Source organism: Kitasatospora dryopteridis (assembly GCF_050749075.1).
GTDB lineage: Bacteria > Actinomycetota > Actinomycetes > Streptomycetales > Streptomycetaceae > Kitasatospora.
The window spans coordinates 6,275,107-6,500,652 of record NZ_CP192749.1 but is presented as its reverse complement, the minus strand read 5'-3'; the positions used below and the strand labels follow the sequence as shown (position 1 = coordinate 6,500,652).

Below are 225,546 nucleotides of genomic sequence, written 5' to 3'. Positions count from 1 at the left end.
CCTCCGCACGGGAGTGGGCGGCGACCCGGGTGGGCGCGGATGGCATCGTGTCCCCGGTACTGACCCGGCCGGCCGCGCGTATCGGAGCACCCACCCCATGAGCCAGACCGTCACCCGCGCCCTGCGCCTGCTCGCCGAACTCGGCGAGGGCGAACGCTCCCTCGACCAGCTGGCGGAGGCCCTCGGCGTGCACAAGACGACGGTGCTGCGGCTGCTGCAGAGCCTGGAGGAGGGGCGCTTCGTCCACCGCGACGCCAACTACCGCTACCACCTGGGGGCCGGGCTGTTCGCGCTGTCCAGCCTGGCGCTGGAGCAGCGCGGCATCCGCCGTACCGCCGCGCCGCACCTGGCGGAGCTGAACGCGGCGACCGGGCAGACCGTGCACCTGGCCGCGTACGAGGGCGGCGAGGTGGTCTACATCGACAAGTACGACTCCCGGCAGCCCGTCCGGATGTACTCCCGGATCGGGCTGCGGGCCTCGCTGCACTGCACCGCCGTGGCGAAGGTGCTGCTCGCCGACCTGCCGCCGGCCGGGCGGCGCAAGGTGGCGGCCGGGATCGAGTACACCCCGCACACCGCCAACACCATCACCGGGCCCAAGGAGCTGCTGGCCGAGCTGGAGCAGGTCGCCGCCCAGGGCTGGGCCCAGGACCACGCCGAGCACGAGTCGTTCATCAACTGCGTGGCCGCGCCCGTCCGGGACGCCTCCGGCCGGGTCGTCGCCGCGGTGTCGATCTCGGTGCCGGACGTGGTGCTGCCGTACGAGCAGGTGCTGGAGCTGCTGCCGCAGCTGCTGGCCACCGCCCGGGCGGTCTCCGCGGACGCCGGCGCCACCGCCCGACCCGCACCCGCACACCCCGAGAGGAAGCACCCCGCATGACCGAGAAGACCGAGATCCGCACGGACGGCGCGCCCGCCCCCGCCTGGATGTTCTCCCAGGGGGTGCGCAAGGGCCCGATCCTGCAGGTCTCCGGCCAGGGCCCGCAGGACCCGGCGACCGGCGCCTACCTGTACCCGGGCGACGTGCGGGCCCAGACCCGGCGGACGCTGGAGAACGTCAGGGCGATCGTCGAGGCCGGCGGCGGCACGGTCGAGGACGTGGTGATGTTCCGCGTCTACCTGACGAAGCGCGCCGACTTCGCCGCGATGAACGAGGCCTACGCCGCCTTCATCGCGGAGAACATCCCCGAGGGCGGGGTCAAGCCGTGCCGGACGACCGTCATGGTCGAGCTGCCGCAGGAACCGATGCTGGTGGAGATCGACGCCCAGGCCGTCATCGGCTGACCGGCGTTCGTCAGCGGCCGGACCGCGTACGTCAGCGGCCGGACCGTACCCGGGCCGGCGGCCCCAGCGGCTCGGCCCGGCCGACGATCGTGCCGGCCCGGTCGATGCAGATGACGTCCACCGCGACCGGCGCCGGGCTCAGCACGCCGAGCGCGGTGGCCCGGGCCGCCTCGGCCACCAGGTCGCCGAGCGGCACCCCGGCCGCCGAGCACAACTGCACCGCCTCCAGGCCGGTGTTGGCGGCGGCCACCGCCTCCGCGAGCTCCGGGGAGGCGCCGCCGCGGCGGGCCAGCTCCGCCAGGTAGCCCTTGTCGACCTGCGAGCGGGCCGAGTGCAGGTCGAGGTGGCCGGCCGCCAGCTTGGACAGCTTGGCGAAACCGCCGGCGACGGTCAGCCGCGGCACCGGGTGGCGCTTGAGGTACTTGAGCACCGCCCCCGCGAAGTCGCCCATGTCCAGCAGGGCGTCCTCCGGCAGGCCGTGCACCGCCACCGCGACCTTCTCCGAGGTCGAGCCGGTGCACCCGGCGACATGGGTGCGGCCGGCGGCACGGGCCACGTCCACACCGCGCCGGATCGAGTCGATCCAGGCCGAGCAGGAGTACGGCACCACGATGCCGGTGGTGCCGAGGATGGACAGGCCGCCCAGGATGCCGAGGCGCGGGTTCCAGGTGGAACGGGCGATCTCCTCGCCGTGGTCGACGGAGATCTCCACCACCACGTCCCCGCTGCCGCCGTGCCGCGCCGCGACCTCCGCCACGGTGTCCCGGATCATCTGCCGGGGCACCGGGTTGATCGCCGGCTCGCCGACCGGCAGCGGCAGCCCGGCCTTGGTGACCGTGCCGACGCCCGGGCCCGCCCGGAACACCACCCCCGTCCCCGGGTCGCCCGCGGTGACGGTGGCGCGGATCAGCGCGCCGTGGGTGACGTCCGGGTCGTCGCCGGCGTCCTTCACCACCCCGGCCATCGCCCGGCCGCCGCCCAGCTCCTCCACCGCCAGGGCGAACGAGGGCCGCTGCCCCTTCGGCAGGGTGATCTCCACCGGGTCGGGGAACTCGCCGGTGAGCAGCGCGGTGTACGCGGCGGTGGTGGCCGCCGTGGCGCACGCGCCCGTCGTCCAGCCGTGCCGCAGCCCGCTACTCTTCAGCTGCGCCGCCCGGCCGCCCGACTCAGCCACGTCCGCCTCCTGGAGTTCCGATGCACGTCCTGATCCTCGGCGGCACCACCGAGGGCCGCCGACTGGCCGCAGCGCTCGCCGACGACCCCGCGCTGCAGGTGACCAGCTCGCTGGCCGGCCGGGTCGCCGAGCCGCGGCTGCCCGCGGGCGAGGTGCGGATCGGCGGGTTCGGCGGCGCGTCCGGGCTGGCCGAGTGGCTGCGGGAGGAGCGCGCGGACGCGGTCATCGACGCCACCCACCCCTTCGCCGAACGGATCAGCCGGAACGCGGCCGCTGCGGCCGCCGAGGTCCATGTTCCCCTGCTCGCCCTGCGGCGTCCCAGCTGGGTGCCGGTCGACGGCGACCGCTGGCACCGGGTGGACTCCCTGGCCGAGGCCGCCGACGCACTGCCGGGCCTCGGCCGCCGGGTCTTCCTCACCACCGGCCGGCAGGGCCTGGCCGCCTTCGCGCACCTCAAGGACACCTTCTTCCTGGCCCGCTCCGTGGACGCACCCGAGCGTCCGCTGCCGCCGCGGCTGGAGGTGCTGCTCGACCGCGGGCCGTTCACCCCGGACGGCGAGCGCGCGGTCTTCCGCGAGCACCGGATCGACGTCCTGGTCACCAAGGACAGCGGCGGCGCCGCCACCGCCCCCAAGCTGGCCGTCGCCCGCGAACTAGGCCTGCCGGTCGTGATCGTCCGCCGCCCCGAGCCCCCCGCCGGCATCCCCGTCGCCGAAGACGTCCCGGCGGCCGTCGCCTGGCTGGGCGCTCTTTAAGGGCACCACCGAGGGGGCGCTGGGGGCACCTCCCGGCCGAAGGCTGGGGGCGGAACTGCGCAATCCGGGATCGGGCGTCACGCCAGCTCGGGCCGACCACGACTTGTCCAGTGGCCCGCATCCGGATTGCGCAGTTCCCCGCGCCCCTGGTTGTGCATCCCGCGCTTCTAGTAGGGCTTCCGCAGGAAGCGGCGGAGTTTCTGGAGCGGCCAGGTGTTGATCACCTCGTCGGGGGTGAGGCGGCCGCGTTGGGCGGTGGCGACGCCGAAGCGGAGGTTGTCCAGGTGCGGGGTGGCGTGGGCGTCGGTGTCGATCGCGAAGCGGACGCCGTGGCGGCGGGCGGCGAGGATCAGTTCGTCGCCGAGGTCGAGGCGTTCCGGTGAGGCGTTGACCTCCAGGGCGGTGCCGGTGCGGGCGCAGGCCGCGAAGACGGCGTCGAAGTCGGCGTCGATCGGTGCGCGGCGGCCGAGCAGCCGGGTGGTGGGGTGGCCGATGACGTGGACGTGCGGGTTCTCGCAGGCGCGGATCAGGCGGCGGGTCTGGGCGTCGCGGTCGAGCGTGAAGGCGGAGTGGATCGAGGCCACGCACAGGTCGAAGCCGGCCAGGAACTCGGGCGGCCAGTCGACGCCGCCGTCCGGGTCGATGTTGAGCTCGGTGCCGTGCAGGATGCGCATCCGGCCGTACGAGCCCTGCAGGGCCCGGACGCGTTCGCGCTGGGCGAGCATCTTCTCGTCGGTCATCCGCTGCATGGCGAGGTTCGGGGCGTGGTCGGTGACCGCGACGTAGGACCGGCGGCGGCGGTGGGCGGCGGTGAGCATCTCCTCCAGCGGGGCGAGTCCGTCGCTGAGGTCGGTGTGGGTGTGCAGGTCGCCGCGGACGTCCTGCTCGGTGACGGGGTCGGGGAGTTCCCCGTCCAGCGCGTCCTCGATCTCGCCGCGGTCCTCGCGCAGGGTGGGCGGGATCCACGGGAGGCCGAGGGCCTCGTAGACCTCCTCCTCGGTGCGGGAGACCGGTTTGCGGCCGCCGTCGGCCTCGAACAGGCCGTACTCGGAGAGCTTGAGGCCGGCCCGGACGGCCCGGGCGCGGAGCTTGATGTTGTGCGCCTTGGAGCCGGTGAAGTAGACGAGCGCGGCGCCCCAGGCCTCCGCGGGGACGACCCGCAGGTCGACCTGCATCCCCCGCTCGGTGCGGACCGAGGTCTTGGTGCTGCCGCTGCCCAGCACCTCGGCGGTGAGCGGGTGGGCGGTGAGGGCTGCCATCAGCGGGGCCGAGTCGGCTGCGGCGGCGAGCACGTCGACGTCGCCGACGGTCTCGCACATCCGGCGCAGCGACCCGGCGTACGTGCAGCGCTCGCAGCCGGGGGCGGCGCCCACCGCGGCGGTGATCTCCTCGGCGAGGGCGAGGGCGGTGGAGACCAGGACGCGGCCGCCGCCCTGCCGGAGCACCTCGATGCCGTGGACGATGTTCTCGGCGGTGCGGGCGCCGAGGCCGGGGAGGGTGTCGAGGCGTCCGGCGCGGGCGGCGTCGAGCAGTTCGTCGACGGTGGAGACGCCGAGTTCGCGGTGGACGAGGGCGGCCTTCTTGGGGCCGACGGTCGGGATCGCCATGATCTCGCGGACGCCGGGCGGCACCCGGGCGCGGAGCTCGTCGACGGCGGCGACCCGGCCGGTGGACAGGTACTCGGCGATCTTCTCGGCGGTGGATCTCCCGACGGCGGGGATGGCCTGCAGGCCCTTGGCGTCGAGCCGGGCGAGGTCCTCGGGGTGGCCGCCGACGGACCGGGCGGCCTTCTCGTAGGACCGTGCCCGGTAGGCGTCGCCGCCGGTGAGCAGGAGCAGGTCGGAGTACTCCTGCAGCAGCGCGCCGACCTCGTCGTTGAGCCGCGCCACAGCCTCAGTCTAGGTCGGCCTTGACAACCCCACCCCTGCGGAATGAATATTCATTCCGTGACCTCGCGCAAGCCCGACCTCGCCCGGCAGCTGATCGACGCCGCCATCGCCCTCTTCGCCGAACGGACCTACGAGGGCACCCAGATGCCCGCCGTCGCACAGCGGGCCGGGGTGGGTGTGGGCAGCATCTACCGGTACTTCCCGAGCAAGGAGGCGCTCGGCAACGCCGCCTTCCAGCACGCCAAGCAGGCCCTGCTCGACGAGCTCGCCGCGGCGATGGCCGAGGGCGGCCCGGCCTCCTCGATCCGCGAGGAGTTCGGCCGCTTCTGGCGCGGCTTCACCCGCTACGCCGCCGCCCGCCCGGACGCCTTCGTCTTCCTGGAGCACCAGCAGCACGACACCTTCCTCGCCCCGGAGAGCCTGGCGCTCGCCGCCGAGATCGACCGGATCGCCGCCGACTTCATCGAGCGCGGCCAGCAGGCCGGCGCGATCCGCGAGGGCGACGCCGCCCAGCTGGTCGCCCTGGCCGTCGGCGCCTTCACCGGGCTGGTCAAGCTGCACCGGCCCGAGGGCCTGGGCGCGCTGACCCCGGCCGAGCTGGACGCCGCCGAGGAGGCGGTCTGGGACCTGCTGCACCGCCCCGACGCCCGTACCTGACAGCCCTTCACGCCACCGAAAGGCAGGCCCCGATGTCCGCCCCGAAGACCGTCCTGATCACCGGCTGCTCCTCCGGCATGGGCCGGGAGGCCGCCCTCGCCCTGCACCGGCTCGGCCACCGTGTGGTCGCCACCGCGCGCCGCCCCGAGACCCTCGCCGACCTGGCCGCCCTCGGCATGGAGACGCTCGCCCTGGACGTCACCGACGAGCAGTCGATGACCGAGGCGGTGGCCCGCACCGAGGAGCTGCACGGCCACGTCGACATCCTGATCAACAACGCCGCCTACGGCCTGCACCAGCCGGTCGAGCTGGCCGCACCCGAGGACGTCCGCGCGCAGTTCGACACCAACGTCTTCGGCCTGGTGCGGATGGCGCAGCTGGTGCTGCCCGGAATGCGCCGGGCCGGCGGCGGACGGATCGTCAACATCTCCTCGATGGGCGGCCGCTTCTCCCCGCCCGGCGGCGCCTTCTACCACGCGACCAAGCACGCCGTGGAGGCGATCAGCGACTCGCTGCGGCTGGAGGTGGCGCCGTTCGGCGTCCAGGTCGTGGTCGTCCAGCCCGGCCCGACGATCACCGGGTTCGGCGGCACCGCGGTCGCCACCATGCCCGGCGACTCCGGCCCGTACGGTGCGTTCAGCGCCGCACTCGCCGACATGTACGCCAACAAGGCCTTCACCCGGCGCAGCGGCGCCGTGACGGCGGAGGCGGCGACCAGGGTGATCGTCCGGGCGGCGACCGTACGGCGGCCGCGGGCCCGCTACGCGATCGGCGCGATGGCCCGCGGCACGATGATCGCCAAGCGGCTGCTGCCGGACGCGGCCTTCGACGCGGTGATGCGGGCCTCCTTCCCGCTGCCGAAGGCCGCCTGACGGCACGGCTGCTGCGACGGCTGCGGGAAATCCGCTCGCGGTCGGACCGCCCGCCGCGCTAGCCTCGGCGGTATGAAGCACCAGCGCGCTGCCGCGACCACGACGCCGGAGAGAGTCCCGGCGCGCTGACACCTGCTGTCCGAAGCCCCGGGGCGAGTGCCCCGGGGCTTCGTGCTGTTCCCGGTCACCCGTCCCGGCACACCCGAGGGAGACCGACCATGAACGAGAGCACCGACGCGAAGGACCACCGCCGGCTCGGCCGCGAGCTGGACCTGTTCGACACCGACCGGCTGATCGGCGCCGGACTGCCGTACTGGCTGCCGGACGGCGCAGCGGTGCGGCACGCCCTGGAGGAGTACGTCCGCGTGATGGAGCGGCGGGCCGGCTACCGGCACGTCCACTCGCCGGTGCTCGGCAAACGCGAGCTGTACGAGATCTCCGGGCACTGGGCGCACTACAGCGAGGACATGTTCCCGCCGATGCGGCTCGGCGGCGAGGAGGTCGTCCTGCGGCCGAGCCTCTGTCCGCACCACGCGGTGATCTACCGTTCCCGGCCGCGCAGCCACCGCGACCTGCCGCTGCGGATGGCCGAACTCGGCGGGATGTTCCGCTCCGAACTCTCGGGCGTGCTCGGCGGCCTCACCCGGGTCCGGGCGATCCAGCTGAACGACGCCCACATCTTCTGCCGGCCCGACCAGGTCGCCGAGGAGGTCCGGTCGGCACTGGCACTGATCCACCGGGCATACCGGGCGCTCGGCATCGAACCGGCCCGGCACCGGCTCTCGCTGCCCGCCGGGGGCGGCAAGTACGTGGCCGACCCGGAGATGTGGCAGCGCGCCGGCCGCTGCTCGCCGAGGCGCTGGACGAGGCCGGCGTGCCGTACGAGGAGGAGGTGGGCGAAGCCGCGTTCTACGGGCCCAAGATCGACATCCAGGTGGTGGACCGGGCGGGGCGGGAGTCCACCCTGTCCACCGTGCAGGTCGACTTCCACCAGCCGGCCCGGTTCGACCTCGGCTACATCGGTCCGGACGGCGCCAGGCACCGGCCGGTGATGGTGCACCGTGCGGTGATCGGCAGTGTGGAACGCGCGGTGGCGCACCTGATCGAGGTGCACCAGGGGGCGTTCCCGGCATGGCTGGCACCCGTCCAACTGCTGGTGCAGCCGATCGCCGAGGAGCAGCGGGCGCAGGCGGAGGCGCTGGTCCGGGAGGCCGTGGAACAGGGGCTGCGGGCCGAACTCGCCGACCCGCAGTCCGGCACCCTCGGTGCGCGGGTCCGGGCCGGGCGGCTGGTGCCGTTCCAGGCGGTGATCGGCGCGGCGGAGGCCGTCGGCGGACTGGTGTCACTGCGGCTGCGGGACGGCCGACGGATGGGGCCGCTCCCCGTGGGGGAAGCCCTCCGGCTGATCGGGGACGACGCCCGGGTGGGCCACCATTAGTGCTGTGACCGCATAGGTTCGCCGGGTTCAGCCGAGCAAGCACCTGCGTACGCTGCGGCAGGTCAGGGGGTGCTGAAGTGATCGAGAGCGCCGAGGAGTTCGTCAGGCTCCGTGCCAGTGGCGAGGCCGCGGACTTCCAACGGATCAAGCAGGAGGAGGCCTCCCTGGAGGTCTGGCTCGCCATCGTGCGGGACCGCCCGGACATGCGGTTCTGGGTGGCCTTCAACCGGACGCTTCCGGTCGAGGTCCTCGAAGTCCTCGCCGGCGACGGTGATTGGCGGGTCAGGGACAAGGTGGCGAGCAAGCGGGACACTCCTGCCGGTGTTCTGGAGGTCCTCTCCGGTGACCAGCACGAGGCGGTGCTCTCCACGGTTGCCGGGAACCCGGGAACTCCGACACGGGCCTTGGAGGCGTTGTCGCGCCACTCCTGGGACCAGATCCGGGAGAAGGCCCTGAAGCAGTTGCGGGACCGTCGGGAAGCGTGAGACGGACAGGGCCTCGCCGGACAAACCTGGCGAGGCCCTGCGGCCGGGAGGTGCCCCCGGCGTCCCTGGGCGGCCCTGTGCGCCTCTTCGGTCAGTCCTCCGGGTAGCGGCGGGGGGTCCAGACGACTTCGGTGTCGTTGCCGCGGCGGACCAGGCGGGTCTGGGAGGAGCCGATGAGCAGCAGGGTGCGCATGTCGACCTGGGCGGGGTCGAGGTCGGCCAGGCGGACGGTGCGGACGCGTTCGGTGGGGCCGCCGACGTCGCGCGCCATCACCACCGGGGTATCGGCGGCGCGGTACTCCAGCATCAGGTCGCGGGCCCGGCCGACCTGGGTGGTGCGGGAGTTGGAGCCGGGGTTGTACAGCGCCAGGACCAGGTCGGCCTCGGCGGCGGCGCGCAGCCGGCGGGCGATGACCTCCCAGGGCTTGAGCCGGTCGGAGAGCGAGACCACGGCGTAGTCGTGGCCGAGCGGGGCGCCGGCCCGGGAGGCGGCAGCGTGCGCGGCGGTCATGCCGGGCAGCACCCGGACGGGCACCTCGCGGTACGGGTCCTCGCCGGCCGCCTCCAGGACGGCGGTGGCCATCGCGAAGACGCCCGGGTCGCCGGAGGAGACGACCGCGACCCGGCGGCCGCGGCGGGCCAGGTCGAGGGCGAACTCGGCGCGCACGGACTCGACCTTGTTGTCGGAGCCGTGCCGGACCTGGCCGGGGCGGACGGGCACCCGGTCCAGGTAGGTGGTGTAACCGACCAGGTCGGTGGCGGCGGCGAGGGCGCCGCGGGCCTCCGGGGTGAGCCAGAGCGGGCCGGCCGGGCCGGTGCCGACGACCACGACCTCGCCGGGCCCGGTCGGCTCGGGGAGCTCGAGCGGCGCGACCTTGCTGGGCAGCACGGCCACCGAGAAGTACGGGACGGTGTCGGCCTCGATCGCGGCGAGCGGCTCGGTGCGCTCGCCGTCCATGAAGGCGCGCTCGACGTACTGCGCGTCGTCGAGCCGGCCGGCCCGTTCCAGGGCGCGGCGGACGGCGGGGAAGGTCCGGCCGAGCTTCATGATCACGGCGGAGTCGGCGGCGGCGATCCTGGCGCTCAGCTCCTCCTCCGGCAGGGTGCCGGGGATGATCGTCAGGGTCTCCTCGGCCTCCACCAGGGCGGTGCCGAGCCGGGCCGCGGCGGCACTGACCGAGGTCACCCCGGGCACCACCTCGGTCGGGTAGCGGTGCGCGAGGCGCTTGTGCATGTGCTGGTACGAGCCGTAGAACAGCGGGTCGCCCTCGGCGAGCACGACGACGTTCCGGCCGGCGTCCAGGTGCGCGGCGAGCCGGGCGGACGCCTCCTCGTAGAAGTCGTCCAGGGCGCCGCGGTAGCCGCCCGGGTGGTCGGTGGTCTCCACGGTGATGGGGTAGACCAGCTTCTCCTCGATCTGGCCGCCGGTCAGGTACCGGTCGGCGATCGAGCGGGCGATGGAACGGCCGTGCCGGGCGCTGTGGTAGGCCACCACGTCGGCCTTGCCGATGAGTTCGGCGGCACGGACGGTGACCAGCGAGGGGTCGCCGGGGCCGAGGCCGACGCCGTACAGCCGGCCGGTCTGCTGCTCGGTCACTCTTCCTCACTCGCAATCGCGTTGATCGCGGCGGCGGCGATCGCGCTGCCGCCGCGCCGGCCGCGCACCACCAGGTGCTCCAGGCCGGACGGGTGCTCGGCCAGGGCCTGCTTGGACTCGGCGGCGCCGATGAAGCCGACCGGCACACCGATCACCGCGGCCGGACGGGGTGCGCCCGCCTCGATCATCTCCAGCAGCCGGAACAGCGAGGTCGGCGCATTGCCGACGGCCACCACGGCACCCTCGAGGCGGGGCAGCCACAGCTCCATGGCGGCGGCGCTGCGGGTGTTGCCCGTCTTCCTGGCGAGCTCCGGCACCGACGGGTCGGTGAGGGTGCAGATCACCTCGTTGTCGGCGGGCAGCCGCTTGCGGGTGACGCCGCTGGCCACCATGTTGACGTCGCAGAGGATCGGCGCACCGGCGTGCAGCGCCCTGCGGGCCGAGGCGACCACGCCGGGCGAGTACAGCAGGTCCTCGACCAGGTCGGTCATGCCGCAGGCGTGGATCATCCGCACCGCGACCTGGGAGACGTCGGCGGGCAGTGCGGCCAGGTCGGCCTCGGCCCGGATGGTGGCAAAGGACTGCCGGTAGATGGCCGCGCCGTCCTTCTCGTACTCGATCACGTGGTCCTCCGGGCCTCGGCCACTGCCTCGGCCATCTCTTCCGTCGTCACATCCACTGCCGTCACATCCGTGGGCGGGGCCGGTGTCCCGACCGGCGCCACCCGGTAGCCCTGCCCGGTGGCGAGCACGTCCACCCATCGGCCTGCAGGGTGGCCGCAGCGCCGTTCGCAGCCCGACCAGTGCACCCGCAGTCCCGCGGCGGGGGCGGCAGTCAGCGCCCGGGCCGCGTCGGCCCGGACGTCGGCCAGCGACTTGGCGCAGCCGGGCAGCCCGGTGCAGGCGCTCGCGCCGTCCCAGGCGGTGCCGGCGGCGGTCCGGAAGCCGGCGGCCTCCAGGTCGGGGAGCCGCGCGGCGGACGCACCGGGCAGCACGACCCCGCGCCACGGGGTGAGCCGCAGCTCTCCCTCGGCGGCGTCGGCCAGCACCCGCCACTGCGCGAGCGAAGCGCGGCCGAAGCGCAGGCCGACCGCCAGACCGCCGGGGAGCGGGCCGAGCTGCGGAGGCGCCGCGGCGAAGGCCGGCAGCTCCGCCGGGCCTGCCGGCAGCAGGTCGGGCACCTCCCGCAGGTGCCAGGCGCTGCGGCCGGCGGCGCGCAGCGCGTCCAGGAACTCGTGGGCGGCGGCCAGCGCCGCGGCCACGGCCCGGTCGGCCGGGACGGGCCGTGCGGTCGCCGCCCGGCCGAGGCGCAGCAGGGCGGTGCCGTCCGGCCCTGCGACCAATGTCACATCGGCGTCCAGTGCGGCCACGTCCCCGCGCCCGTCGTCCAGGGCGAAGAGGAACTTGCCGGAGAGGGCGGTCGCCCAGGGGCTTGCGCAGAGCGCGGCGTCCAGCTCGCGCGCCCAGGCCCGGACGTCGGCGTGACCGTCGGAGGGGCCGGGCGAGGCGACGATGTTGCGGACGCGTTCGTGGGTGTCGGAGGGCAGCAGCCCGACGGCCCGCAGCCGCTCGGCGAGCTCGGCGCCGCAGCCCGAAGCCAGGCCCCGCAGTTGGACGTTGCCGCGCGAGGTGATCTCCGGCTCGCCGTCGCCGAGCGCCGCCGCGGCCTCGGCCAGTGCGAGCGCCTGACGTTCCGTCAGCAGGCCGCCGGGGAGTCGGATGCGGGCGAGGCCGCCGTCGTCGGCGGTGTGCAGGCGAAGGGCCCCCGGACAGGCGTCCGACCGGCCCCGGTCGGGCACGGCGGAGCCCGCCCCGGTGGCGTCGGGTGTCGGTGGCATGGCGGCGAGCATACAGATTGTCCGACCGCCCGCCCCGTCGTCTGGATCACAGTCCGCATGCTGTCCCGCGGCCGCGCGCCACCCCGTACGATGCTGCCGGGCGGTCCGCGAGGCCCGCCCGACGCCAGCGACGGCAAGCGGAGGAAACCGGTGCAAATCCGGTGCGGTCCCGCCACTGTAACCACGGCTCAGCGCCGTGGAGCCAGGAACTCCCGCCGTCCTCCACCAGCCCGGGGCGCGGACCCCGAGGAAGGCCCGACCTGTGCGCTGCCGCATGCCCGGCTCCGCCGTCCCGACCGGACGCGCCGAGCCGCCGCCCGCCGTCCCGCCGACCCCGACGGCGGCCCGCCGCACCCCTCGCACCGCACCCCGCTCCGCCCCGCACACCGGGCTGCCGTCCACCGCCCCGGTGCACCGCAGCACGCCCCGGAACACCGACCAGGCCGGGAGGCCCTCCGCATGATCCTGCTGCTGTCGACCTCCGACACCGACCTGCTGAGCGCCCGCGCCTCGCAGGGCCCCGTCCGCTACCGGCTCGGCAACCCGGCCCGGCTCACCGCCGAGGACCTGCCCGCGCTCGTCGAGGGCACCGACCTGGTCGTCGTCCGCCTGCTCGGCGGCCGCCGCGCCTGGGAGGACGGCCTGGAGGCGCTGCTCGCCGGCCCCCGCCCGGTCGTCGTGCTGACGGGCGAGCAGGCGCCGGACGCCCAGCTGGTGGAGCTGTCCACCGTCCCGGCCGGCATCGCCGCCGAGGCCCACGCCTACCTCGCGCACGGCGGCCCGGCCAACCTCGCCGAACTCGGCGCCTTCCTCTCCGACACCGTGCTGCTCACCGGCCACGGCTTCGCCCCGCCCGCCTCGGCCCCGGCCTGGGGCCCGCTGGAGCGTCAGGCCCGCACCTCGGACGGCCCGCTGGTCGCCGTGCTCTACTACCGCGCCCACCACATGAGCGGGAACACCGCCTTCGTCGAGACGCTGTGCAGCGCGATCGAGGACGAGGGCGGCCGCGCGCTGCCGCTGTACTGCTCCTCGCTGCGCGGCGCCGAGCCCGAGCTGCTCGCCGAACTCGGCAGGGCCGACGCCATTGTCACCACCGTGCTCGCCGCGGGCGGCACCCGCCCGGCCGACGCCCAGGCCGGCGGTGACGAGGAGGCCTGGGACGCGGGCGCGCTCGCCGCCCTCGACCGGCCGATCCTGCAGGCGCTCTGCCTGACCTGGTCGCGCTCGCAGTGGGAGGCGAGCGACGACGGCCTCTCCCCGCTGGACACCGCCACCCAGGTCGCCGTCCCCGAGTTCGACGGCCGCCTGATCACCGTGCCGTTCTCCTTCAAGGAGCTGGACGAGGACGGCCTCACCGTCTACCGCGCCGACGCCGAGCGCGCCGCCCGGGTCGCCGGCATCGCCGTCCGGCACGCCCGGCTGCGCCACACCCCGGCCGCCGAACGCCGCCTCGCCCTGGTGCTGTCCGCCTACCCGACCAAGCACGCCCGGGTCGGCAACGCGGTCGGCCTGGACACCCCGGCCAGCGCCGTGCGCCTGCTGCACCGCCTCCGTGAGGAGGGCATGGACCTGGGCACCGACCTGCCGGGCCTGGACACGGCCACGGCTTCCCACGAAGGCGATGAGCTCATCCATGCGCTGATCGCTGCCGGTGGCTACGACCAGGACTGGCTGACGGAGGACCAGCTCGCCCGCAATCCCGTCCGCATCCCGGCCGCCGACTACCGCCGCTGGTACGCGACGCTGCCGCAGGGCCTGCGCGATCAGGTCGAGGAGCACTGGGGCCCGGCCCCCGGCGAGCTGTACGTCGACCGTTCGCAGAACCCGGACGGCGACATCGTGCTCGCCGCGATCCGCTCCGGGAACCTCCTCGTCCTCATCCAGCCGCCGCGCGGCTTCGGCGAGAACCCGGTCGCGATCTACCACGACCCGGACCTGCCGCCCAGCCACCACTACCTGGCCGCGTACCGCTGGATCGCCGCCGCGCAGGAGGACGGCGGCTTCGGCGCCCACGCCGTGATCCACCTCGGCAAGCACGGCAACCTGGAGTGGCTGCCCGGCAAGACCGCCGCGCTCTCCGCCGAGTGCGGCCCGGACGCCGTCCTCGGCGACCTGCCGCTGATCTACCCCTTCCTGGTCAACGACCCGGGCGAGGGCACCCAGGCCAAGCGCCGCGCCCACGCCACCCTGGTCGACCACCTCGTCCCGCCGATGGCCCGCGCCGACTCGTACGGCGACATCGCGCGCCTGGAGCAGCTGCTCGACGAGTACTCCACCATCGCCGCGATGGACCCGGCGAAGCTGCCCGCGATCCGCGCCCAGATCTGGACGCTCATCCAGGCCGCCCGGCTCGACCACGACCTCGGCCTCGACGAGCGGCCCGAGGACGACGGCTTCGACGACTTCCTGCTGCACGTCGACGGCTGGCTCTGCGAGGTCAAGGACGCGCAGATCCGCGACGGCCTGCACGTCCTCGGCCAGGCGCCGGCCGGCACCGACCGGGTCAACATCGTGCTCGCCATCCTGCGCGCCCGGCAGATCTGGGGCGGCGTCAGCGCGCTGCCCGGCCTGCGCGAGGCGCTCGGCCTGGACGAGGCCGCACTCACCCTCGGCGCCACCGACGCCGCCGAGGCGCAGGCCCGCGCCCTGGTCGAGGCGATGGAGGCCGAGGACTGGGCGCCCGAGGCGGTCGAGAAGGTCGCCGCCGGGCACCCTGACGCCGTCCGCGAGGTGCTCGCCTTCGCCGCCACCCAGGTGGTGCCGCGGCTGACCGCGACCACCGACGAGCTGGACTCCGTGCTGCACGCGCTGAACGGCGGCTTCGTCCCCGCCGGGCCGTCCGGCTCGCCGCTGCGCGGCCTGGTCAACGTGCTGCCGACCGGCCGCAACTTCTACTCCGTCGACCCCAAGGCCATCCCCAGCCGGCTCGCCTGGGAGACCGGCCAGGCCCTCGCCGCCTCGCTGGTCGAGCGGTACCGGGCCGACAACGACGGCGCCTGCCCGCCCTCCGTCGGCCTCTCGCTGTGGGGCACCAGCGCGATGCGGACCGCCGGCGACGACATCGCCGAGGCCTTCGCCCTGCTCGGCATCCGCCCGGTCTGGGACGACGCCTCGCGCCGGGTCACCGGTCTGGAGGCGATCCCGCTGGAGGAGCTCGGCCGCCCCCGGATCGACGTCACGCTGCGGATCTCCGGCTTCTTCCGGGACGCCTTCCCGCACGTGGTCGCGCTGCTCGACGACGCGGTGCGGCTCGCCGCGCAGCAGGAGGAGGCGGACGCCGACAACTACGTCCGCGCCCACGTGCAGGCCGACCTCGCCGAGCACGGCGACGAGCGGCGGGCCACCGTCCGGGTCTTCGGCTCCCGCCCCGGCACCTACGGCGCCGGCCTGCTCCAGCTCATCGACAGCCGGGACTGGCGCACCGACGCCGACCTCGCCGAGGTCTACACGGTGTGGGGCGGCTACGCCTACGGCCGCGACCTCAACGGGCGCCCGGCCCGGGAGGAGATGGAGAGCGCCTACCGGCGGATCACCGTCGCCGCCAAGAACACCGACACCCGCGAGCACGACATCGCCGACTCGGACGACTACTTCCAGTACCACGGCGGCATGGTCGCCACCGTCCGCGCCCTCACCGGCAAGAACCCGGCCGCCTACATCGGCGACTCCACCCGGCCGGAGACCGTCCGCACCCGGACGCTGACCGAGGAGGCGGCCCGGGTCTTCCGCGCCCGGGTGGTCAACCCGCGGTGGATGGAGGCCATGCGGCGGCACGGCTACAAGGGCGCCTTCGAGATGGCCGCCACCGTCGACTACCTCTTCGGCTACGACGCCACCACCGGCGTGGTCGCCGACTGGATGTACGAGAAGCTCACCGAGGAGTACGTGCTCGACCCGGTCAACCGGGAGTTCCTCTCCGAGGCCAACCCGTGGGCGCTGCACGGCATCAGCGAGCGCCTGCTGGAGGCCGCCGACCGCGGCATGTGGGCGGAGCCCGACGAGCGCCTGCTCGACGAGCTCCGCGCCGCCTACCTCGAGACCGAGGGCGACCTCGAAGCCGAAAGCTGAGGCAGCCCCGCAGGGGCGACCGGACACGCAGGGCAGACCCCGGTGGTCGACCCTGCGCGTTCGGTCACCCCTGCGCGTTCGGGGTTTGGCGGGGCTGCTGGTGCATACGATCTCCGCATGACGTTGCGCTCGGCGTTGTCGCGGCCCGCCCGGTGGTACTCCCTTGCGGCCGGCGGGTTGCCGGTGCTGGCGTTCCCCGGGGCAGGTCAGGCGTGGCTGGCGTGGGTGGCGCTGGTGCCGGGGATGCTGCTGATGCAGCGCGCGCCGGGCGGCCGCGAGGCGGCGGTGCGGGGCTGGTGGTTCGGGGCCGGGTTCATCCTGGTCGGGATGTACTGGCTGGTGCCGTCGATCGGGCCTGCGCTGCTGCCGCTGGCGGTGGTGTTCGGCGTGCTGCAGGCGGCGTTCGGCTTCGCGGTGTGGCGGCTGCTGCACGGCAGGGTCGGCCCGGGCCGGGCACTGGCGGCGCTGGTGGTGGTGCCTGCGGTGTGGGTGTGCTGCGAGTTCGCCCGGTCGTGGCACGCGCTGGGCGGGCCGTGGGCGCTGCTGGGGGCGAGCCAGTGGGAGCATCCGGCGGTGCTGGCGCTGGCCTCGGTCGGCGGGGTGTGGCTGGTCAGCGCGGTGGTGGTGGCGTGCAACACGGCGGTGGTGCTGCTGTGCTCGGCGCGGTTGCGGGTGCTGCCGGTGGTTGCGGTGGCACTCTGTCTGGCGGTCGGCCCGGTGCTGTTCGGGCTGCTGCCGCCGCCCGCACCGGGCGGTACGGCGACGGTGGCGCTGGTGCAGCCGGGCCAGACGCCGGACGAGGTGTCGCGGCTGGCGGCGAGCCTGCGGATCACCCGTGGTCTGGCGGGGCAGCCGGTGGACCTGGTGGTGTGGGGCGAGAGCAGTACGACCGCCGACCTGGACCGGGACACGGCGGTGCTGGGCGAGCTGCGGGCACTGTCGGCGGGCACGGGTGCCGACCTGCTGGTGGGCGAGGATGCGCGCAAGGCCGACGGCCGGATCTCCAAGGACGCGGTGCTGGTCACCCCGGAGGGTGTCCAGGCCCGCTACCGGAAGATCCGGCTGGTGCCGTTCGGCGAGTACATCCCGTTCCGTTCGACGCTGGGCTGGATCGCCGGGGTGAGCAGGGCCGCGGGCGAGAACCGGGCGCCGGGCGCCGGGTTCCGGCTGCTGCCGGCGACCGACCGGGGCGGCGCCCCGCTGCCGGTCGGGGTGCTGATCTGCTTCGAGTCGGCGTTCCCGGACATGTCGCGGCAGGCCGCCCGGGACGGCGCACCGCTGATCGTGTACCAGTCGGCGACGTCGACGTTCCAGGACACCTGGGCGCCGGCGCAGCACGCCTCGCTGGGGGCGCTCCGGGCGGCGGAGACCGGCCGCCCGGTGGTGCAGGCGGCGCTGACGGGCGAGTCCGTGGCGTACGACCGGCAGGGCCGCCGGCTGGCCGGGACGGGCACGGACGGCACGGGGGCGCTGGTCGTCCGGCTGCCGCTGGCCGAGCCGTCGGCGCTGACCTGGTACGACCGGCTGGGTGACTGGGTGCCGCTGGGGTCGGTGGCGGTGGCCGTTGCGGCCGGGGCCGTGGCGGTGGCCCGGCGGGGCCGCGGCGGTGGTGCGGCCTCCGCCGACGGGCCGTCGGCGGAGGCTGGGGCAGGGGCGGAGGCGGAGCGCCCGACGGCGCGGGGCCGCGGCTGAGCTCGCTCAGGCGGTGGCGCCGCCGGCGACGTGGATGCCGAAGATCGCGCCCTGCGGGTCGTGCAGGACGGCGAGCCGGGGACCGTCCGGCACGTCGGTCGGCGGGAGGACGACGGTGGCGCCGAGGACGGAGGCCCGTTCGGTGGTGGTGTCGACGTCGGCGACCGCGAAGTAGGGCATCCAGTAGGGTCCGGCGTCGGCCGGGAACTGGTCGGCCATGTCGGCCATGCCGCCGAACTCCCGGCCTGGCAGGCCCCACTGGGTGTACATCTCGCCGACGGTGACGCTCCAGCCGAAGACCCGCGGGTAGAACTCCTTGGCGCCGTGGGTGTCCCGGGTGGCGAGTTCGACCCAGCCGAGCGAGCCGGGCTCGTCGATCAGGGTGGTGCCGGCGAAGGAGCGGGCCTGCCAGATGCCGAAGGCGGCGCCGGCCGGGTCGGCGGCGACCGCGAACCGGCCGAGGTCCAGGGCGTCGGAGGGCTCCGTCGTGATCCGCCCGCCGGCACGGCGGACGGCCGCTGCGGCGGCGTCGGCGTCGGCGACCGCGAAGGAGACCGTCCAGGTGGTGGGCTGTCCGGAACGCTGGACGGGGCTGAGCCCGGCGACCGGGTCGGTGCCCAGCATCATGAGGGTGTACCCGCCGGCCTCGGGCCGGGTGTCGACCTCACTGCGCCAGCCGAAGGCCTCGCGGTAGAAGGCCTTGGAGCCCTCCGGGTCGACGGTGGAGAGTTCCACCCAGCAGGGTGCACCGAACGCGGCCTTGTCGATCCTCATCACTCCACCACCAGGACGAGTTTGCCGCGGGCGTGACCGGACTCCACCTCGGCGAGCGCCTCGGCGGCGCGGTCGAGGGGGTAGGTCGCGGTGACCCGCGGGTCGAGGGCACCGGACTCGACCAGGGCGGCCAGTGCAGTGAGGACGTCGCCGACGGGGCTGCGCCGGACGGGGCTGCCGCCGAGGGCGGCCGCCGTGTCGGGGTCGGCGGTGGACACCAGCCTGCTGCGGTCGGCGAGGACGGCGGCAGCCTCCCGCAGGTCCTCCCCGCCGATCAGGTCGAGCAGGGCGTCGACGCCGTCGGGGACGGCGGTGCGGATGCGGTCGGCGACGCCCTCGCCGTACCGCACCTGGGTGGCGCCGAACGACTCGACCCAGTCGCGGTTGCGGTCGGAGGCGGTGCCGACCACCTTGACGCCGCGGGCCCGGGCGATCTGTGCGGCAGCGCTGCCGACGCCCCCCGCGATGCCGAGGACGAGCAGGGTGCGCCCGGGTTCCGGGGCGAGCTGGTCGACGGCGTCGTACGCGGTGGCGGCGGCCACCGGCAGGGCGGCCGCGTCCGCGAAGCCCACCCCGGGGGGCTTGCGGGCCGCGGCACCGGCGTCCAGCAGGGTGTGCTCGGCGTACCCGCCGGCCACCGCGATGCCGAACACCTCGTCGCCGGGGGCGAATCCCTCGACACCGGCGCCCGTCTCCAGGACGACGCCGGCCGCCTCGACGCCGAGCACGCGGGGCAGCGGCTGGTCGGTCCCGAACCAGCCGTTGCGGATCTTCCAGTCGGCCGGGTTGATGCCCGCGGCCCGTACGGCGATCAGTATCCGGCCCGGCCCGGCGACGGGCACGGGCCGCTCCAGGAACTCCTGGTTCTCCGGGCCTCCGTAGGCCCGGAATCCGAACGCCTTCGACATGGTGCTCCCTCGGCTCGGCGACATCCCTCCGCCCAGCTTGCTGGGCGGTCGGCCGGGACGGCCGGGAATGGTGGGCCGAACGGGCCGTGTTGTAGGGGAGGCGAACCTGGTTGTTCAAATTGGAACGACAAGGTACGGTCGGAGCCGACCACCCGGTTCGAATTTGAACCACTCACTGCCGGAGGCCGGCCATGCCGCAGACCGACACCGCCCGGACGCAGCTCCCCGGGCCCGCCACCGTCCGCTCCCGCGTCCGCATCCCGCTGGCGTTCCCGGACGGCTACCGGGTCGAGGCCGAGGTGTTCACCTTCCACGGCCTGGAGGACGGCGCCGAGCACCTCGCCCTCGCCCTCGGCGAGCCCGGCGGCACCCCGCTGGTGCGGCTGCACTCCGAGTGCCTGACCGGCGACGTCTTCGGCTCGGCCCGCTGCGACTGCGGCCCGCAGCTGCGCGAGTCGGTGGAGCGGATCGCCGAGGCCGGCGGCTACCTGCTCTACCTCCGCCAGGAGGGCCGCGGCATAGGCCTGTACAACAAGCTGGACGCCTACGCCCTGCAGGACTCCGGCCTCGACACCTACCAGGCCAACACCGCGCTGGGCCTGCCCGAGGACGGCCGGGACTACACCGCCGCCGCCCAGATGCTCGCCACCCTCGGTGCGACCGGCATCCGGCTGCTGAGCAACAACCCGGACAAGGCCGGCCAGCTCTCCCGGCTCGGCATCGAGGTGGCCGAGCGGGTGCCGACCGGCGTCCACCTCTCCGAGAGCAACGTCCGCTACCTGCGCACCAAGGCCGACGGCACCGACCGCACGCTCGGGCACGGCATCGAGTTCCTGTCGCTGGGCGCCTGACCGGATCACCCGATCGGCGCAGGGGGCGCGCGGCGGGCGGGGCGGCGTGGAAGCGTCGGGCGGTGGGCCGCGCCATCCGTCGCTGCACCCCCGCCGCGCGGCCCCGCCGGGTCCCTCACCCGGCGCGGACCGACTCGGGAGAGCGCCCGTGGACACCGACTCCCTCACCGCCGACACACTGCGCGACCTGCGCAGCGCCCGGCCGTACCCCGCCGTCTCGCTGACCATGCCGACGCATCGCCGCGAGCCGGACAACGCCCAGGACGCCGTGCGGCTGAGAAACCTCCTCGCCGAGGCCGAGCGGCGGATCGACGCCGACCCGGAGGCCTCCCGGCAGGACCGCATCGACCTGCACAAGCAGCTGGAGCGGGCGGTCGCCGAGGTCGACCTGCGGCACTCCCTGGACGGCCTGGTGGTGTACGCGACCACCGCCGAGCACCAGGTCTGGAACCTGCCCCGCGAGGTGCCCGAGCGGGTCGTGCTGAGCGACACGTTCCTGACCCGCAACCTGGTCGCCGCCAAGGCCCAGGAACGCCCCTACTGGGTGCTGGCGGTGGCCGCCGACCGGGCCACGCTGTGGAGCGGCGCCGGGCAGGTGCTGCACGAGCACGAGGCGGACGGCTTCCCGATGGAGCCGGAGGGCGTGGACTGGGACGTCCAGCGCGAGGAGCGGACCGGCGGCCAGCCCAGCACCTTCAGCGACGAGGAGACCCGGCGCTTCCTGCGCTCGGTGGACGCCGCGCTCGGCACCGTCGTCGGCGCCGACCGGCGGCCGCTCTTCCTGGTGGGCCTGGCGCAGGCCGTGTCGATGCTGCAGGAGGTCGGCACCGCGGCCGGCACCGCGGTCGCGACCGTCCTCAAGGGCGGCCTCACCGACGGCCCCGACCGCGTGCTGCTCCAGGAACTCGCCCCGGCCATGGCCCAGTTCGCCGCCCACGAGTCCGACCGGGTGGGCACCGCGCTGGACGCGGCGCGCAGCCGCAAGGCCTTCGCGGCCGGCCTGGACGAGGTCTGGGAGGCGGTCAGCGAGGGGCGGGTCGAGATGGTCGCGGTCGAGGAGCACTTCCAGCGGACGGTGAAGGTCACCGACGGCCACCTCTCCCCCGTGGAGGACGCATCGGCCGGCGGCTGGGAGGAGGGCGTCCGCGAGGACATCGTGGACGAGCTCGTGGAGGCCGCCCTGGACAAGGGCGCCGAGGTGGTGTTCCTGCCCGACGAGCAGCTCAGCGGGCACGACCGGATCGCCGCCGTGCTCCGCTACTGACGCTCCCGCGCCCCGTCCGGCCCCCGGTCCGCGCGAGCGGTGCCGGGGGCCGGACCACTCCCCGGCCGGAGCATTCCTGCGCGCGGCGCGCCCGGCGACACCGGAGGCTGGACGAGTTGTGACCCCCACGAGTTGTGACCCCTACGAGTTGTGACCCCCGGCAGAGCACCCCAGGAGCAGCCATGTCCCCGCACTCCCGTCTGCGCTCCCTCACCGGGCCGACCGCCAGGGCCGGCGCGATCCTCGCCGCGGCTGCCGTGCTGACCGCAACGGCCGCGGCCTGCAGCTCGGAGAAGACGAAGGGCGGGATCAGCCCGGCCGTGGTCTCGGCCGCCTCCGAGGCTTCCCGGCACGCCGCCTCCGCGGCCGCCGAGGCCTCCGAGCTGGCGGGCGAGGAGGCCTCCGTCGCCGCCTCGAACGCCGCCGCACTGATCTCGCAGGCCGCCTCGGCGCGGGCCGCCTCAGCCTCGGCCGCCGCGGCCTCGTTGGAGTCGCGGGCGGCGGCCTTCGAGTCCTCGGTGTCGGCGCAGATCTCGGCCGCCCGGCAGAGCGCGAGCGCCGCCCTGAGCGGTGTCCCGGGCACCGGCAACGCGATCGGCGACGTCACGCTGACCGGCATTCCGACCACGGCCACCGACGGCTACCCGGCCGCCACCGTGACCATCACCAACTCGACCTCGCAGAAGGCGAACTACGCCGTCCAGGTGGACTTCCTCGATTCCTCCGGCGCCACCGTGGAGACCGTCGTGGTCGGCACCACCGGGGTCGCCCCCGGCGAGCGGCGCACGGTGCTGGCGCACGGTGACCAGAAGGTCGACGCGGCCAACGCCAAGGTCGCCCGGGCGCAGCGGTTCTGAGCAGGCCGTCTCCGGGCCGGGGTGCCGGGCGGGCGGCCCCGCCGCATCCTGGGGTGGGGGGATCTTCCACGTCGGAGGTGGCCACTCATGCAGGAACGAGGCACTGGGGACCTGGAGGCCGTCGTCATCGGCGCCGGTCCGTACGGACTGGCGGCGGCGGCGCACCTGCGGGGCGCGGGCGTTCCCTTCCGGGTGTTCGGCGATCCCATGGCGGGCTGGCGCGACCGGATGCCCGCGGGGATGTTCCTCAAGTCGACACCGCGCGCCTCCTGCATCGCCGACCCCTCGGGCCGGTACGGGTTCAACGACTTCCGCACCCGCTCGGGCCGCGGCCCGGTCGGCGACACGTACCCGATCCCGCTGGACGAGTTCATCGAGTACGGCGAATGGTTCCAGCGGCAGCGGGTGCCCGAGCTGGAGCGCACACAGGTCACCGAAGTGGAGGGCGCGCCCGGCGGCTTCCGGGTGTCGCTCGAGGACGGCGAGACGGTGACGGCCCGCTCGGTGGTGGTGGCGGCCGGACTGCGGCCCTTTGCACACATCCCGCCCGAACTTTCCGCGGTGGTCGAGGCCGGCCTCTGCTCGCACACCAGCGAGCACGCCGACCTGGCGAAGTTCGCCGGACAGCGGGTGGCGGTGGTGGGGGCCGGCCAGTCGGGCCTGGAGAGCGCGGCCCTGCTGCACGAGGCCGGGGCCTTCCCCACCGTGGTGGTGCGCGGCCCCCGGCTGGTGTTCGGCGATCCGCCGGATGCCGACCTGCCGGCCACCCGCCCGCTCGCGGCCCGGGTGACCCGGCCCTCCAGCGGGCTGGGCCCGGGATGGGGGCTGCGCGCCTACTCCGACATCCCCTGGGCCTTCCGGTTCCTGCCGGACGAGGCGCGGGCCGTCCGGGTCCGCAAGGTGCTCGGCCCGGCCGGCGCATGGTGGCTGCAGGACCGGGTGGACGGGCGGTTCCCGGTGCTCACCGGGCACCCGCTGGCGGCGGCCGAGGCCCTCGACGGCACCGTCCGGCTGAGCCTCGAAGGCCCGACCGAACTGCTGGAGGCGGACCACGTCCTGGCCGCCACCGGCTACCGGGTGGACGTGGCGCGGCTCGAGTTCCTGAACGAGGGACTGCGCCGGGCCGTACGTCGGACGGCGGCCGGGGCGCCACGGCTGACTCCGGGCTTCGAATCTTCCGTCCCCGGCCTGTACTTCGCCGGGCTGGCGGCGGCGGACACCTTCGGGCCGGTGATGCGGTTCGTCTGCGGTACCCGCTTCGCGGCCCGTCGGATCGGCCACCACATCGCCGCCCGCAGCAGTACTGCGTAGAAGGCGGGTCGACCACCAGGGGCGAGTGGGCCCCTGGTGGTTCACCAGCGCCCCTTGTGGTCGCCCACCGCCTCCGAGGTGCTCGATCAGGAGTGGAGGGCGGTGCGCAGGAGGCGGTAGGGGGCGGTCACGCTGAAGCGCAGCATTGCCATGGCGGCGGGGGCCGGGTCGTCGGAGGCGAACCAGGCGTGTTCGGTGTTGGGCTCCGGCCACAGGCCCCAGGGGCGGCAGCCGTCCTGCCAGGCACCGGACAGCGCGGAGAGGGTGTCGAGCCGGCCCATCCGGAAGCGTCTCGGGCGCTGGGGTGCGGCCGGGACCCGGCGGCCGGTGAGCGACAGATGGAGGGCCCGGACGACGTCCACTCCGTCCACCGTCTCGAACAGGCGGAACTGGGCGCCGTTGCGCGGGTTGAAGTCCACCAGCTTGTAGCGGTCGTCGCGCCGGTCGTAGCGCCAGTCCAGGTCGGCGGTACCGCAGTAGCCGATGGCCTCGCAGAAGTCGGCGGTCAGTGCGGCGAGTCCGGGGTTGGACCGGGTGTGGCCCCGGGTGGTGACGCCGGTCTCCGGCGGCCACGAGCGGTCCTTGACGCCGGTGAAGACGACCAGCGGCTTGCCACCCGGGCCGCAGCACAGGTGGGCGATCCAGTCCTCGGCGCAGGACTGCGGGACGTACTCCTGGAGCAGCAGCGAGAGCGGGCCGTCGGACGGGCAGGCGGCCAGCAGTGCCGCTTCGTCGGGCACGATCGTGGTGTGGCTGACGGCCGGCCTGACCAGCCGGGTGAAGGGGGCGAGGTTCTTCAGGACCACCGGATAGCCCCATTCGCGTGCCGTCTCGAGGAGTTCGGCACGGTCGGCCGGGGTGCAGGCGCGGGGGGTGGCCACGCCGTGCGCCCGGCAGAGCTCGCGGAGCCCGCCCTTGTCCGCGAGCCGCCGGGGCAGTCCGGCCGGTACCGGCGGCAGCAGGAAGTACCGGGCGAGTTCCTCCTGGTGCTCGGCGAGCAGCACGGCCGCCTCGTCGTCGGTGGGCACCGCGACGCTGCGGCGGCCGATCGCCCGGCCGGCGGCGAGCAGTTGGGCGACCAGGACCTCGGCGGGCTCGCAGCCGGTGCCGGGCCGGACGAAGGCCCGGCGCACGTAGCGGGAGAGCGCGGTCGGGGTGAGCGGGTCCTCCACCATGGCGTACACCGGCACCCCGGCCCGGCCGAGCGAACGGGCGGCGCCGGTGGCGCCGTAGGCGTCCGGGTACCTGCCGACCTTGACCAGCAGCGCGGGTACCTCGCGGTCCAGTTCGGGCCTGTGGGCGTGCATCGGTGTCCACCTCCTCGGGTGGGTCAGCGCTGCCAGACGGCGACCCAGCCGACGTCCAGCCGGGCGGAGTCGACGCCGGGCGGCGGCGCGACCTGGAAGCCGACCGCCAGGTTGATCACCAGTTCCATGGCGACGTGCGGAATCGCGGACGGCTCGGTGACCCGGAAGCGCTGGACGCCGTCGACGTACCAGGTGACGGAGTCGGGTTGCCAGTCGACGGCGTACACGTGGTAGCCGTCGGCGAAGTCGCGGGGACCGTAGCCGTTGCCGATGTGGGTGTCGCTGCCGTCGGGGGCGCGCCAGTGCAGATTGGCGGAGACGTGGGTCGCCGTGTTGATGAACTCCGCGATGTCGATCTCGGGCGGGGTGCCGCGGGTCTCGGCGGGGATCAGCCAGAAGGCGGGGAACATGCCCTCGGCCTCGGCGGGCACCCGGATGGCGGCGGCGTAGTAGCCGTAGGTGAAGGTGTGCCGCGGGGTGCCGTCCCAGTGGTCCCGGCCGGTGGTGACCATGCCGGATGTCCAGGGGTAGGTCTTGCCGTCGGTGCCGTGGGTCTCCCGGCGCTGGGCGGTGAGGGTGAGGTTGCCGTCGGCGACGGACACCTGGCCGGGCAGATACCACTCCAGCTCGTGGTTGCCGGCGTTGGTGCAGCCGCCGACGTTCCAGTCGTAGCAGGTGGCCCAGTCCTTGGTGTTGAGGCTGGAACCGTTGAAGTCGTCGTGGAAGGCCAGGTGCCAGGGGCCCGGCAGGTTCGGCGGCCCGGTCGCCTGCACGGTGCCCTCGCTCTCCGCCCGGGCGTTCGGCGCCGGGGAGGTCAGGGCGGTCGGATCGGCACAGGCGGCCGCGCCGGCCAGCAGGCAGGCCGCAGCCAGCGCGCCGGCCCGCAGCGACGGGCCGCGGTGCCGGCCGGGCGGCGGGGGCGGTGCCGGCCGGGCGGACCGGGTTGCCGGATCGGGGGGCGGCCACCGCCGCCGCGGATAGGGCAGCACCAGCAGGGTGGTGAGGACGGCGAGCACCACCAGCACCCGGCGGGCGGTGAACGTGTGGGTGAGCAGCATCGGGGCGGCGGCCACGGCCGCGAGGGCCGCGCTGCAGGCGAGGGCGGGCACCACGGCGCTCGCGGGGGCGTGCCGGGCGCCGGCGGGCCAGCGGCAGCGCAGCACCAGGGCCGTGCCCGGCACGGCCAGCAGGGCGACGGCTGCGGTGGCGGTCCGCACCGGGCCGGCGTTCAGGGTGGTCGCAGCGACCCCGGCCCAGGCGAGCAGGGCGAGCACGAGGCGCAGGTAGGGACCGGCCATCACGGCTGCCTCTCTTCGGGCTGGGGCTGGTTCTCGATGCCTCCGGCCGGTGCAACCCCGGTGGGACCGTCGGTGGACGGCGCCACGTACTGGTAGACCACCGCGTCGGGGCTGGTGTAAACGGCGCGGAACTCCGGTGAGCCGGCCGCGAGATCGGCCAGCCGGCGGACGGTGTCCTCGGGCAGCACCCCGGTCAGCCGGCAGTCGGCGGTCTGGGCCCGGGTGAGGACGAGGTAGGACGGGCCGGCCACCACCGGGTAGGTCAGCTCTTGGCGGAGCACCGGCAGCGGGTCGGCCAGCATGCGGCGCTGCTCCTCCTCCGGGAGCTGGCTGAGCACGATCCGGGTGCGGTCCTCGTCGTAGTGCATTTCGCCGCCGGGGAGGGAGGTACCGGTGGCGAAGACGGTGCGGGTGCCCGCCGGGGCGTCCGTGGTGACCAGGCGCAGCGCCTCGACCTCCTGCGGGGTGAAGTACTTCAGTGCTTCTTTGCTGTAGTAGTTGCCGAACATGCCGAGGGCCAGCACGGTGGCTGCGACGGCGGCGAGGGCGCGGTGCAGCACGGGACGGCGGCCGTCGCGCAGGAGGACCGTGCCGGCCAGGAAGGCGGTGGCCGGGAGCACGAAGAGGTAGGCGCGCAGGATCATCTCGCCGCCGTAGCCGTTGCCGAGCAGCAGGGGCAGCGGACCGAACAGGACGGCGACCAGGCCGGTGCGCCGCACCCACCGGTGGCAGATCAGCGCGATCAGGGCGAGCAGGCCGATCGTCCCGGACATGCCGAGGGACAGCCAGCCGACCGTCACCTGGGCCGGCGCCATGGTGCCGAGTCTCAGCTGATCGGGCGGACGGACGTTGTTCTCGGCCGCGCTCAGGTCGGCGATCAGGCCGCCGAAATTCTCCGACAGGTAGGGGTGGGCGACGGTGACGTCCCAGGCGAAGGTCATCGCGACGGCGGCCGCCAGCACCGGCCACACCGTCCGGCGGTTGCGGCGCCGCAGGCAGAGCATCGCGAGGACGCTGATCGCCATCACCGGGGTCAGCGGGTGCGAGACGACGATGCCCGCGAGTACCACCACGGCCATGGCGTACCAGCCGAGCCAGGGTGTCCGGGCGGTGAGCGCGGTGGCCGCCGGCTGCCCTTCGGCCGCGGCCTCCGCCGCCCGGCGCGCCTCCGCCAGCCGTCCCAGCACCAGCGCGAGCAGCAGCACGAACAGCAGGAAGGCGAAGGCCTGCGGAGCGAAGTAGTCCTGGCCGACCCAGGAGATCGAGTAGAAGAGCCAGACACCGCCCCAGACCAGGCGCCGGCTGTCGGTGATCGAGCGGTAGAGCAGCAGCAGCGGGCCGAGCAGCAGCAGGTTGGTCAGCAGCGGCCACCAGGCGGCGTAGCCGAGCGCGGAGTGCAGACCGGTGGCGCGCAGGAAGAGCACGTTGAGCTGGAAGAAGCCGGGCCACTCGTTGTAGATCTCCAGCCCGCCGGCGTTCGGCACGGTGCCGTCGTGCCGGAGCATCGCGTCGACGACCGCGACGTGCTTCCACGCCCAGGCGTAGCGCAGTGTGGGATAGAGCACGCTCGGGGTGGCGTGGATCACGGTGATCAGCGCGACCACGTACGCCGCGGACCAGGCCTGCGGGATGCGCGGCCGGTAGAGCACGGCGAGGAAGCCGGCGAGCAGGAGGGCGAAGCTTGCCCAGTAGAACGGCGGCAGGACCTGGAGCAGGCCGAGGTCGCCCATCCGGTCGAGCCGGGCGCCGCGCAGGGCGAGCACCCACAGCACGATCGCCGCGGGCAGCGCTCCGACGGTGAGCCAGGCCGCGGGGCCGCGGCCGCCGACCGCCCGGGCCAGCAGCGCCGAGGGCGGGCGGCGCTGTGCGGGCGGGTCGGCCGGGCCGGCGGCTCCGGCAATCTGCTGGTCAACCATCGAGGGCCCTCTCCGGACAGTGGGCGTGGCGGCACGGGCGGTGGTCAGTCCTTGGGCGGACCTCCGACCGGGGTGCCGATGAAGCGGGTGAACCGGCGGTAGGCGCGCCAGCCACGGGTGTAGAGGCTCTCCCGGATCGGGCCGATGCGGCTGCCGCGGCCGGCCGTCCAGTCGTCGAAGACGCTCTCGGGGGTGTCGTTGCGGACCATCAGCCGGCAGATCCGCATCGGGTCGTCGGTCGCGGAACTGAACTTGTTCTCCACGGCGGTCGCCGAGGTCCAGCCGGCCGCGCGGACCTGGCGGCGCACCGCAGGGCTGGAGTACCCGTGCGGGTAGGCGAAGGCGGTCACCGGGTGCCCGACCGCGTCCTCCAGGCGTTTCTTGCTGCCGGCGATCTCGTCGGTGCGCCGCTGGCCGTAGACAGTGTCGAGCTGGGCATGGGTCTGGGAGTGGCCGCCGATCTCCACGCCGATCGCGTCCAGGGTGCCCACCTGGCGCCAGTTGAGCATCTGTGTCTCGGGCAGCAGGCTGCCGCTGGGGCGTCCGCCGGGTGGGTGGACGGCACCGACGGTCACGTAGAGGGTGGCCGGCAGGCCGCGTTCGGTGAGGATCGGGGCGACCGTCCAGTAGAAGTCGGCGAAGCCGTCGTCGAAGGTGAGCACCGCGGCGTTCGGGGGCGGCGGCGGGCCGCCGTGCAGGGCTGCGACCAGCCTGCGCAGCGGGACGACGGTCAGGCCGGCGTCGGCGATCCGGTCGAGCTGCTCGCGGAACGTCTTCGGGGAGACCGTGTAGGGCGCGATCCAGTCCGGCGGGTCGTCCGAGACCGAGTGGTACAGGAATACGGGGACGGCTCTCATCGCGGGCTCCTCGCCGGCCGGAGGGCGGGCACGGACGGCCGGGGCAGCAGCAGGCCGGCGCGTCCCACGGTGTAGCCCAGCAGGGTGATTCCCGCCCCGGCGCAGAGCGCGCCCGCGGAGCGGAGGTCGGCCCGGCGCAGGCTGCGCAGCACCGCCGCGGGCAGCGTGTGCCGCAGGTAGCGGCGTTCCGAGGCCAGCGCGGGGCGCGGCCCGGTGTGCTGCGCGACCACGGCCTTGGAGCGGCCTTCGGCGTAGCAGCGGGCGCGGAAGTACGCCCAGGTGGCCCGGGCGGGCGGGACGTGGTGGTGGACGACGGCGGCCGGTTCGTAGCGCAGCACCGCCTCCGGGTGGCTGGCGGTCAGCCGCAGGCAGAACTCGGTCTCCTCGCAGCCCACCGGCCGGGTGCCGATGCGGCCGAGGTCGAGCCGGAAGCCGCCGGCCGATACCGCCTCGGCCCGCCGGAAGGACATGTTGGCGCCGGTGAAGTTGCGGATCGCGGCGGGCCGTTCGGGAAGGCCGCGGTAGGAGCAGCCGACCACCCAGTCGAACTCGCCGGGGAACCACCCGGGCCGGCCGGTCTCCCAGCGCGGCCGGACGAGCCCGCCGACGCCGAGCACCTCCGGGTCGCGGTAACCGGCCAGCAGGCGGGTGCTCCAGTCGGGTGCGGCCGCCGCGTCGTCGTCGAGGAAGGCGACGATGTCTCCGCGGGCGGCGCGGACGCCGGTGTTGCGGGCGCCGGACAGGCCGCGGCGCTGCTCGTTGCGGACGACCCGGACGCCCTGCCACTGCCGTTCGGCGCGGCGGGCGAGCTCGGGGCAGTGGTCGACGACCAGCAGCAGTTCCTCCGGGGGCCGGTGCTGGCCGCGAACGGAGTCCACGGCGGCGCACAGGTCGTCCCAACGGTCCAGGGTGTAGGCGCAGATGACGACCGACAGGCTGGTCCGTGCGTCCGGTGCGGTGGTCATGCCCGACTCCCTTCGGGGGCCCTCATCCAGCGTGGCAGAGTGAGCAGCAGCGGCACGGCGACGGCGCAGCAGGCGAGCAGCCAGGCCAGACCGACGCCGGCGAGTCCGTACCTCGGCAGCAGGACGAGGGTGAGGCCGACGGTCAGGACGCACTGGGCGGCCTGTACGCCGATGAGCAGGCGGAGGTTGCGCAGGACCCGGGCGACGTCGATGGCGACGATGATCAGGACGGTGGGCAGCGAGGCGACGGCCATCAGCCGCAGGACGGGGGTGCCGTACCGGGCGTAGTCCGGGCCGAAGAGGGAGAGGATCCACGGCGCCGCGACCACCACGACGGCGGTGGCGGCGAGCACCAGCAGCCCGGCGTGGCGGAGCATCCGCCGGGCGAGCTCGGGGAGCCGCTCCGGGGTGTGGGCGCCCTCGACGACGAGGGAGAAACCCATGCTGAGCACGGCGATGTTGAAGGTGTCGGCGATGATCCAGGCCAGCGAGTAGTACGCGTTCTGGGCGGCGCCGAGGTGGGCGAGCACCGCGAGTGGCAGCACCGTGTAGGTGGTGATGCCGGCGAGCTTGCCCAGGTAGTCGGCGGTGGCGTAGCGCTTCACCCGGCCCGGCATCGGGGCGCCCTCGCGGTCGGCGTGCTGGTGGGCCGGGATGGCGTGGCGGAACAGCACGGAGTTGGCGATCAGGATGGCCAGCACGAGGGCGACGGCCCACGAGGTGAGGATGCCGGTGCCGATCGCGAGGGCGGCGCAGGCGGCGAGGGCGCAGGCCTTGGCGGCGGCGAAGATCACGTTCTCGCCGAGGACCCAGCCGGTGCGGCGCAGGCCGGTGAGGGCGCCGTCCTGGAGGTCGAAGATGGAGTAGCCCGCGGCGGCGATGACGAAGGCCGTGCCGAGCAGTGGCGAGCGCAGGAAGTCCAGGCTGGGGGCGATGACCGGGATGAGCAGCAGGAAGCCGCAGGCCGCCAGTGCGCTGAACACGCCGGCGATCGCGTAGCACTTCAGCACCAGCCGCCCTGTGTGCCGGCCGGCCCGTGGGACGAACCGGACGAGGACGTCGCCGAGGTTGAACCGGCCGAGGGCGGACATCAGGGCGGCGACCGACAGCGCCGCGTAGCTGGTGCCGACGGTCTCGGCGCTGTACCAGCGGGTGGCGAAGATCCAGAACAACGCGCCGAGCCCGGCCGCGAGCACCGCGCTGGCGGCCAGGATGTGCCCGTTGCGCAGCAGCGGCTCTCCTGCGGTCCGCCGGAGCATGGCCGTGGCGCGGGCCCGCAGCAGCGCGCGGTAGGTGCACTCGCAGGGCAGCGGCAGCGGGCACGAGCACGCGCGGGCCGGTGCGGTGCGGCGGCGGGTCAGTTCCGGTATCACGGTCGGGCACCGCCATGTGTCCGTCGGCGCCCGCGGCTGACGAGGTAGCTGAACGGCCCGACGAGCAGGCCGCGGCACTGCAGCCGGACGAGCTCGCGCGGGGCCGGCGCGCTGTCGGGGCGGCGCCGGCCCGGGGCCAGCGGAAGCATCGCCGGCAGGCCGCGGACGAGGTCGGCCAGCATGGCCGGGCGGTTGACGACGACGGCGGCCAGGAAAGCGCCGTACCCGACGCCGTAGCCGTACACCTGGGAACGGAGGGCCGGCGGGGTGCGGCGGTGGCGGTGCCAGACCAGCGCGTCGGGCGCGTAGGCGACCAGGCGGCCGGTGGTGAGGACGCCGAGGAAGGCCAGCAGGTCCTCTCCGCCGCGGGTGGGGGTGCCGGCGCCGGCGGCCTCGTCGAAGCCGCCGATGGCTCGCAGGGCCTCGGTGCGGAAGGCCATGTTGGCGCCGGTGCCGAAGCGGCTCACGGTATAGGGGACGGGCGGGTCGCCGCCCTGGTCGGTGAGCGACCAGATCCGCGGGGCGAAGCCGCGGGAGAAGCCGCAGTGGCGTTCGAAGGCCACTTGGGAGGGCGTGTCCAGTTCGGCGGGCAGTACCAGACCGGTGACGCAGCCGATCCGGGCGTCGGCCCGGAAGGTCTCCAGCAGGGCACGCAGCCAGCCGGGGTCGGGCAGGGTGTCGTCGTCGGTGAAGGCGCACACCTCGCCGGTGGCGGCAGCCAGGCCGGTGTTGCGGGCCCGCGAGACCCCGGGCGCGGGCTCGCACAGGTAGCGGATGCGGTCGGCGTACCGGTCGCGGACCAGGTCGCGGGTGGCGAGGTCGCTGGGGGCGTTGTCGACCAGCAGCAGTTCGGCGTCGGCGGGTGCCGCCTGCAGCAGGGCGTCCAGGCACGGCGGGAGCAGTTCGGTCCGGTCGCGGGTGCAGACGATCACGGTGAGCGAGGGCAGGGCGGCGGCCGCGGAAGGCGGGGTGACCGGCGTGGCACCGAGTGCGGTGCCGGCGGCGAGCAGGGCGGCCCGCAGCCCCGAGGTGTCCCCGGGGGCGGCGGTCACGGTGACCATGCCGAGCGGGTGGCTGTGCCGCCGGACGAGGGCCAGCACGGGGCCGCCCGCGGGCGGCGGAGCGGCCGCGCCTCCGGGGACCTTCAGCTCCGAGGGGTGGGCGAGGTCGAGGTCGACGATCGTGGCCGGCGGGTCGGGCAGCACGGTGGCGGCGGCGGTCATCATGGTGATCACTCTCCGATCCGTGCACCGCGCTGGTGCCAGAGGCTGCGGAGGTAGCCGAAGGGGCCGTACAGCAGGCCCTGCAGTTCCCGCCACCCGAGGCCGGGCACGGGTTCGGGGCCGTCGTGGTGCTCCACGGCACACCGCCGGCGGTGGACGGCCTGCCAGCGCCACAGCCCGTGCGGCAGGCGCCGCAGGAGGTCGGCGAGCATGTCCGGCCGGTGCGCGAGCGCGGCGGTCAGGTAGGCGCCGAAGCCGACCCCGAAGTTGAAGATCTGCCGCTCGAGCGCCTCGTCGGTGCGCGGGTGGCGGTGCCAGACGATCGCGTCCGGCTGGTAGGCGATGTCGTGGCCGCTGTTGAAGACGGAGAAGAACGCGTACAACTCCTCCCCGCCGCGGGCGGGCGTGCCGGCGCCGGTGGCGGGGTCGAAGCCGCCGACGGACCGCAGCAGCCCGGTGCGGAAGGCCATGCTGGCACCGGAGCCGAAGCGGCCCACGGAGTATCGCAGCAGCGGGTCGCCGTCCTTCTCCCGCAGCGACCAGCTGCGGGCCGCGAAGCCGCGGGAGTAGCCGCCGTAGCGTTCCAGTGCGGCCTGTGCGGCGGTGTCGAGCTCGGCGGGCAGCACCAGACCGGTGACGCATCCGGTGCGGTCGTCGGCCTGGAAGGCCTCGGCGAGGGCGGACACCCAGCCGCGGTCGATGATCAGGTCGTCGTCGGCGAAGGCGCAGATGTCGCCGCGGGCGGCCGCCAGGCCGGCGTTGCGCGCACGGGCCACGCCCGGCAGCGGCTCGCACACGTACCGGACGCTGTCGGCGTACCGGGCCTGGACGAGATCGCGGGTGGCGGAGTCGACCGGTGCGTTGTCGACCACGACCACCTCGACGTACGGGTAGTCGGTGCGCAGCAGCGAGTCGAGGCAGTGGCGCAGCAGGCGGGGCCGGTTGCGGGTGCAGACCACCACGGTGACGGTCGGCGAGTCCGCGGGCACCCGCGGCGGCCCGGTCCGGCGGGGACGCGCCGCGGGTGTCGCGGTGGACAGGGAGGGAACGCGCAGTTCCCGGTGAGCGGCTTCGACCAGCGCCCGGCGCAGCGTGGCGGGATCGCCTGCCGTGCCGGTGGCCTCGACCAACCCGAGCGGGTGTCCGTGCAGCCGCACCAACGCCAACACGCGGCCGACCGGGTCGACGGGGCCGAGACCGCCGGGCGCGTGCAGCCGCCCCGGCTCGTCCAGGTCCAGCTCGACCACCTGGACGGGGGTGTAGAGCGATTCGCGGGCGGCAGGGCGCGGGCAGGCTGCCGGGGTGCGCCGGTCGTAGCCATTCATCATCGCTCCCCCACAGCAACGGGCGCCGCGGACCTTGCACCGGGACGCTCGGCGATCAGCGTCCGCAGCACCCGTCGACCGTCGGAGACGGCGTGGAGGTGCGAGCGACCGCTGCGGCGGGGAAGTTCGAGGCTCGGGACCTCTGCGATGCGCAGACCCGAGCGGAGGGCGTGCGCGATCATCTCGGCCTCGATCTCGAAGCCGGACGAGCGCAACTGGAGTTCGTCGAGGAAGCTGCGGTTGAACGCGCAGTAGCCGTAGCAGAGGTCGGTCAGCACCGTGTGGTACAGCCGGTTGACCACGGCGAGCAGGGCGCGGTTCCCGAGCGCGCGGATGCGGGTGAGGTCGAGCGATCCGCCGCCGGCGATGCAGCGCGAGCCCTTGACGAAGTCGTACCCGTTGTCGAGGAAGTGCAGGTAGTGCGGGATCTCGCCGGGCCACATGGAACCGTCGGCGTCCATCATGACGATGTACTCGCCGGTGGCGGCGGCGAAGCCGGTGCGCAGGGCGTTCCCCTTGCCCGGGCCGGCCTGCTGGACGTTGCGCACGGTCGGCAGGCAGTGCCGGGCCACAGCGAGGGTGGCGTCGCTGGAGGAGCCGTCGACCAGGATGACCTCGTCCACGCAACGGGGGATCTGCTCGAACACCCAGGGGATGTTGCGGGCCTCGTTGTGGGCCGGCACGACCAGGCTGACGGTGTGCCGGGGGACGAAGTCCTCGGCCCGGCGCATGGGCTGCGCTGTGCCGTCCGGCCGGTCGGTGGCGCGGCGCATGGGCCGACCGTTGTGGATCGGGTGCGGCTGGTGCGGGTCGGAAGACGCAGTGGTGCTCATCGCGAGCGGGCCTCTCGGGAGGCGGCGCAGGGCACAGGGGTGCCCGCAGGGGTGACGTGGTGGAGACGGATCAACGACGCTCGGGCTGCGCCCCCCGCGGCCTCGGTGAGCCCCCCGGGCCCGGCCCCTCGAATGCGTCGGTCGTCTCGGGCGCACGTGGCGCCGACGGTGACGGCCGGTACCTGGCATCCCGCCGTAGCGGTACCGGTTGGAGCCATCATCCTCACGGCGGTCACACCGAGTCAAGGGCTTTTGTCCGTTTTCTCCGATTTTTGGAGTACGGCCGGACGGCCCGTCACTCGGCGAGGTCGATCGCCTCCGGCAGGTTGGCCTCGGCGATCCGGCGGGCGATCTCGCCGGGGCGCACCGGCCGGCCGAAGTGCCAGCCCTGCGCCCAGTCGCAGCCCATCAGCCGCAGCCGCTCGGCGTCGGCGCGGTTCTCCACGCCCTCGGCGGTCACGGTGAGCCCCAGGGTGTGCGCGAGCGAGACCAGACCGCTGACGATCCGCCATCCGAGGTGGGTGTCCTTGGCCGGGTCGTGCAGGTCGCCGACGAAGGAGCCGGCGATCTTCAGCCCGGAGACCGGCAGGTCGCGCAGGTAGGCGAGGTTCGACCAGCCGGTGCCGAAGTCGTCCACGGCGAGCGACACGCCGAGGTCGACCAGGCCGTGCAGCGACTTCAGCGCCTCGTCCTCGGGGCCGACGACGGTGGACTCGGTGATCTCCAGCTGCAGCTTCCCGGGCTGCAGCCCGCTCGTGCGCAGGATACGGTCGAGATCGGCGACCAGCCCGGCGTTGCGGGCCTGACGGACCGCCAGGTTGACGTTGAGCTGGGGGGCGCGGTCGCCGAACCGCCGCACCCAGTCGGCGGCCTGGCCGCAGGCCTGCTCCAGCACCCACCGGCCGAGCGGCATGATCAGCCCGGTCTCCTCGGCGGTGCCGACGAACTCCTCCGGTCCGAGCACCCCGAGCTGCGGGTGGCGCCAGCGCACCAGCGCCTCCACCGCGGCCAGCGAGCCGTCGGCGAGGTTGACCAGCGGCTGGTAGTCGATGAAGAACTCTCCGCGGTCCAGTGCGGACGGCATGCGCACGGAGACGGCGTACCGGCTGACCGCGCGGGCGTTCTCCTTCGGGTCGAAGAGCGTCCAGCGCCCGCGGCCGGCCTCCTTGGCCCGATACAGCGTCAGGTCGGCGGCCCGGACGGCGGCGCCCGGGGTGGTGGTGGCGACCCTGCGCTCCAGCACGCCGATGCTGGCGCCGACCGCGAGCTTGTGATCACCGACGATGACCGGCTTGGCGAGTGCCGCGAGCACCGTCTTGGCGGCCGCCACGGCCTCCTGCTCGCCCCGGCAGTTCTCCAGCAGCACCACGAACTCGTCGCCGCCGAGCCGGGCCACCAGGTGCCCCAGCGGGGTGAGCGCGGCGTCCAGCCGGCTGGCCACGGCGGTGAGCAGCTGGTCGCCCATGTCGTGGCCGAGGCTGTCGTTCACCACCTTGAACCCGTCGAGGTCCACGTAGCAGAGGCCGAACCTGGCGCCCGGCTCCGGGTCCTCGAAGAGCCGCTCCAGCCGCTCGAAGAACGCCGCCCGGTTGGGCAGCCCGGTGAGCGGGTCGTGGGTGGCCTGGTGGCGCAGCCGCTCCTGCAGACGGTAGCGGTCGGTGATGTCCTCCAGCATCGCGACCTGGTACTTCGGCACCCCGTCCGCGTCGCGGATCAGCGAGACGGTCAGGTGCGTCCAGACCACCTCGCCGTCGTGCCGGTAGTACGGCTTGTCGACCTGGAAGTACTCCCGCTTGCCGCTGATCAGGTCGCCGTACGCCTCCCAGACGCCCGGGGTGTCCTCGGGGTGGACGAGGTCGCCGACCCTACGGCCGGCCATGTCCTCCGCGCCGACGCCGAAGATGTCGCCGATGGCCTTGTTGACCGCCAGGATGTTGCCCTCGACGTCGCCGATGCCGATGCCGATCGCCGCGCTCTCGAACAGTGCGCGGAAGCGGGCCTCCGACTCGCGCAGCGCCCGCTCGACGCCGTGCCGGGCGGTGTCGGCGGCCAGCCGGATCGCTTCCTGCTCGCGCAGGGTGCGCTCGCGCAGCGCGGCCGCCCAGCCCGCGGCGAAGGCGCCGGAGAGCGCCGGGCCGCAGCCGTCGGCGGCCGGCAGCCGGTGCAGGATCTCGACCGCCCTGGCCAGCACCTCGGGGTCGGTGAAGTGCGCGTCGACCAGCAGCGCGCCGGCCTGCCGGGCCGGGCCGGGGTCGAAGGGCCGGGAGCCGACGGCCCGGTCGAAGAGGCCGGCGGTGCGTTCGACGAGGCTGTCCAGCACCCGCGGGTGGATGGCGCCGCCGTGGCCGCCGCCGAGGAGCCGGGCCCACTCGTCGCGCAGGCCCTCGATGCTGCCGGCTCCCGCCGGCAGCCCGTCGTTCACGGCAGTCGTCCGACGCCGGCCAGACCCGTCATCCGTTCGGGATGCGGGCCGACCGTCCCCGGCGCGTCGGGGTGCCACTCCGGCAGGTAGACCACGCCGGGCTCGACCGGCTCGAAGCCGTCGAAGAAGGCCGCGATGGAGTCCCGGCTGCGCATGGTCAGCGGGGTGGGGGTGCGCTTGTAGAGGTCCTGGTGGGCGCCGGCCTGGTCGGGGCGGCCCTCCAGGCTGGCGTGCGAGAGCACCAGGGCGCTGCCGGGCGGCAGCGCGTCGCGCAGGGCGGCGACCAGCTTGTGCGGGTCGTCGGAGTCGGGCACGAAGTGCAGGACGGCGACGAGCAGCAGGGCGACCGGCTCGCCCGCCGACAGCAGGTCGGCCACCTCGGGCCGGTCCAGCAGGTCGTCGGTGTTCCGCAGGTCGGCCTGGACGACGCTGCACCCCGCGTCGTCCTCCAGCAGCAGGCGGCTGTGCGCCACCGCGACCGGGTCGTTGTCGACGTACACCACGCGGGCGTCGGGCGCGACGGCCCGGGCGGCCTCGTGGACGGGGCCGAACGTGGGAATGCCGGAACCGATGTCGAGGAACCGGGTGATGCCGGACTCGGCGAGGTACTGCACCGCACGGCGCAGGAAGGCCCGGTTGGCGCGCATGATCTGCGGGAGCTCCGGCCAGAGTTCGACCGCCTTGCGCGCCATCTGCCGGTCCGCCTCGAAGTTGTGCGAGCCGCCCAGGTAGTAGTCGTACATGCGGGCCGCGTTGGGCCTCTCGAGATCCGTTCCGGCGGGCACCCAGTTCGGTTGCCGCATGACGGCACCCCCTCCGGCTCAGACATGAGACAACAACTCGACATGATTTTCCTATGATCTGATCTTCACTGCAAGCGGAACGGGAGTTCCCGGCTCCAGCGGTGGGCGCCCCGGATTCCTTACGCCGCGCGGTTCCTGACACGTTCGGCGGACAATGGTCGTGATGGCCGGACGCATCGAGGACTACGCCCTCATCGGTGACCTCCAGACCGCCGCCCTGGTGGGCCGGGACGGTTCGGTGGACTGGCTCTGCCTGCCGCGCTTCGACTCCCCCAGCTGCTTCGCCGGCCTGCTCGGCGACCGACAGCACGGCGCCTGGCGGCTCGCCCCTGCCGCCGTCGGCGGGTCCGTCGCCGGCGAGTGCACCCGCCGGCAGTACCTCGGCGACAGCCTCGTCCTGGAGTCGATCTGGGCCACCCCGGACGGCACCGTACGGGTCGTCGACTTCATGCCGCACCGCGAACGCGTCCCCCAGCTCGTCCGGATCGTCGAGGGCGTCAGCGGCACCGTCCCGATGCGCGGCGAACTGCGGCTGCGCTTCAACTACGGCCGCGTCCACCCCTGGGTGCGCCGCACCGAGCACCACCGGGTCGCCGTCGCCGGCCCCGACTCCGTCTGGCTCCGGGTGCCGCCCGGCGTGCACACCTACGGCCAGGACGGCTGCACCACCTCCGAGTTCACCGTCCAGGCGGGCGACCGGGTGCCCTTCGTGCTCACCTGGCAGCCCTCCCACCTGCACTCCACCCCGCGCTCCGACCCGGTGCAGTCACTCGCCGCCACCCTCGACGGCTGGGAACACTGGGCGGCCGGCTGCCGCTACCGCGGCGAATGGCACCGCGCCGTCCTTCGCTCGCTGATCACCCTCAAGGCGCTCGCCTACGAGCCGACCGGCGGCATCGTCGCCGCCCCCACCGCCTCGCTGCCCGAGGACATCGGCGGCACCCGCAACTGGGACTACCGCTACTGCTGGCTGCGCGACTCCAGCATGACCCTCTCCGCGCTGCTGCGCGGCGGCTTCCGCGAGGAGGCGGCCGCCTGGCGCAAGTGGCTGCTGCGCGCCATCGCCGGCGACCCCGGCGACCTGCAGGCCGTCTACGGCGTCGCCGGCGAGCGCGGGCTGCCCGAGATCGAGGCCGACTGGCTGCCCGGGTACGACGGCTCGGTGCCGGTCCGGTTCGGCAACGTCGCCGTCCGCCAGCTCCAACTGGACGTCTACGGCGAGGTGGTGGACACCATGCACCTCGCCCTGCGGGCCGGCATCCCGATGGAGCGGCAGGTCTGGAGCCTGCTGCGGACGCTGATGGCCTTCCTGGAGAAGCACTGGGCCGAACCCGACGAGGGCCTGTGGGAGGTGCGCGGCACCCGGCGGCACTTCGTGCACTCCAAGGTGATGGCCTGGGTCGCCGCGGACCGCGCCCTGAAGATGGCCGAACTCACCGGCCTGCCCGCCCCGGTGGACCGCTGGCGGGAGATGCGCGACGCCGTGCACGCCGACGTGTGCGAGAACGGCGTCGACCGCCGCCGCGGCCTGTTCGTCCAGGACTACGGGGGCAGCGAGTTGGACGCCGCCTCGCTCTTCGTGGTGAAGAGCGGCTTCCTGCCGCCGGACGACCCGCGGGTGATCCGCACCGTGGAGGCCGTCCGCACCGAGCTGGACCACGGCGGGCTGATCCGCCGCTATTCCAACGCCTCCGGCACCGACGGCCTGCCCGGCTCCGAAGGGGCCTTCCTCGCCTGCTCGTTCTGGCTGGCGGACGCACTGGGCGCGATCGGACGCAGCGACGAGGCCCGCGAGCTCTTCGTCCGGCTGGTCTCGCTCGGCAACGACGTCGGACTGCTCGCAGAGGAGTGGGACCCGCTGGAGGGACGCCAACTCGGCAACATGCCACAGGCGTTCAGCCATGTGGCACTGGTCAACTCGGCCTTCGAGCTGTCCGCCTCGGCGGCTTGAGCAGGCGGCAAGTCAGGTGCCCCCTCGTGGGTTGCCCCATACGCGAAGGGCGGCCGATCCCACCGCCGTGGGATCGGCCGCCCGGCTCCGCGATCAGCTCGCGGTGCGGATCAGAGCGCGGTGCAGGTCAGCGTCGGGACGGCGTTGCTGCCGCCCGTGTTGCTCGCACCGAAGCCGAAGCCGGTGGAGCCGCCGGCCCCGAGGGCGCCGTTGTAGCCCGCGTTGGTGACGGTCACCGCCTGGCCGGTCTGGGTGTAGCTGCCGTTCCAGAGGTTGGAGATCTTCTGCTGGCCGCCGAAGGTCCAGGTGACCTTCCAGCCGTTGATCGCCGTGGTGCCGCTGTTGGTGACGGTGACGTCGGCGTTGAAGCCGGCGCCCCAGTCGCTGCTCACCTTGTAGGTGGCGGTGCAGCCGGAGCCGGTGCCGCCGGCCGAGGTGGTGACCGAGAGCGCCGTCGAGGCCGCCGAGACGTTGCCGGCCGCGTCCTTCGCCTTGACCGTGTAGCTGTACGCCGTGGAGGCGGTCAGCCCGGTGTCGGTGAACGAGGTGGTCGCGGTCGAGCCGACCAGGGTGGTGCCGCGGTACACGTCGTACCCGGTGACGCCCACGTTGTCGGTCGAGGCCGTCCAGGACAGCGAAACGCTGCCGGAGGTCTTCGCCGGCGAGGTCAGACCGGACGGAACGGTCGGCGCCTGGGTGTCGGTGGTGCCGCCGGCCGAGGTGGTGACCGAGAGCGCCGTCGAGGCCGCCGAGACGTTGCCGGCCGCGTCCTTCGCCTTGACCGTGTAGCTGTACGCCGTGGAGGCGGTCAGCCCGGTGTCGGTGAACGAGGTGGTCGCGGTCGAGCCGACCAGGGTGGTGCCGCGGTACACGTCGTACCCGGTGACACCGACGTTGTCGGTCGAGGCCGTCCAGGACAGCGAAACGCTGCCGGAGGTCTTCGTCGGCGAGGTCAGACCGGACGGGACGGTCGGGGCCTGGGTGTCGGTGGTGGTGCCGCCGACGGGCGGGTAGGCGTTCGCGAGCAGCTGCTGGAACTGCGCGGAGAACCAGGCGCCGGCAAGCGGCGAGTTCGGCAGGGCGCCGGACATGCTGTTGCCGTTGCGACCGTTACCCGTGTAGGTCGGGTCGCACATCCGGTCGAAGCCCTTGCCCTCGTCGTTCTGGATCACCTGGCTGGCGCCGTCCGACTCGCCCGGGGGCTTGGCCCACACGTAGGCGTCGATGCCCGTCGCGGGCGCGGTGGTCGGGCGCTCGCCGAGGCCGGCACCGCTCTGGTTGCACCAGTTGCCGGCGTGGATGCGGCGGTCGACCCGGCCGCCGTCGACATAGGCGTCCACGGAGGTCAGCGGGCCCGGGCCGGCCGGACGGGCGGTGCCGCCCCAGCCGTTGCGGGAGGTGTCGATCAGCATGCCGATGTTGCTGTTGAAGCCCTCGCCGACCAGCTTGGTGCGCAGTGCCTGGGCGAAGGTCAGCTCGTCGACGTAGTAGTTCCAGTCGACCCACTTCGACTGGCGCACGGTGGTGCCGTTCACCGAGTCGGTGACCTTGAAGTTCGGCTCGGTCAGCGCACTGTAGTTGGCGGTGTTGACGATGAAGCCGGCCACGTCGTTGACGGTGGCGCCGCCGGTGGTGGCGGCCTTCTTGAACTCGGTCGCGGCGGGGCCCATGTTGGAGTCCCAGCCGAGCCAGCCGTGGTGCGCGGCGTCGATGTAGTTGTAGACGTTCGGGATCGCGGCGAGCGTGTGCAGGGCGTACCCGACGCCGGCCTCGTAGTTGCCGTTCGCCTTCATGGTGGCGCACGCGTCGGTCGAACCGGCGGTGCCGCCCGCGTTGGTGACCAGGTTCGGCAGCGAGTCCGGCTCGATGACGTTGACGATGCGCAGACCCGCGTACTTGGAGTCCGACATGATCGCGGCGATCGGGTCGATGTACTCGGTCTTGTAGCGGCCGATCTCGGTGGCGCCGAGCTCACCGTTGGAGGCCAGGGCGGAGCAGTCGCGGCCGGGCAGGTCGTAGATGACGATCTGCACCAGGTTGGCGCCCTGGGCGAGGGCGGTGTCCAGGTGGGCCCGCAGGCCCTTGGCCGCGGAGGAGCCGCTGATCGCGGCGATGCGGTCCATCCAGACGAAGGTCGGCTGGTTGGAGACCGCGGAACCGCCCGGCTCGGCGGCGGCCTTGGCGGACCAGTCGGGGTTCACGTAGACCTTCGCGCCGACATAGGGGTTGTCGAGCTTGGCCTCGGCCGCGGCGGCCGGCTGGACGGCCGTGGCGAGCGGCAGGACCGCGGCGACGCCGAGCGCCGCAGCGGCGGCCGACGTGCGCAGGCGCCTCATGATGGGGGATGGCACTTACGGAGTCCTTTCGGGTGGGGGAGGGACCCTGACGTGCATGGGAGGGAGTCGCTTGTGGGAGCGCTCCCACTTACTGGGGATCGACGATACGTCGATGGAACACTTGGAGCTTGGTCGACGAGTCGTCGGAGCAGCGGGCTTTCTCAACCCGCGCTTCAGGGCCCGGCCCTGAGCTCATGGGATATCAAGCCACGAAGGCCATGCCCCGTCAAGGCATCGGACGGAGTTGACGATGCGAATCCCGAATCACCGTGGGAGCGCTCCCTCTTGAGGACGACGCAGCGGGCGCCCGCGGCATTCCGGCGGACACCCCCCGCCGCCCGCCCGCCTCTCGTAGCGTGGAGGGGCGGGGCCCGCCGGGGCCCGGACGGAGGGAGCGGGCATGCCGGAGGCCTTCGACCGCAGCGGGACGGGCAGCATCAAATGGGCCCGCGCCGGGCAGGGCAGGATCGCCCTGGGCCTGGCGGACATGGACCTGCCCGGGCCCGCCGCGATCGGCGCCGCGCTGGCCGCCCGCGCCCGGCACCCCGCGTACGGCTACACGGCGGCCGACCCGGGCGCGCCGCAGCTGGTCGCCGACTGGTACCGCCGCCGGCACGGCACCGCGATCGACCCGGACTGGGTGCTCTGCCTGCCCTGCGGCCCGCGCACCGCGATGCGGCTGCTGCTCGACGCCGCCGCACCGCAGACCCGCGGCCGGACGGCGGCCGCCACCGCACCGGAGTGGGGCGGCTTCGCCGGGCTGTGCGCCTCGGCCGGGCTGCCGTTCGAGGCCGTCCCGCTCGGGCGCGCCGACGACTCCTACGGGCTGCCGCTGGACGGCTTCGCCGCGCTGCGCCCCGGCGTGCTGCTGGTGAGCAGCCCGCACAACCCGACCGGGCGGCTGCGGACGGCCGAGGAGATCCGCGGGCTGGCCGCACTCGCCGCCGCCGAGGGCGGCCTGCTGGTCTCCGACGAGGTGCACGGCGACCTCGTCCACCCCGACCACGGCCTGCGCCACCCCGTCGCGGTCGCCGTCGCCGACCCGGACGCCGCCCGGCACACCGTGACCGTCGGCTCGGTCGGCAAGACCTTCAACACCTCGGGCATCCCCAGCTGTTGGCTGCTCGTCCCGGACGCCGGGCTGCGGGCGCGGCTGTCCGAACAGGCCGCCGCCTTCGGGGTGTGGGCCGGCGGGCTGCTGGAGCAGACCGTCCAGCGGGCCGCGCTCACCGACGGCGGCCCGTGGCTGGACGGCCTGCTGCAGCACCTCGTCGAAGCCCGCGATCTCGCCCTCGACGCGCTCGGCCCGGCCGTGCTCGTCCGCCCCCAGGCCTCCTGTCTGACGTGGCTCGACGGGGCCGCACTGGGCCTGCCGCCCGAACGGGCGAGGGAAGCCGCGATGACGGAACGTGACGTGGAGCTGGCGGACGGCGCCGACTTCGGCGCGCCCCGACCCGGCCTGCTGCGGTTGAACTACGCCCTCCCGCTGCCCGCGCTGAAAGTTGCACTGAGTCGACTGGCAGGCCACTGACCTGCTCTGATCTGCGCGAAGCGGCGGCGATGTTTCACGCGTAGCAGACTGAGCAGGAACAACCGGGCCGCAACCGCATACCGAGGGATGGTGAGTCCGGTGATACCCGTTCGCCCGCAGCGCACCACCGACAACCAGAGTCGGGCACTGAGCGTGACGCCCCTGACCGAGGCGTCCGCCGAGACCCATCTGGCCGGCATCTGTTTCAAAATCGGGCCGCCCGCCCTCGTCGGGGCGGAGGCGGAGTGGTTCGTCCACGACAGCCGATGTCCCGACGAACCGGTCGCCCCCGAGCGCACCTCGGCCGCCCTCGCGGCCCTCCCGCAGGGCCCCGACGGCCCGCGATTCCCCGCAGGCTCCCGCTTCACCCGCGAACCCGGCGGCCAGGTCGAGCTCAGCTCCCGGCCCGCCGAATCCCCCGCCGCCTGCGCCGCCGACCTGCTGCGCGACCAGGCCGCGCTGCGGACCGCACTGGCCGCCGAGGGCCTGCGCCTCACCGGCAGCGGCACCGACCCGCTGCCGAGGACCCGCCGGATGCAGGCCGAACACCCCCGCTACCGGGCGATGCAGACCTTCTTCGACCGGGCCGGGCCATGGGGCAAGATCATGATGACCGGCACCGCCTCCATCCAGATCTGCGTGGACGCCGGCACCGAGTCCGCCGTGGCCGGGCGCTGGCGGCTGGTCCACCGGCTCGGCCCCGTACTGGTCGCCGCCTTCGCCAACTCCCCTCTGCTGGACGGCCGTCCGACCGGCTTCCGGTCCAGCCGGCAGGTGGTGTGGTCCCGGATGGACCCCACCCGCACCCTCGCCCCGCCGCCCGACGGCGACCCCCGCGAGGCCTGGGCCCGGTACGTGCTGGACGCCGAGGTGCTGTGCGTCCGCCGCCCCGAGGGGAGGCCCTGGACGGCCCCGCCCGGCCTGACCTTCCGGCACTGGCTGCGCGGCGCCGGCGAACGGCCCGCCACCCTCGCCGACCTCGAGTACCACCGCACCACGCTATTCCCGCCCGTCCGGCCGCGCGGCCACCTGGAACTGCGGATGATCGACGCCCAGCCCGGCGACGGCTGGCTCGTCCCGCTCGCCCTGGTCACCGCGCTGCTGGACGACCCGGCCGCGGCGGACGCCGCACTGGCCGCCCTGGAACCGCTGGACCACGACGGCGCCCTCCCGCCGCCGCGCTGCAACCTCTGGCGGCGCGCGGCCACCCTCGCCACCGCCGACCCGGAACTGCGCCGGGCGGCGCTCGCCTGCTTCGCCGCCGCCGACCGGGCGCTCGCCCGCCGGCCGGAGGCCGCCGAGCTGCGACGCGCCCTGAACGAGTACGCCGACCGCTACCCCGCCCGGGGCCGCTGCCCGGCCGACGACCAGCTGGAGGCCGTCCGGGCCGGCCGCCGCCCCGCCGTGGAGGAGGACGCACCGTGCTGAACGCCGACCGCACCGACCCCGCGGTCCTTCGCGAGGCGATCGCCGCCGAGCTGCAGACCGCCCGCGACCGCACCGCCGCACTCACCGACTGCGTCGACGACCGCGACCTCACCGCGCAGCACTCGCCGCTGATGTCGCCGCTGGTCTGGGACCTCGCGCACGTCGGCAACCAGGAGGAGCTGTGGCTGCTGCGCAACGTCGGCGGCCACGACCCGATGCGCCCCGAGATCGACCCGCTCTACGACGCCTTCGAGCACCCCCGTGCCGAGCGGCCCAGCCTGCCGCTGCTGCCGCCGGACGAGGCCCGCCGCTACGCGCACGAGGTCCGCGGCCGGGTGTTCGACCTGCTGGAGGCCAGCCCGCTGGAGGGCGCGCCGCTGCTGGACGCGGGCTTCGCCTTCGGGATGATCGCCCAGCACGAGCAGCAGCACGACGAGACCATGCTGATCACGCACCAGCTGCGGCAGGGCGCGGCGGTGCTCGCCGCCCCTCCCCCGCCGGCCGCCGCCGACCGGCTGCCCGCCGAAGTCGTCGTCCCCGCCGGCCCGTTCATCATGGGCACGGACACCGAGCCGTGGGCGCTGGACAACGAGCGGCCCGCCCACCAGGTCGACCTGCCGGCCTTCCGGCTGGACACCGCGCCGGTCACCAACGCCGCCTACCAGGAGTTCATCGCCGACGGCGGCTACCTGGACCCGCGCTGGTGGACGGCCGAGGGCTGGGCGCACCGGATGCAGGCCGGGCTGAGCGCGCCGCTGTTCTGGAGCCGGGACGGCGGGCAGTGGCTGCGCCGCCGCTTCGGCACCGTCGAGCCGGTGCCGCCGGACGAGCCGGTGCTGCACGTCAGCTGGTACGAGGCCGACGCCTACGCCCGGTGGGCCGGGCGGCGGCTGCCGACCGAGGCCGAGTGGGAGAAGGCCGCCCGGTACGACCCGGCCACCGAACGCTCCCGCCGCTACCCGTGGGGCGACCAGGAGCCCTCCGCCGAGCACGCCAACCTCGGCCAGCGGCACCTGCAGCCCGCCCCCGTGGGCAGCTATCCGGCCGGGGCGGCGCCCTGCGGCGCCCGGCAGCTGATCGGCGACGTGTGGGAGTGGACGGCGAGCGACTTCCTGCCGTACCCGGGCTTCACCGCGTGGCCGTACAAGGAGTACTCGGAGGTGTTCTTCGGCCCGGAGTACAAGGTGCTGCGCGGCGGCTCGTTCGCGGTGGCGCCGGTGGCCTGCCGCGGCACCTTCCGCAACTGGGACTACCCGGTGCGGCGGCAGATCTTCTCCGGCTTCCGCACCGCCCGTGACGCGGAGGACGCCTGATGTGCCGGCACCTCGCCTACCTGGGTGGCGAACTCCCGCTGGGCGCCCTGCTGTTCGACCCGCCGTACGGGCTGGTCCGGCAGTCCTGGGCGCCCCGGCGGCAGCGGTACGGCACGGTGAACGCCGACGGCTTCGGCATCGGCTGGTACGCCGGCGGCGACGAGCGGCCCGCCCGCTACCGGCGGGCCGGCCCGATCTGGGCGGACGAGAACCTCGCCGACCTGGCCCGGGTGGTGCGCACCCGGGCGCTGCTGGCCGCCGTCCGCTCGGCCACCGCGGGGTGCGCGCCGGGCGAGGCGGCTGCCGCGCCGTTCGCCTCCGGGCGGCTGCTGTTCAGCCACAACGGCGCACTGCCCGGCTGGCCTGAGCGGTACGGGCCGCTCGCCGCGACCCTGCCGCCGGCGGACCTGATGGCGCTGGAGGCGCGCAGCGACTCGGCCCTGCTGTTCGCACTGCTGCTGGCCCGGCTGCGGACGGGCGCCGAGCTCGGCGAGGCCGTCGCGGACACCGTCCGGGAGGCCGCCAAGTACGGCGACGGCCGGCTCAACCTGCTCGTCACCGACGGGACTTCGATCGCCGCGACGGCCTGGGGCGACACCCTCTTCCACCGCTCGGGGCCGGGCACGGTGGTCGCCTCCGAGCCGTACGACGACGAACCCGGCTGGATCGAGGTCCCCGACCGCACGCTGCTGCTGGCCGGGCCGACGGGCGTGACCCTGCACCCGGTCGACCGGCCCTGGTCCGACATCGGCCCCGCATCCGAGAACGACGAGCCTGCATCCGAGAACGACCGACCCGCACGAGGTACCAGCCGCCCGACGCAGAAGAGCGACGGCCCGACGCGAGAGGACGACTCGCCGTGAGCACCTTCGACCTGACCCGCCTGCTGCCCGCCGACCACTTCAGCCACGCGCTACGGCACGACGTGCAGCGGGGCCTGACCGCGAGTCCCAAGTGGCTGCCGCCGAAGTGGTTCTACGACGCGCGGGGCAGCGAGCTGTTCGAGGAGATCACCCGGTTGCCCGAGTACTACCCGACCCGGGCCGAGCGGGAGATCCTCACCGAACGGGCCCCCGAGATCGCCGCGCTGACCCGGGCCCGCACCCTGGTGGAGCTGGGCTCCGGTTCGTCCGAGAAGACCCGGCTGCTGCTGGACGCGCTGAGCGGGCTCGGCAGCCTGGAGGCGTACGTGCCGGTGGACGTCAGCGAGAGCGCGCTGGAGGCGGCGGGCGCGGCGCTGGCCGTCGACTACCCGGGCACCGACGTGCACGCGGTGCTCTCCGACTTCACCCAGGGGCTGGGCCTGCCGCCCGGCGGCGGGCCCCGGCTGGTGGCCTTCCTCGGGGGCACGCTCGGCAACTTCGTGCCCGCCGAGCGGGCCGGCTTCCTGCGCACGCTGCGGGCCGCACTGGAGCCGGGCGACGCGCTGCTGCTGGGCACCGACCTGGTGAAGGACCCGGCGGTGCTGGTCGCCGCGTACGACGACTCCGCCGGGGTGACCGCCGAGTTCAACAAGAACGTGCTGAACGTCCTCGACCGGGAGCTGGACGCCGACTTCGACCCGGACGCCTTCGAGCACGTGGCGCTCTGGGACACCGAGCAGGAGTGGATCGAGATGCGGCTGCGCTCGGTGCGCGACCAGACGGTGAAGATCCCGGCGCTCGACCTGCCGGTGCACTTCGACGCCGGTGAGGAGCTCCGCACCGAGGTCTCCGCGAAGTTCCGCCGCGAGCGGGTGGCGGACGAGCTGGCGGCGGCCGGGATGCGGCTGACGCACTGGTGGACGGACGCCGCGGGACGGTTCGGGCTGTCGCTCTCGGAGCCCGTCTGAATCCTCATACAATTCATATCTTGAACGTTCAGCCGAGTCGGTTTGCCTCAATGTCCGGATAGTGCGTACATGTGATGAACAGACTGGGGGTACGATCCTGACGCCTCTCTCAATGTCGAGTACACAGGAGTCAGAGATCGTGAGCGTCACCCAACAGCCCGTAGCGGCTCGCGGCCAGGCCCCCGACCGGCTGGGGTTCGTCGTCTTCATCACGGCCGCGGCCGCGCTCGGCGGTTTCCTGTTCGGCTACGACAGCTCGGTGATCAACGGCGCCGTCTCCGGCATCCAGGGCAGGTTCGGGATCGGGGACGGCGTCACCGGGCTCATCGTGTCCTCCGCCCTGCTCGGCTCCGCCCTGGGTGCGGCCCTGGCCGGCCGGTTCGCCGACCGGTACGGCCGCATCCGGGTGATGAAGGCCGCGGCCGTGCTCTTCGCGATCAGCGCCGTCGGCTCCATGCTGCCGTTCTCCGCCTGGGACCTCGCCGCCTGGCGCGTCCTCGGCGGCGCCGCCATCGGCATCGCCTCGGTGATCGCCCCGACCTACATCGCCGAGGTCGCGCCGACCAAGTACCGCGGCCGGCTCGCCTCCTTCCAGCAGGCCGCCATCGTGCTCGGCATCGCCGTGTCGCAGCTGGTGAACTGGGTGCTCGCCGAGGCCGCCGACGGCGACACCCGCGGCAACCTGCTCGGCCTGGAGGCCTGGCAGTGGATGCTCGGCATCTGCGTGCTGCCCGCCGTGCTCTACTTCGTGATGTCCGCTGCGATCCCCGAGTCCCCGCGCTACCTGATCTCCGCCGGCCGGCTGGACGAGGCGCGCACCGTGCTGCGCGAGGTCGAGGGCGAAGGGACGGACACCGACGCCCGGATCGCCGAGATCCGCGGGCTGATCGCCGCCGACCACCGGCCGCGCTTCCGCGACCTGCTCGGCGGCCGCCTCGGCCTGCTGCCGATCGTCTGGGTCGGCATCGGGCTCTCGGTGTTCCAGCAGCTCGTCGGCATCAACGTGATCTTCTACTACTCGTCGATCCTCTGGCAGTCGGTCGGCATCGACCAGAGCAACTCGCTGCTGATCAGCTTCGTCGGCTCGGTGATCAACATCGCCGGTACCGCGATCGCCGTCCTCCTCGTCGACCGGATCGGCCGCAAGCCGCTCGCGCTGATCGGCTCGGCCGGCATGGCGCTCTCGCTCGGCGCGGCGGCCTGGGCGTTCTCCTCGGCCACCGGCACCGGCGACGACGTCACCCTGCCCGACCTGCAGGGCACGGTGGCACTCGTCGCGGCCAACCTCTTCGTGCTGTTCTTCGCGCTCTCCTGGGGCGTGGTGGTCTGGGTGATGCTCGGCGAGATGTTCCCCAACCGCATCCGCGCCGCCGCACTGTCGGTCGCCGCCTCCGCCCAGTGGGTCGCGAACTGGGCGATCACCGTCAGCTTCCCGGCGATGTCCCGGTGGAACCTCTCCGCCACCTACGCGATCTACGCCGCCTTCGCGCTCGGCTCGATCCTCTTCGTGGCCCGCTTCATGAAGGAGACCAAGGGCGTCCGCCTGGAGGACATGGGCTGACCCGCCGCCGGGGGGCGGTGAGCCACAGGGCGCGGGAACCGCGCGAATCGGGAGGTACGGCGCCGCACCTTCCGCCTCGCGCGGTTCCCGCGCCCCTGCGAAATTCGGTGGTGGGGTGGGTGAGGGGTCGTCACAATGCGCGGGTGGATCAGAGTGTGCAGCGCAGCGTGACGGCAGTGGTGACCTTCGGCGGGGAGCGGTTGGGGGAGGTCGGGCCGTTTCCGGTGGACCATCCGCGGTGGCAGGAGGTCGGGCCGGTCACGCGGGGGCTGGAGCAGCGGCTGGGGGTGCCGGTGCTGGTGCTGCGGCTGGTGTCCGTCGAGGGCGGGGAGGCCGGGCAGGGCGGGCACGTGGTGTACCACGCGGAGGCGCTGCGCCGGCCGGAGGCCGTGCTGGAGGAGGGGAGCGTCCGGCTGGACGAGGACCCGCTGCGGGCCGCCTGGGCCACCGCGGACGGCCTGCGGGCGGCGTTGGCCTGGGCCGAGGAGGCGCTCCGCGGCTGCGGCCGCCCGGCGACCGGCCCGGCCGAGCAGGTGAAGACCTGGAACCTGTCGGGCCTGGTCCGCATCCCCACCGCGGACGGGCCGGCCTGGCTGAAGACCACGCCGCCGTTCGGCACCGACGAGCACCGGCCGATCGCACTGGTCGCCTCGGTGGACCCGGCCCTGGTGCCGGGGGTGATCGCCGCGGCGCCCGGCCGCCTGCTGCTGGAACACGTGCCGGGCGTGGACTGCTGGGGACTGCCCGAGGACGCCATGCTGGACGCGGTCGGGCGCACGGTCGCCGTACAGGCCGGGCTGGCCGCGGCACTGGCCGCCGACCCTGCGTCGCACGGGCTGCGCGACCGCGCGCCGCGGCGGGTGCTGGCGCAGGCCCGGGAGCTGCTCCCCCGGCTGGACGACCTGTCGGCGGAGGAGCACGGGCGGGCCCGGGCGCTGCTGGACGGCCTGCCCGCGGCGATCGACGAGCTGGACGCCTGTGGGCTGCCGCTCACCCTGGTGCACGGCGACTTCCACCCGGGCAACTACCGCTCGGACGGCAGCGCCACCGTGCTGGTCGACTTCTCGGACGCCTTCTTCGGGCATCCGGCCTTCGACGGGCTGCGGCCGCAGGACTTCCTGGGCGAGCAGCGCTGGGCGGACGTCCGGGCGGTGTGGGCCGCCGCCTGGTCGGCGGCGGTCCCCGGTTCGGACCCGCTGCGGGCCCTGGAGCTCGCGGCGCCGCTGATGCGCCTGGGGTACGCGGTGCGGTACCAGGAGTTCCTGGACGGCATCGAGCGCAGCGAGCGGATCTACCACGAGGGCGATCCGGCCTCCGAGGTGCGGGCCGCGCTGGCGGCGGCCGCGGGCCTCAGTGCCCTGGGCCGTTGAGCAGCCGGCAGACGAAGTCCTCCTGGACGGCCCGCAGTTGTTCGAGCAGCACGGGCCGGGTGCTCTGGCTGATCTGCTCGGTGACGGAGAAGGTGAGCGCGCGGCTGCCGTCCGGGGTGGCCACCATGAGCTGGGTGTAGCCGGCGGTGTTGCCGGTGTGGCCGTACACGGTGCCGCAGCGGGTGGTGTAGCGGAACAGGGCGAGCCCGGCCGCGTTGGTGCCCGGCCCGGCGGGCTCGGACGAGCCGGGGACGAAGGCCGTCTGCTGCCGCCGGGTCGAGGGCTTCAGGAAGCCGTCGCCGCCGTAGGCGCGGATGAAGGCGGACAGGTCGGCGGGGGTGGAGACGATGCCGCCCGAGGCCCAGGCGCCGGAGGCGCCGAACAGGGTGGAGACGTCCTCCGGCGGGTCGGGCGGGACGACGTCGTAGCCGTGCAGGTAGGGCTCGGGCAGTTCGTAGCCGCGCGGCAGGCTGGTCTCGCGCAGGCCGATCGGCCGGTACACCAGGCGGGCGAGGAGTTCCTCGTACGGGCGGCCGGTGGCGGCCTCGGCCATCAGGGCGGCGGCGATGTTGTCCGAGTTGGAGTACTGGTACTGCGTGCCGGGGGTGAAGGCGAGGGGCTGGCCGAAGACGTAGTCCAGCAGGTGGTGAGGGTCGAAGACGTGGTGCGGGTCGGCGGTGATGACGGCCCGGAAGCCCGCCGAGTCGCTGTAGTCCGGCAGGCCGCTGGTGTGCTGGAGCAGCTGGCGCAGCGTCACCGCGTGCCAGGCGGCGGGCAGGTCGGGCAGCCGTTCGCCGATGGTGTCGTCCAGGCCGAGGACGCCGCGGTCGACCAGGCGCAGGGTGACGGCGCCGCTGAACGCCTTGGCTGCGCTGGCGATCCGCATGTGGTCGGTGATGCGGGGCGGGCGGCCGGTGCCGACCTCGGCGGTGCCGGCCCGGTGGACCTCGGTCCGGTCGCCGTACCGGAGCACCACGATGGCGCCGGGCGGGCCGCCGGGGGCGTTGACCAGGGCGCGCAGTTCGCGGTCGAGCGACGGGCGGCCGCCGGGCGGGCCGCCGGCCAGGGCCGTGCCGGGCAGCAGGCCGGTCAGGGCGAGGGCGGCGGCGAGGGCCGCGGCCGGTCGCAGCGGGCGGCGGCGGGCGGCGCGGGCCGGGCGGGTGCGGGGCTGCACGGTGGGCCTCCGGTGGGTGGGCCGACGGGACAGCATTCAGGGATGGCCGCAGGCCGGCTCCGGCAAACGCCCCCGGCCCGGGTGTGACCCATTGGGGTGCGGCTCAGCCGGCTGCCGCGGGGTGGCGCAGGGCGAGGCCGTCGAGCAGGGCCTCCAGGCCGGTCTCGAAGGCGCCCTCGTCGATGGAGCGGCGGTGTTCGGCGAGCAGGTGGGCCTCGCCGAGGTGCGGATAGTCGGCGGCGTAGACGGCGGCGTCCTCGGGGAAGCCGCCGGCGAAGGAGCCGAGCGCGGAGCCGGTGATGAAGTAGCGCATCAGGGCGCCGATCCGGGTGGCCTGGCCGCGGGGCCAGCCGGCGTCGACGAGGCAGCCGAAGACGGCGTCGGCGAGGCGCAGCGCGTTGGGGCGGCGGCCGGGGCCCTGGGCGAGGACGGGGACGACGTTGGGGTGGGCGGCGAGGGCGGCGCGGTAGGAGCGGGCCCAGTCGCGGAGGGCGGCGCGCCAGTCGTCCGGCGCGTCGAACATCGAGAGGTCGACCTCGCCCATCACGCTGTCGACCACGGCGTCGAGGAGGTCGTCCTTGGTGGCGAAGTGGTTGTAGAGGGAGGGCCCGCTGACGGAGAGCTCGGTGGCGAGGCGCCGGGTGGAGAGCGCGTCCAGGCCGTCGGCGTCGACCAGGGCGAGTGCGGCGGCGACGATCCGCTCGCGGCTGAGCAGCGGGGTGCGCGGGCGGGCCATGCGGTCGCGGCCTCCGATCGGGTGGGGTGTCACACATTCTTGCAGGCGGCCCCTTCCGCGGGCGGGGCGGCGGGGGCTACAGTCCCATTAAAACTTGCACTGCTAGTTTATGGAGCATCCGCCGCCATGAATCTTGAGCTGTCCGAGGAGCAGGCCGCCGTCCGCGACCTCGCCGCGGCCTTCACCGACCGCGAGATCGTCCCGCACGCAGCCGCCTGGGACCGCGCCGAGTCCGTCGACCCCGGCATCGTCGGCAAGCTCGGCAAGCTCGGATTCCTCGGCCTGACGATCCCCGAGGAGTACGGCGGCAGCGGCGGCGACCACCTGGCGTACTGCCTGGTGCTGGAAGAGCTCGGCCGCGGCGACTCCGCCGTGCGCGGCATCGTCTCCGTCTCGCTCGGCCTGGTCGCCAAGTCGGTCGCCGGGTACGGCACCGAGGAGCAGAAGCGGGAGTGGCTGCCCCGGCTCACCTCCGGCGAGGCGCTCGGCTGCTTCGCGCTCACCGAACCCGGCACCGGCTCCGACGCGGCCAACCTGACCACCCGGGCCGTCCGCGACGGCGGAGACTGGCTGATCAGCGGCAGCAAGATGTTCATCACCAACGGCACCTGGGCCGAGGTCGCCCTGGTCTTCGCCCGCACCGGCGAGCCGGGCCACCGCGGCATCACCGCCTTCCTGGTGGAGACCGGCCTGCCCGGCTTCGAGCGGCGCACCGTGCACGGCAAGCTCGGGCTGCGCGGCCAGGCCACCGCCGAACTCGTCCTCGACAATGTCCGGGTGCCCGACAGCGCCCGGCTCGGCGCCGAGGGCGCCGGTTTCAAGATCGCGATGTCCGCCCTGGCCAAGGGTCGGATGTCGGTCGCCGCCGGCTGCGTCGGCATCGCCCGGGCCTGCCTGGAGGCCGCGGTGAAGTACGCCGGCGAGCGCGAGCAGTTCGGCAAGCCGATCGCCTCCCACCAGCTGGTGCAGGAGCTGCTCGCCGACATCGCCGTCGACGTCGAGGCCTCCCGGCTGCTCACCTGGAAGGTCGCCGACCTGATCGAGCGCGGCCTGCCCTTCGCCACCGAGTCCTCCACCGCCAAGCTGTACGCCAGCGAGGCGGCCGTGCGCGCCGCCAACAACGCCCTGCAGGTCTTCGGCGGATACGGGTTCATCGACGAGTACCCGGTCGGCAAGTACCTGCGCGACGCGCGCGTCATGACCCTCTACGAGGGCACCAGCCAGATCCACAAGCTGCTGATCGGGCGATCCCTGACCGGCATCAACGCGTTCTGACACAGCAACGCGTTCTGGAACCCACGAGAACAGGAGCCCGACGAAGTGCGTCCCGTCTACTTCGCCGCTGCCCGCCGCACCCCGATCGGGCGGCTGCGCGGCGCGCTGTCCACCGTCCGGCCCGACGACCTGTCGGCCGCCGTCCTCTCCGGTCTGCTGGCCGACGTGCCGCAGCTCGACCCCGCCCTCATCGACGACGTCTACTGGGGCGCCGCCAACCAGGCCGGCGAGGACAACCGCAACGCCGCCCGGATGGCCGTGCTGCTCGCCGGGCTGCCCGACAGCATCCCCGGCGCCACCGTCAACCGGCTGTGCGCCTCCGGCATGGAGGCCGTCACCACCGCCGCCCGGACGATCGGTTCCGGCGAGGCCGAGGTCGTCGTCGCCGGCGGCTGCGAGTCGATGACCCGCGCCCCCTTCGTGCTGCCCCGCCCGGACGAGGCGATGCCGCACCGGATGGAGACCTTCGACACCCGGCTCGGCTGGCGGCTCACCAACCCGCGGATGAAGGAGCTGCACGGCGTCCTCTCCATGGGCGAGACCGCCGAGGAGGTCGCCGCACGCTTCGGTGTCACCCGCGAGCAGCAGGACGCCTTCGCGCTGCGCAGCCACCAGCGGGCCGCCGCCGCCCGCAAGGACGGCCACTTCGACGCCGAGCTGCTGCCCGTCGTCCGGCCCGACGGGGTCACCGTCACCGCCGACGAGTCGATCCGCGAGGACACCACCCTCGAGAAGCTGGCCCGCCTCAAGCCGGTCTTCCGGGCCGGCGGCACCGTCACCGCCGGCAACGCCTCGCCGATGAACGACGGCGCCGCCGCCCTGCTGCTGGTCTCCGAGGAGGCGCTGGGCCGGCTCGGCCTGGAGCCGCTCGGCCGCTACGTGGCGGGCGCCTCGGCCGGCGTCCACCCGGACGTCATGGGCATCGGCCCCGTCCCCGCGACCCGCAAGGTGCTCGCCCGGGCCGGCTGGCAGGTCGGCGACGTCGAGGAGGCCGAGTTCAACGAGGCCTTCGCCGCCCAGGCCCTCGCCTGCGTCAACGAGCTCGGCTTCGACCAGGACCTGGTCAACCCGAGCGGCGGAGCCATCGCGCTCGGCCACCCGCTGGGCGGCTCCGGCGCCCGCATCCTCACCACCCTGCTGCACCGGATGCGCCGGACCGGCGCCCGGCGCGGCCTGGCCACCATGTGCGTCGGTGTCGGACAGGGCACCGCCGTACTCGTCGAGAAGAACTGAGGGCAGATCAGATGACCCGATTCGCAGACAAGGTCGCCGTGGTGACCGGCGCCGCCCAGGGCATCGGCGCGGCCACCGCCGCCCGGCTCGCCGAGGAGGGCGCGGCCGTGGCCGTCGTCGACCTCACCGCCGAGCGGGCGCAGGCCACCGCCGACGCCATCACCGCCAAGGGCGGCACCGCCCGCGCGTACGGCTGCGACGTGGCCGACTACGACGCGGTCGAGGCGGTGTTCGCGCAGATCGTCGAGGACCTGGGCGCGCTGCACATCCTGATCAACAACGCCGGCATCACCCGCGACAACCTGTTCTTCAAGATGGCGAAGAACGACTGGGACGCCGTCCTCACCGTCAACCTCACCAGCGCCTACAACTGCAGCCACGTGGCGCAGAAGTACATGGTGAAGCAGAAGTACGGCAAGATCGTCTCGCTGAGCTCGCGCTCCGCGCTCGGCAACCGCGGGCAGGCCAACTACGCCGCCGCCAAGGCCGGCATCCAGGGCCTCACCGCCACCCTGGCGATCGAGCTCGGCCCGTTCAACATCAACGTCAACGCGGTCGCCCCCGGCTACATCGCCACCGCGATGACCGCCGCCACCGCCGAGCGGGTCGGCTCCAGCGCCGAGGACCACCAGGCGCTGGCCGCCGAGCGCACCCCGCTGCGCCGGGTCGGGCAGCCGGAGGAGGTCGCCTCGGTGGTGGCCTTCCTGGCCAGCGAGGACGCCTCGTACGTGAGCGGGCAGACGCTGTACATCAACGGCGGCGCCCGCTGACGGAAACTGCGCGGGGCGGATGGATCGGGCCTGAGCTTTCCGTCCCGCGCAGTTCCCCGCGCCCCTGAGTGGTTGGCCCCTGCCCCGGCCGGGCTTACCGGTCTTTACCCGATCCGGTGGTCCACCGCGGCGTTGCCACGGCCCCGGGCACCGCGCGCCGGCCGGCCACGTCGGGCCCGCCTCCCAGGGCCGCATCAGCGCGGCCGGGCGCACCGCCCCGATGTCCACCGCCGAGTGCGTCGCGCAGATCGGCATCCACTGCTACTCGCCGCTGCAGTACCGCACCGCGTACAACCTGGACCCGCTGTACCGGCAGGGCGTCACCGGCAAGGGCCGGACGATCGTCGTCGACTCCTTCGGCTCGCCGGCGATCCAGCACGACCTGGCGGATGTACGGCCTGGCCGCGCTCCCCGAGCGGTGGAGCGGCATCACCGACGTGACCGCGGGCGACAACTCCTGGGACGAGGTGACGGGCTACCAGGCGGGCCCCGGCTACGACCTGGCCTCGGGCCTCGGCACGATCGACGGCGCCCGCTTCGTGCACGCGCTCGCCGGACGCTGACCCGTCCCGCGCACCAGGGCCGTCCCGCCACTGTCGGCGGGGCGGCCCGTTGCGCGTCTCAGTCCTCGGCGGGGGCGGCCGCCAGCTTGGCGAGGTAACGCTCGGCCGCCCGCAGCTTGCGGCCGTCCGGGCCCGGCAGGTGGGCCCGCAGCTCGATGATCTCCGGGGCGATCCGGATCGCCTCCGCGCGGTCCGCCACCGCCCGCCAGCAGGCCTCGGCGTTGGTCGCCGCCCGCTGGGTCTCCGGGTCGTCGGCGCCCGCCGTACCGAGCAGCGCCAGCGCCACCTCCCGGTAGATGTCGGCGGCCAGCACCGTACGGCCCGCCAGCCGGGAGACGTGCGCCCGGACCTGACGCACCTGCAGCACCTCGGGAGCGGCCGCGCCGTGCGCCGCCACCGCCTCGCTCTCCAGGGCGAGGGCGAGTTCGGCCGCGGTGTCGTGCTCGCCCGCGTCGGCCGCCCGCACGATCCGGCCCACCGCGTCGCGGTACTCGGCGAGCGGATCGTCCGCCGGGGCCGCGGCGGGCAGCGACTTGCCCAGTTCCACCCGGGGGCCGCCGGCCGGTTCGGCCGGCGGGGAGTCCTCGGCCGGGCGCGGCTTGAGCAGCCGCACCCGCAGCGCCCCGGGCGGGGCGGTGGTCGGCTCGGGCACCGGCCTCTTGGCGGCCTCCATCATGGCCGCCTCCTCCTCCGGGGACAGCACGGGCGGCTTCGGGGGCGGCGGCGGATCGCCGGGCAGCCGCTTCAGCAGCGACACCGGGCGGGCCGGACGCGGCGGGGTCGGCGGCACACCGGGCTTGAGCAGCGAGACCGGGCCGCGCGGCGCCGCCTTCTGCGCCTTGGCCAGCTGCACCCGCGGCGCGGCGGGCACGTACGCCCCCGGGCGGGGCCGGGGCGGCTTGGCCACCGGCCGCTTCGGCTGCACGGCGGCCGGGCGCGGCGCCTCGCTCAGCCGGGCCTCGGTGGACCGGTCGCCGATCTGCCGCGAGGTGTTGCGGAACACCGGGCGGTCCGGGGCGTGCGAGAGCAGCAGCGCGGCGTCCGGGCGGAGCACCGAGTGCACCTGGCGGCGCAGTTCCTCGGGCGCGAGCACCGGTCCGGCGCCGGGCACACCGACGTGCAGCACCTCGATCAGCGCGCGGGTGAACATGCCGACCTGGTCCGGGTCGGGGTTGACGACGGCCCACAGCGGCACGCCGTCGGTGAGCGGCGAGATCGCGCTCTGCACCAGCGGCCAGGCGGTCTGGTCCGCACTCAGGTCGCCGATGACCAGGGTGTCCCACTCCGCGGGGCGGTGGCGCAGCTCGTCGGCGACGGCCTGCCAGGGCAGGGTGTCGTGCGACCGCGCGTCACGGAGCGTCAGGAAGAGCTGCTCGGCGCGGCGGTCGGTGACCAGGTGCCCGCCGATGTGGACGAGCAGCGGACCGGGGTGCCGGGAGGCCGCCCGCAGGTGTGCGAGCACGGTCTGCGGGTCGCCGGCACCGGGCAGGTGCACCGCGTCCACCGAGTCCGAGGCCAGCAGGATGTGCGGGGAGACGCCCGCGAGCATCGCCGAGAGCACCGGGGCCTGGGCGCTGCCGCGGCCCCAGGGTCTGCGGCCGGTGCTGGCGTAGCCGCCCTCGACCACCAGGATGCGGCCGCGCAGGCCCGCACCGAAGCCGCGCAGCAGGGGCTGGGCGGGGCCGGGGCCCGCGGACGGCACAGCGGCCGGGGCGGGCGGCGCGGGGGCCTGGCCGGGCGGCTGGGCCGGCGGCGCGGGAGGGGCCGGTGGGACGGGCGGCAGTGTGATGGCCGGCATGGTGGTCGTCCAGCCGGTGCTCGGCACCGGGGCGGGCCCGTCGGCCGGCTCCTCCGCAGGCCGGTGCGGCACCGGACGCGGGGGCACGTCCGTGTCGAACGGCGTCCGTTCCCCGCCCCCGGAGGCCGCTGTCACGTCCGCCACGCCCGGTCACCGCCCCGCCCCGCCGCCCGCCGCGGCATCGTCCCTGCCTGCACGGTGACCGCCACCGCACACGATTGCGCCACCATACGGGGTGATCCGGTGGCGGTTCCAGGCCGGGTCGGCGATCGCCCGCGGTGGCGAGCGGCGCAGCCGTCGGTCCGTCAGTAGGTCACGGTGATCCGGCGGGCGGGCCCGTCCACCCGGACGGTGCCGCCGTACGGGATCACCACCTGCGGGTCGGTGTGTCCGAGGTCGACGTCGAACACCGCCATGGTGTCCGGTGCGTGGGCGGCCAGGGCGCGGAGCACCGCCTCGCGCTGCTCGGCCCGGTGCGCGGCACGCTGCCGGGCGTCGTTCGGCCGGTCGAAGGACCACGCCTTCGCCCGGCCCATCAGCAGCGCGGGGAAGCGGGCGAGCAGCCCGCGCTCCCCCATGGTGCGCAGGATCCCGAACACCTCCTCACCGGAGGGGAGTTCCTCCGAGGTCTCGAGGAAGAGCACGCACCCCTCGTACGCCTCGGGGCTGCGGATGCCGCGGTCGGCCGTCATCAGCCGGCCGAGGATCTCCAGGTTGCCGCCCCAGCTCACCCCCTCGACCACCCGCTCGGGCCGGTGCCAGGTCCAGCCCTCGGAGGGCTGCATCCGCGCCTCGGCCTCGAAGGTCGCCGGGTCCTGCCAGGGCCGGTCGATGTCGTTGAACCCGGCGGGCTCGGCCAGTTCGTACGGGCCGGAGGTGAAGAGCGCGGCGCGCGCCGAGGCGGCGGTGACGGGGTGCAGGGCGCCGGGGCGGCCGAACTCGGTCATCACGCTCGCCCCGTGGTAGCCGACGATGCCGAGGTTCCACAGGTGGGTGAGCAGGTTGGTGTTGTCGCTGAACCCGAAGAACGGCTTGGGGTTGGCGCGGATCAGCTCGTCGTCCAGATGCGGCAGCACGGTGATCTGGTCGTTGCCGCCGATGCTGGCGATCACCGCCTTGATCTCCGGGTCGGCGAAGGCCGCGTGGATGTCGGCCGCCCGCTCCTGCGGCGAGCAGCCCATCCGGCGGGTGGTCGGGTACTCCACCGGCTTCACGCCGAACTCCTCGGCCAGCCGGTGCAGGCCGAGGTCGAAGGGCAGCGGCAGGACGGCGGGCAGACCGGAGGACGGAGAGAGGATCGCCACCCGGTCGCCGGGCTTCGGCTTGGGCGGGTACGAGGGAGCTGTCATGGCTCCGATCGTAGGTTCGTCCGCGCCCCGCTCCCGGTGAATTCGGCAGCGTGCATAGCACCCGGTCCGTGGTGACGGGCGGTCTTACTCCCGGACGACCAGGAGGGTCTTGCCGGTGGTCGCCCGGGACTCGATCGCGGCATGCGCCTCGGCCGCACGCTCCAGCGGGAACCGCTGCCCGATCAGCGGACGGAGCCGGCCGCCGCTCCTTCGGCGAGGGCCTCCGCGGTGGCGGCGCGCAGCAGCGCCGGGTCGGGCCGGCCCGGTGCGACGAGTTCCACGCCGCGGGCAGCGGCCGCCTCCGGCGGGATCGCCGCCCAGGTGCCGCCCGCCAGGCCGTAGCTGACCATCCGTCCGCCGGGGGCGAGCAGTTCGAAGGCGGCCCGGGCGAGGTCGCCGCCGACTCCGTCGAACACGACGTCCAGCCCGCCGGTGCCGGACCGGACGAGCTCCGGCCAGCCGGCCTCCCGGTAGTCCACCGCGTACTTCGCGCCGAGTTCCGCCGCAACGGCCGCCTTACGGGCACCGCCCGCCGCACCGACCACGGTCGCGCCCGCAGCGGCGGCCAGCTGCACCAGCAGGCTGCCGACCCCGCCCGCGGCCGCGAGGACCAGCACCCTGTCCCCGGCACCGACCCGGGCGGCCCGCAGCTGGAGGAGTGCAGTGCGGCCGTCCGCGAGCAGCGCCACCGCATCGTCCGGGGCCAGCCCTTCGGGCACCTCGAACAGGCCGTCGACGGCGGCGACCGCCCGCTCGGCGTACCCGCCGGAGCCTCCGGTGGCGGTCACCACCCGACGGCCGACCAGCCCGGCGTCCACCCCGTCGCCGACCGCCGACACCACGCCGCCGACGCCGTTGCCGGGGACGAGCGGCGGCACCGCGGCGAACGGGCCGCGCCCGGTCGCCCGGAACTGCGTCTCGACGAAGGTGATGTTGGCGTACACGACGTCCACCACCACCTGCCCCGGGCCCGGCACCGGATCGGGCGCCTCCCCCGCCACCAGCACCTCGGGCCCGCCGAACTCCCGCAACCACACTGCCCGCACAACCGCTCCCCGGCTCGTTCCGACTCCGTCGGGGTCAAGCCTGCAAGCTCAACCGCACTTCAAGTCAACCGTGCTTCGAGTCAACCGGACACGGCCCCGGGGACGCGGCCTCCGCGGTGCCGGTGTAGTGCGCCAGGTACTCGGCGAGGGCGGGCTCGGACGGCGGCCCCTCGCCGTGCACCGCGAACCAGAGCCGGTTCTCCACCCAGAAGCGGTAGGCGAACTCCTCGAAGGTCGGGGCGCAGCGGGCGATCGCCGCACTGAGGTCGGCCGCGCCGTCCGCCTCGTCCCACTCCGGCAGGTCCTCGAAGTCCAGCGGCGAGGCGACCACGAAGGACTCCCCCGAGGGGCGCAGGTACAGGTACCAGAGCACGCAGTCCTGCTGGTCCCGCAGGAAGCGGACCAACCGGGCGCCGGGCTCGACCGGGCTGGGCAGCGGGCCCGAGATGTCCGTCCAACAGGCCGTCACCGACACCTCGTCCAGCGCCCCGTGGCAGCGGGCCGAGGTGTGGAAGGCCGTGAAGTCCGCGGGCAGCTGCATGCCCGTCCCGGCGAGGGCCGCCGAGACACCGTCCAGCAGCGCCACCCGCTCCGGATCCGCCGGGCCGAGGCCGCCGAGCCAGCCGAATCCCCCGTCGAACCGGTCCGCCGCGAGCGGCGGCAGGCTCTCGTACGGGTACCACTCGTAGGTGCCCCGGCACGGCCGGTGGACGCCCAGGTCGGTGGCGCACCACCCGTCGACGAACGACACGGGCCGGTCGGATGTCAGGTCGGTCACGGCGGCTCCTCGGTGCGGTACTTGCTGCTGCACCGCATCCTGCCGCCCGGCACTGACATCCCACCGGGGCCCGCTCGGCCCTGCTCGGCCTGCTCAGGCCAGGTGGGCGAGCAGCACGGCGGCCTCGGCACGCAGCCGCTCCGCCCGGTCGGCCCGACCGGCGCGCTCGTACGCCTCGGCCGCCTCGGACCGCTCGGAGGCCTCGGCCCGGACGATCCCCACGATCTGCTCCTCCGTCAGCTCACGGCGGGGCACCTCCGCGGCGCCGGCGCCGACCGGGATCAGCTCGACCGCGAGGTTCCGGTCGGCGCCCTCGGGGCGCTCCACCGCCTCGGCGTTGTCCAGCGCCGCCAGGGTGGGCCGCAGGGCGTCGACGGCCACCCTGTCGCGCGCCTTCATGGCCGCCGTGAGGGCGGCCCGCAGGCGAGGGCGCAGGGGCATGTCCGTGGTCGTCGGCTCGCTCGTCATGGCCGGACGCTAACCGGCGTGCCGCCTTCACCGCGACCGAAATTGGCAGGGGGCATCCCAGGGGCGCGCGGGGGCACCTGACTTGACTTGCCCCGAATTGCAGGTGACCCGCGCCCCTGATTTCGCTTGCCCCTGCTAGGCGGCGAGGAGGTCGCGGAGGAGGGCGACGGTGTCCGGGTCGAGGTCGCGGCCGGTGCGGCGGCTCAGGGCGTCCAGGCGGTTGACGGCGCGGACGAGCTGGTCGCGGGCGCCTGCCGAGGCGTAGGCGTAGAACAGGTCGCGGTGCAGGAGTTCGACGTCCGGGGCGACGGCGAGCCCCCGGAAGATCGCCGCCTCCGCGGTGCGGTGGTCGCCGTACTGGAGCCGCCGGACCGCGAGTTCGTGCGCCGTGTCGACGATCGCGGCGAGCATGTCCTGCCGCTCGGGCTCGGCCCAGCCGTACGTGCCGGCCGCGGCCTCGGCGAACGGTGCGCCGCGGACGAGGGCGAGTGCGTGGGCGAGCGCGGCGTCCGCGGTGGAGCTGGTGGACCGCATGCCGCGCCGGTAGAGCCCGCGGAACTCGTCCCAGTCGCAGGTGACGGTCGGTGCCAGGGTATAGCCCTCCGGCTGGTCGGTGCGCAGGTAGGCGCGGCCGTCCTGGGAGGCGCCCAGCCAGGCGGCGAGGCGGGTGAGTTTGCCCGGCAGCGGGCTGGCGGCGAGGCCCGGCGCCAGTTCGGTGAGGTGGGCCGCGCCGGGGTGCAGGGCCCGGTCGAGGGTGCCGTGGTCGATGCCCGGGCGCAGTGCCAGCAGGGCGGCGAGCTCGGTGAGCCGGGGCACGGCGACCGGCTCGGTCGTCCCGGTGGCGCCGGTGATGTCGACCGGCCCGAGCAGCCGCACCCGGGGCGCCGAACGGCCGGTGTGCGCCTCCGGGGAGCGGAGGATGGCCAGCAGTTCGGCGCTGTCGGTGCGGGCCGCGGCGGCACGGGCCGGGCCGGCCGGGGCCGCGGTGTCGGGGGCCGGGTCATGGGTGGGAGCCGGTTCGGGGGCCGTCGCGGGCACCGGCACCGGGCCCGGCCGGTCGGGAACCGACTGCTCGGGAACGGACTGCGGCGGCACGGCCTGCGGCGGCACGGGCTGCGGCGGTTCCGGGCGGGCCGGTTCGGGCTGCGGCAGGCGGGCCGGGCCCGAGGCGGCGTGCCGGCCGATGCCGTTGACGGTGTGGCGCGGTGCCCGGTCGGCGGGCGGCGCGGCGGGATCGGGCCCGGCCGGGGGCTGCGGCGCGGGCGAGGGGACGGCGGTGAGCGGCGGAACCGCGGTGACCGCGGGCACGGGCCGGCCGGCGGCCGGTCCGTCCTTCCGCGGCGGGGTTGCGGTGGGGTCGGTGCCCGCGAACGGGCTGGCCCCGGTGCCGATGACGCGGGCGATCAGGCGGGGGCCTGCCCCGGGCCCGGCCGGGTCCGCCTCGGGGTCGGCGCTGCCGTTCGCGCCGTCCCGGTGTCCTTCGGAGGCGCCGACGGCGGTCAGGACGGGGACGGGAACGGGCAGTTCGGCGGGTTCGAGGTCGACGCCGGGTCCGTCCAGGGTCCATTCGGGTGCCGGGTGCTGGGTGGTGTCGCCGGAGCTGCGGACGAGCTCGACGAGGTGCCCGTACTGCGTCCGGTCCAGCCGCTGGAGCTCCACCTGGAGGTGCAGGCCGGGCAGGGTGGCCGCGCCGGTGCTGGGGAGCGTCCAGCGGGCGACCGGGCCGGCGCCGCGCTCCGGGGCGCGGGTGACGACGGCGAGGCAGCTGCGCGGCTTGGTGTCGAGGAGCCGGCCGAGTTCGGCGGGCACGTCGCCGCCGGGGGGCTGTGCGGAGAGCACGATCTCCGGCACCCAGGAGTCGTCGGCCTGCCCGCGGCTGCGGGCGTCGCGCGGGCTGGTGGCCTCGGCGGCGACCAGGGTGGCGCGGGCGCGGGCGGTGCGCGGGCCGAGTGCCCCGAGGGCGTGCTCCAGGGTGTCGTAACGGTGGACGCGTTCGGCGGCGCGGCCGGCGATCGGCAGGTCCTCGGCGAAGCCGACCAGGTGCAGGTGGAGTCGGTCGGCGAGCGGGCTGTGGGCGAGTTCCAGCGCGAGGGTGCGCAGGACGTCGTGGGAGTCGTCCGGGTGGCCGGAGAGGTGGACCAGCCGGACGGTCTCCAGGTCGGCGAGGACGACCGAGCCGTCCGGTGCGCTGCCGAGCGTCACCAGGGCCGGGTAGGGCGCGGCGGACTTGGCGGCCTGGCCGGGCGAGAGCAGTTCGTTCGAGTCCTCCGGGCACCACCACACGTTGTTGGCGTGTGCGGCGCGGAACGGCGCGATCGGCACGGCCGGGCCGGACAGGTGGAGTTCGACCGTGCGGCCGGGGGTGATCCGCGCGGCGACCAGGGCGGGCAGCCGCTTGCCGTTGCGGACGGTGTTGCGGGCCAGGGTGCGCAGCGCCCGGTCGAGCAGTTCGAGTGCGGGCACGTTCTGGCGTGCCTTCAGTTCGGCCTCGAAGGCGGCGGCGGGCGGGTCGGGGAGGGCGATGCGGTGGCGCGGCCTGCGGGCGCGCTGCTGGTCCCCGCGGCGGCGGGAGACCGTGCCGATCATGATGGCGGCCAGCAGGACGCCGACGGTGGAGGCGGCGAGGGCGGCGGTGTAGTCGCCGGAGGCCGCGTGGGCCGTGGTGCCGGTGCCGGCCGGCACGGCGGTGGGTGCGGTGTCGGCGGGGGCCGGGATCTTCACCACGGGGGTGTTGGGGGCGGGAGTGCTCGGGGCCGTCGGCGCCGGGGTGGCCGGTGCGGGTGTGGCCGGGGCCGGGGTGGCGTCGGCCGCCGGCGGCTCCGGCTGCCGGGGTTGGGGCTGCGGTTCGGCGGCCGGCGCGCCGGGGACGGCCAGCACCATGCCGGGGACCAGGACGTCCGGGTCGGTGAGCCGCTCGCCGTCGGGGGCGCGGACGCCCCGGTTGGCCTCGAACAGCTTGGGCCACTCGTCCCCGCTGCCCAGCTCCCGCCGGGCGATGGCGGACAGGCTGTCGCCGGGCGCGACGGTGACGGTGGCGTGCTGGGGGGTGTGCGGCTGCTGGGCGGCGGGGGCCGCGTCGGCCTTGGCGTCGGAGGGCATCTGCAGCTTCCAGCCCGGGTGGATCGGCCGGTCCGCGTCGAAGCGGCGCCCGGAATCGTCCATCACCCGGCCGTCGTTGAGCCGGGCGATCTCCTGCCAGCGCTCGCCCGAGCCGAGTTGGCGCTCGGCGATGGACCAGAGGCTGTCGGCGGGGCGGGTGTCGCGCACGGTGTAGACGGGGTGGTCCTGGGCGGGCGCGGCCGGGGCCGCGGCGGGTGCGGCCGCGGGCAGCGCGGCGTACTGGGGCGAGGCGGGCAGGGCGGCCGCCACGGCCTGCGGGCCGCGCTCGGGGGCGGCGGCGAACGCCGAGCCGGCCACCGGGAGCAGCGCGAGGACGGAGCCGACCAGGCCGGCCGCGATCCGCTGGCTCCAGCCGAAGGCCGGGATGCGGCGGGCGGCGCGGCCGCGCAGCTGCGCGGGGATCTCCAGCAGGACGGCGGCGGCGAAGCACAGCCAGGCGATCCAGCCGACGCCGACCAGTGCCCACAGGAACAGCCGTCCGTCGTCGGGGCTGGTCAGCAGGCCGGCCAGGCCGCCACCGGTGGCGGGTTCGCCCATCGAGGCGACCGCGAGGGTGCCGTAGCCGAGCAGGGCGGGCAGGCCGGCCAGCAGGGCGGCCAGGGCGACCAGCGAGGCGAGGGCGGCGGCCACCGAGCCGGCGGTCCTGCGGCGCCGGGGCCGGACGGGCACCGGCCGCCGGACGCCGCCGGGGGGCGCCGGGGTGCCCGAGGGAGCCGTACGGGCGGGGTCGTTGGCTCGTCGCGCGGCCATCAGCCGTTCTCCGCTTCCGTGATGCCGTGCACGAGGGTGGCCTTGCCGTACCCGTGCACCTCGAGGTGGGTGAAGTCGGGGAGCACCGCGCCGATCAGGGCGCTGGTGTAGGTGCCGGTGGTCCGCACCTCGACGGTGCGTTCGTCCACCAGCCGGGTCCTGCCCGTGAGGTTGTACGCCGCCAGGTACTCGTCGGCGGCCTGCGCGGCGGCCTCCTCGCTGACGATGCGATAGCCGCGGCCCTGCAGGACGGCCTCCACGTCGAGCTGCTGGCTGGCGACGCGGGCGGCCTCCTGGGCGCGCGCGTCGGCGCGTTCGATGGCGCGCAGCCGGCCGCCGAGGTCGAGCACGATGCCGACCAGGACGACCAGCGCCGCCGCGCAGATCGCGACGTACAGCGACAGTGCGCCGTCGTCCGGTCCGCGGCGCAGCCGCGGCAGTCTCCTCCGGTGTGCCACCGGCCCCCCTCTCCTGCTCAGTCGCCGCGGTACCGGTCGACGACCGAGGTGAACTCCCCCGTCATGGTCTTGTCCCCCTGGAGCCCGTCCACACCCAGCAGGTCGCGCAGCGGCACCGAGCACCGCACCCGCACGGTGACGGTGTCGAGTTCGCCGCCCGGGGTCTGCACGGTGCCGTACGAGACCGGTGTGACCGGGTCCTGCGAGCAGCGGACGCTGCGGCGGCCGAGGACGTCCTGGACGGCGTCGGCGGCGGCCTGCCGGGCGCCGTCCTCGGTGCGGGCCAGCGAGGCGGCGCGGGCGCCGGCCCGGGCGGCGGCGTCGACGACGGCGCCGGTGCTCTGCACCCGGCCGGCGGCGACGACGATCAGCACGAAGGCGAGCACCACCGGCAGCAGCAGCGCCGCCTCGACCGGAACGCCGCCCGCGTCGGGGCCGGCGGCGGTCCGCGGCCGGCGCGGGGCGGGGCCGGTCACCGCGGCCCGCCCTGCGGGACGAACCGCTCGCGGGGTGCGCTGAGCGTCTCGGTGATCGTCAGCCGGTCGAAGAACGGCACGATCGACTGCGGACGGACCGTCACCGTCATCTGCTGGGTCTCGGTGTCCGATCCGGTGTGGTCCACGCTCTCGAGTTCGGCGAGCTTGCCGAACCGGGCCAGGAACTCCTTCACCCGGACGTCCCCGTCCTCGGCGACTGCGCCCTGCACCCGGCCGGCGTCCACACCCTCGCGCAGCGCGGTGAGGGCGGCCTGGTCGGCGTACCACCAGAGCGAGGCCTGCACCACGAGCATGACGGCGAGCAGCACGACCGGGAAGAGGACGGCGAGGCCGAGGACGACCGCCCCGCGGTCGCGGAGGGCGGCGGGGACGCACGGGCGACGGATCACTTCACCGCGTCCGGGACGTCGGTGGGGATCTTGCTCTCGGCCTTGCCGGCGAGCACCTTGACCGCGGCCAGCACCGCACCGGCGATGGCGACCATGACGATGATGGTGAGCGCGAGTTCGATGCTGATCGCGCCGCGGTCGCCGGCGGCGCGGGCGGCGCGCAGTCTGCCGAGGCGGACGTGCAGGAAGGGCGCGCCGAGCCGCAGCGGCAGCAGCACGGGCAGCAGCAGGGCGGTCAACAGGGGCTTGAACCAGGCCGTGATCGGGGTCATGGTGTGGTCTCCAGGACGGGGCGGTCGGTGGTCGTCGGCTGCTCAGCTGACGTCGAGCATCTGGTACAGCGCGGGGAAGACGATCAGCACCGTCATGAGCAGGGTGAGGACCGCGCCGGGCGCGACCATCCGCTCGCTGTCGGTGTTGGCCTGCGCCAGTTCCTCGGCGAGGAGCTCGCCGCGGAGGCTCTTGGCGCGGGCACGCAGGGTGTCGTACACGGCGGCGCCGTCGGTGCCGGAGATCCGCATGATGTCCGCGAGGTCCTGGAGGGGGGTCAGGCCGAGGTCCTCGGCGAGCGCGTCGAGGCCGTCCCAGGGCGGCAGCCGGTCGGTGGCGGCGCGCTCCAGGGCGTCCCTGATCCGCCGGAAGACGGTGCCGCGGCCGACCGCGGCGGCCCGGCGCAGCGCCTCGGCGGGGCCGCAGTCCGCGGCCCGCTCCAGCGCGACGAGTTCCAGGTAGGCGGCGATGCCGTGCAGGTACTCGGTGCGGGCCTCCTTGGCCTCGCCGGCGACGATGCCGTCCGGGACGAGCCACAGCAGCACCGCGAGCAGCGGCCCGGCGAGCAGCGGGACGGCGATCGGCAGGCCGATCCCGGCCACCGCGGCCATCGCCGCCAGGTAGCCGGGCAGCATCAGGCCGACCAGCGCGAAGAGCAGCTTGTGCGCCATGAACCGGGCCGGGCTGCGGCCGATCAGGGCGAGCTGCCGGTGCGGGATGCGGGCGCCGGGCAGCCGCAGCGAGTCGGCGCCGATCCGGTCGTACCAGGCGGGCCTGGTGTCCTCGGCGGGCCGCGGGTCCGGGGTGCGGTGCAGCCGGCCCAGGGCCTGGCCGAGGTCCGGCGGGGCGGGGCGGAGTTCGGCGAGCAGCAGGGCGAGGCCGCCGGCGGCGGCGCCGCCCGCCAGCACGGCCCAGGGCGAGATCATCGGGCCTCCTCGGCGGCCGCCGGGGCCGGCTCCGGCTCGGCCGGGTCGCCGGGCAGCCGGCCGGCCTTGCTGCGCCGGTCGGGTTCGATCAGCCGGGGCAGCGGGGTGTGCGCGGCCAGCGAACGCATCCAGGCGATCACCGCGACGAAGGCTGCGGCGACCACGGCCAGCACCACCTGGCCGGTGACGCTCGCATAGGGCGCGGTGTAGCGGGAGTTGAACGCGCCGACCAGGATCACCGCCAGGATGATGCCGACCAGCCAGCGCACGGTGGTGCGGTGCTTGGCCCGGTCGGCCTCGATGGTGCGGCGCTGGCGGACCTCCTCGCGCACCGAGTCGGCGATGTCGGCGAGCGCCCGGGCCAGGCCGGGGCCGCTGTCACCGGCCCGCAGCAGCAGTGCGGCGAGCACCTTGTCGGCGGTGGCGTCGGCGAGTTCGTCGCCGAAGGCGCGCAGCGCGTCCTCCGGCCGCCAGCGGGACTGCAGCCGGGCGGCGAGGTCGTTGATCTCGGCCTCCAGGCCGGGCGGGGCGGTGCGGCGGCTGGTGACGATGGCCTGGTTGAGGCCGACGCCGAGCAGCAACACGTCGGCGAGGCGCTGGGTCCACTCGGCGAGCGCCTCCAGGCGTTCGATCCGCCGGGTGTCGGAGCGGGTGGCGTCGTACAGCCAGGGCAGGCCGAAGACGGCGAGCGGCACCAGCAGGGCGGTCAGCGGGATGCCGGTGAACAGCCAGGCGCCGGCGCCGCCGGCCAGCGCGAGCATCGCCTGGATGCGCCGCTGCCGGGCCCGGCCGGGGGTGGCGGTGCCGGGGGCGCCGTACCAGAAGACATGCAGCCGGCCGGTGCCGGGCCGGGTCTCGGGCGGGGCCTCGCGGGTGCCGACCAGGCCGACGACCAGGGCGACCAGTCCGCCGGCGACGGCGAGGCCGCAGAGCACGAAGAGCAGCATCAGCGGCCACCGCCGATCCGCAGCGCCAGCGGGGCGCCCCAACTGCCGTACGGGGACTGCAGCAGGCCGGCGTCGAAGCCGGCCCGGCGCAGGTCGTCCAGGCACTGCGGCGGGGTGTGCGGGACGGCCCTCGGCTCGCCCTGTTCGGGGCGCGGGCCGAAGACCTGGTTCATCGCCGGGCGGCCGCTCTCGCCGAGGCCGGTGACCTCCAGGACGTGCGAGACGAAGCGGTGCCGGCGGCCGCCGACGGCGGTCTCGTCGACCATGGCGACGTGCACGACGAAGTCGACGGCGTTGGCGGTGAGCCGGTAGGCGAGGCTGTCGGTCATGTGGGCGCCGTACTCCAGGCAGAGTTCGGCGATGCGGTCGACCACCATCTGCGGTGTGCGGGCGTGCAGGGTGCACATCGAGCCGCCCTCGCCGTTGGTCATGACCCGCAGCATGGGCACGACCTCGGCGGAGCGGACCTCGCCGACGATGATCCGGGAGAGCGTCATCCGCAGCGCGGCGGGGATGAGTTCACCGATCGTCAGCTCGCCGGCGACCCGGCCGTCGACCCGCTCGCCGTTGCCCTCGCGGGCCTCCATCGGCACGACCTGGCGCAGGTGGCCGAGGGTGTGCAGCCACAGCTCGAACTCGGTCTCCAGGGTGCCGACCCGCTCGTCCGGCGGGATCTCGGCGGCCATGGCGCGCAGCAGGCTGGTCTTGCCGACGCCCTGGGTGCCGGTGATCATCACGTTCTTCTTGGCCCGGATCGCAGCCGCCAGGAAGGCCGCCAGCGTCGGGTCGAGCGTGCCGAGGCCGACCAGGTCGCCGAGCGTCGCCGAGGCGACCCGGTGCCGGCGGATCGCCACGTACGGGCGCGGGGTGACCTCGGTCAGCGCCTGCAGGCGCATCCCGCCCTCCAGCCGCAGTGCCAGGGTGGGGCTTGCGGTGGAGAGGGTGCGCTCGCCGCCACCGTGCTGGCGGGCCAGGTCCTGGAGCAGTTCGACGAGTTCGGCGTCGTTGTCGGCGATCGGCGGGACCTGCCGCAGCGGCTCGTTGGCCCGCGAGACCCACACGTCGTCGCAGCCGTTGACCAGGATGTTCTCGATCTCCGGGTCGTCCAGGTACGGCTGCAGCCGGCCGGCCCGGAACAGCAGGTCGTAGACGGCCTCGGCGAGGGCGCGGTCCTGGTCCCGGGTGGGCGGGATGCCGTGGGTCTGCGCGTACGCGTCGGACCAGCGGGCCACCGCCTCCTCGATCAGGGCCCGGCCGCGCTGCCGCCGGGTGGCCCGGTCGACCTCGCCGGCGCCCTCCAGCTTGGACAGCTGCTGGTGGAGTTCGGCCGCGACCTGGCGCTTGAGCTCGCGGGCGACCTGCGGGTCCACCGCGGGCTTGGCGCCGACCGGCTGCAGTGCGTGCACGGGCGGCACGGCGGCCGCCGGGGGCACCGGGGCCGCCGGCCGGACCGGTCCTGTGGTGAACCCGCCGGCCGGTCCGGCCGGGACGGGCACCGACCAGGGCAGCGAGGACGGCCCCTGCTGGAGCGGACTACCGCGCACGGAGCACCTCCCCGTACCCGGTCTGCGGCTGCTGCCGGTCCGACGGCGGGAACGGCGCGGGCGCGGGCGGCTGCGGCACGGCCGGCGGGGCGATGTGCTGCGGGAAGCCCGACGGGTACGGCTGCTCGGGAGCCGGTGCCGCCCACGGCCGGCGCCCCTGCACCGGGCCGAGCACCGGCCCCGGCTGCGGGTACCCGCCCTGCGGCCGGTCGGCCTGGGGGTACGCCTCCTGCGGCTGGGCGGCCTGCGGCGGTGCCGGCTGCTCATGGGGCTGCGGGGCGAGCCGATGCCGTCGCCGGGCCGCGACCTCCTGGATACGGTCGGCCGCGCTGCGCACCGTGCGCATCAGTTCGGAGCGGACGAAGCGCCGGTCGGCGGTGTCCCCGCCGTCGGAGAGCACCCGTGCGGTGCGCGGCGCGAACGGCAGCAGGCCGAGCGCCGAGACGCCGAGCTCCCGGGCGGCCTCCGCCAGCGGGTACGGGCCCTCGGCGACCGGCAGCAGCCCGAGCGCGTCGGCCCCCGAACCGGAGGTCTCGAGGTCGTCCCGCAGGGCGGCGAGCCGGGGCCGGGCCGCGGACAGGCCGCGCAGCGTGGTCCGGACGGACGCCGCCACCACGTCGGCCCGCCGGGCCAGCACGGAACCCGGTCCCAGGGCTCCGGAGCGGCCGAGATCGACGATCACGTCGTAGCCGTGGGCGTCGAGCGCATGGAAGGTGTCGGCCAGCGGCTCCCAGGTGTAGGCGAGGCCGGGCGCCTGCGCCGGATCGGTGAGGCCGGGCAGCAGCAGCCGGTCCGCGGCGCCGTCCGGGGACAGGTCGACGAGTTGCTCCCACATGGTCTGGGCGAGCAGGCCGCGGCGGTCCGCCACGGCCAGGTTGCGCAGCCCGTACACCGCCTCGATGCGGCCCTCGAGGGCACCGGCGAGCACGGCGCCGCCGTCCGGGTCGCACTCGGCGAGCAGCACCCGGCGGCCCGGCCGGAGCGGCCAGGAGAGCAGCAGGGCGAGGGCGGTGGTGGTGGCGCCGGGCGCTCCGGGGCCGCCGACCACGGCGACGACGGCCATCAGGTGCCACCCCCCGCCGCGCCACTGCGCGGGCTGCCGGTGACCTTCCCGGACGCGCTGCCCGACGGGGTGGCGCCCGGGCTTCCGGCTGCCGCGGTGCCGCCCGCGGACGGTGCCGGGTCGGGCGCGGCGGCCGCCGCCCGGGGCGCCAGGATCACCTGGAACCTGCCGGTGGCCACCCAGCCCGCCAGCCGCGGGCCGTCGCCCGCGGGGACGGCCACGTCGACCACCTGGCTGCCGTCGGTGTCGACCTTGCCGACGCCCACCACCACGGCGGAGAGCGTCTCCGGTGTCCGGACGACCGGCTGATCGGACTTGGCGTCCGGGGTGAACACCACGAGCACCTGCAGGCCGGACTGCAGCCGGGTGGCCGGCAGCTGGGTGCGCTTGGCGGCCAGGCCGACGACCTGCTGGCCCGGCTGCAGGGCCGGATCGGCGGTCAGGTCCGCCTTCAGCAGCAGGGCGCCGCGCTTGAGGTCCGTGGTGGCGCGCAGCCCGACGGTGCGGGCCCGGTCCCGGGCGTCCAGGGGCCGCAGCGCCGGGTCGCCGGCGATGTGGGCGACGACCAGGTCGTCGGCGGTGATGGTCTGGCCCATCGGGACGTCACGGGCCAGGGCCAGGACGGCGATCCGCTGCCCCGAACTGTTGTAGAGCGCCGCACCGCCGAGTCCGCCGGCCGCGATCAGCGCGACCGCCATCGCCAGCACGGCGGGCCTGCGCCGGCGTGCCCGCAGGGTGCGCGGCGGCACGTGCGGGGCGGGGCGGACCGGGTCGGGGGCGAGGGCGGCGCTGCCTGCGCTCGGCGTCGGGACGTTGCGGGTTTCCACCGGGCTGGGGCCTTTCCGGAGCTGTGGTTCGGCGTGGTCGGGCGGGATGCTGACGGTCAGTTGAGCGCCTGCGCCTCGGCGACCTTCAGCGGCATCGGCTCGTCGGTGGTGACCAGGTAGTCGACCGCGAACACCCGCGCCCCGGTGTCCGACCGGACGGCCTCGACCCGCCAGGTGAGCGTGGCGGTCAGGTAGAAGGTGTGGTCGTCCGGCTTCACCGAGGCCGTCCGGTACGTGTATCCGCACGAGGGCTGGCCGCCCGCGCCGGCCTTGTACTCGGTGCCGGGGCCGGTGCAGTCCACGCCCTGCGCGCCGTCCCCGGTGTCCCAGTGCACCTTGGTCAGCCGGGCGGTGGCGGTGACGCTCATCGTCCGGCCCTTGGCGGTGGCGCTCTGCGGGCCGGCGGTGGTCGGCGTCGCGGTGTACCAGAGCCAGACCGGCACCCCGACGACGGCGGTGCCGGACGGGGCGGCGTGCAGCGACGGCGCATCGAAGTGGATCATGCCGAGCGCCTTCATGCCGAGGTCGTACGGGCGGTCCGGCGGCGGCGGGCCGCCGGGCGGCTGCGCGAAGAACATCGGCGGCTTGGGCGACATCTGACCGCCGACACCACGGCAGTTGACGTCGTACACCGCCCCCTCGGACGGCGCGTGGCCCGCCCAGGACGGATCGCCGGCGGGCGGCTGCGGCTCGGACCGGTGGTAGTAGCAGCCGTCGGCCGTCGAGAACCACCCGAGGTCGTCGTCCCAGCAGGGCCACTGCTGCCCGTTCCAACTGCACATCTGCACCCCGCCGTCCGACCCCCCGGTCGTCCCGCCGCTCCCCCCGCCGGAACCACCGCCCCCACCGGGTTCGGTGACGACGATGCAGATGTCGCGGACGGCGCACGGATTGACGCCGCCGGTCGGTTCACCGGCCGATGCCGGAGTCGCCGGCGCAAGCAGTAATGCCGACAGCAGCAGGGCACGAACGATCGTCTTCAGCATGTGCGGCCCACCTCGCGTTCGAAGTCGACGATCACCCATCGGCTGCCGTCCCTCCGCAGGGAAACGGTCGCCGGATACCGGGTGAAGCGCTGTGCGGGATCTTTTACGGCACCGCTCGATGCGTCCGCCTGGTGCCAATCGCTCACATCGAGGCAATCCTCCACGACCGCGGTCTGCGGATCGGTGGCGAGATCGAGCCTCTTCACCAGCGCCGAGTTGCGCGGGCTTCCGGTCATCACGAGCTTTGCGTCGTGCAGTTGGTGCAGGCTTGCCAGGGCTTCGCTCAATGCCCGCCCGGTGGAGTACGAGCGCAGTTGGGAACCGTCCGAATCCGATCGTGCGAACGCGTCGGCCTGCGCCTGCCACCAGGCCCGATACGTCGTCAGAACGGCTCGCGCCACTGCCCCGTCGACCCCTTCGGCGGGGACGGCAGGGGCGGTGCCCGAACCACCCGAAGGAGTTACTGCAGTCCCACCGGGAACACTGGCCACAGGAGTACCCAGACGATCCGCAGAACCGCCGGTTCCGGCGGAACCGCAGGCACTCAGCGCCAACAGCAGTGCCACCCCACCGATCCCGACCGCCCCAGGGCGCAACGAATTTCCGCGCTGCCGCATAGCCCCACCTCATCGCGCCCGACCCCGTCCGCGGCCATGGTCGCAGAAGTCCCTCCGCCGTCCCTCGGTGCTGCCGCGGGGGCATCGATTCTTCGCCCGCCCGCCCCTGCTCAGCAACACCCCGGGCGGTCCGACCTTACGCGGTGGGCGGATCGGTTGGGGCGCTTTCCCGCCACAGAACTGCCAACAGTTCATCAGAAAGCGACAATCCGGCCAATGCGCCCTTCACTGCGGCGCGATTGCGCATCAGGAGTCGCCCCCCGTCACCGGGAACGAGCGCGAGGGCCTGTCCGGCCGCGAGGGCGCCGCCGTCCCGGAGGGCGAGTTCGTACTCGAGGGCGGGCTGGAGTTCCTGCGGCCCGAGGGCGGCGGGTGCACCGGGCACGCCCTGGTCGAGGACGTGCCCGAGGACCCGGCTGAACGAGCCTTCACCGCCGGGCCGGACGGCGTCCCGGCCGCGCCGCCCCGGCTGGTGACGGCCGATCCGGCCCCACAGCGGGACCCGGGAGTGCGTGATCAGTTCTCCGGCGGCGTCCTCGCGGGCCAGCGCCGCCCAGGTGTCGCGGTCGGCGACCGCGTCGACGATCAGCAGGGTCTCCTCCTGGCCGCCGTGCACCATGGCGCTGACCACCCAGTCCCAGGCGAGGCCGCGCCGGTACGCGTTGTCCGGGGTGGAGCCCGCGGTGACCAGGGCGATCCGCCGTCCTCTCGGGTCGGCGGTCAACTGGCCGAGCAGGCAGACCACCAGCCACCGGGCGGGTCTCGCGGCGGCGGCCCGCAGGGCGGTGAGCATGGTGTTGGCGTCGGCGTCCGGTGCGAGGACGGTGGGCCGGCAGCCCCGGAGGCCGGCGTCGAAGGTCCGGCCCGGCAGGGCCTCGGCGAGCACTCGGGCGCCCTCGGCGGCCTGTGCCGAGCCGGCCCAGCTGCGGTCCGGCCCCCCGTCCGCGCCGATCACCACCAGTTCGATGCCGCCGCCCACCCCGCACCAGCCCCCTCCGCCGTTTGCCGCTTCCGGCGACAAGCTACCGCCGTAGGACCCCTCGAACGGGGACCATCGGCCCTACCGGCCCCGGGGGCACCCCTCGAGCATCGTGCTATGGAGTACGAGGACCCTGTCGAGGAGCTGAGCGAGGCCGAGTGCCGCCGCCTGCTCGGCACCGTGCCCGTCGGGCGCGTGGTGTACACCGAGCACGCACTGCCCGCGGTGCTGCCGGTGGCGTTCGAGGTGGCGCCGGACGGCAGGCTGGTCCTCGCCCTGCGCGCGGACAGCAGGACGGCACGGGCGCTGGACGGCACGGTCGCCGCGTTCCAGGCCGACGTGCTCGACCCGGCGACCCGCACCGGCTGGAGCGTGCTGGTGCACGGCCACGCCGAGGTCGTCCGCGACCACCGCGCGCAGGACGGCCTGTACGACGCCGGGCTGCGGCCCTGGGTGGGCGGGCCGCGGCCGGTGTACGTGACCCTCACCCCCGAGCTGGTGGGCGGCCGTCGGCTGCGCCCGGCCGTGGCTCCGGCCTGGCCGGACGGCGCGGCGGCCCCCCGCTGACAGGTGACCGGCCGGTAGGCATACTCTCCGACTGTCCCTCCGGGCGCAGCCGTGGGGACCGGAGCCCCCGACCCCACCTGGAGCGCATTGTGACGACGTTCGCCTCCCTGACCGACCTGAAGGCCGCGGTCGGCACCGAGCTCGGTACCAGTGAGTGGCACACCATCGGCCAGGAGCAGGTGAACCTGTTCGCCGAGGCCACCGGGGACCACCAGTGGATCCACGTGGACCCGGCGCGGGCGAAGGAGAGCCCGTTCGGCGGCACGATCGCGCACGGCTACCTGACGCTGTCACTGATCCCGGTGCTGGCGAAGGAGTGCTACGGCGTCGAGGGCGTCCGGATGGCGCTGAACTACGGCTCGGAGAAGGTGCGCTTCCCCGCGCCGGTCCCGGTCGGCACCGCGGTGCGGGCCACCGCCGAGCTGCTGTCGGCCGACGAGGTGCCGGGCGGGGTGCAGGCGCTGGTGCGCTTCACGATCACCAGCGAGGCGAGCCCCAAGCCGCACTGCGTCGCCGAGACGATCACCCGGTTCTACGCGGCCTGACCGCCGACCGATCCTCCGCACCCGGACGGGCCCGCTGTTGCAGGGGCCCGTCCGCGCGTGTCCGGGGCCGGGCCGGGGCGTCCGCCGAACGGCGCGCCCGATCATGTTTCGGCCGGGCCCGTACGGGCCAGGAGGGGTAGTGTCCGGTTGCGACGGTCGTCGTACGGCAGCGGAGCCACAGCGCCACCACCGTACGCCTCCGGCCGGCCGGCATTCGCGACCGCGGGCGTCGGGCGGTCACCGCCGTACGGATGTCCCGACCGTGGAGGTGCCGTGCCCAGCTCCGTCCCCTGGATCGCCCGTGCAGCCGCCCTCGCCGCCCAGTTCGGCACCCCGTTCACCGACACCGGCGGCATCGGCCGGCTGCCGCGCCGGACGTGGCACCTGATCCGCACGGACGCCTTCGGCGCCGATCCCCGCGGAGAGCGGCTGGAGCGCATCAGGCGCTCGCCGCAGTTCCGGGACGGCGCCTTCCGCAACCCCGTTCCCACCCGCCGACTGGCCGCCGGGTACTCGCCGCTGTCGGTGAGCCGGGCCCAGCTGGCCGGCGACCGGACGCGCCGGGTGCCGGCCGCGCCGGTGCCGCTGCACCGGCTGCGCCCGCTCGACCTGGCCGAGCCGCCGGCGTCCGGCCTGCGGCTGACCTGGCTCTGCCACGCGACGGTGCTCGCCGAGATCGACGGCCGCCGGGTGCTGTTCGACCCGGTGTGGGGCGAGCGCTGCTCGCCGTTCTCCTGGACGGGCCCCAAGCGGCTCCACCCGATGCCGGTCGACCTGGCCGAACTCGGCCCGGTGGACGTGGTGGTGGTCTCGCACGACCACTACGACCACCTCGACATGCCGACCGTCAAGGCACTGGCCGCCACCGACACGGTGTTCGCCGTGCCGCTCGGCGTCGGTGCGCACCTGGAGCACTGGGGTGTGCCGCCGCGGCGGATCGTGGAGCTCGACTGGTGGGAGTCGGCCGAGGTCGCCGGGCTCGCGCTGACCGCCGCGCCCGCCCGGCACTACTGCAGCCGCGGCCCGCGCACCCATCCGTACGCGCTGTGGGCCTCCTGGGCGGTGGCCGGCCCGGAGCACCGGGTGTTCCACAGCGGGGACACCGGCTACTTCCCGGGCTTCACCGAGATCGGCGCCCGGCTCGGCCCGTTCGACGCGACGATGGTGCAGATCGGGGCGTACAGCGACTTCTGGCCCGAGGTCCACATGACGCCGGAGGAGGGCGTGCAGGCGCACCAGGACGTGGGCGGCGGGCTGCTGCTGCCGATCCACTGGTGCACCTTCAACCTGGCGCCGCACCCGTGGGAGGAGCCCGCGGAGCGGACGGTCGCGGCGGCGCAGGCGCTCGGCGTGCGGTTCGCGGTGCCCCGTCCCGGTGCGCCGTTCGAGCCTGCCGATCCGCCGGCTCCGGCCCTGTGGTGGCGTGCGGTCGCCGCGGTGCCCGGGGCCGACGGCCTGACCGTGCCGGACGGGCTGGCTTCGCCCGCCCCCGCCGCCTCCCGGCGGCCGACCCGCAGCACGGCGGCGACCGCGGAGGACGACGGCATCACGGTGTGACGTCGCGGACCCGGCGGTGGGACCGGACGGCCTTCCAGACGACGTTCTGCACCAGCAGGGTGGCGACGCCTGCCACGACGATGCCGAACATGTTCAACAGCAACTGCACCGCCGAACCCCTGCCCTGGGCGAAGTCACCGTAGGCGATCGCGGCGGCGGCGTTGGCCGCGGCCGGGACGGTGGTCACCGAGATGGCGACACCGACCAGTGCCCCGGCCTTCGCCGAGGTGAGCGAGAGGAGTCCGGCGACGCCGGCCAGCAGGGCCACCACGAAGGAGGTGGCATCGGGCTTCCAGATGAACGAGGTGTTCGGCCGGTCGGCCTCGAACATGGCCTTGGTGAACAACCCCAGCTGATCCATCAGCAGGCAGAAGCCAACGGTGAGCAGCATGGCGAACGCGAAGCCGGCCACCAGGGCGGTGAGCGAGCGCAGGGCCGGCCGGCCCCGCCGCTGGACGAGGGCGACGCACAGCCCGGCGAGCGGTCCGAACTCCGGGCCGACGGCCATGGCGCCGACGACCAGGATCGCGCTGTCGAGCACGGCTCCGCAGGCGGCGAGCATCGTCGCGACGGTGAGGAAGGCCAGGTAGACGGCGGTGAGGGTGGACTCCTCGTGGGTGATCTCGGAGACCGCCTCCCAGACCAGGGCGTCGGCGCCCTCGCCCGGCGCCTCCTCCTCGGCCTTGTCCGCGGCGGCGGAGATCGTCAGCGCGACCTCCTCGACGTTGATCGCGCCGCGCTCGGCCAGGCCCAGTTCGCGGAGCTCGCCGAGGAGTTCGTCGGCGGACTCGCGGGCGATGTCGCAGAGCACCACGTCGCCCGCGGGGCGGACGGCGGAGTCGGGCAGGACGATCACGTGGGTGGCGCCCACGCAGTCGTCGAGGCTCTTCAGGACGGTGTCCCGCAGGTCGACGGGGACGATCAGGCGCAGGTGCAGCACGGAGGCTCCGCGGAGGTGGACCGGTCGGACCAGCTCACCCTAGGGCTTGGGCAGAGCCGTCCGCACCGGTCAGACGGGGCCGGCCCCGGCGGCGTGGGCGCGCATGGCGTCCTCGACCAGGGCGACGGCCGCGCGCGGGTCGGCGACCTCGACGACCAGGCGGCTGTACCGCTCGTCGGCGAGCTCCACCACGACGGCTCCGGCGGGGTTGTGGACGTCCCAGAAGATCCATTCGCCCTGGGAGCGGAAGGTGCCGGCGGTGATCACGCCCGGCAGGTGGGTGCCGCCCATCCGGATGCCCTTGGACTCGTGGACGATGCCGGGGTCGGCGGTGGCGCCGCGGACGTTGGCCAGCGGTATCTCCAGTCGGCTGCGCAGGGCCCACAGTTTGTCGAGGCCCTCGACCTCGACGACCAGGGTGTCGTCCACGACGGACAGGCGTGCCATCTGATAGCTCCTCGGGTGGTGGTGGAGGGCGGCGGGTGGGCCGGCCCGGTCAGGGGGTGAGGCGGTCGGCCAGTGCGAGGACGGCGGCGGCCGCCGGGCGGCCGCCGGCGGCGCGTCCGCGCAGCCGCAGGCCGAGCACGGTGGCCGCCAGTGCCTCGGCGAGAGCGGGCGCGGTGTCACCGGGGCCGAGGACCGCGGCGACCGCGGTCTCGAGGGCGGCAACACCCTCCTCGACCAGGGCGGCGGCGTCCGGGTCGGCCGCGGCCCGTTCGGCTGCGGCGAGCAGCAGCAGCCCGGCGGCCGGCCCCGCGTCGTACGCGGCGGCGGCCTGCGCCAGGGCGGTGGGCAGCGAGCCCGCGGCGGCGACGGCCGCCGCGACCGGGAGGACGTCCCGGTCCAGGTGGCGGCGGAGGGCGGCCAGGTAGAGGCCGCGCTTGCTGCCGAACACCTTGTACAGGCTGCCCCGGTGGACGCCGAGCGCGCCCACCAGGTCGTCGACCGAGGTGCCCTCGAAGCCGTGCACGGCGAACAGCCGGGCAGCGGCCTCGACGGCCTCGTCCTCGTCGAAGGCGCGTGGTCTTCCCATGCGCCGAACCGTAGCGAGTTGAAGAACGGTCAGTCAAGAACAATCATTCTCAAACTCGCCCCACCCCTCCGGTCAGCCCGCCAGCACGTCGCGGAGGGCCGCGGCCTCGCGCACCGCGCGGGAGCCGCCGCCACGCGCGGCGAGTGCGGTGACCTCGGCGATCGGGCCTCGGGCGGCCGTCCGCCGGGCGCAGTCCGCGGCGACCGCCAGCAGGTCGCCGGTGCCGCGGCCCGGTTCCCCCGCCAGCAGGACGGGCAGCGCCGCGGCCAGCACCGCCCAGACGGTGCCGAAGGCGCCGGTGTCGGCGGCCGAACGCAACGCCTCGGCGAGGCGGTTGGGCTTCACCGCACCCAGCACCACCAGTTCGGCCGCCTCCCGGCCGAGCAGGGCGCCGTCCAGGTCGCCCCGGGCCGCGAGCACCAGCAGGGCGTCGACGGCCGCGGTGCGGTCCTCCGAGTGCCGGGCGCCCAGACCGTAGGCGACCGCGAGGTGCACCGCGGGGCCGGCCGGGCCGCCCGCCTCGGCCAGCACGGGGAGCAGTTGCGCGCCGCCGCGCTCGTCGGCGTCGGCGCAGGCGGCGAAGCGCTCCAGCATCCGGGCGGCCGTCTCCTCCCGGTGGTGGGGCAGGATCGCGGCCCACTGCTCGGAGGCCGGCGGGTTCCACCAGACGTAACCCCGCGCCAGCTGGCGGTCCGTCGAGTCGACCAGCCGGTCGGCGTCGGCGGGCAGCCCGGTGGTGCCCGCGCCCGGCTGGTGGACCAGGCGGCGGGTGGTGGAGCGCCGGCGGCCGTTCGGCGCACGCCCGCTGGACGGCGGCAGCACGGTGGACCGCTGGTGCGGCAGGCCGCCGCCGCGCAGCCAGGCGGTGAGCCGGTGGCCGGCCGGGGTGTCGATCTCCGCGGCCGCGGCGAGCACCGCCGGGTCGGCGGTGGGCGTGACCCGCAGCAGGGCCTGGCCGAGGTCGACCGGGCCGGGGTCGACGCCGGCCGCCGCGTACCCGGCGATCCGCTCGACCAGGACGGCGGCGTCGATCACGCCGGTGGAGAGGGTCGGGGCGGCCAGCAGGTACGGCACCGGGCGGACGGCCAGCTGCCGCACGGCCTCCTCCAGCCGGGCGGCGAGCTGGACGTCGAAGCCGGTGGACCAGGCGTACCGGAAGTACCCCTGGCGGCCGCTGGAGATCTCGTCGGCCTGACCGGCGGCCATCCGGCCGGTGGCGGCCTCGGCGACCAGGCGGAGGCTGTGCCCGCCGTGCACCCGGAGCACCGGCTCCAGGGCCTCGGCCAGCGCCGGGCGGTCCGCCCGGGCGTGCCGGACGAGCCCGTCCAGCGCGCGCTCCCAGGGGACGAGCCCGCTGTCGCCGGCGAGCACCGCGCCGAGCTCCTCGGCGAGTTCGGCGGGGGTGGCGATCGGCGGCGGCACCGGCCGGGGCTGCGGCACCGGCGGCAGCAGCTCGGCGTACTCCTCGGCCCGCACCTCGGTGCCGAACAGCTCGGCGGCGCGGGCGTGGTGGGCCGGGTCCAGCTGCTCGGCGGCGTCGCGCAGCTCCGGAAGGACGGCGGGGCCGGCCTTCCGCAGGTGCTTGGCGACCACCTTGAGCGCCTGCTCCTGCAGGGTGCGGTCGGGGTGGCCGAAGGCGCCGGCGGCGGCGAGCACGACCGGCCCGGCCCGGTCGGGGGCGGTGCGGGCGGCCCGGTCGAGCCAGCCGAGCTGGGCGCGGACGAGCTTCTTCTCCGGGCGGAACAGCACGGTCAGGCAGGCCTCGCCGAGCAGTTCGGCATCGACCCGGCCGGCGGCGTCCAGCGCGGCCAGCACCTGCTGGGCCAGGGCCGCGGTGGTGGAGGGGCCGTCCAGCATGCCGAGCAGGGTGCGGGCGTGCCCGGCGTACTCGTCCTCGGTGGGCGCCAGGGCGCCGAGGATGCTCAGGTGGACGCGGTTGTCGTTCGGCCGGCCGCCGCCGCGCAGCAGCCGGGCGAGGCAGCGGTCGATCAGGTCGGCCCGGTCCAGGACGCCCTCGGCGGCCAGCCGGGCCAGCACGCCCGGCCAGCGCTCGGAGTCGTCGCGGGCGGACCAGGGGCCCTCCAGCTCGGACGCGAGGTCGGGCACCTCGAAGACCCGCGGGGCGAGCACCGGGGTGAACGGGTCCGCGGCCAGCCGGGCGAACAGGTTGCGGCCGGGCGGCAGGGTGCCGAAGGCGGCGTGCCGGGGCTCCGGGCGGGAGCGCTCGCGCACCCACTGGGTGGTGAAGGAGTCGGTGGTCGGCACCGGGCAGCCGGTGGAGCGGACCAGGTACTCCAGCAGCGGGAAGTGCTCCGACCAGCCCCAGCCCGGTGCCCGCCGCTCGGCCAGCCGTTCGGTGACGACCTGCCGCCACTCCAGCGGCTGGCGGTCGATCACCTCGACCAGCAGCGGGTTGCGCCAGCCGGCGCGGTCCTCGAAGGCCCGGCTGCCGATCCACTCGGCGGCCGCGGTGGGTGCGGTCAGGCAGCCGGCGCCGGCCACCAGCAGGGCCGTCCACCGGTCGGGCGAACTGGACCAGCTGTCCCGCATCTCCTTGCGGCGCTCGCGCAGCGCGGGCACCTCGGCCCGGCGCTGCTCGGGGGTCAGTTCGGCGAGGGCGGCCGCGACACCGGCGGTGTCGCCCTTGCGGACGAGGTCGGCGAGGCTCATCGGACGCCCTCCGCCTGCTCCGCGCGGACCAGGCCGACCGCGAGCACGTGCTTGCACGGTCCGCGCCCGCCGCGGTACTTGGCCCACCACAGGCAGGTGCAGCCGAGCTGCCCGTCCGCGCCGGTACGCACCCGCTGCACGTGGTCGTCCACGGTGACGACGGCCGTGGCGCCCTCCAGCCGGACGGCGCCGGCGGCGGCCATGGCCCGGGCGGCCCGCAGCCGCGGGTTGTGCACCTCGGCGCGCCCGGCCTCGTACGGCAGCCGGCGGTGGAAGTAGGCGGCGTCCGCGAAGTCGTAGCCGATCTGGCCGGCGGTGCCGAGCCGGGTGAGTGCGGCGCGCACCCGCGCGACGGGCAGGCCGGACTGCTCGGCGAGCTCGGCCGGGTCGATCCGCGGCTCCCAGGCGAGCAGGGTGGCGATCAGCTCGGCGTCCTCGGCGGAGCCCTCGGCGGCCAGCGCGGTGAGCACCCCGCCCTCCCCGGAGAAGCCGCGCGAGGCGTCCGGGGACAGCGTCAGGGTGAGCCGCATCCCGGGCAGCACGACCTCCCAGGCGGAGGCGGCGGGGCCGTCCGCACGGGCCGGTCCGTACACCCGCAGGGCCAGGGCGTGCCGCAGCACCCGCTGCAGGGCGACCAGCCGCTCGGGGCCGGGCAGGCAGACCGCACCGGGCACCGGGCGGCTGGTGGGGCGCAGCGCGCGGCCGGCCGGGACGACCCAGCCGACAGTGGAGCCGCGGCCGCCGGAGCGGGGCAGCGAGCGCAGGAAGCGGACGGCCTCGGCGGCGGGCAGCTCGGCGCGCAGGTCGAAGCCGGCGGCGAGCACCTGGGTCTCGGCGAAGCCCCGCAGCCAGCGGTCCGGCAGCGGCACCTTCTTCTCCACCACGGGCCCGTCGAGGGTGGTGACCTCCAGGGCGTCCGGGCCGACGGCCATGTGCAGCGGCTCGCCGGTGCCGATCCGGCTCAGGCCCTCGCGGAGCGGGTTGTTCACGTCGACGTTGGTGGTGCCGTACCCGACGTCGTCGCCGTCGAGGCCGTCGGCGAGGACGTCGAGGCGGGCGTGCACGCCGCAGCAGCCGGAGAAGGACTCGAAGCGCAGCCGGTCGCCGCCGGCGGTGACCACCGGGTCGAGGGAGGCGCGCAGCAGGGGCTGGTAGTAGCGGGCGGCGGCGACGTCGGCCACCGCGAGCAGGGCGGCCGCGGCGGCGCCCGGGGAGGTCAGGAAGCCGCTGAAGAAGCGCGGGTTGGCGGCGGTCCCGAGCGGGCCGGCGCCGCCGGAGGTCTCCAGGGCGAGGCTGCGCCCGGCGGTGCTCTCCTGCACGGCCGAGGAGCGCAGGTAGGCGTACGTCTGCACGGCTTGGGTCATGGCGAGGACGCTAGGGGCGGGCACTGACAGGGCGTCCGATCTGGAACGTGTTCTTGTTCCCGGCAGCACCACGGGTAACCCAGGTCACACCCTCCCCCGGGGGCGATCTGCCACTATGGAGCGGTGACAGACGCCATGGAGCAGGGGATGCCGGCCGACGACTCCGTGCCCCCGTTCGTCGATCTGCTGTGCATCGAGGAGCTGGACGAGAACCTGTTCCGCGGCCGGTGCCATGCCGGTGCGCCGATGCGCGCGTTCGGCGGGCAGGTCGCCGCGCAGGCGCTCACCGCCGCCGGCCGGACGATCGGGGCGGACCGCGCCGTGCACTCGCTGCACGGGTACTTCCTGCGGCCGGGCGATCCGCAGCGGCCGATCGTCTACCAGGTCGACCGGGTCCGCGACGGCTCCTCTTACGCGACCCGGCGGGTGACGGCGGTTCAGCGCGGCGAGGCGATCTTCACCATGTCGGCCTCGTTCAAGCGCCCGGAGGAGTCCGGGGAGCGCCAGCGGACGATGCCGCCGGTGCCGGGCCCCGAGGAGCTGCCGGACCCGTTCGTGGCCTGGGAGCAGGCGAACCCGGAGGACTTCGCCAAGTCGACCGGCTTCCGCGCGCTGGAAATGCGCTTCCTGCCCGCCGACGCACCCGGGATGCCGCCGGAACTGCCGGGCGTCCCGCAGCAGTTCGTATGGCTGCGAACCGGAACGCCGCTGCCCGAGGACGACCCGCTGCTGCAGGTCTGCGCCCTCACCTACCTCTCCGACCTGACGCTGGCGTCCACCACCGCCCTGCACCTGGAGCCGCACCGCTTCGGCCGCAAGGAGCCGCGGCGCACCCTGCTGGCCTCGCTGGACCACGCGATGTGGTTCCACCGGCCGTTCCGGGCCGACGAGTGGCTGCTGTTCGCGCAGCGCAGCCCGTCCGCCTCGGACGGCCGGGGGCTGGCGCTCGGCGAGTTCTACAACCGGGACGGCCAGCTGGTGGCCTCCGCGGTGCAGGAGACACTGCTGCGCGAGCGGCGCGCGACCCGTCCGTGACCGATCGCGTCATACCCGTACGACACCCCGGGCCGTATGATGGTGAAGGTGACCAAGGTTGACCTGTCACCACGTCCGGTGGAGGCGATGTCGCCCCGTCAGCTCGAACGGCGCAGGAACCTGATCGCGGCCGCCCTCTCCCTGGTGACCGAGATCGGTGTCGAGCGGCTGCAGATGCGCCAGGTGTCCGAGCGCTCCGGGGTCGCCCTCGGGACGACCTACCGCTACTTCTCGTCCAAGGACCACCTGCTGGCCGCGGCGATCGCCGAGTGGCACCGTTCGCTGCTGACCGATCTGGTGTCCGAGGGGCGCGGGCGCCGCGCCGGGCTGTCCGCCAGCGACCGCATGGTGCGCTTCGTCCGGCACGGCATGCGTGCCTACCAGCGGCAGCCCGAGCTGGCCCGGCTGAGGGTGTCGGTGGCGGCTTCCACGGACCCGTTCGCCAGCGAGGCGCTGCAGGCGATGGCCCGGGCCGACGGCGCCGCCCTGCTCGCCGTGATGGTGGAGGTGCCACCCTCGGCCGGCGACGTGGTGCGGCACATCGTCGGGCACGCCTGGCAGGGCGAACTGACGGCCTGGGTGACCGGCCGCACCACACTGGACGACGCTCGGCGCCGCCTGGAGGACGTGGTGCGCCTGGTGCTCACCCCGTACGAGGCGGCCGATCCGGCGGCCTGACGGCGGCTCTTGGGCCGACCGGCAGCAGGGAGCGCGGGTCGAGATGGGCCCCTCCTGCCCGACGGCGGGCAAGGAGGGAGAGAGCTGTCGGCACGCGACGCCGCGGGCCCTACTGCCGGTCGGCCTTAAATCGGGCGTAAGCCTTCCTGACGTTCCTTGACCGCGGCCCGGCAGGCGCCGACTCTGGACGGACTCCGACCCAGGAACACCCCTCGGCCTGCCCCCGACCACGAGGAGTCCTGTCATGAGCACGACCTCCCGCCGCCTGCTGCTCGGTGCCGCCCTCGGCGGCGCAGCCTCCGCCGGACTCCAGATGGTCGCCCGCGGCGACACCGCCGCCGCCCCGGCCGTCGCCGCCTGGCAGCTGCGCTGGTCCCCGTCCGCGGCCCACGACGGCCTGCGCGCCTTCGAGACCGTCGAGGACGACCGGGCCGGCTCGCACCCCTCCGCCCGGCCGCACATCACCACCGACGGCGACGCCTACCGCTGGACCATGCACACCGTCGACCGGGACTCCGACACCGACCGGCAGCGCCACGAGGTGACCGGCATGCGCACCCCCGCCGGCAGTGCCCACCTGCTGTGGAAGCCCGGCGAGACCTGGCGCACCACCTACTCCGTGTACATCCCGGCCTCGCTGCAGGCGACCACGAGCTTCACCCACATCATGCAGATGAAGCAGCCCGGCAACGGCACCTCGCCGATCGTCGTCCAGTCGCTGCGGCGGGTCGGCGGCACACAGACCGTCGAGCTCAGGCTCCCGGAGTCGGACGTCCTGGTCGGCCGCACCGCACTGGAGCCGCTGCACGACCGGTGGGTGGACGTCGACTTCCGGATCAGGATCGGCGACGGGAAGAAGGGCATGGTCCGCTGGATCCTCCGCAGCGGCGGCAGCACCGTGGTCGACGCCTCCCGCGAGGGCGTGGACACCTTCCTCGCCGACCGGGTCCGCCCCAAGTGGGGCATCTACCGCTCGCTCGGGGACACCTCCGGCTCGCTGCGCGACTGCCACCTGCTGATCCGGAACATGCGCGGCTACCAGCTGGTCTCCGGCGCGTCCGGGGTCTTCCGGGCCGAGGAGGCGCGGCTGCACCGCGGCCGCACCGACACCGAGCACCCGGGATACAGCGGCGCGGCCTACGCCGTCCTCGAGGAGGGCGCCGGCGGACAGGCCGAATGGGAGGTCGAGGCGGCCGCCCCGGCGAGCGCCACCCTCGCCCTGCGGTACGCCAACGGCGGCACCGCCGACCGCCCGATGGACATCGCGGTGAACGGCACGCGGGTGGTGGCCGCGCGGTCCTTCCGGCCCACCGGCGGCTGGGGCAGCTGGGCCACCGTCTCCGTGCCGATCACCCTGAGGACCGGCGCCAACACCGTCCGGGTCACCGCCGCCACCGCCGCCGGCGGCCCCCACCTGGACCGGATCGCGATCTCCTGACCCGGCCGATCGCCTCAGACCACCGTCACCGGATGCACCACCACCGCGCCGAAGAGGTAGCCCTCCCGGTTGAACTCCGCCTCCGCCGGCTGGACGGCACCCCGCCCGTCGGTGGCGCGGGCCCGCAGCCCGTACCGGCCGGGCGCCGGGGGATGCCAGTCCAGGCACCACCGCGTCCAGCCGTGGCCGGCCGGCGGGTCGAGCAGTTCGGCCGGGCGCCAGACGAGGCCGCCGTCGGTGCTCACCTCGACCTCCCGGACGGGGCCCGTGCCCGACCAGGAGCGGCCGCACAGCCGGTGGCTGCGGCCCGCCGCCAGCACCGCGCCGCGGGCCAGCTCGAAGGCGCTCTTGACGACCTGTCCGGTGAGCGCCGGCCCGCCGCCCTCCGGCTGGGCCGGGCCGAACAGCCGGTAGTACTCGGTGTTCCACGGCGAGCCCAGCGGCCGGTCGGCGACCTCGACGTCCCCCAGCCACTTGATCGAGGCGACCCCCACCCAGCCCGGCACCACCAGCCGGGCCGGCGCACCGTGGTCCGGCGGCAGCGGCTCCCCGTTCATCTCGTACGCCACCAGCACGTCGGCGTCCAAGGCCTTGGCGATGGGCAGCGGTCGGCGGACGTGCCCCAGGTTCCGGCCGCCCACCGTGTACTCCGGGTCGAGGCCGCTCGGCAGCACGTCCACGGCGTCCGGGCCGAGGCCCGCGGCCCGCAGCAGGTCCGCGAGCGGGACGCCGCGCCAGGACGCCATGCCGACACCGCCGAGCCCCCACGGGGTGCCCGGGGCCGGCGTGCCCTGCTGCTCGGCCCAGAAGCGGCGGCCGTTCCCGGCGCACTCGAGGACGGCGTCCACGGTGCGGGCGGGCAGGGCACGCAGGTCGGCCGCCGAGAACTCGGCACCGCCGCCGCGCAGCGCACTGCCGTGCACCCGCAGCCGCCAGGTGCGCGGGTCGATCAGCGGGGTGGCGGTGTGGTTGCGGACGAAGAACCGCTCGTTCGGGGTGTACAGCCCGGTGTCGGCCAGGGTGTCCCAGCGCATCTCGGCACTGCCGCCGTGCGGCACGAACCACTCCCGCGGCAGCGGTTTGACGATGCCACCGCCGTACGGGGACGGACTCCCGGATGACACGACTCCCACGGTAGTACGGCCGACCGGGTGACGGCACGCCGTCCGGGCACCGGCACTGACCTGCGACGACGGACTCGACGCCGGGCGCCCGCCCGGACTTCATCCGCTCGTGGCCGTCCTTTCACACCGACCTGGAAGGCTCCTCGACATGCTCGCACCATCCACCACTCCCGTACCGCAGCCGCGCTTCCTGCTCCCCCGGCGCCACCGCCGCCGGCTGGCCTGCGCCGCCGTCGCCGCCTCGCTGGCCCTCGGGGTCCTCGGCGTGGCCGCCACCGCGGAGACCGTCCGGCACCAGCAGCGCGCCGAGGCCGCGCAGGCGGCCCGCTGAGCCGACCGAGTGGTGCCGGGACCTCCGGCGGCCGATACTGCCGTCATCGGCACAAGCCCCTGGAGCGAAGGGGTGGTCCCATGGCCACCGGCACTGTCAGGACGTACTTCCGCGGCCACGGCTACGGCTACATCACGCCCGACGACGGCGGCCCCGAGCTGACCGTCTACTACGACTCGATCGTCGACGCACCCGACCATGTCCTGGCCGACGGGCAGCGGGTGGAGTACGACGCCACCGTCCAGGAGTTCCGCGAGGTCGCCGAACGCGTCCGCGCCGTCGGATGACGGAGGACCGCTCAAGGGCGATGCCCCTCCCCGCGTGCTACGGGCGGGAGTGGCGGCCGGTGCCCGGGGTGGGATGCAGTTCGAGCTGCGGGGCGTAGCGGGCGGCAGGGGCGCGGAGCACCCAGTTGCGGCCGGCCGGGGCGATCAGCTGCATGCGGTGGAGCAGGTCGAGGACGTCGCGGCGCAGCGCCGTGCGGTCCGCGAGGTAGTCGCACTCGGGCCGGTCCGGCAGCCCGTAGTCGTCGGTGATGTCGCCGAGGGCGCCGTCTATCAGTGCGTCCGGGACGAGGACGGCGGGCGGGGCGGCCTCCTCGGGCAGCGGCCGGAGCTCCTCCACCAGGCGCTCGGCGAGCAGCAGGGCGGTCGGGGCGATCGGGCCGCCGCCGGCGTCGGCGAGGTCGGAGAGTTCGTCGGCCGGGTCGAGCAGCGCCATGCCCTCGCTGCGGATCTCCGCCTCCAGCCCGAGGAAGTCGGCGAAGAGTTCGGCCTCGGCGGGCAGCCGGTCGAGCAGCCAGGTGCGTTCGGGGGCGGCGAGTTCGTCGACGAGGACGACCGGGTTCTCGGCGAGCAGCCGGCGGACGGCCGGCGCGGGGCCCGCGGCCGGACCGGCGGCGGCCGGCGCGGGTTCGGCGAGCAGGGTGCGGGCGAGGTCGCGGTCGAGGGCGAGGCCGCCGTCCGGGTCGCTGGTGACGACCTGCCACTCCGTCAGCAGCCGCAGCACCTCGGGACGTTCCAGCTCCGGTATCCGGCCGTCGGCGGCTGCGCCGAGGGCGAGCACCAGGGCGGCGTACCCGTCGGGGCGGAAGCCGGGCAGGGTGCGGCCGGCCAGCGGCGCCTTGTGCAGGCGGGCGTGGGCGGGGCCGACGGTGAGCGGGTAGCCGAGGAGTTCGCCGAACCGTTCCGCCAGCCAGTCGGCGTGACGGTGGATCAGCGGGAAGCCGGCGCCGTGCGGGCCGTGCGCGGTGACCAGGGGGTGGGCGAGCAGCAGTCGGGCCGCGGTGCGGCGCTCGCCGACGACCGCGGCCTGGCCGGTGCTGCGGCTGCGCTCGGGCCGGCGGTGGCGTCCCGGGGCGGCCTGCGGCGGGACGCGGCCGCCCGCGCCGTCCTGCCGGGCCCGGCGCAGCCCCCGGGTGCGGCCGGCGGCGGGGGCGCGGTGCACGGTGGGCCCGTGCCACCAGCTGGCGGGGGCGCTCGGCGCGCCGTGCGGCTCGGCGGGGCGGCCGCCGAGGTGCCGGGCGGGGTAGAGGCCGAAGACGGCGGTGAACAGCTCGTGCGCGGCCGCCTCGTCCGCGTCGGCGAAGCGCCTGGCCAGCAGCTCGGCCCGCGGGTACGCGCCGGTGCGCGCGTGGGCCGTGAGCTGCCCCGCCCCGCCCAAGCGCCCGTCCGCCGCGCCGCCGGCCGCCTCCCGGGCGCCGGCCGCGTACTCGTGCTGCTCCATGTCGCGTCCCAGCCTAGACGGTGGCCGGGCGGGGAGGGGAAGCCTCCGCCGGTCGGCCGGGCACCGACTGCTACGGACGGGTAACCTCACCTCTTCCGCACACGTGCGGCGTCCCCTATCGTCCTCGCATGCCGAACCTGCCCGATGTCGTGCGGTGGTCGATCCCCGCCTTCGTGCTGCTCACCGCCCTGGAGGTGCTCTCGTACCGGTTCCACCCGGACGAGGACGAACAGGGCTACTCCGCGAAGGACACCGCGACGAGCCTGTCGATGGGCCTCGGCAGCCTGCTGTTCGACGCCGCGTGGAAGATCCCGGTCGTGGCCGTCTACTCGGCGCTGTACGAGCTGACGCCGCTGCGGGTGCCGCTGCTGTGGTGGACGGTGCCGCTGATGCTGCTGGCGCAGGACTTCTGCTACTACTGGTCGCACCGCGGCCATCACGTGGTCCGCATCCTGTGGGCCTGCCACGTGGTGCACCACTCCAGCCGCCGCTACAACCTCTCCACCGCGCTGCGGCAGCCGTGGACGGGCGCCACCTCCTGGGTGTTCTACCTGCCGATGGTGGCGCTGGGCGTGCACCCGGCGGCGCTGGCCTTCTGCTCGTCCGTCAACCTGGTCTACCAGTTCTGGATCCACACCGAGCGGATCGACCGGCTGCCGCGGCCGGTCGAGTTCCTGTTCAACACGCCGTCCCACCACCGGGTGCACCACGCATCGCAGGGCGGTTACCTGGACCGGAACTTCGGTGGCATCCTGATCGTCTTCGACCGGCTGTTCGGCTCGTTCACACCGGAGACCGTCCGGCCGGTCTACGGTCTGACCAAGAACCTGGAGAGCCACAACCCGCTGCGGGTGGCCACCCACGAGTACGCGGCGATCGCCCGCGACGTGGCGGCCGCGCACAGCTGGGGCGACCGGCTCCGCCACCTCACCAAGGGGCCGGGCTGGCAGCCCGCCCGCACCGAAAGCCCGGAGGGCACCCCCGCATGACCGTCACCGCACGACTGCGCGCCGCGCGCGGCCTCGTCACCGCCTTCGCCGCCACCTCGGCGGCCCACCTGGGGGCGATCGCCACCGGGGCGACCGGGCTGCAGCACGCCACCAAGCCGGCGCTGATGCCGCTGCTGGCCGCGCACAGCCTGGCCTCCGCGGAGCGCGCTCCGAAGCTGCTGGCGCCGGCCCTGCTGGCGAGCACCGCGGGCGACGTGCTGCTGCAGGTCGGCGGGGACACCGCCTTCCTGGCCGGGATGGGCTCCTTCGCGGCCGCGCACGTCGCCTACGTGACCATGTTCGCCGGGCAGGGGGCGTTCTCGGACCGGCGGCGCACCCTGCTGGTGGCGGCGGCCTATGCGACGGCCTGGGCGGTGATGATCACCCAGCTGTGGCCGGACCTCGGCTCGTTGCAGATCCCGGTGGCGGCGTACAGCCTGCTGCTGGCCTCGACCGCGGTCTCCTCGGCGGGTCTGGGGCTCGCGACCGGCATCGGCGGCGGACTGTTCCTGCTGTCGGACAGCCTCATCGCGGCCCGGCTGGCCGGCTGGAAGCTGCTGCCCGGCCACAACGTGCTGGTGATGGCGACCTACGTCGCGGCGCAGTACCTGCTGGCGCGGGGTGCGCTGCGGGCGGAGGAGGCCCGGACCGCACCGGCTTCCGGGTCCTCGCAGCCCGAGCGCGGGGACGGGGCGGCCGGGGCACGACTCGGCGCCCCGGCCTGATCGGGCGGGGCGCCGGGCGGGCCGAGCCGCATCAGGACTGCGGTGCGCGGCGCCGCAGCAGCCAGAAGCCGCCGAGTCCGGCCGCGACCAGCGCACCGCCGGTGGCCAGCTCACGGGCGCCGGTGCCGGTCACGGAGCCGCCGGCGCCGGTGGCGATGCTGCCGTGCGGCTCGGGGGCGGTGCTCGCGTGCTGGCTGGGCTTGGTCAGCGGTGCCAGCACCCCGACGCTGCCGCTGAACGTGTCGCCGTTGGGGCACTTGCCGTCGATGCCCCAGGACGCGGGCTTCTCGGTCACCTGCTCGGTGAAGGTCAGCTCGGTCGCCGAGAGCAGCGCGATGGAGCCCGCGCCGCGGCGGACGGTCAGCGGGCGGGCCGCACCACGGCCGCCGAGCCGCCGCCGCGGCGCGCCGGTTCGGCGGCCGCCCGCCAGCGGCCGTCGGGCAACCGCTCCACGCCGGTGGCGGCGCCGATCTCCGGGGAGGGGGCGAACACCTGGCCGAGCGCCTCCAGGCCGGGCCGCTCGGGCAGCGCCAGGAAGCCGGACTCGGCCGCGGTGGTCGCGGCGTTGCGCTGGCTGGCCCGCGGTGCGGCGATCGCCTGCTCCAGGGTCAGCCCGCGGTCGAGCCGGCCGAGCAGCACCTGGAGCACGGTGGTGATGATGGTCGCCCCGCCGGGCGAGCCGGCGGCCAGCAGCGGCCGGCCGTCGCGCAGCACGATCGTCGGGGACATCGAGGAGCGCGGCCGCTTGCCGGGCCCCGGCAGGTTGGGGTCGGGCACGCCCGGGACGACCGGGGTGAAGGAGAAGTCGGTCAGCTCGTTGTTGAGCAGGAAGCCGCGGCCGGGCACGGTGATCCCGCTGCCGCCGGTCTGCTCGATGGTCAGGGTGTAGGAGACGACGCTGCCCCAGCGGTCGGCGACCGTGAGGTGGGTGGTGCTGGGGCCCTCGTACGCCTCGGTGACGGCGGGGCCGCTGCTGCCGCAGGCGGCCGGGTGGTAGGGGTCGCCGGGGGCGAGCGGGCTGGTCAGGGCGCGGGCCGGGTCGAGCAGGCAGGCGCGGGCGGCGGCGAAGGCGGGCGAGAGCAGCCGGTCGGTGGGGACGGGCTGCGCGGCGGGGTCGCCGACCCAGCGGTTGCGGTCGGCGAAGGAGATCCGGGAGGCCTCCAGGAAGCGGTGGTAGTACTGGGTGGCGTCCAGGCGGCCCATGTCGGAGTGGGAGAGGATGCCGAGCGCCTCGCCGACGGTGGTGCCGCCGCTGGACGAGGGGGCGATCGAGTAGACCTCGTTGCCGCGGTAGGACACCCGGGTGGGCTTCTGCTCCAGCACCCGGTAGGCGGCGAGGTCGGCGCGGTCGACCTTGCCGGGGCGGGCGGTTCGGCCGGAGGCCGGGTCGACCGGCGGGTGCTGCAGGGTGTTCACGATGTCGGCGCCGATCGGCCCGCGGTAGAGCGCGGCGGTGCCGTCCCGGCCGAGCTGCCGGTAGGTGGCGGCGAGGTCGGGGTTGCGGAGCTTCGAGCCGACCTCGGGCAGTGCGCCGCCGGGCAGGAACAGCTCCCGGGTGGCCGGGAAGTCCTGGAAGCGGGCCTGGTTGGCGGCGGTCTGGTCGCGGAAGGTCTGGTCGACGCTGAAACCGTGGTCGGCGATCCGCTCGGCCGGGCGCAGCACCTCGGCGAGCGGACGGGTGCCCCACAGCCGCAGTGCCTTCTCCCAGGTGGCGGCGGTGCCGGGGACACCCACGGACAGGCCGCTGGTGACGGCGTCGGCGAACGGCAGCGGCTTGCCCTCGGCGTCGAGGAAGAGGCCGGTGTCCGCCGTGCGGGAGGCGGTCTCGCGGCCGTCGAGGGTGGAGACCCTGCCGGTGCGGGCGTCGTAGTGGACGAAGTAGCCGCCGCCGCCGATGCCGGCCGAGTACGGCTCGGTGACGCCGAGGGCGGCGGCGGTGGCGACGGCCGCGTCGACGGCGTTGCCGCCGCGGCGGAGCACCTCGATGCCGGCCGCGGTGGCGTCCGCGTCGACGCTGGCGACGGCGCCGCCCCAGCCGGCGGCTTCCGGGGTCTTCGGTAAGGCCTCCGCGGGCGCCGCCCCGGCGGGCGCGACGGCGCCCAGGACGAGGGTGGTGGCGAGTGCGATCGGCGGAACAAGTCGGGCCAGCGTCCTCATACGTGCGCCTCCTGAGGCAGCATCAGACCTCCGTTCCCGCCGACCCGGAGCGGATCGGCATGGCCGGCATCTCCTACGGCGCCGGCATCAGCCTGCTCGGCGCCGCCTTCGACCCCCGGATCAGCACGGTCGCCGCACTCAGCGGCTGGGCCGACCTCGCCGACTCGCTCTTCAGCGACGAGACCCAGCACCTGCAGTCCGCCGGACTGCTCGCCGTCGCCGGCTACCTGACGGGCCGTCCGGGCGACGAACTGAAGACGGCCCTCACCCGCTACTTCGGCAGCGACTGGGAGAACGAACCGGCCATCCGCGCCTGGGCGGCGAAACGCTCCGCCGCCACCTACGTGGACCGGCTCAACGCCAACGGCACCGCCGTGATGCTCGCCAACGCCTGGGGCGACTCGATCTTCCCGCCCAACCAGCTCACCGACTTCTACGAGCGGCTGAGCGGCCCCAAGCGGCTCGAACTGCGGCCCGGCGACCACGCCACCGCCGAGGCCACCGGCCTGGCCGGCCTGCCCAACGACGTGTGGACCGACACCCGGGCCTGGCTGGACCACCACCTCAAGGGTGTCGACAACGGCATCGACCGGCGCCCGCCCGTGCACATCAGACCCCAACTCCAGGACGGCTACGAGGACTACCCCAGCTGGCAGGCCGTCACCGGCTCCACCCGGACACTGCACCTCGGCGGCCGCGACTGGCTGGGCACCGGCTCGCTCTCCGGCGGCACCGCCCGCACCGGCTGGACCACGCCGATCTCCACCGCCCTGGACTCCGGCGCCGACGGCGGGGTGGTCTTCCTGACCAACCTGGCCGAACAGTTCCTCAAGATCCCGCCCACCGTCCCGGTGCCGCTGCTCCCCCGGCCGGTCGCCGCCGTCTGGGAGTCCGAGGCGTACGGCTCCGCGCAGCGGGTCCGCGGGTCCGTGCGGCTGCACCTCGGGGTGACGCCGTCGGCGGATCGGGGCAGCCTGGTCGCCTACCTCTACGACGTGGACGCACTCGGCACGGGCCGGCTCGTCGCCCACGCCCCGTACACCTTCCTCGGCCGCACCCCCGGGCAGCGGTTCACCGCCGACGTCCGGATGCAGGCCACCGCCTACGACGTCCCGGCCGGCCACCGCCTCGCCCTGGTCGTGGACGGCGTCGACCCGCTCTACATCACCCACAACCCGGCCCTCGCCACCCTCACCTTCGGATCGACGACGGAGGACCCGTCCTGGCTCTCGGTGCCGCTGAAGTAGAAAACCCAGCGCACTGGGCAGCCCACGGGGGCGCGTGGGGGCACCTCCCGAGTGCCTAGGAGAACCTCTTCCGCCGCTTGACGGTGCGGAAGCGGCGGGCCACCTGGCGGGCCAGGTCGGCGGCGCCGACCAGGCCGGCCTCGTTGCCGAGGGCGGCGTGCACGATGCCGGCCTCGGGGCGGAAGCCGCGGCCGGTGAGGGTCCTCTTGAAGGCCTCCTGGGCGGGGCCGAGCAGCAGGTCGCCGGCCTCGGAGACGCCGCCGCCGACGACGAAGCGGCCCGGGTCCAGGGCGGCGGCCAGGTTGGCGATTCCCACCCCCAGCCAGTGGCCGACCTCGTAGAGGAGTTCCACCGCGACGGCGTCGCCCTCCCGGGCGGCCTCGGTGACCAGCGGTCCCGTGATGCCGTCGGCGGCGCCGCCGGCCCGGGCCAGCAGCGGCTGGACGACGGGCGACTCCTCGGCGACCAGCTCCCGTGCCTCGCGGACGAGGGCGTTGCCGGAGGAGTACTGCTCCCAGCAGCCGCGGTTGCCGCACGGGCAGCGGTGGCCCCCGGGCACCACCTGCATGTGGCCGAACTCCCCCGCCAGGCCGTACTTGCCGCGGTCGACGAAGCCGTCCCGGACGACCGCGCCGCCGATGCCGGTGCCGAGGGTGATCATCACCATGTGGTCCTCGCCGCGGCCGGCGCCGAACCGCCACTCGGCCCAGGCCGCGGCGTTGGCGTCGTTCTCCACCACCACCGGGAAGCGCAGCCGTTCGCTGAGCGCCTCCTGGAGCGGCTCGTTGCGCCAGTTGAGGTGCGGGGCGAACAGCACCTTGGAGCGGTCGGCGTCCACCCAGCCCGCGGCGCCGACGCCGACGGCGTGCACGTCGTGCTTGTCGGCGAGCTGCAGCACCAGGTCGACGATGACGTCCTCGACCACCTTGGGGCTCTTGCTCTTGTGCGGGGTCTCGGTGCGGACGCGCTCCAGCACCCGGCCCTCGCCGTCCACCACGCCCGCCACCACCTTGGTGCCGCCGATGTCCACGCCGACCGTGGGGAGCCGCAGCACGCCCGGTGGCAGGGCCCGCCGCCGGCGGTCGGCGCTGCGCGGCCCGAGGCCGAACAGGGTGGGCAGGACGGCCGGCCGCTGGGTACTGTGCGGGCTGGTCACGGGGGCGGGGGCTCCTTCGGGTCGGACGGCCGGTGCGCGGTCCGGCTCCCTGACATCCTCCTCCCTCCCCGCGGGCCCGCCGCGCCCGGCCTCGGCGGCCGCGACGACTCCGGGGAAATCCTCATCCGAATGACCGCAGGTGCTGCCCCGTTCGAGGGATTCGCACAGACGACTGGCAAACTGGGCTGCGCCGCGCGGGGGATTCACATGGAAACGTGATGTTCCTCTCAGGTTCTGTCCAGTTTGGGGCGGAACCGATTCGCGGTTTCCATCTGTCTGATCACATCGGAACGCGTACGGGCAAGCGGGACCCGTGCGGCCTGCGACCCGGATACGAGAACCTGAATGCAACTGACCGGAACCCCCTTCCTCGTCGTCACGATCGTGCTCGTGCCGATCTCCATCGCGGCGGCGCTGCTGCTCTGGGGCAGGGTCCGCGGCCCGCAACCGGTCCAGGTGCTGAGCAGACTGGTCATGATCCTGCTCTGCCAGGTCACGGCCGTGCTCATGGTGTTCGTCATGGTCAACAACGCCAACCTGATCTACGGCAGCTGGGACGACCTGCTCGGCACCGGCAACCACGTCCGCGCCGTCCCGCAGGTGCCGGCCGACGGCGGTCCCGGCGGCCCGGGCAACGACTCCAAGTCCGAGCCCAAGGTGACGCAGCAGTTCAAGGCCGTCGACGACCCGATGGTGCCGAAGGACGTCAAGCGCACCGATCTCAAGGGCCGGCTCTCCGGCGTCGACGGCGAGGTGCTGGTCTGGCTGCCCCCGCAGTACGACGAGCCCGCGTACAAGGACAAGACCTTCCCGGTCGTCGAGCTGATCCCGGGCTTCCCCGGCTCCTCCAGCACCTGGTACGGCACCCTGAAGGTGTCCGAGCAGCTCAAGCCGCTGATGAAGGAGGGCAAGGTCGCGCCCTTCATCCTGGTCTCCCCTCGCACCCTGCTGCTCGGCCGCAGCACCGACACCGGCTGCGCGGACGTGGCCGGCAAGGTGAACGCCGACACCTGGCTCTCGCGGGACGTGCCGAAGATGGTGCTCGACAACTTCCGCGCCGACTCCTCGCCCGACCGCTGGGCGGTGGCCGGCTACTCGGCCGGCGGCCACTGCGCCGCCAAGCTGGCCCTCTCGCACCCCGACCGCTACCGCGCCGGCGTCAGCCTCTCCGGCTACAACGACCCCGCGACCGAGAAGGACTCGCTGACCGCCAAGGACGCGCACCTGCGCGAGATCTCCAACCCGCTGAACATCCTCAAGCACGCCGCCCAGCCGCCGAAGACCTCACTGTTCGTCAGCGGCAACAAGGGCGACGGCTACGAGGGCGGGCTGGCCCTCCAGCAGGCGGCCAAGTCGCCGACCAGCGTCACCGTGGTGGAGACCACCGGCCCGCACGCGGTCGACGTGTGGAAGCCGCTGCTGCCGCAGGTGTTCACCTGGCTGACGGGCATCATCCCGGCCAAGCACTGACGCCGGGCCGACCGCGAACGGGCCGCCCCTCCCAGTGGAGGAGCGGCCCGTTCGGCGTTCCGGCCGGGCATCGCCGTCCCCGACCGACGGTGCGTCAGGCCAGCTCCAGGGCCAGGTAGAAGTCCACCCGGTCCTCCAGCCGGGACAGGTCACGGCCGGTCAGTTCCTCGATCCGGCCGATCCGGTACCGCAGGGTGTTCACATGGACGTGCAGCTGCGCGGCGCAGCGCGTCCAGGAGCCGTCGGAGCGCAGGAACGCCTCCAGGGTGCGCACCAGGTCGGCCTGGTGCTCCAGGTCGTAGGCGATGACCTTGTCGAGCAGCCGGCTGCGGAAGGCGCGGCGCACCTCGTCCGGCACGGCGGCGAGCAGCAGCACGTGCGAGGCGAGCTCCTCCGGCCCGGCGACGCAGACCCGGCCGACCCGGGCGGCGGCGATCCGGCGGGCGTGCCGGGCCTCCTCCAGGGCGCCGCGCAGGCCGTCGGCCTCGCTGGCGGGGGCGGAGACGCCGACGGTGATCCGGCCCTCGGAGCCGAGACCGGACTCCAGCGGGGCGAGCAGTTCGCGCAGCGCGTCCGCGGGCACCCCGGTGTCGGCGGGGGCGGGCAGCACCACGACGGCACCGCTGCCGGCGCTGGCCACCAGGGCGCGGTCGGTGGCGTCGGTGAGCGCCTCCTCCAGGACGGCACGGACGGTGCCCTCGGGCAGGCCGGTGCCCTCGGCGGAGAGGATCAGCCAGGAGTCGGCCGACTCGGTGCGGCCGCCCTCGTACTTGGCGGCCATCGTGGTGGAGGCCTGCAGCGCGCGGGAGATCTCCAGCGGGTCGGCGTCCCGCTGGAGCAGGACGAGCACCTCGTCGGCGATCCTGCGGCGCAGCCGGCGGCCCTCGTCGCGGCGGGTGCGTTCGGCGGCGACCAGCCGGGCGAGGTTCTCGGCGAGCTGCTGGCGCTTGGCCGTCCACTCGGTGACGTCGCCGGCGACGACGAGCAGCCAGTCGGCGAGCGGCACTTCGTCGGCCGGGTCGGCGGCGGCCGGCAGCAGCGAGTACGCGCCGGCGGCGAGGCGGGCGCGGTGCGGCGGGCGGCGGCGCTGGCGCTGGGCGGCGAGGTGGGCGCGGACCAGCTGGTCGCGGTCCTCGGCGGTGAGCCGGTCGCCGGGCCCGGCGACCACCCGGCCGGTGGGGGTGAGCACCCAGCAGTCGAGGTCGAGGTCGCCGCCGAGCAGGTCGAGGACGGCGTCGAGGCCGCCGCCGCCGGCGGCGGAGACCAGCAGCCGGTGGCGGTCGACCAGGGCGGCGAGGTCGGCGGCCCGGTCGGCGGAGACCTGCCGGCCGACGAACTCGGCGACCGTGCCGAAGGCGACGTCGTCGGGCACCACGAGCAGCGGCATCCGGTGCCGGCGGCAGGCCTCCACCAGGTCGTCGGGCACCGGGCCGACCTCGGCCTCGCCGGCGGCCAGCGCGACGGCGCCGCCGGTGGCGAGGGTGCGGACGAAGCGCTCGGAGTCGTCCGGGCCGGTGCGCCAGAGCATGCCGGTGAGCACCAGTTCGCCGCCGTGCAGGTACCGGCCCGGGTCCTGCAGGTCGGTGGTCATCACACCGCTGACCTGCCGGTCGAGCTCTTCCTCGGCGGTGAGCAGCCGCAGCCGCGGGGCGCCGGGGGCGAGCAGGTCGCGGACACGCATCCGCTGACTCCTTCGTGCTGGAGGGTGGGGGTCGGGCGGTTGTGGGGCCTCACAGTGTGCACCAGGTGCGAGGCCCTCGCCGGAACGTCCCGACCGGCCCGCCGATCACGGGCCCGTCGCCTCACCGTCACGGCCGGATTACGGTCGTAGGTGGCGGTAGGGAAACCGCTGGACCGGGCATTTGTCAGCCTTAGAGGAACGTACAGGATGCCGGGCAGGACCGGCGCGCGGGCTTCATGCCATCGGTGACTGCCAGTGGGCCCCGTCACAGCGGTTCACTGGCCACACGCCACCGGAACACCCCGGTGACCGGAGCTCAACGCCGAGGCAACGAAGCGGTAGCAAGGTCCGAACACCGAGTCCGGGGCACTGTGCCCACTGTCCGGTTGGCGACGACTTGAGGAGACACCCGCATGGAGTTCCTTCGGCCCGCTACGTGGGACGAGGCGCTCGCGGCGAAGGCTGAGTACCCGACCGCGCTGCCCATCTCCGGCGGCACGGACGTCATGGTCGAGATGAACTTCGACGTGCACCGGCCATCCGCGATTCTCGACCTGAACCGCATCGGCGACCTCGCCACCTGGTCGATCGACGGCGACGTCGTGAGGCTGGGCGCCGCGGTGCCCTACAGCCGGATCATCGACGAGCTGTCCGAGCCGCTGCCGGGCCTGGCGCTGGCGGCGCACACGGTCGGCTCGCCGCAGATCCGCAACCGGGGCTCCGTGGGCGGCAACCTGGGTGCGGCCTCGCCCGCCGGCGACTCGCACCCGGCGCTGCTGGCCGCCGGGCGGGACGTCTTCGTGGAGGCGGCCTCGGTGCGCGGCACCCGGCTGATCCCGATCGACGACTTCTACACGGGCGTCAAGCGCAACAGCCTGGAGGCGGACGAGCTGATCCGCGCCGTGCACATCCCGGTGGCGGACGGCCCGCAGCAGTTCTCGAAGATCGGCACCCGCAACGCGATGGTCATCGCGGTCTGCGCGTTCGGCTTCGCCCTCCACCCCAAGAACGGCACCGTCGGCACCGGCATCGGCTCGGCCGCCCCCACTCCGCGCCGCGCCGTGGAGGCGGAGGAGTACCTGCAGGGCGTGCTCGCCGAGCGCGGCCTGTGGGAGTCCGGCGACCTGCTGGGCTCCGAGGTGGTCCAGCGGTTCGGCGAGCTGGTGCGCGCCGCCGCCTCGCCGATCGACGACGTCCGCGGCACCGCGGACTACCGGAAGCACGCGCTGGCCGTGATGGCCCGCCGCACGCTGACCTGGACGTGGAACGACTACAGCAAGCAGATCAGGAGCGCGGCATGAGGGTCACTTTCACCGCCAACGGCAAGCCGGTCGAGGCCGACGACGTCTGGGAGGGCGAGAGCCTCCTGTACGTGCTGCGCGAGCGGGTCGGCCTGCCGGGTTCGAAGAACGCCTGCGAGCAGGGCGAGTGCGGCTCCTGCACGGTCTACCTGGACGGCGTCCCGGTCTGTTCGTGCCTGGTCGCGGCCGGCCAGGTGCAGGACCGCGAGGTGCGCACCGTCGAGGGCCTGACCGAGGAGGACGGCGAGCTGGGCCTCGTCCAGCAGGCCTTCGTCGACGCCGGCGCCGTGCAGTGCGGCTTCTGCACCCCCGGTCTGCTGGTGCAGACCGACGCGCTGCTGGCCCAGGACCCGCAGCCCAGCGACACCGACATCCGCGAGGCGCTGTCCGGCAACCTGTGCCGCTGCACCGGCTACGAGAAGATCATGGACGCGGTGCGGCTCGCCTCCGCCCGCACCTGCGCGAAGGCGGTCTCCGAATGAGCGGCACCCGCACCATCCAGGGCCAGAAGAACCTGCAGAACATCCACCAGGCGAGCAAGGACGGCATCGGCGGCTCCCCGCTGCGCCCGGACGGCACCCTGAAGGTCAAGGGCGAGTTCGCCTACTCCTCGGACATGTGGCACGAGGACATGCTGTGGGGCATGGCGCTGCGCTCGCCGCACCCGCGGGCCAACATCCTCTCGGTGGACATCTCCGAGGCGCTGAAGGTGCCCGGCGTCTACGCGGTGCTGACCCACGAGGACATCCCCGGCTCCAAGTACTACGGCCTGGAGATCCAGGACCAGCCGGCGCTGGCCATCGACAAGGTCCGCTACCACGGCGAGGCGATCGCACTGGTCGCCGCCGACCACCCGGAGACGGCCCGCCGCGCGGTGAAGAAGATCAAGGTCGAGTACGAGGTGCTCACCCCGATCACCACCGAGGAGCAGTGCCTCGACCCGGAGACGTACGGCTACGTGCACGAGCCGCACGAGTACAAGTCGCACGGCTCGGGCAACATCTGCCACAGCCAGAAGCTGGTCTCCGGCGGCGGCGTGACCGACGAGATCCGGGCGCTGGCCGATGTGATCGTCAAGGGCACGTACGAGGTCGGCATGCAGGACCAGGCCTTCCTCGGCCCGGAGTCCGGCCTCGCGGTGCCCGCCGAGGACGGCGGCGTCGACCTGTACATCGCCACCCAGTGGCTGCACGTGGACCGCCAGCAGATGGCGCCGGTGCTGGCCCTGCCGGAGGAGAAGGTCCGGCTCACGCTGGCCGGCGTCGGCGGCGCCTTCGGCGGCCGCGAGGACCTGTCGATGCAGATCCACGCCTGCCTGCTGGCCCTGCACACCGGCAAGCCCGTCAAGATCGTCTACTCCCGCGACGAGTCCTTCTTCGGCCACGTGCACCGCCACCCGGCGAAGATGACCTACGAGCACGGCGCCACCCGTGACGGCAAGCTGGTCTTCGCCGACTGCCGGATCGTGCTGGACGGCGGCGCGTACGCCTCCGCCTCCCCCGCGGTCGTCGGCAACGCGGCCTCGCTCGGCCACGGCCCGTACGTCATCCCGAACGTGCGGATGGAGGCGATCGCGCTCTACTCCAACAACCCGAGCTGCGGCGCGATGCGCGGCTTCGGTGCGGTGCAGGCCTGCTTCGGCTACGAGTCCCAGATGGACAAGCTGGCCGCCGAGCTCGGCATGGACCCGGTGGAGCTGCGCCAGATCAACGCCGTCACCCAGGGCGACTTCATGCCGACCGGCCAGGAGATCGACGCGCCGGCCCCGGTCGCCGAGCTGCTGCAGCGGGTCAAGGACATGCCGCTGCCGCCGCCGCTGGACCTGGAGAACCTGGACGTGCGCACCCTGCCGGGCGCCCTGTCCAACACCTCGCACGGCGAGGGCATCGTCCGCGGCATCGGCTACTCCGTCGGCATCAAGAACGTCGGCTTCTCCGAGGGCTTCGACGACTACTCCACCGCCCGGGTGCGCCTGGAGGTGATCGGCGGCGAGCCGGTCGCCATGGTGCACACCGCGATGGCGGAGGTCGGCCAGGGCGGCGTCACCGTGCACGCCCAGATCGCCCGCACCGAGCTCGGCGTCGAGCAGGTCACCATCCACCCGGCCAACACCGAGGTCGGCTCGGCCGGCTCCACCTCCGCCTCCCGCCAGACGTACATGACCGGCGGTGCGGTGAAGCTGGCCGCCGAGGCGGTCAAGCAGGCGCTGATCGACAAGGGCCGGCGCCGCTACGGCTGGGAGCACAAGGACATCACCCTGGTCGGCGGCAAGGTCGTCTCCGAGACCGGCGGCGTGCTGGTCTCCATGGTCGACCTGCTCGGCGACGAGGCGATCGACCTGACCCGCGAGCACCACCACCGGCCGACCGTGCCGTTCGACAAGGAGACCGGCCAGGGCTTCGGCCACGTCCAGTACACCTTCTGCGCCAACCGCGCGGTGGTCGACGTGGATGTGGAGCTGGGCCTGGTCAAGGTGGTCGAGCTGACCGCAGCCCAGGACGTCGGCAAGGCGCTCAACCCGCTCTCGGTGGTCGGCCAGATCCAGGGCGGCTGCACCCAGGCCCTCGGCCTCGCCGTCATGGAGGAGATCGTCGTCAAGGACGGCAAGGTCCGCAACGCCTCCTTCACCGACTACCTGATCCCCACGATCCTGGACACCCCGCCGATCCCGGTGGACATGCTGGAGCTCCCCGACCCGCACGCCCCGTACGGGCTGCGCGGCGTCGGCGAGGCCCCCACCGTGTCCGCCACCCCGTCGATCGTCGCGGCGATCCGCAATGCCACCGGCCTCGCCCTCAACCGGGTGCCGGTCCGGCCGGAGCACCTCACCGGGACGCTCTAGCCACACCGCGCAGGACCTCCCCGGGGCGGCGACACGTCTTCCCCGCCGCCCCGGGGGCGCACCACAACACCACACACCGGATGTGCTCCACCCCGCTGTCCCACCCACGCCGGGGACCGGCAGCGGCACGCACCACCCCATCCGGTACGCGGACCCGCCGCGTGCCGACCGTGAGTCGAACAGTCCCCCTTAGTGCCTACCTCCCACAGCCTGGCATTCAGGTCGGCTCGCCCACCCCAATCCCCTTTGAACCTTGGGAGTGGACATGACCCGGATCCCCACAGAGCCCGGTACCACTGAAGACAGACCTGCCACCGGCGACGCCCTCACGCCGCCGGCCGTCACCCCGAAGAACCCGCTGGACGCGTACTTCAAAATCTCGGCACGGGGCTCCACCCTCGCGACCGAGCTCCGGGGCGGCGTCACCACCTTCATGGCGATGGCCTACATCGTCCTGCTCAACCCGATCATCCTGAGCGGGGCCGACGTCAACGGCGTCAAGCTCGACCACTCCGCGCTGACCACCGCGACCGCGCTCGCCGCCGCGGTCACCACGATCCTGATGGGCGTGGTCGGCAACGTGCCGCTGGCCCTCGCCGCCGGACTCAGCGTCTCCGGCGCCATCTCCGCACTCGTCGTGCCGCACACCACCTGGCCGCAGGCCATGGGCCTGTGCGTGATCTACGGCCTGCTGATCGTCCTGCTGGTGGTCTCCGGCCTCCGCGAGAAGATCATGAACGGCATACCGCTGCCGCTCAAGCACGCCATCACCATCGGCATCGGCCTGTTCGTCGCCATCATCGGCCTCTACAAGGCCGGCTTCGTGCACACCGGCGGCCCCACCCCGCTCTCGCTCGGCCCCTTCGGCGAGCTGGCCGGCTGGCCCGTGCTGATCTTCTCGCTCACCCTGCTGACGATCTTCGTGCTGATGGCCCGCAACGTCCGCGGCGCCATCCTGATCGGCATCGCCGGCGGCACCGTCGTCGCCATGGTCGTCAACGCGGTCGCCGACCTGCCCGCCAAGACCTGGGCCAGCTCGGCCCCGGTGTGGCCCGGCAGCCCCGTCTCCGCCCCGGACTTCGGCCTGTTCGGCAACGTCGACCTGTTCGGCGCCTTCTCCGGCAAGGGCATGGGCGCGATCAGCGCCTCCGTCGCGGTCTTCACCCTGGTGCTGGCCGGCTTCTTCGACGCGATGGCCACCATCATCGGCGTCGGCACCGAGGCCGGCCTGGCCGACAAGAAGGGCCGGATGCCCGGCCTGTCCAAGGCGCTGTTCATCGACGGCGCCGGCGGCGCGGTCGGCGGCATCTCCGGCGCCTCCGGCCAGACCGTCTTCGTGGAGTCCGCCACCGGCGTCGGCGACGGCGCCCGCACCGGCCTCGCCTCCGCCGTGACCGGCCTGTTCTTCGCCGCGATGCTGTTCTTCTCGCCGATCGCCGGCATCGTCCCGGTCGAGGTCGCCGCCGCCGCCCTCGTCGTCATCGGCTCGATGATGATGAGCCAGGCCCGGCACATCGACTGGTCCGACCGCGAGGTCGCCATCCCGGCCTTCCTCACCTGCGTCCTGATGCCGTTCACCTACAGCATCACCGCCGGTGTCGCCGCCGGCGTCATCGCCTACACGGCCATCAAGGCCGGTACCGGCAAGTGGCGCGAGCCCGGCCCGCTGATGTGGATCCTCACCGCGGTCTTCGTCGTCTACTTCGCCCTCACGCCCGTCAAGGCGTGGCTCGGCGTGCACTGACCGCCCCGGCTACCCCTGTCGTAAGGAGCACCCACCCATGCAGGACATCGCCGCGCAGCTCAACGCCTGGCACGCGTCCGGGCGCTCCTTCGCCGTGGCCACCGTCGTCGGCGTCTCCGGCAGCGCCCCGCGCGACCCCGGCGCCGCCCTCGCCGTCGACGAGACCGGCGAGGCGATCGGCTCGGTCTCCGGCGGCTGCGTCGAGAGCGCCGTCTACGACCTCTGCCAGGAGGCGATCCGCACCGGCGAGCCCGTCATCGAGCGCTTCGGCTACAGCGACGAGGACGCCTTCGCCGTCGGCCTGACCTGCGGCGGCATCCTCGACGTCTTCGTCCAGCCGGTGGTGCCCGGCACCGACCCGGCCATCGACGCCGGCATCGCGTACGTCGCCTCCGGCACCCCCGTGGCGCTCGCCCGGATCGTCTCCGGCCCCGACGCCCTGCTCGGCGCCGCCGTGGCCGTCACCGCCGACACCCACCACGGCAGCCTCTCCCCCGCCGCCTCCGCCACCCCCGGGCCCACCACGCTGTCCCTGGAGCGGTCGATCGTCGCCGAGGCCCGCGCCATGCTCGACGCCGGCCGCACCGGCACCGTCGTCCTCGCCCTCGACGGCCGCCCCTGCGACCCCACCGACCAGGGCACCGTCACCGTCTTCGTCGAGGCCTACGTCCCCGCCCCCCGCATGATCGTCTTCGGCGCCATCGACTTCGCCGCCGCCGTCGTCCGCATCGGCAAGTTCCTCGGCTACCACGTCACCGTCTGCGACGCCCGCCCCGTCTTCGCCACCCCCCGCCGCTTCCCCGACGCCGACGAGGTCGTCGTCGACTGGCCGCACCGCTACCTCGACTCCCAGCTCGACCGCATCGACGGCCGCACCGTGCTCTGCGTGCTCACCCACGACGCCAAGTTCGACATCCCGCTGCTGGAGCGCGCTCTGCGCCTGCCCGTCGGCTACGTCGGCGCGATGGGCTCGCGCCGCACCCACCGCGACCGCAACACCCGGCTGCGCGAGGTGGGCCTCACCGACGCCGAGATCGCCCGCCTCCGCTCCCCGATCGGCCTCGACCTCGGCGCCCGCACCCCCGAGGAGACCGCCGTCTCCGTCGCCGCCGAAATCGTCGCCCACCGCCGCGGCGGCAGCTGCCTGCCCCTCTCCGCCGGCGACGGCCCCATCCACCACGACCTGGCGGCCGCCGCACCGGAGGCGGAGGAGCCGCAGCCGCACGCCGCCTGACCCCCCGTGTTCCAGGTACGGGGCGCCCGCCCCGGCGCGACGCTGGAGCTGAGGACCGGTCCCCGACCCTACGAGGTCCGGTCGTCTCCGCACCGAAGGGACCACGGCCATGCGCATGCTGCTGCAGGCGTCGATCGACACCGAGATCTCCAACCGGATGATCACCGACGGGAAGATGCCCGAGGTGCTGGAGCAGCTGCTCGGCCTGCTGAAGCCCGAGGCCTCGTACTTCTACGCGCTGCACGGCCGCCGCGGGTTCACCATGGTCGTGGACCTCCCCGACGAGGCCTCCCTGATCACCATGATCGAACCGCTCTGGGTCCAGCTCGGCGCCGACATCGAGGTCGTCCCCTGCGTCAACGCCGACGAACTCCGCACCGGCCTCGGCCGCCTCGCCGCCCAGGGCTGAACCGACCGGCCGCGGCCCTCAGTCGGCCTCGCCGGCCGGCACCACCCACCGTGTCGGCTGTCCGGTGACCTGCGCGATCATGTCGTAGTCGCCGTCGTAGTGCAGCACGGTAACGCCGTGGCGCTCGGCCGTCGCGGCGATCACCAGGTCGGCCGTCGACACCGCCCGCCAGTTGCCCGCGCCGACCAGCAGCACCTGGACGTCCAGTGCCCGGTCCCAGACCTCGTCGGTGGTCGGCAGCCAGTCGAAGCCGCGCATCTCGTCGCGGATGCGCTCGGCCTCGGCCCTGGACCGGGCGCTGCGCAGAACCTCCACCTCGACCGCACCGCAGACGGCCAGCAGACCGGCGCTGTGAAGCGGCGCAACCGCCCTGCGGACGGCCTGCTTGGGGAATCGGGCGAGCACCGAGGTGTCGATCAGAAAGCGTTCCGTCATGCCGCCCGGTGCCCCGCACCGTCCCCCACCGGACCGGTGAGGTCCGGCAGGCCGCCTTCGGCGAGCCAATTCAGGAACGATTCCCGCTTCCGGCGCTTGATCGCGTCGGCGAGCGCGGCGTTCACGGTGGCGACCTTCGTGGTGGTGCCGAAGATCTCCGCGGCCTCGGCGAGCAGCTCGTCGTCCACGTCTATCACCGTGCGCGTCATGGCAACCTCCCGAGGACCGTGATATCAGATTCCATGCTATCCGATATCACGGCCCGGAGGCGTCAGCCGATGTCGAGGCGGGCGAGGCGGCGCAGCAGGGCGGGGCTGAGGCGGCCGAGGAGGCGGGCGGCCTTGGCCTCGAAGGTGACCGGGACGACCGGCTTGCCGGTGCGGACGGCGCGGAGGATCTCGGCGGCGACCTTCTCGGGCGGGAACCCGCGGCGGGCGTAGGCCTTGGTGGCCTTGGCCTGCTTGGCGGCCTGCTGCTCGGGGTCGGTGCCGGAGAAGGTGGTGGTGCTGGTGATGTTGGTGGCCACGATGTCGGGACAGATCGCGGAGACGCCGATCCGGTGCGGGGCGAGTTCGGCCCGCAGGCAGTCGGAGAGCATCAGCACCCCGGCCTTGCTGGTGGCGTACGCGGCCAGCGACTTCGCCGGCAGGTAGGCGGCGGCGGAGGCCAGGTTGACGATGTGTCCGCCCCTGCCGCGGGCGACCATCAGGTTGCCGAAGGCCCGGCAGCCGTGGATGACGCCCCAGAGGTTGACGTCCAGGACGCGCTGCCACTCCTTCTCGGTGGTCTGCAGGAAGGTCCCGGCGTGGCCGATGCCGGCGTTGTTGACCACCACGTCGGGCACGCCGTGGGCGGCGGCGACCTGCTGGGCGAAGGCGTCCACCGCGGCGCCGTCGGAGACGTCCACCCGGTAGGCGTGGGCGCGCTGGCCGACCAGTCCGCAGAGTTCGGCGGTGCGTTCGGCGGCGGCGAGGTCGAGGTCGCAGACCACGACGCGGTCGCCCTGTTCGGCGAAGGCGAGGGCGGTGGCCCGGCCGATGCCGCTGCCGCCACCGGTGACGACCGCGAGCCGGCCGCCGTCGGGCGGGCCCTGGACGTGGCCGGCGGCGACCCGGGCGACGTGTTCGCGGACGAGGTGGGCCACGGTGGCGCCCTTCTCCAGCAGGGCCGACCAGTGGCCGGCGTCCAGGGTGCGGCGGGTGAGGTGGGGCACCCAGCGCTCCAGGCCCTCGGAGAGGAAGGTGGAGACGTACCTGTCCCGTTCCAGGGTGATCAGCTGGACCGGCACCTCGGTCGGCCGCTCGCGCGGACTGCGCAGCACCGGGCGGAAGTTGGCCCGGTACAGCTCGATGCCGCGGACGGCGTCGCGGTGCAGGGTGGGCTGCGGGTGGCCGGCCCGCGGGGTGACGGCCTCCATCCGGTGCAGCACCGTCGGCCACGCGCGGGCCAGGAACAGCCGCCAGACGGCCGGCGCCAGGTACGGCAGCTGGAAGGCGGTGATGTACCAGGAGTGCACGCCCTGGACGAGGAGTTGACGCAGGTGCCGCGGGGTGGGACGGCGCATCCGGTGCCTGATCCAGTGGCCGATGTGGTCCAGCGAGGGCCCGGAGACGGTGGTGTAGGAGGCGATCCGCCGGTGCGCGCCGGGCTCGGTGACGGCCTCCCAGGACTGGATGGAGCCCCAGTCGTGCGCGACCACGTGCACCGGCTCGTCCGGGCTGACCGCGTCGGCGACCGCGAACAGGTCGGCGCCGAGGTGCGCCAGCCGGTAGCCGTCGCGTGCCGCGGGCACGCCCGAACCGCCGGCGCCGCGCACGTCGTAGCGGACCACGTGGTGGTCGGCGGCCAGCTCGGCGGCGACGTCGTCCCAGACCGCATGGGTGTCCGGGTAGCCGTGCACCAGCAGGACGGTGGGGCGGGCCGGGTCGCCCTGCTCGTACACGGCCAGCGGCAGCCCGCCGGAGTGGACGGTGCGGCGGCGGATGGTCATGCGGCCTCCTCCTGGAGCGTCCAGCGCCGCACGTGCGGCAGGTCGTCGTCGAGCCAGTACGCGTCGTCCTCCGTGACGACGAGCAGTTCCTCGAACTTGATGCCCACGTCCCGGAAGCCGATGTGCGGCTCGACCGCCCACAGACCCGGGGTGGGGGCGTGCCGGGAGGACCGGCCGTCCGCCCAGAGCGGGGAGCGGCCGTGCAGCCGCTCGCCGATCAGCTCCCGGCCGAGCGTCTGGAGTGTACGCACGCCGAAGCCGAAGAGGGTGACACCGGCCGGGCCGCGGGCGGTGGTCCTGGTCACCCGGTGGCCGATCACCCGGCCCGGGTAGACGCGGTGCCGGTTGTCGTAGCCGTGCACGGCGAGCTGGGCGTCGACGGCCGCGTACACCTCGTTCAGCGGCTTGCGGGCCTTCACCTCGGCGAGGATCAGCTCCCGGTAGACCTTCAGGTCGGCGGCGAGGCGGTCCCAGACCGGGTTCTCGCCGACCTTGCCGCCGTAGCCGATGTCGGCGGTGTAGCCGTCCACCACGGGCGCGCAGTCCAGCACGTACGGCATGCCCTCCTCGAGGCGCCGGCCGCCGGCGAAGAACTGCAGCGGGGTGTGGAAGTGCCGGAAGGCGGTGCGGTCGCCGAACCAGGCGAACGGCACGTGGAAGTAGTCCTGCACCCCGGCCTGCTCCAGGCAGCGGCGCAGCTTCGCGGTGGCCTGGCGCTCGGTGACGCCGGGTTCGATCCAGGCTGCGACCTGTTCGGCGCAGTGGTAGGCGAGCTGCTGGGTCTCGCGGAAGCGGGCCAGGTCGTGCTCGTCGTACGGGAAGGTCACGGCTCTCCTCGGCGGTTCAGAGGTCCAGGACGAGGGTCTCGCCCCCGGCGGCGCGGGAGACGCAGGGCAGCAGGGCGCCGTCGGCCCGCTCCGCGGGGGTGAGCCGGCGGTCGCGGTGTTCGGGCGTGCCGTCGAGCACCCGCACCCGGCAGGTGCCGCAGAAGCCCTGCTTGCAGGAGTACGGGAGGTCGGGGCGCAGCTCGCGGGCGACGTCCAGCGCGGACCGGTCGGCGGGGACGGCCAGTTCGGGGCCGTCTGCGCCGAGCCGCACGGTGAACGGGTGCCCGCCGGTGACCGGCGCGGCACCGAAGCGCTCGAAGTGCAGGGCCGCGGCGGGCGAAACGTCCAGGGCCTGCTGCACGGCGGCGAGCATCGGGGCGGGGCCGCAGCAGTAGACGGCGGCGCCGCGCGGGGCGCGGGCGAGCAGGTCGGCGGCGTCCGGCGGGCCGTCGCGGTCGTCGGTGCGGATCTCCACCCGGGCCGGGTCGAGGGCGCGCAGCTCCTCGGTGAACGGCAGCGCGTCCGCCGTGCGGCCGGCGTGCACCAGACGCCAGTCCAGACCCAGGGCGCGCGCCTGACGGGCCATCGGCAGCAGCGGGGTGATGCCGATGCCGCCCGCCAGGAGGAGCACGGCGGGTTCGGCGCAGAAGGCGAAGCCGTTGCGGGGGCGGCGGGCGGTGAGGACGTCGCCGACCCGCACCTCGTCGTGGAGTTCGACGGACCCGCCGCCGCCGTCGGCGATCCGGCGCACCGCGATCAGGTAGCGGTGGCGGTCCGCCGGGTCCCCGCAGAGCGAGTAGTGCCGGCGACGGCCGGACGGCAGCGTCAGCTGGAGCCGGGCACCGGGCTGCCAGGCGGGCAGCGGGCCGCCCGAGGGCTCGGCCAGGTGGAGGGCGGCGACGCCGTCGGCGACGGTGCGGTGGCCGGTGACCGCCAGCCGCAGCGGCGGGATCGGGGCCGGGGCCGGTCTGCGGGGGCTGCGGCGCAGCCCGGGGCTGCCCAGAGCGGGGCTGTAGCGGTCGCCGAAGGCGGTGAGCCACCGCATGAACCGGTCGTCCCGGGGACGGCCGTAGAGGTCGGGAGGCGGAGTGGCGAGATCCATCGAGAGCGGCTCCGGGACGGGTCGGACGGTGGGGGGGTGTCAACAGGGCGCGGGGGTCACCCGTAGGGGGGCGGAGAACTGCGCAATTCGGATGCGGGTCGCTGCACAGATCTGGGGGTGGCCGTGTTTTGTACGGATGCCCACTCCCTGGTTGCGCAGTTCTCCCCCAGCCTTCGGCCGGGAGGTGCCCCCACGCGCCCCTATGGGTGACCCCGTGCCCTGGGTGAGCAGCGCTTCAGCGGGTGGCGGCGGCGCGGGCGGCCGGGGAGGTTGCCAGGTAGCTCAGGGCCTGGCTGGAGGAGCCCTCGTGGGTGGGGTGGTAGCCGGGCTTGAAGTAGCGGACGGCGGAGCGGGCCATCGCCCGCGGGTCGGGCAGCAGTCCGCGGCGGGCCTGGATCTGTGCGTCGCGCCAGGTGGGCCGGATGCGGCCCTGCAGTTCGGGGTCTGCGGCGAGCAGGAACCGGACGCCGCGGACCCACAGGTGCACCAGCAGCGGCCCGGAGACCAGCATGCCGCGGACCCGCCGCAGGTAGCCGGGGTCGAGGTGGACGAGCAGGTCGTAGGCGACGCTGCGGTGCTCGACCTCTTCGGCGCCGTGCCAGCGCAGCAGGTCGAGCATGGTGGGGTCGGCCTGGGCGCGGTCCAGGCCCGGGGAGTTGAGCGCCCAGTTGCCGAGGAAGGCGGTGAAGTGCTCGATGGCGGCGACGAAGGCGACCCGTTCGATGACGTTCTCGCGGCGCCGGCGGCCCGTCAGGCCGGGCTTGTCGCCGAGGACGCGGCGGAAGAGCCAGTCGACCTGGCGGACGTACGGGCGCGGGTCGAGGCCCTGGCCGAGGAGGTGGTCGAGGACTTCCTGGTGGGCCTCGGCGTGGATGGCCTCCTGGCCGATGAAGCCGAGCACCTCCTCGCGGAGCTGCTCGTCGGTGATCATCGGCAGGGCGTCGGAGAAGACCCGGACGAACCAGCGCTCGCCCTCGGGGAGCAGCAGGTGGAGCACATTGACGGTGTGGGTGGCGAACGGCTCGTCGGGAATCCAGTGCAGCGGCAGGCTGGACCAGTCGAACTGCACGTCGCGCGGTTCCAGGACGAGGCTGTCGTGGACGCGCGGGGGCGGGGTGGGACGGGGCATGGGGGGAGCCTCCTGGCCTGCAGTGGCGGCTTCGACCCTGGCAACGTACTCGGGGGTAGCAGGCCCGGCAAGGGCCTTATCGACATTGAGTCTAATAAGTTTTCGCCCGATACCCCCACACTGGCCTGGACCTGTTGGGGCCTGAGCCGAAGGGCCAGCCGGTGCCCGCAGCCCCGACGACGGTTGGTGGTGGGCCGCAGCGGGGGTGGTCGGCGGCGTGGACACCGTCTCCGACCTCTCCCACCCCGAACTCGGCGTCACCGTCCGGTACACCGCCGCCGACGGCTCGGACCACACGCTCCGCTTCGTCCGGATGTTCCCGGTCTGCGACCTCCCGCGGCGCGGGCAGCGCGCCACCGTCCGCCGCCACCCGGACGACCCGACGGACGCCCTCGCCGAACTCGACACCGACCCGGCCCGACCGGAGGCGGAGGCCCGCCTGACGCAGTTGGGCCAGCCCATGAGGGGCGCGGGGAACTGCGCGAGGCGGAAGGTGCGGCGCCGTACCTTCCGATTCGCGCGGTTCCCCGCCCCCCGATGGGCTGCCCGACTGCTCCTGTGGACCCGCCCTACACCGCCATAGCCAGCATCAGCGGGGCCGCGCGGCGGGCGAGGAGTTCGGCGGCGGCGCGGAGGCGGTGGGTCTCGGCGGCGGGGAGGGAGGTGGCCAGGCAGCCGACGGTGGAGCCTGCGGTCACCGGGACTGCGGCGCAGACGGTGCCCAGTGCGTACTCCTGGATGTCGAGCACCGGAACGGTGGCCGGCTGCTGCTCCAGCCGGTGCATCAGCTGCTCGGGGTCGGTGATGGTGCGGGAGGTGAGCCGGGCCACCGGGTGGCGGGCGAGGTGGTCGCGGCGGCCGTCGTGGTCCAGCTGGCTGAGCAGGCACTTGCCGATGGCGCTGGCGTGGGCGGTGGCCCGGAAGTCCACCCATTCCTGGACGGCGGGTGCCTGGTCGGTGGCGGAGACGGCCTCCACGGAGAGTTCGCCGTCGTGGTAGCGGCTGAAGTAGACGGCGGCGCCGAGTTCGTCGCGCAGGTCGGCGAGTTTGCGGTGCAGCCGGGCGCGGACGAGCTGTTCGCGGTTGTGCTGGCCGAGCAGGGTGAGGGCTCCGCCGAGCACCCAGACGCCGTCCTCGAAGAGCAGGTAGCCCTCCCATTCGAGGGTCTCGGCGAGTTCCCGGACGGCGGCCGTCTGGAGGCCGAGTTCGCGGGCGAGCCGGGCGGTGTCGATGCCGTGCGGGTGCCGGTCGACGGCCTCGAGCAGCCGCAGCGCGCGGTGCAGCGGCCCGTAAGGGTTCGGGTGGCCGTGGGCGGGCCCGCTCCGGCGGCCCCGACTCGGTGCCGACATGGGCGTCCCCTTCCGCTCGCACGTGCGCGCGGCGCACGGCCGCGCACCTCAAGCGTAGCTGCGCCGACGGCCCGTGTGAGGGCTCTCCGCCGGATGCGGTGAAAGGATCGTGAGCATTCGTCAGGTTCTGCTGATGCCGATGGGCCCCTCCCCCACTGCCCTGGGGGGAGGGGCCCGGTCTCACGGGGCCGGTCAGGCGTCGTCGCGGGCGCGGAGCTTCTTGACGGCGGCCTCCAGGCGGCTGCCGTACTCCTCGTCGGCGGCGTGGAAGTGGGCGAGGTTCTTCTCCACGATGTCCTCGCGGCCGACCTGGGGCGGTCCTTCTCGCCGTCGGACATCAGCCGGTAGAGCTCGCCGGCCTGGAAGAAGTCGTCGTCCTTGGTGTGGGCGGGGGTGGTGTAGGTGCCGGTGTGGCCCTCCACCCGGACGGGGGCGGCGAGGGCGGCGTCGGTCTGCACCGGGCCGTCGAAAGAGTTGGGCTCGTAGTTCTTGGCGCGGCCGGCCTTGAGGGGCCGGTCAGGCGTCGTCGCGGGCGCGGAGCTTCTTGACGGCGGCCTCCAGGCGGCTGCCGTACTCCTCGTCGGCGGCGTGGAAGTGGGCGAGGTTCTTCTCCACGATGTCCTCGCGGCCGACCTGGGCGAGGAAGCCGGCCAGGTTGGCGATCAGGCGGTCCTTCTCGCCGTCGGACATCAGCCGGTAGAGCTCGCCGGCCTGGAAGAAGTCGTCGTCCTTGGTGTGGGCGGGGGTGGTGTAGGTGCCGGTGTGGCCCTCCACCCGGACGGGGGCGGCGAGGGCGGCGTCGGTCTGCACCGGGCCGTCGAAAGAGTTGGGCTCGTAGTTCTTGGCGCGGCCGGCCTTGTTGAGGGCGCCCAGGCCGTCGCGGCCGTAGTTGTCGGCCTCGGTGGCGCGCGGGGCGTTCACCGGCAGCTGGGTGTGGTTGACGCCGAGGCGGTAGCGCTGGGCGTCGGCGTAGGCGAACAGCCGGCCCTGGAGCATCTTGTCCGGGGAGGGGCCGATGCCGGGCACGAAGTTGTTCGGCGAGAAGGCGGCCTGCTCGACCTCGGCGAAGACGTTCTCCGGGTTCTTGTTGAGCACCAGCCGGCCGACCTTGACCAGCGGGTAGTCGGCGTGCGGCCACACCTTGGTGAGGTCGAAGGGGTTGAAGCGGTAGGTCGCCGCCTCGGCCACCGGCATCAGCTGGACGTACAGCGTCCAGGACGGGAACACCCCGCGCTCGATGGCCTGGTGGAGGTCGCGCTGGTGGCTGTCGGCGTCGCCGCCGACCACCTCGGCGGCCTGCGAGCCGTCCAGCGAGCGGATGCCCTGGTTGGTCTTGAAGTGGTACTTCACCCAGTAGGCGTCGCCCTGCTCGTTGACCCACTGGTAGGTGTGCGAGCCGTAGCCGTTCATGTGCCGGTAGGAGGCCGGGATGCCGCGGTCGCCGAACAGCCAGGTGATCTGGTGGGTGGCCTCGGGGGCGTGCGCCCAGAAGTCCCAGACGTTGTCGGCCTCGGTGATGCCGGTGTACGGGTCGCGCTTCTGCGAGTGGATGAAGTCGGGGAACTTGATCGGGTCCTTGATGAAGAACACCGGGGTGTTGTTGCCGACCAGGTCGTAGTTGCCCTCGGCGGTGTAGAACTTCAGCGCGAAGCCGCGCGGGTCACGCACCGCGTCGGAGGCGCCCAGGTTGCCGGCCACCGTGGAGAAGCGCAGGAAGACCTCGGTGCGCTTGTTGACGGCCGAGAGGAAGTCCGCCCTGGTGTACTGCGAGACCTCGTCGGTGACCTCGAAGTAGCCGTACGCACCGGAACCACGGGCGTGCACCACGCGCTCCGGGATGCGCTCGCGGTTGAACCGGGCGAGCTTCTCCAGCAGCTGCTGGTCCTGGATCAGCAGCGGGCCGTACTCGCCGGCCGAGGCGGAGTTCTGGTTGTCGGCGACGGGCGCGCCGGACTCGGTGGTCAGGGTCTTCGGCATGAGGGTCCTTCAGTAGCAGCGGTGCAGTGCGGGGAGGTCGGTGATCAGACGCCGAGAAGGCGCCAGACGGCGGCGGCGCGGCGCACGGTGTGCTCGCCGTCGGGGCCGTCGGCGGGCCGGAGGGCGGCCACGGCGGCACCGGCCGCGGCGGCGTCGCCCAGCGGCCGGGCGGCGGTCAGGCCGGCGGCCTCGTCGGCGGTCAGGCCGGCCGCGGTCAGCGCGGCCTCGGCCTCGGCGGCGGGCAGCGCGTCGAACCAGCGCAGCGCGAGGGCGGCGCGGCCCTCCTCGGTGAGGCGGCCGGTGAGCCGGAGCCGGGCGAGGCCGCCGTCGGGGTAGACGTTGATCGTCACGTGGGTGACGGGGCGTCCGGTGTCGAGCCGGAAGCGGTGCCGGGTGTCGGGCTGCAGCCGGGTGCGGGGCAGCAGCGGGAACCAGCCGGCCGGGTCGTCGGCGGGGTCGCCGCCGGCGGAGGCGTCGTAGCCGACCAGGTCGGCCCAGCCGGGGGCGTTGGCCACGAAGTGGGTGGTGTCCACCTCGGCGGCCAGGACCTCGCCGCCCCCGGCCAGGGCGATCCGGACCCAGTCGTTGGCCTTGTCGCGCCGACGCCGGGTCTCCCAGCCCTCGCCCATGACGGTGGCGCGGCCGGGAGCGTTCAGGTTGTGCGGGGAGGAGAAGTAGCGGTCCGAGGCGGCCTCGGCGACGCCGCCGTACTCCTGGGCGGCGAGGTCGAAGGTGAGGCCGTCGAGCTCGCGCGGGTCGGGCAGCACCTCGCCGTACACCCGCAGCCGGGCGACGCCGCCGTCCGGCCAGATGTTGAGCCGCACATGGGTGTACCGGGTGGCGTCCTCGACCGCGAACTCGTGCACGGTGTTGCCCTGCAGGGGCGTGCGGGGCACCAGGTCGACCCATTCGGCGGCCTCGACCTCGGCGGGCGAGGGGTGGCCGGGTACGGAGGCGCCCTGCACGGAGGCGCTCTCCGGGTAGTTGCCGGTGAAGTGCGCGGTGTCCACGACGACGCCGCGGACCACGCCGGCCGCGCCGAGCCGGACGACCGCCCAGTCGTGGTCCTCGTCGGTGGGGTGCGGCTGGTCGCCGGAGGCGCCGCGGCGGCGGCGGGACTCCCAGCCGTCCATGATCTGGCCCTTGTGGCCGAAGGTGTGCGGACGGAACTCGGCGGGCTCGGCGACCAGCAGGTTCTCCGCGTCGGCGAAGGTGTCCTCGTTGGTGGCGACGACACCGGCGCCCAGCCGGCGGGAGGCCAGGTCGACCAGCTCGGTGAAGGGCGCGGCCGCGGTCTTCTCGGTGCTCAACTCGACTCTCCTCGAGGGCGGGTGATCTGCCGTCCGAACGGCTCTCCGGCGGTGTCGACCACCCGGCCGCGGAGCCAGGTGGTGCGCACGGCGCCGCTGAGGGTGCGTCCGGCGTACGGGGTGACGGGGTTGCGGTGGTGCAACTGCTCGGCGCGCACGGCGAAGTCGGCGTCCGGGTCGAAGGCGACCAGGTCGGCGTCGTACCCGGCGGCGATGGCGCCCTTGGTGCCGGTCAGGCCGACCAGGGCGGCCGGGCCGGACGACATCCAGCGGACGACGTCGGCGAGGGTGTGGCCGCGGCGGCGGGCCTCCGTCCAGACGGCCGGCAGGCCGAGCTGGAGGGAGGCGATGCCGCCCCAGGCCGCGGCGAAGTCGCCGCTGCCGCCGTACCGCTGGAGGAGCTTCAGGTCGGGCGTGGACGGCGAGTGGTCGGACACCACGGCGGCGAACTCGCCGGCCGCCAGCGCCGCCCACAGGGCGTCCCGGTTGGACTCGGAGCGGATCGGCGGGCAGCACTTGAAGGCGGTGTCGCCGTCCGGCACCTCCTCCGCGGTGAGGGTGAGGTAGTGCGGGCAGGTCTCGGCGGTCACCTGTACGCCGTCCTCGCGGGCCTGCCGCAGCAGCGGCAGCACGGCGGCCGAGGAGACGTGCAGGATGTGCACCCGGGCACCGGTGCGGCGGGCGGTGTCCAGCAGCCGGGCCACCGCGGCGGCCTCGGCGTCGTCCGGCCGGGAGGCCAGGAAGTCGCGGTAGTGCACGCCGGGCTGCTGCGGGGCCGCGTCCAGCACCGCCGGGTCCTCGGCGTGGATGATGGCGAGCGCGCCCAGCCTGGCCTGTTCGGCGAGCGCCGACTCCAGGTCCTCCCGGGTGGCCAGGTGCGGGAACTCGTCCACCCCGGACGGGGCGAGGAAGCTCTTGAAACCGAAGACGCCGGCCTCGTGCAGGGCGGCCAGGTCGCCGGTGTTGCCGGGGACGGCGCCGCCCCAGAAGCCCAGGTCGACCCAGGCCTGGCCCTCCGCGGTCTTCCGCTTGGCCTCCAGCCCGGCGGGCGTGGTGGTCGGCGGGACGGAGTTGAGCGGCATGTCGACGATCGTGGTGACCCCGCCTGCCGCGGCCGCGCGGGTCGCCGTGGCGAAGCCCTCCCACTCGGTGCGGCCGGGCTCGTTGACGTGCACGTGGGTGTCGACCAGGCCGGGCAGCAGGGCGGTGTCGCCGAGGTCGGTCAGGTGGCGGTCCCCGGCGAGCAGCGAGCCGTGGGCGGCGACCTCGGCGATCCGCCCGCCTTGGACGAGCACGTCGGCGGGGCGCTCCCCGTCCGGCAGGACGACCCGGCGGGAGCGGATCACCGCCGCGTTCGACGGGGTGTCGCTGAGGGGCATCGGGACCTCCGAAACGAGCGTACGAGTGGGGTGTGCCGAAGGCGCGCGCGGCGGTCGGGGGGCGACAGGGACCGGTCGGCTGCGAGTTCTCGGAGCCTAGGCCCGCCTTCAACAAAACGTCTATGTAGGAAGCTACGAGGGCACCGGCCGTCAGCCGGCCAGCAGTTGGGCGGCCAACTGCTCGCCCGCGGTCTCCGCGAGCTCGCCCGCCCTGGCCATGCTGTCGCCCGGCCGCTCGGCCAGGTCGGTCAGCGCGACGGCCGCGGCGAAGCCGGCCGCCCGCCACTCGGGCTCGGAGAGTTCGAGCCGTCCGGCCACGGCGGCCACCCGAACCCCCGCCCGGGTGGCCGCCGCGGCGACGCCGGCAGGGGCCTTGCCGTGGAGCGTCTGCGCGTCCAGGCATCCCTCACCGGTGACGACGAGGCGCGCCCCACGCACAGCCTCGTCGAAGCCCAGGAGATCGAGGAGGAGCTCGATCCCGGGCCGCATGGTGGCGCCCAGCAGGGCCAGGGCGGCAAAGCCGACCCCGCCCGCCGCCCCGGCGCCGGGGGCGTCCCGGACGTCCCGCCCGGCCACGGTGCGGACGGCGTCCGCCCACCGGGTCAGGCCTTCCTCCAGGACCACCAGGTCCTCGCCGGACGCGCCCTTCTGCGGGCCGTACACGGCGGTGGCGCCGCGCGGCCCGAGCAGCGGGTTGTCGACGTCGCAGGCGACCACGACCTCCACCCCGGCCAGCAGGTCGGCCAGCGGGCCGAGGTCGATCCGGGCGAGCCGGCGCAGGGCCGCTCCGCCGGGCGCCAGCTCGGCACCGTCCGCGTCGGTCAGGCTCACCCCGAGCGCCTGGACCATGCCGGCCCCGCCGTCGGTGCAGGCGCTGCCGCCCAGGCCGAGCACGATCCGCCTGCTGCCGAGCGCGACCGCCCGGGCGATCAGCTGGCCCACCCCGTAGGAGCCGGCCGCCAGCGGGGCGGTGCGCCCGCCGGGGAGCCGGGCCAGGCCGGAGGCCTGCGCCAGCTCGACCACGGCGGTGTCGCCGCGGACGGCGATCGCCGCGTCCACCGGCAGGCCGGTCGGGCCGGCCACCTTGACCGCGACCCGCTCGAAGCCGGCCGCCAGGGCGGCCGCCAGGGTGCCCTCGCCGCCGTCGGCGACCGGGAGTTCGCGCACTTCGGTGCCGGGGGCGGCGCGGCGGACGCCGGCCGCGATCCGGGCGGCGACCTCGGCGCCCTCCAGGGAACCCTTGAACTTGTCGGGGGCGACGACCACATGGCCCCGGGCGGGGGTGGCGGGCATGGTGGTGGCCTTTCTTCGGGAACGTCTCTGTACTGGCACTACCCAGGGGGTGAGGGGATCAGCGCGACCGGCCGTCACCCGACAGTCCCCTCGCGTGGTGGGCCCCCTCTCGGCCGTTCCTCTCGTTCCGCTTCCGACGTTCGAGAGGCTCCCCTCGGCCGAGAGGGGGCCGGGCGGCGCGCACGGGCACGACCGAAGTGCCTCCGGGAGGGTGGCGCGCCGCCGGTCTGGGTCGACCGGCAGGGGCGGGCAGGGCCTCGGCCCGCTGCCGGTCGGGTTACGGCCTCCTGGCGGCGCGGGCACGACCGGACAGGTACACGCCGCCAGGAGGAGTCGGGGGACGGGTCAGACCGTCCGGCCGGAGAGCCGCTCGACGCCGCGCAGCAGCGCGGAGTGGTCGAGCGAGCCGTCGCCGTTGGCACGGGCGGAGGCGACCAGCTGGGCCACCACGGCCCCCACCGGCAGGGCGGCGCCGACGGCGCGGGCGGCGTCGGTGACGATGCCCATGTCCTTGTGGTGCAGGTCGATCCGGAAGCCGGGGGCGAACTCGCGGTTCAGCATGTTCGCCCGCTTGCGGTTGAGCACGGTGGAGCCGGCCAGACCGCCGCCGAGCACCTCCAGCGCGGCCTGCAGGTCGACGCCGGCGTTCTCCAGGAAGACCACGGCCTCGGCGAGGACCTGGATGTTGACTGCCACGATCAGCTGGTTGGCGGCCTTCACGGTCTGGCCGGCGCCGGCCGGGCCGACGTGGATCACCGTGGTGCCGAGGGCGTCGAACAGCGGCTTCGCCTCGGCGAAGTCCTCCGCCGCGCCGCCGACCATGATCGACAGGACGGCCTCGATCGCGCCGGCCTCGCCGCCGGAGACCGGGGCGTCCAGGGTGCGCACGCCCTTGGCCCTGGCCGCGGCGTCGACCTTGATCGAGGTCTGCGGGGTGATCGAGGACATGTCGATCACGAGGGTGCCGGGCTGCACGTTCTCCAGCACGCCGCCCTCGCCGAGGATGACCTCCTCGACCTGCGGGTCCGCGGGGACCATGGTGATGACGACCTCGGCGTCCTTCACCGCGTCCGCGATGCCGGTGGCACCGTGGCCGCCGGCGGCGACCAGGGCGTCGATCTGGGGCTGGGTCAGGTTGTAGCCGGTGACGTGGTGGCCGGCCTTGACCAGGTTGGCGGCCATCGGGCTGCCCATGATGCCGAGGCCGATGAAGGCGATCTTGCGGCTCATCGCGTCGTGCTCCTTGCGTTGGGGAGGGTGGTGTGGGGGTGGCTCACTTCGCGGCGCGGAGCTCGCGCGGAAGCCACTCGAAGCTGTCGGCGCTGACGCCGGTGGAGGGCTTGTACTCCAGGCCGATCCGGCCCTGGTAGCCGGCGGCGGTGAGGCGGGCGAAGAGGTCCTCGAAGTCCAGTCCGCCGGTGCCGGGCTCGTTGCGGGCCGGGACGTCGGCGATCTGCACGTGGCCGATCCGGTCGGCGTACTTCTCGATCACCGCGGCCAGGTCCTCGCCGTTCCTGGCCAGGTGGTAGAGGTCGCAGAGGAACTTGGCGTTGCCGAGGCCGGTGGCCGCGTTGACCCTGTCCACGACCTCGATCGCCGCCTCGGCACTGAGCAGGGCGTAGTCCGGGGACTCGACCTCGTTGAGGGTCTCGATCAGCAGGATCGCGCCCACGGAGTGCGCGGCCCGGGCGGCGAGGACGAGGTTCTCCAGCGCCAGGGCGTCCTGCTCGGCCGGGTCGGTGCCCGCGATGCGGTTGCCGTACAGGGCGTTGAGCGCCTTGGTGCCGAGCGACCCGGCGAGGGCGGCGGCGACCGGGACGTTGGCCCGGAAGCGCTCGCTCTCGGCGGGCACCGAGGCGGTGCCGCGGGCGCCCTTGACGAGGTCGTCGAGGAAGTTGAGGCCGGTGAGCTGCACGCCCGCGTCGGTGAAGGCCTTGCGGAGCGCGTCCAGCTCGGCCGGCGACGGGTCGTGCTCCTCGCCGAAGGGCCACCAGAGCTCGGCGGCGGTGAAGCCGGCGGCCGCGGCGGCGGCGGGGCGCTCCAGCAGCGGGAGCTCGTTGAACAGGATCGACAGGTTGACCGTGTAGCTGTGCGCGGCGGCGGCAGTCACGTGCTCACCTTCCCTCTCTTCCGTTCCCGACTTCCACGATCCGGAAGGGGGATTCTGTCTGGTGGAAGCTTCGCCGAGGAGCTTCCGGGCCGTCAAGGCCGCCACAACAATTTGTTGAAGTGGCTGAACACGGCCGGTCGCACCGCCTCCGGGCTGTCCGATCACCCAGCCGCCCCGTGCGCCCGTGCGCCCGGTCCGGCCCTTGCGCGCGGCGTCTAGAGTGAGCGCGTGCGATTGATGGTGGAGTTCACGACAGAACCGTTCGAGCTGGACAGCTTCCCGGACCACGCCAAGGCAGCCCGCCGGGTCGTGGACGAGGCCGGCCTCGACGTCTCGGTCGGCCCGTTCGGCACCAGCGCCGAGGGCGATGCCGAGCAGACCCTGGCCGCCGTCACGCGCCTGCTGCGCGAGACCCTGGAGGCCGGTGCCACCCGGATCTCCGTCCAGATCAGCGTGCTCGGCGACGAGCAGTCCCCGGAAGGAGTGGGTACGCCGTGAGCAACGCCCCGGAACACCCGCTCACCGCGGCGATAAAGCCACTGCTGGACGCGGTGGGCGCCACCGCGGTCGAACCGGCCGAGGCCCGCCCGGACGACGTCGTCCTGGAGTGGGACGGCGAGGTGGCGGTGGCCGTGCGCCTGCCGCACCTCAGCAGTGCGCTCGACCGGCTGCTCGCCGAGATGACCCGCCAGTTCGACGGGCGCCCGCTGACCGAGCTCGACCGGGCCGAGAAGCAGCGGGTGGTGGCCCTGCTGGAGGAACGCGGCGCGTTCACCGTCCGGCACGGCGTGGAGACGGTGGCCTCGGCCCTGGGCGTCAGCCGCTTCACGGTCTACAACTACCTGAACCGGCAGGAAGGCGCCCGGAAGGGCTGACACCGCCCGCCCCGAGTCTTCACCCGGGCGGCGACCGGGCCCATTGGCGGATCACACACGACATCCCCCGGCGACCGGGCCCGCCGCGACACGTAACCACCAACCGTTCAACAAAGTGTTGACGGCCTCGGGTGGTGGATCTAGCTTGTGCGAGTGGCACCACTCTTCAGGAGGTCCACCCGTGACCAACCAACCCACCGCATCGACCGCGGACACCGGGGCCCTTGAGGCCCTGGCGGCGGCCCCGGCCGCCGAACTGCGGGAGACGCTGCTGGAGGTCTGCTCCAGCCCCCGCTGGGCCGAGGCGGTCGAGGCCGCCAGGCCCTGGCGGGACCGGCCGGCCCTGCTGGCCGCCAATGCCGCCGCCATGGCGGTGCTCACCGCCGACGACCTCGCCGACGCGATGGCCGGCCACGCCCGGATCGGCACGCCGAAGGCCGGCGACGCCACCTCCGAGCGCGAGCAGGCCGGCATCCGGGGAGCCGACACCGCACTCCTCGACGAGCTGCACGAGGCCAACGCCGCCTACGAGGCGAAGTTCGGCCACGTGTTCCTGATCTGCGCGACCGGCCGCACCGCCGGCACCATGCTCGCCTCGCTGCGCGAGCGCTTCCCCAACGACGCCGCCACCGAGAGCGAGATCGTCCGCGGCGAGCTGCGAAAGATCAACGACATCCGCATCAACCGGCTGCTCGACGGTCCGCAGGCCTCCGCCTGAGGACCCACGGGCAGCCCGTCCCCGCCACAGTGAAGGTCGTCCACCCCATGACTGGCATCTCCACGCACGTGCTCGACACCAGCCTCGGCCGGCCGGCCGAGGGCGTCCCGGTCGAGCTTGCGCTGAACACCGAGGGTGGCTGGAAGGTGCTCGGCACCTCCGCCACGGACTCCGACGGCCGGGTCAAGGACCTGCCGGCCGTGGAGGCGGGCTCGGTCGTCCGGCTGCTCTTCGACACCGCCGCGTACTACGCGGGGCGGTCCGAGGAGGCGCCGTTCTTCCCCGAGGTAGCGATCGTCTTCACGGTCGCGCCCGCGCAGCACCACTACCACGTGCCCCTGCTGCTCAACCCGTTCGGCTACTCGGTCTACCGCGGAAGCTAGTGGACCGACCTGGAAGCTTAGGAGCCATGCCATGGCCCATGTGCTCGGTCAGAACCAGTACGGCAAGGCGGAGAACCGCATCGTGCGGGTCTACCGCGACTCCACCCGGCACGAGATCAAGGACCTGAACGTCTCGGTCTCCCTGCAGGGCGAGTTCGAGGACGTCCACCTCACCGGCTCCAACGCCAACTGCCTCCCCACCGACACCACCAAGAACACCGTCTACGCCTTCGCCAAGGAGTACGGCATCGAGTCGGCGGAGGCCTTCGGCATAACGCTGGCCCGCCACTTCGTCGACAACACCGAGCGCGGCGTGGTGCACAGCGCCCGCATCCGGATCGAGGAGTACACCTGGGACCGCATCCGGACCCCGGACAGCTCCGCCCGCTTCATCGGCTCCGAGGAGGTCGGCCACTCCTTCGTCCGCAACGGCCAGGAGGTACGCACCTCCGAGATCGTCTACGACGGCGAGTCCGTCCAGGTGATCTCCGGCCTCAAGGACCTGGTCGTGATGAACACGACCAACTCGGAGTTCTGGGGCTACATCAAGGACAAGTACACCACCCTCCAGGAGGCCTACGACCGGATCCTGGCCACCCAGGTGACGGCCCGTTGGAAGTACGGCTACACCGGTCGCGACAACGAGCCCCAGCCGAACTGGAACCGCTCGTACAACCACGTGAAGCGCCACATGCTGGAGGCCTTCGCCGAGACGTACTCCTACTCGCTGCAGCAGACCCTGCACGCGATGGGCACCCGGGTGCTCAACAACCGCGCCGAGGTGGACGAGGTCCGCCTGGAGCTCCCCAACAAGCACCACTTCCTCGTCGACCTGGAGCCCTTCGGCCTCAAGAACGAGAACGAGGTGTACTACGCCGCCGACCGGATGTACGGCCTGATCGAGGGCACCGTGCACCGCGAGGGCGTCGTCCCGGTCATCCCCGTCGCCTGACGGCCGGGCCGGCGCACCCGCCCACGGGCCGGACGGCCGCCGCGGGGCACCTGTGCCTCCCCGCGGCGCCCGCACCCCGTCCGGCCCGGCCCGCCCGGCCCGCCCCGTCCGGCGGCCCGGGCGCACCACCCGCCGCACCACCCGCCGCTCCGCCCGCGGCGCCCCCTCAGCCCTCGCCCCCATAGGAGTTCACACCATGGCAGTCCAGCCCCCACCCGCCGACCAGCGGATCGTGATCGAGAACGTCGCCGTCGCGACGGTGGACGCGAACGACACCGAGTACGCCCGCGGCCACGTGGTGATCCTCGGCAACCGGATCGAGTCGGTGGGCGACGGCCCGGCCCCGCAGTGGCTGGACAACGTGGTGCGCCGGATCAACGGCGAGGGGCACCTGGTCACCCCCGGCCTGGTCAACACCCACCACCACTTCTACCAGTGGATCACCCGCGGCCTCGCCCAGGACAACATCCTCTTCGACTGGCTGGTCGCCCTCTACCCGACCTGGGCCCGGATCGACGACAAGCTGGTGCACGCGGCCACCCAGGGATCGGCCGCCGCCCTGCTCAAGTCCGGCTGCACCACCGCCTCCGACCACCACTACGTCTTCCCGCAGGGCGGCGGCGACATCCTCGGCGCCTCCATCGAGGGCGTGCAGGAGCTCGGCCTGCGCTTCACCGCGCTGCGCGGCTCCATGGACCGCAGCAAGAAGGACGGCGGCCTGCCGCCGGACCACGCGGTGGAGAGGACCGAGGACATCCTGATCGCCTCCGAGGCCGCCGTCGACACCTGGCACGACGCCTCCTTCGGCTCGATGCTGCACGTGGCACTCGCGCCCTGCTCCCCCTTCTCGGTCTCCACCGAACTCCTCAAGGAGTCCGCCGTGCTGGCGCGGCGCAAGGGCGTCCGGCTGCACACCCACGGCTCGGAGACGGCCGAGGAGGAGCAGTTCTGCAAGGAGCTGTTCGGCATGGGCCCGACCGACTACTTCGAGTCCACCGGCTGGCTCGGCGAGGACGTGTGGATGGCGCACTGCGTCCACATGAACGACTCCGACATCGCCAAGTTCGCCGAGACCGGCACCGGTGTCGCTCACTGCCCGTCCTCCAACGCCCGCCTGGCGGCCGGCATCGCCCGCGTCCCGGACATGCTGAAGGCCGGCGTGCCGGTCGGCCTGGGCGTGGACGGCACCGCCTCCAACGAGTCCGGCGAGCTCGGCACCGAGCTGCGCAACGCCCTGCTGATCAACCGCCTGCACGGCCGGCCGGACGCCCTGACCGCCCGTCAGTCGCTGCGCCTGGGCACCATGGGCGGCGCCCGGGTGCTCGGCCGGCAGAACGAGATCGGCTCGATCGAGCCCGGCAAGCTCGCCGACCTGGCCCTGTGGAAGATCGACGGCATCATGCACTCCTCGATCGCCGACCCGGTGGCCGCGCTCACCCTGGGCGCCCTGCCGCCGCTCGCCGTGCTCTTCGTCAACGGCAACGCGGTCGTCGAGAAGGGCGTGCTGACCACCGTCGACGAGGACCGGATCGCGCTGGCCTGCGCCCGCGCCGCGAAGGAGCTCGCCTCCCGCGTCTGATCCCAGGACTCCGGGCCGCGCCAGGGACGGTGCGCCACCCGGACTCCGCGGCCCCGGCCGGCCCGCAGCGGGCCGGGGCCGGCCGGAGCACGGCCCCCGGACCCACGGCGAGGGTCCGGGGGCTGCGGCGTGCCCGGATGTGATGGACCTGACACTGGCTGTCCGGCGCCTTGCCCTCCGGGAAGACACTGCTAACCTGCTCGGACGCCCGCGCCATGCGGGCCCCGTCCCGGGACCGCCGAGTCCCGTCCGCCCGGTGACGGCAATGCGAGATGCGACACGGACGGGAGCGGGGGAACCAGGTAAGTCGCCCTGGCCCCGCTTGCATGCTCGCGGACGGCCAGGGCTCGGGGTGAAGCCGCCCTCCGGCGGCCGGGCCACCTGACGGCCCGAATCCGACAGCTCACCTCGCAGGCGTCGTCGAGGAACAACTCCATGCCTGTTTCCGCCATCGCCCTCAAGGTGGGCGCGGTCGCCGGGCTCGGCCTGCTGGCCGTCCCCTTCCTGGGCAGCGCCGAGGCCGCCAACGTGCCCGAGGTGACCCAGGACCGGCTCGCGCCGGTCGCCATCGCCGCGGACACCGCGGCAGCCGCCTCCCTGTCCGTCCACTCCTCCGCCTGCTTCACCGCCCGGAGAATCGGCGTCGCCGTCCGCGACGCCGCCGGCAACAAGCTGGACTTCCCCGGTACCGCCCGCAACGTGCAGATCTGCCCCGACGGGGTCACCGTCACCACCGCCGCCCGCACCCTGCCGGCCGGCGTCTACACCGCCTTCGGCACCTGGCAGGACGGCAACCGGCGCTGGCACAACCTCCCGGTGCAGACGCTGGACGTCCGCAGCACCGGCACCCCGGCGCCGGCCCCGAGCCCGACCACGGCCCCGGTCGCGCCGAGCACCTCCCCCACGGCGAGCGCCACCTCGGCGCCCGCCACGCCGTCCGCGGCCCCGACCACGTCGGCCCCCAGCTTCACCGCCTCCCCGTCGGCGAGCTCCTCCCCCACCTCGACGGCCGGCGCGCCGACCTGGTCGGACGACTTCGACGGCGTGAACGTGCCGCTCGGCAGCTGGAAGGGCTGCTCCAACGGCTCGTCCATCACCGCCAGCCACTGCACCGGGCTGCCGGCCGCGGTGGACAGCAAGTGGTGGGCCTACCCGGACGGCTGGAAGGACACCAGCAAGAACGGCACCTACGCCCCGTCGAAGACGATGTCCATCGCCAACGGCCAGATGAACCTCCACCTCAACCGGGACGCCTCCGGCACCTGGGTCTCCGCGCCGGTGCCCAAGCTCCCGTCCGCCGGCGGTGACGGCGTCCAGTACGGGCGCTTCGAGGTGACCTGGAAGGCCACCTCGGCCGCCGGCTACAAGATGGCGTGGCTGCTCTGGCCGGACGACGGCATCTGGCCGCAGCACGGCGAGATCGACTTCCCCGAGGGCGACCTGAACGGCAAGATCGGTGCGTTCATGCACCGCGCCGACGCCACCTCGGGCAGCGACCAGGACGCCTTCTCCACCGGCGTCCCGACGGCCGGCGCGTGGCACACCTCGGCGGTCGACTGGCAGAAGGACGGCGTGACCTTCTACCTGGACGGCAAGGTGATCGGGCGCTCCACCGCGCGCATCCCCGGCAACGCGATGCACTGGGTGCTGCAGTCCGAGACGGCCCTCGGCGGCACCGTGCCCGCCGTGGGCTCCTCGGCGGACATCGCCATCGACTCGGTCAAGTTCTGGAAGGCCGGCTGACCTTCCTCGTCCGCCTGACCGGCGCCCTCCCCCCGGGGGCGCCGGTCAGGCGGTGCGGCCGAGCGTGGCGAGGTAGCCCCGCCAGCCGCCGTGGCCGGTGATCTCCCGGTGCACCCCGCGCTCGAGTTCGCCTCGGCGCAGCACCATGGACAGGCACGGGGTGCCGTCCTCCAGGGCGATCACGCCGAGCTCCAACTCCGGCGGCTCGCCGGGCAGGACGGTGTCGCGCAGGTGCTCCAGCGGGACGTCGTACAGCTCGCCCTCGATCGCCGAGCCGCTGCCGGGGTCGGGCAGCAGCCCGGGGCAGACGTCCCGGACGGAGAAGAAGCGGTGGCCGGGCGCGGTGCGCACCGGGCCGACCAGGTACTCGGCGACCAGCGGGTGGAACGGTCCGCCGGTCATGGCCTGGCCGTTGAAGAAGATGAGCGCCATGGGGAAGTGCCTCCGAAAACAGGCGTTCCGTACGGCTCCCGGTGCCGGGGCGGCGGGAGCCGTACGGAACGGTGAAATGTGGCGGGCGAGTTCGACGACCTGGAGGGGCGGCGGGACACCCGCGGGCGGATAGGTTGGGGTCAGTCGAGCAGGGGCAGCGCGGGCAGGGTGAGGAAGTCGACGAACTCCTCGGCCAGGGCGACCTGTTCGAAGAGCCTGGCGGCCTCGGCCCAGCGGCCCGCGGCGTAGGCGTCCGCGCCGAGTTCGGTGCGGAGCTCGGCGAGCTCCTCGGCCACGAGCCGGCGGACGAGCTCCGCGGTGGCCTTCTCACCGGTGTCGGAGAGCACGACGCCGTTGTTGATCCACTGCCAGATCTGCGAGCGGGAGATCTCGGCGGTGGCGGCGTCCTCCATCATGTTGAAGATGGCGACGGCGCCGAGGCCGCGCAGCCAGGCCTCGATGTAGCGGACGCCGACCTGGACGGCGTTGTGCAGGCCCGCACGGGTGCAGTGGCCGCCGGCGCCGGCGATGTCGAGCAGCTGGTCGGGGGTGACGGGCTCGGCGGGCGGCGGCGCGTCCTTCTGGTGCGGGCGGTCGCCGAGCACGGCGTCGAAGCTGGCGCGGGCCACCGGGACGAGGTCCGGGTGGGCGACCCAGGAGCCGTCGAAGCCGCCGGCCGCCTCGCGGTCCTTGTCGGCCTTGACCTTCTCGAAGGCGGCCGCGTTGACCTCCGGGTCCCTGCGGGAGGGGATGAACGCGGCCATGCCGCCGATCGCGTGGGCGCCGCGGCGGTGGCAGGTCTGCACCAGCAGGCGGGTGTAGGCGGCCATGAACGGCGAGGCCATGGTGACGCTGTTGCGGTCCGGCAGGATGTAGTGCTCGCCGGCGTCGCGGAAGTTCTTGACGATGGAGAAGAGGTAGTCCCAGCGGCCCGCGTTGAGGCCGGCCGCGTGGTCGCGCAGCTCGTAGAGGATCTCGTCCATCTCGAAGGCCGCGGTGATGGTCTCGATCAGCACGGTGGCGCGGATCGTGCCGTGCGGGATGCCGAGCTCGGCCTGCGCGTGGGTGAAGACGTCGTTCCACAGCCGCGCCTCGAGGTGGCTCTCGGTCTTCGGCAGGTAGAAGTACGGGCCGGAGTTCGGGTCGCCGGTGCCGCGGGCGAGCAGGCGGGCGGCGTTGTGGAAGAAGTAGAGGCCGAAGTCGAGCAGGCCGCCGGCGACCGGGGTGCCGTCGACCAGCAGGTGGGTCTCGTCGAGGTGCCAGCCGCGCGGGCGGACGACGACGGTGGCGAGTTCGGCGGCGGGCTTCAGGGTGTAGGCCTTGCCCGCGGGCGAGGTGAAGTCGATCCGGCCCTCGAAGGCGTCGATCAGGTTGAGCTGGCCTGAGACGACGTTCTCCCAGGTGGGCGAGGTGGCGTCCTCGAAGTCGGCGAGCCAGACCTTCGCGCCGGAGTTGAGCGCGTTGATCACCATCTTGCGGTCGGTGGGGCCGGTGATCTCCACCCGGCGGTCCTGGAGCGCGCGGGGCGCCTCGGCGACCTTCCAGTCGCCCGCCCGGACGTCGGCCGTCCCGGGCAGGAAGTCGAGGGTGCCGGCGGCGGCGATCTCGGCGCGGCGGGTCTTCCGTCGGGCGAGGAGCTCCTGGCGGCGGCCTTCGAAGGCGCGGTGGAGCCCGACCACGAAGGCGACGGCCTCCGGGGTGAGCACCTCCTCGGCGCGGGCGACGCGCGGACCGGCGACCGTGACGACCGGGGCGGCGGACGATGCGCCGACAGGTCCCTGATCTGCAGCCATGGGCAGGACACTCCTTGGACGGTTGAGCCAGCACTGGGGGTTCCTCCGACGGGAACTCCCGAGATCCGGACCCCCCTGCGGGCGGGTTCCGTTCTGTACAGTGGAGCCTAGTTTCCGCGATACAGAATTTCAACGGTTTGTTGATGCGATCGCCGGGACTCTACTCCTCCCCCGACAGCGAAGGAAACACCGGTGGCCAGCACTCCCGCCGCAGACCGGACAGGCACCGACCGCTCCGGCGGCGTGCAGTCCGTCGAACGCGCCTTCCACCTCCTGGAGGCCCTGGCCGACGCCGGCGGCACGGCCGCGCTCAGCGAGCTGTCCGCCAGCTCCGGCCTGCCGATGCCGACGATCCACCGTCTCATCCGTACCCTCGTCCAGCAGGGATATGTCCGACAGGACACGGCCCGTCGGTACACGCTCGGCCCGCGGCTGATCCGGCTCGGGGAGACCGCCGGCCGGCTGCTGGGGAGTTGGGCCCGCCCCTACCTCGCCGAACTGATGGAGGCCACCGGGGAGACGGCGAACCTCGCCGTCCTGGAGGGCGGCGAGGTGGTGTACGTCGGGCAGGTGCAGTCGCGGCGCTCGATGCGAATGTTCACCGAGGTCGGCCGCCGGGTGCAGCCGCACTGCACCGGCGTCGGGAAGGCGCTGCTGGCCCAGCTGCCCGAGGACGAGGCCCGCGCCGTCCTGGGCACCCGGCCGCTGCAGGCGCACACCCCGTACACGCACACCGACCCTGCGGAACTGCTGCGGCACCTGGCGGCGGCCCGGGACTCCGGCTACGTGGTCGACGACCAGGAGCAGGAGATCGGCGTCCGCTGCATCGCGGTCGCCGTGCCGGGCGCCCCGACACCGACCGCGCTGTCGGTGTCCGGCCCCGAGGCCCGGATCAGGGCCCTGGAGGCACAGGACGGCGACACCGCGCTGGTACCGGTGATGCGGCAGATCGCCGCCCGGCTCGGCCGGGTGCTGGCGCCCTGACGGGGCGCCAGCACCCGTGACCGGCAGGGGGGTTCAGCTCAGGCTGAGCTCCCCGGTCTGCGCCGCGGCCACCGAGAACACGGTGAGCTCCGGCTCGGTGCCCACCCGGCGGAAGAGCGCCGGGGCGGCAGGTCGCTGAGGTGCGTTGCGCACCGCCTCCAGCGCGGCCATGTCGCGCCACAGGCTCTGCACCCGCCAGTGACCGCCCGGGCCGCGGAGCAACTCGGTACGGACGAGGCCTTCGGGCAACGGCCCGGACACCAGTTCGCGATACAGGGCCACCAATTCGGCCTCCCGCTCCGGCGCGACGACCGCGCCGACCTCACTCAGAACCTGTTCGGTCATGGCACTCACCTCCGGACCTCCAACGTACGCCGGGTCCGGTCGCCGCGCGCAGCCGCCGAACGGGCGCTTCCGGCCGACCACTTGACGTGATCATTCAACTGCATAGAGTGATATCGGGGCCGATGGTGCGGCGGCACGCCGTGCTCAGCGGTAGACCCGCACGTAATCCACCGCCGTGGTGAGCGGTTCGTCGCCGGACGGTCCGGGGTGGTACTTCCCGGCGCCCACCGAGAGGTTGAGGATCAGATACGCCGTCCAGCGCCGCCCGACCCCACGGCCGTCCGACCAGACGCGCTCGCCGTTGACGTACCACTCGACGGAGTTGACGCCGTACCGGGTACCGATGGTCACCCACTGCCCGGGGGCGACGGCCTCCGGGTCGGAGTAGTACTTCCCGCCGCGGCGGACGTGGTTGGTGAGCTCCAGCAGGTGCGGGTTGTCGGGGTGGTACTCGAAGCTGTCCACCTCGCTGCCGCCGTTGCGCCAGGTCCACAGGGCGGGCCAAGCGCCGCTGCCCTCCGGGAGTTGGACGCGGGTCTCGACGTAGTCGCCGGCGTGCACCCGGAATCCCTCGCCCGAGCCCTCGGTGGTGAGCAGGCCGGTCTCCCAGGCCCGGCGGCCGCTCTCCAGCGTCCGCCCGGAGGGCTTCGCGGTGAAGACCGCCGCGCCGTCGGCGGCCTGGACGGCGGCGGGGTCGAGCCAGTCGAGCTTGTTGTCGTCCGGGTTGTGGTCGCCGTAGCGGTAGGCGCTGCTCCGGTCGCCGACCCACTTCGAGCCCCAGGCTATCGAGCCGTCGAACTCGTCGGACCACGCCAACGAGCCGTGCGGGACGGGGTTGTCGGGATCGGTCGGGGTCGTCGGCCCCGGCACCGTGGGGCCGGTCGGGGCCGCGGCGACCGTCAGCGTCTGCTGGGCGAGGTCGTGCCAGACGTTGGCGTAGTCCTGCCAGTAGCCGAAGGCGGTGTAGGAGCCGGCCGGCAGCGTGCGCGCCGCGGTGGTGATCGTGACACCGCCCGGGCAGATCCGGACGTTGGTCGCCGCACCGGGGAAATCCAGGTTGTGCCCGGCCTCGTCGCGCACGGCGACACCGACGGTCCGTGCGGTGATGCAGACCATGGAGTGCACGGTGAGCTGCGCACTCGCAGCGGTTCCCTCGGTCATCTCGGTGGGGGCGAGCCTGTCCTGGGTGACGAGCCGGACGGCCTCGGCGCGGCCGGCGAGCGGCAGCGCGAGCAGCACCGCCGCGGCCGCCGCCGCTCCAAGGCGGGCCGGTCTGATGGAAAAGCGCATGGTGTTGTCCTTGAAGACGCTTACGAAGAGGCCGACTTCGGATTTCGGGCAGGGCCGGGCAGCCGCATTCCGCGGCTCGGCCCCGGCCGACGCACAAACGATGCAGGGCACGTCGGCGACCGACTCGGCTCCCCCGTTACCCGTCCAGAATCCGTGTGCTCGAGTGCTCGCGGTCGACTGGACGGGACTCGGCGTGCCGGCCGCGAGGTCCGCAGGGGGCGAACATCGATTGGAGAATAAGCACACGGTTCGAAAGCGGACAACCGCTGATTGATCACCATCTGTTGATGTGTGAAGGATTGAAGAACACATCAACACAAAGCCCAACCTTGCTACTGACCATGGGAGTTGCGCGAATCCGAGGTCCATTCGAGTGCAATTACCGGCGCGCCGCGATTGTCGATGCCGATCCACACTGAGTAGCCATGAGGTCCAGACCACTTGCCGTGGCCCGCAGGCCTCCGGGCGGCCGACGGATTCCGCCTCCGGCGACAGATGCGGAGTCGGTGACCGATTGGGCGTCAAGTTCCCCGATCTGCCGGAGCATTGATGCCGGTGCGACGACTCCCTGCGGAGCGGGGCCCGGGCGAAGGCGGCACCACGGCAGGGACATTCGGGTCGGAGCGCATTCGACGGAGGCCCAACTCCCTTTCCGCACGGAGAGATGCACAGGTCAGGACCGATCAGGCCCGAGTGCTCCGCCGGCGGGCGGGCGGGCTCGCCCCTTCTGGCGTGTCGCCGGGCCTGCGCCGCGTGCGGTGGGGGCGCGCCGGCCGATCGCCGGGCCCGTGCCGCTGCTGCGGCGGGGCACCGGGGGATGCGGGTGAACCTCCCGCAGTGTCCTCTATCGGTGGAGTCCGGGCCGTTCACCGGGCGGCGCGACCGGCGCAGAACCGGGGTGTCCTCGGTCGCAGTGGGCCGTGCACAGTGGGGAACGATCACTGCGTCCGCTAGGTTGAAGGGGTGCGGCCGCCCCGGCCGCACCCACCCGCCGAGATTCCGAGGAACCGCCCAGATGACCGCGCCTCTGCCGGGTTTCGCCGGCCACACCTACCTCTTCCAGGTCGACAACGGCGCCGCCTTCCGCAACTCGTACTCCGCCGACGGCAAGCGGCTGCGCTGGGAGGGCCTCGGCGAGTCCGCCGGCCAGTTCGAGGACGTGTCGCTGCACGTCGCGCAGGTCGGCGAGCAGCTCTGGTTCGTGAGCTGGACGGAGCAGAGCGGCATCACCGTCAGCCATGTGATGGACCTCGCCGCGCTGACCGTCCGGGTCTTCTGGACGTACGAGGGCGAGGGCGGCCGGGTCGGCGAGCTGCACACCGGCACCCTGGAGCAGCTCAGCTGACCGACGGGCCTGCGGGCCGCCCGCCGGGCCGGACCCCGGCCGCCGCGCCGGGTCAGGCCGCGGCGGTCAGGTGCTGCGAGAGCCACTCGAGCGAGGGCGGCAGCAGCTGCGACCAGGTGCGGAAGTTGTGGCCGCCCTGCGGGACCCAGGCGGTGTTGGCGGTCATCGGCGCCTTCACCGCCTTCTGGAACGCCTCGGTGCCCGGCTTGTAACCGCCGTCGCCGGCCTGCGGGCCGGCCAGCAGCACAGAGATCTTCGGCTGCGGCAGATTGTTGAGCCGCCACATCAGGTCGGCCTCGTTGCGGCGCTGCTGGCTGCCCTTGAAGAGGTCGCCGGTGGTCGCGTCCTCCGCCGCCTTGTAGTAACCGGACAGTGCGACGGCGGTGGGGAACACCTCGGGGTGCCGCATCGCCATCTTCACCGCGCAGTACCCGCCGGTGGAGTTGCCCACCACGCCCCAGCCCGCGGCGGCCGCCGACACCCGGTAGCTCGCCGAGATCACCTTCGGCACGTCCTTGGTGAAGTAGGTCTCGGACTGCGCCCCGCCGGGGATGTCCTCGCACTCGGTGTCGGCCGGCATGGCGGGCGAGGGCCGCATCAGCACCAGGACGGTCGGCTGCATCTTGCCCGCCTGCATCAACTGGAGCGCGGCGGAGGGGTAGTTCAGCCGGGTGATGAGGTTCTTGGCGTCGCCGGGGAAGCCGGTCATCACGACCGCCGCCGGGAAGTGCTTCTGGGCGTGGGCCGGCTGGAAGTACTGCGGGGGCAGGTAGACGTACGCGTCGGTGCTCAGCCCGGAGTGCGATCCGGTGATCCGCACCGCGTGGATCTCCCCGGTCTGCTCGGGGCCGCCGGTGCCGCCCTGTACCGGCTCCTTGCCCAGCAGGTGGGCCTTCACCACGGGCGGGGCGGCGGCCGGCAGGCCGTCCACCGCGGCCTGGACGCTGACCGGGCCGGGGTCGCCGGTGCCGAGCAGGTCGTCCCAGCTGCTGTAGAAGGCGAAGTAGTTGTTGGCCGCCAGGCCGATCGCGCAGAGCACGGCGATCTGGGTGGTCAGCAGTGCGCCGATCCGGCCGAGCACCGCCTGCCAGGACGGCCGGGCCAGCCGGGGCCACCAGACGACCGTCGCCGCCAGCAGCAGGAGCGCGACGGAGATCGCGATCACCAAGACCGTCGTGCTGGTCAGCCCCATGCTTCCGCCACTCCCCGAGTTCCTGCGTGCGCCACGGCACGGGCCCGCCCCGCGACCGCCGTGTGGCCCCCGGCTGAACGCACGCCGAACGGGGGGCATCCGGTTCCACCGGGGACCGGCCGGTTCCCGCAGACCGTCCCGTGGCCCGCTCCCGCCGACCGACAAGTATGCACGTCCCGGCGGGCCTCCCCGTCCGCCGGGTGGGTGGCGGTGACTCAGCTCACCCTGCCGTGTCGTCCGCCGCGGAGCGCTGACGGACGGCCGGTTCGCACTGGCGGGGCGTCAGCGCAGCGGCACCACGGCGACCGGGCAGTAGGCGTGGTGCAGCACGGCGTGCACCGCGGTGCCGAGCCGCAGGCCGAAGTGCGGGGCCGGCTGCCGGCGCGAGACCACCAGCATGGCGGCCTGCCGGGAGGCCTCGACCAGGGTGCCCGCGGTGGCACCGCCGACCTGCCGGGCCTCGAAGGAGACGTCCGGGAACTCCTCGCGGACCGGGTCGCAGACGCGGTGCAGCAACTGCTCGTGCAGCCGGGCCTCCTCGCCGAGCTCGTCCACCATCGGCGCCATGTGGCCCACGTCGGCGACCACCGGCGACCAGGTGTGCAGGGCGCGCACCGGCAGCCCGGTGAGCTCGCCGGTGCGCAGCGCGAACCGCAGCGTCCCGGTGTCGCGTTCGTCGCGGATCGCGACCAGCACGTGGCTGCCGACGTGCTCGGTGCCGCGGACGACGACCACCGGGCACACCGAGTGGGCGGCGACCCGCAGGCTGACCGAGCCCAGCAGCAGCGAGGCGAATCCGCCGTGGCCGCGGGTGCCGACGACGGCCAGCTCGGCGTGCTCGGCCGCGGTGAGCACGGCCTCGGCCGCGTCCCGGGGGACGACGTCCCCGGTCAGCCGCAGGGCGGGGTACGAGGCGCGGACCTTGCCGAGCGCCTCGTCCAGGGTGCCCTCGGCGTCGCGCAGGATGAGGTCGGTGACGGCCGAGCTGGCGCGCGGGGAGAGCGTCACCGTGCCCGTGTTGACCGCGTGCACCAGGTGCAGCGCACAGCCGCGGCGGACGGCCTCGTGCGCGGCCCATTCGGCGGCGGCCGCGGCATGTGCGGAACCGTCGACGCCGACGACCACACCTGCGGGGGATCTGCTGTTCATCTTCGGCTCCCGGGGTGCACCCGCCCGCACCGGTGCGACGCGCCGGGGGACGGACGGGCCTCACGTACCAGGATGCTCCTCCCCCGCCCGGGCGGCACGGCCCCCGCGGGGCACCGGCGGTCGCCTCAGCGCTTCTCGGCGAGCAGGCCGAACTCCGGACGGGAGAGGTGCAGTACTTGGTAGGCCGTCCGGTGGCCCTCGGCGGGCTCCTCGGGCGGAGTGTCCTGCCAGAGGGCGAAGTGGACGAGCTCCCAGCGGGCCGGGTCCAGGGCGACGGCGGCGCTGTGCAGCCCGGGGGCGTCCCCGAGGGCGGCCACGGCGCGGGCGGTCTCCTCGCCGGGGTCGGTGCCGGGCGGGACGGTCCGGACGGTGCGGGTGGCGAACCGGGGCACGGCGTCCGCGGCGGGCCCGGTGCGGAGGCCGGCACCGATCCAGTGCCGTACCTCCGGGCGGCCGAAGTCGGCGCTCAGCCCGCGGAAGCCGGGGCCGGTCAGGAAGTCGGCCATACCGGCGGCCGTCCGCCACAGGTAGAACGGGGCGTAGGCGTTGACCGGGGAGCCGAGGCTGCCGCGTTCACGGACGAGGAAGGCCTTGAACCCCAAGCCCGGGAAGTCGTCCGTCAGATGGCCCTTGGCCGCCACCCGCCGGTGGACGATCCCCATGTCGTAGTCGGCGGGCAGGACTATCTCGTACTGCATGGCCTGCATCGGCTCACTCCTCCGGACGTCGGGGTCGAACACGCGCTGTCGGGCACCGCACCGCGGGCGCCCAGGCCCTAGACGGGCCGCAGGAGGGCGAGGGCTCCGCGGACGGCCTGGTGGAAGGGTTCGGGATCGCCGGCGGCGCGGGCGAGGACGTAACCGCCCTGGACGACGGCGACGACGGCAGCGGCGGTGTCGGCCGGGTCGGTGCCCGGGGCGAGTTCGCCGGCGGCCTGCCCCTCGGCGACGATCCCGGCGATCCGGCCGCGCAGCCAGGCGAAGGTCTCCTCGACGGGGGCCCGCAGCTGCGGATCGGCGACGACCTCCGGGTCCTGGGCCATCCGTCCGATCCGGCAGCCGCGCAGCACCTCGCGTTCGCGCTCGAGGTAGCCGGCGATCCGCTCGTAGGCGGTGCCGGGGGCGGAGAGCCGCTCCTCGGCGAGGGCGCGCAGCTCCTCGGCGCTGCGCTGCAGGGCTGCGGCGGCGAGGCCGGGCTTGCCGGCGAAGTGGTGGTACATGCTGCCCTGGCCTGCGCCGCTGCGCTGCTGGATGGCGCGCGGGCTGGTGCCGACGTACCCGCGCTCCCAGAGGAGCTCCTGGGTGCTCTCGATCAGGCGGTCCTGGGTGCTCATGCACCGACTGTACATACCAGTAGGTACAATCGTCCATCCGGCAAAAGCCTCGGGAGCCGCCCCCGGGCGGGGACGGCTCCCGACGGATCGCACGGGACGACGGCCGGTCAGGCCGGGACGCGCTCCGGCTCGGCGGCGGGCTGCGGGTCGCGGGCGGCGCCCGGCACCGGCATCCGGCGGGCGAGCGGGGCGGGCAGCCACCAGTTGAGGCGGCCGAGCAGGGTCATCGTGGCGGGCACCAGCACCAGCCGGACGATCGTCGCGTCGATCAGCACCGCGACGGCCATGCCGACGCCCATCATCTTCACGGTGATGTCCGGGTCGATCGCGAAGCCGGTGAACACCGCGACCATGATGGCGGCCGCGCTGCTGATCACCCGCCCGGTCGCGGACAGGCCCCGCACCACGGAGCCCTTGGCGTCGCCGGTGGCCAGCCAGTCCTCCCGGACGCGGTCCAGCAGGAAGACCTCGTAGTCCATGGACAGGCCGAACAGCACGGTGAACATCAGGATCGGCACCCAGCTGGAGACCGGAACCTCGTGCGGCAGCCCCAGCGCCCGGGCGCCGGTGTCCGACTGGAAGACCGCGGTCATCACGCCGTACGCGGCGGCCACCGAGAGCAGGTTCATCGCCGCGGCCTTGACCGCGATCACCGGCGCCCGGAAGAGCACGGTCAGCAGGATCAGCGACATCGCGACGACCACCGGCACCACGACCCACAGCCGGGAGGCCAGCCGGTCGGAGATGTCGGAGAAGGCGGCGACGGTGCCGGTGACCTCGGCGCCGGCCGGCAGGACGTCCTCGCGGACGTCCTTCAGCAGGCGGGCGGTGCGCTCGTCCTGCGGCCCGGTGGCGGGGGTGACGCTCACGATCGCGGCGTCCCCGGCCCGGTTGACCAGCGGCGGGCTGACGGCCGCGACGCCGGGCTGCCCCTTCAGGCTGTCCACCAGCGGCGGCAGCTTCTCCTGCGGGAGCTTCTTCAGGTCGACGGCTATCAGCAGCGGGCCGTTGGCGCCGGGCCCGAAGGCGTCCGCGGTGAGGTCGTACGCCTTGCGGGTGGTGCTGGAGGCGGCCTGGCTGCCGGCGTCCTGCGGCCAGGTGCGCATGTGCAGCATCGGTGCGGCCAGCGCCAGCAGGACCACCAGCGAACCGAGGGCCGCGACCACCGGCCGACGGCCGATCAGTGCGGCCCAGCGCTCGGTGCGGGTCGGGCCGTTCCCGGCCTTCAGCTTCGGGTTGCGGCGCTCGGCGCGGCGCAGCAGGCGGTTCCCGGCGAGCGAGCAGAGCGCCGGGACGAGGGTCAGCGCGGCCAGCATCACGGCGCCGACGACGGCGAAGGTGGCGTAGCCGAAGGAGGAGTAGGTGGGCAGCCCGGCGAGCCGCAGGCCGAACAGGGCGACCAGCACGGTGGAGCCGGCCACCACGACGGAGGCGCCGGCGGTGGCGGTGGCCTCGGCGGCGGCCTGCTGCTTCGTCAGTCCCTTGCGCAGGCCCTCGACGTGGCGGCTGACCAGCAGCAGGGCGTAGTCGATGCCGACCCCGAGGCCGACCATGGAGGCGACGGTCGGGGCGGTGGGGCTGATGTCGGTGACGGCGGCCATCAGGGTGGTGAGCGCGGTGCCGAGGCCGAGGCCGGCGAGTGCGACGACCAGCGGCAGGCCGGCGGAGACCAGGGTGCCGAGGGCGATCACCAGGATCACCAGTGCGGCGCCCATGCCGATCATCTCGGCGGTGCCGTCGGGTGCGGTGAAGTTCTCCGGCAGCTGGCCGCCGAACTCGACCTGCAGTCCGGCCTGTTCGGTGGGGCGACCGGCCCCGCGGAGGGCGTCGAGGCCCTCGGATCCCTTGAATTCGGTGACGGGGGCCGAGTAGTCGACGGCCAGCAGGGCCGTGTCGCCCTTGGCGGAGAGCTGCGGCGGGGCCACCGCGGTGACCCTGGGCAGGGCGGCGAGGCGGGCGCGGAGTCCGTCCAGCTCTGCGGCGGGCACCGGCTTGCCGTGCCGGTCGTGGACGACGACCCGGGCGTTGGCCCCGGACATCTCGGGGAAGCGGTCCTTCAGCAGGTCGGCGCCGGCGGTGGAGCGGGTGCCGGGCACCCGGTAGTCGTCGCGCGGGGTGCCGCCGAACGCGGCGGCCAGGCCGAGGGCGAGGGCCAGCAGCAGCACCCAGCCGAGGACGGTGCGCCAGGGGCGGGCGGCGGCTGCGCCGCCGAGGCGGCCGAGCAGGGTTGACATGGTCGGGGCCTTTCGGCAGTCCGGTGGTCGTTACCCGTTCAGCCTGCGGGGTGCTGCTTGGAGCCCACTTGGTGCCGGGCGACGGCCTCCTCGTCCGGCACCGCGGGAAGGCCGTGCAGGGCGGCCAGCGCCTCCGCCTCCCAGTGCGGGGACTCCCAGCGGCGGGCCACCTCGGCGGCGTACGCGAAGTGCTCCTCGGCCTCCCTGGTCCGGCCGAGCATCCGGGCCAGTTCGCCCAGCACCAGGGCGATCGGGCGCAGCGCGATGGAGGTGGAGGCCGCCCCGGCCACCAGGCTGCGCAGCGGCAGGAGTTCGTCGATCAGCTCGGCCGCCTCGGCGCGCTCGTCCAGGGCGACCACCGCGGCCGCCCGTACGGCCAGGAAGAACGAGCGGAAGTAGTCGGGCTCGACGGGCCGCCGGCGGGCCCGCACGGCACGGGCCTCGTCCGTCCGGCCGAGGAGGGCGAGGGCGAGGGCCTCAACGTCGACGCCGAGCGGGCCGTACGCGGCGGACAGCGCGCGCAGCCGCGGCAGTTCGGCGGCGATCCGGCCCTCCTGCATGGCGATGGTCAGCTCGGCGAGCGCGCCGAAGCCCTCGGCGTGCACGGAGGCGCGGGCACGCAGGCCGGCGACCGCCTGCCGGTACAGTCCGGCGGCCTCCGCGGTGCGGCCGGCGGCGAGTTCGAGCATGCCGTGGTGGCACAGGCCGATGTCGGCGAGTTCGCTGAGCCCGTAGCGCTCGGCGATGCCGGCGGCGGACGCGATGTGGCGGCGGAGTGCCGGCAGATCGGCGGCGACGGCGGCCGCCGTGGCGTGCAGCTGCTCGGCGTACCAGCGGTAGGCGGGCAGGTCGTGGCGGCGGGCGAGGTCGGAGAGCTCGTCGGCGATCACCGCCCGGCGGGGGGCGTCGAGTTCGTGGTCGCAGATCCGGGCGACGGCGGCGAGGGCCAGTGCCAGCAGCCGGGGGTCGTCCTCGGCGCGGGCGATGGCGATGGCCTCGTCGGCCGCGGCGGTGCCGACCGGCTCCCCGGTGCAGTTGCACTCGTGGATGAGGGCGTCCAGCAGGCGGCAGCGGACGGCGGGGGCCAGGTCGGTGCGGCGCAGCAGCCGCTGCAGGGTCTCCACGGCCTGTTCGTCGTAGGTGCCGTAGGGGTGGGTGACCCAGGGGGTGGGCTCGGTCCAGGCCGTCCAGGCCTCGATCAGCAGGTCCTCCCGGCCGGTCTCCTCGGCGAGGGCGACGGCCCGGCCGCGGGTGGCGGCGGCGGCGGCAATGGCGCCGCCACGGACCTGGGCCCGCAGCAGGGCACCGAGCAGGGCGATCCGGCGGGCGGGCCGGTCGTCGCCGCCGTCCGGGACGCGGTCGAGGTTGTCCAGGGCCTGCTGCAGCAGGCCGGCGCAGGTCTGGTGGGCGTAGCGGCGTTCGGCGGCCTCGGCGGCGCGGACGCAGGCGTCGACGGCACGCTCGGCGGTGGCGGAGGAGGCCGCGCTCGTCCAGTGGTGGGCGAGGGCGGCGAGGCGGTCGGGGCGCAGTGCGCACAGCGCCTCCGCGAACCGGCCGTGCAGCCGGGCCCGGCGCAGGCCGCTGAGGTCGCCGTAGAGGGTGTCGCGGACCAGGGCGTGCGCGAACCGGACGGTGCCGGGGCGGGGTTCGGTGAGCAGGCCGCCGACGACGGCGGCCTCCAGCGCCTCCAGCAGCTCCTCCTCGTCGTCGCCGGAGGCGTGCACCAGCAGTTCGACCTCGGTCTCCCGGCCGGCCACCGAGGCCAGCCGGAGCGCCTCCACGGTGGCGGGCGGCAGCCGGTCGAAGCGGCGCCGCAGCACGTCCCGGACGCCCTGCGGCACCTCCTGGAGGGCGACCAGGGCGCCCTCCCCGGCCAGCAGGTGGGCGCTCTCCACCAGGTAGAAGGGGTTGCCGCCGGTGCGCTCGGCGAGGGCGCGGACGGTCTCCGCGTCGACCGGGGTGTCGCAGACCGCGCCGATCAGGGTGCCGGCCTCGGCCTCGTCCAGGCCGCCGAGCGCGATCCGGTACGGCGAGCGGCGGGCGAAGGTGCCGAGCAGGTCGGTGAGCCGGCCCTCCCCCGGGCGGTGCGCGCACACCAGCAGCAGCCGCTCGGGGCCGTGCACGGCGGCGAGTTCGGCGGCCAGCGCGCGGGTCTCCTGGTCGGCGGCGTGCAGGTCGTCGAGGATCACCGCGACCGGCGCCTGCTCGGTGGCGGCCTCCAGCCAGCGGGCGACCGCCCGGTGCAGCCGGAAGCGGCCGGTCAGCGCGTCCCGGCGGCGGGTGGGGTCGTCCTCGCCCAACAGCGGGGCGAGTTCGGCCCTGGTGACGGTGTTCGGCGGGTGCTGCCCGGCGAGTTCGCGCAGCGCCTCCGTCCACGCCCAGGCGGGCGGGGCACCCTCCGTCTCCGGGCAGCGGCCGGTGGCCACCAGCCAGCCGCTGCGCCGCAGTTCACTGCCGAGGCGGGCGAGCAGGGTGGACTTCCCGGCGCCGGCCTCGCCGGAGACCAGCACCACCGACCGGCCGCCGGGGGCGGTGGCGGCCGTCGCGGCCTCGCGCAGCGTGCGCTGCTCGGCCTCCCGGCCGACGAACGGCGGGTCCTGCGGGCCGTTGCCGCACCGCGGACCGGCCGGGCGGGACGGCGGCAGGTCGGCGGCCGGGAGCGGCACGCCGAGCAGGTCCGTCTGCTGCCGGAGGATGGCGGACTCCAGCTCGGCGAGGGCCGGCCCCGGGTCGAGGCCGAGTTCGGCGGTCAGCACGGTACGGGCACGGCGCAGCGCGTCCAGGGCCTCGGCCTGCCCGCCGGCGCCCCACAGGGCCCGGGCGAGCAGCCGCCAGCCCTCCTCGCGCAGCGGGTGCTCCTCGGTCAGGGCGAGCGCGGCCGCCGCGGCGTCGCCGGCGCGCCCCTCCTCCAGTGCCGCCACCACGGCGGACTCCTGTGCGGCGACCCGCAGTTCGCCGAGGCGGGCGATCTCGGCGGCGGCCCAGGGCTCGTCGGCGAACTCCGCGAAGGCGCTGCCGCGCCAGAGCGCCAGCGCCTCGTCGAACAGCCGGGAGACGGGGTGCCCGAGATCCTTCGCGGCCCGCTCGGCGAACGGCTGGAGCCCGCGGGCGTCCCGCAGCCGCATCTCGAAGTCCCAGGCGTCCACGCCGGAGGCGGGCAGCGCCAGGGCATAGCCGGGGGCGCGGCTGAGCAGCAGCCGGGCGGGTTCGCGGGGGCCGCGTTCGGGCTCGAGGATGCGGCGCAGATTGGACACGTACGCCTGCAGCGAGACGGCGGCCTTGGCAGGCGGCCTCCCCTGCCACAGGTCGTCGATCAGCCGGTCCACCGGGACGACCGCGCCGCGGGCCACCAGCAGCCGGGCGAGCACACCGCGCTGCCGCGGGCCGCCGAGGCCGATCCCAGCCCCCGCCACCTGCGCCGTCAGCGTGCCCAGCACCGATATCCGCACCATCGTGCAACGAGCGTAAGCGATGGCCGAGTGCCCGTTCCAAGCGGACTCCCTGCCGGTTCCAAGCCGGCTCCAAGTCCCCCGGACAGGTCGAACACGCACGGGGCAGGGGACGCGCACCACCGGGCTGCGGGCCGACCCCGTAGGGGCGCCCCCGGCCTTCGCACTGGGCCCGCGCCCCTGGGGGTCGTCTCTCAGCTGCGCAGGAGGACGGCCGAGAGGGGGACGAAGCCGCCCTCGGTGCCGGTGGTGTCGGGGCCGGCGGTGCGGCGGAGCATGGCGAGGGCGATCCGTTCGCCCTGCGCCTTGGCGCGGTCGGCGGTCGGGCCGGTGTGAAGGCCGTCGACGGCGGCCTGCCAGAGCTGGACCCAGCGGCCGAAGTGGGCGGCCGTGAGCGGGCTCCGCCGGTGCAGGCCGAGGTGCGGGGCGAAGGCGTTCCGGCGGTACTCACCGGTCCGCAGCAGGGCGCTCTCCCAGAAGTCGGTGATGTGCGGGAGGTGGGCCTCGAGGTCGAGCCGGGCGATCCCGGTGAAGTAGGGGCCGATCAGCGGGTCGGCGAAGGCAGCTTCGTAGAAGCGCCGCAGCAGCCGTTCGAGGTCGGCGCGGTCGGTGATGTCGGGGTGCGGCACCGGCGGGCTCCTCTCGGTACGGGCCCTGCGGGCCGTTGCGGCCAGGCTACGCGGCGGCCTACCGGTCCGGCAGGGCCGTTGGTCCCGGGCGCGGGCGGGCCACCTGGCAGGATGCCGACATGACCTATCTCCCCTCGGACGACCGCTACGCGTCCATGACCTACCGGCGGGCGGGCCGCAGCGGTGTGCAGCTGCCCGCCGTCTCGCTCGGCCTGTGGCACAACTTCGGCGACTCGCAGCCGCTGGAGGTGCAGCGCGCGGTGCTGCGCCGGGCCTTCGACCGCGGTGTCACCCACTTCGACCTGGCGAACAACTACGGCCCGCCGTACGGCAGTGCCGAGCGCAACTTCGGCTACCTGTTCGCGCAGGACTTCAGGCCGTACCGGGACGAGTTGTTCATCGCGTCCAAGGCGGGCTACGACATGTGGCCGGGCCCGTACGGCGACGGCGGCTCGCGCAAGTACCTGCTGTCCAGCCTGGACCAGTCCCTCGGCCGGATGGGCCTGGACTACGTCGACGTCTTCTACTCGCACCGCTACGACCCCACGACTCCGCTGGAGGAGACGATGGGGGCGCTGGACCACGCGGTGCGCTCGGGCAGGGCGCTGTACGCGGCGATCTCCAACTACCCGGCCGAGCAGCACCGGGAGGCGGTGGAGATCCTCCGCGGCATGGGCACGCCGGTGCTGATGAACCAGATCAGCTACTCGATCCTCAACCGCACCCCGGAGGACGGGCTGCTGGACGCGATCGGCGAGACGCAGACCAGCATGATCGCCTTCTCCCCGCTGGCCCAGGGCCTGCTGACCGACCGCTACCTGTCCGGCAGCGTGCCGGCCGGTTCGCGGATGTCGGTCGGCCACTTCCTGCGGGAGGAGGCGCTGACCGAGCAGAAGCTGGACCAGCTGCGGGCGCTGAACAAGGTCGCCGAGCAGCGCGGCCAGACCCTCGCCCAGCTGGCACTGTCGTGGGTGCTGCGGGACGAGCGGGTGGTCTCGGTGATCATCGGTGCGTCCAGTGTCGCCCAGCTCGACCAGAACCTCGACGCGCTGAAGGGCGGCCCGCTGACCGCCGAGGAGCTCGCCGAGATCGACCGGCTCAGCCGCTGAGCCCGGTGGCCCGACCGGCCTGCGCCGTCGGTCGTGCCGGAGGCCGGGGCAGGACGCGTGCTGCGTCCTGCCCCGGCCGTTCCGTTGCGGGCCCGCTCAGACGGCGGGCGCGTACTTGTAGCCGACCCGGCGGACGGTGACGATGCTGTCGCGGTGCGCCGTGCCGAGCTTGCGCCGCAGCCGCGCGACGTGGACGTCGACGGTGCGGCCGTCCCCGACGTGGCCGTAGCCCCAGACCGCGGAGACCAGGTGGTCGCGGGTGTGCACCCGGTGGGGGTGCTCGGTGAGGTGGGCCAGCAGCTCGAACTCCAGGTAGGTGAGGTCGAGCAGGACGCCGTCGACGTGGGCGGTGCGCCGGTCGGTGTCGACGCTGATGCCGTGCGCGGTGGGCTGCGCCGCCGGGCGCGGCTCCTCGGCCGCGGCGGCGGGTGCCTGCTCGGGCACCAGCAGCAGGTAGCCGACCAGGGGCCGGCCGGCCGGGTCGCCGAGCTGTCCGCCGTACTGGGCGAGCAGGCCCTGCGGCAGGGCGGACTGCGGCAGCGCGACGACGGTGGCGCCCTCGGGCAGCCCGGCGGGAAGCGCGGGGACGGCGGGTCGGCGCTCCGTCTGCTGCGGTGCGGGAGCGGGCCGCTGAGCGGTCGTCGGGTGCGGGGTGGCGGTGGTGCTCGGGTACCAGCGCTCGGTGCCGCCGGGGACGGCGGCGACGGAGCGGACGGCACGCAGGTGCGGCGTGGCGGCGGTGACGGTACGGGTCGCCGTGGAGGTGGAGGTCATGGTGGGCTCTCTTCGCGCGGGACGGATTCGGGTGGTCGTCGTCTGCGCGTCGTGCCGGGCGCCGGTGCGCTCCTGACGGTCGGTCAGAGTGCGGTGGCGGGGCTGGACGCGCGCTTCGCGGTCCGACAGGTCTGGTCGAAGAGGTGCGGTTGGCGGGACGGCCAGAAGGGCTCGAGATCGCGACGGTTCGGGTCCACGGGTGGTTCTCCGGTGTGCACAGGGCGGAACGCGCCGGCCGCCGGCGGGGGACGGTCGGGCGGAGCGGGGGTGGCGACGGGAACGGCCAGGTCGGGCGGGGCCGGTGGGGGTCCGTCAGCGACAGCAGGCGCTGCAGACCAGCGCCTGGTCGATGTGGCGGCGCGCGGTGAGCGCCGGCACGGCGGGGGCGGGCGGCACGACTCTGCGGAACGCGTGTGCGGTCACCGGTGCTGCCTCCTCCCCTGGGCACGGCGCCGGGTGGCGCAGCGTGCGACAGTGCGAGCTTTCCACGCCCGATCGGCCGAGGGCAACCCCGGCCACCCCCGCGTCCCGGCATCCGGGACAACCCCCGTCCCAGCATCCGGACAGGCCCGCGGACAGCCGCCCGGAGGGCCGGTCGACGGGCCCCGTGCGGGCGTTCCGGGCGCAGGACGAGCCCTACGGCCCGTCAGCCGCGGCCGGCCGGTTCCCCGGTGGTGCCGGCCACGCCGGCGGCGTGCTCGACCAGGCGGATCAGCAGTTCCTTGCCGTCCTCGCGGCGGCGCGCGTCGCAGAGCAGCACCGGCACACCGGGGTCGAGGTCCAGGGCGGCCCGCACGTCGTCGGGCGCGTACACCTCGGTGCCCTCGAAGCAGTTGACGGCGACCACGAAGGGGATGCGGCGCTGCTCGAAGAAGTCCACCGACGGGAAGGAGTCGGCGAGCCGCCGGGTGTCGGCGAGCACGATGGCGCCCAGTGCGCCCTGGGCGAGCTCGTCCCAGACGAACCAGAAGCGGTCCTGGCCGGGGGTGCCGAAGAGGTAGAGGGCGAGGCCGGGCTTCAGGTCGATCCGGCCGAAGTCCATGGCGACGGTGGTGCTGCGCTTGGCCTCGACGCCGGCGGTGTCGTCGACCGGGCGGCCGCGCTCGCTCAGCAGTTCCTCGGTGCGCAGCGGGCGGATCTCGCTGACCGCGCCGACCAGGGTGGTCTTGCCCGCGCCGAAGCCGCCGGCGACCAGGATCTTCAGGGCGACGGAGGACCACAGGGCGGAGCGCGCGTCCGCCGGGGTGTCAGAGTGCACGGAGGCCATTGATCACGTCTCGCAGGAGTTGCTCGTCGGGTCGCTGGGCGAGCGGGACGGGCCGGGTGACGGTGATCAGCCCGGCGTCGTTGAGGTCGCCGAGCAGCACCCGGACGATGCTGACCGGCAGGTCGCTGTAGGAGCCCAGCTCGGCGACGCTCAGCGGTTCGTCGCGGCAGAGCGCCAGCAGGGCGTGGTGGGTGGCGTCGAGGGCGGGCTCCTGCTCGGCCCGCCCCTCGGCGTCCACGGCGCGGACCAGGGAGATGAGGTCGAACAGGCCCTCGTCGACGGGCCTGGCGGCCCGTCCCCTGGTCATCGAGAACAGCCGCACCACCGGCCCCGCGTCGTCGTCGAACCACCGGTCCTCCGCGGGGTTCCGCGGCGCGAACAGGTCGATCTCCGGCTCGGTCTCGTAGGGGTCGTCGTACGGGTCCTCGTACGCGTCCTGCGGTGCGTCGTCCTCGTCGGCCATCCGTTCGCTCATCTCTCCTGCGGGGCGGATTCGGTCCGGGGCTCGGCGGCCAGGTGCTCGCCCACCCGCTTGACCAGCAGGGCCATCTCGTACGCGATCTGACCGACGTCGGACTCGGCGTCGCTCAGCACGGCCAGGCAGCTGCCGTCGCCGGCCGCGGTGATGAAGAGGAAGGCCTCGTCGAGCTCGACCATGGTCTGGCGGACGCCGCCGACCCGGAAGTGCCGGCCGGCGCCCTTGGCCAGGCTGTGGAAACCGGAGGCGACGGCCGCCAGGTGCTCGGCGTCCTCGCGGGCCAGGCCGCTGGAGACGCCGGTCGCCAGACCGTCGCCGGACAGGATCACCGCATGCCTCAGGGTCGCGACGCGGCCCACCAGGTCGTCCAGGAGCCAGTTCAGGTCTCCGGACGGCTGTGTCGTTGCGGTCATTGTTCGGTTCCTTCCGCTGGGGCGGGTGGTGCGGGTGGTACGGGTTTTCCTTGGCGTACGGGGTACAGCTGGGGCCGCGGGCGCGCGGCCGGCAGAGCAGGTGGGACGGGTGCAGAGGGTAGCGCCACCCGGGGCTGTACGGGACCCCCCATCGGCCGCGCCACGCCGGGCGGCGGCTCGGGCGTGTCGGGGAGGTCCGGCACGACGGTCAGCGACGCAGGCTGGAGGCGGTCCCCTCGGCCGCGCGCGAAGCCGCGCTGGAAGGACGCGAACGCGGCGCGCGCCTCCTCCGGCGACCGCTCGCGGACGGGATCGGCGGCCGGCCGGTCGCCGTCCTCGCGGAGCTGCGGCGCCAGGCTGGCCTGCCGCACGCGCCGGGGCAGCAGCCCGCCGGCGACCTGCTCGGCGGCGGCGGGCGCCGCGGCGGGCCGGCCGGGGTCGGCCGCTGCGCCGGGCGCGGGGGCCGCGGCGGCGGGCTGCTCGGGCGGCTCCTGCTCGACGGGGCCGTCGGTGCGGCGGTGCCGGCCGGTGCCGGCGGCGTCCGGGTCCGGGACGAGGGCCGGGCCGCCGGAGCGGCGGCGGGGCAGCCCGCCGGGGGTGGAGGGCTGCTCGACGGCCGAGGGGCGCGGGCCGCCGCCGATCCGCGGGGCGCTGCGGGCCCGGCTGCTCTTCACCGCGGGCGCAGCGGCCTGCTGCGCGGCGGCGGGCACCGGGGCGGGGCGGCCGGACTCGGCGGCCGGTCGGCCGGAGAACTGGTCGGCCATCACCTCGTTGGCGTCGGCCAGCAGCTCGCGCGGTATCAGCACCACGGCGGTGCTGCCGCCGTACGGCGAGGGCCGCATGTGGACCCGGATGCCGTGCCGGCGGGCCAGCCGGCTGACCACGAACAGGCCTAGCCGGTCGGTGTCCGCGAGGTCGAACTCCTGCTCCACCGCGAGGCGCTGGTTGATCTCCTCCAGCGCGTGCTCGCTCAGGCCGAGGCCGCGGTCGTCGATCTCCAGGCAGAAGCCGTGCGCGACGACCTCGCCCTGCACCGTGACCTGGGTGTGCGGCGGGGAGAAGACCGTGGCGTTCTCGATGAGTTCGGCGACCAGGTGGGTGACGTCGGCGACCGCGCTGCCGAGCAGTCCGGTGCCGGGGAACGGGCGGACGATCACCCGGGCGTAGTCCTCGACCTCGCCGACCGAGGCCCGCACCACGTCGACCATCCGGACGGGCTTGCGCCAGGCGCGGCCGGGCGAGCCTCCGGAGAGGATAATCAGGCCCTCGGAGTGCCGCCGCATGCGGGTGGTCAGGTGGTCGAGGCGGAAGAGGTCCTCCAGCTCCGCCGGGTTCTCGGTGCGGCGCTCCATCGCGTCCAGCAGGGTCAGCTGGCGGTGCAGCAGCACCTGGCTGCGGCGGGCGAGGTTGACGAAGACGGCGGAGACTCCGCGGCGCAGCTCGGCCTGCTCGACCACGGCCTCGACGGCGACCACCTGGACGTCGTGGAAGGCCCGGCCGACCTGGCCGATCTCGGCGGGGCCGAACTCCAGCTCCGGGGTCTCGGCGGCGACGTCCACCGTCTCTCCGCGGCGCAGCCGGACCATCATCTGCGGCAGCCGGGTGCCGGACAGCTCCTGGGCGGCGTTGCGCAGGGCGATCAGCTCACGGACGTGGCTGCGGCCGATCCGGTAGGAGATGAGCACCGACAGCACGACGGCGATCAGGCCGATGGCGCCGGCGACGGCGCCGCGGACGATCTGGTTGAGCGCGTAGGAGGAGGCGCGCTCGCCGATCCGGTCGGCGAGGCGGGTGTTCAGGTCGGCGAAGGAGGCGAGCACCGGGGTGGCGGCCTCGCGCCACGGGTCCTTCGGGTTGGCGCGGATGGTCGCCGGGCGGTTGACCGCGGAGTCGAAGTTGGCCTCGGCGGCGGCGAGCGCCATCCAGGAGTCGGAGCTGCGCAGGTCCGCGTAGTCGCGCTGGTCGATGAGGTCGAGCTCGCCGGCGTAGACGCTGAACAGCGCCTGCTGGGAGTGCATGTTGTCCAGGGCTATCTGGATCATCTCGGGGCCCGGCTGGTCGGTCAGCCGGAGCGCCTGCATCGCGGCGACCTCGCAGGCGAGGTACTCGCGGGCGCGGACGAGCTCGGTGAGCAGCGTGGACTGGCGGGGCAGCTGGCCGCTCTGCCGGGCGGCGAAGGAGGACCGGAACGGGAAGACCGTCTCGACCAGGTCGGAGTAGGCGAGCAGTTCGTGGTCCCAGCCGACGACCTCGCGGCCGGCCTGGCCGCGGATGGCGGGGAGCTGGTCGGCGGCGGTGAGGATGTCCTGGTACTTGACGCGCTGCTGGGCGTCGAGCCGGTCGGTGGCCTTGGTGTCGGTGAGGTAGCGGAGCTCGCGCAGGCTGTGGTCGGTGGCGGCCTGGGCGTGCTCGTACGCGTCCTTGTTGGCCTGGGAGGAGGGGTCGGCGAGGCGCAGGACGGCGGTGCGCCGCTCCTCCTGGAGGTCGAGGGTGTAGCGGTCGACCGGCTTGACCAGGTCCTTGAAGGTGCTGCTGACGTCGAACTGGCTGCGGACGTCGCCGGTGGTGACGAGGGTCGCATAGACCCAGAGCCCGGTGAGGGCCACGATGGGCACCATGAGCAGCGCGATGATCTTCGCGCGGATCGAGCTGCTGCGCAGACGCATGGAGTCCTCGGTCGGGATGGAGCCAGGCGCGGACAGGGGGTGCGGTCGGGCGGGCGGTGAGCCTCCCGGGTCAGGCAGAACCGTCCCGGAGGGGGCCCGGGCCGTTGGAATCTGCGTGAGCCTACACCGCGCTGACCACCCGTTCGAAGGGCCACACGGGTCCCCGACCGAGGCTGTCCGAATGATCCGGTATTGCCCCTCTGGCGAACGCTCTCCACTGTCACCGGGAACGACACGCCGTGCCGATCGCGGCGCGGCGGACGCCGCCTCTGGGCAGCGCCCCCGGCGATCCGGTAGCTTCGCCACCGATCCGTCCGCCGGCCGGGCAGGCCGACCGCGCGGGAGACACGGGGATCGGGGGCAGTGTGCGCGAGGTCAGCAGCCCCGCCCTGTCCGAACCGGCCGCCGGCGGGCTCGCGGACTCGGTGTTCGACACGGCGGAGCAGAATCCGGGGCTGATCCAGCTCTCCCGGCGCACAAGCGGGGTCTGGCAGCCGGTGACCGCCCTCCAGTTCCGCGACGAGGTGCTCGCCCTGGCCAAGGGCCTGCTCACCCGGGGCGTGCGGTACGGCGACCGGGTCGCCGTCATGTCGGGCACCTGTTACGAGTGGACGCTCTTCGACTACGCGCTCTGGGCGATCGGCGCGATCCCGGTGCCGGTCTACCCGACGTCGGCGCCCGAGCAGGTCCGCTGGATCCTCGCCGAGACGCAGGCGGTGGCCTGCGTGGTGGAGCACGAGGACCACGCGATGACGGTGGGCGCGGTGTGCGACGCGCTGCCCGAGCTCACCGGCATCTGGCAGCTGGACGGGGACTGCGTCGCCGCGCTGATCGAGGACGGGCGCGGTGTGCCCGACGCGCTGGTGCACCGGCAGCGGCTGGGCGTGACCGCGGAGTCGATCGCCACCGTCATCTACACCTCCGGCACGACCGGCCGCCCGAAGGGCTGCCTGCTGACGCACGGCAACTTCGCCGGCGAGGCGGACGCGCTGCTGGACGGCTGGGGCGAGATCTTCCGGGACACCGGCGGAGTGCCGCCGGCCACCCTGCTGTTCCTGCCGCTGGCGCACGTCTACGGGCGGATGGTGCAGGTGGCGGCCGTCCGCGGCGGCATCCGGATCGGCCACCACGGCCAGCTGACCACCGACAGCCTGCTGCCGGCCCTGGAGTCCTTCCGGCCGACCTTCCTGCACGCGGTGCCGTACGTCTTCGAGAAGATCTACCAGCGGGCCAGGGAGCGGGCCGAGGAGGCCGGCAAGGTCGAGCTGTTCGACCAGGCGGCGCAGACCGCGGTCGAGTGGGCCTCCGCCCGGGAGCGGAAGGCGCTCGGGCACGGCCCCGGACCCGGCCCTGCGCTGCGGGTGCGCCACGCGGCGTACGACCGGCTGGTCTACCAGCGGCTGCGGGCGGTGCTCGGCGGCCGGGTGCGCAATGTGATGTCGGGCGGCTCCACCCTGGGCCGGGAGCTCGGCCTGTTCTTCGCCGGCGCCGGCATGACGGTGTACGAGGGGTACGGGCTGACCGAGACCACGGCCGCGGTGACGGCCAATCCGCCGGGCCGGCCGAAGTTCGGCACGGTGGGCCGGCCGGTGCCGGGGGCGTCGGTGGCGATCGCCGACGACGGCGAGGTGTGGGTACGCGGCGAGACGGTCTTCTCCGGCTACCTCAACCACCCGCAGTGCACCGAGGCCGCGCTGGTGCAGGGCTGGCTCGCCACCGGGGACATCGGCGAGCTCGACCGGGACGGCTACCTCACCATCACCGGCCGCAAGAAGGAACTGATCGTCACCAGCAGCGGCAAGAACCTCGCCCCCGGCGCCCTCGAGGAGCGGGTGCGGTCCCACCCGCTGGTCGCCCAGTGCCTGGTGGTGGGCGACAACCGGCCGTACGTGGCCGCGCTGATCACCCTGGACGGGCAGGCGCTGGCGCACTGGCTGAAGCTGCGCGGCCGGGAGCAGCTGGACGTGTGGGGGGCGCTGGCCGACACCGACCTGCACGGGGAGATCCAGCGGGCGGTGGCCGCCGCCAACACGGCCGTCTCGCGCGCCGAGTCGATCCGCGCGTTCCGGCTGCTGCCGAAGGAGTTCAGTACGGAGGAGGGGCTGCTGACGCCCTCGCTGAAGATGCGCCGCGGCGCCATCCTGGAGTACTACGCCGAGGACATCGAGGAGCTGTACGCCCCCTGACGGTCCGCCGCGGGTGCGGCGGACCGCCGGGCCGGGCGTCAGGCCGCGGCGCTGAACGAGGGCAGGTAGCCGCCGGACTGGCCCGCCTTGTTGGGGTGGTAGCTGTCGTCCACCGGCAGGGTGGTGCTGTTGAGCCACTGGGTGAGCGAGCCGCAGATCTCGTGCTCGGTGAAGATGCCGCGGACGTCCTTGAAGGTGAAGCCCGCGTCGGCCGCGCGCTTGGCGATGACCGAGTCGAGGGTGTCCGCGGCGCCGTTGATGGCGGCGCGCTTGGTGTCGCCGATCCCGAAGACGCAGTTGCCGCCGATCTTGTAGAGGTGCGGGTAGCCGAGCACCACGACGTGCGCGTTGGGGGCCTTGCTGCGGATCGCCGAGTACACCGCGTCGAGCTTGCCGGGCAGCGTGTTGGTGGCGTACGCCTTCGCGGTGTTCACCGCGCTCAGGCAGGCGCTCTCGGAGTTGAGCACACAGGTCTGCATCGTGCTGGCAAAGCCGGCGTCGTTCCCGCCGATGGTGATGCTGACCAGAGTGGTGGTGGAACTCAGCGCGGAAACCTGGTTGTTGAGGACGTCCCCGGTCTTCGCCCCGGAACACGCCACGAAGGAGAACGAGGTGGGGGCGTTGGCGTTCTTCCAGAGGTACGGGTAGGCGTTGGTGCTCCGCTTGCAGCTGCCGCTGTCGCTGGTGTAGCTGCCGGCCCCGACGCCTGCGGAGTAGGAGTCGCCCAGGGCGACGTACCGGGCTCCGGCGGCCGACGCGTCGGTGGCCGCGAAGAGGGTGGACAGGGAGAGCGCGAGCGCCGTGGCCGCGACGGGCAGGACTCTGGTGCGAGGCATGGGGGAACCTCCGGGTGGGGGGGTGAATGCGATCCGAAAGTGGGGGTGACGCGGATCACACTGTTGTGATATCAGGCAGTAGCCTCGCCGGATAGTGCCCATGCCAAAGTTGTTGACGGCGTGTCGGATGTGACACCGTCACGCCGCCCGGGTGTCACCGAAAATCAGGAAGAAGTGCTTTTCCTGGAAAATGATTGACGTTTCGTCAAAGAATCCTGGGAGTTCACCGGAAGAGCGCGCAGCCCCCGAGCGGGAGCTCCTCGATGGTCTCGTTCGCCGCCGCCGGCACCCCCAGGTGCAGCACCGCCGCGGCCACCGCCGCACGCGCCTGCCGGACGCCCTGCGCGCCCCAGCCGAGCAGTTCCACCGCCAGCCCCGGCGCGACCAGCAGCCGCCGGTAGTGCCGGCCCGAGGCCGGGTCGGGCTGCGAGGGGCCGACCCGGTGCAGCGCCGCCGTCATCCGCACCCGCGCGCACTCGTGCCCGCCGTTGGCCGACCCCACCCGGTCGTAGAGGTAGCCCAGGTACCAGGGGCGGCCGATCACGGCCTGCGCCTCCTCGCCGGCCTCCCGGGCGAGCGCGGCGGCCGGGTCCCCGTCGTCCTCGGGCTCCAGCGAGCCGCCCGGCAGGCTGACGATGCCGTCCTTCGGGTTGACCAGGGTGAGCACCCGCCCGTCCGGGGCGAACAGCCACCCCCAGGACTGCTTGACCGGCAGCCCGGCGGGCACCTCCTCGCCCGGCCGCCACGGCCAGCCCGCGATCGGCCGACGCCGGACCTTCCCGAGCAGGTCGGCGATCTCCGCGCTGTACTCGATGCGGTTCACGCGTGTCCCCTCCGCTCCCGGGCCGCCGGCCCGCCGGTCGGCGGCCGGGGAGCGGGCGCGGCGGGCCGCCGCCCGCTCCGACTGTTGATCTTCCCCGAACATCCGGTCGATGAACAGTCCTGGCCGCCGCCCGGGGCACGCCCGCAACCCCGCCGCACCCGGGCCGTGACACTGTCCCGTCACGCACCGTCCCGCCGGAATCACGGATCGGCATCGGCCGAGGCGGTACGGGCCCTGAGCTGTCGGCGGCGCCCGATATGGTCGACGACCATGCGACTGCTGCATACCTCCGACTGGCACCTCGGCCGCTCCTTCCACCGGGAGAGCCTGCACGACGCCCAACGCGCCTTCCTCGACCACCTGGTGGCCGTCGCCGGGGCCGAGCGGGTGGACGCCGTGCTGGTCGCGGGCGACGTGTACGACCGGGCCCTGCCCGGGCTGGAGGCGGTCGCCCTCTTCGACGACGTCCTGGTGCGGCTCGCCGCGCTCGGCGTACCCACCGTCTTCATCAGCGGCAACCACGACTCGGCCCGCCGGCTCGGCGTCGCCTCCCGACTGATCGACCGGGCCGGCATCCACCTGCGCACCGACCCGGACGGCTGCGCCGACCCGGTGATGCTCGCCGACGAGCACGGCCCGGTCGCCGTCTACGGCCTGCCCTACCTGGAGCCCGCCCTCGTCCGCGAGCGCTTCGGGCTCGACCGCGGCGGCCACGACCGCGTCCTCGGCGCCGCGATGGACGCCGTCCGCGCCGACCTGGCCGGCCGCCCCGCGGGCACCCGTGCCGTGGTGCTCGCGCACGCCTTCGTCACCGGCGGCGAGACCAGCGACAGCGAGCGCGACATCACCGTCGGCGGGGTGGCGAGCGTGCCCGCCGCGGTCTTCGACGGCGTCCACTACGCCGCCCTCGGCCACCTGCACGGCAGCCAGCGGCTCGCCCCGCACCTGCGCTACAGCGGCTCCCCGCTCGCCTACTCCTTCTCCGAGGCCGACCACCGCAAGACCATGTGGCTGATCGACCTGGCCGCCGACGGATCGATCGCCGAGGAGCGGCGGATCGACTGCCCGCAGCCCCGGCGGCTGGCCCGGCTGCGCGGCCGGCTCCACGACCTGCTCCACGACGAGGAGCACGCCTGGGCCGAGGAGTGCTGGGTGCAGGCCACCCTCACCGACCCGGCCCGCCCGGCCGACCCGATGGAGGAGCTCCGCCGGCGCTTCCCGCACACCCTGCAGCTGCTCTTCGAACCCGAGCCCACCGAGGGCGACGGCGCCCCCTCGTACGCGGCCCGCGTCTCCGGCCGCACCGATCTGGAGATCGCCGAGGGCTTCGTCCGGCACGTCCGCCCCGGCACCGCCCTGGGCGCCCACGAACGCGACTGGCTCGCCGACGGCCTCGAGGCCGTCCGCCGCGAGGCCGAGCGCGCCCAGGAGGCCGCCCGATGAGGCTGCACCGGCTCACCCTCACGGCCTTCGGGCCGTTCGCCGGCACCGAGGAGGTCGACTTCGACCGCCTCGCCTCCGGCGGCCTCTTCCTGCTGCGCGGCGCGACCGGCGCCGGCAAGTCCAGCGTCCTCGACGCGGTCTGCTACGCCGTGTACGGGGAGGTGCCCGGCGCCCGCAAGGGCAACCCGCTGCGCAGCGACCACGCCGCACCCGGCCGGCTCACCGAGGTGAGGCTCGACCTCACCCTCGGCGGCCGCCGCCTCGAGATCACCCGCAGCCCCGAGCAGCAGCGCCCCAAGCTCCGCGGCACCGGCACCACCACCGAGAAGGCGCAGACCCTGCTGCGCGAGTGGGTCGCCGACACCGGCGACGGCACCCCCGGCTGGCAGGCCGTCAGCCGCTCCCACCAGGAGGCCGGCGAGGAGATCCGCCGGCTGGTCGGCATGAGCCGGGAACAGTTCTGCCAGGTCGTCCTGCTGCCGCAGGGCGACTTCGCGCGCTTCCTGCGGGCCGACACCAAGCAGCGGGCCGAACTGCTCGGCCGGCTCTTCGACACCAGGCGCTTCGGCCAGCTGGAGCGCTGGCTGGCGGACCGCCGGGTCCGCCAGGAGGCCGCCGTCCGCGAGGGCCGGCAGCGGCTGCGCGACCTCGCCGCCCGCGCCGAGGAGGCGGCCGGACCCGGGGCCGAGCCCCCGGCGGAGTGGGTACCCGCCGAGGACGGCCCCGCGGGCAGCGCCACCGGCCTCGTCGACGGCGTGCTCGGCTGGGCGGCCGTGCTGCGCAGCGACGCCGCCGAGCAACGGGCGGTCGCCGCCTGCGCCCTGGCCGCCGCCCAGGAGGCCCAGGCCGGCGCCGACCGCCGGCGGCGCGAGCAGGACACCCTGGCCGAGCGCCAGCAGCGCCACCGGGCCGCGGTCGGCACCGCCCGCGAGCTCGCCGCGGCCGGCGAGGAGGTCGCCGCCCGGCGCCGCCGGCTGGACCGCGCCCGGGCCGCGCTGACCGTGGAGTCCGCGCTGCGGCTGCGGACGGCGGCCGCCGAGGCGCACCGCACCGCTGCGGCCGCCGAACAGGAGCGCCGCGCCGAGCTGCGCCGACTGGGCGCAGCCGTACCGGCGCCGGTCGGCGGCGGTACGGCCGGCCGCAGCGGCGGCGGGGACGGCATTGTGCTCCTCCCCCACCAGGGCGGCCCGGTCGAGCCGCCCGCCGCCCCCGCGGACGCGGACGCCGCCGGGCTGGCCGCGGCCGAACGGCGGCTGCGCACGGCCGGCGGCGCACTCGCCGCGGCCCGCACCGCCGAGCAGCGCCACGCGGCGGCCGGCCGGGAGACGGCCGAACTGACCCGCCGCCGGGACGCGGCCGAGCAGCTCGTCGAGGACGCCCGGGAGTGGCTGGCCGACGCCGACGACCGGCTGAAGGGCCTCCGGGGGGAGCAGGCGGCCGCGCAGGCCGCCGCCGACACCGTCCGGCGGCTCGACGAGCAGCGCACCGAGCTGGACGGCCGCCTCGCCGCCGCCCACCGCCGCGACGAACTCCGGGTCGCCGTCGCCGACGCCGAGCAGACCGAACTCGACCTGCGCGGGCAGTTGCTCACCGCCCGCGAGACCGCCCTGGACCTGCAGGAGCGGCGGCTCGCCGGCATGGCCGCCGAACTCGCCGGTGCACTGCGCGACGGCACGCCCTGCCGGGTGTGCGGCGCCGCCGAGCACCCGGCCCCGGCCCGGCCGAGCGAGGACCGGGTGACCGCGGAGCACCAGGAGCGGGCCGCGGCCGAGCAGACCGCGGCCGAGGCCCGGCTCGACCGCGCCCGGCAGGAGCTCGCCGGGCTGCGGACGGCGGAGGCCGCCGCGCACGCGCTCGCCGGGGAGGCCGCCGCCGAGCGGCTCGCCGAGCAGCTGGCGGCCGTACGGGCGGAGCGGCGCACCGCCATCGGGCAGGCCGAGCTGCTCGGCGCGGTCACCCGCCGGATCGAGGAATTCGACCGCGACCGGCGGGAGTTCGACCGGCAGCTGCGCGAGGGCCTGGCCGAGGCCGCGGCCGCCGGCGCCCGACTGCAGGATCTGGCCGCCGAACGGCAGCGGCTCGCCGCGCAGATCGACGAGGCCCGCGGGGACGCCCCGTCGGTGGCCGACCGCGCCAGGCAGCTCGACCGGGCCGCGGACGCGGTGGCCGCGGCCCTGGCCGCCGTGCACAGCGGCACCGAGGCGGCCGCGCGGCTCGAGGAGGCCGAGCAGGAGCTGCTGCGGGCCGCCGCCGGCGCCGGGTTCAACACGCCCGCGGATGCCGTGGCCGCCCTGCTGCCCGCCGCCGAGCGCACCGCGCTGGAGGCCCGGCTGGAGCAGCACGACCGGGCGATCGCCGCGGCCGAGGCCGAGCTGGCCCGGCCCGAGCTGGCGGCCGCCGCCGCCCTGCCGCCCGCGGAGCCGGCCGCCGCCGAGGCGGTGGCCGCCCGAACCGCCGAGCGGGTGCGCCGGGCCGCCGCGCAGGCCGACGCCGCCGAGCGCCGCTGCGCCGCCCTGGCCCGGATCGGTACCGGGCTGGCGGAGCTGGCCGCGGCACTCGGGCCGGAGCTCGCCGAGTACGGCCGGATCAGCCGGCTGGCCGCACTGGTGGCGGGCGCCCCGGCGGAGAACGCGCTGCGGATGCGCCTGGAGTCGTACGTGCTGGCCGCCCGGCTGGAGCAGGTCGCGGCGGCGGCGAGTGCGCGGCTGGTGCGGATGTCCGGGGGCCGCTACACGCTGGTGCACAGCGACGGGCTGGTGGCCGGCACCAAGCGCTCCGGCCTCTCGCTGCGGGTGGTCGACGCCTGGACGGGCAGCGACCGCGACACCGCGACGCTCTCCGGCGGCGAGAGCTTCTTCGCCTCGCTCGCCCTGGCGCTGGGGCTGGCCGACGTGGTGACGGACGAGGCGGGCGGCATGCCGCTGGACACGCTCTTCATCGACGAGGGCTTCGGCAGTCTGGACGAGCAGACCCTGGAGGAGGTCATGGACGTCCTCGACGGCCTGCGCGAGCGGGACCGCGCGGTCGGCATCGTCAGCCACGTCGCCGACCTGCGCAGCCGCATCCCGTCCCAGCTGCTGGTGAGCAAGCAGCGGCACGGCTCCACACTGGCGATCGCCTCCCGCGAGGACGCCTGACGGCGAGCCCCAAGGGCCGTCCTCAAGGGCGCTCGGGTGGTCGATCCAGGGGCCCTGGGGGGGCACCCCCGGGGCCCGGTCGGCGGGCTCAGCCGGAGCAGGCGATCCGCTGGGCCTGCTGCCAGGTGCAGACCGGGCAGAGGGTGGAGCCGGCCCGGTCCGCCGGGTACTCGGTGGGCTCGCCGCAGAGCACGCAGTCGGCGCGCGGGCCGTCCCCGGCCGCCGGGGTGAGCCCCCGGACGGCCTCGCCGGGGGCGGGGGCGAGTTCGCAGACCGCCGGCTCGGCGGTGGTGTCCTGGTGGGTCATGGCCCTTCCTTCCGTGGTGACGGGACCGCTCAGCCGAGGAAGCTCAGCCGGACCGTCCGCCGGGGGTTGTCGACGTTGGTGTCCACCAGGACGACCGACTGCCAGATGCCGAGGGCGAGCTTGCCGCCGATGACCGGCAGGGTGGCGTGCGGGGCGACCAGCCCGGGGAGCACGTGGTCGCGGCCGTGGCCGGGGGTGCCGTGGCGGTGCCGCCAGCGGTTGTCGGCGGGGAGCAGGTCGCGCAGCAGGGCGAGCAGGTCGTCGTCACTGCCCGCGCCGGTCTCGATCACCGCGATCCCGGCGGTGGCGTGCGGCACGAACACGTTCAGCAGGCCGTCCCGCCCGGCGGCCGCGGTGGTGAGGAAGGCCGCGCAGCGCTCGGTGATGTCGAGGGCGACCTCGCCGGTGCCGGTGGTGGTCTCGAAGGTCAGCGTGTGGAAGGTGTCCGCCATGGTCACATCCTGACGCATCGCCGCCACGGATCGGCGGACGTCCCACGGAGCGGGATCCGGGACATGACGAAGACCCGGCGGACTCCCGTCCGTCGGGTCGTCGGCCGGCGCCGGGCCGGCCGGTGTGCGGCGCGCGCTGCGCCCCGGGGCCGGCTAGTGCCGGCTGCCGAAGAGACTGCGGCGCAGGCGGCGCAGCGGGGCGAGCAGCGAGACCCGGGCGGTGCGCCGGGGCGCGGCCTGGGTGCCTGCCGTGCCGGTGCCGCGCGGCGTGAGCTCCCTTATCAGGCCGAGGGCCTCGGCCGTGTCGACCGTCGAGAGCGCGGGCGCGCCGAGCACGGCGAGGTGGCGGTCGATCCGGCGGCCGGTCGCGCCGACACCGCACTGGATCGCCGGCACTCGTGGCCGAGCTCGCACTTGCATCTGTTCCATCGTTTCCCACCCCTACGAGGCGCCAGGGCCGTGAGGCGAAGACTATCCGTCAGTGGCCGTCCCCACGCAAGCGTCCTGGTGTTCTGCCACCGTATCGTGCGAACGGATCTGACAGTTCACCAGGCGGCCGTGGCCTCGGTCACGACTGGGCATCGATCACGGGTGACACGGCACTGCAGGTCGGGCATATCGGGTGCGTTCCAAACCTGCTTCCGGCAGCACGCCGGGTGCCGGCTCCGCGTACGGCGGCACGGCCCCGGCGCGCGAGGGGGCGGGTGCCGCTCCCGGGGTGCGACCGCGACCCGCCCCGCGCGGGTGACCCGCCGGGCCTCGGGGTCACCGGTGCGGGTGAGACCGCGGGCCCCGCCGGCGGGGCCCGGCGGGCCTCCGGTGACAGCATCGGAGCAGCCCGTGGGCGTGCCGCGGCCCCCTGGGGAGACTCCCTTCAGAAGTTGAACACGTCGGAGGGATTGACGTGGCGGAAACCTACAAGCAATATCTCTACAGACACGGAATCCCGGGCCACCCCTCGGGAGTCCCTGTCGAATGAGTTCGACAGATGAAGAAAAACTTCCGACACCTGCTGAGTCACTGTCCGGCCGTCTCGACGCTGCGGCGGCCCGACTCAGGTGCGGTGTACGGACCGGCGGTCGGTCGTTGAGGGTCGGCCGGACCGCCAAACCGGACTGCCGGTGCCGCCGCTCGCACGGCGCGGCACCGGCGGTCGCGTTTTCGGCCGTCAACACCCCGCACAGCACTCCCGGCACGTTCAGAAACGATCAGCCGAGGACACCGCTCGACACCCCGGCGATCACTTTGTGTCAACCGCCCGTCCACTTCCGCTGGCTACAGTGGGCTGTACCGGGCGAGCAGCCGCCGACCCACCGTCCTTCGCGGAGTGAACGAGCGTGAGCCCCCTCCTCAGCATTGTCCTGCCGGTCCACGGAGTGGAGCGCTTCCTCCCCGACTGCCTGGACTCGCTGCGTGCGGAGACCGCCGCCCCCGGCGAGGTCGAGATCATCGCCGTCGACGACCGCTCCCCCGACGGCTGCGGCGCCGTCCTCGACCGCTACGCGGCCCGGGACGGGCGCCTGCGCGTCCACCACCTCACCGAGAACCGGGGCCTCGGCGGCGCCCGCGCCGTCGGGCTGGCCGACGCCGCAGGCACGTACGTCTGGTTCGTCGACAGCGACGACCGGCTGCTCGACGGCGCCCTGGACGCCGTCCTCGCCGAACTGCGCCGCGAGCGGCAGCGCGCCGCGGACGGCCTGCCCGCCGCGGACGTCCTGCTCACCGACTTCGTCCACGTCTACGGCGACGGCGACACCGAACCCAACCCCTGGCGCCACCACCTCACCGGGCCCGAGCTCGCCGCCGGCTGCACCGCCGCCGACCACCCCGGCCTGCTGCGCGCCGTGATGGCCGTGTGGAACAAGGTGCTGCGCCGCGACTTCCTGCTGGGCCTCGGCGTCTCCTTCGGCCGCGGGTACTACGAGGACATCTCCGTCACCTACCCGGCGCTGCTGGCCGCCGAGCGGCTGCGCTTCCTCGACCGCCCCTGCTACGCCTACCGCCGCGGCCGACCCGGCGCGATCACCAGCACCCCCTCCGCCAAGCACGCCGACGCCTTCGCCCAGTACGACGCGATCTTCGCCTTCCTGGACCGCCGCCCCAGCCCGCTGCGCCCCGCCGTCTTCGAGCGGACCGTCCGGCAGGCGCTCACCGTGTACGACACCCCCGGCCTGGTGCCGGACGCGCTGCGCGGCGACTTCTTCCGCCGGGTCACCGCCCACATCGCCCGCCACCGCCCGCCCGGGCACGCCTTCCCGCGCGGCCCGCGCGGCCTGCCCCACCGGCTGGCCGCCCGCGGCGCCCGCCGCTGCTACGACGAGTTGCGCCGCACCCGCGCCCTGCCGCGGGCCGCGCGCCGCCGTACCCGGGCGATCGCCCCCGTGCTCCGCCGGGCCGTCCGCGGCGGGGCCAGGCTCGCCGCGTACAACGCCTTCCGGCGCCTCCCGCTGGACGAGCACCTGGCCGTCTACGCCGCGTACTGGCACCGCGGCTACGCCTGCAACCCGGCCGCCATCTACGAGCGGGCCCGCGAACTCGCCCCGCAGATCCGCGGGGTGTGGGTGGTGGAGACCCGCGCCCAGGCCGCGGCGCTCCCGCCCGGGGTGCCGTACGTCCTGCTGAACACGCCCGCCTACCTGCGTGCCATGGCCACCGCCAAGTACTTCGTCAACAACGTCAACTTCCCGCACACCATGGGCAAGCGCCCGGGCACCGTGCACCTGCAGACCCAGCACGGCACCCCGATCAAGAGCATGGGGATGGACCTGCAGGCGCACCCCGAGGCCGCGGACGGCATGGACTTCGACCGGCTGCTGGAGGCCGTGGCCCGCTGGGACTACCTGGTCTCCCCCAACCCGCACACCAGCGAGCACTTCTCCCGGGCCTTCCCCGGCCGCTACCGGCTGCTGGAGACGGGCTACCCGCGCAACGACCGGCTGGCCCTGGCCACGGCCGAGGAGTGCGCCGCCGTCCGCAGTGCGCTCGGCATCGCCGACGGGCAGCGCACGGTGCTGTACGCGCCGACCCACCGGGAGGCCCGCGGCGGCTACCTGCCGGTGCTCGACCTCCCCGGGCTGGCCCGCCGGCTCGGCCCCGGACACACCGTGCTGGTGCGCACCCACTACTTCCACACCGGCGGCGCCGGCGACCTGGCGGTCGGCCCGGACGCCGCCCGCATCGTCGACGTCTCCGACCACCCGGTGGTCGAGGACCTGTACCTCGCCTCCGACACCCTGGTCACCGACTACTCCTCGATGATGTTCGACTACGCCGTACTGGACCGGCCGATCACCGTCTTCGCCCCGGACTGGGACGAGTACCGTTCGGTCCGCGGCGTCTACTTCGACCTGCTCGCCGAACCGCCCGGCGCGGTCGCCGCCACCACGGCCGGCGTGGCCGACGCCCTGCTGGCCGGCGACCCGGAGCCCGCCCTGCGGGCGCGCTTCCGCGAGCGGTTCTGCCCGTGGGACGACGGCCACGCCGCCGAACGCGTCGTCCGGCAGGTCTTCCCGGTCGGCGCACCGGCACAGGCCGGAGCCCGCCGGGTGCTCACCGCCTGACACCGGCCCGGCGCACCGGGTGACGGACCGTCAGCCTACCCGGTCGATCTGCGCGACCGCGCCTGCGCACAGCGTGACGAGGATCTCGGCCGAAGGGCACCGGGAGGGAGTGGACGTGCGCCGGGGTCCATGTCGTAATGTGCGGACTGTTCCCGGGCCGACCGGTCGGGACGCGTCGGTCGGCCAGGGAGGGCCCATGCTCAACCTCATCACGAAGCTCGTGCTCAAGCCGCTGGCGAAGACCGTCTACCGGCCGGTCATCGAGGGCCTGGAGCACGTGCCTCGCAAGGGTGGGGTGATCCTGGCCAGCAACCACCTGTCCTTCATCGACAGCGTGGTGATCCCGCTGACGGCACCGCGCCAGGTGTACTTCCTGGCGAAGGCCGAGTACTTCACCGGCACCGGGCTCAAGGGCGCCGTCTCCCGCGCCTTCTTCACCTCCGTGATCAACGCGGTGCCGGTCGAGCGCGGCGACTACCGCGCCGCCGCCGCCTCGCTGGAGCAGGCGCTGGACATCCTCAACGACGGCAAGGCCTTCGGCATCTACCCCGAGGGCACCCGCTCGCTGGACGGCCGCCTCTACAAGGGCAAGACCGGCGTGGCCTGGCTGGCACTGACCGCCGGCGTCCCGGTGGTGCCGGTGGCCCTGGAGGGCCCGCAGGAGATCCTGCCGGTCGGCCGCCGCATCCCCCGGGTGCGGAAGGTGACCGTGCGCTTCGGCGCCCCGCTGCACTTCACCGAGCTGCACGGCCAGGCCCGCTCCGCCCGGGCCCGCCGCCAGGTCACCGACGAGGTGATGGCGGCGATCCAGGCCCTGTCCGGCCAGGAGCCGGCCGACGGCTACAACGAGATCCCGAAGGCGGCCTGATCCCGCGCGCCGAAGAAGGCGGCCAGCCGGCCGTTGAGTTCGGCCGCCCGCGCCGCGGGCATCGCGTGGTGGCTCACCCCCTCCAGCACCCCGACCTCCGCCGACGGCAGCGCCCGGCGGGCCCCTGCGGCGACCCTGCGGACGTCGTGCGCCCCGCTGCGCCCGGCCAGCAGGACGAGCACCGGCAGGCGCAGCCCCGAGACGTCCGGCCGCCGCAGGGCCGCCGGGCGGGCCCGGCCGGGCAGTTCCGCGCCGCGTGCGTACACCTCGGAGCAGCCGGCGTCCGCGCCGCTGCCCGCGGTCTCGTGCGCGAGGAAGGCACGGGCGCGCTCCGCCGTCGGGCGGAGCAGCAGCGGCAGGGCGCGGAGCAGATAGCCGGGCCGGAATCCGGCGAAGCACTGGGTGGGGTCGAGCAGCGCCAGCCGGCCGACCCGCTCCGGCCGGCGCACCGCCGCGGTCAGGGCCAGCAGGGCACCGTACGAGTGGCCGCACAGGTCCACCCGGTCGGCGGCGAGGCCGTCGAGCAGGGCGTCCAGCCAGGCCGCGACGTCCTCCCCGGTGCGCAGCGGGCGCTCGCCGCGGGAGCTGCGGCCCGGGTCGCCGGGCAGGTCCACCGCGAGCACCCGGTGGCTGCCGCCGAGGGCGGCCGCGGTGGCGAACCAGACCGCACCGGTGGCACTTCCTCCGGGCAGCAGCAGAAGCGGGGGCGCGTCGGCCGGACCGCGGGCGTGCACCCGGGTGCTGCCGTACGGGGTCGCCACATCGAGCTCGGCGGTGCCGACGGGCCAGCGGGCGAGCAGGGCATCGTAGGCGGCGTCGAACTCCCGGACCTGGCGGGACACGACTGCGGACATGGCTGACCCCCGATGCCTCGTTGACCAATACTCTCGCTGAACGAGAGAATAGCCCCGGAGGCGAGCGCGCGACACCCGCCCCGAGCCGAAGGGCCCGCCGGTACCGAAAGGGTGGGCCCCTCCTGCCCGTCGGCGGGCAAGGAGGGCGAGCGAGGGAGCGCAGCGACGGAGCATGGGGGCACCTCCCGGCCGCCAGGCCGGGGGAGACCGTCGGCGCCGGATCAAGAGGGCCCGGAGGCGAGCGGGCGACGCGAGAGAGAGACGGAGCGCCGTGGAGGACAGGAAGCCCGAGGGGCCTGCCATGGAACTGGTGCACCTGCTGCGGGCGGTCACCGTGGAGTTCGACCTGCTGGGTGCCGACTTCGCGGCCCGGCACGGGCTGCACCCGACCGACCTGCGGGCGCTGATCCACCTGCTGGACGCCGACCGGGCCGGCGAGACCGTCACCCCGGGGCGGCTGGGGGCGGCCCTGCGGCTCAACTCGGCGGGCACCACCGGCCTCGTCGACCGGCTGGAGCGCCTCGGCCTGGTCCGCCGGAGCCGCGACGAGCAGGACCGCCGCCGGGTGCTGCTGACCGTGGACGAGAAGGCAGTCGCCCTGGGCTGGTCCTTCTTCGGACCGGTGATCGGCGGGCTGGTGTCCGCCGCAGGCGCCTTCGACGAGGCGGAGCTCGCCACCGTGCACCGCTACCTCACCGCAGCCCTGGCCGCCGTCCGAGGCAACCGGGTACCTCGATAGGGGCGCGGGGCTGCGCCCCCGATGTGGCCTACTCCCCCGCTTCGCGGCGGAGGAGGGCGGCGTAGCGGCCGCCGCGGTCGAGCAGTTCGTCGTGGGTGCCGAGTTCGGCGACCACGCCGGCGTCGAGCACGGCGATCTGGTCGGCGTGCCGGACGGTGGAGAGCCGGTGGGCGATGGTGATGGTGGTGCGGCCGGCCGCGAGGGCGTCGATGGCCTGCTGCACGGCGGCCTCGGTGCGGTTGTCGAGGGCGCTGGTGGCCTCGTCCAGGATCAGCACCGGAGGGTTCCGCAGGATGGTGCGGGCGATGGCCAGGCGCTGCTTCTCGCCGCCGGAGAACCGGTAGCCGCGTTCGCCGACCAGGGTGTCGTAGCCGTCCGGCAGGGCGGCGATCATCGGGTGGATCTGGGCGGCCTCGGCGGCGGCGACGAGTTCCTCGTCGGTGGCGTCGGGCTTGGCGAAGCGCAGGTTGTCGGCGACCGAGGCGTGGAAGAGGTACGTCTCCTGGGAGACCACGCCGACCGCGCGGGCGAGGGTGTCGAAGGACAGCTCGCGGACGTCCGTGCCGTCGATGCAGACCCGGCCGGCGGTGACGTCGTACAGCCGCGGCACCAGGTAGCTGAGGGTGGTCTTGCCGGAGCCGGTCTCGCCGACCACGGCCAGTGAGGTGCCCGCGGGCACCTTGAGGTCGATGCCGCCGAGGGTGGGCCGCTCCTGGTCGCCCTGGTAGCGGAAGTCGACGCCCTCGAAGGTGACGTCTCCGCGGACGGCGGCGAGGCGGACCGGCCGGGCGGGCTCTGCGATCTCGACCGGGAGGTCGAGGTACTCGAAGATGCGCTGGAACAGGGCGAGCGAGACCTGCACCTGCACGCCGGTGGAGAGCAGGCTGACGGTCGGGCGGAACAGGCCCTGCTGGAGCGAGACGAAGGCGACCAGGGTGCCGACCGAGACGATCGGGGCGCCGCCGGCCGCGGTCAGCCCGGCGGCCCAGTAGATCAGGGCGGGCATGGCGGCCATGACGACCTGGATGGTGGACATCCGCCAGCGCCCGGCCATGTTGACCCGGACCTCCAGCTCGGCGAGCTCGTCGGACTGCCCGGTGAACTCGCGGGAGAGCGAGTCGGCTCGGCCCATGGTGCGGCCGAGCAGGATGCCGCTGACCGAGAGCGACTCCTGGACGGCGGCGCTCATCGCGGCCAGCTTCCGCTGCCGCTCGGTGGTGATCTTCTTGCGCTCGTTGCCGACCCGGCGGCTGATCCAGACAAAGACCGGGAGCAGCAGCAGCGAGACGACGGTGAGCCGCCAGTCCAGGGCGACCATGGCGACCACCGTGGCGATCACGCCGGTCAGGTTGGAGACCAGCGAGGTGGCGGTCATGGTGACGGTGGACTGCATGCCGCCGATGTCGTTGGCGATCCGGGACTGCACCTCGCCGGTGCGGGTGCGGGTGAAGAAGGCCAGCGACATCCGCTGCAGGTGGGCGTAGACGGAGGTGCGCAGGTCGTGCATGACGCGCTGGCCGACCACGGTGGATATCAGGGTCTGCAGCACGTTGAAGATGCTGTTGACCACCGCGGCGGCGATCATGCCGAGGCACAGCAGGGTGAGCAGCCCGGTGCGGCCCTGCGGGATGGCGGTGTCCAGGGTGGCCCGCAGCAGGAACGGGGTGACGACCGAGACCACGGCGGAGGCCGCGACCAGCAGTCCGACCAGGGCGAGCCGGCCGCGGTAGGGGCGGAACAGCGCGAGGATGCGGCGGAGCTGGGCGGGCGGGGCCGGCTCGGTCCGGTCCCGTTCGGGCGGGGTCCAGTCGATCCGGTCGAGTTTCAAGGGCGACCTCCGGGGACGGGGCGGGCGGGGCCGCCGGGCAAGAAGCTGCATCATCATTAGCCTAACTAATAATGAGTCTGGCCCCATTCCCGGTGGTCCGGCCGCGCCACCCCCAGTCTGGCGCTCAGTTCGGACCGTAGCTGCGCCCGGCCTTCGAGGAGATCGCGCCCGTCCGGCCGCTCGGCAGCAGCCGGCCGAGTGCCACCGCGACCTTGTAGCGCTTGCCCGGCACCGACAGGGTCCGGCCGCGCACCAGGTCGCGCAGCGAGTCGTCGACCACCCGGTCGGCGTCCAGCCAGCCCCAGGACGGGATGTTGGAGGTGCCCATCCCGGCCCGCTGGTGGAACTCCGTCCGGGTGAACCCGGGGCAGAGCGCCTGCAGCCGGACGCCGGTGCCGGCGAGGTCGCGGGCGACGCCCTGGGTGAAGCTGACCACCCAGGCCTTGCTCGCACCGTAGGTGCCGCGGGGGAAGAAGGCGGCGACCGAGGCGACGTTGACCACGGCGCCGCGGCCGCGCTCGCGCATGCCGGGCAGCGCGGCGGTGGTCGTCCGCAGGATCGCCTCGATGTGCACCTTCACCATGTCCAGCTCGGCGTCCAGCGGGACGTCGAGGAAGGCGCCCCTGTTCCCGAAGCCGGCGTTGTTGACCAGGATGTCGACCGGGTTCTCGGCGGCGCGCAGCCGCTCCTCGACGGTGGTGATCCCGGCGTCGGTGGCGAGGTCGGCGGTGAGCGTCTCGACCCGGACGCCGAAGCGCTTGCCGAGGTCCGCGGCGGCCGCCTCCAGCCGCTCGGTGTCGCGGGCGACCAGTACGAGGTCGCGGCCGTCCCTGGCGAGGCGTCGGGCGAAGGCGGCGCCGATCCCGGCGGTGGCGCCGGTGATGAGAGCAGTGGTCATGGGCCGACCGTACTGGGTCGAACGGCGCACCCGCACGGGCGCCGCCCGCCCGGGGTGTCTCCCGGTGCGGGCGGCGCGGGCGTGCGCTGCCGGGTCAGGCGCGGTAGGCGGCCCAGGAGTTGGTCATCCGGGTGACCTGCCCTGCGGTGAACTGGTACATGCAGGAGTCGTACGTGTAGTCCATGAAGTTGTGGATCGGGTCGACGCCGGTCTTGCTGGTGCAGGTGTCGCGGCCGGTCGGGCAGGCGTAGGCGGCGCTCTTCTCGGCCGGGGTGTCCGAGACGTAGTCGCCGTTGCCGTTGCAGCCGCCCTGGAAGGTGTGGTAGAGCCCGAGCCAGTGGCCGACCTCGTGGGTGGCGGTGTCGCCCTCGTTGTAGTTGGTCGCCGAGCCGCCGGGGACGGAGGCGTCCAGCATCACCACGCCGTCGTCGGTCGGGTTCGAGGCGTACGAGCTCGGGAAGGTCGCCCAGCCCAGCAGGCTCTGGCCGAGCTTGGCGGTGTAGAGGTTGAGCGCGTTGGCGCCGCCCTTGCGCAGGGCCGACTTCATCGCCTTCTCGGCCGAGGAGCCGGGGGTGATGCCGTTGTACCAGGTGGCGTTGTCCGTGTAGTCGGTGCCCGCCAGCGTGAAGGTGAACGGCGTGGCGGTGTTGCCGGTGCCCTGGCCGCCGTACGCGGCGTTCAGCACGGCCAGCTGGCTGGCGATGGTCGAGGCCGACAGCTTGCCGGTCGTTCCCGAGTGCACCACGTGCACGTAGACCGGGATGCTGGTCGCGGCCAGCGCCGAGTCGGCGAGCAGCTGGGAGCCCTGGGCGGTCTTGGCGAGCCCGGCCACCTTGGCCTTGAGCTCGGCGTCCATCGCCTGGGCCTGGGCGTCGGTGACGGCGTTCGGCTCGTGGGCGGAGCCGCCGGCGGCGCTGCGGGCGGCCGCGTTCTCCTCCGCCCCGGTGCAGGCCGAGGCGGACGGTGCGGCCAGCACGGCGGAGGAGGCCGGCAGCGCGAGCTGACCGACCGACAGGACGCCGGCGAGGGCGGCCGCGGCCAGCAGGCGGTTGCCGCGGACGGGTGCCAGGGCAGGACGGATGACACGGGCAGAACGGCGCATCTGCTCTCCCGGGGAGGGTGTGGGGGACGGCGGCCGTGGGGACCGCCGAGCAGAGGCTACGCATTCCCGCCGTGGACGCGTCAGATGCGTTCCGGCCGCGAAATACTGCGGACAAATCACTCAAATGCCGGAGGTTTACCGGCCCTTGGCCCCTTCATAGGGAGCTTTTACAGCCGCGTAACCGCACCCGTCTGGCTGAAAACCGCCACGCCGGGGCGGCGGATTCCGCCACCCCGGCACGAGACTGACGGCTATTCGGCCGTCGGGTCCACCGGACGCGCCGCCGTTTCACCTGAAAGCGGGGCACCCGGAAGCACGGCGCCCGGGTGCTCCCGGGCCGCGGTGTCGGCGGCGCCGCCCGCCCCCACCGCCTGCAGCCGCCGACCCGCGGTGGCCTTCAACTCCGGCTCCAGCCTGACCATGTCGCGGCGTCCTCCGAGCGCCACCACCGAGGGCACCAGCCAGCGGACGGGCTGCATGCCGCGCAGCCAGGCCTGGGCGTAGACGTGCACCGAACGGCGGGCGATGCCGGCGATCAGCCGGTCCACCGCGGGGCCCAGCGGGTAGGTCTTGTTGGCCGGCCACGGCAGCCGGGCCCGCATCTGCTTCAGCACGGTGTCCTGGTCGGCACCGCGCACCATGTCGGTGTCGGTCCAACTGAGGTAGCCGACGCCCACCCTGACCCCCTGGTGGGCGACCTCGGCGCGCAGCGCGTGGGCGAAGGCCTCGACGCCCGCCTTGCTGGCGCAGTACGCGGACATCAGCGGGGCCGGGGTGAGCGCGGCCAGCGAGGCGATCTGCAGCAGGTAGCCGCGGCTCTCGGTGAGCGCCGGGAGGAAGGCCCGGGCGGTGGCGACGCTGCCCAGCAGGTTGACCTCGATCACCCGGGTGAAGGCCCGGTGGTCGCTGTCCAGCAGCGGGCCGCCGATGGCGATGCCGGCGTTGGCGACCACGGTGTCGATCCGGCCGTAGCGGTCCTGGATCTGCCGGGCGACCGCGGTCAGCGTCTCCAGGTCGGTGACGTCGGCCTCCCAGGCGGAGGCGTGCGGACCGCACTCGGCGGCGACCGCCTTGAGCTCGGCGGGCTCCAGGCCGACCAGGGCGACCTTGGCGCCCTGCGCGGAGAGCCGGCGGGCCATCAGGGCGCCGATGCCGCGGGCGGCACCGGTCACCACCACGACCTGGGAGGACAGGGGCGGGTTCATGCGGTGGCACTCCTCGGGGTGTCGGCGGTCAGGGTGACGATCCGGCGGATCTCGGCGGCGACCTCCGAGGGCCGCTCCATCGGGGACATGTGGCCGACCCCGGGCAGCTCCAGCAGGCCCCGCCCGTCCGGCAGGGCGGCGGCCATCCGGCGGGCGTGCACCGGCGGGGTGAGCCGGTCCCGGCTGCCGACCACCACCGCGGTCGGTACGGCCAGCTTCGCCAGACCCGCCGTCACGTCCAGTTCGCCGAGCACCTTCGCCCAGCCGTGCCGGACGGCGGTGGGGCAGGCGTGCACGATCCGCGCGCAGGCGTCCACCCGGGCGGCGGGCGTGCCGGGGCCCATCGTGGCGTACTTCAGCAGGGCGCGGCTGACGCCGTTGACCGGGCCGAGCGGCAGCTTGGACTCCAGCACCAGCCGGTGCAGCGCCCGGCGCAGCCCGGGGGCGCGCACGGCGGCGGGCACCACCAGCAGTTCGGCGACCAAGTCGGCGGGGCCGGTGCTGATCAGGACGGCGCCGGCGGTGCGGGCGGCGACCTCGCCGCGGTCCGCGGCGGCCATGATCGTCATACCGCCCATGCTGTGGCCGGCCAGTACCGCGCGCCCGCCCGCCGGGACGACCGCGGCCAGCACCGCCTCCAGGTCGTCGGCCAGCTTCGCGGTGCCGTACCCGGTCGGGACGTCGCTGCGGCCGTGGCCGCGCTGGTCGTAGGCGACCACCCGGTGGTCGGCGGCCAGCAGGTTGACCACCGGCGCCCAGAACGGGGTGGAGCACGTCCAGCCGTGGGCGAGCACCACCAGGGGCGCGCCCTCGGGCCCGTACACCTCCACGTTGAGGCCGGTGCCGTCGGCGGAGCGGACCCGGCGGACCTCGGCGGGGTCGGGCAGCACGCAGTCGGCGGGGATCACGCCGGCACCTCCTCGGCGAGCGGGGCCGCGACGAGCGGGGCGGTGCGCTTGATCAGCTCGTACTCGGCGAGGTCGACCCGGCGGGTGGCGCGGCGGAAGGCGGTGGTGGAGGCGGGCCACAGCACGGTGTTCTTCCCGCCCTCGTCCAGGTACCAGCTGGTGCAGCCGCCGGTGGTCCACACGGTGCGGTCCATCCGGTGCTGGAGCTCGAGGTTCCAGTGCTTCTGGGCGCGGGCGGTGGGCTGCATGGCGGTGGCGCCGACCGAGTCCAGGGTGGTGAGCGCGTCGACCAGGTAGTTCAGCTGGGACTCGATCATGAGGATCATCGAGCTGTTGCCGAGACCGGTGTTCGGGCCGATCACGAAGAACAGGTTGGGGAAGCCCCGCACGGTGGAGCCGCGCAGCGCCTCCATGCCGCCCTTCCACTCCTCGGCGAGGCTCTGCCCGCCGATGCCGAAGACCCGCCGGGCGATCGGCATGTCCGTGACGTGGAAGCCGGTACCAAAGACGATCGCGTCCGCCTCGTGCTCGCTGCCGTCGGCGCCGACCAGGGTGGAGCCGCGGACCTCGGCGAGCCGGGAGGCGACGACGTCGGTGTTGGCCGCGGCCAGCGCCGGGTAGTAGGTGTTGCTCAGCAGGATGCGCTTGCAGCCGATCCGGTAGTCCGGGGTGAGTCTGGCCCGCAGGGCGGGGTCGGCGACGCCCTGCGCGATGTGCCGCTCGGCGATCTTCTGAACCAGCTTCAGCAGGCCGGGGCGGCGGACGAAGGCGTCCACCTGGAGCTCGCGCAGCGCGAAGAGCGTGCCGCGGCGCAGCGCGCCGGTCGGCGGGAGGGCGCCGTGCAGCCACTTCTCCAGGCCGGTGATCTCCCGGTCGCGGCGGGGCAGCACCCAGGCCGGGGTGCGCTGGAACACGGTGAGCCGGCCGACCTGCGGCTGGATCGCCGGGACGATCTGGGCGGCGGAGGCGCCGGTGCCGACGACGGCCACCCGCTTGCCGGCGAGGTCGTAGTCGTGGTCCCAGCGGGAGGAGTGGAAGACCTTGCCGGGGAAGTCGGCGAGGCCGGGGATGTCGGGGATCTGCGGGTCGGCGAGCGGGCCGGCGGCCGAGACCACGGCGTCGGCCGTCCAGGTGCCGGCGGTGGTGGTGACCCGCCAGCGGGCCGGGCCCTCCTCCCAGCGCGCCTCGGTGACCTCGGCGTCGAACCGCAGGTGCGGGCGGAGCCCGAAGGTGTCGGTGACCCGCTCCAGGTAGGCGCGGATGTCGGGCTGGCCGGAGAAGCTGCGCGGCCACTCGGGGTTCGGCGCGAAGGAGAAGGAGTAGAGGTGCGAGGGGACGTCGCAGGCGCAGCCCGGGTAGCTGTTGTCGCGCCAGGTGCCGCCGACGGCGGCGGCCCGCTCGAGGATCACGAAGTCGGTGATGCCCGCGCGGCGGAGCCGGACGCCGGCGCCGAGGCCGCCGAAGCCGGAGCCGATCACGGCGACCCGCACGTGCGGGTGGGCTGCCCCGTCCGGGGCGGGTTCGGAGGGCTTCTTGCTGCGGGATGCCATGCGGCGGCTCCAGGGCAGGTGGGGGGGCGGCGGGGCGGGCGGGCACGACCATTAAAACTGTGCCAGTAATCACTGGCATGATTGGCAGGGTAGCCGCTGCCGCCCCGGCGGGGAAGAAGCAGGACAGGACCCGGCCCACCGGAGCCGCCCTATGCTGAGCGGCGTGGCGGAGATCACCAGCAGCACCGGGCAGCCCCGCGAGTACCGCGTCGAGGAACTCGCCGAGGCCGCCGGCATCACCACACGGACCCTGCGCTTCTACCGCGAGCGCAAACTCCTCCAGCCGCCGCGCAAGGAAGGCCGGATCGCCTGGTACGGCGAGCACCACCTCGCCCGGCTGCGGATGATCGGCGAACTGCTGGAACGCGGCCACACCCTCGGCGGCATCACCGAGCTCATCGGCGCCGGCGAGAGCGGCCGCGGCGTCGCCGACCTGATCGGCCTGCGGGACGAGATCGCCGCCCCCTGGTCCGACGAGACGCCCGTCCGGCTCGGCTGGGACGAACTGCTCGCCGCCTTCGGCGACCAGCTCACCCCCGAGAACACCGCCGAGTCCATCGCCCAGGGCTACATCACCGTCGAGGACGACGGCATCACCCACATCAGCCGCCGCCTGATGGAGGCCACCATCGCCCTGGTCGCCGAGGGCGTGCCGCTCGCCGCCGTACTCGCCGTCAGCCGCCGTACCCAGGAGCACCTGGACGCGGTCGCCGAGGCCTTCACCGAACTCGCCCGCGACCACCTGCTCGGCGGGCTCGCCCACGTCGACGACCTGACGCCCGGGGAGGCCGCCGAACTCACCGAGCGCATCCGCCGCGTCCGCCCGCTCGCCCGCGCCACCGCGGACGCCCAGTTCATGCTGGCGATGGACCGGAAGGTCGGGGCCGCCCTCCGCAGCCTGCTCGCCGAGAACGAGGGCGAGGACGAGGGCGAGGACGAGGGCGGCGACGACGGTGACGGCTGATGCGGGCCCGCTCCCGCGGCGGTAAATCGGTCGGCGCCGAACCGTCCCGCCGGTAGCGTGCGCGGCATGGACAGCACCCCCACCGACCTCGCCGCACCGCTCGACGGGCGCGCCCTCGCCGCCGCAACCACCACCGTTCTGCTGTGGGCCTCCGCCTTCGTGGTGATCCGCGACGCCGGCGCCCACTTCGGGCCCGGTGCACTCGCCCTCGGACGGCTGGCCGTCGGCGCGCTCGCCCTGACCGCGCTGCTGCTGGTCCGCGGCGAGGGGCTGCCGCCACGGGCCGCCTGGCCGGGCATCGCCGCCTCCGGGGTGCTCTGGTTCGGGCTCTACATGGTGGCGCTCAACTGGGGCGAGCAGCAGGTCGACGCGGGCACGGCCGCGATGGTCGTCAACGTCGGACCGCTGCTGATCGCACTGCTCGGCGGGTGGCTGCTGCGAGAGGGCTTCCCGCGGGGCCTGGTCGCCGGGCTGGCGGTGTCCTTCGCAGGGGCCGTCGTCACCGGGCTGTCGATGTCCGGCGGGGCCGGCGGGGGATCGCTCCTCGGCATTGCGCTCTGCCTGCTGTCGGCGGGCGCCTACGCGGCGGGCGTGGTGCTCCAGAAGCCCGCGCTGCGGCACGCCACTCCCCTGCAGGCCACCACCTTCGGCTGCCTGATCGGCGCGGTCGCCTGCCTGCCGTTCGCCCCCGGCCTCTGGGACGACCTCACCCGGGCGCCCGCCTCCGCCACCCTCGGCCTGGTCTACCTCGGCCTGTTCCCCACCGCCCTGGCCTTCACCACCTGGGCGTACGCGCTCTCGCGCACCACCGCCGGCCGCATGGGCGCCACCTCCTACGCCGTCCCCGCCCTCGTGGTGGCCATGGCCTGGCTCCTCCTCGGCGAACTCCCCACCCCCGGAGCCCTCGCCGGCGGCGCCCTCTGCCTCGCCGGCGTGGCGGTCTCCCGCCGCACCTGAGGCAATCACCCAGGGGCGTGCGCTTTCGCGCGCTTCACGCCTCCAGGCGGCGGATGCGTTCCGCGTCGGGCGTGCGGGGGCAGGTGGTGCAGGCCTCGTCGGGGCGGACGGCGTAGTAGAGGCAGCAGCCCTGGCGGGTGCGGGTCCAGTGGGTGCGGCCGGCCGTGCCGGGGAGGCGGCGGAAGGAGGCGGCGCCGTTGAACGGCGGGGTGCCGCCGGGCAGCAGGGCGGAGGCGGCGGCCACCCCGCGGTCCTCCTCGCCCAGCACCCGGCCGAGGTACCAGAGGGCGGAGACCAGATCGTCCGTCACCATCCCCCACAGTGCGTGCGGGCCGCGCCGCACGTACGGCTGGAAGGCGCCGAGGACGGGCCCGGCGTGGGCGGCGACCGCGGCCCGCAGTCCGTCCGGTCCGGCCGACCCGTCGGAGGGCAGGTCGGCGAGCAGGGCGAGGTCTCCGGTGGACTCCTCGATCCAGAGGGCGCTCGGCGCGATCCGGGCGGCGCGTCCGTCGAGGTACCAGGGCCCGGCGGTGAGCAGGCACAGCGACCAGAGGTAGTGGTGCAGCAGCCGGGAGGCGGCGACGTGGGGGCGTGGCGCGGTGCCGTGCGCGGCGGCGATCCGGGCGGCCTCCGCCGCGACCAGTGCTTCGGCGCGGGACGCCAGGGCGTCCCCGGCGCACCACCGTTCGCGGTCGGACGGGGGCCGGTCGAGCAGGGTGACGGGCAGCACCGGGCAGATGTCGACAAGACGCCGAATCGATGCCGGCGCTCCCACGGCGGCGCCACTGCGCACGGCCGTCAGCTGGAGCATCGGAGGACTCCCGAGATCAACTAAGGTATGCCTCACCTTACATGCACCTGACGGTCCGTCGGAACAGCGACACCCCCACCCCTCGGCCGATTTGACGTGATTAGGTACGCCTAACCTAATGTTCCGTTCCGTGCCCATCACGGAACCCCGCGTGGCTGCCGGACCCGCCGCGACCTGCGCCGACACCCGCACCGCGCACCCGCGCCGACCGCGCCGCGGTTTCCGGGCGCCGCCCCCGGGCACGATCGACCGCACCGGGCAGGCCGCCTGAACACCCGTCGGGCGACCGCACCCGGCCGTCCGACGCCGACCCGTGCCCGCTCTCCGCGGGACCTCGCCACCCACACCGAGGACGACGCCCACATGCGGCTGTACCTGCTCGCCCTGAACCCCACCGACTCGGTCACCGAGGGCTTCCTGCCCGCCGCCGCCCGGCTCGGCCTGGCGGTCACCGTGCTCACCGACCAGCCGGACGCGCACCGCGCCGCGTACACCGGTCTCGCCGACCCGCCGGAGGTGCTGCACTGCGAGGTCCGCGACTTCCGCGAGGTCGTCGGGCTGATCTCCCGCCACCACCCTGCGGACGCGGTGTTCAGCAACAGCGACCACCTGCAGACCCAGACCGCGCTCGCCGCCGACTACTTCGGGCTCCCCGCCAAGGACTGGCGGGCCACCCTGCGGGCCAAGAACAAGGCCCAGCTCCGCCGCCACCTCGCCGCCGCCGGCCTGGACGCCGTCCGCGCCTTCGAACTCGCCCCCGGGCAGCCGGCCTCCGAGCTCGACCCGCCGTTCCCCTGCGTGGTCAAGCCGCGCGAGGGCGTCGCCAGCGAGGACGTCGCCCTGGTCGCGGACGCCGCCGAACTCGCCGCACGCTGCGCGGAGATCAGGCAGCGGCGGCCGCAGGACGCCCTGGTCGTCGAGGAGTTCCTGACCGGCGAGCTGCACACCCTGGAGACGCTCGGCGACGGAGTCCGCCGCCATGTGCTCGGCGGCTTCCGCACCCGGCTCTCGCCGCCGCCCCACTTCGTCGAGGAGGCACTGGAGTTCGTCCCCGAGCACCCCCGGCCGGTGGTCGACCAGGTGCTCGCCCAGCTGGACGCGCTCGACGTGGGCCTCGGCGCCTGCCACACCGAGTTCGTCGTCCAGCCGGACGGCAGGGCCCGCATCATCGAGGTCAACTACCGCGCCATCGGCGACCAGTGCGACCTGATGCTGGCCCGGCTGCTGGACATCCCGTACTTCGAGCACGTGCTCCGCGTCCACCTCGGCGGCACGCTGCCCGCCGACCTCGGTGCCCGCTCCGGCCGGCACGGCTACAACCGGCCCGTCCTCGCCGACCGGGCCGGCACCCTCACCGCCGCACCCGCCGCCCAGGAGCACGAGGACGGCGGTGTGCAACTGGTCTACCGGCCGTTCCGCGCCCTCGGCGAGCACCACGAACACCACCGCACCAACCGGGACTACCTCGGCGTGGTCTGGGCCGTCGGCAGCGACCGGCGGGCGGTGGACGGCGCCGTCGACCGGTTCCTCGCCGCCAACCGCTGGGAGATCACCCCGTGACCGCAGCCGTCCGCCCTGCCCCGGAAGCCGCCGAGGACCCGGCCGACCCGGCGGACCGGCTCACCCGGCGCGTCCTCGCCGCCCTGCACCGCGAGGACGTGCTCGGCCTGCGCACCGGCGGCCTTCTCGAACAGCGCGCCGACGGCCCCTGGCTGCGCGGCGGACGGCTCGCCCTGCCGGTCGCCGAGGACGGCTTCCAGAGCCGCTGGACCGCCCGCCGGCCGCTCCTGGAACTCGACGGCCGCCCGCTCACCGCGCTCGACGAAGTCCTCGCCGCCGTCGCCTCCCTCGCCGACCCGCGCGACCGCGACGGCCACGCCGCCTTCGCCGAGGAGTGCCGGCAGGCCCTCGCCACCATGCGGCTGCACCGGCGCGCCCGGCCCGGCGTGCTCGCCGCCCTCGCCGACCGGTTCGGCCCCGACCCGGCCGACTGGACGGGCCCCACCGCCTCGCTCGGCTTCGACACCCTCGCCGCCTACCTCGACCACCCCGTGCACCCCGCCGGGCTCGGCCGGGCCGGCCTCACCGAGGACCATCTCCGGGCCCACGCACCCGAGTTCCACCCCGCCTTCGAGCTGCGCTGGCTGGTGCTGCCCGAACGCGCCCTCACCGTGCACGGCACCGGGCCGCTGCCCGCCTGGTGGCCCACCCCCGCCGACCTCGGCTGCACCGGCCGCGGCCTCACCCTGCCCGTCCACCCGCTCACCGCGGCACCGGAGCTGGCCGCCCTCGTCCCCGGCGCTCACCTCGCCGAGCGCCGCTACCTGACCGTCCGGCCCACCCTCTCGATGCGGACCGTCGCAGTCGTGCAGGACCCGTCCCTGCACCTCAAACTGCCTCTCGCCACCTCCACCCTGGGCCTGCGCAACCGGCGCACCATCAAGCCCGGCAGCCTGGTCGACGGCGCCGCGGGACAGCGCCTGCTCGCCGCCGTCACCGCCCGCGAGCCCCGCTTCGCCGGGACCGTCCTGCACGCCGACGAACAGTGCTTCGCGCACGCCGGCCACGAACTGCTCGCCGTCCTGCTGCGCCGCCAACCCGCGGGCCTGGACGAGGCGGTGACCGTCCCGCTGGCCGCCCTGCTCGCCACCGCGCCCACCGGACGCACCGTCCTGGACCACCTCGCCGACCGCTTCCACGGCGGCGACGTGCTGCACCTCTACGACGACCTGCTGCGCCTGCTGCTCGACTGGCACACCGCACTCTTCTCGTACGGCATCGCCCTCGAGGCCCACCAGCAGAACACCTCGCTGGTGCTGGACAGGCCCGGCGGCCGCACCCGGCTGCGGCTGCTGCTCAAGGACGACGACGGCCCACGCATCAATACCGCCCGGCTCGGCGAACTCGCTTCGTACAGCCACGAGTTCGACGACGCACGGATATCCGGCACGGACGACCGGCCGGTCACCGACCTGTTCGCCACCATCACCGGCCACCTGTGCACCGGCTCGCTCGCCTTCGGCCTCGCCGAACTCGGCCGTGCCCCGCTGGCGCACGCCCTCGGCCTGCTGCGCAGCCGCCTCGCCGAGGCCGTCGACCGGATCGGCCCGGCCGGCGCACCGCTGCGCGCCGCCCTGCTCGACGCCGAGGAACTGCCGGTGAAGGCCATGGTCACCGCCGGCACCCTGCTCAGCAAGGAGCGCTCGGGCGCCGCCGACATCAACAAGCACTACACCACCGGGCCCAACTACCTTCGGGCGGCGACCGGGTGAGCCCTGCCGCCGGTGCCCGCCGACCACACCCGCGAGGGAGCAACCGTATGACCCCACGGCTCGACGCCCGCCACACCTGCGCCCCGACCGGGCTGCCCAGCGCCGACCACGCCGTCGCGCACACCCTGCTCAACTGCCTGCTGCGCGAGGTCTCCGCGCCCGAGCACCAGACCGCGGTCATCGACGACCACCTGCTCGTCCGGCTGCCCCGCCGCGGCACCCTGCTGCGGGTGGCCCTGCGCCGCACCTCGCTCTCCGGCGCGCACCGCTTCACCGGGCCCGTCCTCGCGCACGGCCCGGACGGGCCCCGCGAGGTCGGCTGGCGCGAACTCGCCGAGCACGTGCAGGCCGAGCTGGGCCTGCGCGGCGGCTCCGGCAACGACGAGTTCCTCGCCCAACTCGCCTCCAGCCACGCCGGGGTGGCCGCCGCGCTGGACGGCCTGCCGTCCCCGGGCGCGGACCGCTACCTGGAGTCCGAACAGGCCCTGGTCTACGGCCACCGCTTCCACCCTGCGCCCAAGGCCCGTTCCTCCGGCCGCACCGGCGACAGCGGCGCCTGGGCCGCGTACGCCCCCGAGGCGCGCGCCGCCTTCCGCCTCCGGCACCTCGCCGTCCGCACCGCACTGCTCGCCGAGGACACCGCCGACCCGGCCGCCACCGCCCTGCTCGACGGCCTGCGCAGCGGCCTCCCCGAGGGCTACCGGCTGCTGCCCGCCCACCCCTGGCAGTTCGCGCTGCTGCGCGACCACCCGCTGCTGACCGCCGCCCTCGCCCGGGGCGACGTGCTCGACCTGGGCCCCGGCGGCAGCCCGTTCACCGCCACCGCCTCCGTCCGCACCCTGTACGGCTCCGGCGCGTTCCTCAAGTTCAGCCTCAATGTGCGGATCACCAACTGCCTGCGCAAGAACGCCGCGTACGAGCTCGCCGGCGCCGTCGCGCTGACCCGCCTGCTCGAGGCGCCGTTCGCCGACCTCGCCCGCCGCTTCCCGGACGCCGCCGTACTGCGCGAGCCCGCCTTCCGCACCCTGGCCCTGCCGGGCCCGGACGGCCGCCCCGACACCGCGCTGTACGAGGGCCTCGGCCTGATCGTCCGCGAGGGCCTGGCCGGCGCCGTCCGCCCCGGCCTCACCCCGCTGCTGGCCGCCGCCGTCGCCGACGAGTACCCCACCAGCTCCGCCCAGGTCGCCGCGCTGCTGGACGGCGCAGGGCCGGCCGCCGCCCGCGACTGGTGGGCCCGCTACCTGCGGCTGGTCGTCCCGCCGGTGCTGGCCGCCTACACCGACCACGGCGTGGTGCTGGAGCCGCACCTGCAGAACGTGCTGATCTGCGTGGACGGCGACGGTCTCCCCGCACAGGTGCTCTTCCGCGACCTGGAGGGCACCAAGCTGCTGCCCGAGCACCACGCCGGCGCCCTCGCCGCACTGCCGCCCGAGGTCGCCGCCCCGATGACCTACGACGCCGACCGCGGCTGGGACCGCGTGGTGTACTGCCCAGTTGCCCGCCTACGTGTACGACATGGCAGCGCTGCGGACCCACGTTGCCGCCATCCGCGCAGCACTGCCCGAAGGCATCGAGCTCCTCTACGCCGCGAAGGCGAATCCGGAGCCCCCCATCCTGCGCGCCGTGGCGCCCCACGTCGACGGGTTCGAGGTCGCATCCGGCGGAGAGCTGGAGCACGTCCACCGGACACTGCCTGACGCGCGCATTTCCTTCGGCGGGCCGGGCAAGACCGATTCCGAGCTCGCGCTCGCGCTGGACCTCGGGGTGGAGCGCATCCATGTGGAGAGCCCGTACGAGCTGGAGCGCCTGGCGAGGATCGCAGGAGAGTCCAGCCAGACCGCGAACATCCTGCTGCGCCTCAACCTCGCGGGTGGACGCGCGGGAGCCGCGCTAGCCATGAGCGGTCCGTTCGGCATGGACCCGGTCCTCATCGAGGACTGCCGCAGCATCCTGGCATCATCCCCGCAGGTGAAGCTGCACGGAATCCACGCCCACCTCGCGTCCGGGCTGGACGCTGCCGCCATGCTCCGGCAGTCCGCCGACATCCTGGCCTGGGCCCGCCCGTGGCTGTCCGAGGCTGGTGTGGAAAATCCGGAGATCAACCTCGGCGGCGGTATGGCCGTCGACTACACCGCCCCCGACAACGTCTTCGACTGGACGGCCTACGGCAAGGGGATCGCCGACCTGATCGCCCCGGGCGAGACCCTGCGGATCGAACCCGGCCGTTCCGTCAGCGTCTACGCCGGCTGGTACATCACGCAGGTCCTGGACGTGAAGCAGGCGCACGGGCAGTGGTACGCGGTGCTCCGCGGCGGCACCATGCAGATCCGCACGCCGGTCACCAAGAATCACAACCAGCCGTTCGTCATCCTCCCCGGCTCCTCTGCCGACGGACCGTCGGTGGAGGAGGCAGCGGTCACCTTCGTCGGGCAGCTGTGCACCCCGAAGGATGTGTTCGCCAAGCAGGTTCAGGTCGACCGTATTGCGGTCGGTGACACGGTGGCCTTCGCCATGGCTGGCGCGTACGCCTGGAACATCTCGCACTACGACTTCCTGATGCACCCCCACCCCGGCTTCCTTCGTCGCCGGCCGCCCCGACTTCGCCGTGATGGCCTCGCTCGTCCGGGCCGGACGCACCGTCGCCTCCTGGATCTACCAGCCGGTCGGCGGCGTCTCCTACGCCGCCGAACTCGGCGCCGGTGCCTGGCGCGACGGGAAGCGGATAGTCCGGCAGCCGGCCGGCCCCGAGCCGGAGAAGTGGCGCGGCTCGGTGAAGAGCCGCTACCTCGACCCGGTCATGCACCACCGGCTGCAGACCAATGCCCGGGTGTTCGGCGAACTGTCCACCGGTCTGCGCTCGGCCGGCATGGAGTACCCGCAGATCGCCGACGGCCGGCAGGAGTTCATCCTCTACTGGCGCACCCTGCCCTGGGACCACGCCCCCGGCTCCCTGCTGGTCACCGAGGCCGGCGGAGTCTCCGCCCGGCTGGACGGCAGCGAGTACCGCCCCGAACCCCCGGGCGGCCTCGACGGCCTCCTGGTCGCCTCCGACCCGGCCGTCTGGGACCGCACCCAGGAAATCCTCCTCGCCGCAGCCCTGCACTAGCAGGAGTCATCAAGGCAGACGGCCGACCCGTAGGGGCGCGTGGGGGCACCTGGGGTGTCCCAGTGCCCGGGTGCCTACCAGAGCACCGGCAGGCGTTCGGGCAGCCGCTTGATGAAGCCGGGCCGCCAGGCCAGCTGCTCCACCGGCAGGGCGAGCCGGAGTTCGGGGAGCCGCTGCACCAGGGCGGTCAGGGCGATCCCGGCGTGGGTGCGGCCGAGTGCCGAGGCCGGGCAGAAGTGGCGGCCGGCGCCGAAGGCCAGGTGCGGGTTCTCCGGGCGGTCGAAGTCGATCCGCTCCGGGTGCGGGAACACCTCCGGGTCGTGGTTGGCCCCCTCCACCAGGACGAGCACCAGCTCACCCTCCCTGACCCGCACCTCCCCCAGCTGCACATCGGCCAGGGCCAGCCGCGGCAGCGCGTCCCCGATGGACAGGTTCCAGCGCAGCAGCTCCTCCACCGCGCGGTCGACCACGCCCGGCTCGCTGCGCAGCCGCTCGGCGAGTTCGGGCCGCTGCACCAGCATGATGACCGCGTGCAGCAGGAACGACGAGGTGGAGACCGCGCCGGCGCCGAACAGCGAGAGCGCGACGGTGGCGAGGAGTTCGTCGGGGACTCGGTCGGCGGCGTCCGGCGAGCGGCGCAGCTCGGCGAAGCGGCCCAGCAGGCCCTCGGTGGGCTCCGGGTCGGCGTTGAGCCGGTCGACCATGTAGCCGAGGTCCTTGTACCAGTTGGCCGCCGAGCCCTCGAAGGGTGCCGGGCTGGTGAGGAAGGCGACGTCGATGCCGGCCATCAGGCGCCGCCAGTCGTCGGTCGGGATGCCGAGCAGTCGGCAGTGCAGGGCGGCGGAGTACGGCTCGGTGAAACCGTCCCGCAGTTCGCCGGGGGCGCCCTGTTCGACCAGCCGGTCGATCAGCCGGTGTGCCTCGGCGGCCAGCCAGGGTGCCAACTCGCGGTCGGCGCGCGGGTTGAGGGTCTTCATCACGGCCTGCCGCAGGCCCGCGCTGTTGATGTTGCCCATGTTGTTCACCACCTCGGGCGGGATGGTGAGCGCGTACTGGCGCGGCACGCCGGGGTTGGCGGTGTCCTTGAGGCTGAAGCGCTCGTCCTCCAGCACCTGCTTGGCGAGGGCGAAGCTGCTGACCAGCCAGGCCTCGTCGCCGGTCATGGTGCGGACCTTGGCCACCGGGTGCTTCTCCCGCAGCACGGCGACCTCCTCGGGGACGATGTCGCCGCGGCGGGAGAGCGGGAACTCGAACCCGGGCTGCTGGTCGGTGACGGTCATGGAACTCCTCTGGCAGGGGCGGGAACTGGTCAGGCTGCGGTGCGGCCGGCCGCCGGGTCGGCCGGGCGGACGACGGCGTAGGCCTGGCCGGCGACTGCGCGCAGCCCTTCGGTGCGGCCGAACAGCACGGCGGTGAGCGGCAGTTCGAGGTGGTAGCAGGCGACGGAGCTGGGCACGCCGAGCAGGGCCGGGGTGTCCAGGAAGAACGGGAGTTCGGCCGCTATGTAGTCGACGGCGGCCGCGAGGTGCTCGGGATCGGGGGTGCCGCCGTCCAGCCGGGAACGGAGGAAGCCGTGCGCCATCCGTTCGGTGGCCTCGCGGAACGGCGGGTCGGCGGCGAGGGCGTCCAGGGCGGCGCCGTGCAGGCGGCGGTAGGCCGCGCTGCCGGTGAAGTCGGAGAGCGCATGGGCCCGGACGCCTTCGCGCCCGGCGTCGGCGACGCCGCGTTCGATGCGGCGCCGGGTCGCCTTGACCTCCTTGGCGGCGCGGCGGAGGGCGGCCTCGGGCGGGTAGCCCTGGGCGCCGAACTGGGCGTCGACGTGCAGGTCGGCGTGGACGATGTCCACGGTGTCGAAGAACTCCTTTCCCCAGTGCACAAGTTCGGTGATACGGCGGGCGCTGAAATAGCTGTTCCCGGGGCTGACGCCGATCAGCAGGTGGTCGCCGCGGGCGAACACCCGGCGGCACCGTTCGGAGAACGGAAAGGCCTGGAATCCTTCGATGGTGGTACTCAGGAGCGTGTCGCTCATGCCGATTCCTCCGCCGGACGGGGACGGGTGCGGGCGGCGCCGGCGACGGCCGGCGCGATAGTCGGGATGCAGGGCGGCCGCGCACGTCCGAACGCCGAGGGTGGGGCGCTGCGGACGGGGCCGGAAGGAAGGGGCGGGCAGGCTCAGATCGCCCGCGAGCAGGCCGAGAACGGCACGGCGGAGCCCCCTTGCGCCGCTAGTCCCAGGGAGCCGTGTGCTCCCGGTGTGGCGGCGACCACGAGAAGCTACCGCCGATCTTCACCGGTCCGGCAAGCCTGCCGCGGGGATTGGCGGAATTCACACCCGGCGCGGCCGAAAAATGCTGGACAACCCATAGCCGGTATGTCCACGGAACACCGTTCCGCGCATAGCAAATCTACACCGGGAATGGCATTGTGGGTTCCTCCGAGCGGAATTGACCGAACGTCACGTTCCGCTGTGTGTTTCCTCCGCCCGGCGTCCGGCCCGGACGATCTCGGCGAGCAGCCCCGCGATGTCCTCGGGTGCGGTGTGCGGGTTCAGCAGGGTGAGCTTGAGGCGGACGCGGCCGGGGCCCTCGCCCGGCAGTTCGGTGCGGCCGACGACGGCCCGGCCGGTGCGCAGCAGGTCGCGGCGGAGCTCGGCGTTGAGGCGGTCGAGGAGCGCCGGTTCGGCACCTTCGGGGCGGTACCGGAAGACCGCGGTGGTGAGCACCGGCGGGCAGTGCAGCTCCAGCGCGGGCTCGGCCTCGACCGCCTCCGCGGTGAGCAGGGCGAGTCGGTGGCAGGCGTCGACCAGGGCGCCGAGGCCGGAGCGGCCGAGGGTGGCGAGGGTGACGGCCAGTTTGAAGGCGTCGGGGCGGCGGGTGGTGCGCAGCGAGAGGCCCAGCAGGCTGGGGTAGCCGGCCTGTTCGTCGTCGGCCGGGTTGAGGTAGACGGCCCGCCGGGCCAGCGAGGCGTACGTCTCGGCGCGGCGGACGAGGAAGACCCCGGCGGCGGCGGGCTGCCAGCCGAGCTTGTGCCAGTCCAGCGAGAGCGAGTCGGCGCGGGCGATGCCGTCGAGCAGCGGGGCGAGCCGGTCGGAGAACAGGGCGCCGCCGCCGTACGCGGCGTCGACGTGCAGCCAGGCGCCGTACTGCGCGGCGAGGTCGGCGGCGCGGTGCAGCGGGTCGACGGCGCCGGTGTCGGTGGTGCCGGCGGTGGCGACCACGGCGATCGGGGTCTCGCCCAGCCGTGCGGTGTCGGCGAGCGCCTCGGCGAGGGCGTCGCCGTCCATCCGCAGGGTGCGGTCGACGGGCACGGTGCGGACGGCCCGCTCGCCGAGGCCGAGGACGGCGGCGGCGCGCTGCACCGAGAAGTGCGCCGCCTCGGAGGCGAGGATGCGGGGGCGCCGGCCCGCGGGCAGGCCGTCCAGCTCGACGCGGCCGCCGAGCACCCGGTCGCGGGCGAGCATCAGGCCCATCAGGTTGGACTCGGTCCCGCCGGAGGTGAGCACGCCCGCGGCAGTGGACGGAAGCCCGGCCAGGCCGGCCAGTTCGGCGAGGACGGCGGTCTCCAGGGCGGTCGCCGCCGGGGCCTGGTCCCAGGAGTCCTGGGACGGATTGAGGGCGCTGACCGCGAGGTCGGCCGCGGCGGCGACCGCCAGCGGCGGGCAGTGCAGGTGGGCGGCGCAGGCCGGGTCCGCCGGGTCGGCGGCGTACGCGGCGAGCAGGCGGGTGAGCCTGGCGAGGGCGCCGGGGCCGGGCGGTTCGGCGAGGGCCGCGGCGACCTGCCGGGCGGTCTCCTCGGGACGCCCGGCGGGGATCGGCCCGGCGCGGTCGGCGGCCCCGGCGGCGAGGGCGGCCAGCACCTCGTCCAGCAGGGGCCGCAGCGCCTCGGGGCCGGCCGTGCCGCCGGAGAGTGCGTCGGCGCCGGCCCCGGGTCTCATACCAGCGCCAGGGAGGCGGACTCGACGGCGTCGGCGAGCCGGTCGAGAACGGCCTCGGCCTGCTCGTCGGTGATGGTGAGCGGGGGCAGCAGGCGGAGCACGGCGCCGTGCCGGCCGCCGAGTTCGACGATCAGGCCGCGCTGCAGGCAGGCCTCGCGGACCCGGACGGCGAGCTGCGGGTCGGCGGGCAGGGCGCCGCAGCTGTCCGGCGCACCGGCCGGGTCGACGAGTTCGACGCCGAGCATCAGGCCGCGCCCACGGACGTCCCCGATCACCGGGAGGCGGCTCTGCAGCCCGGCGAGCCGGGCCGCCATCCGGGCGCCGACCACCCGGGAGCGTTCGACCAGCCCGTTGGCCTCGACGTACCGCAGGGTGGCGGCGCCGGCCGCCATGGCGAGGGTGTTGCCGCGGAAGGTGCCGGTGTGCGCGCCGGGCCGCCAGCCGTCGTAGTCCTCGCGGTAGACGACGGCGGCTAGCGGGAGGCTGCCGCCGATGGCCTTGGAGAGCACGATCGCGTCCGGCTCGATGCCGCTGTGCTCGACCGCCCACATGGCGCCGGTGCGGCCGACGCCGGTCTGCACCTCGTCCACGATCAGCGGGATGCCGCGGTCGGCGGTGATCCGCCGCATGGCGCGCAGCCAGTCGTCGGGGGCCGGGACGACGCCGCCCTCGCCCTGCACCGCCTCCAGGATCATCGCGGCCGGGGCGGTGACCCCGCCCGCCGGGTCGTCCAGCAGCCGCTCGGTGTAGGCCGCGGAGAGCTGCGCGCCGAGCTCTCCGCCGACCCCGAAGGGGCAGCGGTACGGGTACGGGTAGGGCAGCCGGGTGACCTCGCCGCCGCCGGGCAGCGGCGACTTCACGGCGACCGAGCCGGTGACGGCGAGCGCCCCGGCGGTCATGCCGTGGTAGGCGCCGGTGAAGGCCAGGGCCCCGCGCCGCCCGGTGGCGGTCTGCATGAGCTTGAGGGCGGCCTCCACCGCGTCGGTGCCGGCCGGGCCGCAGAAGTGCACCTTGGCGCGGGCGGCGAAGGCCGGCGGAAGGGCCTCGAAGAGGGCGGTGGTGAAATCGTCCTTCTCGGCGGTGGCGAGGTCGAGCAGGTGGAGCGGGGCGCCGCCGTCCAGGGTGCGGCGGATGGCCTCCAGCACGACCGGGTGGTTGTGGCCGAGGACGAGGGTGCCTGCCCCGGAGAGGCAGTCGAGGTAGCGCCGGCCGTCGGCCCCCTCCACGGTCATGCCGTTGGCCCGGACCGGCACGATCGGGAACGACCGGGCGTAGGTGCGGGCGGCGGACTCGCGGATGCGCTGGCGGCGCAGGACGGCGTCACCGGCCGGGGCGGCGGTGTCGGCGGTGGGGCTCACGGGCAGGCTCTCCTCATTAAGTTAGGTAAACCTAACTTTACTGGCCGGAGCCGGTCCGCCGCCGCCGGACCGGCCGGTTCCCACGCCTGGGGTGCAGCTCCGCCCTGCCTCAACGAGCGACCCGCCCGAAGGTCACGCACGAGTTCGGGGCAACCGCCCCGGAGGTCACCCGCGCCCCGGGGTAACCCATTCCCCCTAGGCTTCGGGGCATGGCAGACGATCGTGCAGAGCGGGTGCGGACCCGGGAGTTCTTCGGCGAGCGGGCGGCGGGGTGGGACGCCAAGTTCCCCGACGACGGGCCGCGTTACGCCGCGGCCGTCGCCGAGATCGCCCCCGGCGAGGGCGCCTTCGTGATCGATGCGGGCTGCGGCACCGGGCGGGCACTGCCGCTGCTGCGGGAGGCGGTCGGGCCCCGCGGGACGGTGCTCGGGGTGGACCTCACCCCGGAGATGCTGGCGCAGGCCACCCGGCACCGGGCGTCCGCGGCGCTGGTGCTGGCCGACTGCGCGGCGCTGCCGCTGCCGGACGGGGTGGTGGACCTGGTGTTCGGCGCCGGCCTGATCTCGCACCTGCCGGGCCCCGCCGAGGGCCTGCGCGAGCTCGCCCGGGTGACGGCGCCGGGCGGCCGCCTGGCGCTCTACCACCCGATCGGACGGGCCGCGCTCGCCGCGCGGCACGGCCGGGCGATCACCCCGGACGACCTCCGCGCGGAGCCCAACCTCGGCCCGCTGCTGGCCGCGAACGGCTGGCGGCTGGTCTCCTACACCGACACCGACGAGCGTTTCCTGGCCGTGGCCGAGCGGGTCTGATCAGCTCCGCCAGCGGTAGCACAGCTCGGGCCGCCCGACCTGGCCGTACTGCGGCTCCCGGACGGCGAGGCCGGACTCGACCAGGTGTTCCAGGTAGCGGCGGGCGGTGATCCGGGAGACGCCCGCGGCGGCGCCGGCGGCGGCGGCGGACAGTCCGGTGTCGGCGGCGCGCAGCACGCCGGCCACGGTCTCCAGGGTGGGGGCGCTCAACCCCTTGGGGAGGGCCGTCCGTTCCGGGGTGCGGAGCAGCGCGAGGGCCTGGTCGACCTCGTCCTGTCCGGTGGCCTCGCCGCGCCGGCCGAGGCTGGCCCGGTAGCGGGCGTACCGGTCGAGGCGTTCGCGCAGTGCGGCGCCGCTGAACGGCTTGAGCAGGTACTGCACGACGCCCTCGGAGACCGCCTGGCGGACCATCGCCAGGTCGCGGGCGGAGGTGACCGCGATGATGTCGGTGGTGTGGCCGGCCGCCCGGAGGGTGCGGCACAGCCGGAGGCCGTGGCCGTCGGGCAGGTAGAGGTCGAGCAGGGCGAGGTCGACCGGGGTGCCGGCGGCCCGGGCCCGTTCCAGGGCGCGGAGCGCCTCGGCGCAGCTGTGCGCGGTGGCGGCGAGCCGGAAGCCGGGGGTGCGGGCGACGTACAGGCCGTGTGCGTCGGCGGCCACCGGGTCGTCCTCGACCACCAGGACGGAGATCTCCGCGGTCATCGGGCGGCCTCCCGCTGGAGCGGCAGCCGGACGGTGAGCACGGCGCCGCGCTCGCGGCCGATCTCGACGGTGCCGCCGTTGCGGCGGGCGGTCTGGGCGACCAGGGCGAGCCCGAGTCCGCGGCCGTGCTGCTTGGTCGTCCAGCCGCGGCGGAAGACCTCGCCGGCCGCGTCGGTGTCGATGCCTGCGCCCGAGTCGGCGACGCGGAGCAGCAGTTGGCCGGCGTCGACGCGGGCGGTGACGGTGACCTCGGGCGGGCCGGGGTGGGCGGCGGCGTTCTCGACGGCGGCGTCGACGGCGTTGTCGATGAGGTTGCCGAGCACGGTGACGAGGTCGCGCGGGGCGAGGGCCGGGGGCAGCACGCCGTCGTCGATCCGGCTGTCCTCGGTGAGTTCGAGGTCGACGCCGCGTTCGGCGGCCTGCGAGGCCTTGCCGAGCAGCAGGGCGGCGAGGACGGGTTCGCCGACGGCGCCGACGACCTTGTCGGTGAGCCGCTGGGCGAGCTCGAGTTCGGCGGTGGCGAACTCCACGGCCTCCTGGTGGCGGCCGAGTTCGATCAGCGAGACGACGGCGTGCAGCCGGTTGGCGGCCTCGTGGGCCTGCGCCCCGAGGGCGTCCGCGAAGCCCCGGACGCTGTCCAGTTCGCCGGTGAGCGACTGGAGTTCGGTGTGGTCGCGGAGGGTGAGGACGCTGCCGAGGCCGGTGCCGATCGGGGAGGTGTTGAGCACCACCACGCGCTCGGCGGTCAGGTGCACCTCGTCGTGCGCGGGCCCGCTGCCGAGCACCGCCCGGACGAGCGACTCGGGCAGGCCTAGCGCGTCGAACCGCAGACCCTCCACCTCGCCCTGCAGGCCGAGGAGTTCGCGCGCGGCGTCGTTGCAGAGGACCACCCGCTGGGTGCGGTCGAGCAGGACGAGGCCCTCGCGCACCGAGTGCAGGGTGGCCTGGTGGTACTCGTACAGGTGGCTGAGTTCGTCGGCGCCCATGCCGTGGGTGTGGCGGCGCAGCCGGGCGTTGGCCAGGTAGGTGCCGGCGCCGCCGAGGGCGAGGGCGCCGGCCGCGACGCCGACCAGGGCGAGCAGCGGGCCGCGCAGTTGAGCGCTGATGGACTGCAGGGTGATGCCGGCGCTGACCAGGCCGATCACCCGGCCGCGGTCGTCGAGGATCGGGGTGACCACGCGGACGGACGGGCCGAGGGTGCCGGTGTAGGTCTCGCTGGTGGTGCGGCCGGCGAGGGCGCCGTCGATGTGGCCGAGGAAGGGGCGGCCGATCTGGGCGGGGTCGCGGTGCGCCCAGCGGATGCCGTGCGGGTCCATGACGGTCACGAAGTCGACGGCGGCGTCCGTCCGGACGCGTTCGGCGTACGGCTGGAGGACGGCCGTCGGGTCGGGGCCCGTGGCGGCCTCGCGGACGCCCGGCGCGTCGGCGACGGCCCGGGCGGCGGCGGTGACCTGGCGGACCGCGGCCGCGTGGGTGCGGTGCTCGGTGAACAGGTAGGCGAGGACCGCGCCGCCGGCGACGACGGCGGCGACGATCACCACCTGCACGAGGAAGAGCTGCCCGGCGAGGCTGCGCGGCAGGCGGCGCACAGCGCGGTCCGGCGGGGCCGGGCGGCCGGGTCCGATACGCATACCGGCCAGTGTGCACGGTCCCCGCCGGTGTGCGGGATCGCGCGGTGTGAACTCTATGAACGCAAACGTGACCCCCGTCACTCCGGCGCCCATAGTCTTCACCGGCCCTCCCCCCGGGGCCGTCAGGGACAGCAGGGCGAAGGAGCCGTGGAATGTCGAGCGCAGGAGCAGTCCGGAGCAGAACCGACCGTACGCACTACCTGTATCTGGCGGTGATCGCGGCGATGGCCGCGGGCATCGCGGTCGGGTTGGCGGCGCCCGGCGTGGCCGTGGAGCTGAAGCCGATCGGAACGGGCTTCGTCAACCTCATCAAGATGATGATCAGCCCGGTCATCTTCTGCACCATCGTGCTGGGCATCGGCTCGGTCACCAAGGCCGCCAAGGTCGGCCGGGTCGGCGGCCTGGCCCTCGGCTACTTCCTCGCGATGTCCACCGTCGCCCTCGGCATCGGCCTGGTGGTCGGCAACCTCATCGAGCCCGGCTCCGGGCTCCACCTGACCAGCGCGCTCGCCAAGTCCGGGCACGCCCAGGCCGCGGCCGGCGAGGCCACCGACACCGCCGACTTCCTGCTCGGCATCATCCCGACCACGCTCTTCTCCGCCCTCACCGAGGGCAAGGTGCTGCAGACCCTGCTGGTCGCCCTGCTCGCCGGCTTCGCCCTGCAGGCGATGGGCCCGGTGGGCGCACCGGTGCTGCGCGGCGTCGAGCACCTGCAGAAGCTGGTCTTCCGGATCATGTCGATGATCATGTGGGTGGCCCCGATCGGCGCCTTCGGTGCGATCGCCGCGGTGGTCGGTGCGACCGGCACCGCCGCCCTCAAGAGCCTCGCCATGATCATGGTCGGCTTCTACGTGACCTGCGCGCTGTTCGTCGCCGTGGTGCTCGGCCTGCTGCTGCGGCTGGTCGCCGGCGTCAACATCTTCTCCCTGCTCCGCTACCTCGGCCGGGAGTTCCTGCTGATCCTCTCCACCTCCTCCTCGGAGAGCGCCCTGCCCCGCCTGATCGCCAAGATGGAGCACCTCGGCGTCAGCCGCCCGGTCGTCGGCATCACCGTGCCGACCGGCTACAGCTTCAACCTGGACGGCACCGCGATCTACCTCACCATGGCCTCGATCTTCATCTCCGAGGCCCTGGACAAGCCGATGTCCATCGGCCAGCAGATCTCGCTGCTGCTCTTCATGGTGATCGCCAGCAAGGGCGCGGCGGGCGTCACCGGCGCAGGCCTGGCCACCCTGGCCGGCGGCCTGCAGTCGCACCGGCCGGAGCTGGTCGACGGCGTCGGCCTGATCGTCGGCATCGACCGCTTCATGTCGGAGGCCCGCGCACTGACCAACTTCGCCGGCAACGCGGTGGCCACCGTGCTGATCGGGCACTGGACGGGCGAGCTGGACCGCGACCGCCTCGACCGCGTGCTGGCCGGCGGCCTTCCCTTCGACGAGACCACCCTCGTCGATCCCCACGACGCCGCCGTCCCCGCCCAGTCCCAGCCCCCGGCGGTCGAGAAGACCACCGTCTGAGGGCCGACCCCAAGGAGCGTGTGGGGGCACCTCCCGGCCAGAAGCTGGGAGGCGCCCCCACGCGTGCTTATTTGTGGCCGGCCCCGGCCGTCAGGGTTCGGTGCTGCCGGTGACGGCCCAGGCGAGGCCGGTGGCGGGGTCTTCGAGGGCGAGGTGGAGGTGCCAGAGTTCGTCGCGGGGGTCCGCCCAGGTGAGGCAGCGGAGGCGTCCGACCAGGGCGTCCACCTCGGCGGGGGCGGGTCGGCGGGCGCCGGTCATGGCGGTGAGGAGGCGCCAGACGGCGAGCCGGCCGTGGGCGCTGCCGAGTGCGGGCAGACCGGAGGCGGCCTGGACGAGGGCGGGGTAGGCGGCGGCGAACGGCAGGTGCCCGGCGAAGGCGGAGCGGCCGGGGGCGAGGCGGGCGGCCGCGTCGGGTGCGGTGCCCCGGACACAGACGGCCTGCAGCCATGGGGCGAGGCCGGCCAACAGCCGGGTGGCGTCCTGCCCGTGGACCTCGCTGCCGGAGAAGGGCAGGTCGAGCGGGCCGAGGTCCTCGCGGCTGGCGGGCAGGGCGAGCAGGGCACGCCGCGCACCGCCGCGGGGCAGGTACTCGCGGACCCGGCAGGACGCCTCCCAGCCGGCCTCCTCCCAGGGCTGCAGCACCAGCGGAACGCCTTCGGGGTCGGCCTCGGCGCAGCCGGCCAGGTCGTCGCCGAGCAGGGCCCGGGTGTGGGCGGCGAGGCGGCGGACGGGGGCGGGTTCGAGGAGGGGGGCCAGCCGGCGCCAGGAGTGCCGGGCGGCGAGCACCTCCCAGAGGGGTCCGGCGTCGCAGTCGTGCTCGCCGGCGGCGGTGCCGGGCCCGGCGTCGCCGTCGAAGAGCCGGGCGGCCACCTCGGGCGGCGCCCCGTACGCGATCAGGTGCCCTACCGGGCCGGCGGCCCGTGGGGATGTGCCGCGCAGCCGCCGGAACAGTCCGAGCAGTTCCGGCCAGCGGCCCGCCGCGGCCAGCTCGCCCAGCCGCCGCCCCTCGTACGTGATCATCTCGTCAATGTACGTCGGTGCCCCGCTGACGGGGCGTCGGGCCGCGGTGTGTCGGAGGCGCCGGAAACGCCGAGCGGCACGGTAAAGAACCGACCGCGCGGTACGGAATTTCGCCCGGACGCGCAGGCTTCATACAGGCCTAAGATGCCTGATATACAGGGGGCATGAGTATGCCAATCGACCAGCGCCTGGGCCACCACATCAAGCGCGCCGAGCAGGAGCTGATCGCGGCCAAGCATGCGGCACTCCGCCCGTTCAAGCTGAGCACGCCGCAGTACACCGTGCTGCTGGTGCTGTCGGAGGAGCCGGGGCTGTCCGGGGCGGGACTGGCCCGGCGCTGCCTGGTCACGCCGCAGACGATGTCCTCGGTGCTGGGCACCCTGGAGGGCCGGGGCCTGGTCGAGCGCAAGCCGCACCCGATCCACCAGCACATCCTGGAAGCCCGGCTGACCCGCAGCGGCCGGACGCTGCTGGCCAAGGCGGACCAGGCGGCCATGGCGGTGGAGCAGGCGCTGGACGCGGAGTTCGACGACGAGGAGCGCGCCGCCCTGCTCGCCCTGCTGGGCCGCTGCACGGAGGCACTGGCGAAGGCTCCGGCCGGGGAGTGACCGCCGCCGGCCCGCAGGCCGCGGCCGGGGCCCGACGGATGGTCAGCCGGTGGGGCCGGCGCGGAGGCTGCCGCGGGCGACGGTCTCGCCGGCCTGCTCCATGACGACCTCGACGGACGTCCCGCACACCGCGGCCGCGCCCGGTTCGGCCCGGACGAGGCAGGGCTCGCCGAACTCGACGTACTTCAGGAAGCGCGCGGACAGCGCGGTGACCAGCGGGGCGGGCCGACCGGTGGCCAGGCACGCGGCCTGCCGCATGGCCTCGACCAGCACCATCCCGGGCAGGTGGTCGACCTCGTGGTCGAACAGCACCGGGTGGCTGCGCTCGGAGCGGACCTCCCAGGTGTGCGGGGCCGCCGTCGGGGCGAGTACGACGTCGGCGGCGCGGTCCCGGCCGACCAGCGGGGGCGGCACGGGCAGCGGCGGCAGCGGCCGTTCGGCGGCGGCGGAGAGCCGCTCGCCGCGCAGCCTGCGGTAGGCGCCGGGGCTGGTGCAGCTCAGCGCGCCGGTGGCGGTGCCCAGGGCGCGGCCGTCGCGCAGCACGTGGAGCCGTATCCGCATGCCGCCGATGCTGCTGCCGCGGCGGCGCACGTCCTCGCAGGTGGCCATGAGCGAGAGGTTGGCGGGCGTGCCGGTGAAGGCGAGTGCGGCCGGGTCGGCCTCGAAGGAGACGTCCCACATCAGGAAGTGCGCGTCGAGCGGCACCCCGAAGGCCGTGTGGGCGATGAGCAGTCCGGCCTGGCGGACGGTCTCCGCCATGAGCACCGGGTCGTACCAGCGGTCGCCGACCGGGAGGTAGAAGCCGTGCCCGCGGGGCCACTGGGCGCCGAGGACGAAGTCCCGGTCGCCGACCGGCCGACAGTCCGTCAGAAGCACCTCCGAGACCGCCGCCCGGTGCACGAGTGCACGGTCGACCGCCCGGGCGAACAGCACGTCCGAGCGCACATCCAGTATCTGGGACACCGACGAATCCCCCTTCAGGTGTTCACTGCGTCTCCTCAATCCTACAGACCACCCGGTTTGTTTTCTAATGACAAAGGGACTGAACCGGACGGGTTTTGACATCCCTTTACCTGACGCCGATCGGAGCAGCGGCGGACGCGGCAAAGCCGCGGTGCGCACCCCGGACTCCGGGGGCGCACCGCGGCGCACGGGCCGTCCGCGGGGGCCGGTCAGCGGAGGGCGGCCCCGGAGAGCAGCCCCCGGGAGGCCGGCCGGTCGGCGGCCTCGTCCTCGGCCCCGAACACCGGCTCGCCGTAACGCCCGACCGGCTGGTCCAGCGCCCAGCGGACCAGGGCGGCACCGATGTTCATCCCGCCGCCGAAGCCGGCCAGCAGCACCAGGTCGCCGCGCTCCAGGCCACCGCGGCGGTGCACGGTGTCCAGGGTGATCGCCACCGAGGCCGCACCGGTGTTGGCGTGCCTGTCCACCGTCAGGTGCATGGCCGCTTCCGGGAGTCCGAGCTCCGGCCAGACCTGGTTGAGCATCACCCCGTTGGCCTGGTGCGGGACAAAGTGCCGCACCTCCTTCGCCGGCACCCCCGCCCGGTCGAGCAGCGCGGCGACCGCACCGGGCAGCGCCTCGTGGACGAAGCCGCGCACGGCCCGGCCGTCCATCCGGAACCAGTGCCCGCCCTCGGCCACCGTCCGGGCCGAGGCCGGCCGCCGGCTGCCGCCCGCCGCCACCCCGATCAGCCGGTGCTGGTCGCCGCGGCCGAGCAGCGCCGTCTCCACCATCCCGAGGCCGGCCGGCACCGGGCCGAGCACCACGGCGCCGGCGCCGTCCCCGAAGAGCACGGCCGTCCTGCGGTCGGCCGGGTCGAGGATCCGGGAGTAGACGTCCGCCCCGACCACCAGCCCGTACGGGGCGGCCGGGTCGGTGGCGCCGCGGAGCATATGGGTGCCGACCGCCAGGCCGTACACGAAGCCGCTGCAGACGGCGTTGACGTCGAACGCGGCGGCCCGGCGGGCGCCGATCAGGTCCTGCACGATGCTGGCGGTGGCGGGCTGCGGGTGGTCCGGGGTGGAGGTCGCGACCAGCACGAAACCGAGCCGGTCGGCGCTCACCCCGGCCTGCTGCAGTGCTCTGCGGGCAGCCTCGGCGGCCAGGTCGGAGGTGGCCTCGTGGTCGGCGGCCCGGTGCCGCCGGCCGATCCCGGTCCGTTCCTCGATCCAGGCGGCGGTCACACCCGCCCGCGCCGCGACCTCCTCGTTGCTGACGACGTTCTCGGGCACGTACGAACCGGTGCCCACGATGCCGATCGGTGTCATGGTCCCCTCCTGTCGTTGCTGCGGGCCCGGTCGGGCGGTGCCGCCACCGCTCCCCCGGCCCGCGGGGCGGGGAGCGGCGGGCCGGCTCAGACCGCCGCCCCGACCGGCCCGGCGGGCACCAGCCGCCGCCAGCCGGCGAGTTCGGCGTGCGCCGTCAGCACCGGGTCGTGGCCGACCGCCACCGGCCGGCCCACCGCGGAGAGCAGCGGCAGGTCACTGCTGTGGTCCCCGTACGCCGCGGAGCCGGCCAGGTCCAGGCCGCGGACGCCGGCCACCGCCGAGGCCACCCGGGCCTTCACCTCGCCGATCACCGGGACGACCACTTCGCCGGTGAGCCGGCCGCCGCGGACCACGGGCCGGGTGCCGAACGTCCAGTCGGCCCGCAGCTGCGCCGCAATGGGGTCCAGGCAGGCGAAGAACGAGCCGGACACCAGGACGACGAAGTCCCCGGCGGCCCGGTGCCGTTCCACCTCGGCGACCGCCTCGGGGACGAACAGGCCGCGCTCCACGGCCCGTTCGAACCACGCCTCGCCGGCCGAGGCGAGCCGCTCGGCACTCTCCCCGGCGTAGAGGCGGTAGTACTCGCGGTTCACGACCTGCCGCGGAGTGCCGGCGGCAGCGGCGGCCTTGAGCTCGGCGGTGAGCCGCTGGAAGGTGCCCTCCGGCTCGCCGCGGCGGCGCAGGTAGAACTCGAGGAAGTGGAACATGCTCTTGACCCGGACGAGCGTCTCGTCCACGTCGAAGAACGCACCGGCGGTACTGGGCATGGGTCCTCCGTAGCTGTCGTATCGGTGCGGGGCCGGGAGCGCCCGGCTGCTGTGACGGCAACTCCCGCCGGGGTACAGCCTCCTAGCCGCGGATGCGGGCCAGGGAGAGGACGAAACGGGCGATCGACTCGTCGTGCTGGCGGGCGTCCACCACGACCGGGAGCTGGGTGACCGCGGCACCGGGCTCGGCCTCGTCCAGGTCGAGCGGGCCGCCCTGGGTGTAGTAGGTGTGCTCGCCGGCCTCCGCGCCCAGCGGCTTCTCGTCGCCGAGCGTCGCGGTGAGCACGGTCTGCGGCTCCAGCTCGCCGAACCGGGCGAAGGTGACGGACAGGTCGACCGGGAAGGTCTTCGCGGCGGACAGCCCGCGGGTGTCCAGCGCGGTGAACAGGGCGAGCTGGCGGGCGGCCTCGGCGAGCACCATGCCGGGCAGGTGGTCCTGCGGGTGGTCGAACATGCTCGGGTTGCCCGCGGGTATCCGCAGCACGGCGGTGGCGGCGCCGTCGGCGAGCACCGGGTCGAGGAGCACCACGTTGCGCGGGTCGGCACGGCCGACCAGGTGCGGTGCGGCCGGGGCGGCGCCGCCGGCCTGCGGCGGCAGCAGCGCGGTGCTGGGCAGTTCGGCGCCGTCGCGGTTGCGCAGCCGCATCTCCCGGTAACCGGCCGGGTCGCGGAACCGCAGGCCGACCCCGGCCCAGCCGATCACGGTGCCGTCCACGGTGAGTTCCACGGCGTGGTCGAGCCCGGTGACCCGGCCCTCGCGGACCCGGCGGTCCGTCACCGTCACGTTCAGCACCAGGTCCAGCGGGCTGTCGCCGATGGTCAGCAGCCGGGGGCGGATCAGGTGGATGCGCAGGAAGGTCAGGATGAACTTGTGGTCGGCCGGGACACCGTGGAACAGGTGGGCGCCGGCCAGGGTCGCCTGCCGGGCCGCCTCGAGCAGCAGCACCGGGTCGTGGGTGCCCGGCCGGAGCAGGTGGTCGCCGTAGTAGGCGTGCGAGCGGGGCAGCTGGGCGGCCGCGGTGTAGTGGCCGCCCTCGCCGCCGCGCAGGTCGGTGACGAAGACCTCGCTGACGGCGTCGCGGTGGACCAGCCCGCGGTCCAGGGTGGTGGCGTAGGACAGCGGTACGGCGGCGGGGCGCTCGGGCGCCTCGGCCGGGGCGAACGGGGTGGTGGTCATGGTGGGTTCCTCCTTGGTGCTCCTCGGATGCGGTCCAGGGGTCGGCCTGGCTCCGGTGCCGCCGCGGCGCCCGGTGGGGCTGCGGCGGCGGGCGGGACCGCCGGGGCCGGCCCGCGGCACCGCCCGGTGGGTCGGGCGGGCCGCGGGCGGCGGCGGTGCGCCGCGGTGGTGCCTTCGGTGCTGGGTGCGGGCGGTCGCCGGGGCGACGTGCCGGCAACGGGTCTGCGCCGTACGGCCCGGGGTCAGTACCGGGTGCCGACGGCGGTGGCGCCGAGCCGGCCGAGCTGCGCCAGGTCCTCCGCGGTGAGGACGAGGTCGCCGCCGCGGGCGTTCTCCTCCAGGTGGGCGAGCCGCTTGGTGCCCGAGATCGGCACCACGTGCTCGCCCTGCGCCAGCACCCAGGCCAGGGCGACCTGGGACGGCGTCGTGCCGTAGCGGGCGGCGACCTCGGCGACGCCCTCGGCGAGCTTCTGGTTGGCCTCGATCGCCTCCGGCTGGAAGCGCGGGTTGCCCTGCCGCCAGTCCTCGCCCTCCAGTTGGGCGGCCGAGGTGATCGCGCCGGTCAGGAAGGCGCGGCCGAGCGGCGAGTACGCGATGAAGCCGGCGCCGTGGCGGGCGGCCCAGGGCACCACCTCGTCGAGCTGGTCCTGGCTCCACAGCGACAGTTCGCTCTGGACGGTGGCCACCGGGTGGACGGCGTGCGCGGCGTCGAGCTGCTCGACGGTCGCCTCCGACAGGCCGATCGCGCCGACCTTGCCCTCCCGGACGAGCTCCGCGAGCACGCCCCAGGACTCCTCGACCGGCACGGCCGGGTCGACCCGGTGCAGTTGGTAGAGGTCGATCCGGTCCACGCCGAGGCGGCGCAGCGAGCCCTCGGCGGCCTCGCGCAGGTGCTCGGGCCGGCCGTCGGGGAGGATCTCGCCGCCGCGGACGACCAGGCCGGCCTTGGAGGCCAGCACGATCTCGTCCCGGCGGTCGCGGATCGCCCGGCCGACCAACTCCTCGTTGGTGTGCGGTCCGTAGACGTCGGCGGTGTCGATCAGCGTGATGCCGAGGTCGATCGCCCGGTGGATCACCCTGATCGACTCGGAGTCGTCGCGCCGGGCGGGGCTGTAGGCGAAGCTCATGCCCATGCAGCCGAGGCCGATCGCGCCGACGGTGGTTCCGTTGCTGCCCAACTGTCGTGTGCGCATGGTGCGTTGTTCTCCTCTGTGAGCGGTGGTGCTACGAGCGGTGGGTGGTGCTGCGGTCAGGAGGTGCTGCCGAGCTCGCGGTCGCGGACCACGGCGTAGGTGGTGGCCGCGCCGATCAGGGCCAGCACGGCGAGGACGACGAGGGCGGTGTGCATGGCCGAGGTGAGGCCCTGCCCGGCCGCCTCGGCGGCGGCGCCGCGGACGCCCTGAGGCAGGGCGTCGAGCCGGTCGCGCAGCCGGCCCTGGACGGCGCCGCCGGCCAGCGCCTGCTCCCCGGCGGCGTCCAGCCCGGGAATGCGTCCGTGCAGGTCGGCGGCGGAGAGGCCGGCCAGCAGCGCGCCCGCTCCGGCGATGGCGACGGACTCGCCGGTGATCCGCATGGTGTTGAAGATGCCGGAGGCCGTGCCGGAGCGCTCGACCGGGACGACGCTGACCGCGGCGTTGTCCATCACGCCGAAGGCGCTGCCCACGCCGATGCCGAACACCGCGAGCGGGCCCGCCAGTTCGGCCCACCCGGCGCCGGGTCCGAGCACCACGAGCCAGAGCGAGCCCGCGGCGATCAGCACCGAGCCGGCCGCGAGCATCACCCGCAGCGGCACCCGGGCGGCGAGCCGTCCGGCGACCAGCGGCAGGACCAGGACGGGCAGGGTGAGCGGCAGCAGCATGGCGCCGGCCTCGGTGGCGCTGCGGCCGCCGACGCCCTGGAGGTACTGCGGCAGGTAGACCAGCAGCACCACGAAGCCGAAGGTGATGGTGAAGGGCTGGCAGACCACCACCACGAAGGTCGGCCTGCGGAACAGCGAGAGGTCGAACATGGGCCGCTCGACGCGGAGCTCGACGAGCACGAAGGCCAGCATGAAGAGCCCTGAGCCGATCAGCGCGCCCAGTGCAGCCGCGTCCGTCCAGCCTCGTTCGGGCCCTTCGACGAACCAGAGCGAGAGCAGCGCGAGGCTGCCGCTGAAGGTGGCGAGGCCGCCCCAGTCCACCTTCCGGGCGTCCGGGTCCCTGGACTCGGGCAGTCGCGGCACGAGGGCGAGCACGACCAGGCCGAGCAGCACGTTCACCAGGAAGACCGCGCGCCAGTCGACCGCGGCGACCAGGACGCCGGCGACCAGCGGGCCGATCGCCAGCCCGCAGCCGAAGGACGCGCCGAGCACGCCGAAGGCCCTGGCCCGGGCGGGCCCGTCGAAGGAGGCCGCCAGGATCGCGGCGCCGCTGGTGAGCACGCCCGCCGCACCGACGCCCTGCAGGGCGCGGGCGATGTCGACCAGCACGATGTTCGGCACCAGGGCGCAGACCAGCGACATCGCCAGGAACACCTGGACGCCGGCCACCAGCACCCGCTTGCGGCCGAACCGGTCGGCGAGGCCGCCGGCGGCCAGCAGGCAGGCCGCGAAGGTGACGCCGTAGGCGTTCTGCACCCACTGCGCGGCCCCGACCCCGGCACCCAGGTCGGTCGCCAGCGCCGGGAGCGCCACGGCCGGCCCGGTGACGGTGAGCGGCAGCATCATGCTGGCCAGCGCCACCGCCAGCAGGATCGGCAGCCCGCCGCCCGCGCGGTTCTCGCGCGGTGCGGCCAGGCCCTGCTCCGCCAGGACACTCATTCCTGCCCCCTGTCCATCAGTCATCTACGTACTTCACAAACCGAGACGACCATAAGATATCTTATGGGCAGCGTCAATCTGCTATCCCATGCCTGTCTGCCGACGAGGAGTCAGTTCCGTGCCAGAGAAAGCGATCACCGCAACCGATGTCGACGTCCTGATCGTCGGAGGAGGGCCGACCGGCATGCTGGCCGCCTGCGAACTGCTGCGCCGCGGCGTCCGCGTCCGGATCGTCGACCGGGCCCCCACCGCACCCCGCCTGCCCAAGGCGCTGCTGCTCTGGCCACGCACCCTCGACGTGCTGGCGGACCTCGGCGTGCTGGACGACGTGCACGAGGCCTCCGTCCGCATCAACGCCTTCCGGTACTTCTCCGACCGGCGGCCGCTCGGCACCTTCGCCTTCCCGGAGGAGCTCGCGCCGGTCTGCCTGCCGCAGAGCGAGACCGAGCGGATCGTCGCCGACCGGCTGCACGGCCTCGGCGGCAAGGTCGAGCGCGGCGTCCGCCTGCTCTGCTTCGACAACCTCGACTTCTCCGGACGGGTCGAGGCCACCGACGGCGTCACCGCCGTGCTGGAGCACGCGGACGGCCGGATCGAGCGCACCCGGGTGCCGTTCGTGATCGGGGCCGACGGGGCCGGCAGCGCCGTCCGCGGCCAGATCGGCACCGGATTCCTGGGCAGCACCTACGAGACGGCCTTCGCCCTGGTGGACGCCCGCATCGAGGGCGAACTCCCGCCCGACCAGGCGCTCTACTACCAGTCCCCGAAGGGCGCACTGGTCGTCGTGGCCCTCCCCGACGGGGTGTACCGGTTCTTCTCCAGCCTGCCTCCCGGCCGGGAGGTCGGCGTGGCGATGATGCAGGAGATCGTCGACGAACGCGGACCGCAGGGCGTCCGGATCGGCGAACCGGTCTGGCAGAGCGTCTTCCGGGTGCACGCCCGGCACGCCGGCGACTTCCGGCTCGGCCGGGTCTTCCTCGCCGGCGACGCCGCCCACGTGCACAGCCCGGCCGGCGGCCAGGGTCTCAACACCGGCCTGCAGGACGCCCACAACCTGGCCTGGAAGCTCGCCGCCGTCGTCCGCGGCGAGGCCCCCGCCGCCCTCCTCGACAGCTACGGCCCCGAACGCTCGGCTGTCGCCCGGCGGGTCGTCCGGGACACCGACATCCAGACCCGCGCCTGGCTGGTCGACGGGCCTGCCGAAGTCCTGCTCCGAGACGCCGCCTTCCGCCTGGGCGACCGCTCCGGGCTGCTCTCCCGCCTCTACGGGCCCGTGATGGCCGGCCTGCGGCTCGCCTACCCGCCCCGGCGCGACAGCCAGGAGCCGTCCGGGCTCACCGGCTGCCGGGTCCGCGGGCGGCTGCCCGGCGGCCTGCGCCCGGGCGCCGTCCTCCCCCGCCCGCTCGCGACGGCGGCCGGCCTCGCCGGGCCCGCCGAGCAGCCGCCCGGGTGGACGGTCGCCGCGGTCGGCGGCCCGGACGGCTGGGGCGCCGCGATCGAACGGCTCGCCGCCCCGCGGCCCGGACTGACGGCCGTCCGCATCCCCGGCCCCGCCGCCGCCCTGCACACCGGCTGCCACCGGCCCGGCTACTACCTCGTCCGGCCGGACGGCCACATCGCCGCCCACGGCCACACCCGCGACCTCGACCGGCTGGACGCAGAACTCACCAGCCAGCTCGGCCCGCTCACCCGCACCTGAACCGCGCCCCAAGGCAGTTCGGGCGCCCCGGGAGGGGCGCCCGCAGCCGTCCCCCGGACGGGGGCCGGCCCCGTCCACACCCTCACGGAGGCCCTGATGACCGTCCTCGCCCAGCCCGGAGACCCGATCGTCCCCTTCCTCGACCCGGTCTTCGACCTGCACCGCGGCGGCAAGCTGGAGACCCGGTCGACCGTGCCGCTGCGCGGCGCCGACGACCTCTCCCTCGCCTACACCCCCGGCGTCGCCCGGGTCTGCACCGCCATCGCCGAACACCCGGAACTCGCCCACGAGTTCACCTGGGCGGCGAACACCGTCGCGGTGGTGAGCGACGGCACCGCCGTACTCGGCCTCGGCGACATCGGCCCGGCCGCGGCCCTGCCGGTGATGGAGGGCAAGGCACTGCTCTTCAAGGAGTTCGCCGGCGTCGACGCGGTGCCCATCTGCCTCGGCACCACCGACACCGACGCACTGGTCGACACCGTGCGGCACCTCGCACCCGGCTTCGGCGGCATCAACCTGGAGGACATCTCCGCCCCGCGCTGCTTCGAGATCGAGGCCCGGCTGCGGGAGGCACTGGACATCCCGGTCTTCCACGACGACCAGCACGGCACCGCGATCGTCGTCCTCGCCGCGCTGCGCAACGCGGCCGCGGTGACCGGGCGGCCGATGTCCTCGCTGCGGGCCGTGGTGGCCGGGGCCGGGGCCTCCGGCATCGCCGTCGCCCGGATCCTGCTGAACGCCGGGATCGGCGACCTCGCCGTGTGCGACAGCAAGGGCATGCTGCACCCGGGGCGGACCGACCTCCACCCGGTGAAGGCGGCGCTGGCCGCCGACTCCAACCGGGCCGGGCACCGGGGCTCGGTCGAGGGGGCGCTGCGCGGCGCCGACGTGTTCATCGGCCTGTCCGGCGCCACCGTCGCCGAGTCCGCGATCGCCGCGATGGCCCCCGGCGCGATCGTCTTCGCGCTGTCCAACCCGACGCCGGAGATCGACCCGGCGGTGGCCCGGCGGCACGCCGCCGTGGTCGCCACCGGGCGCAGCGACCACCCCAACCAGATCAACAACGTGCTCGCCTTCCCCGGCGTCTTCCGCGGGGCACTGGACGTGCGGGCCCGTACGGTGACCGAGGGCATGAAGCTCGCCGCGGCGGCGGCGATCGCCGAGGTGGTGGCCGACGAACTGTCCGCGGAGCGGATCGTGCCGAGCCCGTTCGACCCGCGGGTGGCGCCCGCGGTCGCGGCGGCGGTCGCCGCAGAGGCCCGCGCCGCAGGCGTGGCCCGCCGCTGACGGGGCCGCCCGGCCGACCCGTCACGGGCAATCGGGCAACCCCATGGGGGCGCGGGGAACTGCGCGGATCGGGAGAAACGGTGCCGCACCTTCCGCCTCGCGCAGTTCTCCCCGGCCTTCGGCCGGGAGGTGCCCCCACGCGCCCCTCGGGTCGGCCGGCTGCCTTCGGCGGCAGGCTCTAGCGGAGCACGACCTCGACGGCGTCCGGGTCGCCGGCGACGGCCTGGCGGAGGGTCAGGTGGCCGGCCAGGACGCACTCGCGGACCCAGTCCAGCAGGTAGCGGTCGGCGGGGGCGCCGGGGGCGGTGCGTACGGCGATCCGGAGCCGTTCGGTGGGCAGCCCGGCGTCGAGGACGGCCGCCTCGGCCTCCGCCACCTCGTCCACGGCGGTGGCCAGGCCGGCGAGTTCGCCGCGGCCGAAGCGGGCGCCGCGGAAGGCCAGGACGTCGGCCAGCCGGCCCCGGACGCGCAGCGCCGGTGTCGGGCTGCCGCACGGGCAGGCCACGAACTCGCCGGTGTCGCCGGTGCGGTAGCGGACCAGCGGGGTGACCGCGAGTTCGTGCAGGGTGCTGACCAGGATCTCGCCGTCCAGCACCTCCGCGTACTGGTGCGGCAGCGGGTGGAAGACGTCGCGTGCGCAGTGCGGGCCGTTGCAGGCGACCGCCCAGGTCTCGACGGAGCCGTAGAGGCCCCAGACCGCGGTGTGCGGGAGGACTTCGGCGGTCAGGTCGGCGGTGGCGCCGTCCAGGCCGGTGCCGACCCACAGCAGGGTGCGCAGCCACGGCAGGGGGCGGCCGGTGCGCCGGCCGTGTGCGAGGAGTGCACGCAGGGTGGGGGTGTCGGCGGCGAGGGCGGTGGCGCCGCACTGGGCGGCGAAGTCGAGCACGCCGCCGAGGTCCTCGCCGTCGGGGGCGCCGTAGGGGATGGCGGAGCTGCCGGAGAGTGCGGCGAGGGCGTTGCAGAGGTCGTGGACCGGCCACAGCCGGGTGCCGCGGGAGAGGTTGAGCAGGACGTCGCCCGGGCCGAGCGGGGCCCAGGAGCGGAGGATGTCGCCGGCGAAGAGGCAGCTGGGGACGAGGGTGGCGGAGGGCTGTGCGGTGGTGCCGCCGCCCAGGTAGAGGACGGTGCCGCGGTCCTGGGCGAGGCCGCCGCGGACTCCGGACCACACGGCGCGGCGCAGTTCGTCGGCGGTGAGCGGGTCGAGGGCGGCGAGGTCGGTGCCGCCGGCCGCTGCGCCGCGGTACTTCTCCTCGAGGCCGGGGAATCCGGCGGCGCGGTCCAGTAACGCCCGCACCGCCGGCACCGTCGGGCTCGGCGTGCCGGTCGGGAATCCCCCCTGCAGCGACATGGGGCGCGTCCTCTCACGAATCGACGGTTTCCGGAGCCGCATCCGCACGTTCCGCGCCCCCGCAGGAATGATTCAAGAACCGACCGACCGGTTTGTCAATTGCCGAGGTCAGTGGGCGCCCCGCGGCGGGGCCGGGGATCAGAGCCGCGCGCCCCCGAGCAGAAGCGGACGGTCCGCGTCCGAACATCCGGGCGCCGCCAGCCCCGGCAGCACCGCGCCCCACAGCCGGGCGACCATGCCGGTGCGGGCCACCCCCGGGTTGCGCTCGCAGACCAGCAGCACCCCGACGGCCATGGCGGTCAGCGCCATCCCCACCTCGGCCGGCTCCACTCCGTCCCGCAGCTCGCCGCGCTCCGCCGCGGCGGTGAGCAGGGCACAGACCGGCGCCATCCATTCCGGAGGCCCGCCGCCGGGGCCCAGCGCCAGCCCTTCCGCACGGTCCAGCCGGACGCCGGCGCGGCACACCGGGTCGCCGTCCAGCAGGCGGGCGACCGCCACGGCCACGTCCACCACCGCGTCCAGCCCGGCCCCCGGACCGTGCGAGGCCACACAGGCGGCGGTCAGCCGCCGCAGCTCGCGCCGGGCCTCCTCGCGGACGGCGTCGACCAGCTCGCCCTTGGACCTGAAGTGGTAGTAGAGCGCCCCCTTGGACACCCCGGCGGCCCGGCTGATCGCATCCAGCCCGGGCAGCGCGTCGCCGCCGAGCACCTCCACCGGCGACTCGTCGAGGGCCAACGCCGCGGCGACGATCAAGCGCCGCCTGGTCCGCTCGGCACGCTCCTGACTGGGCACGGCGACCCCACCTCTCCTCTGCGGTCCCGAAGCACAGCGACCCCCGGGGCACATTAAAACAGACCGGAGTCGCTGTTATAAAAGTGTCAACTGACGAGATCACGACAATTATTTCCCCCTGAACCCCGCCCATTCGGAAAACGCGGAACTCGGCACATGCCGTCGGCGCGGCGCGCCGCCGAAGGGGCGGGGCACGGGGCGGAACAGGGTCGGCACGCGGGGGCGCGATACGCGCCGGCCGGGTGCGGGGCGGGCAGCGGGCCGGACGGGCCGACCGGGTGACGACCGGTCAGCCGGCCGGTACGGCCTCCGGCGCGTGCAGGCGGAGCCGTCCGGTCCACTCCGGCACGGCCAGGCCCGGCAGGATGAACGCCCAGAGCTCGGCCAGGCGCTCCTCCAGGTCCTCGCGGCGCGTGAAGACCTGGGACACGATCTGCGTGCCGGTGAACGAGCTGATGACGAACCGGGCCGCCGCGTCGACGTCCAGGTCCATCCGGACGGAGCCCTCGCCCTGGGCGCGCAGCAGGAGGGTCCGGACCAGGTCGATGGAGGCCGTGTACGGCCCGGGCGAGGGCTCGGAGAAGGAGCTCTCGATCGCCAGCCGGATGCTCGCGCGCACGGTCGGGCTCTCCCGCAGGGCCGCCGCCATGGCGTACGAGACGTCGATGATGGCCTGCAGGAAGGGGCCCGACGCGGTGGCGGCGGTCTCCAGGGTGCCGACCTCCGCACCCTGGATCTCCTCCGCGATGGCCTCCTTGGAGGGGAAGTGGAAGTACAGGGCGCCCTTGGTGACGCCGGCCCGGGCGAGGATCTCCGACACGCTGGCACCCGCGAAGCCGCACTGGTCGAACACCTCGGCCGCGGCCTCGACGATCTTCTGGCGGGTCCGCTCCGCCCTCTCCTGTCTCACCATGGGCTTCCTCCCGACCTCGCTCCGATTCGCAGCGCATCGTAGTGCACTGCACAGTACAGCCGACGAAAAAACAGTCGACCCCGTAGGTTTGTTCCGTCGCGCGGAGCCCCGCCGGCGGCAGAAGTGGGCTTGTCAGCCGGGCGACGTTCCATCAGTACGAACCGGTCGGTATGTAAAAGCGGCCCGCCCGGAGAGTCCGGGCGGGCCTGGCAGACGGGTGCCGGCGGCGGGTCAGCGCACGGTGTAGCCACCGTCCACCGGCAGGACGGTGCCGGTGACGAAGGACGCCCGGTCGCTGCAGAGCCAGGCGGCCGCCTCGGCGATCTCCTCCGGCTCGGCCGTCCGCGGCTGCGGCGTGGCCGCGTGCAGGAGGGCCTCGATCTCCGGCCGCAGGGCGAGCCACTCCTCGATCATCTCCGAGCGCGTCGTCCCCGGGGCGACCGCGTTCACCCGGATGCCCTGGGCCCCGTACTCGTTGGCCGCCGCCTTGGTCAGGCCGACCACCGCGTGCTTCGACACCACGTACGGCGCGGCCACCGGCGTCGCCACCAGCCCGGCCACGCTGCTGGTGTTGACGATCGATCCGCCGCCGGTGCGCAGCATCGCGGCTATCTCGTGCCGCATGCAGGACCAGACGCCGCGCAGGTTGACGTCGATGATCCGGTCGAAGACCTCCTGCTCCATCAGGTGCATCGGCGTCTGCTCGGCGCCGTATCCGGCGTTGTTGAACGCCGCGTCGAGGCGGCCGTAGCGCGCGACGGCGGTCTCCACGGCCCGCGCGACATCGGCGTCCGAGGTCACGTCGGTGACCGCGTAGGCGGCCTCCAGGCCCTTGGCGGTGAGCTCGTCGACGAGGTCGGCGAGCTGCTGCTCGCGGCGGGCGGCGAGGACGACGGCGGCCCCCTCCGCGGCGAAGACCCGCGCGGCGGCGGCGCCGATGCCGCTGCTGGCGCCGGTGATCAGTGCGACCTTGCCGCTGAGCAGTGAGTTCCGGACGGTCATGACTCTCCCCTGTGGCTGTGACGGAAGCCCGTGCGGGCGCTCGGCGGCCCGCACGCAGGCGCGGCGGCCCGGCGCCCCGCTCCCGCGGGTGCACCGGACCGCCGGACACCGGTCGTACCCGAAGCCTAGGAAAGGACACTGACGGTTCGTCAGGCAGGGCCCTCGCCCGGGGTATCCCGGGCGTTCCGTGCGGCCGGGCCTCGCGGTCGGGCTTCGCGGTCAGGCCTCGCGGTCGGGCTTCGCGGTCAGGCCTTGCGGTTGGGCACCGACCAGCCGCCGGGCCGGTCGAAGCCGGTGGTCACCCGAGTGACGAAGAAGTGCGGCCCGACGATGTGGGCCTTGGCCACCACCTCCAGGTACGCCTTCGCGGGGGCGCCCGTGGCGTGCGCCTGGAAGGCGGCCTCGTCGGTGAAGGTCTCCAGGAAGACGAAGCGGGTCGGGTCGGCCGCGTCCGGGACGAAGTGGAAGCCGATGGTGCCGGGTTCGCCGGTCAGCGAGAGGTAGCCGTCCGCCTGGGCGACCTTGACGAACTCCTCGCGGAACTCCGGCTGCACATTGCCGAACTCGGCCACCACGGTGAAGACCCGGCCGTTGTCGCCGCGGCTGGGCGCGACCCGGCCGGTGCCGTCGTCGGTCGGCAGCGAGTAGTTGGCGACGGTGGTGCTGGGGCCGGTGACACCGAGCAGCGCCGCAAGGGCGGCGAACCTGCGGGCGTGCCGGCCGGTGCGGTGCACCTGGTAGGCCGGCTCGGAGGCGAAGGTCTCCGCGACGACGATCCGGTCCGGGTGTTCGGGGTCGGGCACGACGTGGACGCTCTCGGTGCCGGGCTCGTGCCGGCGCGAGGCGTATCCCTCCTGCTGCGCGGCGGCGACGAAGGCGGCCCGCGCGGCGGCCGGGATGTGCTCGTAGGCGGAGATGACGGTGTAGGCGACGCTGCTGTCGCCGAGGTTGGGCATGGTGGCGCCGGGGCGGGCGGCGGAGGCCCCGGGCGCGGCGCCGGCCAGCAGGGCGGCGGTGACGGCGGCGGTGAGCAGGGCTCTGGCAGGTCTCATGGGTGGGCTCCGTTCGGGGTGGGCAGGCCGGCCGGTCCGGATGGTCGGCCGGAGCATGTGGGCACCAGGGATCGGCGGCGGGCGCCAGGGCCGCCGGGAGCCCGGCGGGCACCGTCGCGGGGCTCGGACCTGGGCGGTCGGCAGGACGGTGATCTGCGCGAGGTTGACGTGCCGGGGCAGCGCCGCGGCGCAGCCGGTGATCCCGGCGATGTCTCGGTCGCCGAGGACCCGGCTGGACTGCCGCAGCCCGTCCGGCCAGGCCCGGGAGGACGGGTCGTCCAGGTGGTCCATCGGCTCGGTCTCCACCACGCCGGGCTCCAGGGTGGTGACGCGGATGCCGCGCGGCCCGAACTCGGCGCGCAGGTTGCGGGAGAGACGGCTGACCGCCGCCTTGGTGGCGCAGTACAGCGCGAAGTTCGGCGCGGAGACCTGGGCGGCGATCGAGGAGATGTCGACGACGTCCGCGGGGCCGCCCGGCCCGGGCGGCCTTCGACAGCTGGGGTTCGAAGACGTGGATGGTGCGCACCAGCCCGGTGAGGTCGGTCGCGATCATGCGATCCCACTGATCGGTGCGGCCGAGCTCGAAGGGCGAGGTGAGCATCGCTCCGGCACCCGCGACGAGCAGGTCGACGGTCCCGGGTTCGGCGGCCTGCGCGGCGACGGTCGACGGGCCGGGTGGTGCGGGGTGCATACGGTACGGGGCGGCGGTGCAGGGGGACGGGCGGTGCAGGTGGTGCAGGTACAGAGGAGTACGGGCGGTGCAGGGGTGCGGCGGGAGCCCGGACGGGGGTCGGGCTCCCGCCGCGGTCGCCGCGGCCGCAGGGGGTCACGACCGCGGACGCTCGGGGCCGGTTGCCGGCCGGGCGGTCAGGCCGGGTAGACGTCGCCGGGCAGCTTGCGGTCGGCGCCGACGGTGGCGATGTGCCAGTACGGGTAGGGCACCGGCGCGGCGCTGACCTTGTCCAGGGCGGCCACCTCGTCGGCGGTGAGCTCCCACTCCATGGCCTTGAGGTTGTCCTCCAGCTGGTGCACCTTGGTGGCGCCGATGACGGCCGAGGTGATCTGCGGCCGGGACAGCACCCAGTTGACGGCCACCTGGGCGACGGAGGCGCCGCGCGCCTCGGCGATCCGGCCCATCTCGTCGACGATGTCGTACGCCTGCTCCTCGTCGGTGAGCGGCGCGGACTCGGCCGGGGTCGCCTCGGCGAGCCGGCTGCCGGCCGGGCGGCCCTCGCCGCGCCGGTACTTGCCGGTGAGGAAGCCGCCGGCGAGCGGGCTCCAGGCGGTGATGCCGACCTTCTGGTCGTGGGCGAGCGGGATGATCTCCCACTCCAGGTCGCGGGCGCCGAGGTTGTAGTAGCCCTGGTAGCAGACGAAGCGGCCGAGGTTGCGGCGGTCGGAGACGGACAGCGCCTTCATCAGCTGCCAGGCGGCGAAGTTGGAGACGCCGATGTAGCGGATCTTGCCGGAGCGGATCAGGTCGTCGAGCACCCGCAGGGTCTCGTCCAGCGAGGTCCGCGGGTCGAAGCCGTGGATGTGGTAGAGGTCGATGTAGTCCGTCCGGAGCCGCCGCAGGCTGGCCTCGACGGCCGCGTTGAGGTGGTGGCGGGTGGCGCCGAAGTCGTTGGGGCCGTCGCCCTCGACCCGCCAGCGGCCCTTGGTGCCGATGACCACTCGGTCGCGGACCTTGGCGAGCGTCCGGCCGAAGAACTCCTCGCCCATGCCGTTCTTGTAGACGTCCGCGGTGTCGAAGAAGTTGATGCCGGAGTCCAGCGCGACCTCCATCAGCCGGTGGACGTCCTGGTCCCCGACGGTGCCGAACTCGGACCAGTTGCGGTCGGGTGCGCCGAGGAAGGACGCACCTCCGCCGAAGGTCATGGCGCCGAAGCAGAGTTCGGAGACGGCCAGCCCGGTGTCACCCAGGTAGCGGTAGCGCATCGCGGTTCTCCCTGTCAGGTGTGCGGTGTCGGCGGCCGGCCCGCTCGATCGGCGGGCGGCAGGCCCGCCCCGGCCCGGGGCGATCACCGTAAGACTCGGCATGACCATAAGATGTCGAACATCCATCGTCAAGGCGGATGTGATGAAAGATCTCCACTTACCATCAGATCTCGAATAGTGCTACGGTGTCGATGCCACCGGGATGACGAGACGTCATCTGCACTGCCAAGAGCTGGAGAAGAGCATCGTGAGCACTGTGACCGTGGTCGGACGGGCCGTTGCCAAGCCCGGCAAGCGGGACGAACTCGAGCGCCGCCTGCGGGCGGTGATCGCCCCGACCCACGCGGAGGAGGCGAGCATCCACTACTCCGTGCACCAGGACGTCGACGACCCGGACGTCTTCCTCGCCATCGAGCGCTGGCCCGGCCGGGACGCGCTGGAGCAGCACCTGGCCACCCCGCACCTGCAGGAGCTCGCGGCCCTCCTGGACGACCTGCTCGCCGAGCCGCTGGAGCTGCGCGTGCTGGCCCAGCTGCACGAGGGCGACTCCCCCAAGGGCGTGCTGTGACCGGTACCGCCGTCGCCGTCCTCGGCACCGGCATCATGGGGGCCGGCATGGCCCGCAGCCTCTGTCGGGCCGGCCTCGACGTCCGGGTGTGGAACCGCACCCGAGCCGCCGCGGAGGCGCTGGCCGCCGCGGGCGCCACGGTCGCGGACACCCCCGCCGCGGCGGTGCGCGGCGCCGACGCGGTGATCACCATGCTCACCGACGGGCCGGCCGTGCTGGCCGTCATGACCGCCGCCGCGGGCGGGCTGCGCCCCGGGCAGGTCTGGCTGCAGACCTCGACCGTGGCCCGACCGGGTTCGGGCCGCTCGCCGGTTTCGCCGCGGCGCACGGCCTCGACCTGGTCGACGCGCCCGTCCTGGGCACCCGGCAGCCGGCCGAGGCGGGCCGGCTGCTGGTCTTCGCCGCCGGCTCGGACCGCGCCCGCAGCGCCTCCGCCGAGGTGCTCGCCGCGATCGCCGACCGCACCGTCTGGCTGGCCGCCGACCCGGCCGGGGCGGCCGCCTCCCGGCTCAAACTCGTCGTCAACAGCTGGGTCCTGGCCACCGCCACCGGCGCGGCGGAGGCCGTCGCGCTGGCCGAGGGCCTGGGGCTGGACCGCCGGATCTTCGCCGAGACCCTGGCCGGCGGCGGCCTGGACAGCCCCTACCTCCAGGGCAAGGCCACGGCGATCGCCGCCGGGGACTTCTCCCCGAGCTTCGGCCTCGCCACGGCCGCGAAGGACGCCCGGCTGGTCGTGGCGGAGGCCGAGGCCGCCGGGCTGCAGCTGGACATGGCCGCCGCGGTCGCCGCGCGCTTCGCGCGGGCCGTCGAGGGGGGCCACGGCGACAAGGACCTCGCCGCCACCTACCTGGTCAGCACCACAGCGCCGACGGCCGGCTGAGCCCGCCCGCACGGCACACCGCGGGCGACCGCGCCGGGGCACACCGCCCTTACCGCACACCCCACTTGATGCGCACCACCCGATCCCGTCCGAGGAGACCAGCATGCGCACGATCGTCAACACCCCTGCCACCGGCGACGTGGCCTTCCGCGAGCTCGACGCCCCGGTACCCGCCGCCGGCGACGTCCTGATCGACGTCAAGGCGTTCTCCGTCAACCGCGGCGAGATCCTCAACCTGCCCGGCAACGCCGAGGGCTGGCGTCCGGGCTGGGACGTCGCCGGCGTGGTCGCCGAGACCGCCAACGGCTTCACCGCCGGCCAGCGCGTGGTGGCGCTCTCGCTCGCCGACGGCTCCTGGGCCGAGCGGATCGCCGTCCCGGCCGGCTTCGTGGCCGTCCTCCCCGACGAGGTCGGCTTCGCCGAGGCGGCCACCCTGCCGGTCGCCGCGCTCACCGCGCTGCGGCTGGTCCGCGAGTCCGGCTCACTGCTCGGCCGCCGGGTGCTCGTCACCGGCGCCGCGGGCGGCGTCGGCCGCATCCTCGTCCAGCTGGCCTCCGCGGCCGGCGCCGAGGTCACCGCGGTGGCCGGCAGTGCCGAGCGGGCCAAGGGCCTCACCGGGCTGGGCGCGGCCGTGGTCGTCACCGACGCGGCCGACGCCGAGGGCCCGTTCGCCGCGGTGTACGAGTCCGCGGGCGGCGTCTCGCTGGCCGCCGCGCTGGAGCTCGTCGGCCCCGGCGGCACGGTGTTCAGCTACGGCAACTCCTCCGGCGAGCCGACCCCGGTCTCGTTCTTCCAGTTCTTCGGCGGGCACGAGCAGGCGGTGCTGCGGCACTTCGTGTTCGTGACGGGCGCCCCGGTCGACGCCGACCTCGCGGAACTCGCCGGGCTGGTGGGCAGCGGCACGCTGTCGGTGGAGATCTCCTACCGCAAGGACTGGGAGCACATCAACGAGGCGCTGGCGGCGGTCCGCGACCGCCGCGTCGCGGGCAAGGCGGTGCTGACCGTGGGATGACCCGCGGCCCCCGGCACGGCGGCGGGGCGGGAGGCGGTGAGAGCCGTCCCCGCCCCGCAGGCGTGTGCCGGGGCCGACGCGGTCAGCGGCGGGTGTCGGCGAGGAGTCTGGCCGCGTGCACCCGGCCCGCGTGCTCGACCAGGTTGACCAGCACCTCCTTGCCGGAGGCGCGCATCCGGGCGTCGCACACCACCACCGGGGTCTCCTCGTCCAGGTCGAGCGCGCGGGAGACCTCCTCCGGGCCGAAGTCCCGGGTGCCGGAGAATCGGTTCACCGCCACCACGAACGGGATGCCCCGGTGCTCGAAGAAGTCCACCGCCGGGAAGCAGTCCGTCAGCCGCCGGGTGTCGGCCAGCACCACGGCGCCGAGCGCCCCCTGCGCCAGCTCGTCCCACAGGAACCAGAAGCGGTCCTGGCCGGGAGTGCCGAAGAGGTACACGGACAGGCCGTCCCGGATGGTGATCCGGCCGAAGTCCATCGCCACCGTGGTGGTGGTCTTCTGCTCCACGCCGCCCAGGTCGTCCACACCGCGGCCGGCCGCCGTCAGCTGCTCCTCGGTGCGCAGCGGGCGGATCTCGCTCACCGAGCCGACCAGCGTCGTCTTGCCCACCCCGAAGCCCCCGGCGACCAGGATCTTCAGGGCGAGCACGGAACCGTCAGAGAGCGCGGAGTCCATTGATGACCTCCAGGAGGATGTGCTCGTCGGGGAGCAGGGCGGGCGGGACGGGCCGGCTGACCCGGATGTACTCGGCCTCGAGCAGGTCGCCGAGCAGCACCCGCACCACGCCGAGCGGCAGGTCCACGTCGGCGGCGATCTCCGCGACGGAGAGCGCGTTGCCGCGGCAGATCTCGAGGATGACGGCCTGTTCGGGGCCGACCGGCAGCTCCACGCCCTCGGGCACGTCGCTGACCACCAGCGCGATCAGGTCGAACTGCTGGCCGGACGGCCGGGTGCGGCCCCTGGTCATCGCGTACGGCCGGACCATCGGGCCGGCCGCGTCGTCGAACCACTGGACGGGGACGTCCGGCTGCGGCGGGTAGCCGAACGGGCTGCCGGGCAGGTAGTGGCGCGGCGGGTACGGCATCGGCGTCAACCCCCCACCGTGCCGCGCGGTGCGGCGTACAGGTGCTCGCCGACCCGGCGCACCAGCCGGGCCATCTCGTAGGCGATCAGGCCGAGGTCGGCGTCGGCGGTGGAGAAGACCGCCAGGCAGGTGCCCTCGCCGGCGGCCGCCACGAAGAGGAAGCCGTGCTCGAGTTCGACCATGGTCTGGCGGACCTCGCCGGCGTCGAAGTGCCGTCCGGCACCCTTGGCCAGGCTGTGGAAGCCGGAGGCGACGGCCGCCAGGTGCTCGCCGTCCTCGCGGCCGAGCCCGGCGGAGGTGCCCATCGCCAGGCCGTCGGCGGAGAGCATCACGGCGTATCTGACCTGGGCGACCCGGGAGACGAGCTCGTCGAGCAGCCAGTTGAGCTCTCCCGCGTGGTGCGTGGTGCCGATCATCTGTGCTCTCCTCCGTCGGTGTTCGGTCGGGTCGGTTGCTCGGTGGCACCGCGGGCCCAGCCGCGCTGGAAGGCGGACATCGCGGCACGCGCCTCCTCGGGGTTGCGGCCGACCGGCTGCCCGCCGTCCCGGCGCGGCACGGGCCGCGGCTTCTCCGGGGCCTCGCGCAGCTGCGGGACGAGGCTGGCCTGGCGCACCCGCCGGGGCAGTTCGCCGTCGCCGGGGCCGGCCGCGGGCGGCTGCGGGGCCGCCGTCCTCGGTGCGGTGGCCGGGGCGGGCGGAGGCGCCTGTGCGGGCACCGGGCGGCGTGCGGGGACGGCCGGGGCGGGCCGGGCGCCGTCGGCCCGGAACGGGGTGGGGCGCAGCACCCCGGGGTCGGTGCCGAGGGCGCCGAACGGCGCGGCGGTCGGCAGCGGGCGGACCGGCGCCGGGGCGGGCCGGGTCGCCGGGGCTGCGGGCGGGGGCGGCGACTCGACCTGGGCGACGACGGGTGCCGGCCGGTGCACGGCGGCGGGCCGGGGCCGTTCGGGGGCGGCCCCGGCCGGCACGGCCTCCACCGGCTCGGAGTCCAGCGGCTCGGCTCCCACCCCTGCGGTCTCCAGCAGGGCGTTCGGCAGCAGCACCACCGCCGTGGTGCCGCCGTACGCCGAGGGCCGCAGGGCGACCCTGACACCGTGTCGGCGGGCCAGGCGGCTGACCACGAACAGGCCGAGCCGGTCGCTGTCGAAGAGGTCGACCTGCTCGGAGGCCTCGATCCGCCGGTTGGCGTCGGCGAGGGCCTCGGGGCCCATGCCGAGGCCACGGTCCTCGATCTCCAGCGCGTAGCCGTTGCCGACCTGCTCGCCGCGGACGTGCACCTTGGTGTGCGGCGGCGAGAATCCGGTGGCGTTCTCGACGAGTTCGGCGACCAGGTGGGTGAGGTCGGCGACGGACTGGCCGGCGACCGCCGCGTACGGCAGCCGGTGCACCTCGACCCGCGCGTACTCCTCGACCTCGGCGACGGCGGCCCGGACCACGTCCACCAGCGGGACGGGCCTGCGCCAGGCCCGGCCGGGGGCGGCGCCGGAGAGGATGATCAGGCCCTCGGCGTGGCGCCGCATCCGGGTGGTGAGGTGGTCGAGGCGGAAGAGGTCCTCCAGCTCCGTCGGGTCCTCGGTGCGCCGTTCCATGGCGTCCAGCAGGGTGAGCTGGCGGTGCACCAGGACCTGGCTGCGCCGGGCCAGGTTGACGAAGACGCCGGAGACGCCGGAGAGCACCTCGGCGCGTTCCACGGCGGCGGTGACGGCGGCCCGCTGCACCCGGCCGAGGGCGCCGTGCACCTGTCCGATCTCGTCGCCGCCGTGCGGGCGCAGCGGCGCCTCCGCCTCGATGTCGATCTCCTCGCCGGCGCGCAGCCGCCGCATGGTGCCGGGCAGGGTGCGCCCGGCGAGTTCGAGGGCGGAGTTGCGCAGGCCGATGAGTTCGGTGACCAGGCCGCGGCCGATCTGCACGGAGATCAGCAGGGAGGCGATCACGGCGGCCAGGCCGAGCAGCACGGCCAGGCCCGCGGGGGTGAACAGGCCGAGCGCGTACGGGTCGGAGCGTTCGGTGGCGGCGCTGCCGGCGGCGTGCTGGACGGCGGCGAGGTTGCGGGCGGTGGCGTCGGCAAGGTCGGCCCAGCGGTCGGCGGGGGCGGCCTGGACGGCGGCCCGGCCGTCGGCCGCGTCCCGGACGGCGTCCTCGGCCCGGGCGAGTTCGCGGTAGTCGGCGCCGCCGGTGACGGCGAGCAGGGCGGAGCGGTCGGCGGGGCGCAGGTCGCGGGCGGCGGTCTGTTCGAAGAGCCGGCGGGCGTAGACGGCGGCGCCGAAGTCGCGGTGCTGGGCCTCGTCGAGGCGGCCGGCGGTCTGGCCGGCCCGCAGCAGGGCGTCCTCGCGGGCGAGCAGTTCACGGGCGCGGGCGAGTTCCAGCAGGACACGGGCGTCGGAGGCGATGCGGTGGTCCTGCAGGGCGGTGACCGAGCCGGTGACCTCCAGGGCGCGGTCGACCGCGGCGGTGTAGGCGGCGTACGTCTCCGGCCAGCCGGCCTGGTGCTGGAGGACCTTGGCCCGCAGCGCGGGCAGGGCGGCGACGGCGGCGGTGAGTTCGTCGACGCGGCCGGCGGTCTCGGTGCCGAGGCCCTGGGCGTCGGCCCGGTTGTAGCGGTCGGCGAGGCGGAGCGGGCCTGCGGCGCGGTCGGTGGCGGCCGCGGCGTCACGCAGGGCGTCCTGGCGGCCGGGCTGCCCGCCGGCGAGCAGCTGCCCGGCGGCGGTGCGTTCGGCCTGGAGGCCGGCGACGGTGGCGGCGACCGGCTCGAGCAGGGTCTTGTCGACGGTGCGCAGCTGCAGGGTGTCCCACACGGAGCGGGCGGTGGTGACGGAGGCGAACGACCACAGCGCCATCACCGAGACCACCGGCACCATCAGCAGGGCGACGATCCTGGCGCGGACGGTGCGGGGCCGCAGCCGGAGGCGGCGCGCGCGGGCGGCGGGCGCCGCGGGCACGGCGGGCGGATCTCCGGGCTGCTCCTCGCGGGCGTGGGCGCCGCGGTGGCGGCCTGCGGGGCCGGAACGGCCGGAGCTGCGGCCGGTGGTGCCCGGGCCTGCGGCCGACGCACTGCGCGGGGTGCCGCGGCGTACTCGCATGGGGTGGGGTCCTTTCGGACGGGTCGGGCCACGTCGTCACGGAACGGGCGGCGGGTCAGGCCGCGCGGTCGAGCTCGGTCGGGTTGAGGTCCTCGATGGCGAGCTCGCCGGCCTCGCGGTAGGCGGCGCGCTCCTGGGCGGTCGGGGACAGTGCGACGAACGCGGAGGTGAGGAAGAGGAAGGAGCCGAGGCCGACCGCCAGCGGGAAGACGAACTGCATCGGGGTGGCGCCGCCGAGCTCGGTGCGGGACGGGTCCATGTGCACGTGGACGGCGGCCATGCCGGTGTAGTGCATGCAGCTGACCGCGACGCCCATCACCAGTGCGGCGCCGCCGGCGGCGACCGCGTTGCGGATGGTGACGGCGGCCCAGAGCGCGGCGGTGGCGGCGCCGACGGCGACCGCGACCGACAGCAGGACGGTGGCCGGGGTGTACTCGACGTTGCCGTGCAGCCGCAGGGCCGCCATGCCGAGGTAGTGCATCGCGGCGACCCCGACACCGGTGGTGAGGCCGCCCAGCAGCAGGCTGCGGCCGCGGTGCCGGCCGTAGCCGACGGTGAAGACGCCGATGCCGACGACGACCACGGCGACCACCAGGCTGAGCACGGTCAGCGGGACGTCGTAGCGCAGCTCGGTGCCGTCGACGGAGAAGCCGAACATGGCGATGAAGTGCATGGTCCAGATGCCGGAGCCGATCGCGGCGGCGGCGGTGAGCAGCCAGTTGCGGCGGGAGGGGCCGGTCGCGGAGAGCGCCCGGAGCGTGCACCGCAGCCCGAGTGCGGCGCCGACGCAGGCCATCAGGTACGAGACGGCCGGTGTGAGCCAGCCGAAACTGAGGTGGTTCAGGGTTCCCATCGGGGCCTCCGGCGGACGTGACCTGACGGTCGGTCATATGCCGTTCGCATGTGCGAAGGGACTCTCGGATGCGGAGGACGCTACCCAGCGTCCACAAGCAGTCACCCGAAGATGTGAAAAGCTGCCCGTCCTTCGCGGCGAGTGTGCTCGAATGGGGAGGCTCCGTGTGCCGTCGACCCTGACGGTCTGTCATGTCCGGTTGTGGACAGGGCTCGTCGCACGTCCTTCTGCCCGCTCCGGGGCGCCGTTAGGGTCACGCCACGACGGCCCGCACGACGCGCCCCACCGCTGCGCGGGGGCATCCCTCCCCACGGTCGCGTCGACCGTGGTGGCCTCTCCCACCCCAGCGGGCCCGTGAAGGAGTCCGTTCCCCCATGCCCCCTGTCCTGACCCGTTCCCGGGCCGCCGTCACGGCGATGGCGGTCACCTGCGGCCTGGCGGTGTCCTGGCTGTCCGGCCTGCACAGCACCGCCACCGCCGCGACCGAGGCCACCTCCGACACCTACACCTGGAGCAACGCCCGGATCGACGGCGGCGGCTTCGTGCCCGGCATCGTCTTCAACCAGACCGAGAAGGACCTGGTCTACGCCCGCACCGACATCGGCGGCGCCTACCGCCAGGACCCGGCCACCAAGAAGTGGATCCCGCTGCTCGACTCGATCGGCTGGAACGACTGGAACCTCACCGGCGTCGCCTCGCTCGCCACCGACCCGGTGCAGACCAACCGGGTGTACGTCGCCGCCGGCAACTACACCAACAGCTGGGACCCGAACAACGGCGCCATCCTGCGCTCCACCGACAAGGGCAGGACCTGGGCCCGCACCACCATGCCGTTCAAGATCGGCGGCAACATGCCCGGCCGCGGCATGGGCGAGCGGCTCGCGGTCGACCCCAACGACGACCGCATCGTCTACTTCGGCGCACCCGAGGGCAACGGCCTCTGGAAGTCCACCGACTACGGCGCCACCTGGGCCGAGGTCACCGCCTTCCCCAACGCCGGCAACTACCAGCAGGACCCGACCGACACCAGCGGCTACCTCAGCTCCAACCCGGGCGTGCTCTGGGTGACCTTCGACAAGTCGAGTGCTGCCGCCGGCGCCGCCACCCGGACGATCTACGTCGGCGTCGCCGACAAGGAGAACAACGTCTACCGCTCCACCGACGGCGGCACCACCTGGACCCGCCTGGCCGGCCAGCCCACCGGCTTCCTGCCGCACAAGGGCGTGCTCGACAGCACGAACGGCTACCTCTACCTCGCCACCAGCGACACCGGCGGTCCGTACGACGGCGGCAAGGGCGACGTCTGGCGGTACGACACCAAGGCCGGCAGCTGGCTGCAGATCAGCCCGGTCAAGTCCTCCGACTCCGGGGCCTACTTCGGCTACAGCGGCCTGTCGGTCGACCGCCGGCACCCCAACGTGGTGATGGTGACCGGCTACAGCTCCTGGTGGCCGGACACCCAGATCTACCGCTCCACCGACTTCGGCGCGACCTTCAAGCCGATCTGGGAGTACAACGGCTACCCGAACCGGGTCGACCACTACACCCTGGACACCACCACCTCGCCGTGGCTGAGCTGGGGCAACCACCCCTCGCCGCCGGAGGAGACGCCCAAGCTCGGCTGGATGACGGAGTCGCTGGAGATCGACCCGTTCAACTCCGACCGGATGATGTACGGCACCGGCGCCACCCTCTACGGCACCGACAACCTGACCGCCTGGGACACCGGCTCGAAGATCACCGTCAAGCCGGTGGTCGAGGGCCTGGAGGAGACCGCCGTCCAGGACCTGATCAGCCCGCCCACCGGCGCCCCGCTGATCAGCGCACTCGGCGACATCGGCGGCTTCCGCCACACCTCGCTGACCACCACGCCGCCGCTGATGTTCCAGTCCCCCAACCACGGCACCACCACCGCCCTGGACTTCGCCCAGTCCAACGGCAACACGGTCGTCCGGGTCGGCAACACCTCCGACGGCTCGACCGACAAGCACATCGCCTTCTCCAACGACAACGGCGCCAACTGGTACGCGGCGAGCAGCGAGCCGAGCGGCATCACCTCCGGGGGCACCGTCGCGCTCTCCGCCGACGGCACCCGGGTGGTCTGGTCGCCGGGCGGGGCCTCCCCCGTCGCCGGAGCCTTCGGCGGCAGCTCCTGGGCGGCCGCGAGCGGCCTGCCGGCCGGCGCGAGCATCCAGGCCGACCGGGTCAACCCCAAGAAGTTCTACGGCTACGCGGCCGGTGCCTTCTACCTCTCCACCGACGGCGGCGCCACCTTCGCCAGGACCGCGGCCACCGGCCTGCCGGCCAAGGGCAACGTCCGCTTCAAGGCACTGACCACCACCGAGGGCGACATCTGGTTCGCCGGCGGCGCCGACGACGCCACCTACGGCCTCTGGCACTCCACCGACTCCGGCGCCTCCTTCACCCGCCTCGCCGGGGTCGACAAGGCCGACAGCATCGGCTTCGGCAAGGCCGCGACCGGCTCCGCCCACCCCGCGCTGTACACCAGCGCCCAGATCGGCGGCGTCCGCGGCATCTTCCGCTCCGACAACGCCGGTGCCACCTGGGTGCGGATCAACGACGACAACCACCAGTGGGGCTGGACGGGCGCCGCGATCACCGGCGACCCGCGGGTCTACGGCCGGGTGTACGTCTCCACCAACGGCCGCGGCATCATCGTCGGCGACACCTCCGTGGTGACCACCGTCTCGCCGTCGCCCTCGGCCTCCGGCTCGAACTCCGCGTCGCCGTCCGCATCGGCCCCGCCGTCGGCCTCGGCCTCGCCCTCGTCGTCGGGCAGCCCCGACCCGGCCTCCTCCTGCGAGGTGACCTACGCGGTCAGCAGCCAGTGGGGCGGCGGCTTCGGCGCCAACGTGACCGTCAAGAACACCGGCAGCACGGCCGTCAACGGCTGGACGCTGAAGTGGGCGTTCGCCAACGGCCAGACCGTCACCTCCCTGTGGAACGGCGCCGTGACCCAGACCGGGCCCGACGTGACCGTCACCAACCTGGGCTACAACGGCAGCCTCCCGGCCAACGGAGGCAACACCTCCTTCGGCTTCAACGGCACCTGGACGGGCAGCAACACCAAGCCCACCGCCTTCACCCTCAACGGCACTTCCTGCACCGTCAGGTAGGGGCCAGCCGAAGAGGTGCCCCCACGCGCCCCCGGGTCCGTCTTCCACTACCTCCGGGTGAGGCGGATGCGGACGGGGCCGCGGGCCTCGAGGGTGATGGCCTGGCCGAGGGGCACCTCGGTGTCGACGGCCTCCACCTCGAACTCCCGCAGCAGCGACCCCAGGGCCAGCACCGACTCCAGCATCGAGAAGTGCTGGCCGATGCAGGCCCGCGGGCCGCCGCCGAACGGGAACCAGGCGTAGCGGTGCCGTCCGGCCTCCTGTTCCGGGGTGAAGCGGTCGGGGTCGAAGCGCTCCGGGTCCTCCCAGTGGCCGGGGTGGCGGTGCGTCACGTACGGGGCGACCAGGACGTCCGAGCCGGCCGGAATGTGCACCCCGCCGATCTCGCAGTCCGCCACCGAGCGGCGGCCGATCACCGCGGCGGCCGGGAACAGCCGCATGGCCTCCTTGAGGACGGCGGTGGTGTACGGCAGTGCGGCGAGGTCCTCGGCGCGCGGTGCGCGGTCGCCGAGGACCGCCTCGGCCTCCTCACGGGCCCGCTTCTGGTGTTCGGGGTGCTTGCCGAGCAGGTGCAGGGCGAAGGCCAGCGAGGTGGCGGTGGTCTCGTGGCCGGCGAGCAGGAAGATCAGGACCTGGTCGCGGAGTTCGGCGGCGTCCAACTGCTCGCCGTCCTCGCCGCGGGCGGCGGCGAGCAGCCCGAGCAGGTCGTCGGACTCCTGCCCGGCCCGGCGGGCGATGATGCCGTCGCACACGGCGTGCAGTTCGCGTTCGGCGGCCTGGGCCTCCCGGTTGCCGGGGGTGGGCCACTGCCGGGGGATGCGGACGGGGGCGAAGCCGCGGTCGCGGACGTAGGCGCCGAGCACCGGGAAGGACCGGCGGACGGCGCCTATCGCCTCCTCCACGTCGGTGCCGAAGAGGATCCGGGCGACGGCGCGCAGCGCGAACCGGGACATCTCCTCGGCCGCGTCGACCACGCCGTCCGGCACCGCGGCCCAGCGCTCGACCAGGGCGGCGGACTCCAGGGCGACGGCGTCCGCGTAGGTGTCGACCCGCCGCTTGGTGAACAGCGGCTGGACGAGCCGGCGCTGGCGCTGGTAGTCGGCGTCCTGCGAGGTGAGCAGCCCGTTGCCGAGGCTGAGCCGGACCTCCTCGTACATGGTGTTGTCCTTGCGGAAGTCGGCGGCGCGGGTGGCGAGCACCTGCTGCGCCCCTTCCGGGGAGAACACCATGAAGAACTCGACGCGCAGGCCGGGCGGCCCGGCGGTGAACCGCACCACGTCGCCGTGCTCGCGGTGGGCGGCGAGGTAGGCGGCCAGCGGGTCGCGGGTCAGGTCGAGCATCGAACCGATCAGCGGCAGCCCGGTCGGGCCCGGTGTCCTCGTGGTGGCCTGCACTGTCTCCCCCTCCGGCTGGATCACTCCTGTGCCCAAACTAACTGAGCATCCGTCAGGGGACCAGGGTGTGTCCCGCGGATCGGGACACACCCCGGGTGCGTGCGGCCGGCGGGGTCACTCGTACTCGGTGCCGCCCTTGCGGGTCAGGTAGGCGCCGCCGACGGCCTTGGCCACGGCCCGGCCGCCGGTCACCGGGCTGTACCGCTCGGTCTGCGGCCGGACGACCACGCCCTCGCGGATGTGGAGTTCCTTGCCGGAGACGGTCTCCCGGCCCTCGGCGAGCTCCAGCACGACCGCCTGGTCGTACGGGCCGCGCCACAGCTCGGGGACGACGGGCAGTTCCCCGGCGAGCACCTCGGCGGCGTCCAGCCAGCGCAGTTGCCCGTCGACGACGGCCGACACGTCGAAGACCGCGTAGCCGGGCAGCTCGGTGCGGCCGGAGGCGCCGTAGGTGAGGTCCTGCACGCCGGCGCCGAAGACCTCGCCGAAGACGCCGACCCGGCTGGCGCCGAGCCGCTCGGCCAGGGCGGCGGCCACCTCGGGGACGCCGTGCGCCCGCACCGCGCGCCAGTAGAGGTTGGTGCCGTCCTCCTTGAGCGCCAGGCCCTGGGCGCCGATGCCCTTGGAGGAGACCTGCACCTCGCCGGACTCGGCGTGGTACGTGACCAGGCAGCAGCTGCCGTGCACCTTCTCGGTGACGACGACGGGCTCGCCGGGCTCGAAGACGGTCGGGAAGCGCTTGAGGTTCTCGATGTCGACCCAGGGCAGCAGGTCGGGGGCGGCCTCGACGTCGCCGTTCATGGCGGTCGGGATCGGCGGCCGCCACTTGGTGATGCCGAGCAGCTCCGCGAAGTCCTCGCCGCTGTCGGCGGCGGCGGACAGGTCGACGGCGTCCAGCGCGCGCGGGCGGCAGACGATGCCCTGGGAGAGCTCGCCGCGCAGCCGTACGGCCTTGACCCGGTCGGCGTTGGAGCCGGCGAGGCGCCCGGTCAGTCCGAGCTCCTCGATCAGGCCGGCGGGCAGCACGGCCTGCTCGGGGATGTACACGGCGGTCTCGCCGGTCCGGTACGCGCCCTTGGCCACCACCGCGCGGTAGAGGCCGATCTGCGCGAGCTCCAGGGCGTCGGCGTTCGGGTGCTCCAGGATGGTCAGGCGTTCCGCGGTGACTCGCAGTGTGGACATGGGCGTCCCTCCCCCGTTGTC

At 74.5% G+C, this 225,546-nt stretch carries 191 protein-coding genes, 8 pseudogenes and 2 riboswitches (1 of these 201 only partly in view); of the genes and pseudogenes, 79 read left to right on the top strand and 120 right to left on the bottom strand.

The features are described 5' to 3' along the window. The 3 genes in view from ACQ614_RS29290 to ACQ614_RS29280 are tightly spaced (each overlapping or abutting the next) and all read left to right on the top strand, a layout consistent with a single transcriptional unit that may run on beyond the window. Positions 1 to 101: the end of a sugar kinase gene (locus tag ACQ614_RS29290; RefSeq protein WP_431681842.1), read on the top strand. 970 nt of this gene lie to the left of the window's left edge; only the last 101 of its 1,071 coding nucleotides appear in the window; the start codon falls outside the window, past its left edge; the stop codon is at positions 99 to 101. After that, positions 98 to 880, top strand: a complete 783-nt coding sequence (locus ACQ614_RS29285; RefSeq protein WP_431681840.1) for an IclR family transcriptional regulator — start codon at positions 98 to 100, stop codon at positions 878 to 880. Before ACQ614_RS29290 ends, ACQ614_RS29285 begins: the two co-directional genes overlap by 4 nt. Then, a complete protein-coding gene (locus ACQ614_RS29280) occupies positions 877 to 1,284 on the top strand; it encodes a RidA family protein (protein WP_431681839.1) in 408 nt (135 codons plus the stop codon). Before ACQ614_RS29285 ends, ACQ614_RS29280 begins: the two co-directional genes overlap by 4 nt. 31 nt (positions 1,285 to 1,315) lie before the next feature. On the opposite strand, the gene ACQ614_RS29275 is transcribed toward ACQ614_RS29280, so the two are convergent. Next, positions 1,316 to 2,458, bottom strand: a complete 1,143-nt coding sequence (locus ACQ614_RS29275) for a cobalt-precorrin-5B (C(1))-methyltransferase (protein WP_431681837.1) — start codon at positions 2,456 to 2,458, stop codon at positions 1,316 to 1,318. A 20-nt stretch (positions 2,459 to 2,478) separates the two neighbouring features. Here ACQ614_RS29275 and ACQ614_RS29270 point away from each other — a divergent pair, with 20 nt between their 5' ends. Then, a complete protein-coding gene (locus tag ACQ614_RS29270; protein WP_431681836.1) occupies positions 2,479 to 3,213 on the top strand; it encodes a cobalt-precorrin-6A reductase in 735 nt (244 codons plus the stop codon). 167 nt (positions 3,214 to 3,380) lie between these two features. Here ACQ614_RS29270 and polX read toward each other — a convergent pair whose 3' ends face one another. Continuing rightward, positions 3,381 to 5,102, bottom strand: coding sequence for a DNA polymerase/3'-5' exonuclease PolX (gene polX, locus ACQ614_RS29265; RefSeq protein ID WP_431681835.1), 1,722 nt, complete (start codon positions 5,100 to 5,102; stop codon positions 3,381 to 3,383). A 57-nt stretch (positions 5,103 to 5,159) separates the two neighbouring features. Here polX and ACQ614_RS29260 point away from each other — a divergent pair, with 57 nt between their 5' ends. The 4 genes and pseudogenes from ACQ614_RS29260 (at position 5,160) to ACQ614_RS29245 (ending at position 8,554) form a co-directional block, all read left to right on the top strand. Then, positions 5,160 to 5,759: a TetR/AcrR family transcriptional regulator gene (locus ACQ614_RS29260; protein WP_431681834.1), complete on the top strand. Its 600-nt coding sequence runs from the start codon at positions 5,160 to 5,162 to the stop codon at positions 5,757 to 5,759. Positions 5,760 to 5,791: 32 nt separating this feature from the next. Then, positions 5,792 to 6,631: an SDR family NAD(P)-dependent oxidoreductase gene (locus ACQ614_RS29255; protein WP_431681833.1), complete on the top strand. Its 840-nt coding sequence runs from the start codon at positions 5,792 to 5,794 to the stop codon at positions 6,629 to 6,631. Positions 6,632 to 6,873: 242 nt separating this feature from the next. Further along, positions 6,874 to 8,069, top strand: a pseudogene (gene thrS / locus ACQ614_RS29250) (threonine--tRNA ligase); the annotation flags it as partial. Positions 8,070 to 8,146: 77 nt separating this feature from the next. Continuing rightward, complete coding sequence (locus tag ACQ614_RS29245) at positions 8,147 to 8,554, top strand: hypothetical protein (protein ID WP_431681832.1); 408 nt, start codon at positions 8,147 to 8,149, stop codon at positions 8,552 to 8,554. A 91-nt stretch (positions 8,555 to 8,645) separates the two neighbouring features. Here the strand turns inward: ACQ614_RS29245 and ACQ614_RS29240 are convergent, their stop codons facing one another. From ACQ614_RS29240 to ACQ614_RS29230, 3 genes are read right to left on the bottom strand one after another with little or no spacing between them, the layout of a single operon-like run. Continuing rightward, complete coding sequence (locus ACQ614_RS29240) at positions 8,646 to 10,151, bottom strand: precorrin-2 C(20)-methyltransferase (RefSeq protein ID WP_431681831.1); 1,506 nt, start codon at positions 10,149 to 10,151, stop codon at positions 8,646 to 8,648. Then, positions 10,148 to 10,774: a precorrin-8X methylmutase gene (locus ACQ614_RS29235; RefSeq protein WP_431681829.1), complete on the bottom strand. Its 627-nt coding sequence runs from the start codon at positions 10,772 to 10,774 to the stop codon at positions 10,148 to 10,150. The genes ACQ614_RS29240 and ACQ614_RS29235 overlap by 4 nt, the downstream gene beginning before the upstream one ends. After that, complete coding sequence (locus ACQ614_RS29230) at positions 10,771 to 12,000, bottom strand: cobalamin biosynthesis protein CobG (RefSeq protein ID WP_431681828.1); 1,230 nt, start codon at positions 11,998 to 12,000, stop codon at positions 10,771 to 10,773. The genes ACQ614_RS29235 and ACQ614_RS29230 overlap by 4 nt, the downstream gene beginning before the upstream one ends. A 128-nt stretch (positions 12,001 to 12,128) precedes the next feature. Beyond that, positions 12,129 to 12,200, top strand: a riboswitch (cobalamin riboswitch). 62 nt (positions 12,201 to 12,262) lie between these two features. Here ACQ614_RS29230 and ACQ614_RS29225 point away from each other — a divergent pair. The 3 genes from ACQ614_RS29225 to lnt all read left to right on the top strand — a co-directional run bounded on the left by ACQ614_RS29225 (position 12,263) and on the right by lnt (position 17,748). Further along, positions 12,263 to 12,451: a hypothetical protein gene (locus tag ACQ614_RS29225; RefSeq protein ID WP_431681827.1), complete on the top strand. Its 189-nt coding sequence runs from the start codon at positions 12,263 to 12,265 to the stop codon at positions 12,449 to 12,451. Beyond that, positions 12,448 to 16,056 carry a cobaltochelatase subunit CobN gene (gene cobN, locus ACQ614_RS29220; RefSeq protein WP_431681825.1) on the top strand — a complete coding sequence of 1,203 codons (3,609 nt, stop codon included), beginning with the start codon at positions 12,448 to 12,450 and terminating at the stop codon, positions 16,054 to 16,056. The genes ACQ614_RS29225 and cobN overlap by 4 nt, the downstream gene beginning before the upstream one ends. Before the next feature lie 117 nt (positions 16,057 to 16,173). Further along, positions 16,174 to 17,748, top strand: a complete 1,575-nt coding sequence (lnt, locus tag ACQ614_RS29215) for an apolipoprotein N-acyltransferase (RefSeq protein WP_431681824.1) — start codon at positions 16,174 to 16,176, stop codon at positions 17,746 to 17,748. 6 nt (positions 17,749 to 17,754) lie between these two features. Here lnt and ACQ614_RS29210 read toward each other — a convergent pair whose 3' ends face one another. Both ACQ614_RS29210 and ACQ614_RS29205 read right to left on the bottom strand, forming a co-directional pair. After that, positions 17,755 to 18,522 (bottom strand): VOC family protein, encoded by a 768-nt coding sequence (locus tag ACQ614_RS29210; protein WP_431681823.1) that lies wholly within the window; start codon positions 18,520 to 18,522, stop codon positions 17,755 to 17,757. After that, positions 18,522 to 19,430 (bottom strand): NADP-dependent oxidoreductase, encoded by a 909-nt coding sequence (locus ACQ614_RS29205; protein WP_431681821.1) that lies wholly within the window; start codon positions 19,428 to 19,430, stop codon positions 18,522 to 18,524. The genes ACQ614_RS29210 and ACQ614_RS29205 overlap by 1 nt, the downstream gene beginning before the upstream one ends. Positions 19,431 to 19,621: 191 nt before the next feature. Between ACQ614_RS29205 and ACQ614_RS29200 the strand changes: the two genes are divergently transcribed. The 4 genes from ACQ614_RS29200 (at position 19,622) to ACQ614_RS29185 (ending at position 23,713) form a co-directional block, all read left to right on the top strand. Then, entirely contained in the window at positions 19,622 to 20,281 is a 660-nt protein-coding gene (locus ACQ614_RS29200) for a GTP cyclohydrolase II (RefSeq protein WP_431681820.1), read from the top strand. A gap of 148 nt (positions 20,282 to 20,429) precedes the next feature. After that, complete coding sequence (locus tag ACQ614_RS29195; protein WP_431681819.1) at positions 20,430 to 21,545, top strand: chemotaxis protein; 1,116 nt, start codon at positions 20,430 to 20,432, stop codon at positions 21,543 to 21,545. Between the two features lie 182 nt (positions 21,546 to 21,727). Further along, a complete protein-coding gene (locus ACQ614_RS29190; protein WP_431681818.1) occupies positions 21,728 to 22,402 on the top strand; it encodes an FxLYD domain-containing protein in 675 nt (224 codons plus the stop codon). Between the two features lie 87 nt (positions 22,403 to 22,489). After that, positions 22,490 to 23,713 carry an NAD(P)-binding domain-containing protein gene (locus ACQ614_RS29185; RefSeq protein ID WP_431681817.1) on the top strand — a complete coding sequence of 408 codons (1,224 nt, stop codon included), beginning with the start codon at positions 22,490 to 22,492 and terminating at the stop codon, positions 23,711 to 23,713. A gap of 86 nt (positions 23,714 to 23,799) precedes the next feature. Here ACQ614_RS29185 and ACQ614_RS29180 read toward each other — a convergent pair whose 3' ends face one another. The 11 genes from ACQ614_RS29180 to ACQ614_RS29130 all read right to left on the bottom strand — a co-directional run bounded on the left by ACQ614_RS29180 (position 23,800) and on the right by ACQ614_RS29130 (position 38,035). Further along, positions 23,800 to 25,020, bottom strand: coding sequence for an ATP-grasp domain-containing protein (locus ACQ614_RS29180; RefSeq protein WP_431681816.1), 1,221 nt, complete (start codon positions 25,018 to 25,020; stop codon positions 23,800 to 23,802). A 23-nt stretch (positions 25,021 to 25,043) separates the two neighbouring features. Beyond that, entirely contained in the window at positions 25,044 to 26,318 is a 1,275-nt protein-coding gene (locus tag ACQ614_RS29175) for a glycoside hydrolase family 16 protein (protein ID WP_431681815.1), read from the bottom strand. Next, the gene (locus ACQ614_RS29170; protein ID WP_431681813.1) at positions 26,318 to 28,234 is read right to left on the bottom strand and encodes a glycosyltransferase; all 1,917 of its coding nucleotides are present in this window, start codon (positions 28,232 to 28,234) and stop codon (positions 26,318 to 26,320) included. Before ACQ614_RS29170 ends, ACQ614_RS29175 begins: the two co-directional genes overlap by 1 nt. Positions 28,235 to 28,278: 44 nt before the next feature. After that, positions 28,279 to 29,091 carry a polysaccharide deacetylase family protein gene (locus ACQ614_RS29165; RefSeq protein ID WP_431681812.1) on the bottom strand — a complete coding sequence of 271 codons (813 nt, stop codon included), beginning with the start codon at positions 29,089 to 29,091 and terminating at the stop codon, positions 28,279 to 28,281. Continuing rightward, on the bottom strand, positions 29,088 to 30,056 hold the full coding sequence (locus tag ACQ614_RS29160; RefSeq protein WP_431681811.1) for a glycosyltransferase family 2 protein: 969 nt from the start codon (positions 30,054 to 30,056) through the stop codon (positions 29,088 to 29,090). The genes ACQ614_RS29165 and ACQ614_RS29160 overlap by 4 nt, the downstream gene beginning before the upstream one ends. Further along, a complete protein-coding gene (locus ACQ614_RS29155) occupies positions 30,053 to 31,429 on the bottom strand; it encodes a lipopolysaccharide biosynthesis protein (RefSeq protein ID WP_431681810.1) in 1,377 nt (458 codons plus the stop codon). The genes ACQ614_RS29160 and ACQ614_RS29155 overlap by 4 nt, the downstream gene beginning before the upstream one ends. Then, the gene (locus ACQ614_RS29150) at positions 31,426 to 32,655 is read right to left on the bottom strand and encodes a glycosyltransferase family 2 protein (RefSeq protein WP_431684054.1); all 1,230 of its coding nucleotides are present in this window, start codon (positions 32,653 to 32,655) and stop codon (positions 31,426 to 31,428) included. Before ACQ614_RS29150 ends, ACQ614_RS29155 begins: the two co-directional genes overlap by 4 nt. Positions 32,656 to 32,660: 5 nt before the next feature. Beyond that, complete coding sequence (locus tag ACQ614_RS29145) at positions 32,661 to 33,977, bottom strand: glycosyltransferase family 2 protein (protein WP_431681809.1); 1,317 nt, start codon at positions 33,975 to 33,977, stop codon at positions 32,661 to 32,663. Beyond that, positions 33,977 to 34,750 (bottom strand): glycosyltransferase family 2 protein, encoded by a 774-nt coding sequence (locus ACQ614_RS29140; RefSeq protein ID WP_431681808.1) that lies wholly within the window; start codon positions 34,748 to 34,750, stop codon positions 33,977 to 33,979. The genes ACQ614_RS29145 and ACQ614_RS29140 overlap by 1 nt, the downstream gene beginning before the upstream one ends. A gap of 355 nt (positions 34,751 to 35,105) precedes the next feature. Then, positions 35,106 to 37,232, bottom strand: coding sequence for a putative bifunctional diguanylate cyclase/phosphodiesterase (locus tag ACQ614_RS29135; RefSeq protein ID WP_431681806.1), 2,127 nt, complete (start codon positions 37,230 to 37,232; stop codon positions 35,106 to 35,108). Then, positions 37,229 to 38,035: an SAM-dependent methyltransferase gene (locus ACQ614_RS29130; protein WP_431681804.1), complete on the bottom strand. Its 807-nt coding sequence runs from the start codon at positions 38,033 to 38,035 to the stop codon at positions 37,229 to 37,231. Before ACQ614_RS29130 ends, ACQ614_RS29135 begins: the two co-directional genes overlap by 4 nt. Positions 38,036 to 38,198: 163 nt before the next feature. Here ACQ614_RS29130 and ACQ614_RS29125 point away from each other — a divergent pair, with 163 nt between their 5' ends. After that, on the top strand, positions 38,199 to 39,986 hold the full coding sequence (locus tag ACQ614_RS29125) for a glycoside hydrolase family 15 protein (protein WP_431681803.1): 1,788 nt from the start codon (positions 38,199 to 38,201) through the stop codon (positions 39,984 to 39,986). Between the two features lie 110 nt (positions 39,987 to 40,096). On the opposite strand, the gene ACQ614_RS29120 is transcribed toward ACQ614_RS29125, so the two are convergent. Further along, on the bottom strand, positions 40,097 to 42,322 hold the full coding sequence (locus tag ACQ614_RS29120; protein ID WP_431681802.1) for a glycoside hydrolase family 6 protein: 2,226 nt from the start codon (positions 42,320 to 42,322) through the stop codon (positions 40,097 to 40,099). Between the two features lie 400 nt (positions 42,323 to 42,722). On the opposite strand from ACQ614_RS29120, the gene ACQ614_RS29115 reads away from it, so the two are divergent. The 7 genes from ACQ614_RS29115 to ACQ614_RS29085 all read left to right on the top strand — a co-directional run bounded on the left by ACQ614_RS29115 (position 42,723) and on the right by ACQ614_RS29085 (position 51,356). Further along, entirely contained in the window at positions 42,723 to 43,853 is a 1,131-nt protein-coding gene (locus tag ACQ614_RS29115; protein ID WP_431681801.1) for an aminotransferase class I/II-fold pyridoxal phosphate-dependent enzyme, read from the top strand. A 153-nt stretch (positions 43,854 to 44,006) separates the two neighbouring features. Continuing rightward, positions 44,007 to 45,281, top strand: coding sequence for an ergothioneine biosynthesis glutamate--cysteine ligase EgtA (gene egtA, locus ACQ614_RS29110; RefSeq protein ID WP_431681799.1), 1,275 nt, complete (start codon positions 44,007 to 44,009; stop codon positions 45,279 to 45,281). Continuing rightward, entirely contained in the window at positions 45,275 to 46,594 is a 1,320-nt protein-coding gene (egtB, locus tag ACQ614_RS29105; RefSeq protein ID WP_431681798.1) for an ergothioneine biosynthesis protein EgtB, read from the top strand. Before egtA ends, egtB begins: the two co-directional genes overlap by 7 nt. Further along, positions 46,594 to 47,457, top strand: coding sequence for an ergothioneine biosynthesis protein EgtC (egtC, locus tag ACQ614_RS29100; protein ID WP_431681797.1), 864 nt, complete (start codon positions 46,594 to 46,596; stop codon positions 47,455 to 47,457). The genes egtB and egtC overlap by 1 nt, the downstream gene beginning before the upstream one ends. Further along, positions 47,454 to 48,425 carry an L-histidine N(alpha)-methyltransferase gene (egtD, locus tag ACQ614_RS29095; protein WP_431681796.1) on the top strand — a complete coding sequence of 324 codons (972 nt, stop codon included), beginning with the start codon at positions 47,454 to 47,456 and terminating at the stop codon, positions 48,423 to 48,425. The genes egtC and egtD overlap by 4 nt, the downstream gene beginning before the upstream one ends. 112 nt (positions 48,426 to 48,537) lie before the next feature. Further along, on the top strand, positions 48,538 to 49,986 hold the full coding sequence (locus ACQ614_RS29090) for a sugar porter family MFS transporter (protein WP_431681794.1): 1,449 nt from the start codon (positions 48,538 to 48,540) through the stop codon (positions 49,984 to 49,986). A gap of 143 nt (positions 49,987 to 50,129) precedes the next feature. Next, positions 50,130 to 51,356, top strand: a complete 1,227-nt coding sequence (locus ACQ614_RS29085; RefSeq protein ID WP_431681792.1) for a phosphotransferase family protein — start codon at positions 50,130 to 50,132, stop codon at positions 51,354 to 51,356. On the opposite strand, the gene ACQ614_RS29080 is transcribed toward ACQ614_RS29085, so the two are convergent. Further along, positions 51,337 to 52,566 (bottom strand): serine hydrolase domain-containing protein, encoded by a 1,230-nt coding sequence (locus tag ACQ614_RS29080; RefSeq protein ID WP_431681791.1) that lies wholly within the window; start codon positions 52,564 to 52,566, stop codon positions 51,337 to 51,339. The genes ACQ614_RS29085 and ACQ614_RS29080 overlap by 20 nt on opposite strands. Before the next feature lie 67 nt (positions 52,567 to 52,633). After that, complete coding sequence (locus ACQ614_RS29075; RefSeq protein ID WP_363489036.1) at positions 52,634 to 53,266, bottom strand: TetR/AcrR family transcriptional regulator; 633 nt, start codon at positions 53,264 to 53,266, stop codon at positions 52,634 to 52,636. Between the two features lie 126 nt (positions 53,267 to 53,392). Here ACQ614_RS29075 and ACQ614_RS29070 point away from each other — a divergent pair, with 126 nt between their 5' ends. From ACQ614_RS29070 to ACQ614_RS29055, 4 genes are all read left to right on the top strand, one after another. Beyond that, positions 53,393 to 54,541, top strand: a complete 1,149-nt coding sequence (locus ACQ614_RS29070; RefSeq protein ID WP_431681790.1) for an acyl-CoA dehydrogenase family protein — start codon at positions 53,393 to 53,395, stop codon at positions 54,539 to 54,541. 45 nt (positions 54,542 to 54,586) lie between these two features. Continuing rightward, a complete protein-coding gene (locus ACQ614_RS29065; protein ID WP_431681789.1) occupies positions 54,587 to 55,774 on the top strand; it encodes a thiolase family protein in 1,188 nt (395 codons plus the stop codon). Between the two features lie 11 nt (positions 55,775 to 55,785). After that, positions 55,786 to 56,544, top strand: coding sequence for a 3-oxoacyl-ACP reductase FabG (gene fabG, locus ACQ614_RS29060; protein WP_431681787.1), 759 nt, complete (start codon positions 55,786 to 55,788; stop codon positions 56,542 to 56,544). Positions 56,545 to 56,933: 389 nt separating this feature from the next. Next, positions 56,934 to 57,107, top strand: coding sequence for a hypothetical protein (locus ACQ614_RS29055; RefSeq protein WP_431681785.1), 174 nt, complete (start codon positions 56,934 to 56,936; stop codon positions 57,105 to 57,107). A 58-nt stretch (positions 57,108 to 57,165) separates the two neighbouring features. Here ACQ614_RS29055 and ACQ614_RS29050 read toward each other — a convergent pair whose 3' ends face one another. From ACQ614_RS29050 to ACQ614_RS28965, 18 genes and pseudogenes are all read right to left on the bottom strand, one after another. Then, entirely contained in the window at positions 57,166 to 59,049 is a 1,884-nt protein-coding gene (locus tag ACQ614_RS29050) for a hypothetical protein (RefSeq protein WP_431681784.1), read from the bottom strand. A 161-nt stretch (positions 59,050 to 59,210) separates the two neighbouring features. Beyond that, positions 59,211 to 60,254, bottom strand: a complete 1,044-nt coding sequence (locus tag ACQ614_RS29045) for a S66 family peptidase (protein WP_431681783.1) — start codon at positions 60,252 to 60,254, stop codon at positions 59,211 to 59,213. Between the two features lie 84 nt (positions 60,255 to 60,338). Beyond that, positions 60,339 to 61,198, bottom strand: a pseudogene (locus tag ACQ614_RS29040) (zinc-binding dehydrogenase). 166 nt (positions 61,199 to 61,364) lie between these two features. Continuing rightward, positions 61,365 to 62,078: a hypothetical protein gene (locus ACQ614_RS29035; RefSeq protein WP_431681782.1), complete on the bottom strand. Its 714-nt coding sequence runs from the start codon at positions 62,076 to 62,078 to the stop codon at positions 61,365 to 61,367. Between the two features lie 93 nt (positions 62,079 to 62,171). Further along, a complete protein-coding gene (locus ACQ614_RS29030; RefSeq protein ID WP_431681780.1) occupies positions 62,172 to 62,546 on the bottom strand; it encodes a GatB/YqeY domain-containing protein in 375 nt (124 codons plus the stop codon). A 135-nt stretch (positions 62,547 to 62,681) separates the two neighbouring features. Next, entirely contained in the window at positions 62,682 to 66,416 is a 3,735-nt protein-coding gene (locus ACQ614_RS29025) for a LysM peptidoglycan-binding domain-containing protein (protein ID WP_431681779.1), read from the bottom strand. After that, positions 66,416 to 66,874, bottom strand: a complete 459-nt coding sequence (locus tag ACQ614_RS29020; RefSeq protein ID WP_431681778.1) for a hypothetical protein — start codon at positions 66,872 to 66,874, stop codon at positions 66,416 to 66,418. The genes ACQ614_RS29025 and ACQ614_RS29020 overlap by 1 nt, the downstream gene beginning before the upstream one ends. Before the next feature lie 17 nt (positions 66,875 to 66,891). Further along, positions 66,892 to 67,350, bottom strand: a complete 459-nt coding sequence (locus ACQ614_RS29015) for a TadE/TadG family type IV pilus assembly protein (protein ID WP_431681777.1) — start codon at positions 67,348 to 67,350, stop codon at positions 66,892 to 66,894. Then, positions 67,347 to 67,760, bottom strand: a complete 414-nt coding sequence (locus ACQ614_RS29010; RefSeq protein ID WP_431681776.1) for a TadE/TadG family type IV pilus assembly protein — start codon at positions 67,758 to 67,760, stop codon at positions 67,347 to 67,349. Before ACQ614_RS29010 ends, ACQ614_RS29015 begins: the two co-directional genes overlap by 4 nt. Further along, positions 67,757 to 68,032 carry a hypothetical protein gene (locus ACQ614_RS29005; RefSeq protein WP_431681775.1) on the bottom strand — a complete coding sequence of 92 codons (276 nt, stop codon included), beginning with the start codon at positions 68,030 to 68,032 and terminating at the stop codon, positions 67,757 to 67,759. Before ACQ614_RS29005 ends, ACQ614_RS29010 begins: the two co-directional genes overlap by 4 nt. Positions 68,033 to 68,074: 42 nt before the next feature. Continuing rightward, positions 68,075 to 68,956: a hypothetical protein gene (locus ACQ614_RS29000; protein ID WP_431681774.1), complete on the bottom strand. Its 882-nt coding sequence runs from the start codon at positions 68,954 to 68,956 to the stop codon at positions 68,075 to 68,077. Beyond that, positions 68,953 to 69,903 (bottom strand): type II secretion system F family protein, encoded by a 951-nt coding sequence (locus ACQ614_RS28995; protein WP_431681773.1) that lies wholly within the window; start codon positions 69,901 to 69,903, stop codon positions 68,953 to 68,955. The genes ACQ614_RS29000 and ACQ614_RS28995 overlap by 4 nt, the downstream gene beginning before the upstream one ends. Next, positions 69,903 to 71,447: a CpaF family protein gene (locus tag ACQ614_RS28990; RefSeq protein ID WP_431681772.1), complete on the bottom strand. Its 1,545-nt coding sequence runs from the start codon at positions 71,445 to 71,447 to the stop codon at positions 69,903 to 69,905. Before ACQ614_RS28990 ends, ACQ614_RS28995 begins: the two co-directional genes overlap by 1 nt. Next, positions 71,437 to 72,510 (bottom strand): hypothetical protein, encoded by a 1,074-nt coding sequence (locus ACQ614_RS28985; RefSeq protein ID WP_431681770.1) that lies wholly within the window; start codon positions 72,508 to 72,510, stop codon positions 71,437 to 71,439. Before ACQ614_RS28985 ends, ACQ614_RS28990 begins: the two co-directional genes overlap by 11 nt. Further along, positions 72,510 to 73,337, bottom strand: coding sequence for an SAF domain-containing protein (locus ACQ614_RS28980; RefSeq protein ID WP_431681769.1), 828 nt, complete (start codon positions 73,335 to 73,337; stop codon positions 72,510 to 72,512). The genes ACQ614_RS28985 and ACQ614_RS28980 overlap by 1 nt, the downstream gene beginning before the upstream one ends. 56 nt (positions 73,338 to 73,393) lie before the next feature. Continuing rightward, positions 73,394 to 74,119, bottom strand: a complete 726-nt coding sequence (locus ACQ614_RS28975) for an ATP/GTP-binding protein (protein ID WP_431681768.1) — start codon at positions 74,117 to 74,119, stop codon at positions 73,394 to 73,396. A 197-nt stretch (positions 74,120 to 74,316) separates the two neighbouring features. After that, positions 74,317 to 74,724, bottom strand: a complete 408-nt coding sequence (locus tag ACQ614_RS28970; protein WP_431681767.1) for a hypothetical protein — start codon at positions 74,722 to 74,724, stop codon at positions 74,317 to 74,319. A 352-nt stretch (positions 74,725 to 75,076) separates the two neighbouring features. Further along, complete coding sequence (locus ACQ614_RS28965; RefSeq protein WP_431681765.1) at positions 75,077 to 75,919, bottom strand: hypothetical protein; 843 nt, start codon at positions 75,917 to 75,919, stop codon at positions 75,077 to 75,079. Positions 75,920 to 76,036: 117 nt separating this feature from the next. On the opposite strand from ACQ614_RS28965, the gene ACQ614_RS28960 reads away from it, so the two are divergent. The 3 genes from ACQ614_RS28960 (at position 76,037) to ACQ614_RS28950 (ending at position 78,588) form a co-directional block, all read left to right on the top strand. Then, the gene (locus ACQ614_RS28960; RefSeq protein ID WP_431681764.1) at positions 76,037 to 76,486 is read left to right on the top strand and encodes a pyridoxamine 5'-phosphate oxidase family protein; all 450 of its coding nucleotides are present in this window, start codon (positions 76,037 to 76,039) and stop codon (positions 76,484 to 76,486) included. Positions 76,487 to 76,572: 86 nt separating this feature from the next. After that, positions 76,573 to 77,031, top strand: a complete 459-nt coding sequence (locus ACQ614_RS28955) for a MaoC family dehydratase (RefSeq protein ID WP_363489176.1) — start codon at positions 76,573 to 76,575, stop codon at positions 77,029 to 77,031. A gap of 354 nt (positions 77,032 to 77,385) precedes the next feature. Then, the gene (locus tag ACQ614_RS28950) at positions 77,386 to 78,588 is read left to right on the top strand and encodes an MBL fold metallo-hydrolase (protein ID WP_431684053.1); all 1,203 of its coding nucleotides are present in this window, start codon (positions 77,386 to 77,388) and stop codon (positions 78,586 to 78,588) included. Here ACQ614_RS28950 and ACQ614_RS28945 read toward each other — a convergent pair. The 5 genes from ACQ614_RS28945 to ACQ614_RS28925 form a co-directional block, all read right to left on the bottom strand. Then, positions 78,578 to 79,528 (bottom strand): DUF389 domain-containing protein, encoded by a 951-nt coding sequence (locus ACQ614_RS28945; protein ID WP_431681763.1) that lies wholly within the window; start codon positions 79,526 to 79,528, stop codon positions 78,578 to 78,580. The two genes, ACQ614_RS28950 and ACQ614_RS28945, sit on opposite strands and share 11 nt — an antisense overlap. Before the next feature lie 69 nt (positions 79,529 to 79,597). Next, the gene (locus tag ACQ614_RS28940; RefSeq protein WP_431681761.1) at positions 79,598 to 79,975 is read right to left on the bottom strand and encodes a hypothetical protein; all 378 of its coding nucleotides are present in this window, start codon (positions 79,973 to 79,975) and stop codon (positions 79,598 to 79,600) included. Between the two features lie 49 nt (positions 79,976 to 80,024). Next, on the bottom strand, positions 80,025 to 80,561 hold the full coding sequence (locus ACQ614_RS28935; RefSeq protein ID WP_431681760.1) for a TetR/AcrR family transcriptional regulator: 537 nt from the start codon (positions 80,559 to 80,561) through the stop codon (positions 80,025 to 80,027). A gap of 72 nt (positions 80,562 to 80,633) precedes the next feature. Further along, the gene (locus ACQ614_RS28930) at positions 80,634 to 83,231 is read right to left on the bottom strand and encodes a DUF6493 family protein (protein WP_431681759.1); all 2,598 of its coding nucleotides are present in this window, start codon (positions 83,229 to 83,231) and stop codon (positions 80,634 to 80,636) included. After that, positions 83,228 to 84,595, bottom strand: a complete 1,368-nt coding sequence (locus ACQ614_RS28925; RefSeq protein ID WP_431681758.1) for an SWIM zinc finger family protein — start codon at positions 84,593 to 84,595, stop codon at positions 83,228 to 83,230. Before ACQ614_RS28925 ends, ACQ614_RS28930 begins: the two co-directional genes overlap by 4 nt. A gap of 135 nt (positions 84,596 to 84,730) precedes the next feature. Here ACQ614_RS28925 and ACQ614_RS28920 point away from each other — a divergent pair, with 135 nt between their 5' ends. The 4 genes and pseudogenes from ACQ614_RS28920 to ACQ614_RS28905 all read left to right on the top strand — a co-directional run bounded on the left by ACQ614_RS28920 (position 84,731) and on the right by ACQ614_RS28905 (position 87,746). After that, the gene (locus ACQ614_RS28920; protein ID WP_431684052.1) at positions 84,731 to 85,630 is read left to right on the top strand and encodes an acyl-CoA thioesterase; all 900 of its coding nucleotides are present in this window, start codon (positions 84,731 to 84,733) and stop codon (positions 85,628 to 85,630) included. Between the two features lie 48 nt (positions 85,631 to 85,678). Continuing rightward, positions 85,679 to 86,308: a TetR family transcriptional regulator gene (locus ACQ614_RS28915; RefSeq protein WP_431681757.1), complete on the top strand. Its 630-nt coding sequence runs from the start codon at positions 85,679 to 85,681 to the stop codon at positions 86,306 to 86,308. A gap of 244 nt (positions 86,309 to 86,552) precedes the next feature. Beyond that, positions 86,553 to 87,356, top strand: a pseudogene (locus ACQ614_RS28910) (Tat pathway signal sequence domain protein); the annotation flags it as partial. Then, a complete protein-coding gene (locus ACQ614_RS28905; protein WP_431684051.1) occupies positions 87,336 to 87,746 on the top strand; it encodes a carbohydrate-binding protein in 411 nt (136 codons plus the stop codon). The pseudogene ACQ614_RS28910 and the gene ACQ614_RS28905, both read left to right, overlap by 21 nt. 14 nt (positions 87,747 to 87,760) lie before the next feature. Here ACQ614_RS28905 and ACQ614_RS28900 read toward each other — a convergent pair whose 3' ends face one another. Then, a complete protein-coding gene (locus ACQ614_RS28900) occupies positions 87,761 to 88,879 on the bottom strand; it encodes a sulfite oxidase (RefSeq protein ID WP_431681755.1) in 1,119 nt (372 codons plus the stop codon). A 139-nt stretch (positions 88,880 to 89,018) separates the two neighbouring features. Between ACQ614_RS28900 and ACQ614_RS28895 the strand changes: the two genes are divergently transcribed. Together ACQ614_RS28895 and ACQ614_RS28890 are read left to right on the top strand one after the other, a co-directional pair. Continuing rightward, the gene (locus ACQ614_RS28895) at positions 89,019 to 89,201 is read left to right on the top strand and encodes a hypothetical protein (RefSeq protein ID WP_363488974.1); all 183 of its coding nucleotides are present in this window, start codon (positions 89,019 to 89,021) and stop codon (positions 89,199 to 89,201) included. Positions 89,202 to 89,281: 80 nt separating this feature from the next. Continuing rightward, positions 89,282 to 89,488, top strand: coding sequence for a cold-shock protein (locus tag ACQ614_RS28890; protein ID WP_431681754.1), 207 nt, complete (start codon positions 89,282 to 89,284; stop codon positions 89,486 to 89,488). A gap of 37 nt (positions 89,489 to 89,525) precedes the next feature. On the opposite strand, the gene ACQ614_RS28885 is transcribed toward ACQ614_RS28890, so the two are convergent. After that, on the bottom strand, positions 89,526 to 90,926 hold the full coding sequence (locus ACQ614_RS28885) for a DUF2398 family protein (RefSeq protein WP_431681752.1): 1,401 nt from the start codon (positions 90,924 to 90,926) through the stop codon (positions 89,526 to 89,528). 128 nt (positions 90,927 to 91,054) lie between these two features. Here ACQ614_RS28885 and ACQ614_RS28880 point away from each other — a divergent pair, with 128 nt between their 5' ends. Next, complete coding sequence (locus tag ACQ614_RS28880) at positions 91,055 to 91,915, top strand: sterol desaturase family protein (protein ID WP_431681751.1); 861 nt, start codon at positions 91,055 to 91,057, stop codon at positions 91,913 to 91,915. Next, complete coding sequence (locus ACQ614_RS28875) at positions 91,912 to 92,640, top strand: lysoplasmalogenase (RefSeq protein WP_431681750.1); 729 nt, start codon at positions 91,912 to 91,914, stop codon at positions 92,638 to 92,640. The genes ACQ614_RS28880 and ACQ614_RS28875 overlap by 4 nt, the downstream gene beginning before the upstream one ends. 31 nt (positions 92,641 to 92,671) lie before the next feature. Here the strand turns inward: ACQ614_RS28875 and ACQ614_RS28870 are convergent, their stop codons facing one another. Together ACQ614_RS28870 and ggt are read right to left on the bottom strand one after the other, a co-directional pair. Beyond that, complete coding sequence (locus tag ACQ614_RS28870) at positions 92,672 to 92,935, bottom strand: hypothetical protein (RefSeq protein ID WP_431681749.1); 264 nt, start codon at positions 92,933 to 92,935, stop codon at positions 92,672 to 92,674. Positions 92,936 to 93,000: 65 nt separating this feature from the next. Then, on the bottom strand, positions 93,001 to 94,797 hold the full coding sequence (gene ggt / locus ACQ614_RS28865) for a gamma-glutamyltransferase (protein WP_431681748.1): 1,797 nt from the start codon (positions 94,795 to 94,797) through the stop codon (positions 93,001 to 93,003). 2 nt (positions 94,798 to 94,799) lie between these two features. On the opposite strand from ggt, the gene ACQ614_RS28860 reads away from it, so the two are divergent. Further along, the gene (locus ACQ614_RS28860; RefSeq protein ID WP_431681747.1) at positions 94,800 to 96,044 is read left to right on the top strand and encodes a CocE/NonD family hydrolase; all 1,245 of its coding nucleotides are present in this window, start codon (positions 94,800 to 94,802) and stop codon (positions 96,042 to 96,044) included. A gap of 55 nt (positions 96,045 to 96,099) precedes the next feature. On the opposite strand, the gene ACQ614_RS28855 is transcribed toward ACQ614_RS28860, so the two are convergent. Then, positions 96,100 to 97,200: an ROK family glucokinase gene (locus ACQ614_RS28855; protein WP_431681746.1), complete on the bottom strand. Its 1,101-nt coding sequence runs from the start codon at positions 97,198 to 97,200 to the stop codon at positions 96,100 to 96,102. A 345-nt stretch (positions 97,201 to 97,545) separates the two neighbouring features. On the opposite strand from ACQ614_RS28855, the gene ACQ614_RS28850 reads away from it, so the two are divergent. After that, a complete protein-coding gene (locus ACQ614_RS28850) occupies positions 97,546 to 98,670 on the top strand; it encodes an alpha/beta hydrolase (protein WP_431681744.1) in 1,125 nt (374 codons plus the stop codon). Between the two features lie 94 nt (positions 98,671 to 98,764). Here the strand turns inward: ACQ614_RS28850 and ACQ614_RS28845 are convergent, their stop codons facing one another. Continuing rightward, positions 98,765 to 100,351, bottom strand: a complete 1,587-nt coding sequence (locus ACQ614_RS28845) for a PucR family transcriptional regulator (protein WP_431681742.1) — start codon at positions 100,349 to 100,351, stop codon at positions 98,765 to 98,767. A gap of 413 nt (positions 100,352 to 100,764) precedes the next feature. Here ACQ614_RS28845 and ACQ614_RS28840 point away from each other — a divergent pair, with 413 nt between their 5' ends. The 6 genes from ACQ614_RS28840 to ACQ614_RS28815 all read left to right on the top strand — a co-directional run bounded on the left by ACQ614_RS28840 (position 100,765) and on the right by ACQ614_RS28815 (position 107,881). After that, complete coding sequence (locus tag ACQ614_RS28840) at positions 100,765 to 101,652, top strand: FAD binding domain-containing protein (RefSeq protein WP_431681741.1); 888 nt, start codon at positions 100,765 to 100,767, stop codon at positions 101,650 to 101,652. Further along, positions 101,649 to 102,134 (top strand): (2Fe-2S)-binding protein, encoded by a 486-nt coding sequence (locus ACQ614_RS28835; protein ID WP_363488950.1) that lies wholly within the window; start codon positions 101,649 to 101,651, stop codon positions 102,132 to 102,134. The genes ACQ614_RS28840 and ACQ614_RS28835 overlap by 4 nt, the downstream gene beginning before the upstream one ends. Next, complete coding sequence (pucD, locus tag ACQ614_RS28830; protein WP_431681740.1) at positions 102,131 to 104,494, top strand: xanthine dehydrogenase subunit D; 2,364 nt, start codon at positions 102,131 to 102,133, stop codon at positions 104,492 to 104,494. The genes ACQ614_RS28835 and pucD overlap by 4 nt, the downstream gene beginning before the upstream one ends. Before the next feature lie 265 nt (positions 104,495 to 104,759). After that, positions 104,760 to 106,238: an NCS2 family permease gene (locus ACQ614_RS28825; RefSeq protein ID WP_431681739.1), complete on the top strand. Its 1,479-nt coding sequence runs from the start codon at positions 104,760 to 104,762 to the stop codon at positions 106,236 to 106,238. 37 nt (positions 106,239 to 106,275) lie between these two features. After that, positions 106,276 to 107,472: an XdhC family protein gene (locus ACQ614_RS28820; protein WP_431681738.1), complete on the top strand. Its 1,197-nt coding sequence runs from the start codon at positions 106,276 to 106,278 to the stop codon at positions 107,470 to 107,472. Between the two features lie 109 nt (positions 107,473 to 107,581). Continuing rightward, positions 107,582 to 107,881 carry a hypothetical protein gene (locus tag ACQ614_RS28815; RefSeq protein ID WP_431681737.1) on the top strand — a complete coding sequence of 100 codons (300 nt, stop codon included), beginning with the start codon at positions 107,582 to 107,584 and terminating at the stop codon, positions 107,879 to 107,881. Positions 107,882 to 107,899: 18 nt separating this feature from the next. Here ACQ614_RS28815 and ACQ614_RS28810 read toward each other — a convergent pair whose 3' ends face one another. From ACQ614_RS28810 to ACQ614_RS28785, 6 genes are all read right to left on the bottom strand, one after another. Continuing rightward, positions 107,900 to 108,316: a PIN domain nuclease gene (locus tag ACQ614_RS28810; protein WP_431681736.1), complete on the bottom strand. Its 417-nt coding sequence runs from the start codon at positions 108,314 to 108,316 to the stop codon at positions 107,900 to 107,902. Further along, positions 108,313 to 108,525: a type II toxin-antitoxin system VapB family antitoxin gene (locus tag ACQ614_RS28805; RefSeq protein WP_431681735.1), complete on the bottom strand. Its 213-nt coding sequence runs from the start codon at positions 108,523 to 108,525 to the stop codon at positions 108,313 to 108,315. The genes ACQ614_RS28810 and ACQ614_RS28805 overlap by 4 nt, the downstream gene beginning before the upstream one ends. A 62-nt stretch (positions 108,526 to 108,587) precedes the next feature. After that, positions 108,588 to 110,306, bottom strand: coding sequence for an SDR family oxidoreductase (locus ACQ614_RS28800; RefSeq protein ID WP_431681734.1), 1,719 nt, complete (start codon positions 110,304 to 110,306; stop codon positions 108,588 to 108,590). Next, positions 110,303 to 111,133 carry a M24 family metallopeptidase gene (locus ACQ614_RS28795; RefSeq protein ID WP_431681733.1) on the bottom strand — a complete coding sequence of 277 codons (831 nt, stop codon included), beginning with the start codon at positions 111,131 to 111,133 and terminating at the stop codon, positions 110,303 to 110,305. Before ACQ614_RS28795 ends, ACQ614_RS28800 begins: the two co-directional genes overlap by 4 nt. Before the next feature lie 16 nt (positions 111,134 to 111,149). Then, complete coding sequence (locus ACQ614_RS28790; RefSeq protein WP_431681731.1) at positions 111,150 to 112,235, bottom strand: PDR/VanB family oxidoreductase; 1,086 nt, start codon at positions 112,233 to 112,235, stop codon at positions 111,150 to 111,152. A 235-nt stretch (positions 112,236 to 112,470) separates the two neighbouring features. Further along, on the bottom strand, positions 112,471 to 113,364 hold the full coding sequence (locus ACQ614_RS28785; RefSeq protein WP_431681730.1) for a metal-dependent hydrolase: 894 nt from the start codon (positions 113,362 to 113,364) through the stop codon (positions 112,471 to 112,473). Between the two features lie 217 nt (positions 113,365 to 113,581). Between ACQ614_RS28785 and ACQ614_RS28780 the strand changes: the two genes are divergently transcribed. Beyond that, positions 113,582 to 113,947 carry a hypothetical protein gene (locus tag ACQ614_RS28780; RefSeq protein WP_431681729.1) on the top strand — a complete coding sequence of 122 codons (366 nt, stop codon included), beginning with the start codon at positions 113,582 to 113,584 and terminating at the stop codon, positions 113,945 to 113,947. On the opposite strand, the gene ACQ614_RS28775 is transcribed toward ACQ614_RS28780, so the two are convergent. From ACQ614_RS28775 to ACQ614_RS28740, 8 genes and pseudogenes are all read right to left on the bottom strand, one after another. Then, the gene (locus tag ACQ614_RS28775) at positions 113,934 to 114,713 is read right to left on the bottom strand and encodes an IclR family transcriptional regulator (protein ID WP_363488928.1); all 780 of its coding nucleotides are present in this window, start codon (positions 114,711 to 114,713) and stop codon (positions 113,934 to 113,936) included. The genes ACQ614_RS28780 and ACQ614_RS28775 overlap by 14 nt on opposite strands. Positions 114,714 to 114,905: 192 nt before the next feature. Further along, positions 114,906 to 115,207 (bottom strand): annotated as a pseudogene (locus tag ACQ614_RS28770) (catalase); the annotation flags it as partial. 22 nt (positions 115,208 to 115,229) lie between these two features. Continuing rightward, complete coding sequence (locus ACQ614_RS28765) at positions 115,230 to 116,690, bottom strand: catalase (RefSeq protein ID WP_431681728.1); 1,461 nt, start codon at positions 116,688 to 116,690, stop codon at positions 115,230 to 115,232. A 44-nt stretch (positions 116,691 to 116,734) separates the two neighbouring features. Beyond that, a complete protein-coding gene (gene alc, locus ACQ614_RS28760; RefSeq protein ID WP_431681727.1) occupies positions 116,735 to 118,000 on the bottom strand; it encodes an allantoicase in 1,266 nt (421 codons plus the stop codon). Then, positions 117,997 to 119,379 carry an allantoinase AllB gene (gene allB / locus ACQ614_RS28755; protein ID WP_431681725.1) on the bottom strand — a complete coding sequence of 461 codons (1,383 nt, stop codon included), beginning with the start codon at positions 119,377 to 119,379 and terminating at the stop codon, positions 117,997 to 117,999. Before allB ends, alc begins: the two co-directional genes overlap by 4 nt. 150 nt (positions 119,380 to 119,529) lie before the next feature. Beyond that, positions 119,530 to 120,672 (bottom strand): glycerate kinase, encoded by a 1,143-nt coding sequence (locus tag ACQ614_RS28750; RefSeq protein ID WP_431681724.1) that lies wholly within the window; start codon positions 120,670 to 120,672, stop codon positions 119,530 to 119,532. Positions 120,673 to 121,017: 345 nt separating this feature from the next. Beyond that, positions 121,018 to 121,902 carry a 2-hydroxy-3-oxopropionate reductase gene (locus ACQ614_RS28745; RefSeq protein ID WP_431681722.1) on the bottom strand — a complete coding sequence of 295 codons (885 nt, stop codon included), beginning with the start codon at positions 121,900 to 121,902 and terminating at the stop codon, positions 121,018 to 121,020. A 43-nt stretch (positions 121,903 to 121,945) separates the two neighbouring features. Then, on the bottom strand, positions 121,946 to 122,782 hold the full coding sequence (locus tag ACQ614_RS28740; protein ID WP_431681721.1) for a TIM barrel protein: 837 nt from the start codon (positions 122,780 to 122,782) through the stop codon (positions 121,946 to 121,948). 228 nt (positions 122,783 to 123,010) lie between these two features. Here ACQ614_RS28740 and ACQ614_RS28735 point away from each other — a divergent pair, with 228 nt between their 5' ends. The 7 genes from ACQ614_RS28735 to ACQ614_RS28705 all read left to right on the top strand — a co-directional run bounded on the left by ACQ614_RS28735 (position 123,011) and on the right by ACQ614_RS28705 (position 129,032). Beyond that, on the top strand, positions 123,011 to 123,280 hold the full coding sequence (locus tag ACQ614_RS28735) for a thiamine-binding protein (RefSeq protein ID WP_431681720.1): 270 nt from the start codon (positions 123,011 to 123,013) through the stop codon (positions 123,278 to 123,280). After that, positions 123,277 to 123,657: a helix-turn-helix domain-containing protein gene (locus tag ACQ614_RS28730; RefSeq protein WP_431681719.1), complete on the top strand. Its 381-nt coding sequence runs from the start codon at positions 123,277 to 123,279 to the stop codon at positions 123,655 to 123,657. Before ACQ614_RS28735 ends, ACQ614_RS28730 begins: the two co-directional genes overlap by 4 nt. 181 nt (positions 123,658 to 123,838) lie before the next feature. Then, positions 123,839 to 124,375 carry a 2-oxo-4-hydroxy-4-carboxy-5-ureidoimidazoline decarboxylase gene (gene uraD / locus ACQ614_RS28725; protein ID WP_431681718.1) on the top strand — a complete coding sequence of 179 codons (537 nt, stop codon included), beginning with the start codon at positions 123,839 to 123,841 and terminating at the stop codon, positions 124,373 to 124,375. 47 nt (positions 124,376 to 124,422) lie between these two features. After that, positions 124,423 to 124,758 carry a hydroxyisourate hydrolase gene (uraH, locus tag ACQ614_RS28720; protein WP_363488908.1) on the top strand — a complete coding sequence of 112 codons (336 nt, stop codon included), beginning with the start codon at positions 124,423 to 124,425 and terminating at the stop codon, positions 124,756 to 124,758. A 31-nt stretch (positions 124,759 to 124,789) separates the two neighbouring features. Further along, a complete protein-coding gene (gene pucL / locus ACQ614_RS28715) occupies positions 124,790 to 125,710 on the top strand; it encodes a factor-independent urate hydroxylase (RefSeq protein WP_431681716.1) in 921 nt (306 codons plus the stop codon). Positions 125,711 to 125,906: 196 nt separating this feature from the next. Then, positions 125,907 to 127,289: an 8-oxoguanine deaminase gene (locus ACQ614_RS28710; protein WP_431681715.1), complete on the top strand. Its 1,383-nt coding sequence runs from the start codon at positions 125,907 to 125,909 to the stop codon at positions 127,287 to 127,289. 256 nt (positions 127,290 to 127,545) lie between these two features. Beyond that, positions 127,546 to 127,721, top strand: a riboswitch (cyclic di-AMP (ydaO/yuaA leader). Between the two features lie 3 nt (positions 127,722 to 127,724). Then, a complete protein-coding gene (locus tag ACQ614_RS28705) occupies positions 127,725 to 129,032 on the top strand; it encodes a family 16 glycosylhydrolase (protein WP_431681713.1) in 1,308 nt (435 codons plus the stop codon). A gap of 45 nt (positions 129,033 to 129,077) precedes the next feature. Here the strand turns inward: ACQ614_RS28705 and ACQ614_RS28700 are convergent, their stop codons facing one another. Together ACQ614_RS28700 and aceB are read right to left on the bottom strand one after the other, a co-directional pair. After that, positions 129,078 to 129,464 (bottom strand): allophanate hydrolase-related protein, encoded by a 387-nt coding sequence (locus ACQ614_RS28700; RefSeq protein WP_431681711.1) that lies wholly within the window; start codon positions 129,462 to 129,464, stop codon positions 129,078 to 129,080. A gap of 140 nt (positions 129,465 to 129,604) precedes the next feature. Then, entirely contained in the window at positions 129,605 to 131,257 is a 1,653-nt protein-coding gene (gene aceB, locus ACQ614_RS28695; RefSeq protein ID WP_431681710.1) for a malate synthase A, read from the bottom strand. A 192-nt stretch (positions 131,258 to 131,449) separates the two neighbouring features. On the opposite strand from aceB, the gene ACQ614_RS28690 reads away from it, so the two are divergent. Further along, positions 131,450 to 132,241 (top strand): IclR family transcriptional regulator, encoded by a 792-nt coding sequence (locus tag ACQ614_RS28690; RefSeq protein ID WP_363488896.1) that lies wholly within the window; start codon positions 131,450 to 131,452, stop codon positions 132,239 to 132,241. Positions 132,242 to 132,274: 33 nt separating this feature from the next. Here the strand turns inward: ACQ614_RS28690 and ACQ614_RS28685 are convergent, their stop codons facing one another. Continuing rightward, positions 132,275 to 132,586 (bottom strand): antibiotic biosynthesis monooxygenase, encoded by a 312-nt coding sequence (locus tag ACQ614_RS28685; protein WP_431681708.1) that lies wholly within the window; start codon positions 132,584 to 132,586, stop codon positions 132,275 to 132,277. A gap of 144 nt (positions 132,587 to 132,730) precedes the next feature. Then, positions 132,731 to 133,876, bottom strand: coding sequence for a glycoside hydrolase family 16 protein (locus ACQ614_RS28680; protein ID WP_431681707.1), 1,146 nt, complete (start codon positions 133,874 to 133,876; stop codon positions 132,731 to 132,733). A 1,015-nt stretch (positions 133,877 to 134,891) separates the two neighbouring features. Between ACQ614_RS28680 and ACQ614_RS28675 the strand changes: the two genes are divergently transcribed. Continuing rightward, on the top strand, positions 134,892 to 135,221 hold the full coding sequence (locus ACQ614_RS28675; RefSeq protein WP_363488890.1) for a MoaF-related domain-containing protein: 330 nt from the start codon (positions 134,892 to 134,894) through the stop codon (positions 135,219 to 135,221). Positions 135,222 to 135,273: 52 nt separating this feature from the next. Here ACQ614_RS28675 and ACQ614_RS28670 read toward each other — a convergent pair whose 3' ends face one another. The 7 genes from ACQ614_RS28670 to ACQ614_RS28640 form a co-directional block, all read right to left on the bottom strand. Next, complete coding sequence (locus ACQ614_RS28670; RefSeq protein WP_431681706.1) at positions 135,274 to 136,413, bottom strand: alpha/beta hydrolase; 1,140 nt, start codon at positions 136,411 to 136,413, stop codon at positions 135,274 to 135,276. 282 nt (positions 136,414 to 136,695) lie between these two features. Beyond that, on the bottom strand, positions 136,696 to 137,562 hold the full coding sequence (locus tag ACQ614_RS28665) for a universal stress protein (RefSeq protein ID WP_431681705.1): 867 nt from the start codon (positions 137,560 to 137,562) through the stop codon (positions 136,696 to 136,698). 125 nt (positions 137,563 to 137,687) lie between these two features. Continuing rightward, entirely contained in the window at positions 137,688 to 138,269 is a 582-nt protein-coding gene (locus ACQ614_RS28660) for a DUF4865 family protein (RefSeq protein WP_431681704.1), read from the bottom strand. Between the two features lie 68 nt (positions 138,270 to 138,337). After that, positions 138,338 to 138,895, bottom strand: coding sequence for a TetR/AcrR family transcriptional regulator (locus ACQ614_RS28655; RefSeq protein ID WP_431681703.1), 558 nt, complete (start codon positions 138,893 to 138,895; stop codon positions 138,338 to 138,340). Positions 138,896 to 139,002: 107 nt separating this feature from the next. Beyond that, entirely contained in the window at positions 139,003 to 141,129 is a 2,127-nt protein-coding gene (locus ACQ614_RS28650) for an MMPL family transporter (RefSeq protein WP_431681702.1), read from the bottom strand. 38 nt (positions 141,130 to 141,167) lie between these two features. Continuing rightward, positions 141,168 to 144,581 (bottom strand): BTAD domain-containing putative transcriptional regulator, encoded by a 3,414-nt coding sequence (locus ACQ614_RS28645; protein WP_431681701.1) that lies wholly within the window; start codon positions 144,579 to 144,581, stop codon positions 141,168 to 141,170. Between the two features lie 191 nt (positions 144,582 to 144,772). Then, positions 144,773 to 145,207: a group III truncated hemoglobin gene (locus ACQ614_RS28640; protein ID WP_431681699.1), complete on the bottom strand. Its 435-nt coding sequence runs from the start codon at positions 145,205 to 145,207 to the stop codon at positions 144,773 to 144,775. Between the two features lie 119 nt (positions 145,208 to 145,326). On the opposite strand from ACQ614_RS28640, the gene ACQ614_RS28635 reads away from it, so the two are divergent. Continuing rightward, positions 145,327 to 146,316 (top strand): aldo/keto reductase, encoded by a 990-nt coding sequence (locus tag ACQ614_RS28635; RefSeq protein WP_431681698.1) that lies wholly within the window; start codon positions 145,327 to 145,329, stop codon positions 146,314 to 146,316. A 96-nt stretch (positions 146,317 to 146,412) separates the two neighbouring features. Here ACQ614_RS28635 and ACQ614_RS28630 read toward each other — a convergent pair whose 3' ends face one another. The 5 genes from ACQ614_RS28630 to ACQ614_RS28610 all read right to left on the bottom strand — a co-directional run bounded on the left by ACQ614_RS28630 (position 146,413) and on the right by ACQ614_RS28610 (position 151,914). Next, complete coding sequence (locus ACQ614_RS28630; protein ID WP_431681697.1) at positions 146,413 to 147,090, bottom strand: winged helix-turn-helix domain-containing protein; 678 nt, start codon at positions 147,088 to 147,090, stop codon at positions 146,413 to 146,415. A gap of 646 nt (positions 147,091 to 147,736) precedes the next feature. Next, complete coding sequence (locus ACQ614_RS28625) at positions 147,737 to 148,357, bottom strand: GTP-binding protein (protein WP_431681696.1); 621 nt, start codon at positions 148,355 to 148,357, stop codon at positions 147,737 to 147,739. Continuing rightward, entirely contained in the window at positions 148,338 to 148,832 is a 495-nt protein-coding gene (locus tag ACQ614_RS28620) for a DUF742 domain-containing protein (RefSeq protein WP_363488540.1), read from the bottom strand. Before ACQ614_RS28620 ends, ACQ614_RS28625 begins: the two co-directional genes overlap by 20 nt. Beyond that, entirely contained in the window at positions 148,829 to 149,248 is a 420-nt protein-coding gene (locus ACQ614_RS28615; RefSeq protein WP_363488538.1) for a roadblock/LC7 domain-containing protein, read from the bottom strand. Before ACQ614_RS28615 ends, ACQ614_RS28620 begins: the two co-directional genes overlap by 4 nt. Beyond that, positions 149,245 to 151,914 carry a sensor histidine kinase gene (locus ACQ614_RS28610; RefSeq protein WP_431681694.1) on the bottom strand — a complete coding sequence of 890 codons (2,670 nt, stop codon included), beginning with the start codon at positions 151,912 to 151,914 and terminating at the stop codon, positions 149,245 to 149,247. Before ACQ614_RS28610 ends, ACQ614_RS28615 begins: the two co-directional genes overlap by 4 nt. 365 nt (positions 151,915 to 152,279) lie before the next feature. Here ACQ614_RS28610 and ACQ614_RS28605 point away from each other — a divergent pair, with 365 nt between their 5' ends. Continuing rightward, entirely contained in the window at positions 152,280 to 154,100 is a 1,821-nt protein-coding gene (locus tag ACQ614_RS28605; RefSeq protein ID WP_431681693.1) for an AMP-dependent synthetase/ligase, read from the top strand. A 38-nt stretch (positions 154,101 to 154,138) separates the two neighbouring features. On the opposite strand, the gene ACQ614_RS28600 is transcribed toward ACQ614_RS28605, so the two are convergent. Together ACQ614_RS28600 and ACQ614_RS28595 are read right to left on the bottom strand one after the other, a co-directional pair. Further along, positions 154,139 to 154,936 carry an SGNH/GDSL hydrolase family protein gene (locus tag ACQ614_RS28600; RefSeq protein WP_431681691.1) on the bottom strand — a complete coding sequence of 266 codons (798 nt, stop codon included), beginning with the start codon at positions 154,934 to 154,936 and terminating at the stop codon, positions 154,139 to 154,141. 223 nt (positions 154,937 to 155,159) lie between these two features. Beyond that, the gene (locus ACQ614_RS28595; RefSeq protein WP_431681689.1) at positions 155,160 to 155,759 is read right to left on the bottom strand and encodes a hypothetical protein; all 600 of its coding nucleotides are present in this window, start codon (positions 155,757 to 155,759) and stop codon (positions 155,160 to 155,162) included. 270 nt (positions 155,760 to 156,029) lie between these two features. On the opposite strand from ACQ614_RS28595, the gene ACQ614_RS28590 reads away from it, so the two are divergent. Further along, positions 156,030 to 157,202 carry an exonuclease SbcCD subunit D gene (locus tag ACQ614_RS28590; protein ID WP_431681688.1) on the top strand — a complete coding sequence of 391 codons (1,173 nt, stop codon included), beginning with the start codon at positions 156,030 to 156,032 and terminating at the stop codon, positions 157,200 to 157,202. After that, positions 157,199 to 160,339: an AAA family ATPase gene (locus ACQ614_RS28585; RefSeq protein WP_431681686.1), complete on the top strand. Its 3,141-nt coding sequence runs from the start codon at positions 157,199 to 157,201 to the stop codon at positions 160,337 to 160,339. The genes ACQ614_RS28590 and ACQ614_RS28585 overlap by 4 nt, the downstream gene beginning before the upstream one ends. Before the next feature lie 88 nt (positions 160,340 to 160,427). On the opposite strand, the gene ACQ614_RS28580 is transcribed toward ACQ614_RS28585, so the two are convergent. From ACQ614_RS28580 to ACQ614_RS28570, 3 genes are all read right to left on the bottom strand, one after another. After that, complete coding sequence (locus ACQ614_RS28580; RefSeq protein WP_363488524.1) at positions 160,428 to 160,646, bottom strand: hypothetical protein; 219 nt, start codon at positions 160,644 to 160,646, stop codon at positions 160,428 to 160,430. Between the two features lie 29 nt (positions 160,647 to 160,675). Further along, positions 160,676 to 161,098: a YjbQ family protein gene (locus ACQ614_RS28575; RefSeq protein ID WP_363488522.1), complete on the bottom strand. Its 423-nt coding sequence runs from the start codon at positions 161,096 to 161,098 to the stop codon at positions 160,676 to 160,678. A 153-nt stretch (positions 161,099 to 161,251) separates the two neighbouring features. Beyond that, complete coding sequence (locus ACQ614_RS28570) at positions 161,252 to 161,527, bottom strand: hypothetical protein (RefSeq protein ID WP_363488520.1); 276 nt, start codon at positions 161,525 to 161,527, stop codon at positions 161,252 to 161,254. A gap of 908 nt (positions 161,528 to 162,435) precedes the next feature. Here ACQ614_RS28570 and ACQ614_RS28565 point away from each other — a divergent pair. Together ACQ614_RS28565 and ACQ614_RS28560 are read left to right on the top strand one after the other, a co-directional pair. Further along, a complete protein-coding gene (locus ACQ614_RS28565; protein WP_431681684.1) occupies positions 162,436 to 164,658 on the top strand; it encodes a bifunctional glycosyltransferase/CDP-glycerol:glycerophosphate glycerophosphotransferase in 2,223 nt (740 codons plus the stop codon). 196 nt (positions 164,659 to 164,854) lie between these two features. Then, positions 164,855 to 165,526, top strand: coding sequence for a lysophospholipid acyltransferase family protein (locus tag ACQ614_RS28560; RefSeq protein ID WP_431681683.1), 672 nt, complete (start codon positions 164,855 to 164,857; stop codon positions 165,524 to 165,526). Here ACQ614_RS28560 and ACQ614_RS28555 read toward each other — a convergent pair. Continuing rightward, entirely contained in the window at positions 165,499 to 166,380 is an 882-nt protein-coding gene (locus ACQ614_RS28555) for an alpha/beta fold hydrolase (protein ID WP_431681682.1), read from the bottom strand. The genes ACQ614_RS28560 and ACQ614_RS28555 overlap by 28 nt on opposite strands. Before the next feature lie 301 nt (positions 166,381 to 166,681). Here ACQ614_RS28555 and ACQ614_RS28550 point away from each other — a divergent pair, with 301 nt between their 5' ends. Continuing rightward, the gene (locus ACQ614_RS28550; RefSeq protein WP_431681680.1) at positions 166,682 to 167,119 is read left to right on the top strand and encodes a MarR family winged helix-turn-helix transcriptional regulator; all 438 of its coding nucleotides are present in this window, start codon (positions 166,682 to 166,684) and stop codon (positions 167,117 to 167,119) included. Positions 167,120 to 167,147: 28 nt separating this feature from the next. Here the strand turns inward: ACQ614_RS28550 and ACQ614_RS28545 are convergent, their stop codons facing one another. From ACQ614_RS28545 to ACQ614_RS28520, 6 genes are all read right to left on the bottom strand, one after another. Then, positions 167,148 to 168,998, bottom strand: a complete 1,851-nt coding sequence (locus ACQ614_RS28545; RefSeq protein WP_431681679.1) for an ABC transporter ATP-binding protein — start codon at positions 168,996 to 168,998, stop codon at positions 167,148 to 167,150. Between the two features lie 73 nt (positions 168,999 to 169,071). Next, positions 169,072 to 169,845: an SDR family NAD(P)-dependent oxidoreductase gene (locus ACQ614_RS28540; protein WP_431681677.1), complete on the bottom strand. Its 774-nt coding sequence runs from the start codon at positions 169,843 to 169,845 to the stop codon at positions 169,072 to 169,074. 94 nt (positions 169,846 to 169,939) lie between these two features. After that, positions 169,940 to 170,947, bottom strand: coding sequence for a zinc metalloprotease (locus ACQ614_RS28535; protein ID WP_431681675.1), 1,008 nt, complete (start codon positions 170,945 to 170,947; stop codon positions 169,940 to 169,942). 251 nt (positions 170,948 to 171,198) lie between these two features. After that, positions 171,199 to 172,152 carry an SDR family oxidoreductase gene (locus ACQ614_RS28530; protein WP_431681674.1) on the bottom strand — a complete coding sequence of 318 codons (954 nt, stop codon included), beginning with the start codon at positions 172,150 to 172,152 and terminating at the stop codon, positions 171,199 to 171,201. Next, positions 172,149 to 173,060, bottom strand: coding sequence for an alpha/beta fold hydrolase (locus ACQ614_RS28525; protein WP_431681673.1), 912 nt, complete (start codon positions 173,058 to 173,060; stop codon positions 172,149 to 172,151). The genes ACQ614_RS28530 and ACQ614_RS28525 overlap by 4 nt, the downstream gene beginning before the upstream one ends. Further along, a complete protein-coding gene (locus tag ACQ614_RS28520) occupies positions 173,057 to 174,610 on the bottom strand; it encodes a flavin-containing monooxygenase (RefSeq protein WP_431681671.1) in 1,554 nt (517 codons plus the stop codon). Before ACQ614_RS28520 ends, ACQ614_RS28525 begins: the two co-directional genes overlap by 4 nt. 163 nt (positions 174,611 to 174,773) lie before the next feature. Between ACQ614_RS28520 and ACQ614_RS28515 the strand changes: the two genes are divergently transcribed. Both ACQ614_RS28515 and ACQ614_RS28510 read left to right on the top strand, forming a co-directional pair. After that, positions 174,774 to 175,574, top strand: coding sequence for a MerR family transcriptional regulator (locus tag ACQ614_RS28515; protein ID WP_431681669.1), 801 nt, complete (start codon positions 174,774 to 174,776; stop codon positions 175,572 to 175,574). A 66-nt stretch (positions 175,575 to 175,640) separates the two neighbouring features. After that, the gene (locus tag ACQ614_RS28510) at positions 175,641 to 176,531 is read left to right on the top strand and encodes a DMT family transporter (protein ID WP_431681668.1); all 891 of its coding nucleotides are present in this window, start codon (positions 175,641 to 175,643) and stop codon (positions 176,529 to 176,531) included. A 34-nt stretch (positions 176,532 to 176,565) separates the two neighbouring features. Here the strand turns inward: ACQ614_RS28510 and ACQ614_RS28505 are convergent, their stop codons facing one another. Further along, positions 176,566 to 177,342, bottom strand: a complete 777-nt coding sequence (locus ACQ614_RS28505) for a (2Fe-2S)-binding protein (RefSeq protein ID WP_431681666.1) — start codon at positions 177,340 to 177,342, stop codon at positions 176,566 to 176,568. A gap of 363 nt (positions 177,343 to 177,705) precedes the next feature. Here ACQ614_RS28505 and ACQ614_RS28500 point away from each other — a divergent pair, with 363 nt between their 5' ends. The 5 genes and pseudogenes from ACQ614_RS28500 (at position 177,706) to ACQ614_RS28480 (ending at position 183,720) form a co-directional block, all read left to right on the top strand. Further along, complete coding sequence (locus tag ACQ614_RS28500) at positions 177,706 to 178,902, top strand: ATP-grasp domain-containing protein (protein WP_431681665.1); 1,197 nt, start codon at positions 177,706 to 177,708, stop codon at positions 178,900 to 178,902. Next, on the top strand, positions 178,899 to 180,614 hold the full coding sequence (locus ACQ614_RS28495) for an IucA/IucC family protein (RefSeq protein ID WP_431681663.1): 1,716 nt from the start codon (positions 178,899 to 178,901) through the stop codon (positions 180,612 to 180,614). Before ACQ614_RS28500 ends, ACQ614_RS28495 begins: the two co-directional genes overlap by 4 nt. A 47-nt stretch (positions 180,615 to 180,661) precedes the next feature. Then, positions 180,662 to 182,044, top strand: a pseudogene (locus ACQ614_RS28490) (IucA/IucC family protein); the annotation flags it as partial. Positions 182,045 to 182,129: 85 nt separating this feature from the next. Continuing rightward, positions 182,130 to 183,074, top strand: a pseudogene (locus ACQ614_RS28485) (alanine racemase); the annotation flags it as partial. A gap of 148 nt (positions 183,075 to 183,222) precedes the next feature. Next, positions 183,223 to 183,720: an inositol monophosphatase family protein gene (locus tag ACQ614_RS28480; protein WP_431681661.1), complete on the top strand. Its 498-nt coding sequence runs from the start codon at positions 183,223 to 183,225 to the stop codon at positions 183,718 to 183,720. 74 nt (positions 183,721 to 183,794) lie between these two features. Here ACQ614_RS28480 and ACQ614_RS28475 read toward each other — a convergent pair whose 3' ends face one another. The 4 genes from ACQ614_RS28475 to ACQ614_RS28460 form a co-directional block, all read right to left on the bottom strand. Next, on the bottom strand, positions 183,795 to 185,000 hold the full coding sequence (locus ACQ614_RS28475) for a cytochrome P450 (RefSeq protein ID WP_431681660.1): 1,206 nt from the start codon (positions 184,998 to 185,000) through the stop codon (positions 183,795 to 183,797). Positions 185,001 to 185,029: 29 nt separating this feature from the next. Then, positions 185,030 to 185,749 carry a tRNA-dependent cyclodipeptide synthase gene (locus ACQ614_RS28470; RefSeq protein ID WP_431681659.1) on the bottom strand — a complete coding sequence of 240 codons (720 nt, stop codon included), beginning with the start codon at positions 185,747 to 185,749 and terminating at the stop codon, positions 185,030 to 185,032. Positions 185,750 to 186,175: 426 nt separating this feature from the next. After that, entirely contained in the window at positions 186,176 to 187,654 is a 1,479-nt protein-coding gene (locus ACQ614_RS28465) for a pyridoxal phosphate-dependent decarboxylase family protein (protein WP_431681657.1), read from the bottom strand. Continuing rightward, entirely contained in the window at positions 187,651 to 189,012 is a 1,362-nt protein-coding gene (locus ACQ614_RS28460) for a diaminobutyrate--2-oxoglutarate transaminase family protein (protein WP_431681656.1), read from the bottom strand. The genes ACQ614_RS28465 and ACQ614_RS28460 overlap by 4 nt, the downstream gene beginning before the upstream one ends. A gap of 209 nt (positions 189,013 to 189,221) precedes the next feature. On the opposite strand from ACQ614_RS28460, the gene ACQ614_RS28455 reads away from it, so the two are divergent. Beyond that, positions 189,222 to 189,821, top strand: a complete 600-nt coding sequence (locus ACQ614_RS28455) for a class I SAM-dependent methyltransferase (RefSeq protein ID WP_431681655.1) — start codon at positions 189,222 to 189,224, stop codon at positions 189,819 to 189,821. On the opposite strand, the gene ACQ614_RS28450 is transcribed toward ACQ614_RS28455, so the two are convergent. Together ACQ614_RS28450 and ACQ614_RS28445 are read right to left on the bottom strand one after the other, a co-directional pair. Beyond that, positions 189,822 to 190,520 carry a response regulator gene (locus ACQ614_RS28450; RefSeq protein WP_431681654.1) on the bottom strand — a complete coding sequence of 233 codons (699 nt, stop codon included), beginning with the start codon at positions 190,518 to 190,520 and terminating at the stop codon, positions 189,822 to 189,824. Then, entirely contained in the window at positions 190,517 to 192,151 is a 1,635-nt protein-coding gene (locus ACQ614_RS28445; RefSeq protein ID WP_431681650.1) for a sensor histidine kinase, read from the bottom strand. Before ACQ614_RS28445 ends, ACQ614_RS28450 begins: the two co-directional genes overlap by 4 nt. 152 nt (positions 192,152 to 192,303) lie before the next feature. Here ACQ614_RS28445 and ACQ614_RS28440 point away from each other — a divergent pair, with 152 nt between their 5' ends. Further along, the gene (locus ACQ614_RS28440; RefSeq protein WP_431681648.1) at positions 192,304 to 193,668 is read left to right on the top strand and encodes a cation:dicarboxylate symporter family transporter; all 1,365 of its coding nucleotides are present in this window, start codon (positions 192,304 to 192,306) and stop codon (positions 193,666 to 193,668) included. A gap of 90 nt (positions 193,669 to 193,758) precedes the next feature. Here ACQ614_RS28440 and ACQ614_RS28435 read toward each other — a convergent pair whose 3' ends face one another. Beyond that, a complete protein-coding gene (locus ACQ614_RS28435) occupies positions 193,759 to 194,688 on the bottom strand; it encodes a hypothetical protein (RefSeq protein ID WP_431681647.1) in 930 nt (309 codons plus the stop codon). 164 nt (positions 194,689 to 194,852) lie between these two features. On the opposite strand from ACQ614_RS28435, the gene ACQ614_RS28430 reads away from it, so the two are divergent. After that, positions 194,853 to 195,296, top strand: a complete 444-nt coding sequence (locus ACQ614_RS28430) for a MarR family winged helix-turn-helix transcriptional regulator (RefSeq protein WP_431681646.1) — start codon at positions 194,853 to 194,855, stop codon at positions 195,294 to 195,296. A 42-nt stretch (positions 195,297 to 195,338) separates the two neighbouring features. Here the strand turns inward: ACQ614_RS28430 and ACQ614_RS28425 are convergent, their stop codons facing one another. From ACQ614_RS28425 to ACQ614_RS28400, 6 genes are all read right to left on the bottom strand, one after another. Continuing rightward, a complete protein-coding gene (locus ACQ614_RS28425) occupies positions 195,339 to 196,259 on the bottom strand; it encodes a ScbA/BarX family gamma-butyrolactone biosynthesis protein (RefSeq protein ID WP_431681645.1) in 921 nt (306 codons plus the stop codon). Positions 196,260 to 196,468: 209 nt separating this feature from the next. Continuing rightward, the gene (locus ACQ614_RS28420) at positions 196,469 to 197,566 is read right to left on the bottom strand and encodes a 3-oxoacyl-ACP synthase III family protein (RefSeq protein ID WP_431681643.1); all 1,098 of its coding nucleotides are present in this window, start codon (positions 197,564 to 197,566) and stop codon (positions 196,469 to 196,471) included. Between the two features lie 86 nt (positions 197,567 to 197,652). Then, complete coding sequence (locus tag ACQ614_RS28415; protein WP_431681642.1) at positions 197,653 to 198,333, bottom strand: HAD family hydrolase; 681 nt, start codon at positions 198,331 to 198,333, stop codon at positions 197,653 to 197,655. A gap of 82 nt (positions 198,334 to 198,415) precedes the next feature. Continuing rightward, complete coding sequence (locus ACQ614_RS28410) at positions 198,416 to 199,510, bottom strand: ScbA/BarX family gamma-butyrolactone biosynthesis protein (protein WP_431681640.1); 1,095 nt, start codon at positions 199,508 to 199,510, stop codon at positions 198,416 to 198,418. A gap of 242 nt (positions 199,511 to 199,752) precedes the next feature. Then, positions 199,753 to 200,703, bottom strand: coding sequence for an aldo/keto reductase (locus ACQ614_RS28405; protein ID WP_431681638.1), 951 nt, complete (start codon positions 200,701 to 200,703; stop codon positions 199,753 to 199,755). A gap of 56 nt (positions 200,704 to 200,759) precedes the next feature. Continuing rightward, the gene (locus ACQ614_RS28400) at positions 200,760 to 202,307 is read right to left on the bottom strand and encodes an MFS transporter (RefSeq protein ID WP_431681637.1); all 1,548 of its coding nucleotides are present in this window, start codon (positions 202,305 to 202,307) and stop codon (positions 200,760 to 200,762) included. A gap of 118 nt (positions 202,308 to 202,425) precedes the next feature. Here ACQ614_RS28400 and ACQ614_RS28395 point away from each other — a divergent pair, with 118 nt between their 5' ends. Beyond that, positions 202,426 to 204,006, top strand: coding sequence for an FAD-dependent monooxygenase (locus ACQ614_RS28395; RefSeq protein WP_431681636.1), 1,581 nt, complete (start codon positions 202,426 to 202,428; stop codon positions 204,004 to 204,006). A gap of 96 nt (positions 204,007 to 204,102) precedes the next feature. After that, complete coding sequence (locus tag ACQ614_RS28390; protein ID WP_431681634.1) at positions 204,103 to 205,293, top strand: NAD(P)-dependent malic enzyme; 1,191 nt, start codon at positions 204,103 to 204,105, stop codon at positions 205,291 to 205,293. Positions 205,294 to 205,471: 178 nt separating this feature from the next. On the opposite strand, the gene ACQ614_RS28385 is transcribed toward ACQ614_RS28390, so the two are convergent. The 7 genes and pseudogenes from ACQ614_RS28385 to ACQ614_RS28355 form a co-directional block, all read right to left on the bottom strand. Next, entirely contained in the window at positions 205,472 to 206,641 is a 1,170-nt protein-coding gene (locus ACQ614_RS28385) for a hypothetical protein (RefSeq protein ID WP_431681633.1), read from the bottom strand. Positions 206,642 to 206,779: 138 nt separating this feature from the next. Continuing rightward, complete coding sequence (locus ACQ614_RS28380; protein WP_431681632.1) at positions 206,780 to 207,433, bottom strand: TetR family transcriptional regulator; 654 nt, start codon at positions 207,431 to 207,433, stop codon at positions 206,780 to 206,782. Positions 207,434 to 207,722: 289 nt separating this feature from the next. Then, the gene (locus ACQ614_RS28375) at positions 207,723 to 208,346 is read right to left on the bottom strand and encodes a ScbR family autoregulator-binding transcription factor (RefSeq protein ID WP_431681631.1); all 624 of its coding nucleotides are present in this window, start codon (positions 208,344 to 208,346) and stop codon (positions 207,723 to 207,725) included. Positions 208,347 to 208,577: 231 nt separating this feature from the next. Beyond that, the gene (locus ACQ614_RS28370) at positions 208,578 to 209,348 is read right to left on the bottom strand and encodes a glucose 1-dehydrogenase (RefSeq protein WP_431681630.1); all 771 of its coding nucleotides are present in this window, start codon (positions 209,346 to 209,348) and stop codon (positions 208,578 to 208,580) included. Positions 209,349 to 209,593: 245 nt separating this feature from the next. Continuing rightward, positions 209,594 to 210,691, bottom strand: a complete 1,098-nt coding sequence (locus ACQ614_RS28365; RefSeq protein WP_431684049.1) for a putative quinol monooxygenase — start codon at positions 210,689 to 210,691, stop codon at positions 209,594 to 209,596. After that, a pseudogene (locus ACQ614_RS28360) lies at positions 210,686 to 210,853 on the bottom strand (SDR family oxidoreductase); the annotation flags it as partial. The gene ACQ614_RS28365 and the pseudogene ACQ614_RS28360, both read right to left, overlap by 6 nt. Before the next feature lie 414 nt (positions 210,854 to 211,267). Beyond that, positions 211,268 to 212,338 carry an aldo/keto reductase gene (locus ACQ614_RS28355; RefSeq protein WP_431681629.1) on the bottom strand — a complete coding sequence of 357 codons (1,071 nt, stop codon included), beginning with the start codon at positions 212,336 to 212,338 and terminating at the stop codon, positions 211,268 to 211,270. 247 nt (positions 212,339 to 212,585) lie between these two features. Here ACQ614_RS28355 and ACQ614_RS28350 point away from each other — a divergent pair, with 247 nt between their 5' ends. From ACQ614_RS28350 to ACQ614_RS28340, 3 genes and pseudogenes are all read left to right on the top strand, one after another. After that, positions 212,586 to 212,906, top strand: a complete 321-nt coding sequence (locus tag ACQ614_RS28350) for a putative quinol monooxygenase (RefSeq protein WP_431681628.1) — start codon at positions 212,586 to 212,588, stop codon at positions 212,904 to 212,906. A 35-nt stretch (positions 212,907 to 212,941) separates the two neighbouring features. Then, positions 212,942 to 213,786, top strand: a pseudogene (locus ACQ614_RS28345) (NAD(P)-dependent oxidoreductase). Between the two features lie 103 nt (positions 213,787 to 213,889). Further along, positions 213,890 to 214,798 carry a zinc-binding dehydrogenase gene (locus ACQ614_RS28340; RefSeq protein ID WP_431681626.1) on the top strand — a complete coding sequence of 303 codons (909 nt, stop codon included), beginning with the start codon at positions 213,890 to 213,892 and terminating at the stop codon, positions 214,796 to 214,798. Between the two features lie 82 nt (positions 214,799 to 214,880). Here the strand turns inward: ACQ614_RS28340 and ACQ614_RS28335 are convergent, their stop codons facing one another. Genes ACQ614_RS28335 through ACQ614_RS28315 form a run of 5 tightly spaced genes read right to left on the bottom strand, consistent with a single transcriptional unit; the run spans position 214,881 to position 219,812 of the window. Continuing rightward, on the bottom strand, positions 214,881 to 215,474 hold the full coding sequence (locus ACQ614_RS28335; protein ID WP_363488457.1) for a GTP-binding protein: 594 nt from the start codon (positions 215,472 to 215,474) through the stop codon (positions 214,881 to 214,883). Continuing rightward, the gene (locus tag ACQ614_RS28330) at positions 215,455 to 215,883 is read right to left on the bottom strand and encodes a DUF742 domain-containing protein (RefSeq protein WP_431684048.1); all 429 of its coding nucleotides are present in this window, start codon (positions 215,881 to 215,883) and stop codon (positions 215,455 to 215,457) included. Before ACQ614_RS28330 ends, ACQ614_RS28335 begins: the two co-directional genes overlap by 20 nt. Before the next feature lie 5 nt (positions 215,884 to 215,888). Next, positions 215,889 to 216,299 carry a roadblock/LC7 domain-containing protein gene (locus ACQ614_RS28325; protein WP_431681625.1) on the bottom strand — a complete coding sequence of 137 codons (411 nt, stop codon included), beginning with the start codon at positions 216,297 to 216,299 and terminating at the stop codon, positions 215,889 to 215,891. Then, positions 216,296 to 218,959, bottom strand: coding sequence for a sensor histidine kinase (locus ACQ614_RS28320; protein ID WP_431681623.1), 2,664 nt, complete (start codon positions 218,957 to 218,959; stop codon positions 216,296 to 216,298). The genes ACQ614_RS28325 and ACQ614_RS28320 overlap by 4 nt, the downstream gene beginning before the upstream one ends. A gap of 55 nt (positions 218,960 to 219,014) precedes the next feature. Next, a complete protein-coding gene (locus tag ACQ614_RS28315; RefSeq protein WP_431681622.1) occupies positions 219,015 to 219,812 on the bottom strand; it encodes an MHYT domain-containing protein in 798 nt (265 codons plus the stop codon). A 374-nt stretch (positions 219,813 to 220,186) separates the two neighbouring features. Between ACQ614_RS28315 and ACQ614_RS28310 the strand changes: the two genes are divergently transcribed. Continuing rightward, positions 220,187 to 222,949: a cellulose binding domain-containing protein gene (locus tag ACQ614_RS28310; RefSeq protein ID WP_431681621.1), complete on the top strand. Its 2,763-nt coding sequence runs from the start codon at positions 220,187 to 220,189 to the stop codon at positions 222,947 to 222,949. 47 nt (positions 222,950 to 222,996) lie between these two features. On the opposite strand, the gene ACQ614_RS28305 is transcribed toward ACQ614_RS28310, so the two are convergent. Beyond that, a complete protein-coding gene (locus ACQ614_RS28305) occupies positions 222,997 to 224,343 on the bottom strand; it encodes a cytochrome P450 (protein WP_431681620.1) in 1,347 nt (448 codons plus the stop codon). A 114-nt stretch (positions 224,344 to 224,457) separates the two neighbouring features. Continuing rightward, a complete protein-coding gene (locus tag ACQ614_RS28300; protein WP_431681619.1) occupies positions 224,458 to 225,525 on the bottom strand; it encodes an RNA ligase (ATP) in 1,068 nt (355 codons plus the stop codon). Between the last annotated feature and the right edge of the window lie 21 nt (positions 225,526 to 225,546).

What these genes read in the sequence shown, in the direction of transcription:
- ACQ614_RS29285 (WP_431681840.1), top strand. Translation starts at nt 98, where the DNA reads ATGAGCCAGACCGTCACCCGCGCCCTGCGCCTGCTCGCCGAACTCGGC.
- ACQ614_RS29280 (WP_431681839.1), top strand. Translation starts at nt 877, where the DNA reads ATGACCGAGAAGACCGAGATCCGCACGGACGGCGCGCCCGCCCCCGCC.
- ACQ614_RS29270 (WP_431681836.1), top strand. Translation starts at nt 2,479, where the DNA reads ATGCACGTCCTGATCCTCGGCGGCACCACCGAGGGCCGCCGACTGGCC.
- ACQ614_RS29255 (WP_431681833.1), top strand. Translation starts at nt 5,792, where the DNA reads ATGTCCGCCCCGAAGACCGTCCTGATCACCGGCTGCTCCTCCGGCATG.
- ACQ614_RS29230 (WP_431681828.1), bottom strand. Translation starts at nt 12,000, where the DNA reads ATGCTCGCCGCCATGCCACCGACACCCGACGCCACCGGGGCGGGCTCC.
- ACQ614_RS29225 (WP_431681827.1), top strand. Translation starts at nt 12,263, where the DNA reads ATGCCCGGCTCCGCCGTCCCGACCGGACGCGCCGAGCCGCCGCCCGCC.
- cobN (WP_431681825.1), top strand. Translation starts at nt 12,448, where the DNA reads ATGATCCTGCTGCTGTCGACCTCCGACACCGACCTGCTGAGCGCCCGC.
- lnt (WP_431681824.1), top strand. Translation starts at nt 16,174, where the DNA reads ATGACGTTGCGCTCGGCGTTGTCGCGGCCCGCCCGGTGGTACTCCCTT.
- ACQ614_RS29210 (WP_431681823.1), bottom strand. Translation starts at nt 18,522, where the DNA reads ATGAGGATCGACAAGGCCGCGTTCGGTGCACCCTGCTGGGTGGAACTC.
- ACQ614_RS29205 (WP_431681821.1), bottom strand. Translation starts at nt 19,430, where the DNA reads ATGTCGAAGGCGTTCGGATTCCGGGCCTACGGAGGCCCGGAGAACCAG.
- ACQ614_RS29200 (WP_431681820.1), top strand. Translation starts at nt 19,622, where the DNA reads ATGCCGCAGACCGACACCGCCCGGACGCAGCTCCCCGGGCCCGCCACC.
- ACQ614_RS29190 (WP_431681818.1), top strand. Translation starts at nt 21,728, where the DNA reads ATGTCCCCGCACTCCCGTCTGCGCTCCCTCACCGGGCCGACCGCCAGG.
- ACQ614_RS29185 (WP_431681817.1), top strand. Translation starts at nt 22,490, where the DNA reads ATGCAGGAACGAGGCACTGGGGACCTGGAGGCCGTCGTCATCGGCGCC.
- ACQ614_RS29180 (WP_431681816.1), bottom strand. Translation starts at nt 25,020, where the DNA reads ATGCACGCCCACAGGCCCGAACTGGACCGCGAGGTACCCGCGCTGCTG.
- ACQ614_RS29175 (WP_431681815.1), bottom strand. Translation starts at nt 26,318, where the DNA reads ATGGCCGGTCCCTACCTGCGCCTCGTGCTCGCCCTGCTCGCCTGGGCC.
- ACQ614_RS29170 (WP_431681813.1), bottom strand. Translation starts at nt 28,234, where the DNA reads ATGGTTGACCAGCAGATTGCCGGAGCCGCCGGCCCGGCCGACCCGCCC.
- ACQ614_RS29165 (WP_431681812.1), bottom strand. Translation starts at nt 29,091, where the DNA reads ATGAGAGCCGTCCCCGTATTCCTGTACCACTCGGTCTCGGACGACCCG.
- ACQ614_RS29160 (WP_431681811.1), bottom strand. Translation starts at nt 30,056, where the DNA reads ATGACCACCGCACCGGACGCACGGACCAGCCTGTCGGTCGTCATCTGC.
- ACQ614_RS29150 (WP_431684054.1), bottom strand. Translation starts at nt 32,655, where the DNA reads ATGATGACCGCCGCCGCCACCGTGCTGCCCGACCCGCCGGCCACGATC.
- ACQ614_RS29145 (WP_431681809.1), bottom strand. Translation starts at nt 33,977, where the DNA reads ATGAATGGCTACGACCGGCGCACCCCGGCAGCCTGCCCGCGCCCTGCC.
- ACQ614_RS29140 (WP_431681808.1), bottom strand. Translation starts at nt 34,750, where the DNA reads ATGCGCCGCGCCACCGACCGGCCGGACGGCACAGCGCAGCCCATGCGC.
- ACQ614_RS29130 (WP_431681804.1), bottom strand. Translation starts at nt 38,035, where the DNA reads ATGCGGCAACCGAACTGGGTGCCCGCCGGAACGGATCTCGAGAGGCCC.
- ACQ614_RS29125 (WP_431681803.1), top strand. Translation starts at nt 38,199, where the DNA reads ATGGCCGGACGCATCGAGGACTACGCCCTCATCGGTGACCTCCAGACC.
- ACQ614_RS29120 (WP_431681802.1), bottom strand. Translation starts at nt 42,322, where the DNA reads ATGAGGCGCCTGCGCACGTCGGCCGCCGCTGCGGCGCTCGGCGTCGCC.
- ACQ614_RS29115 (WP_431681801.1), top strand. Translation starts at nt 42,723, where the DNA reads ATGCCGGAGGCCTTCGACCGCAGCGGGACGGGCAGCATCAAATGGGCC.
- egtC (WP_431681797.1), top strand. Translation starts at nt 46,594, where the DNA reads ATGTGCCGGCACCTCGCCTACCTGGGTGGCGAACTCCCGCTGGGCGCC.
- ACQ614_RS29090 (WP_431681794.1), top strand. Translation starts at nt 48,538, where the DNA reads ATGTCGAGTACACAGGAGTCAGAGATCGTGAGCGTCACCCAACAGCCC.
- ACQ614_RS29080 (WP_431681791.1), bottom strand. Translation starts at nt 52,566, where the DNA reads ATGCTGTCCCGTCGGCCCACCCACCGGAGGCCCACCGTGCAGCCCCGC.
- ACQ614_RS29075 (WP_363489036.1), bottom strand. Translation starts at nt 53,266, where the DNA reads ATGGCCCGCCCGCGCACCCCGCTGCTCAGCCGCGAGCGGATCGTCGCC.
- ACQ614_RS29070 (WP_431681790.1), top strand. Translation starts at nt 53,393, where the DNA reads ATGAATCTTGAGCTGTCCGAGGAGCAGGCCGCCGTCCGCGACCTCGCC.
- fabG (WP_431681787.1), top strand. Translation starts at nt 55,786, where the DNA reads ATGACCCGATTCGCAGACAAGGTCGCCGTGGTGACCGGCGCCGCCCAG.
- ACQ614_RS29055 (WP_431681785.1), top strand. Translation starts at nt 56,934, where the DNA reads ATGTACGGCCTGGCCGCGCTCCCCGAGCGGTGGAGCGGCATCACCGAC.
- ACQ614_RS29045 (WP_431681783.1), bottom strand. Translation starts at nt 60,254, where the DNA reads ATGACAGCTCCCTCGTACCCGCCCAAGCCGAAGCCCGGCGACCGGGTG.
- ACQ614_RS29030 (WP_431681780.1), bottom strand. Translation starts at nt 62,546, where the DNA reads ATGACGAGCGAGCCGACGACCACGGACATGCCCCTGCGCCCTCGCCTG.
- ACQ614_RS29025 (WP_431681779.1), bottom strand. Translation starts at nt 66,416, where the DNA reads ATGGCCGCGCGACGAGCCAACGACCCCGCCCGTACGGCTCCCTCGGGC.
- ACQ614_RS29005 (WP_431681775.1), bottom strand. Translation starts at nt 68,032, where the DNA reads ATGACCCCGATCACGGCCTGGTTCAAGCCCCTGTTGACCGCCCTGCTG.
- ACQ614_RS29000 (WP_431681774.1), bottom strand. Translation starts at nt 68,956, where the DNA reads ATGATCTCGCCCTGGGCCGTGCTGGCGGGCGGCGCCGCCGCCGGCGGC.
- ACQ614_RS28995 (WP_431681773.1), bottom strand. Translation starts at nt 69,903, where the DNA reads ATGCTGCTCTTCGTGCTCTGCGGCCTCGCCGTCGCCGGCGGACTGGTC.
- ACQ614_RS28985 (WP_431681770.1), bottom strand. Translation starts at nt 72,510, where the DNA reads ATGGCCGTCGTCGCCGTGGTCGGCGGCCCCGGAGCGCCCGGCGCCACC.
- ACQ614_RS28975 (WP_431681768.1), bottom strand. Translation starts at nt 74,119, where the DNA reads ATGTGCAGTTGGAACGGGCAGCAGTGGCCCTGCTGGGACGACGACCTC.
- ACQ614_RS28960 (WP_431681764.1), top strand. Translation starts at nt 76,037, where the DNA reads ATGGAGTACGAGGACCCTGTCGAGGAGCTGAGCGAGGCCGAGTGCCGC.
- ACQ614_RS28940 (WP_431681761.1), bottom strand. Translation starts at nt 79,975, where the DNA reads ATGGCACGCCTGTCCGTCGTGGACGACACCCTGGTCGTCGAGGTCGAG.
- ACQ614_RS28935 (WP_431681760.1), bottom strand. Translation starts at nt 80,561, where the DNA reads ATGGGAAGACCACGCGCCTTCGACGAGGACGAGGCCGTCGAGGCCGCT.
- ACQ614_RS28930 (WP_431681759.1), bottom strand. Translation starts at nt 83,231, where the DNA reads ATGAGCCTCGCCGACCTCGTCCGCAAGGGCGACACCGCCGGTGTCGCG.
- ACQ614_RS28925 (WP_431681758.1), bottom strand. Translation starts at nt 84,595, where the DNA reads ATGACCCAAGCCGTGCAGACGTACGCCTACCTGCGCTCCTCGGCCGTG.
- ACQ614_RS28920 (WP_431684052.1), top strand. Translation starts at nt 84,731, where the DNA reads ATGGAGCAGGGGATGCCGGCCGACGACTCCGTGCCCCCGTTCGTCGAT.
- ACQ614_RS28905 (WP_431684051.1), top strand. Translation starts at nt 87,336, where the DNA reads ATGCGCGGCTACCAGCTGGTCTCCGGCGCGTCCGGGGTCTTCCGGGCC.
- ACQ614_RS28895 (WP_363488974.1), top strand. Translation starts at nt 89,019, where the DNA reads ATGCTCGCACCATCCACCACTCCCGTACCGCAGCCGCGCTTCCTGCTC.
- ACQ614_RS28890 (WP_431681754.1), top strand. Translation starts at nt 89,282, where the DNA reads ATGGCCACCGGCACTGTCAGGACGTACTTCCGCGGCCACGGCTACGGC.
- ACQ614_RS28885 (WP_431681752.1), bottom strand. Translation starts at nt 90,926, where the DNA reads ATGGAGCAGCACGAGTACGCGGCCGGCGCCCGGGAGGCGGCCGGCGGC.
- ACQ614_RS28880 (WP_431681751.1), top strand. Translation starts at nt 91,055, where the DNA reads ATGCCGAACCTGCCCGATGTCGTGCGGTGGTCGATCCCCGCCTTCGTG.
- ACQ614_RS28875 (WP_431681750.1), top strand. Translation starts at nt 91,912, where the DNA reads ATGACCGTCACCGCACGACTGCGCGCCGCGCGCGGCCTCGTCACCGCC.
- ggt (WP_431681748.1), bottom strand. Translation starts at nt 94,797, where the DNA reads ATGAGGACGCTGGCCCGACTTGTTCCGCCGATCGCACTCGCCACCACC.
- ACQ614_RS28850 (WP_431681744.1), top strand. Translation starts at nt 97,546, where the DNA reads ATGCAACTGACCGGAACCCCCTTCCTCGTCGTCACGATCGTGCTCGTG.
- ACQ614_RS28845 (WP_431681742.1), bottom strand. Translation starts at nt 100,351, where the DNA reads ATGCGTGTCCGCGACCTGCTCGCCCCCGGCGCCCCGCGGCTGCGGCTG.
- ACQ614_RS28840 (WP_431681741.1), top strand. Translation starts at nt 100,765, where the DNA reads ATGGAGTTCCTTCGGCCCGCTACGTGGGACGAGGCGCTCGCGGCGAAG.
- ACQ614_RS28835 (WP_363488950.1), top strand. Translation starts at nt 101,649, where the DNA reads ATGAGGGTCACTTTCACCGCCAACGGCAAGCCGGTCGAGGCCGACGAC.
- pucD (WP_431681740.1), top strand. Translation starts at nt 102,131, where the DNA reads ATGAGCGGCACCCGCACCATCCAGGGCCAGAAGAACCTGCAGAACATC.
- ACQ614_RS28825 (WP_431681739.1), top strand. Translation starts at nt 104,760, where the DNA reads ATGACCCGGATCCCCACAGAGCCCGGTACCACTGAAGACAGACCTGCC.
- ACQ614_RS28820 (WP_431681738.1), top strand. Translation starts at nt 106,276, where the DNA reads ATGCAGGACATCGCCGCGCAGCTCAACGCCTGGCACGCGTCCGGGCGC.
- ACQ614_RS28815 (WP_431681737.1), top strand. Translation starts at nt 107,582, where the DNA reads ATGCGCATGCTGCTGCAGGCGTCGATCGACACCGAGATCTCCAACCGG.
- ACQ614_RS28810 (WP_431681736.1), bottom strand. Translation starts at nt 108,316, where the DNA reads ATGACGGAACGCTTTCTGATCGACACCTCGGTGCTCGCCCGATTCCCC.
- ACQ614_RS28805 (WP_431681735.1), bottom strand. Translation starts at nt 108,525, where the DNA reads ATGACGCGCACGGTGATAGACGTGGACGACGAGCTGCTCGCCGAGGCC.
- ACQ614_RS28800 (WP_431681734.1), bottom strand. Translation starts at nt 110,306, where the DNA reads ATGACCATCCGCCGCCGCACCGTCCACTCCGGCGGGCTGCCGCTGGCC.
- ACQ614_RS28790 (WP_431681731.1), bottom strand. Translation starts at nt 112,235, where the DNA reads ATGGATCTCGCCACTCCGCCTCCCGACCTCTACGGCCGTCCCCGGGAC.
- ACQ614_RS28785 (WP_431681730.1), bottom strand. Translation starts at nt 113,364, where the DNA reads ATGCCCCGTCCCACCCCGCCCCCGCGCGTCCACGACAGCCTCGTCCTG.
- ACQ614_RS28775 (WP_363488928.1), bottom strand. Translation starts at nt 114,713, where the DNA reads ATGTCGGCACCGAGTCGGGGCCGCCGGAGCGGGCCCGCCCACGGCCAC.
- ACQ614_RS28765 (WP_431681728.1), bottom strand. Translation starts at nt 116,690, where the DNA reads ATGCCGAAGACCCTGACCACCGAGTCCGGCGCGCCCGTCGCCGACAAC.
- allB (WP_431681725.1), bottom strand. Translation starts at nt 119,379, where the DNA reads ATGCCCCTCAGCGACACCCCGTCGAACGCGGCGGTGATCCGCTCCCGC.
- ACQ614_RS28750 (WP_431681724.1), bottom strand. Translation starts at nt 120,672, where the DNA reads ATGCCCGCCACCCCCGCCCGGGGCCATGTGGTCGTCGCCCCCGACAAG.
- ACQ614_RS28745 (WP_431681722.1), bottom strand. Translation starts at nt 121,902, where the DNA reads ATGAGCCGCAAGATCGCCTTCATCGGCCTCGGCATCATGGGCAGCCCG.
- uraH (WP_363488908.1), top strand. Translation starts at nt 124,423, where the DNA reads ATGACTGGCATCTCCACGCACGTGCTCGACACCAGCCTCGGCCGGCCG.
- pucL (WP_431681716.1), top strand. Translation starts at nt 124,790, where the DNA reads ATGGCCCATGTGCTCGGTCAGAACCAGTACGGCAAGGCGGAGAACCGC.
- ACQ614_RS28710 (WP_431681715.1), top strand. Translation starts at nt 125,907, where the DNA reads ATGGCAGTCCAGCCCCCACCCGCCGACCAGCGGATCGTGATCGAGAAC.
- ACQ614_RS28705 (WP_431681713.1), top strand. Translation starts at nt 127,725, where the DNA reads ATGCCTGTTTCCGCCATCGCCCTCAAGGTGGGCGCGGTCGCCGGGCTC.
- ACQ614_RS28700 (WP_431681711.1), bottom strand. Translation starts at nt 129,464, where the DNA reads ATGGCGCTCATCTTCTTCAACGGCCAGGCCATGACCGGCGGACCGTTC.
- aceB (WP_431681710.1), bottom strand. Translation starts at nt 131,257, where the DNA reads ATGGCTGCAGATCAGGGACCTGTCGGCGCATCGTCCGCCGCCCCGGTC.
- ACQ614_RS28685 (WP_431681708.1), bottom strand. Translation starts at nt 132,586, where the DNA reads ATGACCGAACAGGTTCTGAGTGAGGTCGGCGCGGTCGTCGCGCCGGAG.
- ACQ614_RS28680 (WP_431681707.1), bottom strand. Translation starts at nt 133,876, where the DNA reads ATGCGCTTTTCCATCAGACCGGCCCGCCTTGGAGCGGCGGCGGCCGCG.
- ACQ614_RS28675 (WP_363488890.1), top strand. Translation starts at nt 134,892, where the DNA reads ATGACCGCGCCTCTGCCGGGTTTCGCCGGCCACACCTACCTCTTCCAG.
- ACQ614_RS28670 (WP_431681706.1), bottom strand. Translation starts at nt 136,413, where the DNA reads ATGGGGCTGACCAGCACGACGGTCTTGGTGATCGCGATCTCCGTCGCG.
- ACQ614_RS28665 (WP_431681705.1), bottom strand. Translation starts at nt 137,562, where the DNA reads ATGAACAGCAGATCCCCCGCAGGTGTGGTCGTCGGCGTCGACGGTTCC.
- ACQ614_RS28660 (WP_431681704.1), bottom strand. Translation starts at nt 138,269, where the DNA reads ATGCAGGCCATGCAGTACGAGATAGTCCTGCCCGCCGACTACGACATG.
- ACQ614_RS28655 (WP_431681703.1), bottom strand. Translation starts at nt 138,895, where the DNA reads ATGAGCACCCAGGACCGCCTGATCGAGAGCACCCAGGAGCTCCTCTGG.
- ACQ614_RS28650 (WP_431681702.1), bottom strand. Translation starts at nt 141,129, where the DNA reads ATGTCAACCCTGCTCGGCCGCCTCGGCGGCGCAGCCGCCGCCCGCCCC.
- ACQ614_RS28645 (WP_431681701.1), bottom strand. Translation starts at nt 144,581, where the DNA reads ATGGTGCGGATATCGGTGCTGGGCACGCTGACGGCGCAGGTGGCGGGG.
- ACQ614_RS28635 (WP_431681698.1), top strand. Translation starts at nt 145,327, where the DNA reads ATGACCTATCTCCCCTCGGACGACCGCTACGCGTCCATGACCTACCGG.
- ACQ614_RS28630 (WP_431681697.1), bottom strand. Translation starts at nt 147,090, where the DNA reads ATGACCTCCACCTCCACGGCGACCCGTACCGTCACCGCCGCCACGCCG.
- ACQ614_RS28625 (WP_431681696.1), bottom strand. Translation starts at nt 148,357, where the DNA reads ATGGCCTCCGTGCACTCTGACACCCCGGCGGACGCGCGCTCCGCCCTG.
- ACQ614_RS28620 (WP_363488540.1), bottom strand. Translation starts at nt 148,832, where the DNA reads ATGAGCGAACGGATGGCCGACGAGGACGACGCACCGCAGGACGCGTAC.
- ACQ614_RS28615 (WP_363488538.1), bottom strand. Translation starts at nt 149,248, where the DNA reads ATGACCGCAACGACACAGCCGTCCGGAGACCTGAACTGGCTCCTGGAC.
- ACQ614_RS28610 (WP_431681694.1), bottom strand. Translation starts at nt 151,914, where the DNA reads ATGCGTCTGCGCAGCAGCTCGATCCGCGCGAAGATCATCGCGCTGCTC.
- ACQ614_RS28600 (WP_431681691.1), bottom strand. Translation starts at nt 154,936, where the DNA reads ATGCCTCGCACCAGAGTCCTGCCCGTCGCGGCCACGGCGCTCGCGCTC.
- ACQ614_RS28590 (WP_431681688.1), top strand. Translation starts at nt 156,030, where the DNA reads ATGCGACTGCTGCATACCTCCGACTGGCACCTCGGCCGCTCCTTCCAC.
- ACQ614_RS28585 (WP_431681686.1), top strand. Translation starts at nt 157,199, where the DNA reads ATGAGGCTGCACCGGCTCACCCTCACGGCCTTCGGGCCGTTCGCCGGC.
- ACQ614_RS28580 (WP_363488524.1), bottom strand. Translation starts at nt 160,646, where the DNA reads ATGACCCACCAGGACACCACCGCCGAGCCGGCGGTCTGCGAACTCGCC.
- ACQ614_RS28575 (WP_363488522.1), bottom strand. Translation starts at nt 161,098, where the DNA reads ATGGCGGACACCTTCCACACGCTGACCTTCGAGACCACCACCGGCACC.
- ACQ614_RS28570 (WP_363488520.1), bottom strand. Translation starts at nt 161,527, where the DNA reads ATGGAACAGATGCAAGTGCGAGCTCGGCCACGAGTGCCGGCGATCCAG.
- ACQ614_RS28560 (WP_431681683.1), top strand. Translation starts at nt 164,855, where the DNA reads ATGCTCAACCTCATCACGAAGCTCGTGCTCAAGCCGCTGGCGAAGACC.
- ACQ614_RS28555 (WP_431681682.1), bottom strand. Translation starts at nt 166,380, where the DNA reads ATGTCCGCAGTCGTGTCCCGCCAGGTCCGGGAGTTCGACGCCGCCTAC.
- ACQ614_RS28550 (WP_431681680.1), top strand. Translation starts at nt 166,682, where the DNA reads ATGGAACTGGTGCACCTGCTGCGGGCGGTCACCGTGGAGTTCGACCTG.
- ACQ614_RS28545 (WP_431681679.1), bottom strand. Translation starts at nt 168,998, where the DNA reads ATGCAGCTTCTTGCCCGGCGGCCCCGCCCGCCCCGTCCCCGGAGGTCG.
- ACQ614_RS28540 (WP_431681677.1), bottom strand. Translation starts at nt 169,845, where the DNA reads ATGACCACTGCTCTCATCACCGGCGCCACCGCCGGGATCGGCGCCGCC.
- ACQ614_RS28535 (WP_431681675.1), bottom strand. Translation starts at nt 170,947, where the DNA reads ATGCGCCGTTCTGCCCGTGTCATCCGTCCTGCCCTGGCACCCGTCCGC.
- ACQ614_RS28530 (WP_431681674.1), bottom strand. Translation starts at nt 172,152, where the DNA reads ATGAACCCGCCCCTGTCCTCCCAGGTCGTGGTGGTGACCGGTGCCGCC.
- ACQ614_RS28520 (WP_431681671.1), bottom strand. Translation starts at nt 174,610, where the DNA reads ATGGCATCCCGCAGCAAGAAGCCCTCCGAACCCGCCCCGGACGGGGCA.
- ACQ614_RS28510 (WP_431681668.1), top strand. Translation starts at nt 175,641, where the DNA reads ATGGACAGCACCCCCACCGACCTCGCCGCACCGCTCGACGGGCGCGCC.
- ACQ614_RS28505 (WP_431681666.1), bottom strand. Translation starts at nt 177,342, where the DNA reads ATGCTCCAGCTGACGGCCGTGCGCAGTGGCGCCGCCGTGGGAGCGCCG.
- ACQ614_RS28500 (WP_431681665.1), top strand. Translation starts at nt 177,706, where the DNA reads ATGCGGCTGTACCTGCTCGCCCTGAACCCCACCGACTCGGTCACCGAG.
- ACQ614_RS28480 (WP_431681661.1), top strand. Translation starts at nt 183,223, where the DNA reads ATGGCCTCGCTCGTCCGGGCCGGACGCACCGTCGCCTCCTGGATCTAC.
- ACQ614_RS28475 (WP_431681660.1), bottom strand. Translation starts at nt 185,000, where the DNA reads ATGACCGTCACCGACCAGCAGCCCGGGTTCGAGTTCCCGCTCTCCCGC.
- ACQ614_RS28470 (WP_431681659.1), bottom strand. Translation starts at nt 185,749, where the DNA reads ATGAGCGACACGCTCCTGAGTACCACCATCGAAGGATTCCAGGCCTTT.
- ACQ614_RS28465 (WP_431681657.1), bottom strand. Translation starts at nt 187,654, where the DNA reads ATGAGACCCGGGGCCGGCGCCGACGCACTCTCCGGCGGCACGGCCGGC.
- ACQ614_RS28455 (WP_431681655.1), top strand. Translation starts at nt 189,222, where the DNA reads ATGGCAGACGATCGTGCAGAGCGGGTGCGGACCCGGGAGTTCTTCGGC.
- ACQ614_RS28450 (WP_431681654.1), bottom strand. Translation starts at nt 190,520, where the DNA reads ATGACCGCGGAGATCTCCGTCCTGGTGGTCGAGGACGACCCGGTGGCC.
- ACQ614_RS28445 (WP_431681650.1), bottom strand. Translation starts at nt 192,151, where the DNA reads ATGCGTATCGGACCCGGCCGCCCGGCCCCGCCGGACCGCGCTGTGCGC.
- ACQ614_RS28440 (WP_431681648.1), top strand. Translation starts at nt 192,304, where the DNA reads ATGTCGAGCGCAGGAGCAGTCCGGAGCAGAACCGACCGTACGCACTAC.
- ACQ614_RS28435 (WP_431681647.1), bottom strand. Translation starts at nt 194,688, where the DNA reads ATGATCACGTACGAGGGGCGGCGGCTGGGCGAGCTGGCCGCGGCGGGC.
- ACQ614_RS28430 (WP_431681646.1), top strand. Translation starts at nt 194,853, where the DNA reads ATGAGTATGCCAATCGACCAGCGCCTGGGCCACCACATCAAGCGCGCC.
- ACQ614_RS28420 (WP_431681643.1), bottom strand. Translation starts at nt 197,566, where the DNA reads ATGACACCGATCGGCATCGTGGGCACCGGTTCGTACGTGCCCGAGAAC.
- ACQ614_RS28415 (WP_431681642.1), bottom strand. Translation starts at nt 198,333, where the DNA reads ATGCCCAGTACCGCCGGTGCGTTCTTCGACGTGGACGAGACGCTCGTC.
- ACQ614_RS28410 (WP_431681640.1), bottom strand. Translation starts at nt 199,510, where the DNA reads ATGACCACCACCCCGTTCGCCCCGGCCGAGGCGCCCGAGCGCCCCGCC.
- ACQ614_RS28405 (WP_431681638.1), bottom strand. Translation starts at nt 200,703, where the DNA reads ATGCGCACACGACAGTTGGGCAGCAACGGAACCACCGTCGGCGCGATC.
- ACQ614_RS28400 (WP_431681637.1), bottom strand. Translation starts at nt 202,307, where the DNA reads ATGAGTGTCCTGGCGGAGCAGGGCCTGGCCGCACCGCGCGAGAACCGC.
- ACQ614_RS28390 (WP_431681634.1), top strand. Translation starts at nt 204,103, where the DNA reads ATGACCGTCCTCGCCCAGCCCGGAGACCCGATCGTCCCCTTCCTCGAC.
- ACQ614_RS28385 (WP_431681633.1), bottom strand. Translation starts at nt 206,641, where the DNA reads ATGTCGCTGCAGGGGGGATTCCCGACCGGCACGCCGAGCCCGACGGTG.
- ACQ614_RS28375 (WP_431681631.1), bottom strand. Translation starts at nt 208,346, where the DNA reads ATGGTGAGACAGGAGAGGGCGGAGCGGACCCGCCAGAAGATCGTCGAG.
- ACQ614_RS28370 (WP_431681630.1), bottom strand. Translation starts at nt 209,348, where the DNA reads ATGACCGTCCGGAACTCACTGCTCAGCGGCAAGGTCGCACTGATCACC.
- ACQ614_RS28365 (WP_431684049.1), bottom strand. Translation starts at nt 210,691, where the DNA reads ATGGACCACCTGGACGACCCGTCCTCCCGGGCCTGGCCGGACGGGCTG.
- ACQ614_RS28355 (WP_431681629.1), bottom strand. Translation starts at nt 212,338, where the DNA reads ATGCGCTACCGCTACCTGGGTGACACCGGGCTGGCCGTCTCCGAACTC.
- ACQ614_RS28340 (WP_431681626.1), top strand. Translation starts at nt 213,890, where the DNA reads ATGCGCACGATCGTCAACACCCCTGCCACCGGCGACGTGGCCTTCCGC.
- ACQ614_RS28335 (WP_363488457.1), bottom strand. Translation starts at nt 215,474, where the DNA reads ATGGACTCCGCGCTCTCTGACGGTTCCGTGCTCGCCCTGAAGATCCTG.
- ACQ614_RS28330 (WP_431684048.1), bottom strand. Translation starts at nt 215,883, where the DNA reads ATGCCGTACCCGCCGCGCCACTACCTGCCCGGCAGCCCGTTCGGCTAC.
- ACQ614_RS28325 (WP_431681625.1), bottom strand. Translation starts at nt 216,299, where the DNA reads ATGATCGGCACCACGCACCACGCGGGAGAGCTCAACTGGCTGCTCGAC.
- ACQ614_RS28320 (WP_431681623.1), bottom strand. Translation starts at nt 218,959, where the DNA reads ATGCGAGTACGCCGCGGCACCCCGCGCAGTGCGTCGGCCGCAGGCCCG.
- ACQ614_RS28315 (WP_431681622.1), bottom strand. Translation starts at nt 219,812, where the DNA reads ATGGGAACCCTGAACCACCTCAGTTTCGGCTGGCTCACACCGGCCGTC.
- ACQ614_RS28310 (WP_431681621.1), top strand. Translation starts at nt 220,187, where the DNA reads ATGCCCCCTGTCCTGACCCGTTCCCGGGCCGCCGTCACGGCGATGGCG.
- ACQ614_RS28300 (WP_431681619.1), bottom strand. Translation starts at nt 225,525, where the DNA reads ATGTCCACACTGCGAGTCACCGCGGAACGCCTGACCATCCTGGAGCAC.